The 172,654-nt window shown below is 44.9% G+C and carries 168 protein-coding genes and 2 pseudogenes; 76 read left to right on the forward strand and 94 right to left on the reverse strand.

The window, feature by feature from the left end; all coding sequences use genetic code 11:
- Nucleotides 1–94: 94 nt before the first annotated feature.
- The 4 genes from R2X38_RS07115 to potA all read right to left on the reverse strand — a co-directional run bounded on the left by R2X38_RS07115 (nt 95) and on the right by potA (nt 3,965).
- On the reverse strand, nt 95–1,126 hold the full coding sequence (locus tag R2X38_RS07115) for an extracellular solute-binding protein (protein ID WP_317521498.1): 1,032 nt from the start codon (nt 1,124–1,126) through the stop codon (nt 95–97).
- 109 nt (nt 1,127–1,235) lie between these two features.
- A complete protein-coding gene (gene potC / locus R2X38_RS07120) occupies nt 1,236–2,006 on the reverse strand; it encodes a spermidine/putrescine ABC transporter permease PotC (RefSeq protein ID WP_039461261.1) in 771 nt (256 codons plus the stop codon).
- The gene (gene potB / locus R2X38_RS07125; RefSeq protein WP_039461259.1) at nt 2,006–2,863 is read right to left on the reverse strand and encodes a spermidine/putrescine ABC transporter permease PotB; all 858 of its coding nucleotides are present in this window, start codon (nt 2,861–2,863) and stop codon (nt 2,006–2,008) included. Before potB ends, potC begins: the two co-directional genes overlap by 1 nt.
- Complete coding sequence (gene potA, locus R2X38_RS07130) at nt 2,847–3,965, reverse strand: spermidine/putrescine ABC transporter ATP-binding protein PotA (protein WP_317521697.1); 1,119 nt, start codon at nt 3,963–3,965, stop codon at nt 2,847–2,849. Before potA ends, potB begins: the two co-directional genes overlap by 17 nt.
- Nucleotides 3,966–4,352: 387 nt before the next feature.
- Here potA and R2X38_RS07135 point away from each other — a divergent pair, with 387 nt between their 5' ends.
- Genes R2X38_RS07135 through R2X38_RS07145 form a run of 3 tightly spaced genes read left to right on the forward strand, consistent with a single transcriptional unit; the run spans nt 4,353 to nt 6,550 of the window.
- A complete protein-coding gene (locus R2X38_RS07135; RefSeq protein WP_317521500.1) occupies nt 4,353–5,153 on the forward strand; it encodes a hypothetical protein in 801 nt (266 codons plus the stop codon).
- The gene (locus R2X38_RS07140) at nt 5,150–5,938 is read left to right on the forward strand and encodes a glucosaminidase domain-containing protein (RefSeq protein WP_317521501.1); all 789 of its coding nucleotides are present in this window, start codon (nt 5,150–5,152) and stop codon (nt 5,936–5,938) included. The genes R2X38_RS07135 and R2X38_RS07140 overlap by 4 nt, the downstream gene beginning before the upstream one ends.
- 3 nt (nt 5,939–5,941) lie before the next feature.
- Nucleotides 5,942–6,550 (forward strand): DUF2987 domain-containing protein, encoded by a 609-nt coding sequence (locus tag R2X38_RS07145; RefSeq protein WP_317521502.1) that lies wholly within the window; start codon nt 5,942–5,944, stop codon nt 6,548–6,550.
- 70 nt (nt 6,551–6,620) lie between these two features.
- Here R2X38_RS07145 and R2X38_RS07150 read toward each other — a convergent pair whose 3' ends face one another.
- Nucleotides 6,621–7,022 carry a hypothetical protein gene (locus tag R2X38_RS07150; protein ID WP_317521503.1) on the reverse strand — a complete coding sequence of 134 codons (402 nt, stop codon included), beginning with the start codon at nt 7,020–7,022 and terminating at the stop codon, nt 6,621–6,623.
- Between the two features lie 425 nt (nt 7,023–7,447).
- Between R2X38_RS07150 and pepT the strand changes: the two genes are divergently transcribed.
- From pepT to R2X38_RS07165, 3 genes are all read left to right on the forward strand, one after another.
- A complete protein-coding gene (gene pepT / locus R2X38_RS07155; protein WP_317521504.1) occupies nt 7,448–8,680 on the forward strand; it encodes a peptidase T in 1,233 nt (410 codons plus the stop codon).
- A gap of 150 nt (nt 8,681–8,830) precedes the next feature.
- On the forward strand, nt 8,831–9,238 hold the full coding sequence (locus R2X38_RS07160) for an MbcA/ParS/Xre antitoxin family protein (RefSeq protein WP_317521506.1): 408 nt from the start codon (nt 8,831–8,833) through the stop codon (nt 9,236–9,238).
- On the forward strand, nt 9,239–9,934 hold the full coding sequence (locus R2X38_RS07165; RefSeq protein ID WP_317521507.1) for an RES family NAD+ phosphorylase: 696 nt from the start codon (nt 9,239–9,241) through the stop codon (nt 9,932–9,934).
- A gap of 80 nt (nt 9,935–10,014) precedes the next feature.
- Here the strand turns inward: R2X38_RS07165 and R2X38_RS07170 are convergent, their stop codons facing one another.
- On the reverse strand, nt 10,015–10,290 hold the full coding sequence (locus R2X38_RS07170) for a hypothetical protein (protein WP_317521509.1): 276 nt from the start codon (nt 10,288–10,290) through the stop codon (nt 10,015–10,017).
- A gap of 131 nt (nt 10,291–10,421) precedes the next feature.
- Here R2X38_RS07170 and R2X38_RS07175 point away from each other — a divergent pair, with 131 nt between their 5' ends.
- Nucleotides 10,422–10,733, forward strand: coding sequence for a hypothetical protein (locus R2X38_RS07175; RefSeq protein WP_317521510.1), 312 nt, complete (start codon nt 10,422–10,424; stop codon nt 10,731–10,733).
- 41 nt (nt 10,734–10,774) lie between these two features.
- Here R2X38_RS07175 and R2X38_RS07180 read toward each other — a convergent pair whose 3' ends face one another.
- Complete coding sequence (locus R2X38_RS07180) at nt 10,775–12,259, reverse strand: carboxypeptidase M32 (RefSeq protein WP_317521511.1); 1,485 nt, start codon at nt 12,257–12,259, stop codon at nt 10,775–10,777.
- A gap of 308 nt (nt 12,260–12,567) precedes the next feature.
- Between R2X38_RS07180 and R2X38_RS07185 the strand changes: the two genes are divergently transcribed.
- From R2X38_RS07185 to R2X38_RS07210, 6 genes are all read left to right on the forward strand, one after another.
- A complete protein-coding gene (locus R2X38_RS07185) occupies nt 12,568–13,746 on the forward strand; it encodes a D-alanyl-D-alanine carboxypeptidase family protein (RefSeq protein ID WP_317521512.1) in 1,179 nt (392 codons plus the stop codon).
- 245 nt (nt 13,747–13,991) lie between these two features.
- Nucleotides 13,992–14,885: a tRNA 2-thiocytidine(32) synthetase TtcA gene (ttcA, locus tag R2X38_RS07190; RefSeq protein WP_317521513.1), complete on the forward strand. Its 894-nt coding sequence runs from the start codon at nt 13,992–13,994 to the stop codon at nt 14,883–14,885.
- A 181-nt stretch (nt 14,886–15,066) separates the two neighbouring features.
- The gene (locus R2X38_RS07195; protein ID WP_317521514.1) at nt 15,067–15,609 is read left to right on the forward strand and encodes a mobilome CxxCx(11)CxxC protein; all 543 of its coding nucleotides are present in this window, start codon (nt 15,067–15,069) and stop codon (nt 15,607–15,609) included.
- A gap of 89 nt (nt 15,610–15,698) precedes the next feature.
- Nucleotides 15,699–16,613, forward strand: a complete 915-nt coding sequence (locus R2X38_RS07200; protein WP_317521516.1) for a LysR family transcriptional regulator — start codon at nt 15,699–15,701, stop codon at nt 16,611–16,613.
- 478 nt (nt 16,614–17,091) lie between these two features.
- The gene (locus R2X38_RS07205) at nt 17,092–17,367 is read left to right on the forward strand and encodes a hypothetical protein (RefSeq protein WP_317521517.1); all 276 of its coding nucleotides are present in this window, start codon (nt 17,092–17,094) and stop codon (nt 17,365–17,367) included.
- Nucleotides 17,368–17,649: 282 nt separating this feature from the next.
- Nucleotides 17,650–17,910 carry a hypothetical protein gene (locus tag R2X38_RS07210; protein ID WP_317521518.1) on the forward strand — a complete coding sequence of 87 codons (261 nt, stop codon included), beginning with the start codon at nt 17,650–17,652 and terminating at the stop codon, nt 17,908–17,910.
- A 67-nt stretch (nt 17,911–17,977) separates the two neighbouring features.
- Here R2X38_RS07210 and uspE read toward each other — a convergent pair whose 3' ends face one another.
- The 10 genes from uspE to ccoN all read right to left on the reverse strand — a co-directional run bounded on the left by uspE (nt 17,978) and on the right by ccoN (nt 27,105).
- Complete coding sequence (uspE, locus tag R2X38_RS07215; protein ID WP_317521519.1) at nt 17,978–18,919, reverse strand: universal stress protein UspE; 942 nt, start codon at nt 18,917–18,919, stop codon at nt 17,978–17,980.
- A gap of 272 nt (nt 18,920–19,191) precedes the next feature.
- Nucleotides 19,192–19,947, reverse strand: coding sequence for an FNR family transcription factor (locus tag R2X38_RS07220; protein WP_039461230.1), 756 nt, complete (start codon nt 19,945–19,947; stop codon nt 19,192–19,194).
- Between the two features lie 75 nt (nt 19,948–20,022).
- Nucleotides 20,023–20,703, reverse strand: coding sequence for a sulfite exporter TauE/SafE family protein (locus R2X38_RS07225; RefSeq protein ID WP_317521520.1), 681 nt, complete (start codon nt 20,701–20,703; stop codon nt 20,023–20,025).
- Nucleotides 20,690–20,890, reverse strand: a complete 201-nt coding sequence (ccoS, locus tag R2X38_RS07230; protein ID WP_317521521.1) for a cbb3-type cytochrome oxidase assembly protein CcoS — start codon at nt 20,888–20,890, stop codon at nt 20,690–20,692. Before ccoS ends, R2X38_RS07225 begins: the two co-directional genes overlap by 14 nt.
- The gene (locus tag R2X38_RS07235) at nt 20,883–23,276 is read right to left on the reverse strand and encodes a heavy metal translocating P-type ATPase (RefSeq protein ID WP_317521522.1); all 2,394 of its coding nucleotides are present in this window, start codon (nt 23,274–23,276) and stop codon (nt 20,883–20,885) included. Before R2X38_RS07235 ends, ccoS begins: the two co-directional genes overlap by 8 nt.
- Nucleotides 23,273–23,764, reverse strand: a complete 492-nt coding sequence (locus R2X38_RS07240) for a FixH family protein (protein ID WP_317521523.1) — start codon at nt 23,762–23,764, stop codon at nt 23,273–23,275. The genes R2X38_RS07235 and R2X38_RS07240 overlap by 4 nt, the downstream gene beginning before the upstream one ends.
- Before the next feature lie 120 nt (nt 23,765–23,884).
- Nucleotides 23,885–24,865 carry a cytochrome-c oxidase, cbb3-type subunit III gene (gene ccoP, locus R2X38_RS07245; RefSeq protein WP_317521524.1) on the reverse strand — a complete coding sequence of 327 codons (981 nt, stop codon included), beginning with the start codon at nt 24,863–24,865 and terminating at the stop codon, nt 23,885–23,887.
- Between the two features lie 5 nt (nt 24,866–24,870).
- Nucleotides 24,871–25,044: a cbb3-type cytochrome oxidase subunit 3 gene (locus R2X38_RS07250; protein ID WP_317521525.1), complete on the reverse strand. Its 174-nt coding sequence runs from the start codon at nt 25,042–25,044 to the stop codon at nt 24,871–24,873.
- Nucleotides 25,045–25,053: 9 nt separating this feature from the next.
- Nucleotides 25,054–25,665: a cytochrome-c oxidase, cbb3-type subunit II gene (gene ccoO, locus R2X38_RS07255; protein ID WP_281024712.1), complete on the reverse strand. Its 612-nt coding sequence runs from the start codon at nt 25,663–25,665 to the stop codon at nt 25,054–25,056.
- Between the two features lie 12 nt (nt 25,666–25,677).
- A complete protein-coding gene (gene ccoN, locus R2X38_RS07260; protein WP_317521526.1) occupies nt 25,678–27,105 on the reverse strand; it encodes a cytochrome-c oxidase, cbb3-type subunit I in 1,428 nt (475 codons plus the stop codon).
- Between the two features lie 235 nt (nt 27,106–27,340).
- On the opposite strand from ccoN, the gene R2X38_RS07265 reads away from it, so the two are divergent.
- Complete coding sequence (locus R2X38_RS07265) at nt 27,341–27,835, forward strand: hypothetical protein (RefSeq protein ID WP_317521528.1); 495 nt, start codon at nt 27,341–27,343, stop codon at nt 27,833–27,835.
- A gap of 111 nt (nt 27,836–27,946) precedes the next feature.
- On the opposite strand, the gene R2X38_RS07270 is transcribed toward R2X38_RS07265, so the two are convergent.
- Complete coding sequence (locus R2X38_RS07270; protein ID WP_317521530.1) at nt 27,947–28,669, reverse strand: SDR family oxidoreductase; 723 nt, start codon at nt 28,667–28,669, stop codon at nt 27,947–27,949.
- Between the two features lie 288 nt (nt 28,670–28,957).
- Between R2X38_RS07270 and R2X38_RS07275 the strand changes: the two genes are divergently transcribed.
- From R2X38_RS07275 to R2X38_RS07285, 3 genes are all read left to right on the forward strand, one after another.
- Nucleotides 28,958–30,136 carry an FIST signal transduction protein gene (locus R2X38_RS07275; protein WP_317521532.1) on the forward strand — a complete coding sequence of 393 codons (1,179 nt, stop codon included), beginning with the start codon at nt 28,958–28,960 and terminating at the stop codon, nt 30,134–30,136.
- 3 nt (nt 30,137–30,139) lie between these two features.
- Entirely contained in the window at nt 30,140–32,230 is a 2,091-nt protein-coding gene (locus tag R2X38_RS07280) for an ATP-binding protein (protein ID WP_317521534.1), read from the forward strand.
- Between the two features lie 417 nt (nt 32,231–32,647).
- Nucleotides 32,648–33,949, forward strand: a complete 1,302-nt coding sequence (locus R2X38_RS07285) for an ISNCY family transposase (RefSeq protein WP_317521698.1) — start codon at nt 32,648–32,650, stop codon at nt 33,947–33,949.
- A 3-nt stretch (nt 33,950–33,952) separates the two neighbouring features.
- Here the strand turns inward: R2X38_RS07285 and R2X38_RS07290 are convergent, their stop codons facing one another.
- Nucleotides 33,953–34,258: a hypothetical protein gene (locus R2X38_RS07290; RefSeq protein WP_317521536.1), complete on the reverse strand. Its 306-nt coding sequence runs from the start codon at nt 34,256–34,258 to the stop codon at nt 33,953–33,955.
- A 184-nt stretch (nt 34,259–34,442) separates the two neighbouring features.
- Complete coding sequence (locus tag R2X38_RS07295; protein WP_317521537.1) at nt 34,443–34,790, reverse strand: DUF3693 domain-containing protein; 348 nt, start codon at nt 34,788–34,790, stop codon at nt 34,443–34,445.
- A gap of 113 nt (nt 34,791–34,903) precedes the next feature.
- On the opposite strand from R2X38_RS07295, the gene R2X38_RS07300 reads away from it, so the two are divergent.
- From R2X38_RS07300 to R2X38_RS07355, 12 genes are all read left to right on the forward strand, one after another.
- Nucleotides 34,904–35,113 carry a hypothetical protein gene (locus R2X38_RS07300; RefSeq protein WP_039461206.1) on the forward strand — a complete coding sequence of 70 codons (210 nt, stop codon included), beginning with the start codon at nt 34,904–34,906 and terminating at the stop codon, nt 35,111–35,113.
- Entirely contained in the window at nt 35,097–36,368 is a 1,272-nt protein-coding gene (locus R2X38_RS07305; protein WP_317521540.1) for a replication initiation factor domain-containing protein, read from the forward strand. Before R2X38_RS07300 ends, R2X38_RS07305 begins: the two co-directional genes overlap by 17 nt.
- A 22-nt stretch (nt 36,369–36,390) precedes the next feature.
- A complete protein-coding gene (locus tag R2X38_RS07310; RefSeq protein WP_317521542.1) occupies nt 36,391–36,693 on the forward strand; it encodes a hypothetical protein in 303 nt (100 codons plus the stop codon).
- A gap of 214 nt (nt 36,694–36,907) precedes the next feature.
- Complete coding sequence (locus tag R2X38_RS07315) at nt 36,908–37,108, forward strand: hypothetical protein (protein ID WP_317521544.1); 201 nt, start codon at nt 36,908–36,910, stop codon at nt 37,106–37,108.
- 38 nt (nt 37,109–37,146) lie between these two features.
- Nucleotides 37,147–37,368 carry a hypothetical protein gene (locus tag R2X38_RS07320; protein WP_317521546.1) on the forward strand — a complete coding sequence of 74 codons (222 nt, stop codon included), beginning with the start codon at nt 37,147–37,149 and terminating at the stop codon, nt 37,366–37,368.
- A gap of 611 nt (nt 37,369–37,979) precedes the next feature.
- The gene (locus R2X38_RS07325; RefSeq protein ID WP_317521548.1) at nt 37,980–38,507 is read left to right on the forward strand and encodes a hypothetical protein; all 528 of its coding nucleotides are present in this window, start codon (nt 37,980–37,982) and stop codon (nt 38,505–38,507) included.
- Between the two features lie 17 nt (nt 38,508–38,524).
- Nucleotides 38,525–39,235, forward strand: a complete 711-nt coding sequence (locus R2X38_RS07330; protein WP_317521550.1) for a hypothetical protein — start codon at nt 38,525–38,527, stop codon at nt 39,233–39,235.
- Nucleotides 39,235–39,636 carry a DUF2523 family protein gene (locus R2X38_RS07335; protein WP_317521551.1) on the forward strand — a complete coding sequence of 134 codons (402 nt, stop codon included), beginning with the start codon at nt 39,235–39,237 and terminating at the stop codon, nt 39,634–39,636. Before R2X38_RS07330 ends, R2X38_RS07335 begins: the two co-directional genes overlap by 1 nt.
- 2 nt (nt 39,637–39,638) lie before the next feature.
- Entirely contained in the window at nt 39,639–41,069 is a 1,431-nt protein-coding gene (locus R2X38_RS07340) for a zonular occludens toxin domain-containing protein (RefSeq protein WP_317521552.1), read from the forward strand.
- A gap of 20 nt (nt 41,070–41,089) precedes the next feature.
- Nucleotides 41,090–41,284: a hypothetical protein gene (locus tag R2X38_RS07345; protein ID WP_317521553.1), complete on the forward strand. Its 195-nt coding sequence runs from the start codon at nt 41,090–41,092 to the stop codon at nt 41,282–41,284.
- A 1,002-nt stretch (nt 41,285–42,286) separates the two neighbouring features.
- Nucleotides 42,287–43,129, forward strand: a complete 843-nt coding sequence (locus tag R2X38_RS07350) for a restriction endonuclease (protein ID WP_317521555.1) — start codon at nt 42,287–42,289, stop codon at nt 43,127–43,129.
- 57 nt (nt 43,130–43,186) lie between these two features.
- Nucleotides 43,187–43,618, forward strand: coding sequence for a hypothetical protein (locus tag R2X38_RS07355; protein ID WP_317521556.1), 432 nt, complete (start codon nt 43,187–43,189; stop codon nt 43,616–43,618).
- A 140-nt stretch (nt 43,619–43,758) separates the two neighbouring features.
- Here R2X38_RS07355 and R2X38_RS07360 read toward each other — a convergent pair whose 3' ends face one another.
- Complete coding sequence (locus tag R2X38_RS07360; protein ID WP_317521557.1) at nt 43,759–44,130, reverse strand: DUF3653 domain-containing protein; 372 nt, start codon at nt 44,128–44,130, stop codon at nt 43,759–43,761.
- Nucleotides 44,131–44,373: 243 nt separating this feature from the next.
- Between R2X38_RS07360 and R2X38_RS07365 the strand changes: the two genes are divergently transcribed.
- A complete protein-coding gene (locus tag R2X38_RS07365; RefSeq protein ID WP_317521698.1) occupies nt 44,374–45,675 on the forward strand; it encodes an ISNCY family transposase in 1,302 nt (433 codons plus the stop codon).
- A gap of 3 nt (nt 45,676–45,678) precedes the next feature.
- On the opposite strand, the gene R2X38_RS07370 is transcribed toward R2X38_RS07365, so the two are convergent.
- Nucleotides 45,679–45,984 carry a hypothetical protein gene (locus R2X38_RS07370; RefSeq protein ID WP_317521536.1) on the reverse strand — a complete coding sequence of 102 codons (306 nt, stop codon included), beginning with the start codon at nt 45,982–45,984 and terminating at the stop codon, nt 45,679–45,681.
- Between the two features lie 470 nt (nt 45,985–46,454).
- Here R2X38_RS07370 and R2X38_RS07375 point away from each other — a divergent pair, with 470 nt between their 5' ends.
- Nucleotides 46,455–46,922, forward strand: coding sequence for a phage protein (locus tag R2X38_RS07375; protein ID WP_317521558.1), 468 nt, complete (start codon nt 46,455–46,457; stop codon nt 46,920–46,922).
- Nucleotides 46,923–47,041: 119 nt separating this feature from the next.
- The gene (locus R2X38_RS07380; RefSeq protein ID WP_317521559.1) at nt 47,042–47,737 is read left to right on the forward strand and encodes a hypothetical protein; all 696 of its coding nucleotides are present in this window, start codon (nt 47,042–47,044) and stop codon (nt 47,735–47,737) included.
- A 154-nt stretch (nt 47,738–47,891) separates the two neighbouring features.
- On the opposite strand, the gene R2X38_RS07385 is transcribed toward R2X38_RS07380, so the two are convergent.
- The 9 genes and pseudogenes from R2X38_RS07385 to R2X38_RS07425 form a co-directional block, all read right to left on the reverse strand.
- Nucleotides 47,892–48,755, reverse strand: coding sequence for a hypothetical protein (locus tag R2X38_RS07385; protein WP_317521560.1), 864 nt, complete (start codon nt 48,753–48,755; stop codon nt 47,892–47,894).
- Nucleotides 48,756–48,776: 21 nt separating this feature from the next.
- Nucleotides 48,777–48,935 carry a hypothetical protein gene (locus R2X38_RS07390; RefSeq protein ID WP_317521561.1) on the reverse strand — a complete coding sequence of 53 codons (159 nt, stop codon included), beginning with the start codon at nt 48,933–48,935 and terminating at the stop codon, nt 48,777–48,779.
- A gap of 9 nt (nt 48,936–48,944) precedes the next feature.
- Nucleotides 48,945–49,142: a hypothetical protein gene (locus R2X38_RS07395; RefSeq protein ID WP_317521562.1), complete on the reverse strand. Its 198-nt coding sequence runs from the start codon at nt 49,140–49,142 to the stop codon at nt 48,945–48,947.
- Nucleotides 49,142–49,336, reverse strand: coding sequence for a hypothetical protein (locus R2X38_RS07400; protein ID WP_317521564.1), 195 nt, complete (start codon nt 49,334–49,336; stop codon nt 49,142–49,144). Before R2X38_RS07400 ends, R2X38_RS07395 begins: the two co-directional genes overlap by 1 nt.
- The gene (locus tag R2X38_RS07405; protein WP_317521565.1) at nt 49,333–49,485 is read right to left on the reverse strand and encodes a hypothetical protein; all 153 of its coding nucleotides are present in this window, start codon (nt 49,483–49,485) and stop codon (nt 49,333–49,335) included. Before R2X38_RS07405 ends, R2X38_RS07400 begins: the two co-directional genes overlap by 4 nt.
- Entirely contained in the window at nt 49,485–49,760 is a 276-nt protein-coding gene (locus R2X38_RS07410) for a hypothetical protein (protein ID WP_317521566.1), read from the reverse strand. The genes R2X38_RS07405 and R2X38_RS07410 overlap by 1 nt, the downstream gene beginning before the upstream one ends.
- A 9-nt stretch (nt 49,761–49,769) precedes the next feature.
- Nucleotides 49,770–50,603 (reverse strand): major capsid protein P2, encoded by an 834-nt coding sequence (locus tag R2X38_RS07415; protein WP_317521567.1) that lies wholly within the window; start codon nt 50,601–50,603, stop codon nt 49,770–49,772.
- Nucleotides 50,604–50,932: 329 nt separating this feature from the next.
- On the reverse strand, nt 50,933–51,616 hold the full coding sequence (locus tag R2X38_RS07420; protein ID WP_317521568.1) for a hypothetical protein: 684 nt from the start codon (nt 51,614–51,616) through the stop codon (nt 50,933–50,935).
- A 198-nt stretch (nt 51,617–51,814) separates the two neighbouring features.
- Nucleotides 51,815–52,291, reverse strand: a pseudogene (locus tag R2X38_RS07425) (ATP-binding protein); the annotation flags it as partial.
- Nucleotides 52,292–52,356: 65 nt separating this feature from the next.
- On the opposite strand from R2X38_RS07425, the gene R2X38_RS07430 reads away from it, so the two are divergent.
- From R2X38_RS07430 to R2X38_RS07445, 4 genes are all read left to right on the forward strand, one after another.
- Nucleotides 52,357–53,019 carry a hypothetical protein gene (locus R2X38_RS07430; protein WP_317521569.1) on the forward strand — a complete coding sequence of 221 codons (663 nt, stop codon included), beginning with the start codon at nt 52,357–52,359 and terminating at the stop codon, nt 53,017–53,019.
- A 145-nt stretch (nt 53,020–53,164) separates the two neighbouring features.
- Nucleotides 53,165–53,941 carry a transcriptional regulator gene (locus R2X38_RS07435; protein ID WP_317521570.1) on the forward strand — a complete coding sequence of 259 codons (777 nt, stop codon included), beginning with the start codon at nt 53,165–53,167 and terminating at the stop codon, nt 53,939–53,941.
- A gap of 4 nt (nt 53,942–53,945) precedes the next feature.
- Nucleotides 53,946–54,380, forward strand: a complete 435-nt coding sequence (locus tag R2X38_RS07440; protein ID WP_317521571.1) for a hypothetical protein — start codon at nt 53,946–53,948, stop codon at nt 54,378–54,380.
- 320 nt (nt 54,381–54,700) lie between these two features.
- Entirely contained in the window at nt 54,701–55,084 is a 384-nt protein-coding gene (locus tag R2X38_RS07445; protein WP_317521572.1) for a response regulator, read from the forward strand.
- 13 nt (nt 55,085–55,097) lie between these two features.
- On the opposite strand, the gene R2X38_RS07450 is transcribed toward R2X38_RS07445, so the two are convergent.
- Nucleotides 55,098–55,823 (reverse strand): PilZ domain-containing protein, encoded by a 726-nt coding sequence (locus tag R2X38_RS07450; RefSeq protein ID WP_317521573.1) that lies wholly within the window; start codon nt 55,821–55,823, stop codon nt 55,098–55,100.
- A gap of 262 nt (nt 55,824–56,085) precedes the next feature.
- Here R2X38_RS07450 and R2X38_RS07455 point away from each other — a divergent pair, with 262 nt between their 5' ends.
- Nucleotides 56,086–56,340, forward strand: coding sequence for a hypothetical protein (locus R2X38_RS07455; RefSeq protein WP_317521574.1), 255 nt, complete (start codon nt 56,086–56,088; stop codon nt 56,338–56,340).
- A gap of 16 nt (nt 56,341–56,356) precedes the next feature.
- Here R2X38_RS07455 and R2X38_RS07460 read toward each other — a convergent pair whose 3' ends face one another.
- From R2X38_RS07460 to matP, 4 genes are all read right to left on the reverse strand, one after another.
- A complete protein-coding gene (locus tag R2X38_RS07460) occupies nt 56,357–56,845 on the reverse strand; it encodes a PaaI family thioesterase (RefSeq protein WP_317521575.1) in 489 nt (162 codons plus the stop codon).
- Nucleotides 56,846–56,926: 81 nt separating this feature from the next.
- Complete coding sequence (locus R2X38_RS07465; protein WP_317521576.1) at nt 56,927–57,319, reverse strand: DNA-binding protein; 393 nt, start codon at nt 57,317–57,319, stop codon at nt 56,927–56,929.
- 82 nt (nt 57,320–57,401) lie between these two features.
- On the reverse strand, nt 57,402–57,716 hold the full coding sequence (locus R2X38_RS07470) for a DUF3634 family protein (RefSeq protein ID WP_411184791.1): 315 nt from the start codon (nt 57,714–57,716) through the stop codon (nt 57,402–57,404).
- A gap of 200 nt (nt 57,717–57,916) precedes the next feature.
- A complete protein-coding gene (matP, locus tag R2X38_RS07475; RefSeq protein WP_317521579.1) occupies nt 57,917–58,369 on the reverse strand; it encodes a macrodomain Ter protein MatP in 453 nt (150 codons plus the stop codon).
- A 220-nt stretch (nt 58,370–58,589) separates the two neighbouring features.
- Between matP and R2X38_RS07480 the strand changes: the two genes are divergently transcribed.
- Together R2X38_RS07480 and fabA are read left to right on the forward strand one after the other, a co-directional pair.
- Nucleotides 58,590–60,278 (forward strand): Lon protease family protein, encoded by a 1,689-nt coding sequence (locus tag R2X38_RS07480; protein ID WP_317521581.1) that lies wholly within the window; start codon nt 58,590–58,592, stop codon nt 60,276–60,278.
- Nucleotides 60,279–60,346: 68 nt separating this feature from the next.
- Nucleotides 60,347–60,862, forward strand: coding sequence for a 3-hydroxyacyl-[acyl-carrier-protein] dehydratase FabA (gene fabA, locus R2X38_RS07485; RefSeq protein WP_107298177.1), 516 nt, complete (start codon nt 60,347–60,349; stop codon nt 60,860–60,862).
- Between the two features lie 276 nt (nt 60,863–61,138).
- Here the strand turns inward: fabA and rmf are convergent, their stop codons facing one another.
- The 10 genes from rmf to pepN all read right to left on the reverse strand — a co-directional run bounded on the left by rmf (nt 61,139) and on the right by pepN (nt 79,350).
- Nucleotides 61,139–61,312, reverse strand: coding sequence for a ribosome modulation factor (gene rmf / locus R2X38_RS07490; protein ID WP_082008520.1), 174 nt, complete (start codon nt 61,310–61,312; stop codon nt 61,139–61,141).
- Nucleotides 61,313–61,482: 170 nt separating this feature from the next.
- The gene (locus R2X38_RS07495) at nt 61,483–63,528 is read right to left on the reverse strand and encodes a DUF3466 family protein (protein ID WP_317521583.1); all 2,046 of its coding nucleotides are present in this window, start codon (nt 63,526–63,528) and stop codon (nt 61,483–61,485) included.
- The gene (locus R2X38_RS07500) at nt 63,528–65,450 is read right to left on the reverse strand and encodes an ABC transporter ATP-binding protein (RefSeq protein ID WP_317521584.1); all 1,923 of its coding nucleotides are present in this window, start codon (nt 65,448–65,450) and stop codon (nt 63,528–63,530) included. The genes R2X38_RS07495 and R2X38_RS07500 overlap by 1 nt, the downstream gene beginning before the upstream one ends.
- On the reverse strand, nt 65,437–65,694 hold the full coding sequence (locus tag R2X38_RS07505) for a glutaredoxin family protein (RefSeq protein WP_317521585.1): 258 nt from the start codon (nt 65,692–65,694) through the stop codon (nt 65,437–65,439). Before R2X38_RS07505 ends, R2X38_RS07500 begins: the two co-directional genes overlap by 14 nt.
- The gene (gene rlmKL, locus R2X38_RS07510) at nt 65,695–67,833 is read right to left on the reverse strand and encodes a bifunctional 23S rRNA (guanine(2069)-N(7))-methyltransferase RlmK/23S rRNA (guanine(2445)-N(2))-methyltransferase RlmL (RefSeq protein ID WP_317521586.1); all 2,139 of its coding nucleotides are present in this window, start codon (nt 67,831–67,833) and stop codon (nt 65,695–65,697) included. It lies immediately after the preceding gene.
- Between the two features lie 1,211 nt (nt 67,834–69,044).
- The gene (locus tag R2X38_RS07515) at nt 69,045–69,590 is read right to left on the reverse strand and encodes a cell division protein ZapC (RefSeq protein WP_317521587.1); all 546 of its coding nucleotides are present in this window, start codon (nt 69,588–69,590) and stop codon (nt 69,045–69,047) included.
- Between the two features lie 254 nt (nt 69,591–69,844).
- Nucleotides 69,845–70,855, reverse strand: coding sequence for a quinone-dependent dihydroorotate dehydrogenase (gene pyrD / locus R2X38_RS07520; protein WP_317521588.1), 1,011 nt, complete (start codon nt 70,853–70,855; stop codon nt 69,845–69,847).
- 293 nt (nt 70,856–71,148) lie between these two features.
- A complete protein-coding gene (locus R2X38_RS07525; protein WP_317521589.1) occupies nt 71,149–75,978 on the reverse strand; it encodes an NAD-glutamate dehydrogenase in 4,830 nt (1,609 codons plus the stop codon).
- A 419-nt stretch (nt 75,979–76,397) separates the two neighbouring features.
- Entirely contained in the window at nt 76,398–76,619 is a 222-nt protein-coding gene (locus R2X38_RS07530; RefSeq protein ID WP_317521590.1) for a DUF2835 domain-containing protein, read from the reverse strand.
- A 109-nt stretch (nt 76,620–76,728) separates the two neighbouring features.
- Nucleotides 76,729–79,350, reverse strand: coding sequence for an aminopeptidase N (gene pepN, locus R2X38_RS07535; RefSeq protein WP_317521591.1), 2,622 nt, complete (start codon nt 79,348–79,350; stop codon nt 76,729–76,731).
- 432 nt (nt 79,351–79,782) lie between these two features.
- Here pepN and pncB point away from each other — a divergent pair, with 432 nt between their 5' ends.
- On the forward strand, nt 79,783–80,982 hold the full coding sequence (gene pncB / locus R2X38_RS07540) for a nicotinate phosphoribosyltransferase (RefSeq protein WP_317521592.1): 1,200 nt from the start codon (nt 79,783–79,785) through the stop codon (nt 80,980–80,982).
- A gap of 76 nt (nt 80,983–81,058) precedes the next feature.
- Here the strand turns inward: pncB and R2X38_RS07545 are convergent, their stop codons facing one another.
- The 4 genes from R2X38_RS07545 to R2X38_RS07560 form a co-directional block, all read right to left on the reverse strand.
- Nucleotides 81,059–81,721 (reverse strand): lipocalin family protein, encoded by a 663-nt coding sequence (locus R2X38_RS07545; RefSeq protein ID WP_317521593.1) that lies wholly within the window; start codon nt 81,719–81,721, stop codon nt 81,059–81,061.
- A 225-nt stretch (nt 81,722–81,946) separates the two neighbouring features.
- Complete coding sequence (prc, locus tag R2X38_RS07550; RefSeq protein WP_317521594.1) at nt 81,947–83,947, reverse strand: carboxy terminal-processing peptidase; 2,001 nt, start codon at nt 83,945–83,947, stop codon at nt 81,947–81,949.
- A 17-nt stretch (nt 83,948–83,964) separates the two neighbouring features.
- Nucleotides 83,965–84,609, reverse strand: coding sequence for an RNA chaperone ProQ (gene proQ, locus R2X38_RS07555; protein WP_317521595.1), 645 nt, complete (start codon nt 84,607–84,609; stop codon nt 83,965–83,967).
- A 108-nt stretch (nt 84,610–84,717) separates the two neighbouring features.
- Entirely contained in the window at nt 84,718–85,176 is a 459-nt protein-coding gene (locus R2X38_RS07560; protein ID WP_317521596.1) for a GAF domain-containing protein, read from the reverse strand.
- 45 nt (nt 85,177–85,221) lie between these two features.
- Here R2X38_RS07560 and R2X38_RS07565 point away from each other — a divergent pair, with 45 nt between their 5' ends.
- From R2X38_RS07565 to rsmF, 4 genes are all read left to right on the forward strand, one after another.
- The gene (locus R2X38_RS07565; protein WP_317521597.1) at nt 85,222–87,090 is read left to right on the forward strand and encodes an ABC transporter ATP-binding protein; all 1,869 of its coding nucleotides are present in this window, start codon (nt 85,222–85,224) and stop codon (nt 87,088–87,090) included.
- Nucleotides 87,091–87,136: 46 nt separating this feature from the next.
- Nucleotides 87,137–88,333 carry a paraquat-inducible protein A gene (locus R2X38_RS07570; protein ID WP_317521598.1) on the forward strand — a complete coding sequence of 399 codons (1,197 nt, stop codon included), beginning with the start codon at nt 87,137–87,139 and terminating at the stop codon, nt 88,331–88,333.
- Entirely contained in the window at nt 88,314–90,941 is a 2,628-nt protein-coding gene (locus R2X38_RS07575; RefSeq protein WP_317521600.1) for an MlaD family protein, read from the forward strand. The genes R2X38_RS07570 and R2X38_RS07575 overlap by 20 nt, the downstream gene beginning before the upstream one ends.
- A 171-nt stretch (nt 90,942–91,112) precedes the next feature.
- Nucleotides 91,113–92,543 carry a 16S rRNA (cytosine(1407)-C(5))-methyltransferase RsmF gene (gene rsmF, locus R2X38_RS07580; RefSeq protein WP_317521602.1) on the forward strand — a complete coding sequence of 477 codons (1,431 nt, stop codon included), beginning with the start codon at nt 91,113–91,115 and terminating at the stop codon, nt 92,541–92,543.
- 302 nt (nt 92,544–92,845) lie between these two features.
- Here rsmF and R2X38_RS07585 read toward each other — a convergent pair whose 3' ends face one another.
- The gene (locus R2X38_RS07585; RefSeq protein WP_317521603.1) at nt 92,846–93,040 is read right to left on the reverse strand and encodes a hypothetical protein; all 195 of its coding nucleotides are present in this window, start codon (nt 93,038–93,040) and stop codon (nt 92,846–92,848) included.
- Nucleotides 93,041–93,050: 10 nt separating this feature from the next.
- Between R2X38_RS07585 and R2X38_RS07590 the strand changes: the two genes are divergently transcribed.
- Nucleotides 93,051–93,638: an FMN-dependent NADH-azoreductase gene (locus R2X38_RS07590; protein ID WP_317521604.1), complete on the forward strand. Its 588-nt coding sequence runs from the start codon at nt 93,051–93,053 to the stop codon at nt 93,636–93,638.
- Nucleotides 93,639–93,774: 136 nt separating this feature from the next.
- On the opposite strand, the gene R2X38_RS07595 is transcribed toward R2X38_RS07590, so the two are convergent.
- The gene (locus R2X38_RS07595; RefSeq protein ID WP_317521700.1) at nt 93,775–95,034 is read right to left on the reverse strand and encodes a MipA/OmpV family protein; all 1,260 of its coding nucleotides are present in this window, start codon (nt 95,032–95,034) and stop codon (nt 93,775–93,777) included.
- Nucleotides 95,035–95,288: 254 nt separating this feature from the next.
- Nucleotides 95,289–95,597: a DUF496 family protein gene (locus R2X38_RS07600; RefSeq protein WP_317521605.1), complete on the reverse strand. Its 309-nt coding sequence runs from the start codon at nt 95,595–95,597 to the stop codon at nt 95,289–95,291.
- A gap of 509 nt (nt 95,598–96,106) precedes the next feature.
- Here R2X38_RS07600 and R2X38_RS07605 point away from each other — a divergent pair.
- The 5 genes and pseudogenes from R2X38_RS07605 (at nt 96,107) to R2X38_RS07625 (ending at nt 101,788) form a co-directional block, all read left to right on the forward strand.
- Complete coding sequence (locus tag R2X38_RS07605) at nt 96,107–96,316, forward strand: cold-shock protein (RefSeq protein WP_039461130.1); 210 nt, start codon at nt 96,107–96,109, stop codon at nt 96,314–96,316.
- A gap of 455 nt (nt 96,317–96,771) precedes the next feature.
- On the forward strand, nt 96,772–96,981 hold the full coding sequence (locus tag R2X38_RS07610; RefSeq protein ID WP_036830632.1) for a cold-shock protein: 210 nt from the start codon (nt 96,772–96,774) through the stop codon (nt 96,979–96,981).
- A 219-nt stretch (nt 96,982–97,200) separates the two neighbouring features.
- On the forward strand, nt 97,201–99,666 hold the full coding sequence (locus R2X38_RS07615; RefSeq protein ID WP_317521607.1) for an ATP-binding protein: 2,466 nt from the start codon (nt 97,201–97,203) through the stop codon (nt 99,664–99,666).
- Nucleotides 99,667–99,902: 236 nt separating this feature from the next.
- Nucleotides 99,903–100,795, forward strand: a pseudogene (locus R2X38_RS07620) (DUF2860 family protein).
- A gap of 186 nt (nt 100,796–100,981) precedes the next feature.
- Nucleotides 100,982–101,788, forward strand: a complete 807-nt coding sequence (locus tag R2X38_RS07625) for an SDR family NAD(P)-dependent oxidoreductase (RefSeq protein WP_317521608.1) — start codon at nt 100,982–100,984, stop codon at nt 101,786–101,788.
- Nucleotides 101,789–102,012: 224 nt separating this feature from the next.
- On the opposite strand, the gene R2X38_RS07630 is transcribed toward R2X38_RS07625, so the two are convergent.
- The 20 genes from R2X38_RS07630 to R2X38_RS07730 form a co-directional block, all read right to left on the reverse strand.
- Nucleotides 102,013–102,639: a LysE family translocator gene (locus R2X38_RS07630; RefSeq protein ID WP_317521701.1), complete on the reverse strand. Its 627-nt coding sequence runs from the start codon at nt 102,637–102,639 to the stop codon at nt 102,013–102,015.
- A gap of 131 nt (nt 102,640–102,770) precedes the next feature.
- On the reverse strand, nt 102,771–103,037 hold the full coding sequence (locus tag R2X38_RS07635; RefSeq protein WP_160658429.1) for a Txe/YoeB family addiction module toxin: 267 nt from the start codon (nt 103,035–103,037) through the stop codon (nt 102,771–102,773).
- Nucleotides 103,030–103,284 (reverse strand): type II toxin-antitoxin system Phd/YefM family antitoxin, encoded by a 255-nt coding sequence (locus R2X38_RS07640; protein WP_128783326.1) that lies wholly within the window; start codon nt 103,282–103,284, stop codon nt 103,030–103,032. The genes R2X38_RS07635 and R2X38_RS07640 overlap by 8 nt, the downstream gene beginning before the upstream one ends.
- An 81-nt stretch (nt 103,285–103,365) precedes the next feature.
- The gene (locus R2X38_RS07645) at nt 103,366–103,734 is read right to left on the reverse strand and encodes a hypothetical protein (protein ID WP_317521609.1); all 369 of its coding nucleotides are present in this window, start codon (nt 103,732–103,734) and stop codon (nt 103,366–103,368) included.
- 10 nt (nt 103,735–103,744) lie between these two features.
- On the reverse strand, nt 103,745–104,074 hold the full coding sequence (locus R2X38_RS07650) for a hypothetical protein (RefSeq protein ID WP_317521610.1): 330 nt from the start codon (nt 104,072–104,074) through the stop codon (nt 103,745–103,747).
- 115 nt (nt 104,075–104,189) lie between these two features.
- Nucleotides 104,190–104,786 (reverse strand): DJ-1/PfpI family protein, encoded by a 597-nt coding sequence (locus tag R2X38_RS07655; protein WP_317521611.1) that lies wholly within the window; start codon nt 104,784–104,786, stop codon nt 104,190–104,192.
- Between the two features lie 137 nt (nt 104,787–104,923).
- Nucleotides 104,924–105,481, reverse strand: a complete 558-nt coding sequence (locus tag R2X38_RS07660) for a hypothetical protein (RefSeq protein WP_317521612.1) — start codon at nt 105,479–105,481, stop codon at nt 104,924–104,926.
- A gap of 122 nt (nt 105,482–105,603) precedes the next feature.
- Nucleotides 105,604–106,737: a hypothetical protein gene (locus R2X38_RS07665; RefSeq protein ID WP_317521613.1), complete on the reverse strand. Its 1,134-nt coding sequence runs from the start codon at nt 106,735–106,737 to the stop codon at nt 105,604–105,606.
- Between the two features lie 121 nt (nt 106,738–106,858).
- Nucleotides 106,859–107,482, reverse strand: coding sequence for a hypothetical protein (locus R2X38_RS07670; protein WP_317521614.1), 624 nt, complete (start codon nt 107,480–107,482; stop codon nt 106,859–106,861).
- A 118-nt stretch (nt 107,483–107,600) separates the two neighbouring features.
- Nucleotides 107,601–107,912 (reverse strand): hypothetical protein, encoded by a 312-nt coding sequence (locus R2X38_RS07675; RefSeq protein ID WP_317521615.1) that lies wholly within the window; start codon nt 107,910–107,912, stop codon nt 107,601–107,603.
- A gap of 33 nt (nt 107,913–107,945) precedes the next feature.
- Nucleotides 107,946–108,287 carry a hypothetical protein gene (locus tag R2X38_RS07680; RefSeq protein ID WP_317521616.1) on the reverse strand — a complete coding sequence of 114 codons (342 nt, stop codon included), beginning with the start codon at nt 108,285–108,287 and terminating at the stop codon, nt 107,946–107,948.
- Between the two features lie 149 nt (nt 108,288–108,436).
- Nucleotides 108,437–108,775, reverse strand: coding sequence for a hypothetical protein (locus tag R2X38_RS07685; RefSeq protein WP_317521617.1), 339 nt, complete (start codon nt 108,773–108,775; stop codon nt 108,437–108,439).
- 686 nt (nt 108,776–109,461) lie between these two features.
- On the reverse strand, nt 109,462–109,974 hold the full coding sequence (locus R2X38_RS07690; protein WP_317521618.1) for a hypothetical protein: 513 nt from the start codon (nt 109,972–109,974) through the stop codon (nt 109,462–109,464).
- Between the two features lie 135 nt (nt 109,975–110,109).
- A complete protein-coding gene (locus tag R2X38_RS07700) occupies nt 110,110–110,502 on the reverse strand; it encodes a hypothetical protein (RefSeq protein WP_317521619.1) in 393 nt (130 codons plus the stop codon).
- 143 nt (nt 110,503–110,645) lie between these two features.
- Entirely contained in the window at nt 110,646–111,458 is an 813-nt protein-coding gene (locus R2X38_RS07705) for a hypothetical protein (protein ID WP_317521620.1), read from the reverse strand.
- A gap of 159 nt (nt 111,459–111,617) precedes the next feature.
- Nucleotides 111,618–112,028, reverse strand: a complete 411-nt coding sequence (locus R2X38_RS07710) for a GNAT family N-acetyltransferase (protein ID WP_317521621.1) — start codon at nt 112,026–112,028, stop codon at nt 111,618–111,620.
- A 213-nt stretch (nt 112,029–112,241) separates the two neighbouring features.
- Nucleotides 112,242–112,706 (reverse strand): hypothetical protein, encoded by a 465-nt coding sequence (locus R2X38_RS07715; protein ID WP_317521622.1) that lies wholly within the window; start codon nt 112,704–112,706, stop codon nt 112,242–112,244.
- A 171-nt stretch (nt 112,707–112,877) separates the two neighbouring features.
- The gene (locus tag R2X38_RS07720; RefSeq protein WP_317521623.1) at nt 112,878–114,482 is read right to left on the reverse strand and encodes a hypothetical protein; all 1,605 of its coding nucleotides are present in this window, start codon (nt 114,480–114,482) and stop codon (nt 112,878–112,880) included.
- Between the two features lie 512 nt (nt 114,483–114,994).
- Nucleotides 114,995–115,396, reverse strand: a complete 402-nt coding sequence (locus R2X38_RS07725) for a Rap1a/Tai family immunity protein (protein ID WP_317521624.1) — start codon at nt 115,394–115,396, stop codon at nt 114,995–114,997.
- Between the two features lie 11 nt (nt 115,397–115,407).
- On the reverse strand, nt 115,408–115,734 hold the full coding sequence (locus R2X38_RS07730) for a hypothetical protein (RefSeq protein WP_317521625.1): 327 nt from the start codon (nt 115,732–115,734) through the stop codon (nt 115,408–115,410).
- Nucleotides 115,735–116,476: 742 nt separating this feature from the next.
- Here R2X38_RS07730 and R2X38_RS07735 point away from each other — a divergent pair.
- The 5 genes from R2X38_RS07735 to R2X38_RS07755 all read left to right on the forward strand — a co-directional run bounded on the left by R2X38_RS07735 (nt 116,477) and on the right by R2X38_RS07755 (nt 121,341).
- Nucleotides 116,477–116,725, forward strand: a complete 249-nt coding sequence (locus R2X38_RS07735; RefSeq protein ID WP_317521627.1) for a type II toxin-antitoxin system Phd/YefM family antitoxin — start codon at nt 116,477–116,479, stop codon at nt 116,723–116,725.
- The gene (locus R2X38_RS07740; protein WP_317521628.1) at nt 116,715–117,005 is read left to right on the forward strand and encodes a type II toxin-antitoxin system RelE/ParE family toxin; all 291 of its coding nucleotides are present in this window, start codon (nt 116,715–116,717) and stop codon (nt 117,003–117,005) included. The genes R2X38_RS07735 and R2X38_RS07740 overlap by 11 nt, the downstream gene beginning before the upstream one ends.
- Before the next feature lie 713 nt (nt 117,006–117,718).
- Nucleotides 117,719–118,705: an integron integrase gene (locus tag R2X38_RS07745; RefSeq protein ID WP_317521629.1), complete on the forward strand. Its 987-nt coding sequence runs from the start codon at nt 117,719–117,721 to the stop codon at nt 118,703–118,705.
- A 529-nt stretch (nt 118,706–119,234) separates the two neighbouring features.
- The gene (locus R2X38_RS07750; RefSeq protein WP_317521630.1) at nt 119,235–119,708 is read left to right on the forward strand and encodes a cell division inhibitor SulA; all 474 of its coding nucleotides are present in this window, start codon (nt 119,235–119,237) and stop codon (nt 119,706–119,708) included.
- Between the two features lie 226 nt (nt 119,709–119,934).
- Entirely contained in the window at nt 119,935–121,341 is a 1,407-nt protein-coding gene (locus tag R2X38_RS07755) for a basic amino acid/polyamine antiporter (protein ID WP_317521631.1), read from the forward strand.
- Between the two features lie 74 nt (nt 121,342–121,415).
- Here R2X38_RS07755 and R2X38_RS07760 read toward each other — a convergent pair whose 3' ends face one another.
- The 5 genes from R2X38_RS07760 to phnW all read right to left on the reverse strand — a co-directional run bounded on the left by R2X38_RS07760 (nt 121,416) and on the right by phnW (nt 127,123).
- Entirely contained in the window at nt 121,416–121,814 is a 399-nt protein-coding gene (locus R2X38_RS07760; RefSeq protein ID WP_317521632.1) for a hypothetical protein, read from the reverse strand.
- Nucleotides 121,815–122,185: 371 nt separating this feature from the next.
- Entirely contained in the window at nt 122,186–123,403 is a 1,218-nt protein-coding gene (glgC, locus tag R2X38_RS07765) for a glucose-1-phosphate adenylyltransferase (protein ID WP_317521633.1), read from the reverse strand.
- Between the two features lie 310 nt (nt 123,404–123,713).
- Nucleotides 123,714–124,526, reverse strand: coding sequence for a phosphonoacetaldehyde hydrolase (phnX, locus tag R2X38_RS07770; RefSeq protein ID WP_317521634.1), 813 nt, complete (start codon nt 124,524–124,526; stop codon nt 123,714–123,716).
- 94 nt (nt 124,527–124,620) lie between these two features.
- Nucleotides 124,621–126,015 (reverse strand): aspartate aminotransferase family protein, encoded by a 1,395-nt coding sequence (locus R2X38_RS07775; protein WP_317521635.1) that lies wholly within the window; start codon nt 126,013–126,015, stop codon nt 124,621–124,623.
- Between the two features lie 10 nt (nt 126,016–126,025).
- Complete coding sequence (gene phnW, locus R2X38_RS07780) at nt 126,026–127,123, reverse strand: 2-aminoethylphosphonate--pyruvate transaminase (RefSeq protein ID WP_317521702.1); 1,098 nt, start codon at nt 127,121–127,123, stop codon at nt 126,026–126,028.
- A 320-nt stretch (nt 127,124–127,443) separates the two neighbouring features.
- Here phnW and R2X38_RS07785 point away from each other — a divergent pair, with 320 nt between their 5' ends.
- Nucleotides 127,444–128,457 carry a putative 2-aminoethylphosphonate ABC transporter substrate-binding protein gene (locus R2X38_RS07785; RefSeq protein WP_317521636.1) on the forward strand — a complete coding sequence of 338 codons (1,014 nt, stop codon included), beginning with the start codon at nt 127,444–127,446 and terminating at the stop codon, nt 128,455–128,457.
- Nucleotides 128,458–128,595: 138 nt separating this feature from the next.
- On the opposite strand, the gene R2X38_RS07790 is transcribed toward R2X38_RS07785, so the two are convergent.
- Entirely contained in the window at nt 128,596–128,754 is a 159-nt protein-coding gene (locus R2X38_RS07790) for a hypothetical protein (protein ID WP_317521637.1), read from the reverse strand.
- A gap of 269 nt (nt 128,755–129,023) precedes the next feature.
- On the opposite strand from R2X38_RS07790, the gene R2X38_RS07795 reads away from it, so the two are divergent.
- The 3 genes from R2X38_RS07795 to phnR all read left to right on the forward strand — a co-directional run bounded on the left by R2X38_RS07795 (nt 129,024) and on the right by phnR (nt 132,747).
- Nucleotides 129,024–130,097 carry a putative 2-aminoethylphosphonate ABC transporter ATP-binding protein gene (locus tag R2X38_RS07795; protein WP_317521638.1) on the forward strand — a complete coding sequence of 358 codons (1,074 nt, stop codon included), beginning with the start codon at nt 129,024–129,026 and terminating at the stop codon, nt 130,095–130,097.
- Between the two features lie 17 nt (nt 130,098–130,114).
- Nucleotides 130,115–131,875, forward strand: coding sequence for a putative 2-aminoethylphosphonate ABC transporter permease subunit (locus R2X38_RS07800; protein WP_411184811.1), 1,761 nt, complete (start codon nt 130,115–130,117; stop codon nt 131,873–131,875).
- Between the two features lie 167 nt (nt 131,876–132,042).
- Entirely contained in the window at nt 132,043–132,747 is a 705-nt protein-coding gene (gene phnR, locus R2X38_RS07805) for a phosphonate utilization transcriptional regulator PhnR (RefSeq protein ID WP_317521639.1), read from the forward strand.
- A 75-nt stretch (nt 132,748–132,822) separates the two neighbouring features.
- On the opposite strand, the gene R2X38_RS07810 is transcribed toward phnR, so the two are convergent.
- A complete protein-coding gene (locus tag R2X38_RS07810) occupies nt 132,823–134,298 on the reverse strand; it encodes a Na+/H+ antiporter NhaC family protein (protein WP_317521640.1) in 1,476 nt (491 codons plus the stop codon).
- A 17-nt stretch (nt 134,299–134,315) separates the two neighbouring features.
- On the reverse strand, nt 134,316–135,659 hold the full coding sequence (locus R2X38_RS07815) for a glutamine synthetase family protein (protein ID WP_317521641.1): 1,344 nt from the start codon (nt 135,657–135,659) through the stop codon (nt 134,316–134,318).
- Nucleotides 135,660–136,005: 346 nt separating this feature from the next.
- Here R2X38_RS07815 and R2X38_RS07820 point away from each other — a divergent pair, with 346 nt between their 5' ends.
- The 8 genes from R2X38_RS07820 to gabT all read left to right on the forward strand — a co-directional run bounded on the left by R2X38_RS07820 (nt 136,006) and on the right by gabT (nt 144,968).
- The gene (locus tag R2X38_RS07820) at nt 136,006–136,770 is read left to right on the forward strand and encodes a gamma-glutamyl-gamma-aminobutyrate hydrolase family protein (protein ID WP_317521643.1); all 765 of its coding nucleotides are present in this window, start codon (nt 136,006–136,008) and stop codon (nt 136,768–136,770) included.
- Complete coding sequence (puuR, locus tag R2X38_RS07825; RefSeq protein WP_317521644.1) at nt 136,748–137,305, forward strand: HTH-type transcriptional regulator PuuR; 558 nt, start codon at nt 136,748–136,750, stop codon at nt 137,303–137,305. Before R2X38_RS07820 ends, puuR begins: the two co-directional genes overlap by 23 nt.
- A 26-nt stretch (nt 137,306–137,331) precedes the next feature.
- Nucleotides 137,332–138,810, forward strand: a complete 1,479-nt coding sequence (locus R2X38_RS07830; RefSeq protein ID WP_317521645.1) for an aldehyde dehydrogenase — start codon at nt 137,332–137,334, stop codon at nt 138,808–138,810.
- Nucleotides 138,811–138,830: 20 nt separating this feature from the next.
- Nucleotides 138,831–140,108, forward strand: coding sequence for an FAD-binding oxidoreductase (locus tag R2X38_RS07835; protein ID WP_317521647.1), 1,278 nt, complete (start codon nt 138,831–138,833; stop codon nt 140,106–140,108).
- Nucleotides 140,109–140,127: 19 nt separating this feature from the next.
- Nucleotides 140,128–140,997: an N-carbamoylputrescine amidase gene (gene aguB / locus R2X38_RS07840; protein WP_317521649.1), complete on the forward strand. Its 870-nt coding sequence runs from the start codon at nt 140,128–140,130 to the stop codon at nt 140,995–140,997.
- Between the two features lie 66 nt (nt 140,998–141,063).
- Nucleotides 141,064–142,158 (forward strand): agmatine deiminase, encoded by a 1,095-nt coding sequence (gene aguA, locus R2X38_RS07845; protein ID WP_317521650.1) that lies wholly within the window; start codon nt 141,064–141,066, stop codon nt 142,156–142,158.
- A gap of 81 nt (nt 142,159–142,239) precedes the next feature.
- Complete coding sequence (locus tag R2X38_RS07850) at nt 142,240–143,670, forward strand: NAD-dependent succinate-semialdehyde dehydrogenase (protein ID WP_317521651.1); 1,431 nt, start codon at nt 142,240–142,242, stop codon at nt 143,668–143,670.
- Between the two features lie 17 nt (nt 143,671–143,687).
- Nucleotides 143,688–144,968 carry a 4-aminobutyrate--2-oxoglutarate transaminase gene (gene gabT / locus R2X38_RS07855; protein ID WP_317521653.1) on the forward strand — a complete coding sequence of 427 codons (1,281 nt, stop codon included), beginning with the start codon at nt 143,688–143,690 and terminating at the stop codon, nt 144,966–144,968.
- A gap of 82 nt (nt 144,969–145,050) precedes the next feature.
- Here the strand turns inward: gabT and R2X38_RS07860 are convergent, their stop codons facing one another.
- From R2X38_RS07860 to R2X38_RS07875, 4 genes are all read right to left on the reverse strand, one after another.
- Nucleotides 145,051–145,713: a DedA family protein gene (locus R2X38_RS07860; RefSeq protein ID WP_317521654.1), complete on the reverse strand. Its 663-nt coding sequence runs from the start codon at nt 145,711–145,713 to the stop codon at nt 145,051–145,053.
- An 81-nt stretch (nt 145,714–145,794) separates the two neighbouring features.
- Nucleotides 145,795–146,037, reverse strand: a complete 243-nt coding sequence (locus tag R2X38_RS07865) for a hypothetical protein (protein WP_317521655.1) — start codon at nt 146,035–146,037, stop codon at nt 145,795–145,797.
- Between the two features lie 110 nt (nt 146,038–146,147).
- A complete protein-coding gene (locus R2X38_RS07870) occupies nt 146,148–146,618 on the reverse strand; it encodes a hypothetical protein (protein WP_317521656.1) in 471 nt (156 codons plus the stop codon).
- 178 nt (nt 146,619–146,796) lie between these two features.
- A complete protein-coding gene (locus R2X38_RS07875; protein ID WP_317521657.1) occupies nt 146,797–148,209 on the reverse strand; it encodes an FAD-dependent oxidoreductase in 1,413 nt (470 codons plus the stop codon).
- A gap of 549 nt (nt 148,210–148,758) precedes the next feature.
- Here R2X38_RS07875 and R2X38_RS07880 point away from each other — a divergent pair.
- Nucleotides 148,759–149,706 carry a TerC family protein gene (locus tag R2X38_RS07880; RefSeq protein ID WP_317521658.1) on the forward strand — a complete coding sequence of 316 codons (948 nt, stop codon included), beginning with the start codon at nt 148,759–148,761 and terminating at the stop codon, nt 149,704–149,706.
- Nucleotides 149,707–149,838: 132 nt separating this feature from the next.
- On the opposite strand, the gene R2X38_RS07885 is transcribed toward R2X38_RS07880, so the two are convergent.
- The 4 genes from R2X38_RS07885 to R2X38_RS07900 form a co-directional block, all read right to left on the reverse strand.
- The gene (locus tag R2X38_RS07885) at nt 149,839–150,270 is read right to left on the reverse strand and encodes an ecotin family protein (RefSeq protein WP_317521659.1); all 432 of its coding nucleotides are present in this window, start codon (nt 150,268–150,270) and stop codon (nt 149,839–149,841) included.
- An 80-nt stretch (nt 150,271–150,350) separates the two neighbouring features.
- On the reverse strand, nt 150,351–151,883 hold the full coding sequence (locus R2X38_RS07890) for a phospholipase D family protein (protein ID WP_317521660.1): 1,533 nt from the start codon (nt 151,881–151,883) through the stop codon (nt 150,351–150,353).
- Between the two features lie 151 nt (nt 151,884–152,034).
- Entirely contained in the window at nt 152,035–152,298 is a 264-nt protein-coding gene (locus R2X38_RS07895; RefSeq protein ID WP_317521661.1) for a hypothetical protein, read from the reverse strand.
- A gap of 40 nt (nt 152,299–152,338) precedes the next feature.
- Nucleotides 152,339–154,024: a L,D-transpeptidase family protein gene (locus R2X38_RS07900; RefSeq protein ID WP_317521662.1), complete on the reverse strand. Its 1,686-nt coding sequence runs from the start codon at nt 154,022–154,024 to the stop codon at nt 152,339–152,341.
- A 322-nt stretch (nt 154,025–154,346) separates the two neighbouring features.
- Here R2X38_RS07900 and R2X38_RS07905 point away from each other — a divergent pair, with 322 nt between their 5' ends.
- Together R2X38_RS07905 and R2X38_RS07910 are read left to right on the forward strand one after the other, a co-directional pair.
- Nucleotides 154,347–155,894 (forward strand): YjjI family glycine radical enzyme, encoded by a 1,548-nt coding sequence (locus R2X38_RS07905; protein WP_411184832.1) that lies wholly within the window; start codon nt 154,347–154,349, stop codon nt 155,892–155,894.
- Entirely contained in the window at nt 155,860–156,729 is an 870-nt protein-coding gene (locus R2X38_RS07910; RefSeq protein ID WP_317521664.1) for a YjjW family glycine radical enzyme activase, read from the forward strand. The genes R2X38_RS07905 and R2X38_RS07910 overlap by 35 nt, the downstream gene beginning before the upstream one ends.
- A gap of 49 nt (nt 156,730–156,778) precedes the next feature.
- Here the strand turns inward: R2X38_RS07910 and R2X38_RS07915 are convergent, their stop codons facing one another.
- On the reverse strand, nt 156,779–157,714 hold the full coding sequence (locus tag R2X38_RS07915) for a LysR family transcriptional regulator (RefSeq protein WP_317521665.1): 936 nt from the start codon (nt 157,712–157,714) through the stop codon (nt 156,779–156,781).
- Nucleotides 157,715–157,806: 92 nt separating this feature from the next.
- Nucleotides 157,807–158,460 (reverse strand): GTP cyclohydrolase I FolE, encoded by a 654-nt coding sequence (gene folE, locus R2X38_RS07920; RefSeq protein ID WP_187460343.1) that lies wholly within the window; start codon nt 158,458–158,460, stop codon nt 157,807–157,809.
- Nucleotides 158,461–158,684: 224 nt separating this feature from the next.
- On the opposite strand from folE, the gene moeA reads away from it, so the two are divergent.
- The 4 genes from moeA (at nt 158,685) to R2X38_RS07940 (ending at nt 162,342) form a co-directional block, all read left to right on the forward strand.
- Nucleotides 158,685–159,917: a molybdopterin molybdotransferase MoeA gene (gene moeA, locus R2X38_RS07925; RefSeq protein WP_317521666.1), complete on the forward strand. Its 1,233-nt coding sequence runs from the start codon at nt 158,685–158,687 to the stop codon at nt 159,915–159,917.
- 70 nt (nt 159,918–159,987) lie between these two features.
- Nucleotides 159,988–160,734, forward strand: coding sequence for a molybdopterin-synthase adenylyltransferase MoeB (gene moeB, locus R2X38_RS07930; RefSeq protein WP_317521667.1), 747 nt, complete (start codon nt 159,988–159,990; stop codon nt 160,732–160,734).
- 333 nt (nt 160,735–161,067) lie between these two features.
- Nucleotides 161,068–161,526, forward strand: coding sequence for a CC0125/CC1285 family lipoprotein (locus R2X38_RS07935; RefSeq protein ID WP_317521668.1), 459 nt, complete (start codon nt 161,068–161,070; stop codon nt 161,524–161,526).
- Between the two features lie 159 nt (nt 161,527–161,685).
- Nucleotides 161,686–162,342: a MarC family protein gene (locus tag R2X38_RS07940; RefSeq protein WP_317521669.1), complete on the forward strand. Its 657-nt coding sequence runs from the start codon at nt 161,686–161,688 to the stop codon at nt 162,340–162,342.
- 64 nt (nt 162,343–162,406) lie between these two features.
- On the opposite strand, the gene R2X38_RS07945 is transcribed toward R2X38_RS07940, so the two are convergent.
- Together R2X38_RS07945 and R2X38_RS07950 are read right to left on the reverse strand one after the other, a co-directional pair.
- Nucleotides 162,407–164,023, reverse strand: coding sequence for a peptide ABC transporter substrate-binding protein (locus tag R2X38_RS07945; protein WP_317521671.1), 1,617 nt, complete (start codon nt 164,021–164,023; stop codon nt 162,407–162,409).
- Nucleotides 164,024–164,175: 152 nt separating this feature from the next.
- Nucleotides 164,176–165,015, reverse strand: coding sequence for a S1 RNA-binding domain-containing protein (locus R2X38_RS07950; RefSeq protein WP_317521672.1), 840 nt, complete (start codon nt 165,013–165,015; stop codon nt 164,176–164,178).
- 300 nt (nt 165,016–165,315) lie between these two features.
- Here R2X38_RS07950 and R2X38_RS07955 point away from each other — a divergent pair, with 300 nt between their 5' ends.
- A complete protein-coding gene (locus R2X38_RS07955; protein WP_317521673.1) occupies nt 165,316–166,674 on the forward strand; it encodes a hypothetical protein in 1,359 nt (452 codons plus the stop codon).
- A gap of 73 nt (nt 166,675–166,747) precedes the next feature.
- Nucleotides 166,748–168,226: a protein adenylyltransferase SelO gene (locus tag R2X38_RS07960; protein WP_317521674.1), complete on the forward strand. Its 1,479-nt coding sequence runs from the start codon at nt 166,748–166,750 to the stop codon at nt 168,224–168,226.
- Nucleotides 168,227–168,301: 75 nt separating this feature from the next.
- Here the strand turns inward: R2X38_RS07960 and R2X38_RS07965 are convergent.
- Nucleotides 168,302–172,654, reverse strand: a 4,353-nt coding sequence (locus R2X38_RS07965; RefSeq protein ID WP_317521675.1) for an Ig-like domain-containing protein, incomplete at its 5' end; no start/stop codon positions are given.

Consider the following 172,654-nt stretch of genomic DNA (forward strand, 5'->3'; position numbering starts at 1 on the left):
CGGCTAATAACTGTCTGAACTATAAATAATCAATAACTGTCTATTTTTGGTATAAAAAAGGCAGCCAATAGGCTGCCTTCAAAATGTTTGATTATTACTGGCCTGCTTTGAGTTCCAGGAAGTAATTCTCGTAGCGGATGTTCATTTCACCGACCGCATCCTGCCACTCACCACGGTCAAGATCTTCTTGTGGCGGGAACAGGGTAGGGTTGTCTTTGTATTTGGCGTTTGATGCTTCAACGGCCGTCAGATAACCAGTTTCTTCAGAAATCTTGGCTGCTACGTCTGGGCGTAACAAGAAGTCGATCATCTTGTGTGCAGCTTCAACGTTCTGTGCGTTCTTGGCAATGGCTAGGCTATCAACCCAGAAAATACCGCCTTCTTTGGGCCAAATTAGCTCAATAGGCAAGCCTTCTTTCTGTGCAGCGGCTGCTGAACCATTCCAAAGCATACCCAAACCAACTTCACCTGCAAGGTATGGCGCTGCAGGGTTGTCAGAATTGAAGACCAATACGTTTGGCATCAGTTTCTTCAGTTCTTCGTAAGCTTCATCGATCTGTTTGGGATCGGTGGTATTACCAGAGTAACCTAATTTACGCAGAGCGATGTGGAACACTTCTCGCGTGTCATCCATAAGCATCAGTTGGCCTTCAAGCTCAGGATTCCAAAGGTCCGCCCAACTATCGAAATTGGCAGGGTTGTACATGTCAGTGTTGACTGCCAAGCCTGTCATTGCGATAACGTGTGGGATCGAGTAGTCGTTGTTTGGGTCAAAAGGCTTATCCAGATAATTCTTATCAAGCTCTTTGAAGTTGGTTAGCTTTGATTTATCGATTTTCTGTAACATGCCTTCATCGCGCATTTTAGCAACGAAGTAAGTTGACGGCACAACCAGGTCGTAACCTTGGGGGTGGGCTTTTAACTTAGCGTACATAGTCTCGTTCGACTCGTAAGTCGAATAAATCACTTTAATACCAGTTTCTTTAGTGAACTGTTCACGTAGCTCCGTAGAAATATACGGGCCCCAGTTCATAAAGACTAATTCCTTGTCTGCCGCATTCGCAACGTTTGTGAACATTGCAGCAGCGCATGCAGTACCGGCTAGAAAAGCGGACCATTTTTTCATTAGATTATCATCTCCAAAACCCTTTTAGGGTGTTAATACAAAACAAGTGGCCCGAAGGCCACTTGCTCGTTCTTTGGCTGAAGCCAAATTTAAAGCGGTGTTGCTAGCCTTATTTGATCTTCTCTCGAGCAAGCAGCTGAGAGCTGACAACCAGAATCAAGGATACAATCAGCATAATTGTAGCCAATGCATTCACTTCTGGTGAAATACCCACTTTAACCATGGAGTAAATCTTCAAAGGCAAAATTTCATAACTTGGGCCTGTCACGAATGAGCTGACAATCACGTCATCCAGCGACAGGGTGAAGCTCAATAACCAACCGGCGGCCACTGCAGGCTTGGCTAGCGGTAGGATAATCTGTTTTAAAATCACCCATTCGCTAGCACCCAAATCTCGCGCAGCTTCCAGCATCTTCACATCAAAGCCTTTCAAACGGCTGTATACCGTTACCACAACAAATGGTAGGCAGAATGTAATGTGCGAAAGCAACAGGGTTAGGAAGCCTAGCTCTGCACCCACCAAGATAAACAACGCCAGTAGTGAGATTGCCATAACGATATCAGGAGACATCATCACCACAAACAGCATGCCGTTGACAAAATGCTTACCGCGGAACTGGTAGCGAAAGAGGGCAACGGCCGTCAAGCTACCAATAATCGCTGCAGCGGTCGCAGAGAACACCGCAATGTTCAATGAGTGCCATGCTGCCTGCATCAAGCTGTCGTTATTGACCAACTGGTGATACCACTTGGTAGTAAAGCCACCCCATTTCATGCCGAATTTGCTGGCATTGAATGAGTTAACAATCAGGATAATGATTGGTGTATATAGGAAGGCATACACCACAGTCATAAAACTGAATTTAAATGCGCGTCCCATTATTCAAGCTCCACTTTACGGTTAAGCAGTTTGCCTGCCCGGTAGTAGGCGTACAGCATGACTGCCATCGCGATCGTCAATGCAATACTGGTTGCAGCACCAAACGGCCAATCACGGGCATTCAATACCTGACTCTTAATTACGTTACCAATCAGTAGGTTTTTCGCTCCGCCAAGTAGGTCGGACACATAGAACATACCAAGAGCAGGTAGTAGCACCAGTAGACAGCCAGCAATGATGCCTGGCATGGTCAGTGGAAAAATCACTTTCACGAACGTCTGGAACTTATTCGCACCCAAATCGCGTGCTGCTTCTATATAGTTGTGGTCTAGCTTCTCAATTGCCGAGTAAAGCGGCAACACCATAAATGGCAGAAGAATGTAGACCAGGCCAACCATCACCGCATATTCGGTGTACATGATTCGTAGCGGCTTATCGATAATGTCTAGGTAGAGCAGGGTATTGTTTAAAATACCTCGGGTACCCAGCATGATCTTCAGGCCATAAGTACGGATCAATGAGTTGGTCCAAAATGGCACGATCACCAAAAACAGCATAAACGGACGCCATTTCTCAGGCATCTTTGCAATCGCATAAGCAAACGGGTAACCAATCACCAAACAAAGTAGTGTGGCCACCAGCGCCATGTAGAACGAGTGCATCATGACCTTGGCATAAAGCGGATCGAACAACCGGATGTAGTTGTCCAATGTAAAGGTCATTTCAATCAGGTTTGCATCATCTCGGGTCAGAAAACTGGTACCGATGATCATTAGGTTGGGAATAAACACAAACAGCAATAGCCAACCAACAATGATGGTTATGATGATGTTTTGAAGATTAAGCTTCTTGTTCATCTGCCAGCACCACTTCCCAGCTTTCAACCCAAGTAACCGCAACTTTTTGATCCAGAGAGTGGTCTACATCAGGATCATCTTCGTTGAAGAATTCACTTACCATGACAGACGTGCCCGTCTCTAGTTCAACGACTGAGTCAAGCGTCATACCCTTATAGGTTCGCTCACGGATATAGCCAATGATGCCTTGAGCTTCATCACCATTGTTGATTTCTTCAAGGCGAATATCTTCAGGTCGCAGCAATACCTTAACCTTGTCGCCCGGGCTAACGGCTAGCTTGCAGTGGATCATGGAAGGGCGGCCTTCAACATTCGCCAATACACGGGTTTCATCTAGGCGTTCTTTAACAACGGCATCAAACACGTTGATTTCGCCGATGAAACGCGCAACAAATAGGTTTTCTGGCTCTTCGTAAATTTCACGGGGGGAGCCATCTTGCTCAACGTTACCAGAGCGCATAACAATGATACGGTCTGACATTGAAAGGGCTTCTTCTTGATCGTGGGTAACGAAAATGAAGGTAATCCCCAGTTTACGCTGCAGCTGTTTTAACTCGATCTGCATTTGTTTGCGAAGTTTGTAGTCCAACGCAGACAAAGATTCATCTAACAACAATACTTTTGGCTTGTTAACCACCGCACGAGCAATAGCAACCCGCTGTTGCTGGCCACCAGATAGCTGATGCGGCTTACGCGGGGCAAAATTCTCCAGTTGCACCATGCGTAGCGCTTCCATTACACGCGGTTCAATCTCACTTTCAGCGACTTTCTGCATACGCAGGCCGAAGGCGACATTTTCAAATACTGTCATATGCGGGAATAGCGCGTAACTCTGGAATACAGTATTTACATTGCGCTGTTCAGCCGGAATACCTGTTACGTCTTTGCCGGCAATAACAATCTGACCCGCATCGGCATTTTCAAAGCCGGCGATAAGTCGAAGTACCGTTGTTTTACCACAGCCAGAAGGGCCAAGGATGGTAAGGAATTCACCATCATTCACATTCAGATCGAGACCAGCGATAATTTGCTTACCGTCGAAGCTTTTGCCCAGCCCTTTAAGCTGAATCACTGGTGCTTTAGTTGTTTCTGCAGCGTTCAATTCTACAAGATCTCCACCTAGGGGTTTCATAGATAATCCCCCCAACTATTAGGTTGAATTTAGGGGGCGCATAATAGTCCCCTAAACGTGTAATTCAAAGCGTTTTTTTCCAATTTAATAGACTATTTTCATACTAGCGTATCGTTGTTTTATGACAGTCTAAGTGCCGAGCTAACTATCTGGCAAATTAATCTTATAAATCAATAAGTAAACCTAAAGGTTTATCAGGCATAACCTATTAATCATAGTGTATTCAGACAAGCCGGCTAATTCATCAACAAAAATCACAGTCTGAATGCAAAAGGCGCTTTTTGTGCCAAAGTTTCTCTATCGTGCCTAACTAGCGTACAATCACGGACCAAGTGTGTAATAGTTAGTGAAATACAAATGAATAACAAAACATTCCAAGTTGGCGGTTCAATTGAAAGAGCATTGAAAGGTGAGAGTGAACTCCAGTCACTGTCTGTGCTTCAAGAAGCCTGGAAAATCACGGCCAAGAATTTTCTGACTTTCTTGCCTGCAGTCATTGGTTTGTTTCTGGCGCAGGTCGCACTGCTGTTGCTTGGCCTCCAGGTTCAACTTGGAAGTGCCGCTGTATTCTTTGATGCGATCATGACCGGCGGAGAGATTTCAGCCTCGGTCATTGAAGCGGGCTATATGGCAAATTTTTGGTCCGATGTATTAAGCGCGCCGCTATTGGCCGGTGTGAGTTTGATGGCGTTGAATCATGCCGTTGGCTTACCAAGCAAACCAAGCTATTTGGTAAAAGGATTTCCTTTTGCATTAGCATCCGTTATCACTGTATTGCTAAGTGCTTCGTTGCAAGGCATTGCCAATGCCATTTTCCCAATTCTTGGCATGCTGCTTTCTATGGGCTTTAGTTTGGCAATCATGTTGGTTTGTGAGAAACGTTTGTCACCATTGAAAGCAATTCAGTTTTCTCTTGTTGCGACTTTGCGTAAACTGTTGCCGATGACCGCAATTTTTATTGTCATCCTAACAATGTTTATTATTTCATTTGCCACTGCTGGCATCGGTTTAATCTGGACGATCCCATTCTTCTTCAATGTGAAAGCCATTATTTACCGAAATCTATTTGGTGTGTCGCTGCAAGTCACAACTGTTCAGAAAGGCCAAGACGATAACGACCATGACCAGCAGGGGGATCCAAAGGTTTTTGACGCGTGATAAAAAATATAACATCCAGTAAAGTCGCCATTATTGCATTGGTCAGCGGATTGACAGCATGTGGTGAAATATCTTCCCAAAGTTCCAACGATGAGGCCCCTGCGGCCTCATCACAAAGCTCCAAGCCTGACTTTTCCCAAATAACCGACGTTAATCAAAAGAAGGCTGCCTTCTTTGATTTTCTGCGTCCGGCTGTTGAACATGAGAACCAACGGATTGAAAAAGAACGCCAGTTCTTGGAAAACATCAAATCATCCCGCTCTGCTGGCAAATCGCTCTCAAGCGATCAACTTACCTATGCAGATAAGTTAGCTGATAAATATAAAGTAGTGCTCAATGATCAAGGCGTGACAGCCGAATGGCTAACGACAATATTAAACCGAGTTGACGTGCTACCGGAGTCTCTTGTTTTGAGCCAAGCGGCTAATGAATCAGGGTGGGGAACATCACGCTTTGCAGTGGAAGGAAACAACTATTTTGGCCAATGGTGTTATCGTAAGGGCTGCGGATTAGTCCCTAACGCCCGAAATGATGGCGCTAATCATGAAGTGGCTGTTTTTGACTCACCTTATTTGTCGGTACAAGCGTATTTCATGAATGTAAATACCAATCATGCTTACCAAGATTTGCGAGACATACGCGCTGCTCAGCGGATGTCAGGCGAGATAATTGAAGGTGCGAAATTGGCTGAAGGACTAAGCCGTTACTCAGAACGTGGTCAGGCTTATGTCGATGAGATACAGGCTATGATCAGACATAACAATCAATATTGGCGCCAAGGATAAAGGATGAAGTTGACCTATTGGCTATTAGCAGGCTTATTTGCCAGCACATCGCTCTATGCTCAGGATGCAGCAGCACAGAACATAGAAATGCGTTACAGCACACTTTACAGCAAGCTCAAGCAGAATGTGAAAGAAGGGCATGATGATGTCAAAATTGCCTTGTTCCTTCTTAACCAGCAGGACGGCAGCGTTTGTCAGATCCACAAAGGGTCAATGCGCAAGGACGAACATTTCGAAGAGCTCGTTATTCCAGAAAACAATGAACTATCAGTCCCTATCGATAGCAACTTACGCCAGGCTAACCCCGACGTTACTTTTGTTATCGATGATGGAATTACCTGCGATGTATCTATGCAGGTCATTGCTAAGAATGAATACGGCACTTCTATTGAACAGTCAGAAGTGGCTAAACTTGTACCACAGATGAACCAGTTGCTGTCTGATCTGGGCGGAATGTTCTCCGGTTGGTTTATGCCGGATGTGGAAGGTGTTGTCGTTCATTTTGATAATGGCGACACCAAAGTTATCGAACTCTCCTCACTTGCTGTTGGTGAAACTGTGAGCTTTTCGCAACCAGCGGTAAAAGTGACACCTTGGATCCCTCAAGCCTGATTTAATGCGGTCTAAGCAAAATGAAAGCCCGGATAGTGATCCGGGCTTTTGCGTATGAACAGAAGGAAAGTTAGACATTTAAATCACTATTTCTGGCTTTGATTCTGATACCTCCTTTTTGATGTTCTGTCACTTTGATGCCGTTCGGTGTTTCGTAAGAGATATACAACTTGGCGTTGTCATTGCACCATTTCGACACTTGAGAAGTTAATAGAGAGTTGGGTAAGTAGCGAGAGTGACAACATTGGGTAAAGTTAAGCTGTGCTTGGCGCTTGAACTCTGAAGCAATACGCGGATAGAACAAGTCTAGCTTTTCATTTCCATCTTTATTGCAGAAGTGTAAATTTGCTTTTAATTTTCCTTTTTTATATCTCAGCTTTAGTTTGGCTGGAATATTATCGTTGATAACAGGTATTTGAACATCCAAAGTTTTTTCAATGGGTTCATGCGGTAGAAATAGATTTGTCAGCATAAGACCTCCTTGGTTTAAATTCATCTTATGCACTATTTGAAAAAATATTTTCTACCGATGTCACACATACTGAATGGCAGCTAAATAAGATGTGTGTTCTATAGTGGATGATCAACCTTTTACATTTCCACACACTTTAACTTCGGCTTCACCGAGGTAATGATCAGGCGTAAACGAAACATACGTATAAATTACCAACACAATTTAAACTACGGAAGCAGAATTTCGCAGCACACAAGTACAGCCACTGTTGACTTATTAATCAAAAATGCTGGCTTAAGTGTGATTTACGCAGGAAAAATTGGTCAGCGCTCTGTGCATTATTCATTTAATGCACAAAAAACTGATTCATCGCAATTCATTTAACTGCTCCTATCGGGATACTTGATCTGCATAGTAATTAATTTGATCAAAATGAGTGGGACATGGATAACTTAATTGAGCGTTTTCTACGATACGTGAGCTTTGAAACTCAATCTAACCCAGCCAATGCCCAGTGCCCAAGTACCGAAGGGCAGCGTGTATTAGCTCAGCAGCTAAAGGATGAGTTGGTTGAACTCGGCCTTTCAGATGTCACTCTGGATGACAACGGTTACCTGACAGCTCGCTTACCATCAAATGTCAGTCATGAAGTACCGGCAATTGGATTTATTGCCCATATGGATACTGCACCTGATGCTTCAGGTAAAGATGTGAAGCCTCAGATTGTTGAGAACTATCAAGGTGGAGATATCGCTCTGGGTATTGGTGATGAAGTGCTGTCGCCAATTCAATATCCAGATCTGAACAAGTTGCATGGTCATAATCTGATCACCACTGATGGCACCACTTTGCTAGGTGCGGATAATAAAGCGGGTATTGCAGAGATCATTACGGCGATTGCTCACCTTAAAGCGAACCCTGAAATTCCACACGGCGATATCTGTATCGGCTTTACCCCAGACGAAGAAATTGGCCGTGGTGCTAACCTATTTGACGTCGAGAAGTTTGGCGCTAAGTGGGCATACACCATCGATGGTGGCCCTGTCGGTGAACTGGAGTACGAAAACTTCAATGCCACGTCAGCTGATGTCATCTGCCACGGTATCAATGTTCACCCTGGCACAGCTAAGGATAAAATGGTTAATGCGATGAACATCGCAGCGCAGTTCCAGTTGATGATGCCAGCAGAAGAAACGCCAGAGTGTACAGAAGGCTACGAAGGTTTTTACCACTTGAAATCCATGGAGCCAGCGGTTGCCCGTACTGAGCTTGGTTACATTATCCGTGATTTCGACCGCGAAGGCCTAGAACGCCGTAAGGCATTCATGCAAAGCAAAGTTGACGAACTGAACAGCCAGCTGAAGAAAGGTCGTGTTGAGCTTGTTTTAACTGATTGCTACAACAACATGCGTGAAATGGTTGAGCCTCACCCGCACATTATCGAGTTTGCCAAACAAGCGATGATTGATTGTGATGTACAGCCTTTGATTAAGCCAATCCGTGGTGGTACAGACGGTGCACGCTTATCATTCATGGGTCTTCCTTGCCCGAACATTTTCACTGGCGGCTACAACTTCCACGGTATTCATGAATTCATCACAATTGAAGGGATGGAACAGGCCGTTAAGGTCATTGTAAAAATTGCTGAGAATACTGCAAAGAGTGCTCAGGCATAAGCCACTGTAAGCACTCTTCAAATTGTATCTTCGAAATACCCAGCAATGCTGGGTATTTTTTTACCTTATGCCGAGTAATCAACATCATTATTGTGGTTGTATATGTAGAGATGTGCTAAGTTTGTACATATATAGACAAATGGAGTGGTGATGATGAATGCAGCCCAAGCTAATCAATCCCAGCAACTCGCCCAGGCAGGTAATGCCGTTTTGCCTGTTGTTTTCAACATTCTTGATAAATGGTCTTGCAGCCAAAGCCAGCAAATGGCTTTGCTTGGACTAAGTAGCCGTTCGACGCTTAACAAGTACCGTACTCATCCGGAATCAGCCAAAGTATCGAAAGATCTCTTAGAAAGAATGAGTTATATCCTCAATATACACAAGTGTCTGCGTATCATGTTCACCGCGGAAGAGAGTGTGTATAACTGGGTACAAAAGCCAAATAGCCATCCTTTTTTTGCTGGACGCTCGGCAATGGAAATCATGTGCCAAGGAAAAGTTGTTGATCTCTACCACGTAGCGACAAGGTTGAATGCATGGCGAGGCGGACAATCATAAATGGACATTAAATTTAGCGAGATGTATAAAACGTCCTTTTCTGACCAGCTCTGTTACCGATTGATCCCTTCAAAATATCCACCGATTAATCTCTATGAGGATGTTGCCGAGCCTGAGCAGCTAGAAGCGATTTTTGCCATTGAGGCAATTACTAATCCAAGATTGGCGGAGGAGACTGGGGATTTTGGTCGTATACCATCTGAAGAAAGACTCGTCGGGATCCCTCACTGCAGCTATGTCATGGCGGCATTTACCCATGTAAACCCTGACGGGGCTCGGTTCAATACGTCAGATTTTGGTGGTTATTATGCTTCACCCGAAGTGAACACCGCCATTAAAGAGACCGTCCACCATATGGAACGGGTAATGGGCTATACCAATGAACCTGCTCAGGATATCCAGATGCGCTGCATTGATGCATGGTTCAATGCTGACTTGGTGGATTTACGTGAACGGCATCTGCTCGATTCGCCGCTGTACCACCCGACGAATTATGCCCATTCTCAGGCATTGGCGAGCGATATCAAAGTCGCAAAAGGGGACGGGATCGTTTACCAGTCAGTACGACACCAAGGACACGATTGTTATGTCTTGTACAAACCAGTCCTAGTTAATAAGGTGTGCCAAAGCCGACACTTTACCTATAAGTGGAATGGTGACTCTGTTAACTCTGTTCTCGAGCTTAGCTTAGTCTAAGAGTCTAAGAGTCTAAGGCACTGGAACCCGTCCAGTGCCTGTTCTAGGTTTATATCCAAGGGCACATTTCGGTACCTGGCCTACAACTTCGGTTGGTTCTTTATTTCCGGGTGCTTATCTATTTCATCCACCATCCAGTCATTAAGATGCTTCAAGATAGCGAGCACCGCGTGATCTTTGGTTCCTTTTTCATCTTTGGCAATTTCTAGCTGCTGTTTGGCATGGAGGCCAGTTTGGTCTTCTGCAATATGTAGCCAGTCTGGGTGCCAATAAAAGCTCTTACCTTGCTTGGTGATCCAGTTATGAACCCCAGACTCTTCGCCTTTGTAATCGAGATCGCCTGCCGTGTATTTCATAGTCAGCCTCCTAACGCTCAGGGTGTAATCAGTATAAGCCGGATCATGAAAAAGCGGGCTGGCGCAAAATGGTAAGTGGTGCTTTTTTGTACTGGTAATCTACCGCCATCAACTAGCGATGAGGAAACGTTATGTACATTATGAGCAGTATGTCAGAAGCATCATCAAGCGGTATTAACGGTACTTTACAGCTTCTTAAGTTAGAAGCACATGAATGGAAGTTGCAGGCAGAAGAGCTCAAAGTAAGCTTGAAGGTGGCAGAATGTAAAATCGCACAAAGCACATCGCTTTATAGAAAATCTAAGTCAATCGACGGGTTACAAGGCATCAAGCACGCGACATTAGAACATGAAAGGCTTGAGGCTAAGTTGAAATATGCTTTATCGAAGCTGACCACCACAAGGGCGCAAATCACCTTTTTGAAGAAAGCCGCTAATATCTAGCGGCTTTCTTATGTTTACTACTGATTTTATTCAAATCTTGTTTATTTCAAATAGCGTTGTTCAAGGTGCTGCTTGAAGTACTTGGCATTGAGCCTTTCACCCGTCGAATCAATCAAAATCTGATCAGTTGAGGCAGTTGAAGCACGCTTCCAAACATGGCGATCGAGCCAGTTAAAGATAGGCTGCAAATTGCGCTCGCGAACAAGGTTATCAACATTCATTTCCTTGTTGATCGCCGCCATGAACTGTGCAGCGTACATCGCACCGAGTGTGTAAGAGGGGAAGTAGCCAAAGGCACCGAAAGTCCAGTGAATATCCTGCATACAACCATCAGAGAAATTACCTTTGGTTGAAAGACCTAAGTATTCGGACATTTTCTTATCCCATAGCTCAGGGATATCTTCAACTTCAATCTTACCTTCAACCAGATCACGCTCAATTTCATAACGTAAAATCACGTGGGCAGGATAGGTAGCTTCGTCGGCATCAACCCGGATATAGCCAGGCTTAACCCGAGTGTTGAGCAGAGTCAGGTTATCCGCTGATAAGGCTGGATCATCCGCGCGCTGGAAGATTTCAGCCGCTAACGGGGCAAGAATATCGATGAACAACTCACTGCGAGATAACTGCATTTCAAAAAACAAGCTTTGTGATTCGTGTATCCCCATCGAACGAGCTTTACCTACCGGTAATCCAGCCCATTTCTCTGGCAAACCTTGCTCATAACGAGCGTGGCCCGTTTCATGGATAACTCCCATTAAAGCCGAAGTAAAGTCAGCCTCGTCGTAGCGGGTAGTAATACGAACATCAGTAGGCACACCGCCGCAGAAAGGGTGGACACTTTTATCAAGGCGGCCGTGGTTAAAGTCAAACCCAAGCTTAGTCATCAATGAACGGCTTAAGTTCTCTTGCTGTTCTACAGGGAAAGGGCCGACAGGTTGAATGGTGATATCCTGGCTTTGGCGCTCCATGATTTGTTGGATCAATTCAGGTAGCCAGCTCTTTACTTCAGTGAACAGCTCATCAAGCTCACTCGTCGTCATACCAGGCTCGTACAAATCGAGTAGGGCATCATAACGGCTCAAACCCGTTGCCTCTGCGCGGATCTGGGCTTCTTGCCTGGTCAGTTCGACAACTTCTTTTAGGTTTTGACTAAAGCCCTGCCAATCATTTCTTTCTCGTTGAGAGCGCCACGCGTGTTCACATTTAGAGCATGCCAGAGATTTCTTTTCAACCAGATCTGCTGGCAATACATTGGCCTGTTGCCAACTGCGTTTCATTTCGTGCAGGCTGGTTACTTCTTCAGTATCCAGTTGTTCCCCTTCAGCTTGCTTAAACCACTCAGTGAGATGTGGGGCTGTGGATAGTTCATGCTTGACTACTGCAAGCTCAGCCAATGCTTCAGAGCGGGCAGAATTACCTCCTTCAGGCATCATTGAAGCCTGATCCCAGCCACAAATGGCTTCAAGGTGTTCGAGCCGAGAAATCTTCTTATTATGGTGTACTAGTTTTTGATAGAAAGCCATTGTCATTCCTTTATGTAGACTTATCTCAGCCTGAGAAAATGTTATTTTACTTTATCCTAACGGCATTTTAACGCATACGCTATGCCTTGATATTTGATTGATAAGAGAAGTTGAAGCGATCAGCATCGAATTACGAGATGTAGAACATGAAATGTTGCTTAATTTTTTATATCTTGGGTTAAAAATACACCAACTTAAATAGGCAGTTGTAACGGATTTTACATTAACGTAAGACTTCGTAAAGCAGACAAGATTTCGTTCTTAGGTTAGATATACTGCTCCCAATAACACCATCGACGGCGAGAAAAATGAATATACAACTGAAACACTCTTTTCGCACCCTAGCTGCAGGTACACTTTTCTGTCTCTCGGCCTCTGCCTTTGCTGCACCTACAGTCATTCCTGATGCACCTTCACTGGGCGCAAAAGGTTATGTATTGATGGATTACCATACGGGCCAGGTATTGGTTGAAAAAAATGCCCATGAACAACTCAACCCAGCAAGCCTCACTAAGCTGATGACAAGTTATGTCGCTGGTCAGGAAATGAAGAGCGGCAATATCAGCGAAAACGATCTGGTCGTGATCAGCCGTAATGCGTGGGCGCGAAATTTCCCTGATTCATCAAAAATGTTTATCGAGGTAAATACCGAAGTCAACATGATGGATTTGTACCGTGGTCTGATTGTCCAGTCAGGCAATGATGCGAGTGTGGCAATCGCTGAGCATGTAGCCGGGTCTGAAGGTGCATTTGTTAGCCTGATGAACTCGTGGGCGAAAAAGCTGAATATGAACAACAGCTCGTTCTCTAACCCACATGGTTTGGACAGCGACCAACTTTACTCAACGCCATATGACATTGCGCTGCTTGGTCGTGCACTAATCAAAGATCTGCCGAATATCTACGCAATCTATAGCGAACGTTCGTTTACTTACAACAACATCACCCAACGCAACCGTAATGGCCTGCTGGCTGATCGCAGCCTTAATGTAGACGGAATGAAAACCGGCTACACCAGCGGTGCCGGCTACAGCTTGGCTAGCTCAGCAACTGAAGGCGACATGCGCTTGATCTCTGTCGTAATGGGTTCAAGCAGCCCTAAAGCGCGTGAAGCTGAGAGTAAGCAGCTATTAAACTACGGTTTCCGTTTCTTCCAAACCGTCTCACCGCACAAGCAAGGTGATGAGCTTATAAACGAGAAAGTGTGGATGGGTAACACCGACACGATTTCTTTGGGCACAATGGAAGACACGTACGTGACCTTGTCACGCGGTGACGTGAGCAAGATGAATGCAACCGTCGAGCTGACTTCAGAGCTGACAGCGCCAATCAATGAAGGGGAGATTGTTGGTAAGATTTTCTATCAAGTTGATGGTGAAGACGTTGCCGAAGTGCCGTTGGTTGCTTTGGAGTCAGTCGAGGAGGGCGGATTATTCAGTCGTTTGATTGATTACATCAAGCTGTTCTTCATTGGCTTGTTTAAGTAACTGAAGATATTACTGCTAAAGCCGCATCATTCGATGCGGCTTTCTTTTGCCATCAAGACAAATCACTTTAGTTACAAAGCACTACTTTGGCCATGAGTGACGACCAATGTGAGTGTGTATACCGTACCGCGCTTTTGGCAAAGACAAATATTTCAACTGACCTTAAAAATCCGTATAATCCTCGCCTTACGAAAATCCAATCAGGAAACCAACCGTCGATACTGTCGGCAGTGTGAGTGATCGCAATGAATCAAACAGACACTAGAAAAGAAACACTTGAATTCAACAAGCTTCAGAAGCGCCTACGAAGAAATGTTGGTAATGCCATTATTGACTACAACATGATCGAAGAAAATGATGTTGTGATGGCATGTATAAGTGGTGGCAAGGATTCATTTGCGATGCTGGATATCCTGTTGAATCTTCAAAAAGCCGCACCTATCAAGTTTGACGTTGTTGCCGTTAACTTGGATCAGAAGCAGCCAGGCTTCCCAGATCATATCTTACCGGATTACTTTGAAACGCTTAATATTCCTTACTACATCGTGGATAAGGATACCTATTCGGTCGTGAAAGAAAAGATCCCTGAAGGCAAGACGACATGTGGCCTTTGCTCACGTCTGCGCCGTGGCACCTTGTACTCCTTTGCTGAGAAAATTGGCGCAACCAAGCTTGCTTTGGGTCACCATTTGGATGACATTGTAGAAACCATGTTCTTGAACATGTTCCATGGCTCTCGCCTTAAAGCTATGCCACCAAAGCTGCGCTCTGATGATGGCCGTAACGTGGTTATCCGCCCGTTGACGTACTGCCGCGAAAAAGACCTGATCAAATACGCAGAGCACAAGGAATTCCCAATCATTCCTTGTAACCTATGTGGCTCGCAAGAAAACTTGCAGCGCCAGGCCATCAAAGGAATGCTGATTGACTGGGATAAGAAGACGCCTGGTCGCGTTGAAAGCATTTTCAAATCCATTCAAAATGTTAGCCCAAGTCAGCTAGCTGACCGTAACCTGTTTGACTTCGTTAACTTACCACTAGATCGCGAAGGCGAACGTGAAGAGTACGAGTTCAGCGAAGCGGTTGTCTCATCAACCAACATCGATGAATCTATGTTTATTGATGTAACCAACATCTAATCAATACCAAGGGAGGATAGCAATATTCTCCCTTTTTTAATGCTCTAAACATATTCCAACCATACAAACAAAGCAACTAAATGGCTCTCCGTAAAAGCAAGCATGATTTAATAAAGTAATTATTAGAAAACTATAATATTCTTATTGTTGAATATTGATATTACTATGTTGCGAGGTGAGTATGCCTGTTCATTTATTGGAGATGAGGTTCTATACTTACGGAGCAATCAAGATTTTCGAAAGAAGAAAAGCCCAATTACACCGTCTTCGCTACCTAATCACCCTGTGTGGTATAGCATCTCCGACCCTTGTTATGCTTGCCGTATTCATCAACAGTCAACGCTTCATCATTATTGCCTCAATTGTCATTCTCACGTCCATTGTGTTACTCGCTCAATTAATTCTTTCTCTTTGGTCCTTGCTGGCCAAGTGGGATGACCAGAACGAATATGCTATCCAAGCTTTGTCATCAAGTACTTCCATCTATGAACGACTAAATGTACTGATTGAAAGTAATGATTCAATTTCAAGCAGCGTTTTATCCGCGATTAGAAATGACTATCATGGTCAATTTTCCGGGGATCACGTTTACAAGATAACCAATAGAGAAAAGCGCTATGGTTATCGGCAGAGTTTGATTGAATTCACGCAAGCTTGTTCGTCTTGCCATTTAAAGCCAAAAGATATGAAACCATCGAATTGTGACTTATGCGGGAAGTTTTAGAATTTCTAGAGTTAATTCTATAATCCGATTAATATCCCCTTTAAGCCATCAGATAATCTTTAAGCGCATTTGTTACTACAGGGAATTTCATGAACCTTCATCACCTCGATCTTAATCTGCTAAAGGTTCTCCTCGTCTTGTTAGAAGAAAAAAATACCCACCGTGCAGCTGATAAACTGGAGACCAGTCAGCCAGCAGTGAGCAGGGCACTTGGACGGTTACGTGATGCGCTGGATGATCAATTATTTGTCCGCCATAATCGAGGCCTGAAGTTAACCCCGAGAGCTGAAGAATTGGCTTCGGTATTACCCGGTATTTATACTCAGCTCGAAAAAGCATTAGAAAGCAGACAGTTTGAACCATCCCAAATGGAAGGCCGCTTTCGAATCGCTCTCAATGGTTTCTTGATAGAGAGTTATGGTACTGAATTCTATCGTTTATTTAACCGTGCTTGCCCAAATGTCGAGCTGGAACTTTATAGTTTTGGCTCCAGTACTATCGCCCAATTACAAGATGGCCGCTGTGATCTCGCTATTACTTACCAGCCCTTAGTCACTCCTAAAGATGTGTATCAAAAAAATATCGCCAAGAGTCAAATTGGTTTTATTTGCCGGCGCGGCTTTGTACAAGAGAATCAGCCTATCCCGATCGAGGAGTTAGATAACTATCGCTGGGCTGGTATGGTTGTACCTGGCTTCAATCAACAAATGGAACTCGTGAAAAGATATGCCAAACTGCGAGAAAAGCCCGCATTTAGAAGCCAACATGCTCACCCAATCCTACAAGCGCTAAAAACTGAAGACATGTTGTTTATTGCTCCAAGAGAGCTGTACAAAATTGTTAATCAGCAGACCTTTCAGTTTGTTGAAATGGACGAGACAGGCCAACCCGAACGACGAGACGTTATGGATGTTGTGATGGCGTATAACCAAAAGCACTGGAATACAGATAAGTACCGCTGGCTGGAGCAAGAAATCAAACAGCTTCGGGTGACAAATAAGTAAAGCGCACAATAAGAGAAGCAAAAGAAATCCATTTTAAGTATTAAGCTATCATTCAGAGATGCGTTTATGGTATTTCACTAATCCACTTCTGCCATGGGTTTCAGGCACTAGCCACCATACAATGTTTATACCCAAGCTACTTCAAGGTGCAGGTTCAGCGAGAATTTATAAGTTTATAGACAAGGCATTGTTTTGAAGATCTAGTGGCTCTAAATCAAGAAACAATAACGCAGTATAGAAGCTTAGAAAACTCGCCCTTCGGGAGGGTGTCAGCGCATTCACTCCTTCGTTGAAGCTTTTTGAAAGGGAATGCCATTACTGCAAACCTTCGCCTTGTATTGAATGCGCTGACAACCCTCTGAATCTTGCACCTTGAAGTCACTTGGGTATATATCAAGTGAGGGAGTTCAAACCTCACAAAGAATTGTTCAACACTCTCATGGACAGAGGGTACTGATAATACACACAGAGGTAGGTTATGAAAAAATCAGCTTTCGTTATCATCAGCGCTTTGGTTCTGTCTTCACAAGCAATGGCAACTGATGTTCTGGATTACCATCTTTCGACTGCAGGTGAGCGTACTGCGCCTACTACACACTTAATTAAGCAGACAAATACACCAGCAATGAGTGTGATGGAGGCTCAGTTAACCACTTCAGGTGATGCGTCAGTGCCTGCTGGTCACGTTGGAGATGCCCGTGTGAGTGATTCAAGCCGTTCAGTGTTTGAATATCACTACAATACTGCCGACTAAAAGTTCTAAAATCGAATCCTTTAAAGGGCTGATATGTGCTAATCAGCCCTTTTTTATTTTATGCGTTTAACACTGTGCACCTAGCTCACAGAAAAAGAGGGATTTTAGATTGGATGTAAGTCGTAATTGGTTATAATGACGAAAGACAACAAATCATTATAAATCAATATTATGCTAATACCTTCCATGATACGCCGTTCAAAGCCGCTCCAAACAGCGATTATTGCACTTTGCTTATCAAGCTTAGCGGGTTGCTCATCTTCGCAATCACAGCAGTTAGGTATGCGCAGTAGCACTGTGACCAAAACGCCGCAACAAATGAGTAACCTTGAAATCTGTGAAACTTACGCTTTTGGGCGAAAATCAACACAGACTCGTGTTGCTATTGCCAGTGAGTGGAACCGCAGAAATATCAGCCATGCTTACTGCAACAAAATCAGGAATGAGCTGTATCTTACTTCTCTTTTGAAAAAGCTAGCTAACACCGAAGAGAAACCGGCGAGCAATCAAGTACAGCCGGTTCAGCCGATAGAGTTACGATAGGACGTATAACCCAAATGATTCAATAAAAAAGCCTCTTACGAGGCTTTTTTGTCAGCTTAGCAAAGTTCTATGGCAAGTTAGGACTTAAAGGGCTCACGTACCCCTCTGGCTTCAGCGCCAATAAGTCACAATTCAGGCTATCAATGGTGTGCTCAGCGGTGTTACCAATAAAGACCGCAGATAATCCAGTGCGTCCAGTGGTACCCAAGATCACTAACTCAGCATCGATATCTTCAGCTACCTGGGGAATAATATCTTCAGGAAGCCCTTCAAGCACATGTGTCTGCTCCTCTGGCAGACCATGCTTATGACGAAGTGCCTTCATTGATTTGAGATGATGCCCTCTAACTGCATCGGTATATGAAGCCGGATCAAATTCAGGTAACTCAATTGTTATATTAACGGGCGTCGCAGGGTAGGCGTTCACTAAGTTAACTTCAGCACCGAGCAAATCAGCAATCGATTTGGCTTCATCAACGATAGAGTCATTGAGTTTTTCGTGAGTTTCATCATCTGCGGCAAGGTTAACGCTAGCCAAGATTTTTCCGTTCTCTGGCCAACTATGATCTTTCACCATAAGTACCGGACACGGACACTTACGCAACAGGTGCCAATCTGTCGGTGTAAAAATCACAGAGCCAATCTTGTCGTGGTCGTGAGTTGCTTTGATAATTAAGTCATGATGATTACTGAACACTTCGGCAATAATGGCTTCATAGGGTCGGTTGTGCCACACAACCGTTAACTGAATATTAAAACCGTCATCAGTATAAGGACGAATCAAGTCTTTCAACCACTCTTCACGCTGCATAACAACACCACGACGCATCGCTTGCCTTTCATCGGCAGATAGCATGGATGTCATCTCATACGAGAAGTCATAGATTGCAAGGAAAAGGGTGATTTTTACATCATCGGAACGACGAGCAAGATGAATAGCGCGAGACAATGCTGGTTGATGATCCTGCGCCGGATCGGCAACAACGAGTATATTGCTGTATTTGGTCATAACTGCCCCCTTACACAAACCGTGTTGGCATCTAAACCAGTCTCTGTTCCCTCAAAGGAATGATATCTATCTGTCACTTTCGGGCAGAGAAACATTCAGAGTTATCTTACCAAAATCAGTTGCTTGTTATGGAAATGTCACAAAAGCGTCTTTGGTTACTAATAACTTTAACGTAAAGGATAAGAATAGGGGAGTAACGGCGGGAAATTAATATAAAAAAAGTGATACGGCTCGCGTATCACTTTTTATAATCATTCACTTAGGCGATTCAGTTACGCAATAGTGTTTTTGTTTACACCAGCGAGCTTTGCAAGCTCTTCATGGTTGAGGATTGTAATGTACTTACCTTTAACACTGAGCATTTCAGACTTCTGGAAGCGACCTAGCAAACGGCTGATAGTTTCAACTGTTAGGCCCAGGTAGTTACCAATATCACCACGTGTCATTGTTAGGCGGAACTCACGAGGAGAGAAACCGCGCTGTGAAAAACGTAGAGACAAGTTGTACAGGAATGCTGCTAGACGCTCTTCAGCGTTTTTCTTAGATAGCAGCAGGATCATTTCCTGGTCGCCTTTAATCTCATTACTCATCAGACGCATAATTTGCTGACGAAGTTTTGGCATTTTCCCTGACAGATCATCGAGAATTTCAAATGGAATCTCGCAAACCATGGATGTTTCCAAAGACTGGGCAAAACTCGGGTGCATCATTTCATTGATAGCATCAAAGCCAACCAAGTCACCGGCCAAGTGGAAAGCAGTGATCTGCTCATCACCTTGCTCGGTAATGGTGTAGCTCTTGATTGTACCCGAACGGATTGCGTACAGTGACTTCAGTTCATCACCCGCTTTAAAAAGCTCCTGTCCTTTCTGGATTGGCTTTTTGCGTTCGATAATTTGATCTAGCTGATCTAGCTCAGACTCATTCAACGTAAATGGAATACACAACTGACTGATGCTGCAATCCTGACAATGGATCGCACATCCGCCTGATTGGATACGTTTGGTTGTTAGTTTGTCTGATATCATAAGCCTGTCTAACCAATTTGATGTAGGTCAATATTTTAACATAATATGAATCATTATGACGAGTATTAAAAAAGCCTACATTATTTGTTTGATTGCGATATAACCAGTATGAACCCCGTAGGCCAATAACAGCAAGGCACTCGCTCTCTTAAAGTAAAGATTCTTAAGCCACTTTTGAAGTTGATTTGCCATTGAACCCACCGCGATCATGGCAGGTAGGGTACCTAAACCAAAAGCTAACATCACACTAGCTCCTGATGTTGCACTGCCAGCAACAGCGGCCCAACTCAATGTGGAATACACTAAACCACATGGGAGCCACCCCCATAATGCCCCGAAGGGAATCGCGGCGATAGGGCTGCGTAACGGTAGCAGTTTTGTTGCCATTGGTGATAGAAAACGCCATAGGCCTTTACCTATCACTTCAATCTTGCTCACACCGTGCCACCATTGGCCTATGTATAAAGCGAGTAAAATCATCATAGTAGCGGCAAGTAACCGTAATGATGCTAATGCTGTTACCTGGCTACCATAACTTGCAAGGTTGGCAAAAGCGCCACCTATTATCGCTCCGGCAATCATGTACGATGCGATCCGGCCAAAATTATATAACACTAAATATGGCCATCGTGAAGTGTGTTGGTTGTTTTGTACGCCGAGGGTAATAGCAGCAGAAACCCCTCCACACATGCCCAGACAATGGCCAGCCCCCATCAAACCTATGATGAACGCCGCATAAAAATCACCGGTTACCACTTATCTCATTCTCAGCGTGTTCATTCTGGTTTTCGGTCGGCTTTGACTCATCCTCATCGAACAGGATATCGTAGCCTTGGCGTTCAAGGTCTTCGAATTGTTCAGTGCGAACAGCCCAAAGAAAAATCCCGACAGCTATACATACGAAGACAATCGCAATGGGGATTAACAAGTAAAGACTAGCCATTTTCTTTTAATAACCTTAAAGAATTTGAAACAACAATGATCGAACTACCGGACATACCAACAACAGCGATATAAGGTGCCACAAATCCCGCAACCGCAAGCGGTAGGATGATCAAATTGTACCCAAGTGCCCAAGCTAGGTTTTCCCGGATAATTTTACGCGTCTTTTGCGCCAGCTTTCTGGCACGTAGAATACGAGATAGTTGGTCGCCCAGTAATACCATATCAGCCGATGACTTGGCTATATCAGTACCACCGCCCATGGCAACAGAAAGGTGTGCACCAGCGAGTACAGGAGCATCGTTTACACCGTCACCAATCATTAGGGCTACTTTGTCTTTGTCTAGGCTTCTGAGGTATTCCAACTTGCCTTCAGGAGAGACACCTGCTTCAAGGTGATCGACACCCAGTTTATCGGCTACCACCTGTGCGGATGCTGAATGGTCACCGGTCAGCATAGTGACTTGAATCCCTTCTGCCTGGAACTGCTTAATAAGCTCCGGACTGTCTTCGCGAATAGGGTCTGCCAACATAAAGCTGGCGACCAGCTCCCCGTTGCAACTTAACCATACCTGGAAACGGTTATCACAATCGGCAAGCAGTTGCTCTTTATTAGGATTCAGTGCTAAGACAAAGTCGGCTTTACCAATTCGCCACTCTTGACCATCGACGGTTCCAGCTAAACCACTACCAATCACATTCTCGACATCATCGAACAGCGGCTTTTCATTTCGGTAAACAGAAAACGCTCGTGCGATAGGATGATTGGCGAATCGCTCTAGTTCCGCTGCAACTTCCAATGCTTTATCTTCAGAGTGACTGGCGAAAGCCTGAGTTTGCACCAAGCGGATATTACCTTCAGTCAGCGTACCGGTTTTATCGATGACTAGCTGGTTAACATTACATAGGGTTTCCAGCACATGGCCACGGCGCAATAGGATCCCCAAACGACCAAGGCTTGAAGTCGAACAAGTTAGCGCTGTTGGTGTAGCAAGGGATAGGGCACATGGACACGTTGCAACCAATACAGCCAGTGTGATCCACAGTGCGTCCTCTGGGCAGTGCTGATACCAGTAAAGCCACGTGCCCGCGGAAATGATCAAAATAGCGGCAACAAAGTAACGCGCAACAATATCGGCAACCTCGGCCACCTTGGGCTTGGAGCTTTGTGCTTCATCTTGTAAGCGAACGATATTTGAAATCAGCGAGTTCTGTCGGTCTTTAGTAACCTTGAGCGTAATATGATGGTCACCATTAATCGTACCCGCAAAAACCGTATCACCCACGACTCTTGGTACAGGCATCGATTCACCCGTTACCATAGATTCATCAATGGCCGTTTGGCCTTTTAAGATTTCACCGTCAGCAGGCAGGCTTTCACCTGGCAGCACTGTGACAACGTCACCCACTTTTAATGTTTTGGCAGCGACCTGTGAGCCGTCTTCCAATGTCGCCATAGCCGGGACCAGTTTTAGTAAGTTGGCACTGGCGGCAGCGGCATGGCGTCTTGCACGCATTTCAAGAAAACGACCAAGCAATAAAAAGAAAGCGAACATCGAAATCGACTCGAAGAAGACTTCGCCTTTTTCCATTACTGTTGCATACAGGCTTGCCACATAGGCAAATAGCATGGCGATAGAAACGGGGACATCCATTCCTAATGTTTTTGCCCGCAGGTTACGCCACGCATTAAGGTAGAATGGCAGTGCCGAATAGAGCATGACGGGGGTTGCGAAGATTAAACTGACCCAACGGAGGTAATTTTTGAACTCGGCATCTAAGTCGCCAAAGATTTCAAAATACAGGGCAACAGCCAACATCATTACTTGCATTGTCGCAATACCCGCAATACCAAGGCGGTAGAGATACCCCTTCATGGTGCGGTGGTATTGCTGCTCTTGAGCATCAGCTTCAAAAGGGGCGGCTTTGTAGCCTAAACGGTGAATAACACTCAAAAGGTGGCTGAGTTTAACAGTGTCTGGGTCCCAGGATAAAAGTGCTCGGTGAGTCGTTGTGTTGACCTTGATAGATACAACGCCCGGTTCACGCTTCAGTTGTTTCTCGATTAGCCATGCACAAGCTGCACAGGAAACACCGTCGAGTGATAGCGATGCTTCTTTGCAATTCTCGTTTTCACGGACAAATTCTTGTTGGATTTCATCGTGGTCGTAGAGGAGGAGAGATTGCAGTTGTTGCGGTACCAAGTCCGCTTTTTCTGCAGGCGCAGTGCGGTACTCGTAATAAGAGGTTAGGCCGCTATCAACAATGGTCTGTGCTACCGCTTCACAGCCTGGGCAGCACATTTCACGAATTTGGCCAAGAATTTCTACATGATGATGGCAATCCTGTGGAACAGGATCGCCGCAGTGGTAACAGTCTTTCGTCATTCCTTAATCTGCCCGTACAGCGAAATCGGGTCGGATGTTGGCAAGTTAACACGTCCTTGTAACATCCAGTCACCATCAAACGGCTCTAACTCAACGAACCATGGACCTTCAATAATCTCTGGAGATTCAAAGTGATAAGTCCCTGATAAATCGGCGCTCACCATTTGAGTAAAATCTTTATTAGCTAGAGTACGGTGTGTGAATGTCACACGCAAATTTGGATAGTTATCTAGATCACCTTTATTGAAAAAAACATTGATGTCTTTATCACTAACAGCAACTTGCGCTTCCAGGCTCAAGGCATCGGCGACGCGAAGGCGGGATAGGTCGAGGTTAATCGCCTTGCCTTTCTTGTAATAGTCTTCAGCGACTAGGTCGACTTTATTCTGAGAGAAGATATAGACAGCTGTCAGGCTATAAACAATTGAAGTAGCAGGGATGGCAAAAACGAACCATGGCCAGAACTGCTTATACCAAGGTTTACCCATATTAATTACCTATGTCGCTTAGAGGGATTTAGCCCCTGAAGATAACAGGGGCTAGTCGTTAAGTCTCAGATATTTGTACAAAACAATTGAACAAATTGTAACTGAGTGTTGGTTGAGTTGTTACTTTTGTGTGTCTTGACTTAGGCTCCACACGTAGGCCGAAATAATCTGAACTTTCTCTTCGCCCAAAATATCTTTCCACGCAGGCATCACACCTTGACGGCCGTGAGTAATCGTTGCTTCCACAGCGCGGCGTGAACCACCGTATAGCCATGTATTATCAGTTAGATCAGGCGCACCAAATGCAGGGTTACCTTTACCATCTGTACCATGACAAGCCGCACAAACAACAAACTTCTGCTTACCTGCCGCAGCTTCTTTGGCATTGACACTACGTCCAGACATACTTAGCACATAGCTAGCCACTTCCGTCACACCGTCTTTACCAAGTGTATCAATCCAACCTGGCATCACACCTTGGCGACCTTCCATGATAGTTGTCTTGATTGCTTCAGCTTCACCGCCATACAACCAAGCACCATCTGTCAGGTTAGGGTAGCCAAGCTGACCACGGGCATCCGAGCCATGACACTGTGCACAGTTCTGCAAGAACAAGCGCTGACCGACTTTTATCGCTTCTTCACTTTCAGCAATCTGAGTGATTGGCAGTAGCGTATTTCCTGATGCATCGTAAGCCAAAGTTTTGAACGTTTCACCGAAGCGCGCTTGGGCGTCATCCAACTCTTTTGCATACTGGTTCAAACGCTGTTCTTTCTGGGCATTGGCAATCGCCAACTTGGATTCCTCGATTGAACGAACGGTTTGATCAGAGCTTGTCCAAGCTAAGAAGCCTTTGTAATTACCTAAGCCAGGGAATAGGAAAAGGTAAAGTAGGCCGAAAATAATGGTGCCCCAGAACATGTAGGACCACCATTTAGGTAGCGGGTTGTTGATCTCACGAATACCGTCGTACTCGTGACCCATATCCTCACCTTCTTCAACACCCATTTTGTCCTTGCTACACCAAATTAGTAGGGCAGCAATACCAGTTAGGGTACCCAGCGTGATGATTGTTATCCATAGACTCCAAAACGTAGTCATGTTTCCTAACTCCTGTCATTCTCACGCGTTGCCGAATCTTGCTCTTCATCTGCAAAAACAAGATTTGCAGCTTCATCGAAACGAGATTTTTGGCGTTTGCTATAAGCCCAAAGGACAATACCAATAAAGCTACCGAACAAAATCAATGTCCAAATGCTATGAATGGTTCCAATATCCATGGTACCCCCTTATTTCATTGCGTGACCGAGTGACTGGAGGTAAGCAATGATTGCGTCCATCTCAGTCTTGCCTTTCACTTCTTCGCCAGCGTTAGCCACTTGCTCATCGGTATAAGGCACTCCGAATTGGTTCTTAAAGATTGCAAGCTTCTTAGAGGTCAACTTGCCATCAAGCACGTTTTCTTCCAGCCATGGGAAACCAGGCATGTTTGACTCAGGAACCACGGCACGAGGATCACGAAGGTGAACACGGTGCCAGTCATCTGAATAACGGCCGCCAACACGGGCTAGATCAGGACCAGTTCGTTTTGAACCCCATAGGAATGGGTGTTCCCAAACACTTTCACCGGCTACAGAGTAGTGGCCATAGCGCTCAGTTTCAGAACGGAATGGGCGGATCATCTGGCTGTGACAAACATTACAACCTTCACGGATGTAAATATCACGGCCTTCCATCTCCAAAGCAGTGTATGGACGAAGGTTCTCAACCGGCTCAGTTGTTTGGTCTTGGTAAAGCAATGGAGTGATTTCTACCAAGGCGCCAAAACTGATCGCAATCACGATAAGGATTGCAAGAAGGCCGACATTTTTTTCTACGATTTCATGACGATTATTAGCCATTGTCGGAACTCCTTATGCTGGTTGCTCTGCGGCTTTCAGGCTTTCTTTTGGTGCAAGAATAGTCTTGTATGCGTTGTATGCCATTAAGAACATACCAGCCAAGAAGATTGCACCGCCTACAAAGCGAACAAAGTAGAATGGGTAAGAAGCCTGTAGCGACTCAACAAAGCTGTAAGTCAATGTGCCGTCGGTATTAACCGCGCGCCACATCAGGCCTTGCATTACTCCAGAGATCCACATCGCAACGATGTAAAGAACCGTACCGATTGTTGCTAGCCAGAAGTGTACGTTGATCAATTTGATTGAGTACATACGTTCTTGGCCGAACAATTTAGGGATCAAGTGGTAAACCGCACCGATAGAAACCATCGCCACCCAACCTAGTGCACCAGAGTGAACGTGACCGATAGTCCAGTCGGTATAGTGAGAAAGGGCATTAACCGTCTTGATTGACATCATCGGGCCTTCGAAGGTCGACATGCCGTAGAACGACAAAGATACAACCAGGAAGCGAAGGATCGGGTCATAACGCAGTTTGTGCCAAGCACCAGATAGCGTCATGATACCGTTGATCATCCCCCCCCAAGACGGAGCAAATAGGACCAAAGACATCACCATACCCAGGGACTGAGTCCAGTCAGGCAGAGCGGTGTAATGAAGGTGGTGAGGGCCTGCCCAGATGTATAGAGATACTAGTGCCCAGAAGTGGACGATAGACAGACGGTATGAGTACACAGGACGTCCTGCTTGCTTAGGTACAAAGTAGTACATCATCCCCAAGAAGCCTGCTGTTAGCAGGAAGCCAACCGCGTTATGCCCGTACCACCATTGGATCATGGCATCAACAGCACCGGAGTAAACCGAATACGATTTAGTCATCGATACTGGGATAGCCATACTGTTCACAATGTGCAGAACGGCAACGGTTAGGATGAAGGCACCAAAGAACCAGTTAGCCACATAGATATGTGACGTGTTTCTTTTAATCATTGTACCGAAGAAGACGATGGCATAGGCAACCCAGACAACCGCAATGGCGATATCAATCGGCCATTCCAACTCTGCGTATTCTTTACCAGAAGTCCAACCTAACGGCAGCGAAATCGCCGCTGATAGAATGATAGCTTGCCAGCCCCAGAAGGTGAACGACGCTAATTTCCCACCGAAAAGTCTTGTTTGACACGTACGCTGTACTACGTAGTAAGACGTAGCAAATAGCGCACTGGTACCGAATGCGAAAATCACTGCATTTGTGTGCAATGGTCGTAAACGGCTATATGTCAACCAAGGAAGGTCGAAGTTTAGTGCCGGCCATACCAGCTGAGCGGCAATCAATACACCAACGCCCATTCCGACAATTCCCCATAGGATAGTAACCAAGGTGAATTGACGAACGACCGTATAGTTGTAGTTTTGTTCAAGCTGCTTTACTTGGCTCATGTTGCATGCTTCCAATTTTAATTGTTCAACTACACTCTTTTTCCTTGTGCGAACAACAAGTTGTCGCAATGCCACCCAAAGCTTCAATAATCACAGTGTTGTTTTTTTAAACACCCCAGTAATTAAATTGCTATTTTGTTGTAAAAGTGGCATTTTCAGTGCCATATACTACTTTAGATAACTAATAATTGACAGGGTCAAGCCCACACAATGTTTACGGTTAAGCAACATTTATGTGAAAACTTTGACCTCTGTAACATGGGAAGCACGTAAAATCATGGCTGCAGAAAAGCTCACCAAAGGCAGATTAATCCAAATTCTTTTTCTTTTGGCTGTATTGATCACAGCATTTGTATGGAGAACAGTCACCTATAAGAATGAACAAGCTGAAAATAATACTGCAACAACATGCCAATTATCAGCAGAAAAATGCCTTTCAAATGAAAGCGGTAAACTGTTAAATATCTTCTTAACGCCGTATCCTGCGAAAGCAAACCAAGAGTTAACGATACAAATTGATAACAGAGATGTTAAACCGGAGGCCTCTGTAGAAGGGGTCAGCATGTATATGGGAACCATTCCTGTTACTTTTGAAGAAACATCAGAAGGTTGGCTAGGACGCTTTACTGTCCCTGAGTGCATGCACGATGAAATGGAGTGGGCAGTAAATATCGAGCAGGGTGATAAAAAGATAATTGCAACTTTTCAGGTGAAAAAACAAGCAGAATAAGCAATTTACATACGTACAATATAAATTATAGGGTTTACGCCGCTAAACCCTATAATTTTCTCAAATTACTAAGTGATTTGTTAACTAGAATAAACCTAGTTTCTAAGTGGGTTACTCACTGTAAATCATTTTTTTTGTCATACCACCGTCTATCACGAAATTCTGACCCGTGATAAATCCCGCCTCTTTTGAAATTAAATACCCGACCATAGAGGCAATATCATCGACATTTCCGACTCGGCCAACAGGGTGTTGCAGATGATCTACCTCACGTAGTACCTCATCAGAGGTGTGGATCCAGCCTGGAGAAATACAATTTACCCGCACCTCGGGACCTAAACTACTCGCTAAGGCATGTGTTAAAGAAACGATACCGCCTTTACTGGCACTGTATGCTTCAGTATTTTTTTCGGACTGTAAGTAGCGGGTAGAAGCAATATTTACAATGCACCCATTTGTCTCTTTAAGTAATGGCAACGTATGTTTTGCCATCAACATAGGGGCAGTTAAATTAACAGCCAGCGCTTTATTCCAGTCGTAAATATCTAGCTCATGCAGCGGGGCGTTATACGGATCAGCGATCGCAGCGTTATTAATAACTGCGTCCAATCTTCCATGCTGATACTTTATCTCTTCGATTAGCGAGATAATCTGTTGTTCATTAGTCACATCAAGCTGCTTGAAGCGAACTAACGGGTTCTCTGAGACCAGTTCAAACCCGGCATTTTCATCAATATCGGCTGCAATAACTAACATACCTTTTGACAGGTAGTGGGCTATTCCTTTACCTATCCCATTTGCCCCGCCAGTGACCAGTACTACTTTGTTTTCCATCGTTCCCTCATCATCCGTACAACTTGAGATCTTATCCCCAAATATCATCAAAACAGATAGGGATATATCTATCATTAGCGGTCATTACGTCCAGAACTTTAATTAATTACAATAAAAAAGCAGACACTCGATCTGATGCATGTAAGAATACCATTAAGCAGTTTCAAGAGGCCGCAATTCCATTTTGTTGTTTCCCTAAGTCAAATACAGAATTTGCATGCCAAAGCGTTATCTTGAGCTCAAAAACGTATAAGTAACAATTCAAATTAATCTATAGAAAAATTCCCCATGGATATCGCTACAAGCTTTTCTTCACAGGCAACAGCATCCGATGCTATTCAAGAAGCCATCACTCAACTACAAGCAAAGCTTGCTAACCCTAAACTGATCCTTGTTTACTTTTCAGAAAAATATGACGTTGTCACTTTTCAAGATGCATTAGCTGTCGCATTTCCAAATGCACAAGTTCTAGGGTGTACATCCTGCCAAGGTGTGATGACAGAAGGTGGTTATCACCATGGTTTAGGTGTCGCACTATGGGCTATATCAGATTTTCACGGCGCATACGGCACTGCAATTGTCGCGACCAACAATTCAAAATATGACATGGCGCGGCAAGCCTTATTAAAGGCGATCGCCAACAGTGGGCGTTCCGGTGAATTACCTGCGTTAATTGTATTGCATGCAAGCCCAGGGTATGAAGAAGAAGTCATTAAGGGAATAGAAGACGAACTCTGCACGTCAGTACCGATCATTGGTGGCAGTGCTGCAGATGATAATATCCAAGGGAACTGGAAGATTTTCACCAAAGAACAGCATACTCAAGAAGGCGTTGGTATCAGTGTCATTTACCCATCTTGCCACATCAGCTATTCCTTTCATTCGGGTTATGCCAGCACTGGATTATCGGCAAAAGCGACAAAAGTCGAGGGTAGGGAGCTGATTGAACTTGATGGAAAACCAGCAATAGAAGTTTATCAAAGCTGGATGAATCAGTCGTTGAAAGATGCTGAAAATATCATTAGCAACAGCAGCTTAAACCCGTTAGGCCGTGTTGCAGGGGTCGTGCATGACCTACCGTATTTTAAATTGGCACATCCACTAAAAACCACAGAGCGTGGTGGTATTACCTTGTTTGCCAAAGTCGAAGTAGGAGAGACCCTTTACTTCATGCAAGGTACAGAGGAACGCTTGATTACCCGGGCCGGCCGGGTGGTTAATGCGGCAACAAATCTTTATGCCAACGAATCTCACCTCAACCCAATTGGTGGGATCACTATATATTGTGCAGGCTGTATGCTCAGAGTGCAGCACCGAATGGAAGAAGTGGCACAGTATGTTAAAAGCGCCATGCAAACTGCTCCTTTTGTTGGTCCCTTTACGTTTGGAGAGCAGGGGCAGTTTGTGGGTGGTGAGAATGCCCATGGTAATTTAATGATTTCAGCTGTTTTGTTTCATAAGGATTAAGCAATGGTTAATTATGAATCTGAAAAACTACAAGAGACATTGCTTGATTTACTGCGGACAAGAGAGCGTGAAAAGCAATTACGCGATGAAAATACTGCGATTCTCGCCGGTATTGCCGCAATGGCTGGCGCGAACAATAAGCGCCAAGTATTCAACAGCTTACTTTCTGTATTGCGGAAGTATATCGGCTTTGAGCACGCTTTGGTTCTCACCAGAGAAGATGAAACAGCGCCTTTGCAGGAACTAGTAACAACGTGCCGTTTTTTTGAGTCCAGTATTTGGCCGATAGGCAATACATTTATCCGTTCGATGAACGGAGACAGCATTGCGCTTTATGATCCAAGCCAGGTATTTGAATTTCAAGAACTCTCACCAGAAATGGAGGCGTTTTGCCAATCTGTTTTATTAACAGGGGTAAAGGTGAGCTCTGGCGATGCATTATTGCTATTTTTCCATTCAGATAAAGGGCAATTCACGCCAAATTGTCGCAGGGTACTGGAACGATTCAGACCACTGCTTGAGCGCGCAATTATCGATATCGACTACCGTGAACGTCTTCAATCGTTAGTAACAGCACGAACTCAAGAGCTTACACATAGCCAGCAACGCTTCAAAGACTTCGCAAAAACAGTCGGCGATTGGTTCTGGGAAGTCGATACCGATTACCGCTTTACTTACATTTCCTCACCGAACCTAACCAACCATACCGTGGATAGTAACTGTATCCTCGATATTTTTGGTGAGGCTGACGAATATCGACAAAAACTGAAGACCATCTTTGAAAAGCAGATCGCTTTTGAAGATCTTGAGTGGCAGCTGCCCGAGGATGAAGGTGGACTTTGGATCAGCCTAAGTGGCACTCCGTATTTCAACAAGCAAGGGCACCTGCTTGGGTATCGTGGTACAGCCAAAGATATCACCAGCAGAAAGCGCCAGATTGAAGAGATAAAGAAGGCAAGACGACAGGCAGAAGATGCCAACAAGGCAAAGTCTGAATTTCTTGCCATGATGAGCCATGAAATTCGCACGCCACTTAACGCTGTGCTCGGCTTGCTTGACATGCTTGGCGACTCTGGGCTCGATAACAAACAGCAAGGCTGGATCAATCAAATGGACCAGTCAGCACAATTATTGCTGACTATCATTAACGATATTCTTGATTTGTCGCGTATTGAATCAACCAGTTTTGAGCTGTTCAATAGCCAGATCTGCTTATCAGACTGTATAGATCTCGTCGTTACGCAGTTGGATGAGCAAGCGAAAAAGAAAGGGATTCAGCTGAGCAGCTGCATCCAAAGTGATGTTCCAGAACAGATCATTGGTGATAAAAACCGAATTTCTCAGGTGCTGTTTAATCTTGTAGGTAATGCCATCAAATTTACCAATGACGGTTCAGTATCTGTTGATGTAAGCCGCACGGAAAACAAACTGTATTTGAAAATTCGTGATACCGGCATCGGCATTTCACCAGAAGCACAGAAACAACTATTCAAACCGTTCAAGCAGGCAGACGGCAGTATTACGCGTAAATATGGTGGTACCGGTTTGGGGCTAGCGATAAGCCAGCATTTGATCACTAAGATGCAAGGTGAGATTCAATTGGAAAGCCAATTGGATGTTGGCAGCTGCTTTACCGTGATTTTGCCATTGGATAGCATTGAAATTGCCGATCAAGAGACTGAAGTGCCAGTTGTCGATGTTGAGCATTTACCAAAGCTAAACATTCTAGTAGCGGAAGATAGTCCAACAAACCAGTTAGTAGCAAAACTGATGCTAGAGAAACGTGGGCATAAGGTAAAAATTGCCAACAACGGCCAGGAAGTGTTGGATATTGATGAGAGCAGATTTAGCGAACTCGATATTATTCTCATGGATATCTCGATGCCAATCATGGATGGAATTAGCGCTACGAAGACTTTACGAGAGAATGGCCAAGAGGTTCCAATCATCGCATTGACCGCCAATGTGATGAAATCAGATCAGCAAGCTTACTATGAAGCTGGCATGGATGACTTCATCGCCAAACCGATCATTGCAGATGAGCTCGATAAGATTCTCGCGAAATATCAAATGTTGATAGCCAACAAACAGTAGCAAACAAGAACGAACTGAAACCGCCGAGCTTTAAAAACTCGGCGGTTTTTCTTTAGGCTTGGAAATCAAGCCTAGTAATTAACACCATGTTTTGAAGTACCAGGCAAACTGACCATTTGCAGCAGTACTTAAAAATAGGTGTTAATTACCTATTTTATGGTAAATAACCAATACTGTTAAATTGTACAGTACTTTGAAAGGGAGCATCATTGGAAGAAAAGGAGGGGAAAGTGATAGATAGCTATACCCGATAAAACATGGGTTTATGGATATGGTATTTAACATAAGGTACATAATGCGCACTGATTGTGTAGAGGCAAAGTTGTAATGTCACTTTTAAGCAAAGTTCAGATGTCTCCTTGAGCTAGTCTTTTTTGACTGAGCAGCAGCCAAGGAATACTCAGGATGTTGATAACTATGAGTGACAAAGAAATTGATCGAGCAGATGTGATCCGCGATGTCTGTGAACGACGCCTTCGGCGTAAAGACGCTGCGACCCTTCTATCGTTAACTGAGCGCCAAGTACAGCGACTGATGAACCAATTTCGACAATCAGGTATTGAGGGTTTGGTTTCAAAGCGTCGCGGTAAGCCCAGTAATAATCGCTGTCCTGATAAGTTTAAACTCTACGTACTTAACCTTATTCAGCAATATTATGCCGACTTTGGCCCCACGTTGGCTACTGAAAAACTTCACGAAGATCATGGTGTCGACGTTTCTAGAGAGACTGTGCGTCGCTGGATGATAAGTTGTGGCCTTTGGATTCCTCATGCCCAGCGTAAACCTCGAGTCTATCAGCCCCGTCAGCGTCGAGATTGCCTTGGTGAACTGATCCAAATTGATGGCTCCCATCATGATTGGTTTGAAGGTCGCAGCCCAAAGTGCTGCTTGTTGGTCTTTATTGATGATGCTACTGGACGACTGATGCACTTGCGCTTCGGTGATACAGAATCCACATTTGATTATCTTGCTGCTACTCGTGAATACATCGAGAAGCATGGTCGACCATTGGCTTTCTACAGTGACCGACACTCTATATTCCATGTCAGTAAGCGTGATGCTCACACCAACCGAATAACCCAATATGGGCGTGCGTTGCAAGATCTGAATATTGAGCTAATTTGCGCCAACTCTAGCCAGGCTAAAGGCCGTGTTGAACGCGCCAACCAAACACTCCAAGACAGACTGATAAAAGCCATGCGACTTGAATACGTCAATACGATTGAACAGGCCAACACTTGGCTCCCCTGCTTCATTGATGACTTTAACCGACGATTTGCTAAGCCTGCACGATTTCCAAAGAACATGCATCGTCCATTTGTAGGCGATGTGTTTGATATGGATGACACATTTGCTTGGCATGATACGCGGGTGCTGTCAAAGTCGCTGACCTTCCAATATGACAAGGTACTCTATTTGGTTGAGCCAACCGAAGAGAACAGTCGTTTAGCTGGAGAAGCAGTGAAAATTCTGGATTACCCTGATGGTCGCATTGCTGTCATGTATGGCGAACGAGCACTAGAATGCAGAATATTTGATAAGCTGGCCGAAGTGGATCAAGGCCAAATTGTAGAGAACAAGCGGCTTGGTGCAGTCTTGTCATTTGCTCAGAAAAAACAGGATGAAATGGATCGCGCAGACCAACGCTCCAGAAGTAAAAGTATGCCGAAGCGTCGGGCGCAATTACGTGCTATTGGTCGCAATCCAGCATTAGATTAGATGCTAAAGCACTTGGGATATGCTTTTCTGCAAGTCGTCAATCAATAGATTGACGACATTTTCTTGGTCGATATCCAGCCAAGCAGTTGTAAACCTTTGGTTGCCTACGTCAATGCATAAACATTGAGCAAACAACTCCTCAGACATCCTATCAGGTGTTGTTTTGTTCCATTTTTCTGGAGAAACTCTTGCGCGCAAACTTCTTCCATGCAGTTCGAGAATTATCTCACAGCTATCGTTGTGATTCTTAGCCTGTGTAACGAATTCTAATAATTTATCTTTATCGATATCGCTTAGATCAATTGCCATTATTCAGCCTCTACTGGTAGTTGATAAACACTCCTAATAACTGTAAATATTTTTTGTCATAAGAGTAATCAAAAGTAGGTACTATGAATTGAGAACTCTTAAATACTCCATTTGTCAAACACAGACAATTGCCCACAAGCAAGCCACAAAGTGACATTTCTACTTTGCAGAGAAAGGTGACATTTCAACTTAGGATTGACAGATTGATGGTTGGGGTTAGGGCCAAAAATCCTGTCAAACCAAGGACTAAGCCCCTAAATCCTTGGTTACTTAACTTTGCCGTTATGTCCGACCATAATTTTTGCGCTTTAACATCCTTGGCTTTGTCCGCTGCCAGAAAGATTAATGCTTCGTGAGGATCTATATTTGCACTTTCAGCTAAGAAAATCGCTTGTGTATCAGACATATGGCGCTTTCCATTTCTATATTCAGAGATTCGTTGCTTCGGAATCCCCAAATCGTGCGCAACTTGCTTGTCTTGGATGTAGTTTTTAGCCGTTTTGTAGGCATCAATTAATTGGTTTTGATACATAAGCCCTCCGCTCTTTATGCCATTTTAGCCTTAAAGTCACCAGAATGTGTGTCTTGCGGTCACCAATTTGTGTGTCTATAGTCACCGTATCTTGTGACTGAGGCGCTAAATAAATGTCTTCGCAGCTCTATTACGAAATCAACGACGACGGAACTGGCTTTGCCTTCATTGATGGCGAACCTGAGTACTTCCGCTCGTTGGCTGAGCTGCACCAAATCGGACAAGAATTTTACCCCGCCGGCTATGAGCTTCATTTGGTCACGGCGGACAACTGGCAATCACTTTATGACTCGGGGGTTTTCGACAATGGCTGCGATTATTGATTACCTGTCGTTCTCGTGGACACCCGAGGAACTGAGCCAGATTTTCGACCTCGCTAAAATGGGCGCTTCCATCAAGGCTATCCGTGGCTTTGAATTTAATGAATATGGTGACCGCGTAACTCGTGACGCGTTGGATACTGCCGCCATTGATTACAAGGCCGCTATCCGCGCCAAACTCCGTGATACTGATTTTGCTATCGGCGCTGACTCGCGCAAATTCCATGAAATCAAACGTGACATGCTCGACCACTTCGGCCTGAACACTTTGGATTGTTTGTGCCGTGGTGAAGTTGACCGCTTCATCAACCGTCTTAATCACGGTCTTGGTTTGTTCGGCAATGACTGGTCCTTCTCCCTGCGTTCCGGCGGTTTCTCTGGCTATTCGCATTCCGCCAACATTCTTGTCAACGGCCAACAAGCTGGCCTGTGTGCTTGGGGCGCAAAAAACCACGGTTGCTATGTGTCGTTCTCTGGTACGGGTACTGCGGTATTGGATTTAAACGCAATCCATCAGGCATTACACGAATTGCCAGGTGCAAAAATTACCCGTGTGGATATCGCCTTTGATTCGCTCGACGGCAAATACAATATCCAGACTGCGCGCAAAATGGCTGAGCACGGCCAGTTTGTAACTCGCGGCCGTCCTGCTTCATATTGCTATATCGAGTCTGGCCATATGTCCCAACTCTGTAGCTATCAGAAAACCTCGGGCAAAGAAGAAACTATCAAGAAGCGTTTTGGGTTCGTGGCTGACAAAGGAAAATCGTTTTATGTCGGTACGCGTGACGCTGGCAAGCTGCTTCGTGTGTACGAAAAAGGCAAACAGCTTAAGTCCGAGCATCAGAACTGGGTGCGTTGGGAACTAGAACTCCGCGCAAAAGACCGTGTACTGCCTTTTGATGTCTTGCTACAACCCGACAAGTATCTTGCAGGCGCTTACCCTGCCCTTGGCTTTGTCAGCAAAGAAGAACAATGCAGCATTGCAACGCACAAGCGCAAATGGTTTACCAGCGTAGATAACGCGGTTCGTAACGGTGCAACCCAATGCGGCAAGCTGGTTAACTTCATGCGCCAATGTCTCGATATGGATGATTCGCAGATTGTCCGCTTGCTGACTAACCACCTTGAAACTCACGAAATCCCAGACCGACTCAATCAGCCTGTCTATCAGGACTCGGCACAATCAAAAGACATTCGGCTCCGATGTATGAAGTTCATCGAGCCGGATAGCCATGACATTTATTCACTAGCGTAATGACATACAGGGAAATAAGACAATGACAACTTTAAACGTAATGGTAACGGGTGCTGTATTAGGCAGCGGCGTCTCTAAAAAGTCTGGTTCACCCAAACCTTACCAAATGGCAAACGTGATGTACTTGGCATCAGCTGAATCTTTCCAAAATGATGACCACAACATTCAACGCTGCGGTATGCAGGAAAAGCAAATCCCGATGGCGTTTAACCAGAATTTATACGCCCAGTTCGCCGGACTCTCCTATCCGACCCAGCTTCAATTGGTCTTGGAGCCTGACCCACAGAACCCGACCCGCAATGTTGTTGTGGATTTTAAGGACTAGCCAACATGCCACATTTTGAGCCTGATGCTTATCTACCCGTCAAAGACCAATGTGTGTTTGTCCGGTACTACACCTATCAGGCACAAGCTGGCAAAGAATTACCGATATGGATTTATGACCAATACATACTTCCATACCTTAAATAATTAAATACCGTTTTGAGCGACTGCGCGAAAGCTGAGCGCAAAGCTCAAAACGGCACTAAAGAATAATCATGCGCTGCTTATCAGATGGACAAATAACAGATACACCCATTGCCCAATGTGCGGGATATGTGCTTTTGCAACCCGACGATGTAGCCATGTATCAGAATTTCGATAACGAATTATTTATCGAAGTCTCGGGCCTTATTCTGCTGAGCTTTTTCTCCGGTCACGCTGCTGGCCGATTAGTTCGCTGGTTGGGTAAAGCCTAATTACTTACTGCTTGTGTATCTACAAAAGGAAAATTGTTATGAAATACCTATCTACTGCTAAAAAATATGGTTCTCGTCTTGCTGTTGTTGCGGGAACGGCTGCTACCTCTGTCGCTGTTCAGGCTGGCGATTACACCTCTGAAATCACCTCGGCCAGTACCGAAGCCAGTGCCAACCAGACTGCGGTAATTACTGCTGTTGTCGGTTTGGCTGTTATTGGCTTTGGTGTGGGTATGTTCCTGAAATGGCTTAACCGTTAATGGGAAGTATGCCCCCAGAAATATTGCTCGGGGTTGCCTACTCCATGGCCTTGATTTACGGCTTTGTTTCTGGGGTGCAATCCCATTAATTAAAGGGTGGCTTAGGCTGCCCTTTTTATTAAGTTATTTACTGTTGAGTTGTTGCTGTATGGCCTGCTTACTTAGTTTTTTAATATCACTTAGTGAGGATAAATAAAGTATGCGATATTTGGTTACTTTGATTTTCTTCATTTCGTTTAATGTATCTGCAAATATAAAAGCTTTCTCTGGAGGTAGAATACCAGATATTACTTACGCAGAATCTTGCTCACAGGCTAGCAGTTATTTACAAGGTCATCTGCGCTCTATAACTATTCCTGTAAAAGTGAACTATATAGAGATAATGAAAGCAAATGTACGTGATGAAAAAATTAACGGAGAATTAGTTAAAACTTATACATGTTACTATCGCGCATCCTATTCATATATCAAAGAGCCATCAGAAGATGATAATACCTGTTATCTTGATAATTCATGTCCAGCTTTACCTGAAAACTATTGTAGCTCTGATGAATATGAAACCGACAAGTACTATCAAGAACAAAAGTGCATAGCCGGTATCCCAGAAGGCCATGACATGCATTTTAGTGCATCATGTTCTGAGTCTGGCCCAATTTTTCAATGCCAATATTCTCCACAAGATACAAGCCCTGGTGACGGTGACGGTGACGGTGACGGTGATGGCGATGGTACTGGTGACGGCGGTGGTACTGGTGACGGCGGTGGTACTGGTGACGGCGGTGGTACTGGTGACGGTGGTGGTACTGGTGACGGTGGTGGTACTGGTGGCGGTGGTGGTACTGGTGGCGGCGGCGGTACTGGTGATGGCGGCGGTACTGGTGATGGCGGTGGTACTGGTGATGGCGGTGGTACTGGTGGCGGCGGCGGTGATGTTGATAATGGATTGCCTGATGGTAGCGGACCCGACGACGGTGAAAACGGTTCAGATGGCCCTTTTGGTTCGTTTTGTGAAGAGTATCCATCGCTCTGTGATGGCTGGGAAGATTGCCCTACACCAACAACCCCGTGGCTATGTGATACGCGGCCAGATTGCGACCCAGCACAAGGTGACATATGCCTTGATTGTGACCCTGCGGTAGATGGAAGCTGCCTTAATTTGAATGAAGTAATTTCAGCTATTCATGGGGTCAAGCAAGCTGTAAGAGACCACAATAAAACATCTTTTGGCGTTGAACGTAACACTAACTCTACTGTTAAAAATACAAAAATAATTGCTGACAACACCAGTCAATCAAATACTTTACTTGCTCAAATACGTGACCTTAACCAGTCTGGCAATGACATATTAGATAATAAAATGGTTGAACTAATGGCTCAACTAGATGGTATTGGCGACCAAATAGGACAAGGCACGGGAGATATTGTTCAGGCCATCAAAGACAATCCTTCAGGTGGTGGCGGTTCTGATTTAGACCCAGATGAAGGAAATGGCGGTACGGATTGTAGCAAGCCTGAAAATGCAAACTTGTTAATCTGTACTTCGCTCAATGGTACAGCACCATCAGAACGGCCAGACCCATTCAAGGGCATTCTGGATGATGAAGATATTAATGCTATTGACAGTGATATTGATGGCCTACGCAACGATATAAAAGAACAGCTTGATAAATTCAAATCCGAGCTTGGTAAAGTCAATATTAATGAATCTGGTAATGTTCCACGAATAGCAGAAACAATAACCAAGGCGGGTAAATCCTTCACTATTTCCAATGATGTTTGGATTGAAAATGCCAACGTAATAAAAACAGCCGTTATTGCTCTCGCGTCATTGGTGGCATTTGCCATTATTCTTGTCAGGAGGAAATGATGAAATGGATTTTAATCGCGCTTATTAGTCTTGTTACCCTACCCGTTTTTGCCAATGAACAAACTAGCTCTAGTATGTTTCAGTTCTTTATTGATATAGCAGCAAGGGTTGATGACTTCTTTAAATACACGCCTAACTTTATCGAGCGTATATATGCCTATTACATAAAATACGCCATAAAACTGAAACTGGTAATGCAGCTTGAAACCATGAAGTTTGCCTACACGGTTGCGCAAGAATTATTAACTGACTTGAGTGTTTATCAATTCATAGACGCGGCCTTTTCATCGTTGGACCCTGATATCCGAGGTGCGATTGGTGCCTATGGTGTTGGTGCTGGCATCATGCGGATTATCGAAGCTATGACTACCCGTTTCGTACTTGATTTTATGGGGGCTTAATCATGGCAACGATTATTAGGCATGGTGCTGCGGGTTCATACAAAAGTGCCTGTGCTGTTTGGTTTGATTTACTACCGGCTTTGCGTTCTGGCCGTGTCGTTGTTACCAACGTCGAAGGTATGCAAGATATCAAAACCATAGAGCAACGACTTGGGGAGCGCTTTCCTGTCTCTGCCCGTATCATTCGTATCTCGTCAATGAGTGAGAACGGCATTAAGCTTTGGCAAAACTGGTACAACTGGTGTCCGGTTGGTGCCATGATATTGATTGACGAAGCGCAGGATATCTACAACAAAACGGTAGGCTTCGACATGGCGCGTAATGTCTACCAAGGTATTGGTGCCTTTCGCGAGTTGCTACCCAAAGGCTATGTGGATTTCTACCAAGCCCAACTCAATGACTTCAAACCTGAATCTGTGCCGTTTGATGATACTGGGGAATCAGTGATTGATTACCAGGGCAACGTACTGCTACCCAAAAATTTCAATATGGCTTTCATGCGCCATCGAAAATACAACTGGGATATCACCCTCTGTACGCCGGATATCAAGCAAATTCCTTCTGAGATTAAAGGCGTGTCAGAACTCGCCATACACCACAGGTCAAAAGACAGCTTTGCCCTGTTCAAGCGCCGCCCTCGGCTTTGGGAGCATGACCCACGCTCAGCCGCCACCAAACCAAGCAAGGACGACTCGACCAAAACAATCAAAGTACCTGTTGCCGTCCACTTGATGTATTCATCCACCGTGACAGGCCAGATAACAAAATCGGGGGCTGGCACTTCCATCATGCGCCAGCCCAAATTTCTTTTGTTCCTGCTCACGTTAATTGTCTGCATATTCTTCTTTGGGAAATCTGTCTATGAAATCGCTACACGTGATAATACTGATGATGTGGTATCGGATAACCAAGCTACTGCAAACCCGTCCGTTCCTGATGGTTCGCCAGCTACTCAAGCCGATACACTACCTAGCCAGCAAGTTGAAGCCGCTCATCAAATGGCTGATGTTCCGGTTAATGATATTCGCGCTCGTTTCAATAATGCTGCGGCTAGTGCTCAGGTTCTCGACCATCCTCCTGTAGACAGCCCTTTACCTCAATGGCCGTATGACATTACCAAGCTTTATGTGTCGGGTGTACATGTCGAACTGACCGATTACAAGAAAGCAATTACTACGATTGTGTTTGAACAAGTCTCCCGTGACGGCCAACGCGGATATGTTCACAGCACACACCTCAAACCGATGGGCTTTGAGTTCCAAGTGATAGACCCCTGCTTTGTGCTGGTTGAATATGGCAAACAGCAACAAGTGCTGATGTGTAACCCGACTAACACCCATCAGGAAACCCAGCAAGATGAGAGCTATGTGATAACGGAACCAGACCCATCGCCGCTTGGTGGTTTGATTGATGATGGTCAATTCAAAATCTAATTAATGTATAGGCGCTACATATGAGTAGAAACAGTGAATACGAACAACGTCAAAAAGATAAAGGTCTAAAAAAGGTAACTTTATGGGTCCCAGCTGACCGTGAGTCAGATGTAAAGCAAGCCGTTCAAATGATGACAGAGCATGACAACCTTACATTAAACATATTGCGTGATGTCGGTTCGGGAAGGTATGTTTCTATGCACCGTCACCAGTGACGCTTTTCAAAACCTAGCCAATATTTGAATTGGCTCGCCTAACTTAGCAAGCAAAGTGAAAGGTAACACTAAGCCTCTGGAGTCATTACGCAAATAGCTGAACTGCACATGTCATCCAAAACAAAAATGAGCATAGTACGCATAGGAGGTAACTATGCGTATATTGATAATATCATTAGTCTTTTTGTCCTTGTCTGCTGAGGCAGCATCAGTCAATTATTATAAAAACAAGTTTGAATATTTACCTTGTTCTGGTCTTCAAGGCGTAATCACTGATATAGAAACCAAATATCAACATGTGAGCAAGACTAAACAAAAGGAGTATCGAAAAATAGTTCGCGCCATCAATCAGCTACGTAGGAAAAAGAAGTGCCATAGAAGCTTTCATTAGCTTTTGATGCCGAAGGCATGCTAGGCCAGTTCGATGAAGCTGATATTACCTCCCTGATTAATCAGGTTCGAATACATGAATTATCCAACATAGCCCCCCTTCCTGCTAAGCCTGATTAAATGGGTGGCTAATGACTCTCAGCAAGCAATGAACATGATTGTCGGAGACACCGCTCTAACAGTATTGGCAACCACTAGTGGCAAAACATAGCTCTTACCGTAATGATTGCATCAGTCTCTTTGCAAGGTGGTTGTATATGGATTTAGTGACAGGTCTTCTAATCTTCGGAGGAATCGAGATTCTTCTGTTCGTTTTGCTAATGCTGTTTTTAATCAAGTGACAGTTCTTGAGGCTTTTCTTAGTTTTTTGGCCTTTTCGCTTCTGATATGCCCCCTAACCCAGACCACTTTTCAGTAATGTGAAATCTATCTGATTGTGTAACTAATTTTCACGTCATGAAGGTATGGTTTTGCATGCAATTAGGTGTAGTATTGACAACATTATGACGTTAGAGGCTTGAACGCTCTGTTTTAGAACGATAAATCGGCTATTTAACGTAATGGATATTCTAGGAACTAAATTATTCAGTTAGATTAGAAAAAGGTAATGGAATGGCTAAAAAAGGCACAGAGTTTGAGTTGTTTGTTAAAGCTATTTATAACGAAATCTTAGAGCAAGACGGCTATGAGAATGTGAAGGTTGAGCATGACATAAATATTATGGGCAAATCAGGCCAGTTACACCAAATTGATGTTTACTGGGAGTTTAAAGTGGCTGGCGTAACCCATAAAGTAGCTGTCGAATGCAAAGACTTTGGGAAATCGGCTGTTTCAGTTGGTAGAATCCGTGATTTTTATGGTGTTATTGAAGATATTGGTAACGTTCATGGTGTTTTTGTTACAACAATAGGTTATCAATCCGGAGCTATTAAGTATGCGGAGCACAAAGGAATTTCTTTAAAAGTTGTTGAGCAACCTACATTGGAAGATATAGAAGCTAACAGAGGTATTGATACATTTAATCTTAATATTCATGCTTTGTGTATTTCTAATTCTTCTGTTACTCCACTTCTTGACATTGATTGGATACTTGACAATACAGAGATAAGAGAAGGCGACCCTATAAATATCGAGGGTATGAATGATGAAATTAAAGTTATAAGCTCTGATTACTCTGTGATAGGAACATTTTATGACTTTGAATGCAGGTTGCCTAGGAAGCCAGAAAACAGTAAGTCTTTAAAGCATAAATTTGATATTTCTGATGGCTATTTGGTATGGCCAAAAACAAAACTACCTCCCTTAAAAATCAAAGGATTACAGTTTACATACGACACGCATACTTTGAGTTCTAATAGTATTATTAAATCGAAGTTAATGGCAGAAGCTGTTTTGAGAGATATAATTACTGGGGATGCTCATTTGTTTAACAAACAAATAATGAGAGTTGTTTAAAATGTTTTTTTGATTGCAGTTTACATGTATAAACAACATTAAATACTGTGAGGTTTTATGGATATCTCAGATGCAGCATCTATTATATCTTTAGTTGTGGCTGGATTGGCTTCTCTATATTCTCGTTGGGCTTGGTCAGAGGCAAAACGAGCTAATGCATTAAGTCTTCATAAGCATCAAAAAGACATTTATGATTCATTTCTTGAGTTAAAGATGCATATGGCGCAATATTCAGATACGGCAGATATTTCTTCTGTAAGTAAGTTTTATTATCCTTCTAGAAATGCAAAGTTTTATTATGAGCGGTCTATTTTTGAAGATTTAGAAAAGTATTATAATTTGTGTTTTCACATTGCAGATAAAAACCGAACCAGTGTTGATGCGACTGTTAGAAAAGATTTAATGAGAAAAGCTGCTGAGGCAAAGGAATTAGCAAAAACTCTTGAATCTAGGATAATCGATGTAATTTCAGTTATGAATGACTCATAGTTAATAGTGGTATCCTACCCCGTCTAGTAATACGGGGTGAAAGTTTAAGGGGTCGTCATGCCCTACAGCACGGTACGGTCTCTAGGCTTCCAAATGAACAAGCCCCTTAATCGGGGCTTTGTTAGGTTCTTGGTAAACAATTATCTTGAAGGAAGTCGATTAAGCATCCTTGCTGTTTTGATGATGGTGGCCTTCATCTCTCTATCGTTCTCAGCGCTGATTTGTAAAAGCGCACTACCCGTAACTATTCTATCTGGCGTTAACGTCCATCCGTTTGGCGTTACCAACTCTCCATGCTTGATTTGCCACCCTCTCCAATCGTCGTTTATCGCTGCAAGATCTCTACATGAATAAAGCTTCATCAGGCGTCTACACTCCGGTGGTATCTTATGACCTGAATCCCAGCGTGTGACGGTTCTCACAGATTTGAAACATAGTTCAGCTACCCTTTCTTTACTCAGTCCACAGACAAACTTTCGGAAAATGTAGTTTTCGGTCAACTTACTAGCCATAGCGCTTATTTATTCAATCCATCGTTACGCAACTGATAGAATAATAATTTCCTTAACACATTGATGTTTCGAGTTAATTAACAAGAATGATATTTCCTATATTTAACATAACGCTCCCATAATGCGCACTGATTGTGTAGAGGCAAAGTTGTAATGTCACTTTTAAGCAAAGTTCAGATGTCTCCTTGAGCTAGTCTTTTTTGACTGAGCAGCAGCCAAGGAATACTCAGGATGTTGATAACTATGAGTGACAAAGAAATTGATCGAGCAGATGTGATCCGCGATGTCTGTGAACGACGCCTTCGGCGTAAAGACGCTGCGACCCTTCTATCGTTAACTGAGCGCCAAGTACAGCGACTGATGAACCAATTTCGACAATCAGGTATTGAGGGTTTGGTTTCAAAGCGTCGCGGTAAGCCCAGTAATAATCGCTGTCCTGATAAGTTTAAACTCTACGTACTTAACCTTATTCAGCAATATTATGCCGACTTTGGCCCCACGTTGGCTACTGAAAAACTTCACGAAGATCATGGTGTCGACGTTTCTAGAGAGACTGTGCGTCGCTGGATGATAAGTTGTGGCCTTTGGATTCCTCATGCCCAGCGTAAACCTCGAGTCTATCAGCCCCGTCAGCGTCGAGATTGCCTTGGTGAACTGATCCAAATTGATGGCTCCCATCATGATTGGTTTGAAGGTCGCAGCCCAAAGTGCTGCTTGTTGGTCTTTATTGATGATGCTACTGGACGACTGATGCACTTGCGCTTCGGTGATACAGAATCCACATTTGATTATCTTGCTGCTACTCGTGAATACATCGAGAAGCATGGTCGACCATTGGCTTTCTACAGTGACCGACACTCTATATTCCATGTCAGTAAGCGTGATGCTCACACCAACCGAATAACCCAATATGGGCGTGCGTTGCAAGATCTGAATATTGAGCTAATTTGCGCCAACTCTAGCCAGGCTAAAGGCCGTGTTGAACGCGCCAACCAAACACTCCAAGACAGACTGATAAAAGCCATGCGACTTGAATACGTCAATACGATTGAACAGGCCAACACTTGGCTCCCCTGCTTCATTGATGACTTTAACCGACGATTTGCTAAGCCTGCACGATTTCCAAAGAACATGCATCGTCCATTTGTAGGCGATGTGTTTGATATGGATGACACATTTGCTTGGCATGATACGCGGGTGCTGTCAAAGTCGCTGACCTTCCAATATGACAAGGTACTCTATTTGGTTGAGCCAACCGAAGAGAACAGTCGTTTAGCTGGAGAAGCAGTGAAAATTCTGGATTACCCTGATGGTCGCATTGCTGTCATGTATGGCGAACGAGCACTAGAATGCAGAATATTTGATAAGCTGGCCGAAGTGGATCAAGGCCAAATTGTAGAGAACAAGCGGCTTGGTGCAGTCTTGTCATTTGCTCAGAAAAAACAGGATGAAATGGATCGCGCAGACCAACGCTCCAGAAGTAAAAGTATGCCGAAGCGTCGGGCGCAATTACGTGCTATTGGTCGCAATCCAGCATTAGATTAGATGCTAAAGCACTTGGGATATGCTTTTCTGCAAGTCGTCAATCAATAGATTGACGACATTTTCTTGGTCGATATCCAGCCAAGCAGTTGTAAACCTTTGGTTGCCTACGTCAATGCATAAACATTGAGCAAACAACTCCTCAGACATCCTATCAGGTGTTGTTTTGTTCCATTTTTCTGGAGAAACTCTTGCGCGCAAACTTCTTCCATGCAGTTCGAGAATTATCTCACAGCTATCGTTGTGATTCTTAGCCTGTGTAACGAATTCTAATAATTTATCTTTATCGATATCGCTTAGATCAATTGCCATTATTCAGCCTCTACTGGTAGTTGATAAACACTCCTAATAACTGTAAATATTTTTTGTCATAAGAGTAATCAAAAGTAGGTACTATGAATTGAGAACTCTTAAATACTCCATTTGTCAAACACAGACAATTGCCCACAAGCAAGCCACAAAGTGACATTTCTACTTTGCAGAGAAAGGTGACATTTCAACTTAGGATTGACAAAAAGGGTTTAATTTTAACAAACACAAGCCTGGTTTGGGTCAGCTTGGAAACCTATCAATTTGGAGCGTTAAAATGTCTTGGAAACAGTTAGTTATATCTAAACGCGCACCTTTTTATCTCTCACACAATCACTTAGCGTCTTGTGCCTGCAAACGTTTGGTTAAGTCCGATATTTTGTTGTTGGCTACGTTTATCGGTGCTGCCTATTAAACCGCGTTTGATTAATCGAAAAGAACTTTCAATAAACGATAATTTTGCGAGGCACATCATGCTGCATGAATCCTTCGTCAAGCTGTTCTGGCGCCATTTCGACAACATCGCTGACGCTTCTGCGTGGTTTCACGTCCGTCCCATTACCGTCAAGCGTTGGTTATCCGGCCAAATCGACGTTAACCCCATGGCCGAAAAACTCCTGATAATCCGAGCCCGTGGCTATCTGCCCGATGATACCCGCTGGCGTGGTTTTCGGGTTGATGATGATCGCTGCATCATCATTACTCCCGAGGGTCGCCAATTCAGCCCCAAAGAACTCGACTCTTGGGCACTTCGTTTTGATGAGTACCATGCGTTAAAGCGGCTCTATGAATTGGATTATGTGCCCGCCCGTTCCAACGTGGTTACCCAGCTGCCATTTCGTGGCGGCCGAAGGCTCAAACAACCAATGCACGAAACTGTCAGCAAAGACAAAAAGAAAAAGTACCGGAGTATTCAAACCAAGCACGCAGCTAAGAAGTAAGCTCCCTAGCCTTTACGGTTTAATCCGTTAACTGACTCTAAACTCATAAGTTATTTCGTTTCCAAGCTGTGCATCATTTGCATACTTGGAACCTCAATTACACGTTCAAGGATGATCCGATGAAAAAAATACTTGTAATGTTGCTTACTGTCTTAATCACGGCTTGCGGCGGCGGTTCTGGTTCTTCTGGTGAAGCAAATACTGCAGGTACAGAATCAAGTACAAAATTTGATGGCCTATTTCAATCTGGTGAAGCTGTCATGCTGGTTGATAAAGCTAATGCAGGAAAAGTACTTATCTCAGATGGCACGGCCATTTTGTACTTCGACAATATCTATACGCTTGCCAATGAGCTGAGATTAACTGGTGTTGCCGCTATTGCTGATGGTTTCTACTTTCACGAACCCAGTCAAATCGTCAGCATTTACTACGAAGCTGATATTGCTACAGTTTCAACAACAATCAACGGCGAACCGTTTGTTTACTCGTTCGAACGACAAACCGATAAACTTGAATCGCTGGATAGCCTTGTGGGTACATTTACTGATCCTATGACTGGCGAATCTTGGTCACTGGATAGCGCTGCGAACCTAACAATCAACGCTGATTGCACTCTATCAGGCAAGTTGATCAGTAAAGTGTCGTTCTATCATACGGTCGATGTTGATGCTTCGGGGTGTTCTGACTCTGGCTTTGATGGAAGTTATGGAGGTATGGCGTTTAATGTAACCGTGGACAGCACCAAATACTTAGCAGGTTTCATCTATAACGATGACAAAGAAGCCTATATGTGGGGCTCTGTTCCGCTGAACTAATCTAGGCATTCTAATGCCTTAATTTCTATGAAAAAGCCCGCATTTGCGGGCTTTGTTTATCCACGTTGTTGTTTATTTGGATCCTCATTGTTCCTTACGTAACGTGTCCTCGGGCGTTGAGGTCGCTGGGGTTCTTGCTTCTGAGGTTTCTGGCTCATTTATTTTCCTTTGTTTTACCAGGTTCATGGTTTTCTTTGACATACCTTGTTGGTGGCCTTTCCGGTTTTACTGGTGCTACCTTTGGCTTATTATCACTCATGAGCTCGACTCCTTTTAACTTCTCATTCAGTGCATCATACTCATTCTTTAGCTCACTTAAACTATTCTCAAGAACTGCAATAGAGTTCGATAAATCTTGGCTCTTTAATACCAAAGATAAACCATAATTGATATTTGTTAGCTGTGCATTTAACGACTTATTTTCAATCAATGTTTCTTTACGTGGTGAAGAAACATCCAAGTCTGCTGCAATATATATCAATGCTGAAATAGAAAATGGTGCTAAGGAAAATAGTATATACCTTATTGCTTTATGAATTCTTTGGCTTCTTTCTTCATTAATAGCGATATTATGAGATGCGCACTTTTTATACTCATCGTACAAATAATAGAACACCTCTTGCTCAACATCCTCCAAATGCTCTTTTGCCCCTTCTTCTCCATAAAACTCAATGCAATCAGCATTGAATTTTTCTAGATCGATTAGGTAATTCTCTGTTTGCTCTGGTGTTGGCGGCTCAGCAAAAGTGTTGCCCCAGAATGCTCTTACTAAGTGATATATGGCAAATGATAATATGGTGATAGACAAAAAAAAGAAGAGTGAAAAACAAACAATAAGTAGCAAATCTGACGTATAGTCAAGCATCCTTATCATATAAGTAGACGCACTAAGACCAACAAAAATCATAGCTAAGGTTACTTGCACCCTGTTAGCTAATTTTTCCTTTGTTTCTTGTTCATTAAAGTACATTTTTTCATATACTTTGAATAGGTCTTTTCTTACTGCTATGTCATTCATCTTTTTTGCACTGCCTAGTCACTAGGATTTAGCCCTTTCTTCAACCTTATTGATTCTACTTTCATGTAATTCAAGGGTTTTCTTTATCCACACTATATCAGTTTTCAGTGCCACACCTGTACCAAATGCTGAAAAAAAGCCTGTTGCTGCTGCGACAATGACCGTTTGGTAAACATCCATCTTAGCCCCCTAACCTTTTTCACGGCGAACCGTATCGAACAGGCCGATAAGCATGGCGGCAACCATCGGAATTGTGCCGCCTTCCAGCTGCTCTTTCATTTCTCGATATTCCTGCTCGGGACTCTCGGCTTCATCAAACGCCGCCCCCAAGCGGCGAACATGATGTAAATAGTCGGGATGCTCAGGGCTAATAAAACAAAACTGCATTACTTCCCCCTCAGCACAAACCACAGCAAGCCAACAGCGACCGCCGCCATTGCCCAAGCAGGCAAGCTACTTGAGTCAAAGGACACCGAACCGCCACGGAAATTGATTTCTTCATTGCCGCCTACCGAGCTCGGCCCCGCCCCCGCATTAATCGGCATGCTGCCGGAATTGGTTAGACCGGGAATATTCATCATGCTTTCTTCCCCATCACAATGTCATAGAGCCACAGCCCCATGATCACCGCCGCCAAGATGCACACGGTGCGCCCGACTTTTTCCCCGGTAAATAACCCGGAGATATAGCCGATGGTGCCCGTCAGTAGCGGCCAAAATAGAAACGGCATCATTTCCCCCTTAGCAGCAAGACCAAAGCCAGTGCTGCAACGCCGCCACCCATCAACATTAAGGCCGTGTTACTGACTCCCGAGGTGTAAATCGGCTGCCCAGTGGGTTGCTGGGCTGGCTCCTTGTGCTGTGGCGTGCGGTTTTCTTCCGGTGCTGCCGAGGCTACTTTTTCAGCCTCGTTATCAAACCAAGAATTTAACCAGGCTTCGCCACCATCGCTGGCGGTATCCCAAATCCCACCCAGTGTTTCTCCTACTGAATCGAGTAGACTCATCGCGCCCCCTTAGCCTTTGGATGGCAATGCGTTCACCTGTTCGACGGCTTCAACGATCACCGGCACACTGCCCACGGCGGATTTATCCAACTCGAAAGCCAGCTGGCTGCGGGCGGCGGTGTTCAACATGCCGTCAGAACCAAAGCCATAGCGGATGAAATCGAGGCTGAACCAATCAGGGTTCTGCTCTTTCTTGGCCTGCGCCAAGTCGTAGGCGTTATCTTCTTTGGTGACGTTCATTTCTTCGAAGCTGTCACGCAAAACGCGAACGCGTTCAACCGAGTCATCAAGGAAATGAATGCGCTTGAGGTTCAGGGCCGGACTACGCTCGGAGAAATCAAACGGCGTGCGGCCTGTTGCCGAGGCAAACCAAGTCAGCTCATAAATGCGCGGCATGTAGTAACGCACCGATTGTGCAGGCAGCACATGGGCACGGGCGCGGATACTTGGCGGTGTGGTTCCGGCAGGTTTTGATTTGAGGGTGATATACACGAACCAGATTTCGCCAGCTAAAGTGACAAGGTCGGTTTGGCGTACACCAATCTTGGTGCGCAGCGTGGCATCACCAAATGAAATGACATAGCGCCCGTCTTGGGCGTAGTTCTTGCGGTGGGCTTGCAGCTTGACCAGCGTGTCGCCCGTCACATTGATTTTGGCCGAACCGTTCAACGACACTTCAACACGTTCAATGTCTTTCGGGTCGGTAATGTCCGTGACCAGTTCAATGCTGTGATACGTTGGGCCGGATACCAGACGCAGCGACGCACGGTTGCCCCAACCTACACCCTCGACTGGGTCTAGCTCTTTGGGGCGTGGTGCGAATGGGGTTTGCACTAATTCCATAATGCCCCCTTAACCGATCGCGTCTTCAACGGCATCAACGTTGTTCGATGCCCAGACAACCGCGCCAGCGACAAAAAGCGCGATCACCCCGGTGATCACATAGCCCTTAGTTTTTGCACTCATGATGTTTGCTCTCTGTTGGTTAACAAAAGTTCCCCATCAGGAAAGCAAGTGATTTGGTTTTAAGGCAAGCACAAAAAAGCCCGCTAAGGCTATAGGCTAGCGGGCTTTAAAATATGTGATTAGTTTTAAATGAATGATTTGTTAAGTGGCGTGTAATTAGCTCTGAGAGTCCGCCTTAAACGCTTGAAATGATTGAAATGCTTCAATCAACGCATACCAAACTTGTTAATATCGAACTGTTGAGCAAAAGCAATACCATGCCGTACCGGGCAAATACCGTCACGATGTGCACGCTTTAATGGCTCGTGATCCATCATATCTATTAGGCTCAACCCATTTTCATCCTGAACTAAACCACTTCCCTCAACTGAGCATGCATTGGAAACAAACGCTCGATACCATTCGTCCCACGTATATGTGGATTCATCGAGGTGCTTCAAGATAGCGTCCAGCTCATGATTATCAGGACTAGAATGTGCAGCTTCCATAATTGGTGTTACAGCGTTCATTGCTAACTCAATTACAACACGGTCAGTTTCGCTCATGTTATACAAGCGACCGTTTACTTCAATTTCATCCATGATGTTTCCAAACATCATAAGACAAACATTTTGAAAATCAGAAGAACTTTCTGAATTTGAATTTCCAGATGACACTATCGCAACAGCTACTGTAAAAGAGGCTATAGAGAGTTTATGTGGTCTAGTACCAAATCTACCGCCTAGTAAATCTGGTTTTACTTCCCATGCTTGTTGAACCATTTTATTCGCTATGTCTTTAATTGATAGCGATGTCTGAAACACACCTGTATCAACATGCGTCTGGAGTAGATTCTCAACAATTACAGCAGCTTCAGCTTTCTTGAAATTATCTTTTATAGCCTTAAACATATATATTTTTACTTATAAATCAATCAAATTTATATGGAGCTAATATTGTTCGCTCTATATTTCATAGCTATGCAATTCATTGTGGGTTTAAGCTAACAGCTGTATATATTGAGTTATTCAACACATTATCTCTACAAACCACATAGGAAAGAACATAAATTTCAATATAGGAGGAGAATAATGAACCTAACCTGAATGTCACCATCGAATTTCTCCAAGCACCCACTCTTTCCCATCCTGTAATACATACTCCAGCTTCTCTAGGTCAATAATCACACTCGCCGGTATCCCCGTCTTCTGCTGCAAGTACCGCGCACTATCGTCGGCCTTTTGCATCATGACACAGGCGAACTGACAGTTATCGATGATGGTTTTCAAGACTTCCTGACCACGCTGGAACATATTGATGGAGTGAAGGCCAAACTTGCGCCCTAGCCTCAATATTTTTCCGTGGTAGCCCGTAGCTTTGCCTGCGGTGTTGGTATGTTCGGCTACTTCTTCGCAGATCACCTTTAGTGGTTTCTTGTGCTTGCCGTTCCCCATGCCCCACACCACCATGCAGAACTTATCAAAATCGTCCTCGGTGGTTTCATGCTTTGGATAGTACGCAATCTTGAAACCCTGGTTGGTTTTACGCCCGGCAATCAAGGCTGCGGCAAAGGCTTTCAACATTGAAGGTTCCTGGCGTCGAATTTTACCCAGCGCTGTATGAAGTGATCAGAAACTAAAAGGAAATTAGTATGAAACGACTGAAGTTTGCTCCACTTGCCCTTGTATTAGCAATGACGGCCACGCAAGCACATAGCGCAGCCTATGGCGTTAGCCTAGAGTGGAAAACAGATGATGCTTTAACCGTTTTCGAAGGGATGAATGCCCAACGTAGTGAGTTCTCTAAACTGGTTGAACAAGGCGTTATTCATGATCTGTTCGTTCGCCACTCTACCGTGGACGGTAAACAGTTCCCAATTATCAATTTTGTGATGGAAGCCGACTCGGCCGATCAAGTTTTGAAGCGTCTTGAGCCTCTTCCTTTCTTCAAAGATGATGTGGTCAAGATCGCGGATATTCGAGATATAGGCACAAAGTGGTTGGACAAAGAAATGGTCCATAACACTTACTCCTTAGAACTTACCTGGCTAGAGCCACAGCAAAACCTACTTGTTGATCAGATCCTTGGCAAAGATCTACAAAAGGTCGTTAACTGGAATGCACAAGGTGTGGTCACCTCCGCCTACCTCAGCATCCAAGAGTTTAACAACAACATGAAACAACCCACCTACTCTATTGCTGTTCAGGCTCGGGATGAAGGACACGTCCAAGAAATGGCCAAAGAGCTGGAAGCAATCAAGACAGAAAGCGCCTCGTATAGCATCATGTACCTTGGTTATAAGTTAAACATTTAACCGTTCAACGGCCGAACTTTACTCTAAGTTCGGCCACGCAAACCTTTACTTACTGACAAGCTAGATCTTTACCCTTCACAACATTGTTTTGAGCTATGCGTTCCCCTAAAATCCCCAGCTCAAAGTGGTGAATATGAGGAAAATTATGCGTGACATGACAACACCGGTTTTACTTGGGGATTTTAAAATAGACCCTGTAACTCAAGTGCTGATCCGCACCACTGACAATCAAAGTGTAAAACTTTCCCGATCTGAGTCTTTAATCATTTGCATGCTGGCAGAACAACCCAATGTTGCTGTTAGCCGTGATGCCTTACTAGAAGATTGCTGGACTGGCAAAGTTGTTACCAATAGCTCTTTAACCGTTGCCATCAAACATATTCGCTCGGCTTTTTCAGAACTCGGCGTAGACGATGTTATTGTTACAGAGCCAAAGAAAGGCTACCTCATTCGACTTTCATCTGTTGAAGAGTTGAATTTAGAAAACAGCACTGACATCGATACTGTTGGTACACCACCAGCAATAGAAAAAAACCTAACCGCATTCCACAGCGGCAATGCTGAAGCACCTTCGCGCTCAAGAAATATGGCAGCAAAAGCCGCGCTCTTCTCCCACCTAACAAAACTATCTAGGCGTTACCTCGTAACTGCTTTTACATTTGCCCTTACGGTTATCACGCTTTCACAGATGGCTCTTTTTGTAGAAAGCACAACTATAGATAAACACCGCGTTCTTTATGATGGTCAAACAATGCCACCAGCGGTTGTTCGTGCAATTCAAGCGAGTCCTGAGCCAACATCTAAAATGATTGCCTATCCCCTAGGTGGAATGTGTGATGACTACCAACTGATTACCATTGATAAGAAAGCAGGGTTTATCGATATCACTTCTCAAATTGAACAAGGTGGTTGCCGTGGGTAATTTCATGTCTAAAGTCGCATTGGGCGTATTTCTTGGACTGATAGTGACCATCAGTGTCGGTGTGTATTCGGCTTTAACAACCAAAGGTCGATATGTATTTGAGTCCACTTATCCAGGCGTAGGCCATGAGCGCCTTTCCACTGTATTCACCCACGGTCGAATCAAAATGCAATTCTTGGGTTATAACGCATCTGATAAGATCACCATTTCCAAGCAGTTCTACGGGCTATTCCTGCGTTATGGTTCCCATTATTTGGTCATTGCCAAAGAGCAAGATACGGCCGATAACAGGCAATCTCTTACCGCACGTAGCTTTTACATTATCGAATCTGCAGATAAAGCCGCTTTCATTTCCGATCAGCGTGGCATGTATATCACTAAAGATAATCGCCCTCTCTACCTAAATAGCGTGTTACTAGGAAAGCCACTCGCGAGCTGATTGAGCGCTCATTTAGCATGTCTAATAATTACACCAGGCTGTACCCATAAAGTACGGCCTTTTTTCTACTTATTACTGATATCCTATAAAACCTTATTTTTTATACTGATATGATTGAGTGTATTTTAAGCAATTAAGAAATTATAGTGCGTTAGAATAAGAAGGATAAAGATAGGGATCACATATTGATTTATACTTAACCAAGTTGATCGTTAATTTTCCCTATCATACTATATAAGAAAGCACATTTTAGTTAGTTAGATACACAAGTGCTTTTGTTGTACTTAGCAAGATCACGATGAGTTTAAGGAAAAACCGGTATGAATAAGTTTCTCATCATTGAAGATAATAAGATGATGGCTAAGATCCTAGCCGAGCTGCTAAGAAAAAGCGTTCCAGTCCAGAAATTGCATTATGCTCCTACCGCACAGCAAGCTTATAACACGTTACTGAAGAATACCGTCGATTGTATCTTCCTAGATTTGAATCTGTGCAAGCCTTTAGACGGGATCGAGGTATTGCAATACATCAGGACTCAATACCCTTCTATGCCGGTGGTGATTGTAACCGGTGATAGTGAAATTGATACTGTTAAACGAGTTATCTCTCACAACCCCAATGACTATCTGGTTAAACCGCTTTCTATGCAGAAAATTCAGCGTTGTCTTGAAAAGCTGGGAATATTCCAGCCAAGTGATTCTTAAGCTAGTGAATTTGTCATTGCTTGAACGATAGCTTTGAGCCATCAAACATCAGCTTATTCATCAGATCTCTCACTGCATGCTGACCTGATTCGTCAAAATCAATACCAAGCTGCTTGTTCACCCCTAACTGCTGATGATTACAGACTTTTCCTGTTAAGGGATAAATAACGTCCGTTCGCGGATGTACCACTTCAACCGTCACAGCATTATTGATCTCGATAGTCGGCCCATTCGCTTCAATAAAGAAACTACAACCGGAAGTCGACAAATCTTTCAGAACAACTTTTAGTGTACGAGAAGGCAGTACAATTTTACCTTCTAGATTCACAGAATACCGTGGCTCTTTTCTAAGCTGAACGACATCAATCTGCGGCGGTATATCAACAACCAGTAGTGGAACTGGCTCAGTAATAATATGACTGATTTGAGTTCGGACATTCACCAAAGCCCCTTCGCCTTTTTCAGAAACCGCTTTAATGGTCATCCGGTAGCCAAGCTGGAAAAACTGCTCTCTCTCTACCTTGTTCACCTTGGGCTGTTCAATAAACAGCTTATCTCTACCATTGGTACCAATAAACACTGAACTCACTTGATACAGCCGCCCGATCGGTGTTTTTACGCTGAGTGTAACTTCACTGCCGTGAGTAATTTCCATCAATCCAGGTAACGAAGGTTTTGACTGCTCTCGTGTACGGCTCTCCATCGCTCGCCGTTTGATCTGGCTTAGTTGTTGACTCACTCTTATTCCTTACAGCCATTCACTCTCTTTATAAGTGAATTCTAATCTTTGTCGAACAATGACTACAATAGTTAGTAGAAGCAAATTATCGTTAATTAGCATCAAATTGATGTCTACATGCCAATTTAAAGAAAAAGGCATTGGTAATCTGATTGCAAAATTCATTTTCATCAAATATATCACCCGCAGTGAAAGCCATCAAAATTATTGACAGGAATATTAGTTGATACATAATGCTATCTTTTATGGCGTTTTTCTACACATGGCAATTACAATAAGAGATATCGACCAGCACTATTACATGATCGAAGAGTTGAAGTCGATTACTGAGAGCAACGTCACAACAAAGGCCTTAATAAAAGGCGGCTATATGGCCGTTGATCTTGGCAAGCAATTAGAGCAAGAAAAGGAAAAAAGAATTAAGGCCGAGCAAGCATTGAGTGAGCTGCAAGAAAAAATCCAACATTACCTGTCTAGTCACCAAGCCTTGGTGGATATTGCCGCGTCAAAAAAGTAGTCATTGAAATAACCTATTAGCCCCCATCAGCCATCCACTGCTCTGGAACCCTAACAGCCGTTAGCTTAGCTTTAACGGCTGTTTTATTATTGGCAATCACTACACATTCCAGAACTGTATTACGCTCATCAACATCAACCACACGCGCTTTTAATACAATCTCTGCATTCATCGACACAGGACGAAGATACTCCAGTGAAAAACGCGCTGTCGCATACCATATCGCTTCCCCTTCTGCTATCTCCCTCCCTGCACGCCGATAGGCATCAGCCATTGCTGTACAAATACAATGGCAATCAATCACGGTGGCAATAATGCCCCCATTGAGGAAATGGGTAGGCGCAGCACAGTGATGTGCTTGAGGGGAAAAGTGACACACTGCCATGTCATCCTCAGCCCAAAAACTCTGAATATGCAGGCCATGCGGATTTTCCCCGCCACAACCAAAACAATGATTGCCCTTTATTTGAGCCTGAAACGACAAACCAGCTGTATTGTTCCCCATAGCATTTCCGCCTATTTACTTATATCTCTTATAGATACAAGTATATACGGCCTAAAGGAAAGCCATGGATAAGCCTTCTTTCTATTTAACCACCAGCTCTGTAAACCCGGTAGTGTCGTCTTGCTCACGGGAGAATGACAAATTGGTATATTCGGCCAAGCAAACCTCTGCGGTAAAGGAAACGATTGAGCCATCTTGGAGATGTCCGCCATAAACACGGCCTGTTTTATCCGCGACAGAAATGTGCAAATGCACATGATCTGGAGTCAAAGTCCCACTGAGTGTCAAAATTTCTAGCGGTCCTGCAAGTTCCAGGCTTTCAGACTCATTGGCAAGCCGTATAGACGCATGAGAGAGGCAACCGACACAACTTAACAGTGACCCTGCTTTAATGTCTTTTTGCTTCACATAGGCCAAAATAGTCTGCTTCAAATCGGTGCCAAGTGTTAATCGAAATGCATGAGGTGTAAGCATTTGGGTTACCTTTATCTATCTGTACAAAAAAGCTCCCCGTTTTGGAGAGCTTTCATAAAGTCAATGATGGCTATTTGCGGTGTTAAGCACGTCTTCCGCGCTTCTTAGAGCCACCACTATAAGGGAATACATTGTGGATGCGCTGTTTAACTTTGGAAGGCACTGACTTTGAGAACACCAGCTTAGTGGTAAAACGGTTCTTGTAGACTTTGATCCTGCCAGAGAATGGCTGCTTATGCGCAATATCTTTACAGCCCGCCAAAAAGCCATTGGGTATCTGACCTTTCTGCTGGGTGAGCTTTCCATCTTCGAAAGTCAGCACCATGATCGGACGATCCTTAAACACAAAGACAAATACAATAACGGCAAGGGCAATCACATATAGCACGAATTCCATGCATAGCTCCTTTATAAGTTCCTTTTCTCACCCAGCTCTACAAAAATGCGTTTTAAAAGTGTTTAGTAGAACTAACTGTATTCAAAAGCGACACTAACAATGAATTAGCTGGACACCTAAGTCCTATTTTACAACATGTTAGCGACTCCCGCCTGAGCTAAGTTAACAACTCTGGGAATGAGACCAATACCGACTAAGTTTTATTCAAAGTCCAAAAGCTCATGGAGATCGTGCTTCAAGTCCAACACCGCCTTACTCGCGACCTCGGTCTTGTTCGATTCACTCAACAAGTACTCAATAGTGTCAGACAAGGTGGAATCCAACTCTTTGGACTTTTCTGCCAACTTCTCCCACACACGGTAGTCGAGATCGATGGATTTCTTACGGGTATGGACTTGCTCGGCATTGAAGTGACGCTTACGCTTGGCACGAATGGCCTGTTTGAGTTTTTTATCAAGATCCGGTGACATATGTTTATCAATCCACTTGAGTACCTTCGTTGGCTCATGCTCGATTGATAACAGATCATCTACAGCTGCTTTTGCTTCACTGGTATCGATGTAACCGGTGATCGCTTCACCTTCTTTCCATTTCTTTACTAGATAATTCCATTTCCATCCGGCTTCAAGGTTTTCAAGCTGCTGATATTTCATAGTCGTCAGAGATTCTCGATAAGTCTAAACTTAAGTGGTGACAGTGTAACTGCTAGGCTTCTAAAGCTCAATTCCATTTTGAACTTTAAGCGTTTGTTTTTAAGTCGATCTCAACTGAACTGCAAATGAAGTCAATAACATTACACACTAAGCTATTATGCGGCCATTGATTCATTTATACTGCTGACTTTTTCACACTAACGAAATAAAGCACACGCCCATGCATGAACAAAACTGGCGCTCGATGACTCCAGACTACTCTCAGTACCAAGCCATCCTTGAACAGTATGATGATCTCCTTCCCGCAAAAACCGGAACCCTACAAGATCGTCTATCAGATGCTGTGCGCCGGTTTACTGCAGTTGAACTACAACCTCGAGTGTTGCGCATTACCGCACCGGATAACAAGGTGTACCGTGATTATGTCATTGAGCTGATTTCACAACAAGCCGAAGCCAACAATGAATCACCGGTTATTGTTGCTGGCGAAAATGTGACAGAGCAAAGTCTGTTTGGTGCTGTTTATCCTCCCGTTGAAGAAAACAACATTAACAAGCAACAAGTAAAGCACGGGCTGGTTCACCAAGCTCACAACGGCTATCTGGTGCTTTCTGTCGGCGCTATTCTCGCTAACCCGAGCTTATGGCCACGCCTTAAGAGTATTTTGATGAACGGAACGCTGGAGTGGCAAGCGGCTTCAAACAAGAGCCTGTACCCTTTGCCACCAGCCGAGAAATTGAATATCAAGTTGGTACTGATCGGCGATCGTTACCTAATGGCAGAGCTTGAAAACGCCGAGCCGGACATCTCTTCTGGCTTTACCATGTATGGTGAGTTCGAGCAGGACTTGGTGATCAACGAAGATAACCTTCCTCTATACCTTACCTACCTAAAAGCCATTATCAATAAAGCCCAACTACCAGAGCTTGCTGATACCCAAGCCCTTGAAATGGTACTAAAGACGGGTGCGCGTTACGCTGAGGATCAAACCCGGGTACCGCTTTGCCCTATCTGGCACCAGAGCCTATTATGTGAGGCGGCCCTTGAATCCCAGGGGAACAAGATCTCCGCCCAGCACCTGAAAGACTCTATTGCAGCCCGTGAGTACCGTGAGTCTTACCTGCCCGAGCGTGCGATTGAAGATATCCACCATGGCCAGGTGGTAATTAACTGCCAAGGCGAAGAAGTCGGCCAGGTCAATGGTCTGACTGTGGTTGAAGTACCGGGTCACCCTCGTGCCTATGGAGAGCCAGCGCGTATTTCGTGTGTAGTCCACTTCGGTGATGGTGATATCTCGGACGTTGAGCGCAAAGCAGAGCTAGGCGGCAATATCCACGCCAAAGGCATGATGATCATGCAAGCTTTCCTGAGTACCGCCTTGGATTTGGATCAGCCACTGCCATTCTCGGCCTCTATCGTGTTTGAACAATCGTATTCTGAAGTCGATGGCGACAGTGCTTCTTTGGCCGAACTATGCTCTCTGGTTTCAGCTCTTTCTATGCAGCCGATTAACCAACAAGTGGCCGTTACAGGTGCCGTCGACCAATTTGGCCGTGTGCAGGCTGTGGGCGGCATTAACGAGAAAATCGAAGGCTTCTACAAGGTGTGTGCATTCCGTGGTCTGACAGGCAACCAAGGTGTCATATTACCGAAAACAAACTTAACTAACCTATGTCTCAATGACGACGTATTAGATGCGATTAAAGCCGGTAAATTCCACTTGTGGACAGCTGAAAGTGTTGATGACGCACTGCCTCTACTCACCGGCCAAGCATTCCGCAGTGATGATGAAGATGCAGAGACCTTGTTAGCGAAAATCGCTGAGCGAATTGATATCTTCCATAACGGTGAAATAGTTAAGCATGTCGGCTTGTTAACGCGACTTCGCCACTGGTTGGTCCAGAACTGATCCGAGTTGTCTGGCGTACATGTGTAAGCTAAATTGCCTCCATACTTTTTAAGGAGTTTGAAAGTCTGATGAAACGCCAGCAATCTTATAATTACGACGAACTAGTTGCATGTGGTAAAGGCGAACTTTACGGCCCTGCTTTCCCTTCCTTGCCATCTGACAACATGCTGATGATTGACCGTATTGTAGAAATCACCGATGAAGGTGGTGAACACGGTAAAGGTTTCATCCATGCTGAATTGGATATCCGCCCTGATCTATGGTTCTTCGATTGTCACTTTAAAGGTGACCCTGTAATGCCTGGCTGCCTTGGCCTTGATGCAATGTGGCAGCTAGTAGGCTTCTTCCTGGGTTGGGCCGGTGGCGAAGGTAAAGGCCGCGCTCTGGGTGTAGGTGAAGTGAAATTTACTGGCCAGATCTTGCCTGAAGCGAAGAAAGTCACGTATGAAATCCAGCTTAAGCGTGTTATCAACCGCAAGCTAATCATGGGTGTTGCCGATGGCCGTGTATTGGTCGACGGTAAAGAGATTTACGTTGCTAAAGATTTGAAAGTAGGTCTATTCAAAGATACATCATCTTTCTAATCACACTCATTTCTGAGTAACTAAGGTCGCCCCTGGCGGCCTTTTTCGGATCTGGCTAGTGGCTAGTGGCTAGTGGCTAGTGGCTAGTGGCTAGTGGCTAGTGGCATTATGCTCTGCTGATGCAAACACGCAATCTTATGCCATCAATATCTCAATGAGTTGCAAACCTAGCACGTGTTGGCCTCTCGCCCATAGCCTGTAGCCCAAGGCCTCTGAAATAGAAAGAGCCCCTGTTCCTAAGAGGGGCTCAATAAGGGAGATATGAAGGGAGGTTTATTATTTAAACAGGCCAGATTGCAGATCTTCTCTTGCTTCTCGCCAGCCACCTAGCCAGTTCGTACGGGCCTCTGTCGATTGGTACGGACAGTCTTCACTGGAACGACCATTTATGCCAGCCTTATAGCCTTGAGATTGTGCGCGTTCCAGACGATCCCGCTTTTGTCTCTTCATAAGTTCGATCCTCATCCTTATCGTTTACATTCATTACTATTGCATAATGATGGAGCTATTGTGTCTCCACTATTAAGAATTAGCTAAACAGAAGCGGAGATCAACTCCCAAAATAAAACAGGCTCACAAATTGTGAGCCTGAGTGTAATTTGACCAATTTTGACAAAAAATTACTTTCTTCGACGGAACCCTAGGAAGCCAAGGAAAGCCATTGCCAACCAACCTAGTGATGCCCCCTGACGTTCTACGCTGCTTTCAGCGGTAGGACGAGACTGAATAGATGCATCATCACCAGCAACGGGGATCAGCTTAACAGCAACAATGCGCTCCACACCAGGCTCACCACCCTGACAGAACGATTCTTTCGTCAGATCATCGTAGCCACCGTCACACTTGTAAGCCGTAGCAGAAATAACACCGGCATCGTTAATGTCTGAAGCATCAAAGATACGGTACATATTAGCTTTTCCATCAACATTGCCGTCATTGGTCAAGTCATCGAGGAAATAGACATCGCCCTGCTTCAGCGCTGCTGACTCTGGGATCTCACCCATTGCATAGGTGAAGGCACGCTGGCGACGGAATCGACCATTTACCTGGTTCACAGACTCAGCATCTAGGCGACCTACAACCTGGTTGTTGTTATTAATCGCCGCTGGATAGCCGTTGGAACCCGTGAAGAACAATGACGAAATAGAGGTATCCAAAAATTGCGCATCCGAACCAGTATTATTGTCATAGACAAACATACGCTCGGCATAAGAACGGTTTTCAGCACGGATGTTCTTAGCAACACCAATTACCTTGTTATTGGCGTTAATATCTGTCGCAAGTGTATACGTCAGTACTCGGTCACCGCTTCTTTCAAGTTCTAGACCTGGGATCAGTTTACGTTCAAACGGCGTGTCACCGTTGATATCCCCCGTTAGCTCCCATACTGATGCACGCATTGCATAGTAATCGTTGTCATAACGGTCTGTGGTATAGCCAACAACAACGGGTTGGTTGTTAACTAACTCAATCGCGCGGGCACTAGCTTGGAAAGAACGATCTTTTTCATCAGGATCTAGCGTATTTAAATCATTTTCAGCAAGCAACTTGGCTGCGACATTACCTGATGAACCACCGTCCAGTGACCAAAACACACCGTCATTGGCAAACACAGAGAGCTGACACTCTTTCGTACCGTAGAAGTTGCTCAGACCAGTTGCATCACCCGACCCAAAAGTTGATGGGCAATTTCGGAAAGCCGAGTCAGAGAACACCGGATCATCCCTGTTGTAGTCCTCTGGTACTTTGTTATCTGAATCATCAAAGTTGCTTTGAGCATAAGATGCACTGCCGACAACTAATAATTGACCATCATACTCAACAGCATCCCAAGCCAAAGACTGGCCCGCTGTTTCGGTAAGCCCATCACCCGCTACCGGATCAAGACCCAACTTATTCGTGTCTAGATTTACGAAGCCACGTTTATTGAACTGACGAGCATTTCGCTCTCCATCAGTAAAGTAAGCACCACTGGAAATACCTAGCGTGTACTCCCCAAGACCGGAAGCGCCTTGGGCGTTGATCACACCGTTAGTGGTTTTGTGATCTACAATGTTACCCAACGCCGTACGAACGGTTTGATCATAACCATCTGCTGAATCGGCAAAGGTATCGACTTCTAGAAAAGATGATGCCCCACTGATTGCCGTCGCATTGGAGAAGAAGTCCTTGGTCCACGCTTCATGCTCACGCACCAAGCCACCAAAGCCGCTTCTATCGTTAATGTCAGAAGAGTTATAACCTTTACCGTAATATTGTGTGCGAGCCCAATCCTCACAGGTGTTAGGACCTAGATTACTATTACAGTAGCTTTCAAAACGTCTTACATCATTGATGCGCTGGACATTATCAAGGATAAACGCCACTTCATCACGATAGTTAACACCATCTGAACCAAAGCGGCTTTCGCCAAATACGGTGAACTCTTCATCACCACAACTATTTGCAAAGCAATTCTCACCCGCACCAGAAGCTGTAATACCCTGACCGTAGAACTCTATACGCTTACTAATTTCTGATTGATCTACCTCAGGGTAGTATTGCTGTGATGCAATACCTGTTGAGCTGCTATCGATTTCAACTACACGGTAAACCGCGGCATTAGCACCTGATGCACCGGCAACCAATACGGCCAGTGCAGACAGTTTTAAAGTCTTATGTTGCATTAAGCTTCCTTCTGCATTGCTTCAAGCTCTTCCCAGCGTTCAAATGCTTGCTCAAACTCGGCTTCTGCTTCCGCCAAACGATTCAGCGTGCCTTGAGTGTCATTTTTCACGTCCTGGAAGAAAGCAGGATCGTTAATCAGTTCCTGCAGTTGCGCAATTTCGTTTTCCAGTTCTTCAATTCGTAGCGGCAGGTCTTCCAATTCCTTTTGCAACTTATAAGAGAGCTTCTTACCAGTTTTAGGACGGGCAGCCTGACGCTGCTTGTTCTCTTCTTTCTTTTTCGCCGCTTCAATTTGAGCAGCCTGCTCTTTCGCAATTTGGCTTAGCGAATTAGCGCGTTGTTCCTGAGCATCATGGTAGCCGCCAACATATTCGTCAATGACACCGTTTCCTTCGAAAATCCAGCTTGTTGTGACTGTATTATCAACAAACTGACGGTCGTGGCTTACCAACAACAAAGTACCCTGATAGTTGGCAAGAATTTCTTCCAAAAGTTCCAATGTTTCGATATCTAAATCGTTAGTTGGTTCATCAAGCACCAATAAATTATTAGGCTTTAGGAAAAGTTTCGCCAACAACAGACGGTTTTTCTCACCGCCCGATAGCGCTTTCACCGGTGTACGGGCGCGACGTGGGTGGAAAAGGAAGTCCTGCAGATAACCCAGAGCATGGCGCGTACGGCCATTGACCGTCACTTCCTGCTTGCCATCGGCAAGGTTGTCCATCACGGTCTTTTCAGGATCCAGCACTTCACGGTACTGATCAAAATAGGCAACTTCTATCTTGGTGCCACAATGGAAGTGACCCTGTGACTTCAAGTCCCCCAGCATGATCTTAAGCAAGGTACTCTTACCGCAGCCGTTAGGGCCGATAAGCGCAATACGGTCACCGCGCATGACATTGAAACTGAAATCTTTGATGATTGGCTTATCGCCGTAACTGTAGCTGATGTTCTCAGCTTCAAAAACGATTTTGCCCGAACGCTGAGCTTCCTGAAGCTGCATGTCGGCTTTGCCCAACACTTCACGGCGCTCACTGCGTTCACGACGCAATTGCTTCAGCGCCCTTACACGGCCTTCGTTACGGGTACGACGTGCTTTAATGCCCTGTCGGATCCAAACTTCTTCCTGAGCAAGCTTTTTATCGAATTCAGCATTCTGCTCGGCTTCTACACGCAGCAGTTCTTCTTTCTCTTCAAGATATTTATCGTAATCCCCAGGGAATGAAACCAGCTGGCCGCGATCAAGATCGACAATACGGGTTGCCATCGAGCGAATAAATGCACGGTCGTGCGAGATAAATACGATGGCACCGCGGTACTCTTTCAGGAAACCTTCAAGCCACTCGATGGTTGACACGTCAAGGTGGTTGGTTGGCTCATCGAGAAGCAAGATATCAGGGTCACAAACCAGAGCACGTGCCAAAGCGGCTTTACGCTGCCAGCCACCTGACAAATCTTTCAGCAAAGTTTGCGGTTGAAGCTGCAGGTGTTCCAGTACCGAGGTGATCTTGTTGTCAAACTGCCAAGCATCGGCGTGATCGATCTTCTCTTGTGCACGATTCAATTTCGCAAAGTTTGAATCTGATGGATCAGTAGTGATCAAATCCAGCAGGCGGTGGTACTCTTTCAGTACCTGACCGATTTCAGCCAAACCTTCTGAAACGAAATCAAACACGGTTCCTTCTGCATCACGCGGGGGATCCTGCTCAAGGCGCGAGACGCGTAATTCAGATTCGCGCTGGACACTTCCGTCATCGAGCAGTACATCACCGGCAATCACTTTCATCAAAGTGGACTTACCCGCACCATTTCGCCCTACCAAACAAACGCGCTCATTGGGCTGTAGAAGAAACTCTGCTTTATCCAGCAGTGCATGATCGCCGTACGCCAACTGGGCGTTACTGATATTAATTAATGCCATTGTTGTTTAACCATTGCGCCAGCTCGTCGGCATCAAAAGGCCAACCGAGCTCAGGGCTGTTTGAATCTGAATCAGGATTGAGAATAGCAAGCACAGGAATTGTGACGCCGTAACGAGAAAAGAGCGCATCATCAAAGGCGATATCCACCACCTGAACGCGCTCTTCGACACCGGCTTGTACGAGCAGGCTATACGCCTGCTCGCAAAGATGACACCCTTCTGTGCTATACAGAGTTATTAGCACTTAACCTTCCTTGTGGGTAATGATCCAGCAGTTATGAATCTGTTTGTTGCGACTAAAGTCCATTGGCAACGTTTTATCAGAAATGTTCTTCGCTTGTAAGCCAAGTGCTTCAAGTTTCTCGAAATCCATCTTGAAATGGCGCTTATTATTCGAGAAAACAATTTCACCATTCGGGCGAAGCATGCGTTTCAAGTTCTCAAGCAACATGATGTGATCACGCTGAACATCAAAACTCTGCTTCATACGCTTGGAGTTAGAGAACGTCGGAGGATCGATAAAGATAAGATCGAACTCACCATCGGCCTCTTGCAGCCATTGCAGACAGTCAGCCTGGACAAACTGATGCTGACGACCAACCTGGCCGTTCAATTCCATGTTTTCCTGTGCCCAACGTAAATAGGTATTAGACATATCAACGGTTGTCGTTGATTTCGCACCACCACACGCCGCATGACAGGTTGCAGAGCCCGTGTAAGCAAACAAGTTGAGGAAGTCTTTCCCTGCGGCCATCTGGCCTAGCAGACGGCGGGTAACTTTGTGATCAAGGAACAAACCGGTATCCAGGTAATCATATAGGTTAACCTTAAGATCAACACCGTACTCATTGACTACCATGTGACGCTCTGCACTAGATAGCTTCTGGTACTGACTCTTACCCTTCTGGCGCTCACGCACTTTTAGGATAACTTTATTGTTCTCAACACCGGTTACCTGAATGGTGGCACGCATGATATCCATTAAACGGCGGCGGGCGGTCTCTTCAGGCACAGACTTAGGTGCCGCGTATTCCTGAATAACCAGGTAATCTTTATATTTGTCGATAGCTGCGTTGTAGTTTGGCAAATCAGCATCGTACAAACGGTAGCACTCAAGGCCTTCTTTCTTGGCCCACTTGCTCAGCTTGGTAATGTTTTTCTTCAGTCGGTTCGCAAAATCAGGGGCAACTTCAGCTTCTTCAAGGCGGCCTTCAGCTTCACCTTCAACATGCTTAACGCCACCAGCGGTGATTAGGTAGGTTTTAAGCACACAATCAAGCGCACCGTTACGCAATTTAAACTGCTTGTCTGCACGCATACGCAAGCAGCTCAGCAATTCATTTGAAGAAGAATAGATAGACGCCGTCGAGCCGGCAAAGGCAAGCTTCAAACGGTTACCCAACTCACTGTATAGTGAAATCAATTCAGGCGTAGTACCCAGACGCTCACCATATGGAGGGTTACAAAGGATCACACCTTCAGAGAAACCTTCAGGGCACGTCAGCTGAGTCGCATCTCCGTATTCAAAATCAATCAGATCTTTTACACCTGCACGACCAGCATTGTCACGGGCAATACTCAGTACACGGCGATCCATTTCACGGCCGAAGAACTTAGTCGTTACATTACCTGGACCACGGCGTGCTTTGACTTTCGCTTCCGCATGAATTTCTAGCCAGCCTTCACGGTCAAAGTCTTTGATCGCTTCAAAACCCCAGCGCTTGCGCTTAATACCCGGTGCAATATCAGCAGCGATCAAAGCGGCCTCAATCAGCAAAGTACCAGAACCACACATTGGATCCAGGAGTGGTTTTTCAGGCGTCCAGCCAGATTTCATAACCAATGCTGCAGCATGAGTCTCACGAAGTGGTGCTTTACCCGACTCGCTACGGTAACCACGCTGGTGCAGGCCACTACCCGCCATATCAAGGCCCAGAACACCTTTCTCACCGGATAGGCGCATATGGATGCGAAGCTCTGGACGCTCACGGTCAATACTAGGGCGACGCAAATCCGCCTTGGTAAAGCGATCGACAATGGCGTCTTTCACTTTCATAGCGCCGTACTGGCTGTTGCGGATTTCACGGTTAGTACCATTGAAGTCAACAATGATACGAGTATCACTGCCAAAGTAGTTCGGCCAATTAATCGCAGCCGCACCTAAATACAGGTCCATGTCATCACGAACGTTAAATTCGCTCAGTACCAAAATGATTCGTGATGCGATACGCGTCCAAAGACAGCAGCGGTAAGCTGTGGCTTGCTCTGCTTTAAAACGCACGCCAGCATGGACAACCTGAACGCTCTCAGCGCCAAGTTGCTTAAGTTCTTCTGCAAGGAGGTTCTCAAGACCTCGTGAAGTGATAGCTAAATATTGATTCATGGAGTTCTTTTCACACTTATGTTGCGGTGAATTATAACTGAAAACCCCGTAAATACCTTGTCATAAAAGGCGCTAACTTGGCTATTTAGCTAAAAAAACAGCAATCAAATGCCACTAATGCCACATTCCTGTCTTAATCCACGCCTGAAAAATATTGTTTGACTCCAAACCCCTTAAATCAGCGTTTCCATAGATAAACAATAGCTCCCCTTATGATTGTCCACTCGTGTAAACAACTGATCACTTCTAGCCTAACTGAGTCCGCCTTCAAATTGTTTCCAACAAGAAACACCCGACGCTACGCACTTAAAATCAATAACTTAAACAAATACAAACGTACCATTTCGACTTGTAACAGTAGGTGCTTGCTTACATTGCATCCATTTATTTTCCTAGAGTACTTCATCCAATTTCATTTCAAACCTCTATAATGTCCCACCAGGAACTAATCTCCATTAGGACTTAATCACCCTTACAGACTCCGTGGTGAACTCGTGTAATTTAATTACAAAAAAGCGGAAAACGAGGAAATACAGTATGTTTTACTGTGTTTTCAGGTGCAAAATTATGGTGTTTTTTTATGCCATGGACGCAAAATGAGGCAGAAAAAAAGTGATAAAAAGATAAAATAATTAGAGCTACATCACTCATAATGATGCTTTATTAAACAGAGAAATTAAGAAATACATCATTTTGCCTCATGATCAGCATCACACTCCCTATTGAACTTGCTCCCAATAATTAAATTTTTCTATGAACCAACAGGTAAAGCACACCCGTTTTTTGTTCACTCCAACAGTCATTCAAATTCAATGGCCTTTTGTTGGTGTTATTCCTGCTTTTGAATTTAAGAGTTTGAGGCCAGAGTGTGAGACTAGGATTTGGGGAATGGGGTTTGGTGATTTGGATTTGAGAAAGAGATTTGGGCTTAAATTGGATTAGGAAGATTGCAATACCATTAGGAACAGGCCAAATAGGCAAAGCAAAAGTTATTGGCAAGGTGGTTCTATCCCCTATTCAGAGGGGCTCCACGGTGATTTTGTAGGCGTTAAGTGAAACGGAAAAGTAAAAAGAATAGGTTGCTTGAAACGTAAGGACATACGCTCGGCACATTGAAACAAACATCTGCCGTGCTGGTAACAGCAAATACGGGTTAAATTTTAATTCTAATATTCGGAAAGATTCGTTAACAAGAGGAGAATATCAGTGGCCTAGCCAACCAAAGCCAGCGTAATAGGCGTTTCTACAGCCCCTTCATAAGCGGTCATGCGATCGTTCATCACCTTAATGGTTTCGCAGAATGACATCTCTTTAGCGGCATTGAGTGGCAAAGAGGTGGTATCTGCCATCATACAAAGGCTAGCAGACCCACTATTTTCAATAATCAGGAACTGGCCTTCACCAAGGTCGGTATTTAAAGTGACAATGTCACCGAGCTGAGGTGAATGCCCATCAGATTGCTGATTAAAAAACCAACTTTTTGGCATAAGAGGCTTGTGAAAACGGCTTGCAGCGACTGCATTAAGGGCAAGTTCTGCTTTTCGTGGTGCAGAAAGCTCCAGGATGGACATCCCTTCCAGGAAAGATTGGTAAGCTGAAGCATCGTCAACCGTAAACGTTGAACGAGCGAAAGCACAAGGAATTAAGTTTTTTGTAGGAATCGCAACGCGGAAAACCATGTCGTCCCCTAGGTCCAACATGAGAGCATCGTACTTCTGGTCGTAATACCACATCCATGAATTATTGGGTTTCAACATAAGTACCGCTCCATATCCGTCGTCCGTTACAAAGCTTATCCACTACAACAAACAAATCTTTAGGGCAAATTCTACTGCCCTATTTGCAAATAAAAAGAGGAAGGAAAGAGGGATATTTATGATGAGAAATCTGAAAATTTGACAAAATTACTATTGATAAGGTGCTCGTAACGAAATCGACATAAAAAAAGTGCCTGCAAAATTGCTCTTGCAGGCACTCAGTATCATATGTAGTTTTTAATTACTTCACTTGTCTAGATATTAGTGACGATATCTTTTACAAGTTTAGGGCCGTGGTAGATGAAACCTGAGTAAATCTGCACCAAGCTTGCACCGGCAGCCATCTTCTCACGAGCAGATACGGCTGAATCAATACCACCGACACCAATGATTGGCAATGCACCGTCTAATTCTTCCGCCAGCATGCGAATGACTTCAGTACTACGGTTCTGCAATGGACGCCCACTTAGGCCACCTGCCTCATCGCAATGCGGCATGTCTTTGACCAATGAGCGATCCAGCGTAGTGTTTGTTGCGATAACACCATCAATATTATTTTTGATCAACGACTCAGCAATCTGCTTGATTTCGTGATCTTCAAGATCCGGCGCGATCTTAAGCGTCAGCGGAACATACTTACCGTACTTTTCAGCCAGTTCTTTTTGCTTCTCTTTAAGTTGAGCAAGCAGATCATCTAGCATCTCACCGTACTGAAGTGAACGCAGACCTGGAGTATTTGGGGAAGAGATATTTACCGTGATGTAGCCCGCATGCTCATATACCTTGTCCATACAGATAAGGTAATCTTCTGCGCCCTTTTCAATCGGTGTATCTTTGTTTTTGCCGATATTAATACCGATAACGCCGTCATATTTGGCTTTCTTTACATTCTCAACCAGGTTATCAACACCTAGGTTATTGAAGCCAAAGCGGTTAATAATACCTTCAGCAGGGATCACACGGAACAAACGAGGCTTATCGTTACCTGGCTGAGGTCGTGGTGTCACGGTTCCAACCTCAACAAAGCCGAAACCCATCGCACCAAATGCTTCAATACATTCGCCGTTTTTATCTAGGCCAGCAGCCAGACCAACAGGGTTTTTGAATTTGATCCCCATCACTTCAACAGGACGATCAGGAACGTGTTGGCGATAGAAAAGATCAAGAGGAGTGCCAGTAAAGCGAGAAAAGTTCTGAATAGCTAGATCGTGCGCTTTTTCTGCATCAAGCTTGAAAATAGCGGATCGAGCGAGGCGGTAAAGCATTGTACCTCCTAATAAAAGCCCCGTATAAACGGGAGGATATTATTCACACTTTGCTGCAATAATTCAATCATTAATTTCAGTTTATATTGAAAAATACCCCTTAGCCCCTTCAATCTACGGTTAGATAGTTGAAATGGTTACTTTAATTTCCACCCGAAGAAAGCAAACGTTTATATTGTGTTGTCCAAGACAGAAAAAAGCCACCATTTCAGCAATGGTGGCTTTTTGAACCATGTTTAGTAACATATTTAGCTTTTACGACATAAATATATCTATAAAGCTTATTTATATCATCATGCTACTGTTTGGCAGTTTAAATTCAATAGCATAAGCTCACGAAGAGCAACAGAGAACTTGGCAAATTCATGGGTTGTACCCACTTTAAACTCTGCCAAGACTGTATTCCATCTATGAATTGCCGATTTATGCTCATCCATCCAGTTTTCAATCAAGCTTTCAGCGTCAGGTGCCTCTAGCCCACTGCTGATGACAGCTAAAGTCAATTGACGCTGCTGCCAATCGAGATCTTCACGGAACGAAGCGCGTGCCAATGCCTGCCAATGGTTCTCTACCGGCTGGTTGTGTACCTGCTTGAGGAACCAGTGCAATGATAGGTCGGCACCGACAACAAAGTAGACACGAGAGATAAAGTCGAGATCCTTGTCGGAATCCGTCGCGATCTGAGCAATGTCCATCGCCGAGTACAAGCTGCTTAGGCGAGCAATGTTATGTGCAAGATCTTCCGGGATCCCCTGCTTAATCATCGCATCTGCCTGCTCGTTATGCTCTTGCACTTCTTCCGTGACAAGGTAACGCTCAAGGTTCTCACGTAGTTTGTTCACAATCGGCTGATAGAAGGCAATCAATTGCTCGATACCCAGCTTTCTATCACGGTTACGCAGGATCCAACGTGTTGCGCGGCGAAGCATCCGACGGCAACGGTATAGCACTTCGTACTGCACTTCTGCCGGGATCACGTTATCCAACGAACGAACTTGATCAAAATACTGCTCAAAGTTGAAAACTTCGCGGCCCACAGAATATGCCGAAGAAATCTCTGCCACTGTTGCCCCGGTCTCTTCCTGCAGGCGGGTAACGAAATTACATCCCATCTCATTGGACATCTGGTTTGCCAACGACGTCGCAATCAGCTCTTTGCGCAACGGATGGTGCTCCATATGGCTACAGTATTGCTCTTGCAGCTCTTTCGGGAAGTACGCAGGCAGCAAGCGAGCGTGGTAAGGATCGTTAGCCACTTCTTTTGTCACCAACTCTTCCTTCAGTACCATCTTACCGTATGCCACCAGTACAGACAGTTCCGGACGGGTCAGTCCCATTCCAGACTTCTCGCGCTCGGCAAGCGTATCGTCATCTGGCAAATACTCGAGTACGCGGTCCAACTTACCTCTTTTCTCTAGATGATGGATGAAGCGGACCTGCTCTTTGAGCAACTGAACCTGCTGCTGCTGTGTGACAGAAATCGACTCGCTCTGGCAATACGCATCATCAAGAACAATCTCGCCTACCTCATCTTCCATACGCTCAAGCAATTCGTTGCGTTGCTTGTATGTCAGATCGCCACTGGCCACCAGTGAGTTAAGCAGGATCTTGATGTTCACTTCGTTATCCGAGCAATCCACACCGCCGACGTTGTCGATGAAGTCGGTATTGACCAATCCGCCTTTTTTAGAGAACTCAACGCGTCCTAGCTGGGTCAAACCAAGGTTTCCCCCTTCTCCGACAACGCGTGCACGAAGCTCACTACCGTTAATACGCAATGCATCATTGGCACGGTCACCGACATCGGTATGGGTCTCTGATTCTGACTTGACATAAGTACCGATACCGCCATTCCACAATAGATCCACTTCCATTTTCAGGATCAGACGGATCACTTCGTTTGGTGTTAGGTTTTGTTTGCGGGTACCCAATAGTTTTTGGATCTGCGGCGTCAGTTTGATTGACTTGCTGCGACGGGAGAAAATACCACCGCCTTCCGAGATCAGCTTGGCATCGTAGTCTTCCCAGCTTGAACGAGGCAGGTTAAACAAGCGCTCACGTTCTTTCCAACCAGTGGCTGCATCCGGGTTAGGATCCAAGAAGATGTGCATGTGGTTAAAGGCCGCAACCAGACGGATATGCTTGGATAGCAACATACCGTTACCAAATACGTCCCCAGCCATATCCCCGATGCCGGCACAGGTAAAGTCGGTGGTCTGACAGTTAATACCCAGCTCGCGGAAATGACGCTTAACTGATTCCCAGCCACCTTTGGCTGTGATCCCCATTTTCTTATGGTCGTAGCCATTCGAACCACCGGAGGCGAACGCATCGCCCAGCCAGAAGTTGTAATCTTCTGATACCGAGTTGGCCAAATCAGAGAACGTCGCAGTCCCCTTATCGGCCGCTACGACCAAATACGGATCATCTTCATCATGGCGAACAACATTGGCTGGTGGATTTAGCTCACCATCAATGATGTTATCTGTTACATCTAGCAAAGCACGGATGAAACGCTTGTAGCAACGCTGGCCTTCTGCCCAAATTTCTTCACGGGTAGTTAGCTGAGGCTGGCGCTTGCAGACAAAACCACCTTTTGCCCCGACCGGTACAATCACCGTGTTTTTCACCTGCTGGGCTTTAACCAGGCCAAGGATCTCAGTACGGAAATCTTCTTGTCTATCCGACCAACGCAATCCACCACGGGCGACCTTACCGCCACGCAGGTGAACACCTTCGATATCCGGTGCATAGACGAAGATTTCGAAAAATGGTACCGGCGCTGGGATCTCAGGGATCTCAGACGGACGCAGCTTAAGTGACAGCCAAGGTTTGGGCTTGCCGTTGGTATCAAGCTGGTAAAAGTTCGTCCGCTGTGTCGCAAGGATCATTTCCATGTACCGGCGAATGATCCTGTCGTCGTCCAGACTCTCCACATGCTCAAGCTTTTGGTTAAGCTTGGCGATAAGCGCTTTTTCCGCGCTGTCCGAGTACTTACGGCTCGGATCGAAACGCAGTGAAAACAGTTCTACCAAGGATCTAGCAAGATCGCTGTGCCCCGATAGGGTTTCCTCAATATAGTGCTGACTAAATGGGAAGCCAACCTGGCGCATATAGCGGGCAAAGCTTCTCAGAATGGTAATTTCACGTCCCGTCAACCCCGCGCACAGCAACAGCCGGTTGAACCCGTCGCTTTCTAGCTCGCCATGCCAAATGGCCGAGAACGCCTCCTGGAAACGGTCACGTGCCTCGCTCAAGTCAATCCCCGTGCAGGCATTGTGAAGCATCGCAAAATCAAGGATCCAGTAAACCGTGCCGCTCTTTGTGATCACCTGGTATGGCGACTCTCCAATCACTCTTAAGCCCAGGTTTTCAAGCATAGGCATGACATCCGAGAGGTGGATCGGCTCATCGCGATGGAACAACTTCAGTTTCACGAAACGTGAGTCATTGGCTTCTTCCTGTGGGCGATAGAACAGCATACCGAGCTTGTTATCTTCACTGAGGTTTTCGAGTTGTTCGATATCCGCAACGGCAGAGCCCGGTAGCATCTGCTCTTTGTAAGAGCGCGGGAATGCGCTGCCATAGTTTTTCGCCAGTGATGTGCCATTGCTCTCACCGAAGTTGGCGATAAGTGATGCACTCAGGCGATCATCCCAGGAAGCGGCCGCTTCAACGAGGTTATGTTCGATAGCTTTGATATCCACATCGAAATTATTGTTTTCTACTCGCACGATATAATGCGTTCTCGCCAATGGACTTTCCGAGAAGAAAGTAGTGAATTCCACATCCTGATCTGATGCAAAGTAGTCTTTGAGCACTTCTTGCGTCTTACGTCGAAGCTCGGTGTTGTAACGCTCTTTGGTGACATACACCATGCAAGAGAAGAAGCGACCGAATGGATCACGGCGTACGAACAGGCGTAACAGATCCCTGTCTTGCATTCGTACTACGCCGCAGCCAACATCTAGCATCTCTTTTTCGCTAGCCTGAATAAGCTCATCACGCGGGTATGTTTCAAGCAGATTATTCAAGGCCTTCCATGAATGCGAACCCGCCGAGTACCGACTCTCTTCCAAGATCCGCGTGACCTTGTTACTGATCAGCGGAATGTTCATGGTCGATTGGTGGTAGGCGGTCGATGCATACAAACCGGTAAAGCGGTGCTCGCCGATCACATTGCCGTCTTTATCAAACCGTTTGATCCCAATGTAGTCGGTATAGGCCGGGCGGTGGATTTTCGACTTGGCATTACTTTTTGTTAGGATCAGCAAGTCCGGTTTGCGGGCTTCGATGCGGGCAGACTCGGGAAGCTGTGACAGGCGCAGAGTTCTGACTTTATCTTTTTTGCTTAGAAGCCCTAGCCCAGGCTCATCGTACGGGCGCAGTTCGTAGTCACCTTCAATCGGCACAAGATCATACTTGTGGTAGCCCATGAAAGTGAAGTTGTGGTGTGTCACCCAGTCCAAGAAGGCAATCGCTTCTTCACGGTGTTCTTTGTTAACAGGCAGATCCGCTTTCTTCAATTCTTTGACTATCGTCTGCATTTTGGTTTGCATCAATTGCCAATCGTTCACGACCAGATCGACATCTTGAAGCACTTGTTCTAGTTCTTGTTTTAATGCTTCAAGCTCTTGCTTGTCATTTAGGCGGTCTACTTCGATATGGAACAGGGTCTGCAAATCACCGTCTTTACCGCACGCTTCCGTGATCGTGCCTGCTGTATTTCGCTTAAAGAAATACGGACCATTGAGCATCATATGGCTGGTAATACCCAAACGGGTCAAGGTCATACGAACAGAGTCAACCAGGAATGGACGGTCAGGCGTGATGATTTCAACCACCGTATGCGGTGACTGCCAACCGTAGCGGCTAAGAGTTGGGTTATAAACACGAACAGAGATTTGGTCTGGCTTATTTTGTACAAGGTGATGCCATAAGCTCAGTACAGCACCATAAAGGTCAGATTCATTCCGTTGAAGCAGATCATCATCTGCAAGTTGTCCTAACAGTCGCTGAGCAAACACTTCTACTAATGACTGCTGAGGTATCTCAATCTTATCCTGGATTAAGGTATACACTTTCTCAAGCAGTACCGGCACTATAGGGTCAGGTGCGGTCATAGCAATGCTCCATCGTTATATATTATCAATCAAGTATAGAGTTTTTATAAAGCTTCCAACGGTTGCATACAGAGGGAACATGCCGTCAGAAGACGCTCTCCTGCGTGACTGCTATTGTAGGGTGTTTTGTTGCGGAATAGTTACGTTAATTACTCTGGCTATGCAGAAAAAAATCGAATATGTGACTGATGTAGATATTTTGGCTGGCGGGATAATCTGATACTGGTGAAATTAGCATCAGGTTAACGCTAGACCGATGGCAATTGGTATAACCATTTATTTTTAAGGTTATTTTTCTTATTTCATAAGATTATTAAATCTAATGTCAAAACTATATGAAATAGGTAATAAGCTCCTTTATTGGTGGCATGGTTTACATGCTATTCGAAATCAACTGTTACATTTTTATCATTTTCCGGTTACATGATTTGCTCTATCGCCTGAAGCTTGTTGGCTGCAGATACGGTAACGCGAAATCGCCCCCGAATACCAATTTGAGTTAGAAACGGTCTCATCCGCGAAGCGGGTAATTGCAGACGTAATCCGTTGTCGGTCATTACCAGAACGTTACTGGCGGCTCCCGAATAATGCTGGAGGAATTGCTGGTAAGTAATATGCATTGAGAAAGTATAAGATTTCATATTGGTGATCGTGACAAGTGTTTTGCTAAAGGAACTGCGCTTAAGATAGTGATATTTGGATAAATTAAGGGGCAAGATAGCTTGCCCCTTTCTCTAAATAATTTTCAGCTTAAAGCTCTAGCGCTTTCTGTACTTTCTCAAACAAGTCTTTTGCTAGGTTGTCCAGCTGAGACAGTTTTTCAAGTTCAGCACGCATTAGCTTCTGACGCTGCTCATCATACTGACGGTACTTCAAGAACGGTTCAATCAAACGAGACGCAACTTGCGGGTTGCTAGTGTTCAAGATAGTCAGAATTTCAGTCAGGAACTGGTAGCCCGAACCATCTTTAGCGTGAAAACGTACTGGGTTATTGGCACAGAAGCTCGCCACCAAACTACGGGTACGGTTCGGGTTCTTGATATCAAATGCTGCGTGTTTCATGGTTTCACGAACATTATCGAGCGCATTCTCTGCAGGGTTCTTGCCTTGCAGCATAAACCATTTATCCATCACCAAACCGTCGTGGGTCCACTTATCACTGAAGTCTGCCATTTGCTCGGCACGGCAAGCTAGCTCAGCGTTGTTCGCCACTGCCATTGCCGCCATGGTATCTGTCATATTGTCAGAAACTTCATACTGCTTAGCCGCTAGGTTATTACCTTGCTCGGTAAATGCTAGGTAGCTCAAGCAAGTATTACGTAGCGAACGTTTTGCCATTGCTTCGTGTTCGATAGTGTACGCCGCTTGCGTTAGCGAATGGTAGATTGCGCTGAATTCATCTTCCATTGCCACCGCCAGTGCTTTTTCAAGCTCTCCAACAACAGTGTTAATCGCATCAACATCTACGGTTTCATACCAACCCGCCACTTCGTTTTCACTTGGTAGTGTTAGCATTTCTGCGATGAAGGCCGGATCTAGTTTTTCATCAAGCAGCACACCACGGAATGCATCAACCACAGATTCCGGCAACTCAAACGATTCACCCTGCTGGCAACGAGCAACATTTTGTTTGATGTATTTCGCCAATAGGATTTGACCTGCATCCCAACGAGCAAATTCATTGCGGGCATGAACCATCAAGAAGGTCAGTTCTTCATCTGAATAGTCGTATTCCAAAATGACAGGCGCTGAGAATTCACGCAGCATTGAAATCACAGGCTGCTCTTCGACGCCCTCGAAGACAAATACTTGTTCAGCTTCAGTCACATCCAGCACATTGTGGACTGACTTTCCATTACACTGTAACGGAATCACATTGCCTTTTGTATCGTATAGCTCGATATCAAATGGAATATGAAGCGGATGCTTCTCTTCCTGACCCGGAGTGGGTGCCGTATGCTGCTTAATAGTGACACGGTAACTTTTTTCTTCTGCTAGGTATTCTGTCTCAACCTGCACAACCGGTGTACCTGACTGGCTATACCAACCACGGAATTTCTCAAGGCTAATGCCAGAGGCATCTTGCATCGCCTGAACAAAATCATCGCAAGTTGCCGCCGTGCCGTCATGACGCTCGAAGTACAGCTTCATACCAGCTTGGAAGTTTTCTTCGCCTAGTAAAGTGTGCATCATACGAATCACTTCACTACCCTTCTCGTATACCGTAAGGGTGTAGAAGTTATTCATCTCGATCACTTTTTCAGGGCGGATCGGGTGAGACATCGGGCCGCGGTCTTCTGAGAACTGAGGACCACGCATAATACGAACGTTGTTGATCCGGTTCACTGGGCGAGAGCCCAAATCTGAAGAGAATTCCTGATCACGGAAAACGGTCAAGCCTTCTTTCAAGCTAAGCTGGAACCAGTCACGACAAGTCACTCGGTTACCTGTCCAGTTGTGGAAGTACTCGTGGCCAATCACCGCTTCAATACCTTGGTAGTCGGTATCGGTTGCCGTCTTCGCATTCGCCAGAACGAACTTGGAGTTGAAGACATTCAAGCCTTTGTTTTCCATCGCGCCCATATTGAAGAAATCGACCGCAACGATCATGTAGATATCAAGATCGTACTCCAGACCGAAACGCTCTTCGTCCCACTTCATCGAGTTAATCAAAGATGTCATCGCATATTCAGCGCGATCAAGGTTGCCCTTATCGACAAAGATTTCCAGTGCGACATCACGACCGCTGACAGTGGTGTATTTGTCGCGCAACACATCAAAGTCACCAGCAACCAATGCAAACAGGTAGCTCGGTTTCGGGAACGGGTCTTCCCACTGCACCCAGTGGCGACCATTTTCTAGATCACCGCCATCAATGCGGTTACCGTTACTTAATAGGTATGGGTATTGCTCTTTGTCCGCAATCACTTTGGTAGTGAATCGCGCGAGAACATCTGGACGGTCTAGGTAATAGGTAATTCGGCGGAAACCTTCGGCTTCACATTGGGTGCAATATGCACCGCCAGATTTATACAAGCCTTCAAGTAAGGTATTCGCTTCAGGATTGATTTCCGTTTCAATCAGCATATCGAATGAGGCAGGCAAACCGTTGATAGTGAGCTTCCCTTCACTCTCGGCATAATTTGCCCAGCTCTCGCCATTGATTTCAATGCGAACTAAGGTAAGCGCATCACCATCAAGTACCAAAGATGTCGCACCTTCCACCTGCTGCTCAACCTTGCTGATCGCTACAACACGAGTAGCAGTATCATGTAGATCAAATTCCAGGGAGAGATCGGTAATCGTGAATTCTGGTGCTTTATAATCTGAACGATATTTTGCCGTTGGCTGGATTGTTGGTTGTTCGGCCATGTTTATTCCTTCTCTTTCCGCTTCTTATCTTGCGGTATGTGTCCATTATTCTGCGTTAGCCCGGTACAGACAAGTTTAATACCCTGTTTTGACGATATGTTTCTCAATTGCCTTATTTGTCGGTCAATTAGCACACAACCAACCTTTAATTTTGCTAGTTGGGCTTTGAAATCTAGCTTATCATCTTTACTATACTTAACTTACGAGCAGTAATGGTTACCTAAATTCCGCTTTACAGCAAGATCATCGCGCAAACAATGCGTTAACAGAACACGTCTAAAAAACACAAAATGTCCTCTGTAGGCTTGCCGTTAGTGACTTTTAAGCGTATTGTGCTGCCCCTAAATTTTTCAACGATCTGAAACATTTTGAGACAACCCAGTCTCAAAATAGGGTAAAATATCCGGATTGCAAAAAACAACCAAACTAGTTATGAATCATATTGGACACACTGGGATCATCGACTCCCTGCTTGATACCGATGCATACAAACTGCACATGCAGCAGGCCATTTTTCATCAATACCCCAATGTTGAGGCTGTTGCCGAGTTTCATTGCCGGAGTGACGAAGATCTTCGTCCGTACAGCCAAGAGATTCAAGAGCATATTGATCGACTTGCAAATCTCTCTTTCACTCAGGAAGAAATCGACTATCTGTCTACACTGACTTTCTTCAAGGCCGACTTCCTTGAGTACCTTGCGTCGTTTAAACTCGATAGCAAACAGGTCCAAATTGACACTTCCGGTGAACAACTGGCTATCACCATCACAGGTAAATGGATTGATATTATCCTTTGGGAAGTGCCATTGCTGGCCATCATCTGTGAAGTACGCTGTCAGCGGTGCTACCCAGAATCAACAGCTGAAGATGCTCTAGGTTCATTGAAACTGAAACTGGCTGATTTTTACCAGAGAGCTAAAGATGAAAATATCAACCTTGACGCTTTCTCTTTGGTTGACTTTGGTTCACGCCGCCGCTTTTCTCGTCATGTCCACCATGAAGTCGTTGATTACCTGAAAGACCACATGCCTGAGTTCAAAGGTACATCTAACTACCACCTGGCTCGTACGCGAGGTTTAACACCTGTTGGTACTCAAGCTCACGAATGGTTCCAGGCCCATCAGCAACTCGCGGGTGAACTGGCCGACTCACAGCAACTGGCACTAAACCGTTGGCTGCAGGAATACCCTAATTCATTGGGTATCGCCCTCACCGATTGCATCAACATGGATGCTTTCTTGCGTGATTTTGACCTGCGTTTATCAGAGCGCTTTGTCGGGCTGCGCCACGACAGTGGTGATCCTATTGCCTGGGGTGAGAAAGCCATTGCGCACTATCAGTCATTGGGCATTGACCCGAAAACGAAATCGCTGGTGTTCTCTGACAGCCTGACACTGGATAAAGCCCTCAGCATTTACAAGCACTTTGCCCACCGTATCAATATCAGCTTTGGTATCGGCACCCAATTGACATGTGATTTACCTGGTGTCAAAACACTAAATGTAGTGCTGAAGTTGACTGAATGCGAAGGACGCCCTGTCGCGAAAATTTCGGACGAGCCAGGGAAAAGCATCTGTCGTGATGAGAACTACCTATCACAACTTCGACAAGCGTTTAAAGTTGTTAGCTAACCCTGAATGAAAACATAAAGCGAGGTATCTCAACCTCGCTTTTTTGTCTGTCATCAGCTCTACCAATACTTTCTGACTACTCTCTTCTCATCACTGCTTCCATTCCAAACTGTTTGTTGCTTAAAGTTAGCGTATTGCTACCAAGACGGAATTGACTGTCTTGCTGACCATCTTCATAAATCAGCACAATGCGATCATCTTCAATGAAATAGATACCACGGTGTTCTTTCTTCTTACCATTTTTTCCCGAGACTTCAGCAGAAAACAAGAAGTCCGGACGTAGTGATAAAGCAATTTCAGAAACACTGTCACCGACATCTTGTCCAGAGATCTGAGAAGAACGCCATTTTCCTGGTAGATTTTCTGGTGCTAACTTAGTAAAGCGAGCACCATCGAGCAAGAATTGGTTGTAGCTTAACATGTAGCTATGCTGCTGCTCTGGCTGTCCATGTGATAGGAAAGTTACAGTCGATTCGTCAATATCGTATTTCCCATCCCACTCTTCAACGTTGCCGTCTGTTTGAAGGAGGCGGATAACAAATCTGTAATTTGATTTGAATTTGATATTCATCGCACGATAACTAGCACCTTCACTTTCAACACCTTCATCGGTATTACTGAACCAATACCAATCACCTAGCAGTAAGGGATAATCAAATTCAGTCAAATCTGTCGATTTAGCACTGACAGCGAATGTCGTAAGAAACAGGGTTACAGCGATAATTACATGTTTCAGCATAGCATTCCCCTAACACCGAATTGATCACCTACCTTTAACCCTAGTCGGCAATTGGCCGCTAGCATATAAAAGTTGAGAGTTATCAGTGCTAATCTATCCCCTGTCTCAGTGGTGAAACACGAAGAATCCCATACAGAATATCGAGTTGCCCAGTCGTATTTGCCCATAAAAAAACGGCACCCAGTACAGGTGCCGTTTTTGTAAGGTCATGCCAATTATCACAAATTAGCTTTGCGCTCTTGCTAAATCAGAGGTTATGGCAACCGCTTCTTCAAGGTAAGCATCAGGTGCTTCGTAGTCTTTTGGCACATCATCCAATGTTGCGAAAGGTTTTTCACCTGCCGCTTTCTGACGTTGATTCAATCTAGCCAAACGATCTACGTCTTCCTGATCTTGCTCAGCAATCCGCTTTTTCTCATTCAGAGAAATCATGTTGATATCTTTCTCTTCATGATATTTGGCAATATCATCTTGGATAAAGCCAAACTCCATGTCTTTGCGGATGCGTTGTTCATGCTTGGCTTTCAGCGAAGGTAGCACTGCCGAGAAGTTGTAGAGCTTCTGGTAGTCTGCAGCCTTGATGCTGTCCCAAGGCAACGCATTATCTTCAACACTTTCACCCGTTTCAGAAGGATCAACCGCCGTCGGGAAAGCGAGATCAGGCACGACGCCTAGATTCTGGGTACTGCCGCCGTTAATGCGGTAGAACTTTTGGATCGTATACTGCACATGGCCCAGCGGCTTGTCGAACAAGTCATAGATATGGTTCAGCGAGCGGTGCTGCTGTACCGTACCCTTACCAAACGACTGCTCACCGAGAATAACGGCGCGGCCGTAATCCTGCATTGCTGCCGCAAAGATTTCAGACGCTGATGCACTGTAACGGTTAACTAGAACAGTTAACGGTCCATCAAAGTAAACACGATCGTCAGAATCGCCATTCACCTTCACTCTGCCGTAACTATCACGTACCTGAACAACCGGGCCGCTATTGATAAACAAACCAGTCAGTGCTGTTGCTTCAGTCAAAGCTCCACCACCATTGTTTCGCAAATCGATAACGACGCCATCAACTTGCTGGTCGTTGAGTTTCGCTAGCTCTTTCTTGGTATCTTCAGACAAGCCCACGTAGAAGCTCGGGATTTCGATCACCCCAATTTTCTTACCGTTTGCTGTTTCTACCGAAGATTTAGCCGCACGATCTTCTAGTCGAATTTTGTCACGGACAATTGTGACATCGTAACTTTTCGCGTTATTCCCCTCTGGAAGAATCTCCAGAACAACTTTACTGCCTTTGGGCCCTTTGATGAGCTGTACAACATCATCCAGTCGCCAACCAATCACGTCGACCATATCTTTGCCGTCTTGCGCGACACCTATGATTCTGTCACCAGCTGCCAATTTTTTCGAGGCTGAGGCTGGGCCACCAGCGACCAAAGAACGAATTACGGTATAATCATCAACCACTTGCAAAACAGCACCAATGCCTTCCAAAGACAAGTTCATCTCAGATTGGAATTGTTCAGCGTTACGCGGTGACAAATAGCTGGTATGAGGATCAACTTCACGGGCAAAGGCATTCATGTAGATCTGAAATACATCTTCGCTGTGAGTTTGAGTTAGACGTTTAAGGGCGTTGTTATAACGCTTGCCTAGCGTCTCTTTGATTTCATCCCACTCTTTACCTGCGAGCTTCAAGTTCAGCGCATCGTATTTAACACGTTTACGCCAGATTTCATTGAGCTCGTTACGATCTTTAGGCCAATCCATTTCTGAACGGTCTATTTCCATTTCTTCATCGGCATCAAACGTGATTTCACGATCAAGTAAGGTAAGTGCGTATTGGTAGCGATCATAGCGACGTTTCAGCAACGTATTGAAAATATCGAAAGCCGCCGACGTGTCACCCCTTTTGAGCTGATCGTCTAGCTGATCTTCCCATTTTTCAAACTGCCGAATATCGGAAGCAGTAAGGAAGCTTTTATTGAAGTCCAGCATCTCGATATAGCGCGTAAAGACACTGGAAGAAAATTGGTCATCAAGTGAAAATTGCTTGTAATGTGAACGAGTAAAGCGTGAAGCTACTCGTTTACTGGCAGTCGCATGCTGTTTTTCAGGTTCCAGCTGCGGAATATCACTTAACTTGTATGTCGCCTCTAGGGCTTGCGCTGAGGCTGCTAGCATCATGCCAGCAGCAATCAGTGAGAAACGGAATCGACCTTTCATGCGTCGAGCATTCTCCTTTACGAACGCAGGTGCTCCGCTTTAACTACCATGGTCAAACCATTTGATAGGCGAACACGCACATCGTCCTTATTAATTTCAACGATAGTTGCCGGCATGTTTCCGTTGCCCATGTTAACACTAACGTTCTTGCCAACGACGACTTCATCAGCAGTCAGTGCACGGGTCGTTTCTGCAGGCTTTTTATTTAGCTTAGTCGTTTTTTGTTTTGTGTTCTTTGGTTTAGCAGTTTTTGGACGAATTTTTTTCGCCTTCGCTTCACCATCCTTGCTAGCAGCCGCTTTTGCTTCTGCTTGCTCTTTACGACGCGCACGTACTTTAGCCTTGCTTTCTTCAAGTGCTTGTTTCGCGTGATCTACGTGTTCTTGTTCTAACACACCACAATCGTTGCCATCAAGGTCAACGCGGTTTGCACCCGCTTTCACACCGTGAAGATAACGCCAGGAAGAAGTGTATTGACGCAGAGCGGTACGCAGTTGAGTTTTACTTACTTTAGGGTCTTCGCTTAGACGCTCAGCCAGATCTTGGAAGATACCAATCTTAAGTGGCTTCGCTTCACCTTCAACAGTAAAACATTTTGGGAAACGCTCAGCAATGTAGGCAATGACTTCTTTACTGTTCGTTAGCTTTTCAGAGTTTTCCATGGACTTTCCTGACAAATGCGAGTTTCCTCGCCGTTAGTACTTTAATCAAAAAGAAATTGTTCCGCTATTATAGTTACCTAACGCCGAAAAACCACCGAAAGCATGCAATTAGAGCCTTTTTTGTAGTTCTTCTAACAAAGAAACTAGTCCATCTTCGTCTGATTGACTAAATCTTGATAAGATTGGGCTATCAATATCCAACACACCGTATAACTCCCCCTTCACCATGAACGGGATGACAATCTCAGAGTTGCTCGCAGCATCACACGCAATATGCCCTTCGAATTGATGAACATCTTCTACACGCTGAACACAGTTCTCGGCAATCGCCGTACCGCATACACCACGCCCTACAGGTATCCTTACGCAAGCCGGTTTACCCTGGAAAGGACCAAGGATAAGTTGGTCTCCTTTTAAGATATAAAAACCAACCCAGTTAATCTCTTCTAACTCCATGGCCAGTAAAGCACTAATATTAGACATATTAGCAATGAGATCAGTCTCACCCTCAACCAGTGCGATCGCTTGTTTCGTCAGCGTTTGGTAATTCACTGATCCAATTTCCATGGCTTACTCCTTTTATAGCCGCTAAAATGGCTTACTTTATTAATAATGGGAATCATTATCATTGTGAAAAACAATTCAAACCAAATGATTAACTGGTCTTGGCTGTTAAAGCAAGCGAAAAATCACCGTCCCCGCTTGATTGCAGCCAATATTATTGCGCTTATTGCGACCCTTATCAGTGTTCCTATTCCACTGTTAATGCCTTTAATGGTCGATGAAATCTTGCTCGACAAGCCCGCTGGCGGCATCGAATTTCTAAACCATTTTTTACCTGATTCCTTACAACAGTCTACTGCTTACATTTTGCTGGTACTGCTGTTTGTTGTCTTGATGCGTGTCGCTAGCCAAGCGCTAAACATCCTTCAGAGCCGCCAGTTCACCTTGGTTGCCAAAGACATTACCTTCAACATGCGACAACACCTTATCGACAAGCTGGGTCGAATAAGCATGCGTCAGTATGAGGAACGTGGCAGCGGCGGCATTACTTCTCACCTTATTACTGATGTCGAAACCATCGATAAATTTGTCGGTGACACCCTAAGCCGCTTCTTGGTGGGTTTCCTTACCGTGATCGGTACAGCAGCCATCCTGTTATGGCTAAACTGGCAGCTTGGTTTGTTCATTTTACTGGTGAACCCTATCGTAGTTTATGCTTCCAAACTGATGGGTAACCGAGTAAAAACCCTAAAGAAAAAAGAAAACCAAGCTTTTGAGCGCTTCCAACAACGTTTAGTGGAAACACTTGACGGTATATACCAACTACGAGCCGCAAACCGTGAGCGTGATTTCCTAACCCAGCTAAAGTCTAATGCCAACGATATTCGCCATGATGCCGACAAATATGCCTGGCAGTCAGAAGCTGCCGGCCGCATTTCTTTCTTACTGTTCCTGGTCGGCTTTGAGCTATTCCGTGCCATGGCAATGATCATGGTACTGTTTACAGATCTCAGTGTCGGTCAGATGTTCGCAGTCTTTGGCTACCTATGGTTCATGCTCGGTCCTGTGCAGGAGTTACTAGGCATTCAGTTTGCTTGGTACAGCGCATCTGCGGCTATGCAGCGTCTTAATGGCCTTATCGCTATCGAAGAAGAAGTACGCCCAGTTCAGAAAGTGAATCCGTTCAACAGTGATCATAGCCTTGATATTGAAGTCAAAAATATCCATTTCGCCTATGATGAGGATAAAGAAGTCCTGCGTGGCATGTGCCTGCATATCCCTGCCGGTAAACGGGTCGCTTTGGTTGGCTCTTCAGGTGGTGGTAAGTCGACACTGATCCAGCTGCTTCTTGGGATTTACCAGAAAGATGCCGGTGATATCTTGGTCAATGGTCACCCGATAGAAGATGTGAGCTACGAAGCGCTACGTAATAAAATGGCAGTGGTCCTACAACAGCCTGTATTATTTAATGATACTATGCGCCACAACCTTACCTTAGGTGGTGAATACACAGACGAGCAACTATGGCAGGCACTGGAAATTGCTCAGATGACCGATGTCACCCAGCGCCTTACAGAGGGCTTGGATACAGAAATAGGCCGACAAGGTATCAAATTGTCCGGGGGGCAACGACAAAGACTTGCTATTGCCCGTATGGTGCTGACTAACCCTGAGTTTGTTATTCTTGACGAGGCGACATCAGCATTAGATACCGCAACAGAAGCAGCTTTGCATACGGCTCTAAATCAATTTCTTGCAAATAGAACCACGCTAATTGTTGCTCACCGTTTATCTGCGGTTAAACAAGCTGATGTAATCTACGTGCTTGAAGATGGTCAGGTCAGCCAAAGCGGTACGCACCATGAATTAGTGAACGAGGAAGGTTTGTATCAAACACTGTATGGTTCTGTACAATCATCTGAAAATCAAAATGATTCAATGACACAAGTACCTGTAGCCAGAATGAACCTAAAATAATAAAATACCGTTCATTTAAGAAAATACTTTAAAGGAATAAACGTTAATGACCACAGCGAGACTATGCCCCGGATGCGATTTACCCTTGCTTCCGCAGGTCGCTGAACAGGGACAAAGTGCATATTGCCCACGCTGCAACACCCGGCTTTACCGAGGTGGTCATTTTCGTTTTTCCAGTGAACTGGCGATTGCCCTCGCCTGCTTGATACTTTTCATTCCGGCTCACTTTTTTCCTCTGATCACTATCCGCCTGTTCGGCGTAATGATCCCGGCAACACTGACTTCCGGCACCTTCTCCCTTGCGCCTAATTTTCCAGCCGTTGCCTTACTCATCCTGTTTTGCAGTTCCATTGCTCCTTTACTGGTCTGTGGTTCTGTTTTAGGCGCACAAGTTGGCCTGCGATTCCGCCGAATCAAACTGTTTCGCCGTTCACTATGGATTATTGAGCACCTCAAGCACTGGGCCATGTTTGATGTTTTTCTGGTAAGCCTTGGAATTTCGTGCTTCAAGGTTCAGGATTATGCTGACATCTTTGTCGGTCCCGGGTTGTATTCTTTAGTGCTGCTACAACTCCTAACTGCGCTTTTGCTTACCCGTATCAGCATCAACCGCTACTGGGAAGCATGGCAGCCAGAAACCGAACACAAGAAGTACAGCCATGCAAGACACTGTCATCATTGCCACATGACGCAAGATGACCATGATAACTGCGTACGATGTGACTTCCCGCTTCACAAGCGTATGCCTCAGTCCATCCAAAAAACCTGGGCATACCTTATCGCAGCGACTGTGTTTATCTTCCCTGCGAACCTGTATCCGATTTCTATCTTTCTCAATAATGGTAAGCGTGTCGAAGATACTATCTTCTCCGGTGTCGCCTCATTGGTGAACTCCGATATGCTAGGCATTGCCATCATTATTTTTATTGCCAGTATTGTCGTGCCTGTTGCCAAGATCCTTGGCCTGGCCTTCATCCTATTGAACATTCAATTCAAACGCAGTGTCAATCATCTGCAGCGAATGAAGCTATACCGCTTTATCCAATGGATCGGTAAATGGTCAATGATGGATCTCTTCGTTATCTCGATCATGGTGACGCTCATCGACCGTGATCAATTGCTCGACTTTACCCCCGGCCCTGGCGCTATTGCCTTTGGTGTCGTGGTGGTGCTGACAATGCTTGCCGCTGAAAGCTTGGATTCTCGTCTGATATGGGACAACTATGAACAACGGACCAAATAATAAACAACCTACACCGGTCAATATAAAGCGCGATCGCGGGATTTCCCCGCTGTGGATCCTCCCCGTGCTAGCCTTGGTTCTCGCAGGGTGGCTAGTTTTCAAAGCCGTCAATGAGGCCGGTGAACGGATCAAAATCCACTTCAATGATGCTGCTGGCTTAGTGGCAGGACGGACCACAATCCGTTACCAAGGGTTGGAAGTGGGTATCGTTCGCGACGTTAATCTATCAAGCAATTTGAAGAGTATTTATGTCGAAGCAGACATCTATCCCGAAGCTGTGCGAACCCTTCGTTCAGGGACCCGCTTTTGGTTAGTTAAACCTAAAGCTTCTATCACCGGTATTTCAGGCCTTGATGCTCTTGTCTCCGGTAACTACATTGCCTTACAGCCTGGTGAAGGTAAGTTTGCCAATGAGTTTGACGCGCTCGACACTCAACCTGCTGATACACCGGTTGGTGAAGGGTTAAAAATCAGGCTGCGGGCGCCTCACCTTGGTGCCATCAACATCGGCTCACAAGTGCTATACAAAAAAATTCCTGTCGGCGAGGTCTACAACCACAACCTTAGCCCCAACAACAAACAGGTAATCATCGATGTTTTGATTAAGCCACAATATGCTGACCTAGTTACCAACAAGAGCCGTTTCTGGAATGTCAGCGGCATGAGCGCCAATATCGGCTTCAATGGCATTGACGTACAGTTCGAAGGGTTGTCCGCCATGATCAGTGGGGCCATAGCCTTTGACTCGCCGGATAAAGGCTTGCCAATAGACTCTGATCACCTCTTTCATCTATATCCAGATCTCAACACTGCTGGGCGAGGGATTGCCATCACGATAGAACTCCCTGAAGACAGTAATATCAGTGATAACGGTGCCCCTATCGTTTACCGGGGACTACAGATTGGTCAGATTTCCGATATCCGCCTTGATAGAGAGCGCAAAGCTATCATCGCCTACGCAGCTATTGAGCCAATGATGAGTGATCTGTTGACCACAGGTTCAAAGATGCTGCTAGAAGAGGCAGAGCTCTCTCTCAATGGTGTGAAAAACATTGGTAACCTACTCCGCGGTAATTTCCTAACCCTGATCCCAGGTAGTGGTGAAACCAGTCGTCAGTTTGTTGCGATTAGCCAGGATGAACTTCAGGAACAACAGCCTGGCGTCGCTTCTTTTTCCCTATATGCAGATGATAGCTACGGCATCAAGCGAGGAACTAAACTCAAACACCGTGGCTTGGAAGTTGGCCGAGTTAAGTCGGTAAGGCTTGATGGCACGAAAGTACGCTTCAATGTGATTGTACAGCCTGAATATACCAAGCTAGTTCGTTCTGGTAGCCGCTTCTACATTGATGGCGGTATTCAAGCCAATTTAAACAGCCAGGGGCTTGATGTCTCTGTCCCACCGGCCGATCAGCTGATCAGTCAAAGCATCAGCTTTACTAGCGGGGGTTCTAGTAAAGTGCTCAACCAATACCCGCTGTACAAGAGTCGCCAACTAGCCACCCTAGCCGCAGAGAAAGCCAAAGGATTCGCTGCTATCAGCTTGTATGCTGATGAACTGCCGCCTATTTCAGAAGGTAGCCCGGTGCTATACCGCAACATGGAGGTGGGTGAAGTGGCTAGCTATGAACTAACACGTGACGGTGTCACGATAAGACTAAAAGTCGACAATAAATATCGCCATTTAATTTCAGCAAACACCGTATTCTGGAACCGCTCTGGCGTAGAGGTAGAGGCTGGGCTGGATGGCGTTCATGTCAAAGCGGACCCTATCAGCACCCTGATCAAAGGCGGTATTGCTTTTGACGAACTAGAGGGAGTGACCAACCGCAGCGGTAACCGTTACAAACTTTACAATAGTTATAAAGAAGCCAAAGACTACGGCTTATTAGTAACTATGATCGCCTCCGATGCCAAAACCATTAAGGTGAACACCGACATTCGTTACCAAGGTGTCAATGTGGGTAAAGTGGTTGAAACCGAGCCTGACTTCAATACCGGTAAGGTTATCGTGAAAGCGCGCCTGTTTCCGAAATACGCCGAGCTATTGGCAAAAGTTGATAGCCAATTTTGGATTGTCAGCCCCAAAATCAGCATCACCGGTGCCAAAAATCTTGATACCCTGCTCAGCAGCTATATTGCTGTCACGCCGGGTAAAGGCCATTACTCGCAAAGCTTCACGCTAGGTAATGCCCAACTGCAAAATAAAGGGCTGAGCGTAATATTGGAAACTGAAAAACGTAATTCCATCAGTGAAGGTACCCCGCTGCTATACCGTGATATCCAAGTGGGTGAAGTGGTAAAAGTAAGCCTTGGTGAGCTAGCTGACAGAGTCATTATTGAAGCCCAGATCGAACAGGACTTCAGCCACCTTGTCCGTACTGACAGCGTATTTTGGAATGTGTCCGGCATCGATGTGACCATTGGCCTGACAGGTGCAACAGTCCAAAGCGGCACGGTTGATAGCCTTATCCGCGGTGGCATTGCTTTCGCAACGCCGGAAAGCCAACCGCTTTCTCCGATTGCCAAGAGCGACAGCCACTTCTTGCTGCACGAGACAGCCAAGCCTGAGTGGAAAACCTGGCGAACAGCCATACCGAAACACTAACCCCATATAATAGAAAAGGAGCAGCAATGCTCCTTTTTTATATGAACGACAATATCCATTTATATCTGGGTGGTAGATAGTTTCAGATAAGGGTTCTATCTCCCTTTCTTTTACCTAGCTACCCACAAATGGTAGACTTCCGCCCCACTGCTAGATAATCGAGACATTCCCTTGCATCCTAATATCCATATCCCAGACGCATTCATCGAGCAAATTCGCCAAATCATGCCAGATCACCTGAGCATGGATGAGTTCATCGCTAGTTGTAAAACACCTCTGCGTCGAAGTATCCGAGTTAACACCTTAAAGATCAGTGTGGAAGACTTTCTCGCCCGTGTTGCCGATAAAGATTGGACTCTCACACCTGTCCCTTGGTGTGATACCGGATTCTGGATTGAGCGTGAAGATGAAGAGTCAGTCTCGCTAGGCAATACAGCAGAGCACATGGCGGGCCTTTTCTACATCCAGGAAGCCAGCTCTATGATGCCTGTTGTTGCGCTACTAAAAGACAACAACAAGCTCGATTGCGTGCTTGATATGGCCTCAGCTCCAGGCTCAAAAACAACTCAAATCGCCTGCGCAATGAAAAATGAAGGAGCCCTGGTTGCCAATGAGTTGGCAGCAAGCCGCATCAAAGTTCTCCATTCGAACCTGCAACGCTGTGGCGTGTTCAATGCTGCACTTACCCACTTTGACGGCTGTGTCTTCGGTGGCTGGGCCCCTGAGTCCTTCGACTCTATTCTTCTCGATGCCCCATGCTCCGGAGAAGGTGCAATTCGTAAGGATGATGATGCAATGGCTAACTGGAGCCTGGCATCTGTGGAAGAGATTGCCGCCGTGCAGCGAGACCTGATCATCAGTGGCTTTCAGGCCTTGAAACCAGGCGGCGTAATGGTCTACTCCACCTGTACCCTGAACTTGAGCGAAAACCAAAAAGTCTGTCAGCACCTAAAAGACACATTTGGTGATGCTGTAGAGTTCGAATCATTATCTGATCTGTTCGATGGTGCAGATAAAGCACTGACAGAAGAAGGCTTCCTGCATGTTTATCCGCAGATCTTCGACAGTGAAGGTTTCTTCGTGGCACGTATTCGCAAGCTTGAAGCGGTTGAATCTCCTGCCGTTAAAAAGCGTAAGGGCAAGTTCCCATTCAGCCTAGCAAGTAGCAAAGATAGCCAAGCCATTACCCAAGCATTTAAGCATGATATTGACTTAGATATTCCTGCTGACAGTGAAATCTGGCTACGTGACAAAGAAGTTTGGTTGTTCCCAGCAAAACTTCGAACACTTCTTAGTGAGATCCGTTTCCAGCGCATTGGTATCAAGCTAGCGGAACAGCATAAAAAAGGTTACCGCTGGCAGCACGAAGCTATTATGACCTTGGCAACTGGCGAAGAAAAAACGGCCGTTGCACTTGATGCGGCACAAGCAAAAGAATGGTTTATGGGACGGGATATTCGCCCGGAAGACCTATCCGGCAAAGGTGAGGTGATTGTGACTTACCGTGACTACCCGATCGGGATCGGTAAATGGGTCGGAAACCGAATTAAGAATGGTTTGCCTCGCGAACTGGTAAGAGATACCAACTTATTTGACATCTAATTTCTAGTTTCTGAGCAAGTATTTTATCGCTGTAACTACTAGCATTAAGTTACTGCAACAGATTTGGTCAGAGCACAGGATATTTTTGTTAAGTATCAGAGATGAATAACATTCTTAGTGGTAAAACTGGCAAATCATACTGCTTGAACTAACATTGAAAGTGTAATTGATCTCCATTTACTAACCAGTTAGCGCAAGGCTCTCACGAGCCATTCCCCTAAGCCCGAAACAGGAGTCGTTTCGGGCTATTTTTTGTCTTCCTCCTCCGTATTTAACTTTCTACAGCAGCACTCAGCAACACATTAATTTTTTTGTTCATACTCAAAGAAAAACATAGCCACCAGCCCCCCACAAAAATCCAAACCACATATAATCAATAGTTTAATATAAAAGCCTCCCATTCGATTTTTTCGAATATCTTCACCGACTTTTTCCGCTATCTTCTTATGCTGCCCATTCGTATAGTTAGTTCCAAGCCAAACGGCAATGCATTTCAAGGAGCAACCTATGTCAAACGTTCTAGTACTAAAATCAAGCATTCTCGGTGACTACTCACAATCAAACGGTCTTATCGATTATCTGGTAGATTCGATGAACACCACTGCTGTAATTGAGCGTGACCTGGCAGCACAGCCATTGCCTGTTCTAGATGGCGAAATTGCCGGCGGCCTGCGTGGCGGTGAAAACCTAAATGAAAAGCAACTTTCAGCACTGGCATTGTCTGATCAACTGATTGAAGAAATCAAAGCCAGCGATACCTTGGTGATTGGTGCACCAATGTATAACTTTTCTATCCCGACTCAGCTTAAGAACTGGTTTGATTTAATTGCTCGTGCAGGTGTAACCTTCAGCTACACAGAAAATGGTCCTGTTGGCCTACTAACAGGCAAGAAAGTGATTGTGGTGACAACCCGTGGCGGTATGCACAAAGGTGGGGACACGGATATCATGGTACCTTACCTGAAAACCTTCCTAGGTTTTGTCGGCCTAACCGATGTTGACGTGGTTTACAGCGAAGCGCTAGCAATGGGCGAAGAAATGGCAGCGAAAGGCATTGCCCAAGCGAAACAAGAGCTAGAGAACTTAGCTCAGTAACCCTTAGGCTCAATAATCCTGAATTAATATTTGGCAGCGCCATCTCGCGACACTGCCCCATCTCATTGCCTTACCCATTCTCGCTACTGTATTTACTGATGGGTAAGGCTTTTTTGTAATCGATTTTCAAGCGCGCTTAAAAATCAAACTGCACATATACAGTGTTGTAGTTACTACCGCCTTTAATGCGCCCAAACTGGGATGCATTTTCAAAGATTGCAGAGCGGTGATGCAAACTATATCCAAGCCATACACCGTCCAACGGTTTATGGTTAAAAACATCCCCTAGGTTCACATCAAACGAAAAGTCGAGATAGTTGAGCAATTTACTCGGCTCATAGCCCTTGCGATCCATTTCAGCCTGCTCAATATATGTAATTCGGTTAACATAAGACAAACCCTCCGCCACACCGAAGCGCCATTCTACCGGCCAGGTAAAGGTGTAGTAGGCTTTTATCGCCATCACATACTCTTGGCTTGAGCTTTGGACGTCAGAATGCCAATGCCAAACAAAACCCGGAGTCAAGTAGATGTCCAGCGGCAAACCAAACAGCTCATCCGTTAACGGGTGGCCATAGAAGAATGAGGTCAGCTGATTATTAAATTCGTCTTTTTCTCCATTACCGCTGAAGATCTCGCCCATATTCGACGGCGTTGCCCAGCCGTGAGCGATGCGCAAGTATGGCTTGTTGCCAATGCTTGATTTTCTCGGCTTCTTGGCGTCATTATAGAAACCAAAGCCTAGATAACCCTCCCCTTGCCAGTTATCACTAACAATGGCGGCATCTCGGGTATTACTATCAAAGTAACGGGCATAAGCCCCACCGACAATATACAAATTTGATGTGACATGGTAACTAAAGGCAGACCCTAGTTTAGCATCAACGCCTGAGTCAATATCTTCAAAAGTTAAGCCATAGTAATAACTGTTGTAATCACTGTCTTTCCAAATCAAAGATGCCTTGGGAAGGAATCGCCAATCTTTGTATTGATAGTCGCCGCCAATAGAGAGCTGCGAGCTGAACCTCCCATCAGGGTCCGACAATAACTCAAAGTCAGTATAATAATTGTCGTCCCAATGGTATTTATATTGCAAACCGTAATCAGCCGTATCGCCGCCTATCTCATTCTGAAAAGAAGAAGGTATATCAATAAAGTGCATTCGAACGAGGGCGTTAACTTCCCAGTCTTTTTCACGGTATAAATTGAGGCCACCTTCAGTACCATTAATGAATAAGCGGTCTCCCTGATAGAACATCATGGGTACGAAGGTTGAAACCGAAGAATCCTCTACAACAGATTCGGTCGCATAGGGAATCGAGGCATTCCGCATTACAGCAGCAATCCCCCATTTTTGTTCACCGTCTCTTTTCTGCCGTAAATCGTCTACCGAGATAAAACCTAAAGGCTTAGTCTCTTCGACAGAAATAGGTTGCTCTTCTGTGTCAGCAGCAAGTGCAACTAAAGGCAAGCAAGCGATGATTCCAAAATGTTTATACAAGCAATAACCCTCAAAAATAGCTTTAACTGTAATAATAGCTTTAACTTACTTATATATACCTGAATTTAAGTACATTATTGTTGTGTCAGAGTAAAAAAGCATAAAAAAAGCCCGACTTTGATCGGGCTTTTGTAAAACTGTTTGAAGAATTACTGCTTAGAAGCGATTTCTGCTTTCTTCAGCTCTTTAACACTCTTGCTAACTTCACGACGCTCTTTAGAAAGCTCAGCACTGATGATGATGTGGTCATCTACACGGTCTTCGTAATCGCCTTTCATGTTCTCAACGATTTCAACGATTTGATCATGCGTCATATCAGTTTTGATGTAATCAAGTAGGTTTTCAAGCAATTCAACACGCTTACGGTTATCACGAATTTTACGGTCGTTGTCCAGGATCTCACGCTTTAGCTTGTTCTTACGACGAGTTTGACGAACTAGCTCTAGGATAGTGTTCATTGTTTGTCCTTATATGAATCTACAAAACCTAACTGTACCCGTTATAGCAGAAACTTGTATTGCCACTCAAGTCACATTTTGAGCAGTTAAACCAAAACTGGCTGCTTCCTTGACATATTTCAGTTTCAGTAAAGATATCACCCAACGGCTTTCAAGTAGCCACCTGTTTAACGCTTGTCATCACATAGGTATACACCTGGTACATCACAAATTGATGAAATCAAAAAGTAAGAATTAGTTAAACTTGTGAGACTATTTCAGCCGCTGTTCAGGTTGATGGAAATCCTGTGAAAGTCACCACAATTTTCTTATTTTTTTATTTGCAATTAGCCCAATGCTGCCTAATCTTTGAATTGACCAGTAATGTTTGGCGTTGATACAACAGTGACTTCTGAATCGCTTCATCTAGCAATACTTTTTGCAAGTCCAACTGGAGCAAATAGATTCAATTGTTACCTCGGTTAAATAGTATTGGCATATGTACAGATGTAAGTTATTCAGGAGACAACATGTCTAAAGCAACAGGTACCGTTAAGTGGTTCAATGAAGAAAAGGGTTTCGGTTTCATCACACAGGACAACGGCGGTGCTGATGTATTCGTTCATTTCCGTGCGATCACTGGCGACGGCTTCAAAACGCTAGCGGAAGGGCAAAAAGTTAGCTTTGAAACAGAGCAAGGTCCAAAGGGTTTACAAGCGGCGAACGTAGAAAAGATTTAATTTCTTAATTCTCACTTGTACAAAAGGGCTGCTTAGGCCCTTTTTTACTTTTTAAATTAACCTCTTAGTTGCACACATAACCCCCGCATACAATTTTCCGCTTTATTTTCGACCTTTCACTCTAATTTGATGTTTAATCAGCCAAAACAGCGATAAGCTCTTGTATACCCTCAGTAAAACAATGGCTTTAGCACAATACAAATCACATTTTTCAATATAAATGATTAAATTTTAAAGTATTTGCTTGCCACCCACCCTCTCGTGTGGCCTAATGTGCTTGGCCTGAAATGCAGACCTATTTATGCAACAAATTGAAATAGAAAACTTCGTTACACCGCTTCATCGAGCGACGTTGTCCTGAAGAGCTCAACATTCTTTTGTCCATAAGTAATTCATTATGATGGCTTAAGTACGCAACAAGCGTTAATTAAATTATTTTATTCAGGAGACATATTATGTCTAAAGCAACTGGTATCGTTAAGTGGTTCAACGACGAGAAAGGTTTTGGTTTCATCACTCAAGACAACGGCGGTGCTGACGTATTCGTTCACTTCCGTGCTATCGCTGGTGAAGGCTTCAAATCTCTAGCTGAAGGCCAGAAAGTATCTTTCGACATCGAGCAAGGTCAGAAAGGTCCTCAAGCTGCTAACGTTGAGCGCATCTAATTCGCGTTAACGTGAAGAATTTTTAAAGGGTGCCTCAGGGCGCCCTTTTTTGTTTCCCCCCTTGTAAACCTTTCTTACTACACTAGTATTTCTTTCCGAAACCTGCCTGATGTAACATTTTTGAAATAAAACCAGTAACTCATTTCGACCAAGCACGCTTTTACTTCCCGTAAACCATACACTGAAGCTAAGTTGTTCTGTTTTCAGGGATCCAAGCACATGGAAGAACATCAAGGTCTTCAAACACAGTCTATCCGTCGGCTTCTAATCACTGGCGCTATTGGCATCTTGTCTCTTCTGCTCGCCTTTTTTATTACTGATCATGTTATCCATGATAAATACACGCAGCTTCAGTCTTTGCAGCACAAAATTATTGAAGCCTCCAATAGTATGTTGATGATGCGTCGACATGAAAAAGATTACCTTGCCAGGGTAGATTCAAAATATTTATCAAAAATGGAAGACGCTTATTCTCAACTGAAATCGGAGTTGATCGCCATTAATCAAGATCTCGATAAACACAAGATAACGACCAGCTATGTTGGCCAACAAGCTATTGCCGATGTGGACAGTTATTTCCAGCAATTTACAGCCATGAGTCATACCGTTCTGGATATATTCGGCGACAAAGGATCGATAAGCTTAATTGATCAATTAAAAGACACAGCCCTTACTTTCGAACAAAACCTCATTGGTTCAAATGCCCCGGAAATTGATACCCTCACCCTCACTACCAAAGACTTGATGTATCAGTTCTTCACCGATTTCGACAGTCAACTGCTGCCCGAAATAGACAATAACCTGACTGAAATACAACAATCTCTAGAAGCCACAACGGACTTACGTTTTTCTACCACCAGCTTCAATGACTTTAGAAAAGCTTTTTATGTATTACAGCGTACATATAAAACATTCGGCTATTCACATAACGACGGAATGCATGGCGCAATTCGTAGTACCATTCACTCCCTTGAAGGTACGTTAAATGCTCTGTTTACCGAGACACCTAAGCAGATCGCCTTAACGATGCGCCAATATGAACATTACAAAACGATGGTCGCTCTGGCCCTGTGTATCACTATTGTTCTCGTTCTACTTTACGTCATCCGACAAACCAACCGACTGGAGCAGGACTTGATCAATGCCCGTGAGCATGAAAAACAGGCGAATAAAGCCAAAAGTGCTTTCCTGGCGAATATGTCTCATGAAATACGAACGCCACTCAATGGCATTCTTGGCATGACTGAAATCTTATCGGACTCAAAGCTCAGCGCCGTACAAAAGGATTACCTATCGACGATCAATGCCTCATCTCAAACGCTGCTTATGCTGATCAACGATATTTTAGATTTATCCAAAATTGAATCCGGCCACTTGGAAATTGCCCCGCACACCTGTGCGCTTAAGGAAGTTGTTTTTGACACGGCGGCCCTAATTGCCCCCAAAGCACAACAAAAAGGGATCGGCTTAGTTGTTGACTTGGACACATCCCTACCCGACTACATTAAAGCAGATGAACAAAAGGTACGCCAAGTATTGATGAACCTTGCTTCCAATGCCATTAAGTTCACAGACTCAGGCTCTATTACTTTTACAGCCAAGCAAATCAACCAGTCACCAACCCACACAGAGGTGTTCTTCTCAGTAAAAGATACAGGGATCGGTATAGATAATGACAAACAAGCCCATATTTTCGAGGAGTTTAAGCAAGAAACCAGTCATACATCATCACAGTATGGCGGAACCGGGCTGGGTCTAGCGATCTCTGCCAAAATAGTCGAAATGATGGGCGGAAAAATCCAGCTTGATTCGCAAAAACATGTCGGTAGCACTTTCTCATTTACGCTTTCATTCCAGCATGACGAACAAACCATTGAGCAAGTCTCCAGCCTGCCGGTGATTTATTTAGCCGTAGAGCACAGTGATTTACTTGTTAGTGAAGTACTTCGTTTGGGCTACCAACTGACACGTTGCCACACCGTCGATGACGTCCTTACAGCAAACAAGCCAAACGCCATCATTCTTATCGATAAGCCTTGTTTGCTACCTGAGGCCAATAGCGCATTGGCAAGCTTCAGCATTGTTTATGTTCGCCAGAACGATGAGGTAGTGAACGACACAGCAAGTAATATTGTTGCCCTGGTAACTGCGCCTCTCTTTGGGTTGCGTTTAAACAATATGCTGAAAACCGCCTTTGTCACTCAAAATCATGATTCTGAGATAGCCGCAAATCCGACAAGCAAGGTCAACAATACCCCTGAGCCACCAGCTAGCCCAAAACACGCCATTCTTATTGTTGAAGACAATAAAGTTAACCAGCAGGTTGTTTGTATTAATCTAAAGCGCATAGGTTTTGATTACTTGATTGCAAATAACGGACAAGAGGCGGTTTCTCTCTACCAGCAGCACCATAGCGATATAGGGCTGATACTGATGGATTGCATGATGCCGGTTATGAGCGGGTTTGAAGCCACGCAGTCAATACGCGATTGGGAGCAAGCGCAAGGCTTGAAGAAGTCGCACATTATTGCACTTACCGCCTCAATTCTCGATGATGATATCCAGCAATGTTTTGACTGCGGGATGGATGACTACCTACCTAAACCGTTCAAACGGGATGTACTGATTGAGAAGCTAAAAAAGAAAGTTGACATGAGCACACCACCGGCGCTTATCACTGACTGACTAAATCGTTAATTCAAGCAGGCAAAAGAACATCGTCAATGCTTGTCTGCATTTTACAATTTCGAGAAGTTATCCTAATTTTTAACACTATCAAATAAATATTATGGGGCTTGCATATGATTCGCTCGGTACTGCCATTCGTCATGACAACCGGTGTTATCTCCAGTGCTTATGCCATAGAACCCATTCCGGCAGAAAGTGGGTTTTCCGGTTTCGTAAATGTCGGTGTCGGCGGAATGAGTGTTGAATCAAATACCCTAGCCAAGTTTGGTTCGGTTGATTTAAGTAATAACACAATCAACTCAATCAATAACTCTCCAAGCAGTGAAGACTCTGCAATACCGGTTATCGCCGCTGAAATTGCCTACACATTCGCTGATACCCGCACACAAATCTTTATTGGTAACCAACTCGAGGACTATATCCGTTTTGATTTCTCAACGCTTGCCGGTATCAGACAGGAATTGGCAAGGCCGGAGTGTTGGGCGCAAGCTTGCTCTATACCCCGATGGCTACAGAGGTCTGGGCAGACCCTTTCCTGACCGACTCTCCAAGAAGGAAAACCGATCGTACCGCTAACGGTTATCGTCTAATCTGGGATCGGATGTACGGCACAGGTTTAGAACTCAGATACTCCTACCGTGATGTCGATATCGATGATGAACTAAGTGGTGTTTCACAAGGCTTAGAGCCTGAGGACATTGCCTTACTTAACCGCAATGGTGATCTTCACCGTTTTACTGCGCAGTACACTTTTACGTGGGACTCTCCTAGGCACCGCCTCGTTCCCATGTTCTCTGTTGTCGACCTCGATGCCGACGGTGATGCGATGGCTTATGACGGATACTCACTCGGCGCAAACTACATCTATTCAATTAACCGTTGGCGTCTAGTTACAAACGTATATATTTCTGAACTTTCCTTTGATGAAGGACATCCATTATTCGATGATAGGAAAATAGACAGCAGCCAATTTGGTGCTAGCTTCTCAGCTTTTTACGCCAGTCCATTTGGCTGGAAAAACTGTCTGGCAAACGGAACGGTTGCTTGGTTCGATCAAGACAGTGATGTCAATTTCTATGACTCAACGGTTAGTTTGTTCAGCGTGGGCTTACTCTACCGTTTCTGATTCACCTTCTTGACATGTCGGATAGCTAGGTTTGACTCGGTTTATCCGGCAGTCATCTTCCATTCTATTATCAATATTTTATTTAAACTGTTTCGTTAGCCCCTCTCATTATCAATCTTTTCTTAGCTGCTATTATTCATAGTGTTACCTAGCGCCCCTGAGACTATTTCACCAAGGAAGATATTAATGCAAAAAGTGATTCTTGTTACCGGCTCAACCGACGGCATCGGATTTGAAACTGCTAAAATGCTTGTCTCACAAGGCCACCATGTTCTCCTGCACGGCCGTAATCTTGCCAAGCTCAAAGATGTAGAAGAGCAACTCACCCAGTTACAAGGTAACGGAAGATTGGAAACCTATGTGGCAGATCTATCTAAGTTGTCAGATGTTGATGTGCTGGCAAATGAAATCACCTCAAACCACAGCCATTTGGATGCCTTGATTAACAATGCCGGGGTCTACAATGCGCCTGTAGCAACCACCGATGATGGTTTTGATCTTCGCTACGCCGTGAACACCTTTGCTCCATACTTACTGACAAAAGCATTACTGTCACTACTAGGGCAAAACGGCCGGGTGATTAACCTCTCCTCTGCCGCCCAGGCAACGGTTGATCTGGCCGCGCTCGCCGGCAACAAACCACTATCAGCTGGTGACGCCTATGCACAGAGCAAGCTGGCAATCACCATGTGGTCTCGCAGCATGGGGCTAGCGCTGAAAGATTCAGGCCCGATGATTGCCTCAGTAAACCCTAAATCTCTGCTTGGCAGCAAGATGGTAAAAAATGCATTCGGTATTGCCGGTAGCGATCTCAGTGTCGGGGCAGATATCCTGGTTCGCGGTGCACTGTCCGATGAGTTTGCCAATGCCCACGGCCTTTACTTCGACAATGATATCGGCCAGTTTGGTCAGCCGCATCCTGATGCATTGAATGATCAAAAAGTTCAAGCGGTAATGAAAGCAATGAATTCGGCCCTGGCGAAATTCCAATAATCATTTAAGCCTTGTACAACCCTACGTTTTCCATATAACTCGACCGCTGGGCGAAATTGTTTACTAGCCATTGGGAGCAAGGGGGTGATTCTGTGTTATAACGCCGACTTAAGTGGTGAATGCCGCATAAACCAACCTTCCGCAGACCACTTTCACCACCAAAACTCACCGCATACAAAAAATGCCACGCGGTATGCCCCCCTCTTGAACGCCTTGTTATGCCTCTAGCGGTCACTGATTGCTACTTTGCTTGCTAGTCCAATAAGCAAAACACCAGAGACGCCTTCAAGTGATCGCGAGTATCTCTGAGAATTCGGACGACTAAAGGCCCAACTACCCACTGACGCATATAAAATATTGCACATTGTAGCTAGAGCGCTGAATAGCAAGCCAAGCACTAACAATTGCATTGAAGCAGAACCTGTTGATGTATCAATAAACTGAGGCAGAAATGATAGAAAGAACAGTGCGACCTTAGGATTTAAGACACTAATGATTACACCTTGTACAAATACATTCTTCTTGTCTTCAGCATTTTCACCAACCACAATTTTGCTGTCTCCTCGCCACATTAAAAGTAACGACTGAACTCCCAAATAGACTAGATAAGCAGCACCAAGCAACTTCACCGCACTAAAAGCAACCGCAGAGCTAAGGATTATCGCAGATAAGCCCAGAGCAGCTGCCAATGTATGAATAAAATAGCCTACACCGAGTCCAATTGCGGCTTTAAACCCCGTAGTCAGCTTACCCCTCATGGTGTTTGAAACAATGTAGATAACGTCTGGCCCAGGTATCAAATTGATAGCTAAACAAGCAACAACGAATAGTAATAGTGAGTTCAAATCCATTTTCATTTCTCCATACTGAATGCCTTGTGGCATAACGCCTGCCATAAGGTGTGCCCACCGAACTCCGTACCAATACCGCCGAGTGTAAGGCATCACCCTGATTGCCTTGTTACCTGCGCGGATTCGAAAGATTAAGCTTGATAATGATAGCGGCAAGAAATGATGGTGATATGAATATCGTCAACTGCATAAACAAGACGATTAGATTCGTCTATACGTCGAGACCAGAAGCCAGATAAATTTTCCTTCAAGGCTTCAGGTTTACCAATCCCTTCAAAAGGTGAACGCTTTGTATCTACGATTAATTTGTTAATGCGCTTGAGCGTTTTCTTATCCTGACTTTGCCAGTATAAGTAATCATCCCAAGCGGCATCAGTCCAAGCCAACATTCTACTCATCGATGATATCTCGTTCAGTTACCTTACCCGCTTTATACTGCTCAATTGATTTGTTTAAGTGAGCAGCATTGGCCGGTGATTTTAGTAGATGAACAGTCTCCATAAGGCTGTTGTAATAATCCATTGACATCACAACCGCATCTTCAGAATCTCGACGAGTGATAACAGTGCAATCTGCATCATTAACGACGCCATCTAGCACAGATTTCAGACCATTCCGTGCCTCAGTAAAAGAAACAATACGCATAATTAACCTCAATTTAAGTTGTACAAGATATTGCACAATTTTAACCCAACATTCAGACTTGTACAAGATCATGAACAGAAGCTAATTCAACGCAGGTAACGCCGCGTTAAGGTGTGCCCACTGAAACAGCAAAGCACACTGAACTCGACACCAAAACTGCCGAGTGTAACGCATCACCTTGATGGCCTTGTTAGCACTCTTTGGGCGTAATAGGCAGACATTCATCATCATCCTGAATGTATTCCCACATTTCATTTTGATGAAAAAATGATCATTAGCATTCCGTTGAATAAATTCATCAACACTCATGCCTTCGATTGTTGGCTCTCTTTTTACCCTAACTTGTTTGCCATTCATCATGACCCACTTATACTTTCTTTGCCTCTCTGCTTTAGACTCTCGTTTGAGCTTTTTTTGTGCAGCAGTCAGTTTCTTTTTTACTTTTGGCATAACACTGCGTTTATTCTCTATATTTCATCAATTCAAGTATTTGATGCTGAATTTCAGCACTAAACTTACACAAATATTCATCCGATAAGATACCATATAATCGCATCGAAACGAGCTTAAAAAGCGCATTACTACGCTTTAAGTCATCGAACATCTCACCAATTTTATTATTTTCAATTTGAATAAATTGCCACAGCTCGAGGTATGAAGCATGCTCATTATCAACACGATTTTGATAAATACGGTCAACTTCTTTGAATATATTGTCACAAGCAATTGCTAAAAGCTCTTCCTTCGAGTTACGAAGTACCTTCCAATCCTTTTCTGGTATTGTGCTCATATTTCCTCCTTTTGAGTGCTAACGCCTGCGATAAGGTGTGCCCCACTGAACTCACCAAGCGCACCGAACTTCATACCAAAACCGCCGAGTGTAACGCATCACCTTGATTGCCTTGTTAAACACATGATTTTTCGATGAATCCCATGCCTTCTTTAATACGATCTAAGTTAGCTGTTGATGTGAGCTTTTCTACAACAGTGAAAGCAACATCCATCGCGGCTGAAGGACTTCTTGAAGTAATTATGTTTTTGTCGATAACAACGGGTTGCTGGATGATGTTTACACCCATTTCTTTCATTTGAGCCTGACGTTTTTCACTTAAATGGTAAGTTGTGCCATTACGACCATTAAGAACACCACTTTTAGCAATTGGTAATGCTCCGACACAAACAGAAGCGATTATCTTACCTTGTGAATCAAAGTCGCGGATTAATGAAAGTAACCTTTCATCGTATGCATCTTCATAAAACCCAGAACGGCTCATGCCACCAGGAATAGCCAGAGCATCGAACTCATTGATATCTATTTCACTTAACTGAAATTCAGGCTCAACCGTGAAATTCCATGCGCATTTTACTTTTGGACGTAAACCAACAGTCACAAGTTCAATTGGTTCTAAACCATAAGTTGTCGTCCAACCAAAAGCATCAGTAAATACACTTGCTTCGTATTCTTCCAAACCCTGACATAGAAAGAGAATAACCTTTTTCACTGAAACTTCCTTAAATGTGTTTAACGCCTGCCATAAGTTGCCCGCCCCAAAGCCAAACAGGCAACCGTAAACACATAAGCCAATTCATACCAAAAATGTGCCGTGTTAAGGGTCAACTTGATAGCCTTGTTATATGCTTATTTCACACAAGGGAATTTCACTTCTTTCCCTGTAGGTTTTCTTTCATGCACTACAACATAGATAGTACAAGTTTCATTGTCTCCCCAAAGCTTATCTTCTTTTGAGTCAGGGCTAATAAAATGATCATCAATAACTCTAAAAGCCGAAAAGTTAAGCGCCTTACCTATATCAGCATTAAATTTTAACTTTATAGTTTTTACACTATTAGCTTTTACGACTTCAGGTTCAATATTTGCAATTGGATACGTACTGTTAATCTGTTCAAATTGCGCATAATATACAATTGCATCTTGTTGAGAATTATTTGTTGCTGATATTACTACCTCTCGCTTAGAACCATTTGCTGAGAGCACATATATATCTAAGTCTGGAGATTGCAGCGCCAATGCTGCATTAATAGCAATAACAATCAAAGGGGCAACTAATGAAGTCACACCAATTGCAAATAAGACAGGTTGAACCCAAAACTTTCCTAACTGAAAAGAACTACAATTCTTACACTTAAATGCCGATTCATTTATCGGTTCTTTGCATGCAATACAAGTCTTACTCATTATTTTACCATTACTTTAACAGCATATAACGCCTGCAATAAGGTGTGCCCCACCGAACCAGCAAAGCGCACCGAACTCCATGCCAAAACCGCCGAGTGTAACGCATCACCTTGATTGCTTTGTTATACATTTACATCAAAAGGATCAATTCGAAGAGATATAATATCATCTAACACCATGATTGTTCGGAGTAAGCAGCGTTTAGCTTCATGTTTAAAAACCTCTGCATGTACACCTTTATTAGATAAATTTGTTAATTTATCTAGCTGCTGGGCAAGACTCTCAATTGATACTGCTACAAGTTCTATGTTTGTAGAGCTACTTCGTTCATTACTTGCAAATGCTAATAATCTATTTTTATAGTGTCCTTTGCCCATCTTCCTGCCGTTAACATCTTCAGATTGAGGTGGAAATAATTGATCAGCTATATACTCAATAATTCTTCGACAAGATGCGGATACCTGAGCGTAATCTTCATTTACTTCGGCTCTATTATAGGTCCTCAACGCAGACCATAATTTATTACCTATTTCAGGAGCAGGATCGGCAAGCCTACAGATAACTTGATCAGCTAATGACGCTAAAGAGTCACCTAAAGCACTTTTTAATTCAGCGACTCTCCGTGCATGCTCAAAATTATGATACTTATCAAAAAAGGTGAACTTTCCATTCAATGCTTCAAAATCTGCAGATGTGAAGCCTATCTTTAGTAACTCTGGTATATGTCCTTCATTTTTGGATTCATCAGATATACCATCCCAGAATAGATTAACCTTATTTCCAATAATTCGATAATAAGGGACAAGGCTACCAGCATACGCTTCCCAATGAATAGGGCTAGTTTCATCAACTTCAATTGCTCCAAGGTAGTAGCTAACATCTCTGAGCATTTTGTCAATCTCAGTTGCATCTGAAAAGCCTATACTCTCAAATGACATAACCCAAACATTATTATTTGCTAATCTACAAATAGTATCATCAGTTATTGAGTGCCATATATGTGTTCCTGGATTTAGTAATTCATTGAATACACTAATGAACCTTTCAGGATTTGAACGATGAACTGTTTTATGCTCACTAATTACTTCAACATCCATTGTCAAATGATGTAATAGAAAGTCACCTTGAAATATCTTTGAGTTAAGATCCAATGTTCTCGAACTTAAAATAGCTCTCATTAAAGCCTTTCGTATTGGGTAGCCATAATATCCACCTAAACTTTTATCATCTGCATCAAAATGGAATGAAACTTTCACTCAATATTATCCTCTTATGTATAACGCCTAACATAAGTTGCGCCCCGCTAAACTCGCCAAGCGCACCGAACTCCATACCAAAAATGCGCAGTAAAAAGCGTCAACTTGATGTTCTTGTTAGCTATTCTTTTTCAGCGATCTCATGAGCATGTCGCATAACCTTCGCGGAAGTAGAGAATAATACACGCCCAGAGATTTGATATTTTTCAGATAACTCGAAAATATTGAGAGTTTCCCCTTCCTTCCCAGTACCAGGATCTGGATATCGACCAGCCCAATACACAAAATGGGTTAACCCTCTCAATACAGCACGCTCCTGTTTGCTTAGATTCGGAACAAAATTAGCAAGGTCTTGTAAACGATGGTGTCGATGTTTCTTTTCAATAGCTGTATAACCACCAATACCATGTTCCATTATCATCATTGCCTTTAGAGCTATCTCCAAACTGTAACCAACAAGCATCAATCCAACAGCACAAAATTGACTGTCGCATATTGGCCTAACAAAATCCGGCATTGTTTCGAATTCAGGCTCTGTTTTGAATAATGTCAAAGCTGCTTGACTCAAAGCTTCAGCTTGCGCAAGCCAGAGAACTGGGTTCTTACAATGTTCAGCTTCAGGCTGTCGGTAAGGGTCAAAATCATCACCTGTAAACATTGACTCGATCAGTTGCCACTGGAAAATTCCTCTAGCACTATAACCAAAAGGGTCTCGCCCAAAACCACTACGATCTTTTTCAATCATCTTAATACTCTATTAATCGCGATAAATAGCTAACGCCGCATTAAGGTGTGAGCGACGCTTGGCTATACTTGAGCGAAGCGAAACTGCCAAGCGTTGCGAATCACTCTTAAATGCTTTGTTAAATGCCCATTTTGAAGACATACATACCGTTTTTTTCTTCGTATAGAGTTTCCATCATTAGCTTTCGCTCATCCATGCTAATCAGGTTTTTGGCAAGAAATTCATCAATACAACCGCCTAGAGGTAAACTTATTCTTCCTCCAATGTAGTGGGAATAGCCATTTTTCCGCTCAAATTCGAGTGAGTTTTCTAACTTAAGTACTTCTTCTGTATTTAGATTGAAATCTAACGCTTTAATGAAGAAATAGAACTTAACTCCGAAATTGAATATACATGGGTAAATATCTACAAAATCACGATAAAATACCATTGTTTCATTAAATGAATCATTTGCTGCCTCATTTTAAGCTTCTTTGATTAACTCGAAACGTTCCGACGGGACTAAACAAACGATATTAGTATCACCCGAAATTGGCACATCTGATATTACGGGTAACGACTTAGTCTCATTCAACAACTCAGCCTGATGAATAAAAAAGTTTCGAATTGCTTTTATTGATAAGAACTCCTTGCTTTCAAAAAAGTTCCCCATGCCTGCTTTTCTAAACTTATCATTTGCACTATACGCGGAAGCTAGCAACTCTCTTAAATCGTCACTATCAGGCGATTGACAGAAGCGATCGTAATATTTAAAAAATCGCTTAGCCTCTGCAATGCAATCATCTTTACTTACTTTGAATTTCATTCTTATCTCTTAACTCTAAGGGCATTTAACGCCCGATTAAGTAGCCCGAAACGCACAGCGATAGTTTCTGCATAGCACCGTAACCACTGAACCGACTGCACACTAAAAATGCCAAGCGTTGAGGGTCTGCTTAAATTGTTTGTTATGCACTACAGTACAATACATATAGCCAAACTGAACGAGCCAGATATAAACAGTAACATGCTAACACCAACATCAAAGTTTGACTGTGTATCATCCCCTTTGGGCTCGTCTGCAATCGATGCTGCCATTCTCGTAGCTGTATTAGCGCTATGCTTCAGATAAGGTTTTTTACCCGGTTTCGCTATAAGGAAGAGTCCACTTAAACTCCACTGTGCCAACAAAGCATAGAAAAAGTAATCACTAAGGAAATTCAGCTCTGGAACAGAAAAAAGAAGTTCACATATATGTAGAAGAGCAGCTAGAAGCCCATTGACCACGAGAACAAAGATTAAGATTCTTAACATCCTATTTCCTTTTGATGAATTCTGCCGTATTGCATAACGCCTTGTTAAGGTGTGAGGCACGCAATACCGAAGCTCCCGCATAACACCTTAATCACTAAAACCAACGCATAGCAAAAATGCCACGCGTGCCGAATCACTCTTGAACAATTTGTTAGCTTGATATTAACCGGCTCTTTGATACCTTCCATACAACCATAAACCTAGCAACACTAAACTAGGTAAATACCAAGACATCGAAGGGTCATTGTACTTATTGACCAAAAGGTGTACAAAATTAATAAACAAAGTTAATTCACATGCTACATAACTAACAAATAATGTTTTTAGCCATTCTAAAAGCTTTTCAGTATTTGATTTAAACCATACCTGTTCGTCCAATATAAAGGTCAAAGACGCAACAAACACGCAAACTATTCGAAGCGGTTCGACTTCAAAAAGGTCTATTGATACATTCAATAGAAAGTTACTTAGCAGAAGTAGTTGAAGAAGTGGCATCCCATCCTCTTTGCAAAAGGGCTTATGTTAAGTTCACCGGTTGTGGTTTTCTTGGTTGGAAATTTCGATAGCAAGCTAACGCCTTGCTAAGATGCGGCTAACTGCCACAAAACCTAAGCAAAGCCACCGTAAACACTAAACTCAACCGAACAAAAAATGCCAAAGGTTAGCCGTCATTCTTGAGCAATTTGTTATGCGTTGTTCAAAAAGACATACCTTCCACTGACAGTAGCAACATTTATCAGTGCCTTCGATGCCATACCTAAGTTGGTTGCTTGATTATGGATCTGAGTAATATCCTTGTTTCCGTGGAACAAGTTATTTCTGAGTCGATAAACTATCAACAACATGGCATGAGCTACTTTTAATGCATCTGTTTGATTACCCAATAGTACATCCGACACTAGTTTAATGTGCGGTTTATGAGTAAAGCCTAGTTTATCGAATCGCTTATTCGTTGCACCTTCTTCAACATATCGATTCGACCAAAACGCCAATTCCTCGGAAAAGTCAATGTGGCCTTTCACTAACCGACAAGCAATATAGGCAAGTTCATCAACAGCAGAGTCAGCATCTGCCAACTCAGTCCCCTCAAACACAGCCCACATTACGCAAAAGTCTGCGATAGCTGTATATGTGACACCATCATCAAGTTGCGTGTTTTCTAATTTACCTGATAACCAATTTTGTACTTCTGATGTCATAATTTCCTCGTAAACGCATAACGCCCTGTTAAGGGGTGAGCAACGCAATACCCAAGCCGCTGCATGCCACCTTAAACACCAAAACCAACGCACAGTAAAAATGCCACGCGTTGCGAATCCCTCTTGAACAGTTTGTTAGTAGGTGACTTTCGTATAATCATCCAAACTAAAATATTCAAACTTTAGAACCACCCCACTATCAAAAGTAAGGGATAAAATAATGATATCGCTATCCAAAAACTGTTCAATACGCGTCAAGGCATGGCTACAAATACCTTTAATTTCGCTGAAATTAATTAATGAGCTGTAAGACGAAAAATCACTATTTATTGGCTCTGTTGGCTCAACGCAGACGCGCCAAAAGATAGTGATGCCATCGAAGTACAACTGAAACCACTGGGAGTCAAAACGAAAATACGCGACATTCGCTTGATCATGGATAGTTTGCGAACACTGGATTTGCTCAAGAAAAAACTGCTCACAAACTTTACCCACTTGGGGGACATTACCATTTATATAGAGCTCCATCTGAGCCTCCTGTCACCTACTAACGCCTTGTTAAGGTGTGAGGCACGCAATACTGAAGCCTCTGCATACCACCTTAATCACTAAACCTACCGCATAGTAAAAATGCCACGCGTGCCGAATCACCCTTGAACAATTTGTTATGTTTAATTATTTAAGTGCTTATCTATTGATAAACAAAGTTCATCACATCTATTTACTAACTCAATCAACGCGTCTTTCGTTATTGATACAGGACTACCATCTTTATCATACCCTGCTCGATGTACACAATGATGCCTAACTTCCACCGCCTTAAACAACCACCCAAGCTCCTCCATTTGGTAGTTTAATATTGCGCCATACATTTCCTTAGCTTTAGCAACATTATGGAAAATAAGGTCTTTTAGATGCTTAGATACCGTGTCATTTAGGTTTTCTTTTTGGTGATATATTTCCTTTAAGCTAAATGTTCGCTTCGAAAGTTCTTTGTCATTTTCCACTAGTTTACGCATTAATTTGGGGTTACGTGATACCTGATAAATGAACTGAGATGACAAGTAACCCTCGGTAGCCGAGATGATATGAGCAAATAACATTACATAGAGACTAAACTTGGCATCAGGGGTACATGGTAGGGCTAATATGTCGTTTACACTTCGAATATGGTTCTCAAATACTTTGTATTGACTAGATTGAACATCATCCCCTTCCATGGAGGGTATTTCAACGTCAGATATATCGAGATACAAGAAATCGTGCCCATCTAACTGATCTTGGATTTTATCTAAAACATCAGGATCAGACGCTTCAGAAAACTGCATGATATAGCCGTACAGAAAGCCATCATCATTCGTCTCTTCGGAGATATCCCAATCAAGGAGTTCTAGCTCTTCCAAGCTTATACCAAGTAGTTTTGAGAAATATCTATCTCTATCAGCAAGTTGAATATCATAGAGATCTTCTTTTGCACGCCCCATCGAAGCCTCCTATTAAACATAACGCTCTGTTAAGGGGTGAGCAACGCAATACCGAAGCCACCGCACACCACCTTAATCACTAAAATCAACGCATAGTAAAAATGCCACGCGTTGCGAATCCCTCTTGAACAGTTTGTTATGTTTTTTTTGCTGCTAATGTCAGAGAGTAACCTTGAAATACTCTGGGCTGTCATATAATGGCGTAGGCTTTAATGATTCATCCAAGTATAGTCGAAGGTCAATGCGGCTTGAGTTCTCCCAGTATATTTCAAAATTGGCAGACTTATAGAATGCTGCGAGTTCCTCCTTGGTTATATCACTGTCTCCATCAGGTTTTGCAGAGATCTCGATACACGCTTTAGGATATTCAGATTCAATATGTTGAATAGCTGCATTTAGTAGGTTTCGACCCATGCCTTGACCACGAAGTTCAGGTAATACATCTAAACGTTCAATAGAATACACTCCATTCATAACGTCACTTTTGCGCCACATACAGCAACAATCACTAGGGTGCTCTTCAAGATAAACATAGAAATCACCATGCTCTTCTTTATACATAATTGTCATATTTTCTCTCTTAAAGTTACGAACATGCACCGAAAAATAGCCCTATCGGTTCTATTGAGACACCTCACAAACATAACGCCGCGTTAAGTGGTGAGCAACGCTGCCACCCTACCTCAAACATTGTGCCGTAAACACTAAAGTTGAATCAAACCGAAAATGCCAAGCGTTGGGAATCCGTCTTAAACGCTTTGTTATAGTGCAGATGGGACTGATTTATTTAAGGTAAGATACCTGTATATTTGAAATATGGACTACATGCTTACCCTCAAACTCTCGAAAATTTTTGACTGACTCTAGTGACGAAAGAATGGCTTCTTTGTTTGTTGCACTTCCAATATCTATAGGATTAGGCTCAATAATCGACTTTATATAGCTGTCTGTAAAACAACCAGCTTCAGAGGAGAAAGGATTGACCAAAATATCAAAAGTACGATTAAAACTTCCAGAAAGAACGTTCTGCGAGCGACCATTTTTGAACATTTCAAGATCGAAAGTAACATGTCGTATTACCGAAAATGTATTGTTTTGCACTTTTACAAATATTGGAGAAGATAGTGAACATCTGTTATCTTTACCATCTCGCTCTATAGTAGCTGTAACTGTCACACCATAATAAGAACCGCCTCCTACTAATAGTAAAGCTACAACTAGAGCAATCAAACTAAGCACTTTTTTCATAACACCCACCAACTTTTAAGAACAGCGTATGTTAACAATATCGTAAGGCTAGTGCCATGGTTAGATGATGCACTATAACGCCTGCAATAAGGTGCCCCACACTGAACCAGCAAAGCGCACCAAACTTCATACCAAAACCGCCGAGTGTAACGGGTCACCTTGATTGCTTTGTTAAGCCCCTGCAAGCGCCTCGTACCAAATTACTCCTTCAGGAGTTTTACGATCATTTCCTACTTTGATGACAGTTATTCCAGAATGATCTTTTAATCTCAACCTTTCTTGATAATATTCTTTTAACTTTAAGTCAGATTCAGTTCCAAAATCATTCATGTAATGAAAGATAACTAATTCCTTTCCTTCATCTTCAATGCACGAGCGGAAAAGGCCATTAATATGCCCATCATCAACATTAAATCCGTAACCAATAACTGCAACAACATCAGAGTTTTTCAAGTTATTGTATAGCTGTACATAGCGTTCAGACATTTTAATCGAAGTAAGAGGCTTAATACCACTTTGAGTAAATAAAAATGGTACCGTAAAATGCTGAATATCTGTCGACGCTTCTTGTGATACAATTGTGTTTAAGTAAGGGTCATAACAATCATCCACCGAACCATTTAGATAATAGACATCTTCTTCTGATATGGTTCCAATGAAATTATTATAATTTGTTGTACCGATAGCCTTAACTTCATGTTCTTTTTTCATTTCGATAATATCATGATAATAACCATCACCATTCATTATTTTATCATTGAAGTTTTCAGCAATAGAAGATATATAACGTTGAGCTGTGTTTAAGAATATATTAATCTTACAAAATTTTGCCCAGTCAGTTTTAGGGCTATAAAGGTAACGCCAGTTTGAGTCAATAAGAGATTGATAATCCAGTGACGCTGCAAAAATATCCTCAAGAATTTCTAAAGCAAATGCACATATAAGGTGCTCGTCACTTGTGTCTGCCGTTATTGCAATTGGCTCGCCATCTAAGATAACCTCGAGACCTGTCAACCCCGCCCCTCGATAATCCAAAGAAAAGATTGCCCCTAGATCATCAAATATATCTATCTCATCAGGTTTCTTTTCAAAGATACCATCGTTCAAGTTGTGTACTAACTCTTCACCACATGCACCGATAAGTAACTCAAGAACAGAACGGCAAAAATCACGACACCTTTTTCTTATGAAGAAATTTTCATCAGTCGGTGGGAGTTCAAGTGCTTTCAAGTAGCTAGAGAAAAAATCGCTTGAGAACAAATGATTATAGTCACCTAAAATACCAGATATTCTAATTTCATGGCTAAATGTCTCTGCGCCAAATGATATGCCTAAGACGTTTTCAAAAGCCTCTCGAATATTACGACCAAATGTTTCATCAAACTTGCGGGCTAATACTGAAACTCTAGAATCAAACTCTGATAGATATCTAATAATATCAAACCGTTTATACTCTAAACTACTTTTAACTAAACTTTCATATTGCGTTCTACCAAAAGAAGAGATTGGCTTCTTCTCATAATCTTGTGGCAACCAATTTTTGGCATAATTTGAACGTTTATTAACTTTTTCTCTAGTTTCTCGTAATAACTTTTTGTCTTCAGCTACATCCATTCTAAATATATCAAGAGCAAATTTCCCTCCTGACGGTAAACCATAGCCAATTTCGGCACCAGCACCGAAAAATAATGATACTTTACTCATTAAAAACTCCTTTTCTAATTTAGGGGGCTTAACGCCTAACATAAGTTGCGCCCCAATAAACTCACCAAGCACGCCGAACTCCATACCAAAAATGCGCAGTAAAAAGCGTCAACTTGATGTTCTTGTTATGGCTTAATTCCATCTGATTTACTTGTGCTTTTTGCTTAACTCACAACATCCTGAAGCTGTGCTCTTCATCATGCAAGATAGCATCAACAAAAACGGGAGCTTATTGGCAAAGAACCTGCAAGCGAATTAGTAAACACAGAGGCAAACACATGCGGGCTCTCCTTCTCTTGTTGCGGCTCGCAGACTTGGGTAGCCAACAGCCCAATAGAAAAATGAACCTTGTGTCCACCGAACCAATAACCGCAACTTGCGATGAACGATTCTCACCGCACTGCGACAGAAAAGAGGTTGATGGAACGGCCGCCATTGATGACCTGGACTATGGAGACTACAGTGCGGGAAAAGACATAACGCCTGCAATAAGGTGCCCCGCACTAAACTAACAAAGAACACCGAACTTCATACCAAAACCGCCGAGTGTAACGGGTCACCTTGATTGCCTTGTTAGCTGTGTTTTATTTGCATGGGTATGTTGTAGATAACATCTTTGCAACTGTAACCGATGCAGGTAAATCAGAATAGTTAGCATGGTTTTGCATAAAGACTTTATATTTTTCGATTGAGTTCAAAATAGTGTCATGTTCACCACACCCAAATACCTTGCCGGAAGCAACAGCTGCTTTCTGATATGATTCCTCTGAGTGTGCGCCAGTATATTCTACTACTGCAATAGTGGCAGGAATTGAAGATTGTACCACACCAGTAAAAAAGCCTAAGCACACACCGAAATCTCGCGACTTCTCGGGGGCATTACATGCTTTTAAAAGCATTGGGGTAGCTAACATTTGATTAGCCTTCAAAGGTAATGACAGCACACTTAGTGAAAGTATGCTCAGCAAAACTAGTACCTTTCTCATAAATTCCGCACCTATTGGTAAATATTACAACCCGTTTGCTGGAAAATTAACTTGGCAACTTCTGGTTTTGATTTTGTGTTAGGTTTAAGTAATTGGAACATGTCCACATTGCCCATTGCATACCCACCACCATAAGTCATCGCGCCTAGAACTTTATCTTGCCCTTCACTTCTATCAAGGGCAGATGCTAGCTTTGTTTGATCAACTTTTATGGACGCGATTTTAGCTAAGCCCGCGCACATTCCAATTTTGCTATTGTGGTCAAAAGCAGGCGTAGAGGCTATAGAAGAGAATGAGAGCCCAAGTAAAATAGGCAAGATTAAAGCACGAGTTTTCATTACTATCCCTAAAATTTAAATACTCTGACTGTATACCGAACGGCAACAATAACACTGATATCGAACATACAAGTTCAACATTTGGAAACAGCTAACGCCTAACATAAGTTGCGCCCCACTAAACCCACCAAGCGCACCGAATTCCATACCAAAAATGCGCAGTAAAAAGCGTCAACTTGATGTTCTTGTTATGGCTTAAATCCATCTGATTTACTTGTGTTTTTTTGTTTAGCTCACAACATCCTGGCTTTGTGCTCTTCATCATGCAAGATAGTGACAACAAAAGCGGGAGCTCATTGGCAAAGAATCTAAAAGCGACTTTGTAAACACAGAAGCCAATACACGCCGGCTTTCCTACTCTTGTTGCGGCTCGCGGACTTGGGTAACCAAGAGCCCAAGAGAAAAACGAACCTTGTGACCACCGGACAATAACCGCAACTTACGATGAACGATTCTCTCCGCACTACGACAGAAAAGAAGTTGATGGAACGGCCGCCATTGATTGCCTGGAATATGGTGACTACAGTACGGGAAAAGACATAACGCCTGCAATAAGGTGTGCCCCACTAAACCAGCAAAGCGCACCGAACTCCATACCAAAAGTGCCGAGTGTAACGCATCACCTTGATTGCCTTGTTAAACCTAGCGCTGAAAGATCGATTAAAACAACAATTTCTAATAGAAAAGCACAAAGCGACCAACTATAATGCCCCAATAAAAGACCTATTAAGAGACCTTTAAAATGACCAATCGTATCCTTGCAGATGTTGCTGCCAGTATCACAGAGCTGAAGGCGAATCCAATGAAAGTAGTATCAAGTGCTTATGGTGAGCCTGTTGCTGTACTTAACAGAAATGAGCCTGCCTTCTACTGTGTGCCAGCAGAAGCTTACGAATTGCTAATGGACCGTTTAGAAGATCTAGAGCTACTTGCTATTGCAAAAGAACGTCAGGACGAACCAAGCATCACGGTAGATATCAATGAGCTATAAGTTAGACTTCAAAAAATCTGCCCTAAAAGAGTGGAAAAAGCTTGGTGCTACTGTTCGTGAACAATTTAAAAAGAAGCTAATTGAACGCCTTGAAAATCCACATATTCCGGCTTCAAAATTATCTGGAGCCGACAACATGTACAAAATCAAACTTCGCCAATCTGGCTATCGTTTAGTCTATGAAGTAAACGATGGCGTCATCACTGTAACCGTTCTCGCTGTCGGTAAAAGAGAACGAAGTGAAGTCTACAAAAACGCCATGCGCAGAACTGATTCATAGGTTTAACGCCTAACATAAGTTGCGCCCCACTAAACCCACCAAGCGCACCGAACTCCATACCAAAAATGCGCAGTAAAAAGCGTCAACTTGATGTTTTTGTTATGGCTTAATCCATCTGATTTGCTTGTGTTTTTTGCTTAGCTCACAACATCTCGGGGCTGTGCTCTTCACTATGCAAGATATAGACAACATAAGCGGGAGCTCATTGGCAAAGAACCTGAAAGCGACTTAGTAAACACGGAACCCAACACGTTCCAGCTCACCTGCTCTTGTTGCGGCTCGCGGACTTGGGTGCCCAAAAGCCCTAGAGAAAAAGAACCTTACGTCCACCGAACCAATAACCGCAACTTGCGATGATCGATTCTCACTGCACTGCGACAGAAAAGAGATTGATAAAAAGGCCGCCATTGATGACCTGGACTATGGTGACTACAGTGCGGGAAAAGACATAACATTTTATTTTACGTAATTACTTCGACTATCCCACTAACTGTAAATCAACTAGTTACGCTTTCTAACCCCTTTGCCTTTTATATTACGAAGTTATTTCGCATATTTCACCCTCTTCGTCAAAATAACATATTGACAAACAACAAATTTTCTAGGCAATGTGATGTCATCAGCAAATATGCGAACTCTCTTCTAAATATCTTAGTCATGTGCCAAATGTGTTCATATAGTCACACATACCTGTGTATAAAAACAGTAATGATATGAGAGATATACCGCAGCCTTTATCAAATATTAAAAGCCCATTTTTAACCGAGGTCACCACTTTCATTCGTACCAGAGGGCTGGCCTACTCAACCGAAAAAGCCTACATAGGATGGATCAAGCGGTTTATCCTATTCTCACAGTATCGACACCGTAGCCAAATCAATGCGAAGGACATCCGACCTTTTCTCGAGCACTTAGTGACAGTTAAAAATGTTGCACCAAACACCCAAAAGACAGCTTTAAACGCATTAGTCTTTCTCTGCAGAGAAATGCTGAACCAAGATACAAACTCGTTGAACTTCAAGCGTTCGAAGCGCTCAACAAAATTACCAGAGGTGTTTAGCCATGAAGAAGCCATGGAAGTCATTAGCTTGCTTCAATATCCTTATCGTCTTGTTGCACAATTGATGTACGGCAGTGGACTACGTGTGAATGAAGCGCTTCGTCTCAGAGTAAACGATATAAACTTAGAAAGCGTGAGCGTTACTATAAGAAACGGAAAAGGGAACAAAGATAGAAAAACCTTGCTGTCGCAACATATTATAACGGATCTCCAACAACAGATTGATTCAGTCGCAATCCTGCACCAACTTGATATCAAAAATGGCTTTGGAGAAGTATACATGCCTTATGCGTTACAGCTTAAATATCCTAATCACGCAAAGTCACTAGGCTGGCAGTATCTCTTTCCTGCAAAGAATATCAGCAAAGATCCACGTTCAAGCAGAATGATGCGCCACCACCTAACTGATCGCAGTGTTCAACTACAGATTGCCATTGCGGTCAAAGAAGCAAAGATTTTAAAGAAAGCTAACTGCCATACATTCAGGCACTCTTTCGCAACTCGTTTGCTTGAAGCGGGTACAGACCTAAGGAATATTCAAGAGTTACTTGGCCATGCTGATATAAAAACAACGCAAATTTACACTCATGTCGTCGGCACACATTTTAGTGGGGTCAAAAGCCCATTAAGTAAAATCTAGTGGCACGCTACCGCCCTTAGGACCTAACCCACTAATGCGATGTTTTACTTGCAGGGATATGATACCCGTTTATCTATCTAATTTATTTGAACTGTTTCAACATCACATTGAAATATAGGTCATTTTCACATCCAACAAGAAAAGGTGACAAAAATCATTCACTTTTGACTCATTTTTTCACCAAACCTGCGGGTAGAGCTTCTACAATTACCTTCTTATCTATTACCAACTACTGTATGCCCAGTGGCTTTATACAGTAGTTAATACCTGCATACAGTACTGGTTATGCCTGTATTTTTGTGCTCCCAATCAAAATCTACTTCTTTAACAAAAACATTCAACTCATTTTGATTATAACAATAAAATCAATAAAATCATAGCTTTAAAATTAATTTACCAGCTTAACCTTGCTCATTCACGTCACCATATGCTTTTTAAAATATAAAAAACACTTGCAACAGCGTCTGATTAACACTACTGTATAGACATACAGCATGTATAAATAAACACTGTTTGAGGATGATGGATTATGACTGCTTACTTTGAACATCAAAACACGGTTTCTGCTTCTCAGGTCTACAAAGCAACATTTAACGCTACAGCCGAGGGCAATGCCTCTTCTCATACAGTGAGTTGTCCGATTGAAGTATCTTTTAATGACGAGAGCCAAGCTCAACTGGCCTACTTTTTACGAATCCTCAAACAGGCTAGCCAGCAGAGCCGGTGGATCATGTTCATTGGGCAAAATGCAGTGGTTGATAAAAACTTGCTAAAAAGTGCTGGTATTGATTTAAACAAGGTATTGGTGCTAACCAACAAAAAAGGCAAAACTGATCAAGAGTTAATGGAAAAAGCATTACGCAGTGGTAACTGCAGTGCCGTTATTGCAACAGGTGATATCCAGCACTTCGCAAGTTATGCCATGCGCGATGCGTCTGATGCGGGCGCAAGCTTTGCGTTTGTGATCAACCGTGATGATAAATCACGTATCACATACCACTGAATACCAAGCAACCTCGCCGATTTATACTCTGAAACCAATAGATAATTCTTTCCTATACTTACAAAGCCATCATTAAACCTGATGGCTTTTTTGATCCAGTACAATGAATGGTGTAATTAACTAATAATTGCGTGACCTGCATCACTTTGACCGTGCAATAACAGAAAAAACCATCATAATACGCCTGAAAATTATAAAAATTCAGTCGTTATAACCGGATGTAAAAATGGATAAGAAACTGGGATTAGGATCGCTAACCGCCTTGGTCATAGGCTCAATGATAGGTGCGGGTGTATTCAGCCTTCCTCAGAATATGGCTGCTGTTGCCAGTCCCGCAGCAGTAATGATTGGTTGGACCATCACTGGTATAGGAATGATATTCCTTGCCCTATCCTTCCAGCACCTCTCACGACTCAAGCCTGAAATCGAAAGCGGTGTCTTTGGCTACGCCCAAGCTGGCTTTGGCGATTTTATCGGCTTCTGCTCAGCCTGGGGCTATTGGCTCAGTGCAATGCTCGCAAATGTCTCCTACTTAGTGATCGTTTTCAGTACATTAGGTATGCTGTTCGACAGCCCGGATATGATGCTGTTCGGTGACGGTAATACCTGGCTTTCGGTAATAGGATCATCCGTATTACTTTGGCTTGTTCATGCCTTAGTATTACGTGGAGTGCAAACCGCTGCGATGATCAATTTGATCACCACCTGTGCCAAGCTCATCCCACTGTTCCTCTTTATCTTCTCTGCTCTTATTGCATTCCATTGGGATACCTTCGTGTTCGACTTTACTGGCCTACATTTTGGCGAGCAACACGATTTACTGTCCCAAGTAAAAGGCACTATGTTGATCACCGTGTGGGTGTTCATTGGTATCGAAGGCGCAGTGGTTGTGTCAAACCGTGCTAGGAATCGTAAAGATATCGGTCGTGCAACGATTCTTGGCCTACTCACTGCTTTAACTATCTATGTGTTCGTGACCTTGCTTTCTATGGGCGTGGTAAGTACAGAGCAACTTGCCACCTACCAAAACCCTTCAATGGCCAAAGTACTGACAGAGATCCTAGGTCCATGGGGTAAGTACATTATCGGTGGTGGTCTGCTGGTTTCTGTATGTGGTGCCTTCCTTAGCTGGACAGTGTTGGCCTCTGAAGCTCCTTTTTTAGGTGCAAGGGATAAAATGTTCCCGAAAAGCTTTGCCAAGCAGAACGACTCAGGTAGCCCAGTGAACTCGCTGTTACTGACCAATGGCTGTATTCAGGTTAGCCTTGTGTTTGTTATGTTTGCCGGCAGTACCTATGACACCCTACTGGCTATCGCATCAGAGATGATTCTTGTGCCTTACTTCCTTGTTGGAGCGTACACGCTGAAACTCGCGATTGAACGTAAAGATCGTGGCTCGTTGTTCATCGTAGGGCTATGTGCCAGCTTATACGGTCTGTGGCTATTGTATGCATCTGGCCTTAACTACTTGCTGCTTTCTGCCTTGCTCTATGTGCCTGGTTTGTACTTCTATGTAAAAGCCAAACGTGAACAGCAAACTCGCCCGTTTGTCGGCAAAGAGATGACGGCAGCCGGCCTACTGACAGCAGCTGCTTGTATTGCGGTTGGAATGCTTTGGAAAGGCATGATTTAACAATGCAAAAGCCAGCTTACGCTGGCTTTTCTTTTACCTGAACAAATTGTTCTTTAACTTGAACAACTGAGCATTTAGAGCATATGCGCCCTAAGTACTTCTCCATCATCATCTAGCTTGATCATTTTGCACGCTGCTTTGCTTTCTATCTCAACAAGCTGTAGCTCCTCTAGCGCATAAGGTAGCTTAATCATAAGTTCGTCAATATGCTCTGACCGTGCAAGTCTCAGCAAACGGATCAGGTTGTTCGTATCACTTATGTTTGTTGATAGCACTTTAAGTGCCTGCAACTGCAACTTCTCTGAGTCTGTCATTCCATGCGGCATTGAAGAAGTCCATGTAATTTCAAATGCTGGAATTAGCGCCCTTAGCGCATCGACAAGTGTTACTCTCTGTTTGCATGATGCCGATAAAAATGTTGTGTAATCAAATACAACATTATCTGGATTTGAGAATTCAACTGATGTTTCCATATTCATCCCTTTAGAAACATTACCACTGTTGTTAATAACTCATGTGCACCTGGCTAAATATACCGTTAGCTAATAACCACTATACGACTAACTTAAGTATGAGCTATGTCTTATTTCTGAAAATATGGCGTTGATCTGCTTTTTGCAAGCAAAAAATCAAGGTGGAAATAACCGCAAAACAATTGATTAACATCAATAAAACGTTCCACACATAGTGATCACCATCTTGATAAATAATAAATTTTCATATAGTGGCAATTGATAAAAGTAATTATTTACCGCCTAAATAAATGAAACAAATCTGCAACACTTCTATAAACAAAAACCGACATTAAATGTCGGATTTTATATTTAAACAGACAATAACAGAGTTAAAAATTATAATCTGATGGAATAACAACAACCCCTTTTGGCGAAATAACAAACCGTTCCGCATCCTGCTTAGAGTTAACGCCTATTTCAGTACCTGGAGGGATCACAACGTCTTTATCGATAATACAGTTTTCAATATGGGCGCCCTCACCAATCACAACGCCCTCGAAAACGATACTGTTGATCACCACGGCTGCATTCTCAACTTTCACTTTGGGAAACAATACTGAGTTTTGTGCCGAGCCGCCATTGATCGCTACCCCATTAGAAATGATCGAGTTGATGAAAATCCCTTCATTACCTGCTGGTGAGGATACAGTACGTGCTGGCGGTAATTGCTGCTCGTATGTACGGATCGGCCACTCTTTTTGGTACAAGTCCATAGGTGGGTAGTATGACAGCAAATCCATATTTGCTTGATAAAACGAGTCAATGGTTCCCACATCACGCCAGTATGCATCTTGGCTTACCCGACCGGCCGAGCCGCCAAACTGATACGCATACACCCGCTCACCATCGATCAAGCCAGGGATAATATCTTTTCCGAAGTCATGGCTACTTTCCGGATTAAGCGCGTCTTTTTCCAAGGCTTCTTCCAATGCTTTCATTGAAAAAATATAGATCCCCATCGAAGCCAAACAGGCCTCTGGGTTATTTGGGATTGACTGCGGATTATCTGGTTTTTCAGTAAACGAATATACCCTTTGATATTCATCAATCGACATTACACCGAAGGCATTGGCCTCCGCTTTAGGCACTTCCATACACGCAACAGTTAAATCCGCTTCATTCTCTACATGCTGCTTTAGCATTGGCTCGTAGTCCATACGGTAGATATGATCACCGGAAAGCACGACAACATATTTGGCTTCACTGCGTGTTAATAAGTAAAGGTTCTGATAGATCGCATCTGCCGTGCCTTGGTACCAACTTTCACCTGTTCGCATCTGTGGTGGAACAGCAGTTATATACTCACCCAATTCAGGATTAAAAATCGACCAACCATCGCGTAGGTGTTTTTGCAGGGAGTGAGACTTATACTGGGTAAGCACAAGCACCCTACGTAAACCGGAATGCAGGCAATTAGTCAGTGTAAAGTCGATAATGCGGTATTTACCGCCAAATGGTACAGCAGGCTTGGCTCTGTGGTCGGTTAATGGTGACAGCCTAGAACCTACTCCACCGGCTAATATAACGGTAATCGCTTCCTTTTTCATACTCTCCCCCTAGCGCAATGTCAGACAAAGAGTAATGAGCAATATGTAAGCCACAAATGAAAAAAATATAAGGCACTGAAAATATTACAATAAAATTCCTAGATTATTCTACACACTATATTTTGCACCAAAATAGGGAGCCAATTGAGATTGTTGCACAAAAAACGCCCTTTTGGTGTATGACCGCACCAAAAGGGCAACTTATCCCCCTAGATAACCACAAGCACTTTTGCGTTACTTAGGGGCATTTCAATCAAAATCATTATTGTTATTAAAACTTTGCCTTACCGATTCTTTCTTTGAAGAAAATTTAAGGGCGCTCACCCGCAGCCAAGCGGCGCTCGATATCAGCAACCACTTCCGGCAAATCCGCAATGGTATCGATCTGGTAGTGTGCACCAGAATGGGCAAAGGCATCGATCGCTTTTGCACGTGCACCGGCAAGCGTCGCCTCGTCAGCTTGTTCGAACTCAGACTGGGTCAATCCCGCTTCATTACCCGACAGCAGTAGTGCAACCGTCCACATACCTGCATTAAGACCTTCAGTAATACCAGGAACAGAGTCATCTACTTTGATGCCGGCTTTCACGTCAGTAACTGCAAGTTCAATCATGTTCTGCAGTACCATGTAAGGTGCAGGACGCCCTCCTACGGCAAGATCATCCGTTGCAACTGCGCAATCTGGGTTATAGCCGTTTTCTTTTGCTGCAGGGATCAAAGCATCAAGCACAACACGAGGATAACCGGTACACGAACCAATCTTGATTCCCTCTTCACGAAGACCATCAATGACCGCTTTTGCTCCAGGGATCAAATCGGCATGTTCAGCCACTTTGGCGATCTGAAGGGGCATAAAGGTTTGGTAGATCTTATCAATGTCTTCTTTTTGCATTGGTTGGCCGAACTTGTCCTGCCAGCGTTGGCTAACTTCAGGTAATTCACCAACCGCTTTGATGTGATCCCACTTTCCAAGGCCCATTGGCACACGCGCTTCAGCCAATGAAATATCAAAATCGTACTCGCGGCGGAATGCCTCAACAAAAATAGTAGTTGGCGCGAACGAGCCAAAATCGACAACGGTACCGGCCCAATCAAAAATTACTGCCTGAACTTGCTTAGTCATTTTTCTCTTCCTTTTAAATCTTTTATATGCGGGCTGCCTATTTAGCAGCCGGCAAAATATCAATAATGGTTTAATAGAGCTTGATTGCTTTTAACTACTGGCATTGAACTTCACTGATAGCTTGCTCGACCATGTCCATGGCACGTGCTAACTCTTCTCGCTCAATAATCAACGGTGGGCTTAACTGCAATACGTTACCCTGTGACACTTTAAAACTCATTCCCAATTCAAGACATCGATACATGACTTGTTCGGCTTGTTTCAATGCGCGCTCTTTTGAAGTTCGACAAGTCACCAACTCGACTCCCCAAAGCAAACCAACACCGCGAACGTCACCAATCAGTGGGTATTTCTGTTTCATGCCTTCTAGGCGATCCCGCATGTACGCTTCATCTACCTTCACTTTGGCCAGTAAGTTTTGCTGTTCAATCACTTCGATCGTCGCCAGCGCAGCAGCACAGCCTATCGGGGATTTTTCATGCGTGTAGTGACCCAGTGAAACATGTGATGCCGTGTTGTATTTATCTTTGGTGATCATGGCAGCAATCGGTACAACGCCACCGCCTAACCCTTTACCGATACAAAGAATGTCCGGTTCGATGCCAAATTCCTGGTAAGTGAACCAGTTGCCACTACGTCCCATACCATTTGGGATATCGTCAATGATCAGCATGACATTGTGTTTGTCACAGATCTCCCGGATGCGCTTCCAGTATGCTTTACTTGGTACCTGCACATCGGTGTTGCGAATACCTTCAGCAATAAAGGCACCGATGCCCCCTTCTTTTTCGATCACATATTCAAGGTAATCAGCATAGTGGACATCGCTACCGTCATTCGATGGAAATGCACCACGATAGCTCACCGCAGGAGGAATGCGCTCAACACCTGCCATTAACGGTCCCATGCCCTCACGGAAGCACGCTTCACCGCCAACTGAAATGGCATCAAGGGACGCTCCGTGGAATGAATCCCACAAAGACACTAGCTTGTAGTTTCCTGTCACATAGCGGGCAAGCTTAAGCGCCATACCAATGACAGAGGTCCCACCCGGCGCAAACAGCACCCGATTCAGATCGCCACCTGCGATATCTGTTAACTTCTTCGCGCAATCAATCGCAGTCTGATTGGTAAAACGGCGAGGCGAAAATGGCAATTCCGCCAGCTGCTGTTGAATTCGGCCAACAACATGGGGATGTCCATAACCCAACTGGTGAACATTATTGCCGTGGAAATCCATGTATTTTTTGCCAGCTGCATCTTCTATATAGATGCCGTCAGCACCTACCAAGGCGTCCAAACATGGCGTCGACATCGCCTGGTGTAAGAAGACCTTGCTGTCTTCCTCCAGCATTTGCTGCGTTTTTTGATCAGCAATGCTGTTCGTCCAAGCGACACGAGCCGGGGTTATATTGGTATCACCTTCGCTGCGCAGTGACTGATCCGTTAGCGCCGAACCGTGTTGTTGAGATGCCGTTACCTGAGTCATCACAATACCCTTATGCCCAGTACATAGACGTTTCGATCGCATCAATCAGACGATGCATATCTTCATTATGAACATTACCAATGTTACCAATTCGGAAACAATCAGCGTTGGACACTTTCCCTGGGTAGATAACAAAGCCTTTTTCTTTCAGAAGGTTATAGAATTTCCTGAAGTCATATTCACCCGCTTCTGGCGAATAGAAAGATGTAATAATTGGAGAGTGCAACGACTTATCCAGCAAACATGTGAAGCCCAGCTTTTCCATCCCGGCGACCAAAATCTGCTGGTTAGATGCATAGCGTTGGTAACGCGCATCTACACCACCTTCCTCTTGCAGTTCTTGCATTGCCTGGTGGAAAGCGCGGACGGTGTGAGTAGGAGAAGTAAAGCGCCACTTGCCATGGTTCTTCTCCATGCACTGCCATTGATCATACAGATCCAAAGACAATGAACGGGCGCGGCCTTCGCATTTTTCCAGTTCAGTTTGCTTGGCAATAACAAAGCCAAAACCAGGCACACCTTGGATACACTTGTTGGCAGAACTGATCATAAAGTCGATCCCCAGTTTACCGATATCCAATGGGATACCGCCAAAGCTCGACATGGCATCTAAGAGCATGATCTTGTTACGTGACTTAACCACATCGCATACTGCTTCCACCGGGTTCAACATACCCGTTGTGGTTTCACAGTGCACCATTGCCACATGGGTAATACTTGCATCAGTGTCTAAGATTTCTGCCACTTGCTCAGCAGATGGCTGCGCCACTTCACCAAGATCAATAATGGTGTGCGCAATGTTTAGGTACTGTGCAATCTGACCAATACGCTCACCGTATGCACCATTGTTGACCACCAACAACTTGCCGTCTTGCGGGATAGCCGTACCTATAGTGGCTTCCACCGATGCCGTGCCACTGCCTTGCATCAATACACTTGTATAACCTTCAACGTCTGTAGCCAGTTCCACTAACTGTGCGCGGATCACTTCTACAATGTCTTTGTTGTATTCGTCATCCCAAGTACACCAGTCTTTTAACATAGCTTCACGAACAGTACGGCTCGTAGATAGTGGGCCAGGGGTCAGTAGCAGATATTGATTATCCAAGTTTTCCATTGTCTTATTTCCGAATTGGACTATACCAGATGCGATAAACTATAACGATGTTAGCAGAATGCTGTAAATCCCCTTCCCTTCGAATTAACAAAAGCTTCATATTCTGTTGATTTTCGCTGCTCTCCTTTATTTACTTCTGAGTTTTCACTGTCAAAAAGAACCAATAAAACTGTTAGCAAACTGAAATATCGCAATCATCCAAGTGTCACATTTCATGCCTAGCATCTTCCGTGTCGAAACATTCTGGTACAGACCAAGCATTCCAATTAATACTCATGCTTGGTGACCCAAATATTCATGGAGATGACAAAATGAAAAACCGTTGGATGATTGCCCCTCTTACTGCAATTGCTGCACTTACCGCTTCTTCTGCATTTGCCGCTGAGGAACTAACGGTATATACCGCTTTCGAAACTGACATGCTGGCTAAATTCAAGAATGGTTTTGAGCAAGCTAACCCAGATATCAAAATTAATTGGGTTCGTGACTCAACCGGAATCATGACAGCCAAGCTGTTGGCAGAAAAAGGTAACCCTCACGCTGACGTGGTATGGGGCCTAGCGGGCTCTTCAATGGCACTACTTAAAGAAGAAGGGGTACTGAAGCCATATACGCCAGAAGGTCTTGAGCAAATCCGTACCAACCTTGTTGACCCACAAGATAACAAAGCCTGGTTCGGTAACGATGCTTTCTTCAATGCCGTCTGTTTCAACGAGATTGTTGCCGAGCAAAAAGGTCTATCCAAGCCTGAGACCTGGGATGACTTACTAAAGCCAGAATACAAAGGCCACATTGCAATGCCTAACCCAGCCTCTTCCGGTACGGGTTACATGCAGGTATCAGCGTGGATCCAGTCAATGGGCGACGATGCGGCTTGGCAGTACATGGAAGAGCTGGATAACAACATTGCCCACTACACCCATTCAGGCTCTAAGCCCTGTGTTCAAGCGGGAATGGGTGAAGTCGCGATCGGTATTTCAATGGCTATCCGCGGTGCGACATTGAAGACTCAAGGTGCCCCTATCGATATCATCATGCCTAAAGGTGGCGTGGGCTGGGAAGCTGAAGCCGTTGGCCTAGTCAATACCGAATCTGATGCTGCCAAGCGTCTTGTTGACTGGTCTATCTCTGAAGAAGCGAACAAGCTTTACAACGAGTTCTACCCGGTTGTCGGTCATACATCTATCAACGCTGAAGTGAAGAACTACCCAGATGTAGAAAACGCAATGGTTGAGATGGACTTCGGCAAGATGGCGGTAAGCCGTGAAGATGTGTTGAAGACTTGGTCTGACAAGTTTGATGCGAAATCTGAGCCACGTTCATAATTAACGTGAAAGCAAACTCATAGAAGTTGATAATTCGCTAAGCGTGACGGTAAAGCTGTCACGCTATTTTTGTTTCATACCTATTAAATATGTAATTTATCAATATATTTAAATCAATGGTATTTCTATTAAGGATATTTAAAGCTGGAAGTATGGTTGGCGAACCACCATTCCCTCTGGGCTTTCCATCCCTTCTCGCTGCTCGTTTTGAGCATCTAGCTTAGCCAGTTCTTTTTTCATTTCCGACAGCTCACGTTCCATATAAGAAATATTACGGATCAACATTTTTCTTTCCATGATGCTTTGCCTCAATCAAAAAAATACAAGAATAGAATAAAAGGTCTAGACCTATATAGAATATCAATTTGACAAGATGAAAACGAGGCATCCTAATCAAATTCTTTTTTAGCATGACAAAAGAATGCGATATTCAGTAATGGTTAAGTATGAACCAGCAGAAATTTTTTTCCAGAAAACGATTTTCTTTTTTTCGTAAAATCCATGTCATTTAACTGTAACTGATTCCAACTATCTTTGGTATATACCAACTAAAGTGAGTTACACCCATGGAAACGTATCTGAAGATTGAAAATGTCAGCAAGCAATATGGACAGTTTACTGCGCTGAACGACATTTCCCTTGATATTCATAAGGGCGAATTTGTTTGCTTCCTAGGCCCATCTGGCTGCGGTAAAACCACCTTGCTGCGTGCCATTGCCGGGTTGGATCTGGCGTCTTCAGGAAAAATTACTCAAGGCGATAAAGAAACGACTTACCTTTCCCCGGAAAAGCGTGACTTTGGCATCGTCTTTCAATCTTATGCCCTGTTCCCTAACCTAACCGTTACAGAAAACATCAGCCTTGGCCTACGCAACCAAGGCAAAGACAGCAAAACCGTTACCGACACTGTCAACCATTGGCTTAAGGTTATTGGTTTGCCGGATTCCGGTGTCAAATACCCTAACCAATTATCCGGCGGCCAGCAGCAGCGCGTTGCCTTAGCCCGTGCTTTATCATTATCACCAGGTTTGTTACTGCTTGATGAACCTTTGTCCGCTTTGGATGCAAAAGTGCGCTCTCACTTGCGTGAGGAAATCCGCCGCCTGCAACGCCAACTGGGCATTACCACCATCATGGTGACCCACGATCAGGACGAAGCTCTCGCGATGGCCGACCGAATTGTGGTGATGAACCACGGTGTTATCGAGCAAGTCGGTACGCCGCAAGACATTTACGAAAACCCAGCTTCTCGCTTCGTGGCAGACTTTGTCGGCAACATGAACTTTATTCCAGCTTCAGTGGTGAGCGATAACCAGATCCGCATTGGTGAATCATTACTGCTTAAGCCTTGCGATGAACTCAAGCGTGGTCAACAAGTGGAGTTGGGGCTGCGCCCAGAAGATCTCCACTTCTTAGACATCGGCAAGAAAAGCGATTCTAGCTTTCCTGTTCAAATCGAAGAGTTGGAGTTCCAGGGCACCTTTGTCCGTGCCGAATGCAAACTCCAAGGTGCGTATCAAGGCAACATGCTAAAAGTCGATGTGCCTATCCGCGAGTTGCGCGAACTTCAACTTGAGCGTGGCCACTTCCATTACGTGAACATGTCCAAGAAACACACCCATATCTTTCAAGCGCAATAGAGAGCATGGAAACCGCGATGAATGCAAATACAAATGCCATGTCGAATGTGACGACTAACCAGCGCGCGCAAGCAACACGTCAATCAAGCCTGCCGCAGCGCCTGGCTGTTTTCAAGAACTCGCTGAGCCGAGACAACATCACACTCGGTGCTATCCTACTGATGCTGCTGATCATCATGGGGATCTTTGTGCTGGGCCCGATGTTTGCCATGCTGCAGAAAAGTGTAATGAACAACCAAGGAGAGTTCGTTGGCTTGCAGAACTTTGCCAATTACTTCTCGTCACCGGCCCTATGGCAGTCTTTGAAGAACACTATCAATATTGGTTTGATCGTGACTTTCTTTGTTGGCTTCCTCTCATTTGGCTATGCCTATGCCCTCACCCGCAGCTGCATGCCATTTAAAGGCCTATTCAACGTACTTGGTGCAGCCCCAATTTTGGCGCCATCGCTCCTCCCCGCTATTAGCCTTATCTACTTGTTCGGTAACCAAGGTATTGCAAAGGATATGCTGATGGGGAATTCGGTATACGGCCCAATCGGTATTGCGATCGGCTTGATCTTCTGGACCTTCCCGCATGCGGTAATGATCCTGACCACATCGCTAAAAACGTCTGATGCGCGGCTATACGAAGCTGCAAAAGCGCTCAATACCTCACCATTCAAGACCTTTTTCATTGTCACGCTACCGGCAGCGAAATACGGCTTGATCAGCGCGCTAATTGTGGTGTTCACCCTGGTGGTCTGTGACTTTGGTGTGCCAAAAGTGATCGGCGGCAGCTACAACGTATTGGCGACCGATATCTTCAAGCAAGTTGTCGGCCAGCAGAATTTCTCTATGGGTGCGGTCACCAGTGTTATCCTACTGGTCCCAGCCATCCTTGCATTCACAGTAGACCGCTGGGTAAAGAAGAAACAGCAAGGGCTGTTTGACTCACGCTCTGTTGCATACACCCCTGAACCAAACAAGCTACGCGATGGCCTGTGTTTCCTGTTCTGCAGCCTGATTTCATTGTGTATCTTGGCGGTTATCGGTATGGCTATCTACGGCTCGCTGGTCACCTTCTGGCCTTGGAACCTGACACTTAGCCTGAACAATTATAACTTTGCCCAATTCAGCACTTATGGCTGGGCACCGTACTTCAACTCTATCAAGCTTGCCAGCTATGTCGCGGTGTTCGGTACCATTGTGATTTTCATCGGTGCATACTGTGTAGAAAAAGGCCGTGCCTTCGCCCCTATTCGTAACTTGTTGCAAATGATAGCCATCATTCCAATGGCTGTACCGGGTATGGTGTTGGGTTTGGGGTATATCTTCTTTTTCAACAACCAGGCAAACCCAATGTCGGTGTTATATGGCACCATGGCTATCTTGGTGATCAACACCGTGATCCACTACTACACTGTCGGCCATATGACTGCACTGACAGCGCTCAAGCAGTTACCTGCTGAAGTTGAGGCGATTTCTGCCTCAATCAAGATGCCTCAGTACAAGGTGTTCTTCAAAGTGACCCTGCCGGTTTGCTTACCAGCGGTACTCGAAATTGCGGTCTACATGTTCGTCAATGCCATGACAACTACGTCTGCGATTGTCTTTCTGTACGCAACCAACACCATGCCAGCATCAGTGTCAGTTTTGAATATGGATGATGCGGGCCAAACCGGCCCTGCAGCCGCCATGGCCGTGATGATTTTACTCACCGCTGCACTGATCAAGCTGACTCATGTCGGTACGATCCAAATTATCGAGCGTTACACTCAAGCCTGGCGAAAACGCTAAGGTTTACCCAAACGGTAATAGAAGTATTATAACGTCTATTACCGTTTGTTTTTTATTGATTTATCGGATATAGCTACAGCTAACGGCTGTTCAAAGGATATAATGTCAATCCGATTAACACCCTTATTTCAGGGATTAATCGAATTTGCATTTACATAGGGTCAATTGTGCAATATTTAAAAATCATGGAAGCCATCAGCGAACAGATTGATGCAGGCCTTCTTGCTGCAGGCAACAAATTACCGGCCGAGCGTAAACTTGCGGATTCATTTAATACCACAAGGGTTACCTTACGTGAGTCTTTGGCGCTGCTGGAAGCGGAAGGAAAGCTATACCGAGAAGATCGCCGGGGTTGGTTTGTATCACCGACGCCGCTAAGCTACGACCCTACCTACACCACCAACTTCCCACAAATGGCGAAGGAGCAAGGTCGTTTGGCTCGCACTGAACTTATCGATGCCAAGCTAATGCCAGCGAGCCGACGAGCTGCCTCGCTGCTCAAAGTACCGCCCTTATCGGAAGTATACCGTGTCGATCGCCTGCGTTTTCTGGATGAACGCCCTGTTGTGGTGGTTACCAACTTCATCTTGCCGAAGTATTTTCCTAACTTGCTGGAAAAATCTTTCACCTCGTCATTAACCACCCTGTACCGTGAAGAGTACGGTGTGATCTATTCGAAAACCCGATACCGGGTCAGTACCACGTCCCTGCTCGGTGAAACGGCGCAGCACCTTAGGGCAACCGCGGGAAGCCCTGCGATGTTAGTAGAGCGCCTCAACTATGACCAACATGACAACGTGATTGACTGTGATTTGGAATATTGGCGTCACGATGCAATTTGTATTGAATCGGTAGCCGAACTGTCCAAGTAAAATCAAAAAGCCAGAGTCACGAAAACTCTGGCTTTTCATTTCAGCTGCATTGAACAAAGCTGAATTAAGCAAGCATTATGCAACCACTACAAAGAAGATTGCGGTCGAAATAATACCGATAAGCGCATAAGGCATCTGCGTCAGAGCATGCTGCATCGCTGTACACCCAGAGCCTTGAGCAGAGAGCACTGTCGAATCACTGAAGAAACAGGAATGGCTACCTGCTGCAGAAGCAGACAGAAGCGCACCAACAGTAATATGGACAGGCACACCTAGATGCGCACCTAGAGGGAAAACAATTGGCATTGCTACCGCAAATAGTCCCCATGAAGATGCCGTCGCAAATACCAACGCTGTCATGACCAAAAAGATAATGACCGGGAACAAGGTTGGTGAAAGCCAAGGTGATACCGCTTCGATGACATATTCCGTTAGCCCTAGCTGATCATTAACATTCTTCAGCATAAAGCCACCAACTACAGTTGCCAGCGGCACCATCATCACTTTGATCCCATCATAGATAGCATCAAACATAGAGCTCAGGGACAACAGGCGTTGCATGCCGTAGAAGAAGATAGTGAACATGATGGCAACAAAAACACCGGCTAGTAAGTCAATGTCGAAATACCAACTTGCCGCTACCAAAACCACCATTGGGAGTACAAAATTCAGCACGCCCAATGTGGCATTCGAATGTGGCTTGATGTTTTCACCAAAATTGATTTCTGTCGCGCCTTCAGGTTTTACCTGCCCCTGTTGAGCACGCTGCTCGGCTTTTTTCATTGCACCAATGTTAGGCAGCTTATCCATGGCAACAAGAAATACCACCGCCAGCGTCACCCAGCCATAAGCCATGTATGGGATAGCCTGAATATAAACGCTTAAGCCTTCGCCCGAAGCTGCGATATCATTGCTTTCAAGTAATGAGCTAAAGAAAATTGCCCATGTCGAAATAGGGATGATGATACAGATTGGTGCAGCAGTAGAGTCGACAAGGTAAGCCAGTTTCTCTCGTGAGATTTTGTAGCTATCCGTGATCCTTTTCATTGATGATGAAATGGCGATGGCGTTCAGATAATCATCAATGAATACCAAGATACCTAACACGAAAGTCAACAGCATAGATTGCTTACGGCTTTTCACCTTATTAACCAGTACCTGGCTCAAGCTCAAGATACTGCCGCCTTTTTCCAAAATAGCGATAAGGCCACCCATCAAACCACAGACCAAAATAACCCAGGCAATGGTTTCATCCATCATTACTGTCATTGACACATCAACAACACCGCCGACAAACTCTGTAGGGTTAATCATCAATAACCCCATTATCGCCCCACTAAAAAGTGCTTCAACAGTGCGATGGGTTAGCAGTGCAAAGGCCAGGACGAATATTGTCGGTAATAGGCTAAGCCAACCGTATGCTTGTCCCTCTTCATGAAGGCTACCAATGGTAGCAAAACCGATAATGGCACCAAATACAGCAAACAGATAGAGCCAGTAACTACTATTGAATTTCACCGGTGTTTCAAGCACCGTGTTTTGGGTGGTCATACAAGTTCCCTCTTCTTTTAGGCGGTATGCAGCATCCATTCAACTTCTAATGGAGTTACAGCACTTTCGAACTCAGCAAGCTCACTTTGCTTGCAAGCATGATAAATGTGTAAAAACTCTTTAGGTAGGTAATCCCCAAACTCCCCTCTCTCCAACTCGGCAAGCGCATCAGACATACGTGTCGGCATTGAGGGAGCTGTTTCACTAAGGGGATCAGGGCATTGTTCTGGGGTAAACTTTTCGGCGGCAAGCACATTGGCCAAAACAACCGAGGCCAATATGTAGGGGTTCACATCAGCGCCAGCAATGCGATGTTCAATCCTACGGTTGTTGCTATCGCTCATTGGGATACGGAGCGCTACACCGCGATGGTTATGCCCCCAGTCCGCTTTTGTTGGCGTGTATGATCCAGCCGAGAATCGTCGATAAGAATTCACATTAGGGCAAAGAAGTGCAATGGAGCTTGGTACCGCGTGGATCATTGCGGCCAAGGTTTGATAGAAAAACGGGCTCGCTGCACCATTTTGATCCGAAAACAGATTATTGCCCGCCTCATCAACCACACTCAAATGGATGTGCTGCCCATTACCCGCCTCATGGGCAAATGGCTTGGCCATAAATGTGACATCAAAGTTATGTTGGTGGGCCACTTGGCGAATGAGCCTCTTCGCCAGCAGGACTTGATCACAGGCATTCAGCACATCTTTTTGATGATTAAAGTTAATCTCAAATTGGCCTGGAGCCGATTCAGACAGTGCACCGGATGTGTTGAGCTCTTGCTCGGCAGCCGCCGTATTCAGATCTGAAAGGAACTCTGCGTAATCATCTAAATTTTCAATGTCGTAAACAGCGGTATCTTTTTCCTGCATTCTTTTCTTTGGATTAAAGGCAGGTTTTACCAAACCATTATCCATTCTTGACTTATCAACTAGATAAAATTCCAGTTCCAGTGCGACAACAGGGTACTGCCCTTTACTGTGAAGCTGCTTTTGTAAATCTTCCAAAACGTTGCGAATAAAAAGTGATGTTGGCTTTTCTCCCGAAGCATCCATCATTGTAAGCAACAGTTGGGCCACATTTGGATTAACCGTTCTTGTCAATGTGTTCGGTATCGGAAAACAAAGATGGTCTGGCTCACCTAACTCTTCGCCTAGTCCTGCTTCTTCCACGACACTGCCAGCCATATTCAAACTAATTGTCGAAACAGGCAGTGGTACCCCTTTTTTCACTTTCGCCAATGCCTTGATGGGAATCCGTTTTCCTCTGGGACATGCGTTTATGTCTGTAAAAACCAAATCTACAAATTCTATTTCGGGCCATTTCTGTAAAAAATTTCTGACCTCAGAATCAAATGCATCCATACATTATTCTCCGAACATAATTCTTGCTATCAGATGCTGTGAACAATCGATGACTATCAATTATTTAGAACGCAAAATTCAGTTCACAACCTGCGGATATGAAACTTTTTTCTTTTAAATTAGATATTTACCCACAAAAAAGAAAAAACCAAAACACATCACTTCCGCAACAAATTATTAACACAAGTTTCCTTTTGCTCAATATTTCGAACACGAATAATCGATAAAATTGCCATTTTGGTGACAAAAATCACAAAAATCGCATTCCCCAAGGTTATCCACCTTGCGGTATGAGAATTCAGTTTGTAACTTAAGTGTTAAATATTTCGAGCAAGGGATAACAACAATGAATATTTCGCCAGTCATTGCAATTGCATGCTGTGAAAAATCACTGGGTGGCTATGCAATCCAATCTGTTAACCAATTTTACATTGATGCAGTCACTGACTTTGGCGGTGTCCCTGTGCTACTACCAGCAACAGCCAAAGGCAATCAACTGACTCAACTACTTAACAATGTTGATGGGATTTTATTGCCAGGGAGCCACTCAAATGTTGCTCCTCACCGATACGGAGCAGCACACGAAGAGGCAATGACAGATGAAGGCCGTGATGAATTAGTGTTTCAGTTAATTGAACAAGCCGTAGATAAAAAGATTCCAACACTCGGTATTTGCCGTGGGTTCCAAGAAATTAATGTCGCTTTGGGCGGTTCACTTTACCCTTTTGTCCATCATGCAGGCTTCAATGATCATCGCGAAGATCAGACCGATGACTTCGGCCAGAAATACGCCGCAAAGCACGCAGTCATGGTTGAGCATGGTGGTCATTTTTCTAAGTGGCTTAATGATCAAAAAGAAATACCCGTCAATACGTTACATAACCAAGGCATTAATCAGCTCGCTCCCGGCCTGCGTGTGGAAGCTTGTGCAACAGACGGCTTGATTGAGGCGGTTAGTCTTGATAACCACCCCTACTTTATAGGTGTGCAATGGCACCCAGAATGGCAAGCAAGACAAAATCATTTCTCACAATTTTTATTTAAACACTTTATTATGGCTTCATCACAACGAAATGGAGTCAGAGTAAGTGGACAACGAAGCGATAGGTAAAAAAATCGCCAACTTACGAAAACAAAAAGGGTTATCACAACGTGAGTTGGCTGAAAGAGCACAAATGACAAATAGTGCTATTTCATCTATTGAAAACGGAAAGGTCAGCCCTTCCGTCAGTTCTTTGCAAAAAATCGTTAATGTTTTTTCTCTTTCTTTGTCAGAGTTCTTCACCTTCGAACAAGACAGAGAAGAAAAAATTAAAGTCGTCATTTCTGAAAATGAATTAATTGAAATAGGCAACGAAGCTGTTTCGATGAAATTAGTCAGCAACGGAACGACAGAACGAAAAATGGGCTTTCTTATCGAGGAATACAGCCCGCATTCAAGCACTGGTGCTTCGGAGATCCGTCACGAAGGCGAAGAAGCCGGAACAGTGCTCGAAGGTGAAATCGAGCTGGAATACAACGGAGAGGTATACCTCATTCGTCAGGGCGAGTCGTATTTAATCGACACGACCATAGCTCATAAATTTTCAAATAAAACCGACAGGGTTTGCAGAATAATTAGCGCGCATACACCGGCGACTTTCTAGCACCCTGTCCTTCAAGGAGAGAGTGTATGAAATCGCAATCGGATTGGATTGAATTACAGAATCAAACAAAACTCGAAACCCGCGCCTTTATTAATGGCGAATACTGCCAAGCAGTAGATAATTCAACGTTTGAGACTGTCAATCCAGCTACAGGGAAAAAGCTTGCTGATATTGCCCGCTGCAAACAGAAAGATGTCGACATTGCGGTTTCACATGCTCGCCAAGCCTTTAGTGCAGGCGACTGGCAAAATTTGAGCCCTGCTAACCGTAAAGCAGTGCTTCAACAATTTGCCGATTTAATTTCGTCACACCATGAGACCTTGGCATTGCTGGAATCACTTGATACCGGCAAGCCAATCTCACATGCCTACAGCACTGATATTCCAGGTGCGGCATCATCACTCCGTTGGTATGCCGAAGCATTAGATAAAGTATATGGTGAAGTTGCCCCCACCGAAAAAGATGTACATGCCTTTATCAGCCACCAGCCAATCGGTGTTGTTGCAGCCATAGTGCCATGGAACTTCCCTCTCTGGTTGGCCTGTTGGAAATTAGGGCCTGCGCTTGCAGCTGGTAACAGTGTCATCCTCAAGCCTTCGGAGAAGTCATCCCTCACCGCTATCTATCTCGGGCAGCTCGCTAATGAAGCTGGTTTTCCTGCTGGTGTCTTCCAGGTTGTTACCGGTTTAGGTCACGAAGCTGGTGAAGCCCTCGCCCGTCACCATGATGTTAACTGCATTACCTTCACAGGTTCAACCAAGGTTGCAGGCCAGCTAATGGTGAGCTCTGGTGAAACAAACCTCAAGCGTGTGTGGGCCGAAGCCGGCGGTAAGAACGCCAATATTGTTTTCGCTAACTATAACAACCTAGATCAAGCTGCATCTGAGGCCGCGGGAGGCTGCTTCTATAACCAAGGTGAAGTGTGTGTAGCAGCAACAAGGCTATTAGTAGAAGAAAGCATCAAGGATGAGTTCATCGATAAAGTCGTTTCAGCCGCTCAGCGTTTCGCTCCTAAAGATCCGCTGGATCCAAGCAGCTGTATGGGGGCACTTATTGATCATGAGCATAAGCAAAAAGTCCTTAATTACATCACCCTAGCCCAACAAGAAGGCGCCACTGTGATTTGTGGTGGTGACATCGAAGGTGACGGTGCCTTCGTAGCACCGGTGATTTTGGACAACGTCAACAATGAAATGCGCGTTGCTCAAGAGGAAATATTCGGCCCGGTATTATGTGTGATTCCGTTCAAGGACGAAGCCGATGCTATCCGCATTGCCAACGACTCTCAATATGGTCTAGGTGCTGCCGTATGGACATCAGATCTGAGCCAAGCACACCGAGTCGCAAAGCAACTTGAAGCAGGCTCTGTCTGGGTAAATAACTACAACGAAGGGGATATGACGGTACCGTTTGGCGGCTTCAAAATGAGCGGTAACGGTCGGGATAAGTCACTGCACGCCTTCGACAAGTTTACCGAAACTAAAACCACTTGGATTCGCCTGTAAGTCAACTAAAGGATTAGAAAATGACCACACATACTGATTCATTCTATGCCAACTCTATCCCGAATATGCCGGCGTATCCGCAACTGCAAGACAACATCGAAGTCGATGTCTGTGTCGTCGGAGCAGGATTCTCAGGCCTATCATCAGCCTTGCACCTAGCCGAAAAAGGCTTTCGTGTTGCTGTTCTTGAAAGTGCCAAAGTAGGTTTCGGTGCTACCGGCCGTAATGGCGGTCAAATTGTGAATAGCTACAGCCGTGATGTTGATGTTATCGAGCAACGCTATGACCGCAAAACAGCGTCTGAACTCTGCAATATGATTTTTGAAGGCGGCGATATTATCCGCCAGCTTGTCGAAACACATAATATTGATTGCGATCTTAAACAAGGCGGACTTTTCACAGCTCTTAACCACAAGCAGCTGAAAGGGCTTGAAGAACATAAGAAAAACTGGGAGCGCTACGGCAACAACCAATTGTCACTGCTGGACGAGAACGATGTTAAACAAGCAGTCGGTACTGAGGCGTATGTCGGCGGCCTACTTGATATGCGAGGGGGTCACATCCACCCACTCAAACTGGCCCTTGGTGAAGCCGATGCCTTTGTCAAAATGGGAGGCCAAATATTCGAGCAATCCGCCGTTACCCGTATCGAGAAGGGCCAAATGCCAATTGCCCATACCGAGAAAGGCTCAGTAAAAGCTAAATACCTCGTCTTGGCAGGAAATGCATACCTTGGAGGCCTGGCTCCAAACATCAGCAACAAAGCGATTCCGTGTGGAACCCAAGTTGTCGCCACTGCCCCGCTCAGTGACGAGCAGCTCAAGACTATTCTGCCTTCTGACTACTGTGTTGAAGACTGTAACTACTTGCTTGATTACTTCCGTCTGTCGGCTGATAAACGCCTTCTGTTTGGAGGTGGCGTCGTCTATGGAGCGCGTGATCCGCAAAATATCGAGCAACTGATCCGCCCTAAAATGGATAAAGTCTTCCCAGAACTTAAAGGGATACAAATTGATTACGCATGGACTGGTAACTTCCTGCTGACCTATTCACGTATGCCTCAGTTTGGTTGCTTCAGTGACAACATCTATTACCTACAAGGATACAGTGGCCACGGCGTTACCTCTACTCACCTTGCAGGAAAATTACTGGCTGAAGCGCTAACGGGACATGCTGAACGATTTGATGCCTTTGCCTCACTCAAACATTATGCCTTCCCAGGCGGTCGCCACTTCCAAATTCCATTCACGGCATTGGGCGCGGCTTACTACAACCTACGCGACAAACTGGCAATCTAAGAAACACAAGGACGTATTCATGACAAGAAAAGTAACTTTTGCTGCTGTGCAACTTGCTATCAGCTGGGATTTAGACAAAAACCTCGACAAGATCCGCCAGAGCGTAAAGGAAGCTTCTGATAACGGTGCTAATGTGGTTGTTTTGCAAGAATTATTTGCAGCCCCTTACTTCTGCAAAAAACAAGAAGCCAAATACTTCGAGTTGGCGCAAACCTTAGATAGCAGCCCGCTGATTAGTACAATGAGCGCTATTGCCAAAGAGTTTAACGTCGTGCTTCCTGTCAGCTATTTCGAAAAGAGCGGCAATACGTTTTTCAACTCATTGGTCATGATCGATGCCGATGGCACAGTGTTAGACAATTACCGTAAATCTCACATCCCTGATGGTCCGGGCTACAGCGAAAAGTTTTATTTTAGCCCTGGTGATACTGGCTTTAAGGTTTGGGATACACAATTTGGTCGCTTTGGTGCAGGGATCTGCTGGGATCAATGGTTTCCTGAGCTTGCTCGTTCTTTGGTACTACTAGGCGCAGAGGCTATCTTCTACCCGACAGCAATTGGCTCAGAGCCACAAGACTCTAGCCTAGACTCCCAGGGGCATTGGCAACGCACTATGCAAGGACACTCAGCGGCCAATTTGGTGCCCGTGATTGCCTCCAACCGCACCGGAGTAGAGTCTGATGACGGCATTGAAACCACCTTCTATGGGTCTTCTTTCATCACCGATCATACGGGAGACAAACTTGCCGAAGCCTCGCGTGATGAAGAAAGCATTATCTATGCCGAGATCGATCTCGATGCAACGGAAAAAGCACGTCACAGCTGGGGATTATTTAGAGATCGCCGTCCGGATTTATACGGTCAACTGAACTCCCTTAGCGCGAAATAATACGCGATACCAACTCCCTCTTTTAGGAGGGAGTTCAGCTCACACATAGGTATAGAGAGCTTGCAGATGGAACTTGTAACAACGCCCAAACAAGATGGATTTACCTTCCCTGCTGAATTTGCCTCACAACAAGCAGTATGGCTCGCTTGGCCTGAGCGTCAGGACAACTGGCGTGATGACGCCAAACCGGCTCAACAAGCTTTTGCAAAAGTCGCCAATGAAATCAACCTAGTTGTCCCGGTGACGGTTGTCGTCAGCGAAAGGCAACGTGAAGACGCAAAGGTTTTACTAGAGCCATCTATTCAGATTGCAGTCATGCCTTATAACGACGCGTGGATGCGCGACATTGGCCCAACCATCGTTACCAATGCCCAAGGTGAGAAGCGAGGGATAAGCTGGCAATTCAACGCCTGGGGAGGTAACTACAATGGGCTGTACTCCCCTTGGAATGATGATGACAATTTGGCAGGTAAAGTTTGCGATCATTTGGGAATTGATCATTACCGGGCGCCATTTGTGCTTGAGGGCGGCGCTTTTCACACCGACGGTGAAGGCACGCTTTATACCACCGCAGAGTGCTTGCTAAGCCCGGGTAGGAACCCGGAACTAAGTCAGAAGGATATTGAACAATATCTTGCTGAATATCTGGGTATCACTAAAGTCATCTGGCTTCCAAAAGGGCTATTCAATGACGAAACTGACGGACATGTCGATAATCTGCTGCATGTGATCGCTCCTGGTAAAGTGGTACTAAGCTGGACCGACGATATCAATGATCCACAGTACCTGATCTCACGCGAGGCACTTCGGGTATTGGTCAATAGCCTGGATGCCCAAGGACGCACTATTGAAGTCATTAAGCTGCCTATTCCCGGACCATTATATTTGCAAGAACACGAAGCGGCGGGCATCGCCCCTTCGAAAGGTATGAAGCGCCTTGCTGGTGAGCGCCTAGGTGGTTCTTATGCGAATTTCCTGATGATCAACAAAACCGTTTTTCTTCCGGAGCTAGATAGCCTTACTGACCCGATGGCGAAGTCCATTTTGCAAAACGCCCTCCCCGATTACAACATCGTCGGCATTCCAACCCGCGAAGTCTTACTCGGTGGTGGCAATATCCACTGCATTACCCAACAAATCCCTGCGGGAGGTGCGACATAACCTCTCATCAACAAGCACATAAGCACGTCTTTACCTAGGCCTTGGAGTAAGGCTAGTTATTACCATTAACTAGGACACATTATGGAACAGATAAAGAACCAGAGTTTGCTCTCTTTTTTGAGCGAACCGGATTGCCACACCCTAAAAGTCACTAACCCTGCAACTATGGACGTACTTGGGTATGTAAAAACCACTACCTCAGAGCAGTTATGTGACATGATTGAAACCGCTCACCTAGCTCAAAAATCATGGGCATCGCTCACTGCCAAAGAGCGCGCAGCAAAGCTAAACCATTGGTTTCAGCTAATCATCGAAAACCAAGATGATCTTGCTCGTTTGATGACTTTGGAGCAAGGCAAACCCTTCGCCGAGGCAAAAGGTGAAGTCCTTTATGGTGCGAGCTTTATCGAATGGTTTGCCGAAGAAGGTAAACGAGCCTACGGCGACTCTATTCCCGGCCATACCTCGGACCGACGTATCATCACTATAAAACAACCCGTCGGTGTTGCTTGTGCCATCACGCCTTGGAATTTTCCTATTGCGATGATCACCCGAAAAGCAGCCCCAGCTCTTGCTGCTGGCTGTAGTTTTATCGTCAAACCATCAGAACTTACGCCACTATCGGCACTGGCAACTGCGCAACTGGCCTACCAGGCAGGGATCCCCAAAGAGGTACTCCAAGTCGTTTGCAGTTCGAATGCAAAATCTATTGGTGACACCTTTACCCATCACCCACTGATCAGAAAGCTTTCCTTCACCGGATCAACCCGAGTAGGCAAACTTCTGATGGCACAATGTGCTGACACGGTAAAACGTACTTCCATGGAGCTAGGTGGTAACGCCCCATTCATTGTTTTCGATGATGCAGACATTGATAGTGCAGTTCAAGGCGCCATTGCTTCTAAGTTCCGCAATGCTGGTCAAACATGTGTTTGTGCCAACCGGTTTTATGTCCACAGCAAAGTCCACGATGAATTCGTGCTGAAGTTCCGAGCCGCAGTAGCAGGACTCAAAATCGGTAATGGTCTTGAAGACGGCGTAGCGCTGGGGCCAATGATCAACCAAGCCGCTAAAGATAAAGTCGACAATATTATCCAATATGCATGTGAACAAGGTGCAACCTTGATTACCGAGCAAAAGCAGCATGATGGGCTATTTGTCTCCCCGGCAATTCTGGTGGACGTCGAGCAACATATGGATATCGTCCAGGAAGAAATATTTGGCCCTGTCGCCCCGATATTGCGCTTCAACAGCGATGAAGAATTAATCGAGATGGCCAACGATACCCCTTACGGCCTAGCCTCCTACTTCTATAGCCAAAATATCAACCGGATCTGGAATGTCGCCGAAGCATTGGACTACGGCATGGTCGGGATCAACGAAGGGATCATCTCAACCGAAGTAGCCCCATTCGGCGGCGTCAAGGAGTCGGGTATCGGTCGCGAAGGCGCCAAACAGGGGTTAGATGAATACCTAGATATTAAATACATGTGTTTCGGCGGTATAGCATAATTAAAAGGAAATTAGCCATGAACTCCAATCAAGACCTACACAATAAAAGACAACAAGTGATCGCCCAAGGTATGGGAGCGCTTTACCCGCTATATGTGAAAAAAGCCGAAAATGCCATTGTCTGGGATATAGAGGACAATCAATACATTGATTTCGCAGCAGGTATAGCGGTCAATAACACTGGTCATTCTCATCCAAGGATCACCGAGGCGGTCAAAGCTCAGCTTGATCAATTCTCACACACTTGTGCAATGGTAACGCCGTACAGCTCGTTTGTTGAGCTTGCTGAAAAGCTCACACAGCTCGCCCCTGGAGATTCAGAGAAAAAAGCTGTATTCCTTACAACAGGCGCTGAAGCTGTTGAAAATGCCATTAAAATTGCCCGCGCCCATACCAAGCGAAGCGGTGTAATTGCATTTAAAGGAGGCTTTCACGGTCGAACCAATATGACCATGGGCCTAACGGGGAAAGTCGCCCCTTATAAAGCAGGCTTCGGGCCATTCCCTAATGAAATCTACCATGCCCCATACCCTAATGCTTACCATGGTATTTCGATTGATGACAGCCTAAACGCTATCGACGATCTGTTCAGTTGTGATATCGAGCCAAACCGAGTTGCCGCCATTATCTTTGAACCGGTTCAGGGCGAAGGTGGTTTCTACCAAGCTCCGCCAGAGTTTGCTCAACGGGTTCGTGAGCTTTGCGATCAACATGGCATCGTACTCATCGCCGATGAAATACAAACTGGCTTTGCCCGTACAGGAAAATTATTTGCGACTGAGTACTTAGGCATTGAACCTGATCTCATGACCATGGCAAAAGGAATTGCAGGGGGCTTCCCTATTTCAGCCGTCGTCGGTAAGGCCAATGTCATGGATGCTGCCCTGCCCGGCGGATTAGGCGGAACCTATGCCGGCTCTCCACTTGGCTGTGTCGCCGGATTAGAAGTCTTGAAGATCATTGAAGAGGAGCAGCTTTGCCGCAAAGCGTTGGATATTGGTGAAATTGTTTCTGCCAAGCTGGACACAATTCGCACTAAGGTCGACAGCATTGGCGATGTGCGAACCCTTGGAGCAATGATTGCGATTGAATTTTCAGATCCAATGTCTGGAAAGCCATTACCTGAGCTCACCAAAACCGTTATCAGCAAGGCGCAAGAAGCAGGGCTTATTCTTCTATCATGTGGTATGAAAGGCAATGTAATAAGGTTACTTCCACCTCTGACAATTGAAACTGAAGTACTGAATGAAGGGCTCAATAAGCTTGAATCAATCTTGCTAGATTGCATTAACTCATAAGCTACCACTGAATCCAGAGCGTATAAGAACGAAACACCGGACGCCTTAGGCCAGGAAGGCACTTCGGTGTTTCGCTTTTAATTTACCGCTGTGGCTGACGATAAGTCACATACCGTGATTTGATCATCCGATAAACCAATCCAGCAATGGCCGAAATCATCAACGTAAAGCTCAGCATCACCAAGCCTTTGGTGAGGATCTGCTGGTATTCACTCAGCATTGGGCTAAGCATTACCCACTTCCCCACCAGCAACAGGATAAGACACCAGATCAGCGAGCTCATTGCACTGATCACCACCATCCGCCAGGCACTCAATTTAGCAATCCCCATCAGCATTGGCGTTAGCACCCTGACAAAGGGCACAAAGCGCGAAATGAACAGCGAGAGAAAGCCATATTTATTGAGTAACCGTCTTGCTTTTGGCAATGCATCATCAGGTAGCATACGCTCCAGCCAATCCACAAATCGGGTCCGGTGTAACACCCTTCCCTGCAGGTAGCCCATAAAACCACCAAAGGTGGCAGCAAAGCACAGGGCCGCGACAGTCGTAGGGAAATCTAAGATACCAAGCCCAATCATACCTCCGGCAAACAGCACCAAGCCGTCGCCGGGCAGCGGCAAAAATACAAAACTCGATTCCAATAGCAAGATTAACGTCAGCAACAACAAGAACCATTTCAATGAACTCACTTGCTGTAGGGTTTCAAAATCATGATGCCATATAGCCAATAACATCTCTTGCATATACTACTCCAACATGTAACTACCGGCTTTCCCGGCCTGAGTGCTGCCTATGAACTAACAAGCCCAATCAAGCTTGCAGGTTTAATGGCGAGCGTTTCCAAAGATCAAATCCACTAGCATTCGGGAGGCTAGATTCCCATCTTGGTTGAGCCGCATTTCAGCCAAGGTATTTTCGATGTAGTCATTGACTAATACCGATGTATGGCTGAAGGGTGAACTCGGCCAACTGTGTAAAATCAGTACAGAAGCGATCGCTATCAGAGCAATCACTCTCCAGTTCAACAATGCACTTTTTACCTGCTGAAAAGCCCAAGTACGTTCCATTGTCATACCTTTATTTTCTATATATCAAAGAGCCTGTAACACGCAGCAGCGATCAAGCCAGATCGGCTACTGGTACACTCAGATAACTAAATTATGAAATGGACTACGACTTAGCCGAAACGGTGGCTATAGAGCTGATTCCCCTCTTTCCAACCAGAAAGACGGTTATGATTGTGGGGGATGTGCCCAACCCAGTGAGATTGCAGGGGTGGTAAAGCCGTTGGCTTCAAAGCACGGGATAGATAAGAAGGGGGATGAAACTCGAATACAAGGGTGAAGGCGGGTTTGACGCCCATCCCCGCATAGTGGTCAACGCTTTTTATCCGCCTTAACGCATTAAAGAAGAAGGCCTCATGGCCTTCATCAAAGACAGAGCGATCATCGTCCTGGGTAATGATCGACGAATCTGTGGTTTGGACTGGGCACTGACATAAAGCCCGTCTCAGATGGCTTGAATAATCATTACTGACTAATGGGCTAAGCAACTTGTCATTAAACGGCTCAATAGGCTGCGCTATCGCAGTGTTTGCACACCACAATAAAACAAGCAGACAAATTGTGTAGAGACGCCTAATCAACATACAACTTACCCAATATGGACACTCAGGACATTATAATCTGCGACTGTAAACTGGGAAGCGTTAAATAGCAGGTTGTGTTACAAGTTATGTCTTTTTAAACAAATTACTTGGCTATGATCAAATAAAGAGCCCTTAGGCTCTTTACCTATTTTCACCTGGTGAGAAAGAGCAAGCCGCCTTACCCTTTGTCGGCTTTACCAGCCGCATCGGCAAACTTAGCCAGCTGTTTATCTAGCCATGAAGGCTTTAGGCCAGCATCTTCCGCGGCTTCTTTACGACGAATGGCATTGCGCACCATCATTGCACCAGTCCAGCGAATAGGTTCTGGCGGAAAGTACCCTTTCGGGCCAGATACCAGACCGCACTCGGTCCATTCGTTTTGCTGCTCTAGCACCATTGACGATAAAATTTTACCGCCAATCCAGGTTTGTGCGACACCATTACCGGAATAACCCAAGCCGTAGACAATGTCTTTATTCTGCTTAAGCTGACCGAAAAACGGCATTCCGGTTACCGAGCGATCCGACGCCCCGGTCCATGTGGTGGAAAATGATTGATCCGCCAACGATGGGAAGAACCGGTCAAATGAGCGCCGTAGCAATGACTGGTAACGACTAGGCTGGTCAAACACCTTACTGATACGGTTGGCAAATGAGAAATGGTTGCCGCCTTTGCCCAGCATCAGCCTGCCATCAGGTGTTGAGCGGTAGTAATGCACAAAGGTACGCGAGTCCACGACCGTCTTGCCATCTTTAAGCCCCATCGCATCGAGTTTTTCTGGCACGGGCTTGGTGATCGCCATATCAGAAGAGACTAATACCACGCTGCGCTTGAACTCAGGGAATTGCTCCAGCATCCACGCATTAAGTGCCAGCACCACTTTCTTGGCAAAGATATCCGCTTGCGGGGTGGTAATAGTAATGGGGATTTCGATATTGATATCTTCCATCGGGGTATTTTCATAAACCTTTACCCCCAAACGCTCGGCAACACGCTTTAGGCCTCGGGCAAGCATCGCAGGCTGAACACTAGCCGCGGCCGGTGAATAGTAGCCTTCGCTGTGGGCAGTAGAGCCCGCATCAAGCTGGACCTTGTCTTTTTCCCACGCTTGCCAGCTATTGATATCCTGTTTATCCAAAGCCGCAAGAACACCTTCCATCGAACCTTCTTGGGCGCTGTTAGTGGCTGTATATAACGTACCATGGCGACGAAGCTGGGCATCTATCTTATGCTCTTTACAGAACGCTTCAATTTCATAGATGGCTTGCTCTGAGGCCGCCACCAGCTTGGCCGCTTTCTCTTCACCATAGAGCTTTTTCATCGATAGGTATTTTGTCGACCAAGTCAGCATACAGCCACCGTTACGGCCAGAAGCCCCACTGCCACACAGCCCTTTGTCGATCACAACAACATCTAGGTCTGGCTGCTGTTGCTTGAGATTAATGGCAGTCCACAGACCGGTATACCCGCCACCGACGATACAGACATCAGTTTGGATATCATTTTGTAACACATTGGGTTGAGCTGATACTTCAACTCCCATCGCCTGAGCAAACCAATACGGCTGGAAGTTATCATTGTCCTTGAGCATTATTCACCACCTGATTTGGTATAGACCAAAATAATAATGATAATTTAGCGCCCATCTGTGAAAGCTTTATGACAACAATCGTAAATGACAAACATCGTAATCTGACAATTTTTGATTTCTAACTAGGCCTTGCACCACTCTCTGCACTATTCCAGCCCGCTAACATCTCCTCGGGACGTCTTATTTAGTCCTTTAAATCAGCACCTTGAATTAAAATATGCATAATGAATTTATTTTTTATGTTTTCGGTGTAAATTATCACTAGCGCATTGAGAAATTTGCTTTTAGAATGCGCCTGCTTTGGGGAGTAGTCACCAACTGTTCGTCTGTCGTCATCTCGAAGCCTTATGCTTCCGGCAGCCGAGGGTGGATTTGTAGCACTCGCTCTACACCATCCTGACGAGACCAACGCCATTAATCATGCACATCCGTGCAGGGTTATCTTTATTTGCCTAAACGCAAGAGGTAGCCCGTGACATTAATGCGCGAAAGGTCTGGCTTCCCCTGATCCTGTCCCTTTCGCGCACTCGATCGTGAAAGGAGAAATCTATGAGCCTTTTGAGCTATGAAGGGTTCGCTGTTCTAACCATCTTTATGTTGGCGTTGGACTTATACCAAACCCGTGGTGGCAAGGTCACCATTAAAAAAGCCGCTCTTTGGAGTGTGTTCTGGGTTGTATTGGCTTTGGCCTTCAATGTGGTGATTTACCTATACTGGCCGCTAATGGCACCAGAGAGCAGCTATACCAACAGTGAAGCAGCAACGGCTTTCCTTACCGGCTATTTGCTCGAGAAATCGTTGAGTGTCGACAACTTGTTTGTCTTTGCTCTGATTTTCAGCCAATTTGCCGTGCCTGAATCGATTCGCCCTAGGGTGCTGATGCTTGGTGTTGTGGGTGCGCTGATCTTGCGTGCAATTATGATTGCTGTAGGTGCAGAGTTGCTAACCCAGTTCCACTGGATCTTGTATGTGTTCGCAGCATTCCTGTTGTACACCGGTTACAAGCTATGGCGTGAAGACGAAGAAGAACAAGAGGACTTTTCCCAGTCACTGCCAGTGCGCTTGGTGAAAAAGTGCTTCCGGGTATCTGGTGACTACAAGGGCCATAAGTTCTTCGTCAAAGACAGCAAAGGCTGGATTGCAACACCACTGTTGATTGTGATCGCAGTGATTGCTTTGACCGACGTGATGTTCGCTCTGGATTCTATCCCGGCGATCTTCGCGGTTACCAAAGAGCCATTCCTGGTGATGACCGCTAACGTGTTCGCGCTGCTTGGCCTGCGTTCGCTGTACTTTGTGCTGGAAGGTATGCTGACCCGTTTCTGCTACCTACGCCCAGCATTGGCGTTTATCTTGAGCTTCATCGGTATCAAGATGCTGTTGATGGAAACCAGCTATGCGATCCCAACACCGGTTTCTTTGGGTGTGATTGTACTGACCATCAGCACAGCGATTGTCGGCTCACTGTGGAAAACCCGCGAGCTGAAAGTGTCATAACTTAGCTATTACCCGAATACCAAAAGTCGCTCACAGACCGTGAGCGGCTTGGCTATATCTTTCAGAAATCGTCACTTTGCTATCTAATGTCAATGTAGTCAGGGCATCAGCACCTAGTGAGGAAAAATAAGACTACTCTACTGGTGCCCAGATTTTGTAATCAACCTCTACATCTTCCTGGGCATAAACAACCAAAGGCAGCTTTGAGTTATAGCGCAGCAGATCGCTGTGGAACTGCAACTCTGTATCTGCAGCTTCTTTCTCACAAGCCATCATAGTGCCGGCATAACTAGTTTGTTTTTCCAGTACGTAGTAAGAATAACCCCATCCTTCCAGCGAACGTCGCTCGATATCCATCGGCAGCGCTTTGATGTTGCAATCAACCTTCATGACACTGTTAGCGACAAGTTGTACGCGGCGGTCTAGATTTTCATTCTCAACCGCATCAAGCTGAATGACGTGCTTGGTAAAGCCAGGCATTTCAGGGAACATTTCAGCGTTATCGCTTGCGAAAACGTGTGGGGCTGAAATCAATAGCGCAGCAGTCAGAAGTGTCTTTTTCATTGTTATTCCTATTATTTTGGATTCTCTACTTTTATACCGAAGTTACCATTATATCCTGAACCCATGCTGTTCAGTTTAACTCACAGGTATTTTTCTATCGGAAAAAGCTGTAAAAATCGCGATTTTACTCGATCCCACTGGCTTGTATCGGGCTCGCTGTCCCAGCTTTGTGTACCGGAATACCACCTGACATTGCCATCGTCTAAACCCAAACGCCAACTGTTTTCCTCTTCCATTGCCACTTCAATATCGTCAGCAAGTGAATCGGCAATACTTTCATTATCAATCACCAGAATAGATTCGGTATTGAGATAAGTTGAACGCAAATTAAAGTTGAATGACCCGACCGCAGCGATTTGCCGATCAAATACAACTGACTTTGAATGCAGACCATAAGGTGTTGTCGGTGCGCATTTAACAGCATCTTTTGTTGATTGCTCACATAGCTTGGTTTCTGGTTTTAACTCAAACAACTGCATACCATGTTCGAGCATACCCTGACGCCGCCCCGCATAACCCGAGTGATTAGTAATAAGGTCATTCGAGACCATAGAGTTAGTCAATGCACTTACCTTAACACCATCATTCGTTAGGCCTTGGAGACTATCCAAATGGCCATCATCGAAAACCAGATAAGCCGATTCCACAACAATCTCTTGTTTTGACTGCAAGGCTAAATCCGCCAACACCCTTGCCGTCCTCTTAGGTTTATCGGTATTAGCCACATCATCTGGAACAGGCTGGTCGGCCACATAACGGGCTTTGACCCAAGTGTTCACACTCATCAACTTCTCAAGAAAACGCTGAGCAGCTTCTTTCCCTTCTGGTAATGCCGGATAGTGTTTGTAACGCGGCGGATAAATCCGATCTAAATCCGCCAATTCGATAGAAGCCTCCCCACCAAGCATACTGACAGGGTAAGACCAGCGACTGTCCCAGTATTCAACAAAACTCAATTGAATATCATTGACCACCGCCCCCGAAACCAACACATCACGGTCACGGAAATTAATGTCATCGGAAAGATCAAAATACTCATCACCAATATTACGTCCACCAACAACAGACATCGCACCATCAACAGTGAAAGACTTATTGTGCATCCGGCGATTTAGGCGGGAGAAATCCCCCAACACATTGAGCCACTTAGCAACACCACGCCGAGTAGGAATAGGGTTAAATACGCGTATTTCTATAAAAGGGTGAGCATCGAGCGCTGTCAGCATATCTTCTCTTTCATTGAGGTTGATATCATCAAGCATGATACGCACTTTTACCCCACGATTTGCCGCGGCAATCAAACGTGATGCTAGGTATCTCCCAGAACGGTCTGAATTCCAAATATAGTACTGAATATCAATGCTTTGCTCAGCAGTTTCGATAAGGGCTAAACGCTGTGCCAATGCGTCCCAACCGGTATCTTGTATCACAACACCGCTAGGCGCCTGCTCACCATCATCAAGCTGATTGGCGATAGCCAGCGTTGATAAAGTCGTTTCCTGCTGAACCGCAGGTAGCTCTGAAGAGTGATTAACTTCATCAGACAGGGATGCGCAACCATGCAGAAAAGTGATTAAAACAATGATAAAGCTTATGCGTTGCAGCAGTGGCATGTATTAGAGTTCCTTTTTATTACGAGTATCCCATGACGGCTTTATTAGTGCGACATAGGTCTTAATCCATAAGAAATTGTATACCAAGAAGGGAAATAAAAGATGAGTAAAAACAACTAGTCCGAGATAAGCAGGAAGTGTCGCTTATTCTCTAACCAACAAAACTGAACACACACAAAATAAAAGGAAGGCTTGCAACGACTCGTGCGGTTTTTATTGCCTTTTCCTTGAGCCGCTCTGATTGCATTTCGATATCCAACATCATTTTTTCTTCTGATGGCGAAAGGGGGACCAAAGGGGGAACCTCAACCTCCAGCTTGGCTTTCTGGTTGATTTTCTCTATCGCAACTTTCGCTTTGATATCGCCTTCTAACAAGGCTCTTTCAACTAGTTCATCTACTCTGTTACTCAGCATCGCCTTGGTCCCCCATGCGCTGGAATACTGGGATCTGGCTCTATTGCCGGTAATTTTTTACCGTAGAGTATTTCAGCTTAACCGGACGCCTGATTGGCCTATCGTAACCATAAATATCTTCTCGCAATTGTAGTTGATTATTATCATCAACCCAGGCGGTTACATAGGTTACATCCACATCTAGCTTACGCGGTAACGTAATAGTATCGGTCGAACCGTCACTAACAAGTTGCTGATAGTTACGCCAGCTTGGGCGCTGCTGGTAATCCAACACATATTCTGCCAGTTCTGCGGCCTTTTCTACCCGTACACATCCGGAGCTTAAGTTACGCTTGGCTTTGTTAAATAAACTACGCGTCGGTGTGTCATGCAGGTAAACCGAGTAGTCATTGGGCATCAGGAATTTCACGTTTCCCAGTGCATTCCCCCTGCCTGGCCTTTGCATAAACTCATAGGGGAATGTATGAGGGTTGACGTTGCTCCACTCCACCATATCTGGAGAGATCTCGGTGCGATCCCGCCAGCTGCGGATCATGATCAAGTTCTTCTGCTGCAAATAATCTGGTGATGCCTTCATACCGGGGATCACATCTTTTTTCTTAATGGTCTCTGGCACGTTCCAACGGGGGTTGACCACCATGATATTCATTGAAGAAGAGAACAGATTCGTTGGCCGCGTTGTCTGCCCAACAATGACTTTTGACTCAAAAACGATTTGCTGATTATGGGTGATCTGCAATCGGTAGTCGGGAATATTAACCCGGATACTTGGGCGTTCCTCACCGGTTGCACCCAGTTGGCTGCGATAATGATTCAAGGCGATTAAACGAGCGACCTCTTGATAAGGCAAAGCAATTTGCCTAGAGGTAGAGGGGCCAAGGATACCGTCATCCTCGAGGCCATTTCTTAGTTGGAAGCGCCGGATTGCTTGGTTAACAACACCGCTATTTGAAATCGTATGTTGCTCCCTAGCAATCAAGTAATCATCGATATTAATATCACCGTAAGTATTTAACACATCAAGTAAAGCATGACCATTAGGTATCGCTTGTCCTTGCTTGATTAAACCTCGTTTCAGTGGTTGATAGCCGTGAGACGCCAAGTCATTAAACGAACCAGCAAGATGAATTGCAGTCTTGGTTGATGAGGGCAACAAAAGGTCGTCATAGAGCTGATTTAAAAATCGCGTTTGCTCTAAGTCAAAATAGCCATAGCTAGAGGTGAAAATAGATATTTCACTCTGATTCAATGGTTGTACATTTTGATGCCGGAATAATATTGTTGGCTTGTTTTCAATACTCTGCTCAATGGCTTTAAGAACGAAATAACTGTCTGTGGCAAGAATATCAAACCCACGCTTATCCTGACGGGCTTCTAACCCTTTTAGCTCTGACAAGCGTTGGTTGGCACCTGAAAACAAGCCAGAAAGATGCAAAGCAGAGAGTTTAGAATATAAACCTTGACGCAGCGAGCTATCATCCCAAACCGGTAAGAATCCGTTGTTTACATAGACTTTTTCGGTCAATTCGGCAAAGCACACTGAACCGGCCAAGTCCGGACAAATCTGCTGTGAGCTATAGATAGCATTAGGGTCAATTAAAGAATAATCCAGCCTCACGTCCGTGTTAACAGGCTGTGCACTGATGGCATTAACATATAAAAAACCGCCTAGTAAGAAGGCAATGTTTACTGATGGCATTTTTTTTCTTGTATTAGCGCAAAACATCACGAATTCCCGATCAGATAAACCCAAGCTGCTGTTGCTTCCTGCATTGCAGCATCAAACAAATTCGTATTGCTCCATCCTTGTTATATCAAGTTTTAGTCAAAAAATTGACAAAGCAGCAACTTTTTGACCGCTTAATTTCACAAAAAAATGACTTATTTTTATTTAAGCACTTCAAATTACATACTTTATTTTTCTTACAAGGACTAACAAAAAATTCGTGATCAAATCCGCTAGATTTCCTTTTTGGAAATTGAAGTTTGAGTTCTTTTCACTTCAAGAAACAATCATGCCGATTTATGTTATTAACCATAATACAAACATGGTTAATAACATGAGCATTCAAGATAAATTCAATCAGATCATCACAGATCCGACTCTTTCACCCAAGCAGAAAAGCCAGTACTTAGCATTGGAAGCAGATGCCAGCCTGCCCTACCTAGAAATATCGGAGTCGGTTAAAACCGCCATAGAAGACAACATCTTGTGTGATATGTTTGAAGGCAATGCTCCTTTCAAGCCTCGCTACGTGCTACCCGATTACGCCAAGTTTCTAAAACAAGGCTCTGAATATCTTGAACTGCCACCTGCACAGAATTTTGACGAAGCACTTAACCATCTCTCTATCATTTATCACCATGTCCCGTCGGTCACCAATATTCCGGTCTACCTCGGCCAGCTCGATGATGTCTTACTGCCATATGCAGAAGGTCTAACCGAAGAAACCATTTACCGTAAATTGCGCCTGTTTTGGATCATGCTAGATCGCACCCTGCCAGACGCTTTCATGCATGTGAATATTGGCCCGACCGACAATGTCATCTGCCGGACTATTTTGCGTGTGGATGCAGAGCTCAAGCAGGTCGCCCCTAACCTGACCTTTATGTATGATCCTGAGATCACCCCAGACGATTTACTTCGCCAGGCGAGCCACAATATCTGCGAGTGCAGCAAGCCACATATCGCCAACTACCCTGTCCACGCCAAGGCTTATGACAACAGCGGTTTTGGTATCGTGAGTTGCTACAACTCTTTGCCTCTAGCGGGTGGCGCCAATACCTTGGTTCGCATGAACCTTAAAGAAGTCGCAGGCAAAGCCTCTTCTAGCGATGACTTTTTTCGCACAGTCTTGCCGAACTACTGCCAAACAATGTACGAGCTAATTGAAGCTCGCTCCGCTTACCTACATGAAGAATCAGGTTTCTTTAACAGTTTCTTGATTCAGGAAGGGTTGATTGCTGAAGAGCGTTTTGCCCCGATGTTCGGTATTTATGGCATGGCCGAAGCGGTTAATATTTTGGTTGCAAAAGAGGGTCTTGACGGTCAATACGGCCACCAGCAAGCCGCTAATGAGCTAGGACACCGTATTTCCAAAACCCTGAATGACATTGTCACATCTACACCGGTTAAATATGGCTACCATGGTCGTGCCCTACTACATGCCCAAGGTGGTATCAGCCTTGATGACGGTGTCACACCAGGTGTGCGTATCCCATATGGCGCAGAACCGGATCCGGTTAGTCATATCCAAGCGCTAGCAGAACATCACCAGTACTACACATCGGGCATCAGCGATATTTTGACTATAGATGAAACCGTCAAATCAAACCCTGAAGCGATGTACCAATTGTGTAAAGGTGCGCTGGCTATTGGCTTCCGCGAATTTACTGCGAACGTGCACTCCAACGATTTAGTGCGCGTGACTGGTTATATGATCAAACTGTCTGATATTGCCAAGTTCAAAGAGCAAGGCTCTCGGACCAACACCACAGGTCTGGGTGCAGAAGCTGCAGCGAACACAGGTATCCTTAATCGCAAACCACGAGTTGTGAGCCATGAGCAAGCGCCGCGCTACTGCGACAGTCAGTAAGATCCTCAACTTCTCGTGTGTTGACGGGCCTGGCAACAGGCTCGTCATCTTTCTGCAAGGGTGTAACTACCAGTGCAAGAATTGCCATAACCCGCACACCATAGGTAACTGCAACCATTGCGGGGATTGCGTAGCCCCTTGCCCAGCAAATGCACTATCGATAAGCGAAGGCAAAATTCGGTGGAATGCCGAGCTTTGTACCCATTGTGATCGCTGCTTGGAAGCTTGCCCGAACCAGTCCAACCCCAAGACCCAGCAAAAGGGTGTTGATGATGTACTGCAACTTATCCGCAAGCATCAACTGTTTTTATCTGGAGTCACTGTTAGCGGTGGCGAGGCAACGCTGCAACTGCCTTTCATTGTTGAGTTGTTCAGCGCCATCAAGGCCGATCCAGCACTACACCATCTGACTTGCATGGTTGATACCAATGGTAGCCTGAGCCAAACCGGATGGGAGAAACTGCTGCCGGTATTGGATGGTGCCATGGTGGATTTGAAAGCCTGGCAGGAAGAGACCCATCAATGGCTGACAGGCCGCAGCCATCATAGGGTCATGCAAACCTTAGATTGGCTAAGCCAGCACGATAAACTAGAAGAAATTCGTTTGCTGCATATTCCGGGGATCACTGACTTCGAGCAGGAGATTGATGCCCTAGCCCATTTCTTGGCCTCGTTGCCTGAACGGACAACAGTTAGGCTCAATGCGTTTCAGCATCATGGTGTGGTCGGTGAGGCGTTGGCATGGAAGGCATGTAGCCAAGAGCAAATTGAATCGTTAGCGAGTGCCCTTCGCCAGAGGGGAATTGAAACCCTATACCGGGAACCCATGCTTTAACGGGAACCAATGGGATAACACTTTTTGCGTAAATAATCAGGTTTGAAACCTAGCCTTTTGACTCAGACTCATGCGATACAGCAATGATTTGCTCATACAGCCACCGCTGGGCAGGATCGTTCATACTCGGCTGATGCCAAACAAGGCTGTATGAGACTTCACCGTAATTGAATGGCAGTGGCTTGGTGATCAAATCTTTGGCCTGCAGCGCGACATCCGCCCACTGGCGCGAACAGGTAAACAGCAAGTCACTGTGATGGCACATCAATGCCGCGCCACCAAAATCCGGCACATTGACTGCAATTCTGCGTTTCTGGTGTTGCTGGGCGAGCTGAAGCTCGAAAAACGGCACATTCAAGTCATTATCGGTAATGCCGATATGGCCATAGCTCAAATAGTCATCAATCGTCAGGGCTTTCTCTGCCAGCGGATGGTTGGGGTTCATCAAGCACACCATCTCATCATCCAGCAGGGTTTCCCATACCAGATTATTCTGGGTGCTCGGTGGCTGGCTCTTGTCATGCGGTAGGATAATAAAATCCAGCTGACCTTTGGCAAGGCTATCAAAGCCCATGTTGTCCCGCGACCAAATCTCCAATCGCATGCCCGGCGCTTGCTCCAACACTCTGGCACTGAGTTTAGCAGCCAATAATTCGAAAGTACTCTCACGCATCGCCAGCGAAAAACGCCCTTGATATGACGCCGGATCAAAAGCTTCCTGCGTCAGCATCTGGTTCATCTCGTTGATCATCTGGTGCACGGTCGGCCCTAAACGCCGTGCGAGAGGCGTGGCGACAAGCTGGTTACCATGACGGTAAAACAGCTCATCATTTAGGTTTTCCCGCAATTGGGTCAAGGTTTTACTGACAGAAGACGGGCTAAGGCACAGCCGCTCAGCACTGGCAGTGACACTGAGCGTGTCTAGCATCACGTGAAGAGTGATGAGATGCTTCATGCTGATTCGAGACAGTTTGATTAAATCCATAAGCCTTAGTATCCAGATGAGACAAAAAAGCCAGTAGATTTTCTACTGGCTTGTTTCATAATAAATTATTCTGGATGAGCGTCAAATAAAGATTAACGCAGGCCGTTCAGAAATTCGGCACGAGTGGCAGGGTTTCGCTTGAAAATGCCACCCAATGCTGTCGTTGTTGTCGTGCTGGTCGCGTCCATAACACCACGAGCTTTCACACAGTAGTGGGTAGCGTCCATGGTCACCGCCACATCATCGCTTTCTAGTAATGTCTGCAGAGCGACAAGAATTTGCTGGGTCATACGCTCTTGGACCTGAGGACGCTGAGCGAAGAAACGGACAATACGGTTGATCTTAGACAGGCCAATGATCTTACCGCGAGGAATATAGGCAACGGTCGCCGTACCATCGATAGTCACCAAGTGGTGCTCACAGGTACTGGTCAGGGTGATATCTTTCACACGAACCATTTCATCACACTTCATCTTGTTTTCGATGACAGTGATCTTTGGGAAGTTGGCGTAATCTAAGCCAGAAAACACTTCATCAACATACATTTTCGCGATTCGATGGGGAGTCTCAACCAAGCTATCGTCGGTTAGATCCAGTGAAAGAAGTTCGAGGATCTCACGCATGTGATACTCGATTTTTTCCTTCTTCTCTTCGCGGCTTACCACCTTGTCAGTCATCGGGGTTTCTAAGCCACGCTCAACCAGTGCTTGGCGCACCTTCAATGCAGATTCGCTAAATGCAGTCATTCTTTTCCTCCAACCGGCTGGGCTTAAGGCAAACATCAAGTACTATTAGTAACTTATATGTATAAATCGTGCCCAAATACGAGTGCCAGCAAACTTTGAGACGGAAGGATACCCGTAATTGATCAAAATTACACTACAAAACTAGTCAGGTATTAGTGCTAGTGACCTTTTTTTGTCATAATTACCCCACTAAAACCTATAACGACGATAGACGGATACCTATTATGGGATGTTGTGACACTCCGGGCTTAATGCCAGTCGAAACCGCACTGACGAAAATTCTTGACCAAGTTGAACCACTGAAAGACGTAACATCAGTTTCTCTTTCCGAGGGTATGGGCTTGGTACTTGCAGAAGATATTTGCTCGCCAATTAACGTACCGCCTTTTGCTAACTCGGCAATGGACGGTTATGCCCTACGTAGTGAAGATTTGGCAAACACCGATACCTTGCGTATGGCAGGTAAGTCATTTGCCGGTATCCCTTACGACGGTGTTTGCCAACCAGGCGAATGTATCCGCATTATGACCGGTGCCCAAATGCCAGAAGGTGCCGACACCGTTATCATGCAGGAAGAAACCGAAGTCGACGGCGACAACATCCGCTTTACGGCTAAAGCATCCCACGGTGACAACGTCCGCCCGATTGGTGATGACGTCCATCAGGGAGATGTGGTTGTCGCCAAAGGCAACCGTATTACAGCTCGTGAGATGCCCCTGCTGGCTTCACTGGGTATTGCCACCTTGCCAGTATACCGCCGTCCAGTGGTCGCATTTTTCTCAACCGGCGATGAGCTTCGCCCAGTTGGCGAGCCATTGGAAGCGGGCCAGATCTACGACAGCAACCGCTATGGTATCCGTGCTCTACTGGAAAAATTCGGCTGTGACGTGATGGATCTGGGCATTATTCCAGACTCCCCTGAAAAGCTACGCGAGGCATTTGATAAAGCCACAACGGCTGATGTGCTAGTTACCTCCGGTGGTGTTAGCGTGGGTGAAGCGGACTACACCAAAGACATCCTAGATGAACAAGGTGAAATCGGTTTCTGGAAAATTGCGATGAAGCCAGGTAAGCCGTTTGCCTTCGGTACTATCAAGAACACCTGGTTCTGTGGCCTTCCAGGCAACCCAGTTTCGGCAATGGTAACGCTTTACCAATTGGTACAGCCAATGCTCGCCAAACTGTCGGGTCACAGCCAATACCAGCCACCGCAGCGCCTGAAGGCCAAAGCAACAACGGTATTCAAAAAGCGTCCTGGTCGTGCTGATTACCAACGTGGTATTTACCAAATCAACAGCGATGGCCAAGTTGAGGTCGCGACAACGGGTAACCAAGGCTCAGGCGCATTTAGCTCAATGCACCAAGCCAACTGCTTTGTGGTACTCGAGCAAGATCGTGGTCGTGTGATGCCGGGTGAAGACGTCACCATCGAGCTTTTCAACCACGCCATGTATTAATCAATGATTGTGTCCGCTATTTTTGGCGGACACAACACTCCCTATTTAGAACTCCCTACAGGAATACACAGTGGTAGAACTTACCGACGCAGAAATGCTGCGCTATAACCGCCAGATTATTCTTAAACAATTTGATTTTGACGGCCAAGAAGCGCTAAAAGCCACTTCCATGCTTATCCTTGGTGCTGGTGGATTGGGTTGTGCGTCAACCCAGTACCTTGCTGCGGCTGGTGTTGGCAAACTGACGTTGATTGATGACGACAAAGTTGAGGTATCCAACCTCCAACGCCAAGTTCTGCACAACGACAGCACGGTCGGCATGTTAAAGGTCGACTCTGCCAAACAGGCACTGCAGACAATCAATCCAAATACAGTGATTGAAACTATAGCCAAGCGCCTTGATGACGAAGCATTGAAAGCCCTTATCGAGCAACATGATATGGTGCTGGACTGCTGCGACAACGTGGATACCCGCAACCAGTTAAACCGGTTGTGTTTCGATACCAAAACCCCGTTAATCTCCGGTGCTGCCATCCGTATGGAAGGCCAGATCAGCGTCTATACCTACCAAGACGATGAGCCTTGCTACCAGTGCCTGAGTGCGCTATTTGGCCAACAAGCCCTAACCTGCGTAGAAGCCGGGATCATGTCACCGGTAGTTGGTATTGTCGGAGCGGTACAAGCAATGGAAGCCATTAAAGTTGCTGCTAACATGGGACAATCACTAACCGGCAAAATCCTGATGCTAGATGCGATGACAATGAGCTGGCGGGAAATGAAGCTGGGTAAGCAGCCAAATTGCCGCGTGTGTGGCTAAAACGTAAAAAGGAAGCGAAAGCTTCCTTACTATTGCTCCAAAACATCCAAGCATCGAAGCATCTAAAACAGGGGGAATCCTGAGTTAGTTAACTCAATCTACAATACACACCCCAAGTTCTTAATCCCGTTTATACAAAAAGCCCCCCAACGGAATCCCCTTATTAATCAACATACCAACAAAAACGGTATGAAAGCAGACCTTAACTGTCGACTACTTCGTCATTCACCAAATGTATGGTTTTGTATGGATTGCCGATTAGGGCAATGAATAATATTAAATTAGTGCTACTATCCCAAAACATAATGAACAGTGTTTTATAGGGCGCATATAATGAAAAAAATGGGACTAATCGCGTGTGGTTTGAGTGCATTGCTACTTGCAGGTTGTGCAACCCCGTATGATACCGATCGTGACTCTTTCTGGTCATTCGGCAAAGGTTTTGAAGTAACTCCCCTTGCACCAGATACTTGGCAAATCAGCTTCATCGGCAACGAAAACACCGACCGTACCCTAGCCAGAAACTACCTTCTTCACAAAGCGGCAGAACTCGCTCAAGGTGCCGGTTACCCTTACTTCGCACTGCGTGGTGAGCAGAACTTCCGTGATCAGACTGGTAGTTCCTCTGGTATCGGTTATTCAAGCAGCGACTTCCTATACGGTATCGGCAGCACGATTTCAGAAACCACGGTGATGGTTGAGGTGATCGGCATGAACGAGAAGCCCGCTGAAAGTAGCCTTCCTGTTTATGAGTCAAACTTCATCTTGAAAAATGTAGATGTGAAGTCTTAAACAGCCAGTGAACTTGATGTGCAAGCCGGTGCTGAAACACCGGCTTTTCTGCAAAATGATAAACCCCTCTCATTTATTGCCAACTTTCTTTACCCCTCCAGCATTCGAACTAAGCTTCAGTAAAACAACAAGTTAAACTGAAGCTTAGAGGGCATTCCAATGCACGATATACTGACTGTTAGCGTAACCGTCTTTATGGGTTTCTTTGCGATCATGAACCCTATCGCTAACACTGCTGTATTCATCGGCTTAACCAGCAATCAAACCCACCAGCAGCAGAAGGCAACAGCATTCAAAGCACTGTTTACTGCCTTTTGCATTGTTTCGGCTTTCTGTTTGCTTGGTAAAGGTATTTTCGAAGTCTTTGGTATCACCCTACCCGCGCTGCGTATCTCAGGAGGGATCTTGGTGTTCTTAGTGGGTTATCACATGCTGCAAGGCAGCAGTTCTTCAATGCACAGTGATCAATCAGAGGGAGGCAGTACAAATACACCTCCGAGTGATGGACAGGACGTGGCGATATCACCGCTTGCTCTTCCTATCCTCGCGGGGCCAGGTACTATTGCCACGGCAATGAACTATTCCGCGGCAGGCGGTTTTTTAAGTATTGCTGTTACCATTTCTGCCTTTGCACTGCTTTGCCTTATCAGCTTGGTTTGCTTTATTTATGGCCAAAAACTGGTGAGCTTGCTTGGAGAGAATGGCATCAGTATTGTTACTCGACTGATGGGTTTGATCCTTACCGTGATCGGCATGCAAATGGGTATTCAGGGCATACATGATGCAAGAGAATTGCTGAATCAAGCACCCAGGTAGCTCACTACGAATAAAGCCGGACAAATGCCCGGCTTTATATCAGTGAACTCTAATTCAAAGTGCCTTACTGCATCATATACAAATCACGGGTATAGCGTGCTTCAGCCGCATTAGTCTTCGAGTAGCCACCAACTTTCGCATTCTTCAGTACAGAGCGAGTATAGTGATAAAGCGGAATGGCTGGCATTTCCTCGGAGAATACCTTCTCTGCCTGCTGGTAATACCTATTGCGCTCATCATTACTTGGCGATTGAATCGCTTTCGCCATTGCTTCGTCATACGCATCGCTCGACCAACGCGAGTAATTCATACCAGTACTTTCGAAATACGACAAGAAAGTTGACGCTTCGTTGTAATCACCCACCCAAGCATAACGGGCAACCGTAAAGTCTTTCTGACCTAGCTTCTGTAAGAAGGTCTTCCACTCTTGGTTGGCCAAGTCAACCTTAGCACCCAGCGTCTTGTTCCACATTGACGACATCACAATCGCCAGCTTTTTGTGGGACTCTGACGTGTTGTACACCAACTCGAAAGAAAGTGGGTTGGACTTGTCAAAGCCGGCTTCCGCTAGCAGCTCTTTGGCTTTCTGGTTTCGCTCTTTCTGGTTTAGCTGCCCCCAAGCCAGTTTCGGCGGTACAAAGCCATCGACCGAAGGTGGAGTGACGCCATAAGCAGGTACCTGACCCTGACCGAGGATCACCTTAGTGACAACGTCACGATCAATCGCATAAGCCAAAGCTTTGCGAACTCTTGGATCATCAAATGGCGCTTTGCTGACATTGAACAAGTAATAGTAAGTACCGAGCGATGGCATGGTCAACAATTCGTCCGGGCGCTGCTTTTTAATTGCATTGTATTGCTCGAGCGGGAATGACGAGGTGATATGAATTTCGCCGGTTCTAAATCGGTTGTACTCGGCTGTCATATCTGCGATTGGCAAATACGTCACCTTGTTGATCACTGTTTTATCGTTGTTCCAATATAGTGGGTTGCGCTCTAACACAATACGTTCGTTGAGCGTCCAGTTCGCGAGCTTATACGCGCTGCTGGTGACAATATTTTCAGGCTTGGTCCAAGCATCACCGTGGGCTTCGATGGCTGGGCGGTATACAGGGAAAGTCGACTCGTGAACCATCATCTTCACGAAGTAAGGCACTGGCTTATCAAGAGTAACCTGAAGGGTTTTATCATCAAGCGCTTTTACACCAAGCTGATCGACCGGGAGCTCTCCTTCATTGATTTTATCAGCGTTCAAGATATGTGCAGTACTGTAATACCACGCATAAGGTGCACCGGTTTTAGGGTCGACCACTCGTTTGAAGCTGTATTCGAAGTCGCTGGCTACAATCGGCTCACCATTTGACCATTTAATGTTATCGCGCAGGTGGAAGGTGAAGACTTTACCGTCCTCTGATTGCTCCCAATGAGTCGCTAAAGCTGGAATGATTTCGCCATCAGGGCTTTGGGTAACCAGCCCTTCGAACATATCGGCAATAACACGGGCGCTTGAGGTATCTGAGGAATAAGAAGGGTCTAACGTCGGAACTTCATCGCCATTACCACGAACTATCTCCTGCATTTTGGCTAACGACACATTGGCGGGAACATCTGCGGCCCAAGTCGGGCTTGCCGTTAACAGTGCGACAGCTGCGGCGATCACTGTTAGCTTACTTCCTTGCATAATCTATCCTTGTAATTTGTGTATTAAATAGGTGTAAAAGAGTTAAACCGCTCTTAACATACACAGTTATTCACTTGGTTGATATGCTACCGCTCACAAAAAAGCCGGAGATAAACTCCGGCTTTTGAATCAAAATCATAACCATTTACTGGTTAGTTATCGTTCAAACGAATTCCATCACGTTCGATGATAATGAGTCCTTTCTTGTAAAGGCCACCGATGGTCTTCTTGAACGTCGCTTTACTGGTGCGGAACTCTTTGAAGATCGCATCTGGTGATGACTTATCACTCAAAGGCACGAAACCGCCCTTGCGCTCAAGCGTCGTTAGGATTTTATCAGCCAAGTCATCAACCTTGGCCTTGCCTGCTTTTTGTAGCGACAGGTTGATCTTACCGTCCGGGCGAATCTCTTTGATGTAAGCTTTTAGCTTCTTGCCAGGGAACAGCTTACCGAATGATTCAGTCTTGAACAGCAGGCCCCAGTGCTTATCTTCGATCACTGCCTTGTAACCCAAGTCGGTTATTTCAGCGATCTGCACCTGCACTTCCTCACCCACTTTATAGTTAGCCGGTGTCTTGTCCAAGAAACGGTTGAATTTGGTAGAACCCACAATACGGCCTGAAGCTTTGTCGGTGTAGACACGCACCATGATATCCTGGCCTTCTTCAAGGCGGCGGCGTTGCTCACTGAAAGGAACCAAAAGATCTTTCTCTAGGCCCCAATCAACGAATGCACCCACACCACAGATACCGACAACACGTAACAGGGCAAAGTCACCCACTACCGCATAAGGCTGCTTGGTAGTGGCAATAATGTCATCTTCAGAGTCGAAATAAACAAAGACTTCCAGCTTATCCCCCAGCTCAGTGCCAGCAGGAACACAAGCTTTAGGCAGTAGGATATTGCCAAAGTCTTCACCGCCATCTAGGAATACGCCAAAATCTACCAGTTTGACGACCTCTAGCGTGTTGTATTGTCCAATTCTAATCATTCTTTCGACACTCTCTGGGTAAATAAAACGGCTTGTTTATCTCACAGCCGGCAGCATGCGTTGTTCCGCCATGCCTTCTTTGTAACATCAGGCGGCGCATTATACGTGATGTTAACCCAATACGCCTGACCTATCTTTCATTTTTTGCTTACTTTTCACTCTAATAAAGCCACAAATACCAATTATCACTGCTATTAAGTGACTAATTCATCTAAAATTAATTTTAATTCCAATAGTTAACGCTAGATTTACAGCGTTGCATATCCAGTTCCCCCATCCCTTGAGAGGTAATGTAGTAGAGTGATCACAGTTGAAAAAAAAGACGGGCTTAAGCTTAAAATCTCCCACGTCATCCCTGAAACAACCAACCGTCAACTGGATCTCTTTATTTTCGTCCCCGGCGAACTGGGCCTCAACAGCAATATCATTGCTGAAGATGAATTCTTCCATAATGCCATTCAGGGCAAGCGTACCTATTACAGTGACGTGAACCATTTGCCATTGGTTCACAGCCGACTTGCTAGCCGTGGAAAGCTCTCGACTGAACAATACCGTTTGAGCTTAAGCCTCTATGCTTACCAGTATGCGTTGGCACTCGAGAAAACCACCCAGCAGCTTCTCGATGACAAAGAGGAACGCTCACTGGATGAAGTCGAAGAAGTTGCCCAACTCACGATGCGGATCCTAAAACGTCTGCGCCGAAACATCCCAACAGACAAAAAGCTGCTCAAATATTACGAGAACGTTGATAACTACCTGTCTTGGTTTACCGAGCAGCGCTTGCTTGAGCTCGTTGCCCACCTCCCTCGCAGCAGTGACTATAGCGAGATAAAATCCTTGCTTCTTGAGGTATGCGAAAAAGAGTCGGAGCACCGGATCAAGCATAATTACAACTCATCCAAGGCGATGGAAGATCCGACGCGGATGTCGAACAAGATGCGCCTTTTGCGTCGCTTGATTGAATACCCGGTCACCATGAAGGAAAAAACCAGCGAGCTTGGCCAGAACACCCGTAAAATCGTCACCGGCTTTGCGGCAGGCTTTGTGATGATTTTTGTTACCCTGATGCTGATCAAAGCCCGAGGGGTGCTTGGCGATATCACCGCTTCCTTCATCTTGGTGCTGTCGGTTATCTATGCCGCGCGCGAAGTCTTCAAAGATGACTTGAAGACCATTCTTTGGCGCTGGGTCCGTAAGGGCAAGCCGAAATGGCGCAAGCAGTTTTTTGATGTGAACTCAAACCAGTTGATCGGCCGTCAGCTTGAGTGGATGGAATACTGTGCCTTCAAAGAACTTGATAAGGAAATTAGAAAGATTCGCAAGCACAAGGTTTCCCAGCACGAGGAAACGGTACTGCATTACAAGAGCACGACCCGAATGTCTCCGACCAAGTTCCTGACTGGTTATGAGCAAACCCGTGAATCCATTATGTTGGATCTGCGCACCATCACCCGCTTGATGGAAAAAGGCTCGCAGAAAATCTACCAGCTGAAAGACGGGCAAGTCTCCAAGGAATCCGTAGAAAAGCGCCACTTGATCAACTTGGTGACCCGCGAAAAAGTAGATGATAAAACCATCTCGATCCAGCGCTGGAAAGTGATCATGAACCGCTCGAAAATTGTCGATATCGAGCCGATTGAGACCTATAGCGGAGAATAACCCTACACTCTCTCCGTTGTAACCTCTCGGGTAGTTGATACGCTTAAAGGGAAGCCATTTTGATGATCCCTATATGAAAAAACTGTCCGAGCTTGTTTTCAACAACACTTACAGCGCCCTGCCGAGAAGCTTTGGCACCTTTATCCAGCCTCAACCGCTAGATGACCCATTTCTTGTCAGTGTGAATCCCAAAGTCAGTGAAATGCTTGAGCTGGACCCAACTCAGGCTCACGCCCAGTACTTTATCGACCTGTTTACGGGTAATGATGACCACCCAGCGATGTCTCCCCTTGCCATGAAGTACACCGGTCATCAGTTTGGACAGTATAATCCCGACTTGGGTGACGGTCGCGGCTTGCTGATGGGAGAAGTACAGACCTCATCAGGACAAAAGTGGGATATTCACCTTAAAGGCTCCGGCCTCACTCCCTACTCCCGTCAAGGCGATGGCCGGGCGGTACTGCGTTCTTCTATTCGTGAATACCTAGCCAGCGCCGCAATGTCTGGGCTGGGGATCAAGACCACCCATGCCCTGGCGGTGCTTGCTAGCAACACCCCGGTGTATCGGGAAACCGTTGAGCGGGGGGCAACCCTTATCCGTGTTGCAGAGAGCCATTTACGATTCGGCCACTTCGAGTATTTCTTCTATACCCAGCAACACAACGAACTGAAAACGTTGGCCGATTACCTCATCAAGCACCATTTTCCTGACATCGATTCACAACAAGACGACACAAGCCGCTATAGTCAGATGTTCAACAAAATTGTCAGTTTAACCGCCGAGATGATTGCCGACTGGCAAACCGTGGGGTTTGCCCACGGGGTAATGAATACCGACAACATGTCCGTGCTTGGCCTAACGTTCGATTACGGTCCATTCGGCTTTCTCGATGACTATGAGCCCGGTTTTATCTGTAATCATTCCGATTATTCCGGCCGTTACGCATTTAACCAGCAGCCCGCCATCGCATTGTGGAACCTCTCTGCGCTTGGCTACGCCCTTACCCCATTACTCGATAAAGCGCTGCTTGATCAGGCACTTGAACAATACCAGCCAATCCTGCAAAAGGCATACAGTGCCAAAATGCGCGCTAAACTTGGCCTCAAGGAGAAACTCGAAGAAGATACCCCGCTCTTTTCAGCCATGTTTGATTTGCTGAAATCCCAGAGCGTCGACTTCACCCTCTTCTTCAGAACGTTGTCGTCAGTCCCGCATAATGAGCTTCAAGCTTCAGGCCACCTGTTTGAAAACATCGTCAAAGATATTGCTCCGTTAGAAGCATGGCTTGAAATGTATTCGCAGCGACTTGAGAAAGAGTCTTGTGCAGACGGTGATCGACTTGATCAGATGCGATCCACCAACCCCAAGTTTATCTTGAGAAATTACCTCGCCCAGCAAGCTATCGAGCTCGCAGAAAAAGGTGACTTCGCAATGATCGAACAACTCATGACGGTGCTGCAAGCCCCCTTTGATGAACACCCAGAGTTATCTCACCTTGCTGAGCGTCCACCAGAATGGGGAAAGAAATTAGAAATTAGCTGCTCCTCTTGATAAAAAAGCCATTTACTACTCGTAAATGGCTTCATTGTTTACCGCAGAATGTACTATTTTCGACTGTTCATAATATCAGAAACTGGGAAGCTGGTACTTCAGCTTAACACTGAACGAATCAACGTCATTAGCCTCTAAAAAATAGCGGTTTACCGATAAACCTACCTGCCACTTAGGCGCAAACGCATAATTCAGCTCGAGGCCCAAATACGGGTCCACCCCATCGTCGTCATGGGTTATTTTCTTTCCTTGGTAAAGGCTCTCTATATCCGCCTTCCAATACATAGCACCCACTACACCTGCAAGTGACATTTTCTGATATCGCCAAAATGCATAACGAGTATCAAGACCGATACCTTGTGCCATCACCGGTGTGATACGCGATAAAGACTGGTGCCCGGCATCATCCACAGCAAGCCCGCCAACAAGCGTTGCCGAACCTTTACCTTGATCAATATACCTTACCGTGACATCCCAGTCGGGCGTAAGCATATAGCCCAAACCAAGTGCCCAGTAAAAATCGTCATCCTCGATATTGATTATCTCTGCTTGGGTTGAATCAAGATCATCCCTGGCTTTGCTAAGGCCAATGTCAGCTTCCAAATACCAATCTGCGCTTGCCTGAAGGCTGATTGGCAATATGGCCAGCGGCAGAATTTGCAAGAGTGAAGACCTCTTCGAAATACCCCACTTGAACAGGCTCACCAACACTAGCATAACGATCCCTATTACCCCCATGCTGCCTCCCCCTGAGTTACTAACATACGTTGAACGCACATTGCTGACGACAACCTTCACCTCTCCCACCGACGTCAAACCAAACGTATCTGTAATTTGATAACTGATGGTATCTGTCCCTTCAAACCCGGCATCAGACTGATAACTCAAGGTTTGATTGCTATTAATCACAACCTCGCCATGCTCCGCACTGGCAGCGAGTATTGCTAATTGATCGCTATCAGGATCGTAGTCATTTTCCAGCACATCGATCAGCACCGTTTCCTGAGTGACGGCTAGTGCATCATCTGCCACCGCAACCGGTGATTGGCTGTTGACAACCGTGACAGTAGCCGTCGCAGTGGCAGTGCCTCCTCGACTATCTGTAATGCTATAGTCAATCAGCGCCTCACCGAGATAGCCCGTTTCAGCTGTATAATAGAGTTGACCATCAGTAATCTCCGCCTGGCCGAAGTTAACCGACGCATTGACAATACTGAGGGTATCCCCGTCTACGTCACTGTCATTTGCTAACACATCAATCATGACAGAAGCATTCTTACCCACTATCGCGGTATCAGGTTCAGCGACGGGAAGCACGTTTTCACTGGCTTTTGCCGCTACACCGCCCGGATCCATAATGCTACCGTTTACCGTACCATCATCATCATTCGGGCCACCATCTTCTATCGTGAGCTGGACACACCAGTCTCCCTCCTTAAGGCCAACAACCCAAAGTTCACTTCCCGGCGGCGGGCAATACCCTGCCTCACCCGCGGCTGAGGACAAGTAGTTATTACTGTCTATGACAAAATCAAACCACCCATTCTCCTCCGAGTATTTTCGGTAAACGGCATTGGCCGGAATAGGAAGGCGCTGAGGAAAGACCACCTGATAGGTTTGACCTGGCGTCGGTAGTCCGTAAGCGATGAAATCGAACACTCCACCGATATTGGTTGCTTCCGTATCGGTTCCAAATTCCTGCTCAACCTCGTCATCAAATAACTGCGTTCCTCCCGATGCATTCGCGGCAACACTCACACCTTTACGCAAGCAGACCCCTGGGTTCCCCTCGATCAGGTAGCTATCCGACTCAAGAGCACGCTCTTGGAGGACGTTACATTCATTGATCGCATCAAGGTAATCAGGAATACCGTCATCATCGCTGTCGGCAAAGCCCTCTTCGCTGTCAGGCATCAAATCGCCATCACTATCCTTAGCGCCAAGCGTAGCCAATTCAGAAACCACCTCGAAATAAATGTCCTTTTTCACCGATGCCGGAACAGAAGCATTATCCATCACCGTCAGGCTGATTCGGTAATGCCCAGGCAAAAGCTGCAGCGGTGAAAACACAAACTCCTCTTCATTTGCACTTTGGTTAATGATCAAAGGCTCATCCGTATCCCAGCTATATTGGTGGCTATCCAATACATTAGCGTCAATAACCGAGGTTCTGATTGTGACCAGATCGGCACTGTTGGTGATCATCTGGCGATTTTGACCAGACTGACTCACAGTAGCTGCTAGCTGAGGTGCAATATTGTCCTCTTTGATCAGCAGGTGGAATACCGACTTGCTACCAAGATTCACGCTTTGATCCAAGGTGATAATCAGCTCTTCATCGCCTTCACTGATACCATCAGCAGCTATCGAAAACGTGATCGAACCTTCCACACCGTCTTCAATAACAACATTGCCTTCTTCCAGATCGTGGTCTTTGTTATCCACACTCCCCGATATGGTGTAAGGTATGACAACTGGGTAGCTCGGAGAGGCCCCATTTAAGTGAACCTTAACCTGGTGACGACTTCCTTCCGCTGTCACTCTGTCTTTTTCGATAGACACTAACGGGTGTACCATGACTCGCTGGCTTGCCTCCGCAGTATTCCCTTGCGCATCTTTGGTTTGCCAATAAGCAATACTCTTACCCGGAGGGAAGTAAAGCTGATTATCGACCAAAGAAACACTCAGCGGGTTACCCACAGAATCAAATGCTGAGGCAATACCGAGATCAACTTTAGTAAAGAGTCCTGTTGCGTTGACCTCAACGTCATCGGGTTCATTGATAACAGGTGTACCTAGCTGAACATCCCCCTCAATGGTTAAAGAAACCGTTGCACTGACTAACTCACTGTTTTCATCAGTAACCAAATAGCTGATTTCAACATTACCGGTAAAGCCTGCGGGTGCAACAAAATTAAGCTTGTTATTCTCGATTGTTACTGTTCCCACGCTGGCCTGGGCCGCGACAATGCTCAATTCGTCACCATCCACATCGACATCATTGCTCAGCACATCGAGTTCAAACTGATTTTGCTCCGTATAGGTTTCGGTAATGGTATCGTCAACGATAATCGGCACATCATTGACCGGCATGACGGTCAGATTCACCATGGCTATGTTAGACACATCTCCAGTAGCGTCCTTGACCTGATAACTAAATAAGTCATCACCAAAGAAATTCTCAATGCCCTGGTAACGTATTGCACCGGTCGACGTAACACTGACCGTCCCGCCTTGTGGCATTGTCACAATTTCTACCGATGAAACGTCTAGCTGATCACCTTCGTCGACATCGTAGTCATTGCCCAATACGTTAATCTCTAGCGTGCCTTCCTCGAGCAATTGAGCTTGGTTATCGATAGCAACAGGTGAATCGTTTACAGGAGTAATCGTAACAGTCACCGTTGCGGCTAACGACTCATAACCATCGCTGTCAGTAATCGAGTACGAGATCAATTCAGTGCCATTGGCATCCGCATCAGGGACATACCTTAGCTTTCCATCTGCGAGCACTGAGACTGAACCTATATGCAAAGAGCCTTGGTCAATGAGGGTGATCTGCGAAGATGCAAACCCAGCCTCGCCACTGCCATCTTCGATATCACTGTCGTTAGACAAAATCGCGATATCAACTGGCTCGTCCTCAAATGTCGTTACCTCATCATCTTTGGCAACTGGTCGGTCGTTAATTGCCCCTACCAAAATCTTGATTTCTGCATTTTCCGATGCGAGTCCTGCTTCATCGTAGATGCGGTAGGTCAATTGATCTTGACCAAAATAATCATCATTAGGCATATAACGAATATTGGCGCTGTCGACTACGGTAGCTACACCGTACTCAGGATGAACCACTATTTCGATCTCCCCTGCTGGCGTTCCCTCTTCTGTGTCAGAAGCTGCAATCCTTACCGCCAGAACTAGAGGGTTGTCCTCTGCCGTTTTTTCGTTAAATGCAGCAGCGACCGGTGCATCATTAACAGGTGTGACTGTTATGGTGACCATCGCCAGTTCAGATTGACTTAAATCGCTGTCTTTAACTCTGTAGGTGAAGGTATCGGTACCATTAAAATCATTTTCAGGCTGATAAGTCACTGTACCCGTGCCTGAGTCAAACTTGACAGAACCATGAGCAGGCTGTGTTTCGATGCTGACACTTGAAACCACCAGATTCTGATCGATATCGTAATCATTGCTTAGGATGTCAATCAGTACCGGCTCATCTTCATTTGTCGCCGCAATATCATCAACAGAAACCGGCGCGTCGTTGACGTTGACCACCTCCAGGTTGAACGCGGCCAGGCTGGCGGTTTCGTTACCATCACTGACCTTGATCACGATGTTCGTCGTAGTGCCGACATCGTCATTGCTCGGCGTGCCGGAAAGCAGCCCGCTGGCAGTGTTGAAGCTCGCCCAACTCGGCAAATTATC

It is taken from the genome of Photobacterium rosenbergii, from assembly GCF_033022775.1.
Lineage (GTDB): Bacteria > Pseudomonadota > Gammaproteobacteria > Enterobacterales > Vibrionaceae > Photobacterium > Photobacterium rosenbergii_A.

Excerpts from the sequence above, each read along its gene's own strand:
- R2X38_RS07455 (WP_317521574.1), top strand. The coding sequence starts at position 56,086 with ATGGCAATTACAATAAGAGATATCGACCAGCACTATTACATGATCGAA.
- R2X38_RS07180 (WP_317521511.1), bottom strand. The coding sequence starts at position 12,259 with ATGGCTTTCTATCAAAAACTAGTACACCATAATAAGAAGATTTCTCGG.
- aguA (WP_317521650.1), top strand. The coding sequence starts at position 141,064 with ATGGAACTTGTAACAACGCCCAAACAAGATGGATTTACCTTCCCTGCT.
- pepT (WP_317521504.1), top strand. The coding sequence starts at position 7,448 with ATGGATAACTTAATTGAGCGTTTTCTACGATACGTGAGCTTTGAAACT.
- R2X38_RS07915 (WP_317521665.1), bottom strand. The coding sequence starts at position 157,714 with ATGGATTTAATCAAACTGTCTCGAATCAGCATGAAGCATCTCATCACT.
- ccoO (WP_281024712.1), bottom strand. The coding sequence starts at position 25,665 with ATGGCTAATAATCGTCATGAAATCGTAGAAAAAAATGTCGGCCTTCTT.
- R2X38_RS07160 (WP_317521506.1), top strand. The coding sequence starts at position 8,831 with ATGATGAATGCAGCCCAAGCTAATCAATCCCAGCAACTCGCCCAGGCA.
- R2X38_RS07345 (WP_317521553.1), top strand. The coding sequence starts at position 41,090 with ATGAGTAGAAACAGTGAATACGAACAACGTCAAAAAGATAAAGGTCTA.
- R2X38_RS07240 (WP_317521523.1), bottom strand. The coding sequence starts at position 23,764 with ATGGGTAAACCTTGGTATAAGCAGTTCTGGCCATGGTTCGTTTTTGCC.
- R2X38_RS07360 (WP_317521557.1), bottom strand. The coding sequence starts at position 44,130 with ATGGCTAGTAAGTTGACCGAAAACTACATTTTCCGAAAGTTTGTCTGT.
- R2X38_RS07750 (WP_317521630.1), top strand. The coding sequence starts at position 119,235 with ATGACTGCTTACTTTGAACATCAAAACACGGTTTCTGCTTCTCAGGTC.
- R2X38_RS07430 (WP_317521569.1), top strand. The coding sequence starts at position 52,357 with ATGAAACGACTGAAGTTTGCTCCACTTGCCCTTGTATTAGCAATGACG.
- R2X38_RS07785 (WP_317521636.1), top strand. The coding sequence starts at position 127,444 with ATGAAAAACCGTTGGATGATTGCCCCTCTTACTGCAATTGCTGCACTT.
- R2X38_RS07940 (WP_317521669.1), top strand. The coding sequence starts at position 161,686 with ATGCACGATATACTGACTGTTAGCGTAACCGTCTTTATGGGTTTCTTT.
- R2X38_RS07175 (WP_317521510.1), top strand. The coding sequence starts at position 10,422 with ATGTACATTATGAGCAGTATGTCAGAAGCATCATCAAGCGGTATTAAC.
- R2X38_RS07650 (WP_317521610.1), bottom strand. The coding sequence starts at position 104,074 with ATGAGCACAATACCAGAAAAGGATTGGAAGGTACTTCGTAACTCGAAG.
- R2X38_RS07885 (WP_317521659.1), bottom strand. The coding sequence starts at position 150,270 with ATGAAAAAGACACTTCTGACTGCTGCGCTATTGATTTCAGCCCCACAC.
- proQ (WP_317521595.1), bottom strand. The coding sequence starts at position 84,609 with ATGGAAAACTCTGAAAAGCTAACGAACAGTAAAGAAGTCATTGCCTAC.
- R2X38_RS07615 (WP_317521607.1), top strand. The coding sequence starts at position 97,201 with ATGGAAGAACATCAAGGTCTTCAAACACAGTCTATCCGTCGGCTTCTA.
- R2X38_RS07865 (WP_317521655.1), bottom strand. The coding sequence starts at position 146,037 with ATGGAACGTACTTGGGCTTTTCAGCAGGTAAAAAGTGCATTGTTGAAC.
- R2X38_RS07820 (WP_317521643.1), top strand. The coding sequence starts at position 136,006 with ATGAATATTTCGCCAGTCATTGCAATTGCATGCTGTGAAAAATCACTG.
- R2X38_RS07690 (WP_317521618.1), bottom strand. The coding sequence starts at position 109,974 with ATGACATCAGAAGTACAAAATTGGTTATCAGGTAAATTAGAAAACACG.
- R2X38_RS07480 (WP_317521581.1), top strand. The coding sequence starts at position 58,590 with ATGCATGAACAAAACTGGCGCTCGATGACTCCAGACTACTCTCAGTAC.
- pepN (WP_317521591.1), bottom strand. The coding sequence starts at position 79,350 with ATGGCCGAACAACCAACAATCCAGCCAACGGCAAAATATCGTTCAGAT.
- aguB (WP_317521649.1), top strand. The coding sequence starts at position 140,128 with ATGACAAGAAAAGTAACTTTTGCTGCTGTGCAACTTGCTATCAGCTGG.
- phnX (WP_317521634.1), bottom strand. The coding sequence starts at position 124,526 with ATGACTAAGCAAGTTCAGGCAGTAATTTTTGATTGGGCCGGTACCGTT.
- R2X38_RS07625 (WP_317521608.1), top strand. The coding sequence starts at position 100,982 with ATGCAAAAAGTGATTCTTGTTACCGGCTCAACCGACGGCATCGGATTT.
- R2X38_RS07135 (WP_317521500.1), top strand. The coding sequence starts at position 4,353 with ATGAATAACAAAACATTCCAAGTTGGCGGTTCAATTGAAAGAGCATTG.
- matP (WP_317521579.1), bottom strand. The coding sequence starts at position 58,369 with ATGAAATATCAGCAGCTTGAAAACCTTGAAGCCGGATGGAAATGGAAT.
- R2X38_RS07415 (WP_317521567.1), bottom strand. The coding sequence starts at position 50,603 with ATGGAATTAGTGCAAACCCCATTCGCACCACGCCCCAAAGAGCTAGAC.
- R2X38_RS07760 (WP_317521632.1), bottom strand. The coding sequence starts at position 121,814 with ATGGAAACATCAGTTGAATTCTCAAATCCAGATAATGTTGTATTTGAT.
- R2X38_RS07300 (WP_039461206.1), top strand. The coding sequence starts at position 34,904 with ATGTCTTCGCAGCTCTATTACGAAATCAACGACGACGGAACTGGCTTT.
- R2X38_RS07945 (WP_317521671.1), bottom strand. The coding sequence starts at position 164,023 with ATGCAAGGAAGTAAGCTAACAGTGATCGCCGCAGCTGTCGCACTGTTA.
- R2X38_RS07935 (WP_317521668.1), top strand. The coding sequence starts at position 161,068 with ATGAAAAAAATGGGACTAATCGCGTGTGGTTTGAGTGCATTGCTACTT.
- pyrD (WP_317521588.1), bottom strand. The coding sequence starts at position 70,855 with ATGCTTTACCGCCTCGCTCGATCCGCTATTTTCAAGCTTGATGCAGAA.
- R2X38_RS07170 (WP_317521509.1), bottom strand. The coding sequence starts at position 10,290 with ATGAAATACACGGCAGGCGATCTCGATTACAAAGGCGAAGAGTCTGGG.
- R2X38_RS07810 (WP_317521640.1), bottom strand. The coding sequence starts at position 134,298 with ATGACCACCCAAAACACGGTGCTTGAAACACCGGTGAAATTCAATAGT.
- potC (WP_039461261.1), bottom strand. The coding sequence starts at position 2,006 with ATGGGACGCGCATTTAAATTCAGTTTTATGACTGTGGTGTATGCCTTC.
- R2X38_RS07335 (WP_317521551.1), top strand. The coding sequence starts at position 39,235 with ATGAAATGGATTTTAATCGCGCTTATTAGTCTTGTTACCCTACCCGTT.
- R2X38_RS07790 (WP_317521637.1), bottom strand. The coding sequence starts at position 128,754 with ATGGAAAGAAAAATGTTGATCCGTAATATTTCTTATATGGAACGTGAG.
- R2X38_RS07575 (WP_317521600.1), top strand. The coding sequence starts at position 88,314 with ATGAACAACGGACCAAATAATAAACAACCTACACCGGTCAATATAAAG.
- R2X38_RS07880 (WP_317521658.1), top strand. The coding sequence starts at position 148,759 with ATGAGCCTTTTGAGCTATGAAGGGTTCGCTGTTCTAACCATCTTTATG.
- R2X38_RS07340 (WP_317521552.1), top strand. The coding sequence starts at position 39,639 with ATGGCAACGATTATTAGGCATGGTGCTGCGGGTTCATACAAAAGTGCC.
- R2X38_RS07860 (WP_317521654.1), bottom strand. The coding sequence starts at position 145,713 with ATGCAAGAGATGTTATTGGCTATATGGCATCATGATTTTGAAACCCTA.
- R2X38_RS07795 (WP_317521638.1), top strand. The coding sequence starts at position 129,024 with ATGGAAACGTATCTGAAGATTGAAAATGTCAGCAAGCAATATGGACAG.
- rmf (WP_082008520.1), bottom strand. The coding sequence starts at position 61,312 with ATGAAGAGACAAAAGCGGGATCGTCTGGAACGCGCACAATCTCAAGGC.
- R2X38_RS07495 (WP_317521583.1), bottom strand. The coding sequence starts at position 63,528 with ATGCAACATAAGACTTTAAAACTGTCTGCACTGGCCGTATTGGTTGCC.
- R2X38_RS07380 (WP_317521559.1), top strand. The coding sequence starts at position 47,042 with ATGAAAAAAATACTTGTAATGTTGCTTACTGTCTTAATCACGGCTTGC.
- R2X38_RS07385 (WP_317521560.1), bottom strand. The coding sequence starts at position 48,755 with ATGAATGACATAGCAGTAAGAAAAGACCTATTCAAAGTATATGAAAAA.
- gabT (WP_317521653.1), top strand. The coding sequence starts at position 143,688 with ATGAACTCCAATCAAGACCTACACAATAAAAGACAACAAGTGATCGCC.
- R2X38_RS07610 (WP_036830632.1), top strand. The coding sequence starts at position 96,772 with ATGTCTAAAGCAACTGGTATCGTTAAGTGGTTCAACGACGAGAAAGGT.
- R2X38_RS07565 (WP_317521597.1), top strand. The coding sequence starts at position 85,222 with ATGGGAATCATTATCATTGTGAAAAACAATTCAAACCAAATGATTAAC.
- R2X38_RS07150 (WP_317521503.1), bottom strand. The coding sequence starts at position 7,022 with ATGCTGACAAATCTATTTCTACCGCATGAACCCATTGAAAAAACTTTG.
- glgC (WP_317521633.1), bottom strand. The coding sequence starts at position 123,403 with ATGAAAAAGGAAGCGATTACCGTTATATTAGCCGGTGGAGTAGGTTCT.
- R2X38_RS07640 (WP_128783326.1), bottom strand. The coding sequence starts at position 103,284 with ATGCGTATTGTTTCTTTTACTGAGGCACGGAATGGTCTGAAATCTGTG.
- R2X38_RS07365 (WP_317521698.1), top strand. The coding sequence starts at position 44,374 with ATGAGTGACAAAGAAATTGATCGAGCAGATGTGATCCGCGATGTCTGT.
- R2X38_RS07755 (WP_317521631.1), top strand. The coding sequence starts at position 119,935 with ATGGATAAGAAACTGGGATTAGGATCGCTAACCGCCTTGGTCATAGGC.
- R2X38_RS07295 (WP_317521537.1), bottom strand. The coding sequence starts at position 34,790 with ATGTATCAAAACCAATTAATTGATGCCTACAAAACGGCTAAAAACTAC.
- R2X38_RS07725 (WP_317521624.1), bottom strand. The coding sequence starts at position 115,396 with ATGAGAAAGGTACTAGTTTTGCTGAGCATACTTTCACTAAGTGTGCTG.
- R2X38_RS07195 (WP_317521514.1), top strand. The coding sequence starts at position 15,067 with ATGCCTGTTCATTTATTGGAGATGAGGTTCTATACTTACGGAGCAATC.
- R2X38_RS07305 (WP_317521540.1), top strand. The coding sequence starts at position 35,097 with ATGGCTGCGATTATTGATTACCTGTCGTTCTCGTGGACACCCGAGGAA.
- R2X38_RS07315 (WP_317521544.1), top strand. The coding sequence starts at position 36,908 with ATGCGCTGCTTATCAGATGGACAAATAACAGATACACCCATTGCCCAA.
- R2X38_RS07115 (WP_317521498.1), bottom strand. The coding sequence starts at position 1,126 with ATGAAAAAATGGTCCGCTTTTCTAGCCGGTACTGCATGCGCTGCTGCA.
- ccoS (WP_317521521.1), bottom strand. The coding sequence starts at position 20,890 with ATGGCTAGTCTTTACTTGTTAATCCCCATTGCGATTGTCTTCGTATGT.
- R2X38_RS07715 (WP_317521622.1), bottom strand. The coding sequence starts at position 112,706 with ATGAAAAAAGTGCTTAGTTTGATTGCTCTAGTTGTAGCTTTACTATTA.
- R2X38_RS07545 (WP_317521593.1), bottom strand. The coding sequence starts at position 81,721 with ATGCTGAAACATGTAATTATCGCTGTAACCCTGTTTCTTACGACATTC.
- R2X38_RS07705 (WP_317521620.1), bottom strand. The coding sequence starts at position 111,458 with ATGGGGCGTGCAAAAGAAGATCTCTATGATATTCAACTTGCTGATAGA.
- R2X38_RS07200 (WP_317521516.1), top strand. The coding sequence starts at position 15,699 with ATGAACCTTCATCACCTCGATCTTAATCTGCTAAAGGTTCTCCTCGTC.
- R2X38_RS07220 (WP_039461230.1), bottom strand. The coding sequence starts at position 19,947 with ATGATATCAGACAAACTAACAACCAAACGTATCCAATCAGGCGGATGT.
- R2X38_RS07740 (WP_317521628.1), top strand. The coding sequence starts at position 116,715 with ATGAGCTATAAGTTAGACTTCAAAAAATCTGCCCTAAAAGAGTGGAAA.
- ccoN (WP_317521526.1), bottom strand. The coding sequence starts at position 27,105 with ATGAGCCAAGTAAAGCAGCTTGAACAAAACTACAACTATACGGTCGTT.
- R2X38_RS07310 (WP_317521542.1), top strand. The coding sequence starts at position 36,391 with ATGACAACTTTAAACGTAATGGTAACGGGTGCTGTATTAGGCAGCGGC.
- R2X38_RS07950 (WP_317521672.1), bottom strand. The coding sequence starts at position 165,015 with ATGATTAGAATTGGACAATACAACACGCTAGAGGTCGTCAAACTGGTA.
- R2X38_RS07275 (WP_317521532.1), top strand. The coding sequence starts at position 28,958 with ATGGATATCGCTACAAGCTTTTCTTCACAGGCAACAGCATCCGATGCT.
- R2X38_RS07270 (WP_317521530.1), bottom strand. The coding sequence starts at position 28,669 with ATGGAAAACAAAGTAGTACTGGTCACTGGCGGGGCAAATGGGATAGGT.
- prc (WP_317521594.1), bottom strand. The coding sequence starts at position 83,947 with ATGAAAGGTCGATTCCGTTTCTCACTGATTGCTGCTGGCATGATGCTA.
- R2X38_RS07900 (WP_317521662.1), bottom strand. The coding sequence starts at position 154,024 with ATGTTTTGCGCTAATACAAGAAAAAAAATGCCATCAGTAAACATTGCC.
- R2X38_RS07325 (WP_317521548.1), top strand. The coding sequence starts at position 37,980 with ATGACATGCATTTTAGTGCATCATGTTCTGAGTCTGGCCCAATTTTTC.
- R2X38_RS07145 (WP_317521502.1), top strand. The coding sequence starts at position 5,942 with ATGAAGTTGACCTATTGGCTATTAGCAGGCTTATTTGCCAGCACATCG.
- R2X38_RS07395 (WP_317521562.1), bottom strand. The coding sequence starts at position 49,142 with ATGCAGTTTTGTTTTATTAGCCCTGAGCATCCCGACTATTTACATCAT.
- R2X38_RS07375 (WP_317521558.1), top strand. The coding sequence starts at position 46,455 with ATGCTGCATGAATCCTTCGTCAAGCTGTTCTGGCGCCATTTCGACAAC.
- fabA (WP_107298177.1), top strand. The coding sequence starts at position 60,347 with ATGAAACGCCAGCAATCTTATAATTACGACGAACTAGTTGCATGTGGT.
- R2X38_RS07165 (WP_317521507.1), top strand. The coding sequence starts at position 9,239 with ATGGACATTAAATTTAGCGAGATGTATAAAACGTCCTTTTCTGACCAG.
- R2X38_RS07350 (WP_317521555.1), top strand. The coding sequence starts at position 42,287 with ATGGCTAAAAAAGGCACAGAGTTTGAGTTGTTTGTTAAAGCTATTTAT.
- R2X38_RS07630 (WP_317521701.1), bottom strand. The coding sequence starts at position 102,639 with ATGGATTTGAACTCACTATTACTATTCGTTGTTGCTTGTTTAGCTATC.
- uspE (WP_317521519.1), bottom strand. The coding sequence starts at position 18,919 with ATGACCAAATACAGCAATATACTCGTTGTTGCCGATCCGGCGCAGGAT.
- R2X38_RS07890 (WP_317521660.1), bottom strand. The coding sequence starts at position 151,883 with ATGCCACTGCTGCAACGCATAAGCTTTATCATTGTTTTAATCACTTTT.
- R2X38_RS07775 (WP_317521635.1), bottom strand. The coding sequence starts at position 126,015 with ATGACTCAGGTAACGGCATCTCAACAACACGGTTCGGCGCTAACGGAT.
- R2X38_RS07800 (WP_411184811.1), top strand. The coding sequence starts at position 130,115 with ATGAATGCAAATACAAATGCCATGTCGAATGTGACGACTAACCAGCGC.
- R2X38_RS07445 (WP_317521572.1), top strand. The coding sequence starts at position 54,701 with ATGAATAAGTTTCTCATCATTGAAGATAATAAGATGATGGCTAAGATC.
- R2X38_RS07875 (WP_317521657.1), bottom strand. The coding sequence starts at position 148,209 with ATGCTCAAGGACAATGATAACTTCCAGCCGTATTGGTTTGCTCAGGCG.
- R2X38_RS07525 (WP_317521589.1), bottom strand. The coding sequence starts at position 75,978 with ATGACCGCACCTGACCCTATAGTGCCGGTACTGCTTGAGAAAGTGTAT.
- R2X38_RS07660 (WP_317521612.1), bottom strand. The coding sequence starts at position 105,481 with ATGAGTAAGACTTGTATTGCATGCAAAGAACCGATAAATGAATCGGCA.
- R2X38_RS07420 (WP_317521568.1), bottom strand. The coding sequence starts at position 51,616 with ATGTTTAAGGCTATAAAAGATAATTTCAAGAAAGCTGAAGCTGCTGTA.
- R2X38_RS07435 (WP_317521570.1), top strand. The coding sequence starts at position 53,165 with ATGCGTGACATGACAACACCGGTTTTACTTGGGGATTTTAAAATAGAC.
- R2X38_RS07730 (WP_317521625.1), bottom strand. The coding sequence starts at position 115,734 with ATGAAAACTCGTGCTTTAATCTTGCCTATTTTACTTGGGCTCTCATTC.
- rlmKL (WP_317521586.1), bottom strand. The coding sequence starts at position 67,833 with ATGAATCAATATTTAGCTATCACTTCACGAGGTCTTGAGAACCTCCTT.
- R2X38_RS07735 (WP_317521627.1), top strand. The coding sequence starts at position 116,477 with ATGACCAATCGTATCCTTGCAGATGTTGCTGCCAGTATCACAGAGCTG.
- R2X38_RS07410 (WP_317521566.1), bottom strand. The coding sequence starts at position 49,760 with ATGAGTCTACTCGATTCAGTAGGAGAAACACTGGGTGGGATTTGGGAT.
- R2X38_RS07185 (WP_317521512.1), top strand. The coding sequence starts at position 12,568 with ATGAATATACAACTGAAACACTCTTTTCGCACCCTAGCTGCAGGTACA.
- R2X38_RS07645 (WP_317521609.1), bottom strand. The coding sequence starts at position 103,734 with ATGCCAAAAGTAAAAAAGAAACTGACTGCTGCACAAAAAAAGCTCAAA.
- R2X38_RS07205 (WP_317521517.1), top strand. The coding sequence starts at position 17,092 with ATGAAAAAATCAGCTTTCGTTATCATCAGCGCTTTGGTTCTGTCTTCA.
- R2X38_RS07960 (WP_317521674.1), top strand. The coding sequence starts at position 166,748 with ATGAAAAAACTGTCCGAGCTTGTTTTCAACAACACTTACAGCGCCCTG.
- moeA (WP_317521666.1), top strand. The coding sequence starts at position 158,685 with ATGGGATGTTGTGACACTCCGGGCTTAATGCCAGTCGAAACCGCACTG.
- R2X38_RS07590 (WP_317521604.1), top strand. The coding sequence starts at position 93,051 with ATGTCAAACGTTCTAGTACTAAAATCAAGCATTCTCGGTGACTACTCA.
- R2X38_RS07235 (WP_317521522.1), bottom strand. The coding sequence starts at position 23,276 with ATGACGAAAGACTGTTACCACTGCGGCGATCCTGTTCCACAGGATTGC.
- R2X38_RS07675 (WP_317521615.1), bottom strand. The coding sequence starts at position 107,912 with ATGGTATTTTATCGTGATTTTGTAGATATTTACCCATGTATATTCAAT.
- R2X38_RS07370 (WP_317521536.1), bottom strand. The coding sequence starts at position 45,984 with ATGGCAATTGATCTAAGCGATATCGATAAAGATAAATTATTAGAATTC.
- R2X38_RS07700 (WP_317521619.1), bottom strand. The coding sequence starts at position 110,502 with ATGGAGCTCTATATAAATGGTAATGTCCCCCAAGTGGGTAAAGTTTGT.
- R2X38_RS07600 (WP_317521605.1), bottom strand. The coding sequence starts at position 95,597 with ATGAACACTATCCTAGAGCTAGTTCGTCAAACTCGTCGTAAGAACAAG.
- R2X38_RS07460 (WP_317521575.1), bottom strand. The coding sequence starts at position 56,845 with ATGGGGAACAATACAGCTGGTTTGTCGTTTCAGGCTCAAATAAAGGGC.
- R2X38_RS07710 (WP_317521621.1), bottom strand. The coding sequence starts at position 112,028 with ATGACAATTATGTATAAAGAAGAGCATGGTGATTTCTATGTTTATCTT.
- R2X38_RS07910 (WP_317521664.1), top strand. The coding sequence starts at position 155,860 with ATGAGCAAGCGCCGCGCTACTGCGACAGTCAGTAAGATCCTCAACTTC.
- R2X38_RS07210 (WP_317521518.1), top strand. The coding sequence starts at position 17,650 with ATGCGCAGTAGCACTGTGACCAAAACGCCGCAACAAATGAGTAACCTT.
- ttcA (WP_317521513.1), top strand. The coding sequence starts at position 13,992 with ATGAATCAAACAGACACTAGAAAAGAAACACTTGAATTCAACAAGCTT.
- R2X38_RS07320 (WP_317521546.1), top strand. The coding sequence starts at position 37,147 with ATGAAATACCTATCTACTGCTAAAAAATATGGTTCTCGTCTTGCTGTT.
- R2X38_RS07250 (WP_317521525.1), bottom strand. The coding sequence starts at position 25,044 with ATGGATATTGGAACCATTCATAGCATTTGGACATTGATTTTGTTCGGT.
- R2X38_RS07400 (WP_317521564.1), bottom strand. The coding sequence starts at position 49,336 with ATGATGAATATTCCCGGTCTAACCAATTCCGGCAGCATGCCGATTAAT.
- R2X38_RS07835 (WP_317521647.1), top strand. The coding sequence starts at position 138,831 with ATGACCACACATACTGATTCATTCTATGCCAACTCTATCCCGAATATG.
- R2X38_RS07830 (WP_317521645.1), top strand. The coding sequence starts at position 137,332 with ATGAAATCGCAATCGGATTGGATTGAATTACAGAATCAAACAAAACTC.
- R2X38_RS07530 (WP_317521590.1), bottom strand. The coding sequence starts at position 76,619 with ATGAAATCTTATACTTTCTCAATGCATATTACTTACCAGCAATTCCTC.
- R2X38_RS07465 (WP_317521576.1), bottom strand. The coding sequence starts at position 57,319 with ATGCTTACACCTCATGCATTTCGATTAACACTTGGCACCGATTTGAAG.
- R2X38_RS07285 (WP_317521698.1), top strand. The coding sequence starts at position 32,648 with ATGAGTGACAAAGAAATTGATCGAGCAGATGTGATCCGCGATGTCTGT.
- R2X38_RS07515 (WP_317521587.1), bottom strand. The coding sequence starts at position 69,590 with ATGTTGAAACCCAATAATTCATGGATGTGGTATTACGACCAGAAGTAC.
- R2X38_RS07470 (WP_411184791.1), bottom strand. The coding sequence starts at position 57,716 with ATGGAATTCGTGCTATATGTGATTGCCCTTGCCGTTATTGTATTTGTC.
- R2X38_RS07895 (WP_317521661.1), bottom strand. The coding sequence starts at position 152,298 with ATGCTGAGTAACAGAGTAGATGAACTAGTTGAAAGAGCCTTGTTAGAA.
- ccoP (WP_317521524.1), bottom strand. The coding sequence starts at position 24,865 with ATGACTACGTTTTGGAGTCTATGGATAACAATCATCACGCTGGGTACC.
- R2X38_RS07850 (WP_317521651.1), top strand. The coding sequence starts at position 142,240 with ATGGAACAGATAAAGAACCAGAGTTTGCTCTCTTTTTTGAGCGAACCG.
- pncB (WP_317521592.1), top strand. The coding sequence starts at position 79,783 with ATGAATCATATTGGACACACTGGGATCATCGACTCCCTGCTTGATACC.
- R2X38_RS07635 (WP_160658429.1), bottom strand. The coding sequence starts at position 103,037 with ATGAGTAGAATGTTGGCTTGGACTGATGCCGCTTGGGATGATTACTTA.
- R2X38_RS07905 (WP_411184832.1), top strand. The coding sequence starts at position 154,347 with ATGGTTAATAACATGAGCATTCAAGATAAATTCAATCAGATCATCACA.
- R2X38_RS07605 (WP_039461130.1), top strand. The coding sequence starts at position 96,107 with ATGTCTAAAGCAACAGGTACCGTTAAGTGGTTCAATGAAGAAAAGGGT.
- R2X38_RS07815 (WP_317521641.1), bottom strand. The coding sequence starts at position 135,659 with ATGGATGCATTTGATTCTGAGGTCAGAAATTTTTTACAGAAATGGCCC.
- R2X38_RS07560 (WP_317521596.1), bottom strand. The coding sequence starts at position 85,176 with ATGGAAATTGGATCAGTGAATTACCAAACGCTGACGAAACAAGCGATC.
- R2X38_RS07290 (WP_317521536.1), bottom strand. The coding sequence starts at position 34,258 with ATGGCAATTGATCTAAGCGATATCGATAAAGATAAATTATTAGAATTC.
- R2X38_RS07680 (WP_317521616.1), bottom strand. The coding sequence starts at position 108,287 with ATGAAATTCAAAGTAAGTAAAGATGATTGCATTGCAGAGGCTAAGCGA.
- folE (WP_187460343.1), bottom strand. The coding sequence starts at position 158,460 with ATGACTGCATTTAGCGAATCTGCATTGAAGGTGCGCCAAGCACTGGTT.
- R2X38_RS07685 (WP_317521617.1), bottom strand. The coding sequence starts at position 108,775 with ATGTTAAGAATCTTAATCTTTGTTCTCGTGGTCAATGGGCTTCTAGCT.
- R2X38_RS07570 (WP_317521598.1), top strand. The coding sequence starts at position 87,137 with ATGACCACAGCGAGACTATGCCCCGGATGCGATTTACCCTTGCTTCCG.
- R2X38_RS07280 (WP_317521534.1), top strand. The coding sequence starts at position 30,140 with ATGGTTAATTATGAATCTGAAAAACTACAAGAGACATTGCTTGATTTA.
- R2X38_RS07405 (WP_317521565.1), bottom strand. The coding sequence starts at position 49,485 with ATGCCGTTTCTATTTTGGCCGCTACTGACGGGCACCATCGGCTATATC.
- R2X38_RS07870 (WP_317521656.1), bottom strand. The coding sequence starts at position 146,618 with ATGTTGATTAGGCGTCTCTACACAATTTGTCTGCTTGTTTTATTGTGG.
- R2X38_RS07670 (WP_317521614.1), bottom strand. The coding sequence starts at position 107,482 with ATGATTGAAAAAGATCGTAGTGGTTTTGGGCGAGACCCTTTTGGTTAT.
- R2X38_RS07390 (WP_317521561.1), bottom strand. The coding sequence starts at position 48,935 with ATGGATGTTTACCAAACGGTCATTGTCGCAGCAGCAACAGGCTTTTTT.
- R2X38_RS07745 (WP_317521629.1), top strand. The coding sequence starts at position 117,719 with ATGAGAGATATACCGCAGCCTTTATCAAATATTAAAAGCCCATTTTTA.
- R2X38_RS07500 (WP_317521584.1), bottom strand. The coding sequence starts at position 65,450 with ATGGCATTAATTAATATCAGTAACGCCCAGTTGGCGTACGGCGATCAT.
- potB (WP_039461259.1), bottom strand. The coding sequence starts at position 2,863 with ATGAACAAGAAGCTTAATCTTCAAAACATCATCATAACCATCATTGTT.
- R2X38_RS07440 (WP_317521571.1), top strand. The coding sequence starts at position 53,946 with ATGTCTAAAGTCGCATTGGGCGTATTTCTTGGACTGATAGTGACCATC.
- R2X38_RS07355 (WP_317521556.1), top strand. The coding sequence starts at position 43,187 with ATGGATATCTCAGATGCAGCATCTATTATATCTTTAGTTGTGGCTGGA.